This is a genomic window from Paenibacillus sp. BC26, from assembly GCF_900116125.1.
Lineage (GTDB): Bacteria > Bacillota > Bacilli > Paenibacillales > Paenibacillaceae > Paenibacillus_Z > Paenibacillus_Z lignilyticus.
Genome location: NZ_FPAD01000001.1, coordinates 1,960,639 through 2,191,324, shown reverse-complemented (window position 1 = coordinate 2,191,324; position 230,686 = coordinate 1,960,639). Strand labels below are relative to the sequence as shown.

The 230,686-nt window shown below is 48.6% G+C and carries 221 protein-coding genes and 2 pseudogenes (2 of these 223 running past the window's edge); 38 read left to right on the top strand and 185 right to left on the bottom strand.

Annotation, left to right across the window (positions count from 1 at the left end; translation table 11 throughout):
• The 8 genes from BM412_RS09505 to BM412_RS09470 all read right to left on the bottom strand — a co-directional run.
• A protein-coding gene (locus tag BM412_RS09505; RefSeq protein WP_091216780.1) for a DUF6454 family protein crosses the window boundary here: on the bottom strand, positions 1-758 show its 5' portion. It extends 103 nt beyond the left edge of the window; the window shows 758 of its 861 coding nt (coding positions 1-758); it begins with the start codon at positions 756-758; its stop codon lies off the left edge, out of view.
• A 70-nt stretch (positions 759-828) separates the two neighbouring features.
• Positions 829-1,557 carry a P-loop NTPase family protein gene (locus tag BM412_RS09500; protein WP_091216778.1) on the bottom strand — a complete coding sequence of 243 codons (729 nt, stop codon included), beginning with the start codon at positions 1,555-1,557 and terminating at the stop codon, positions 829-831.
• Positions 1,558-1,889: 332 nt separating this feature from the next.
• Positions 1,890-2,348: a VOC family protein gene (locus BM412_RS09495; protein ID WP_177245739.1), complete on the bottom strand. Its 459-nt coding sequence runs from the start codon at positions 2,346-2,348 to the stop codon at positions 1,890-1,892.
• A gap of 191 nt (positions 2,349-2,539) precedes the next feature.
• Positions 2,540-2,965, bottom strand: a complete 426-nt coding sequence (locus BM412_RS09490; RefSeq protein ID WP_091216772.1) for a DUF1801 domain-containing protein — start codon at positions 2,963-2,965, stop codon at positions 2,540-2,542.
• 67 nt (positions 2,966-3,032) lie between these two features.
• Positions 3,033-3,983 (bottom strand): phosphotransferase family protein, encoded by a 951-nt coding sequence (locus BM412_RS09485; protein ID WP_256256363.1) that lies wholly within the window; start codon positions 3,981-3,983, stop codon positions 3,033-3,035.
• Between the two features lie 36 nt (positions 3,984-4,019).
• Positions 4,020-5,072 (bottom strand): phosphotransferase enzyme family protein, encoded by a 1,053-nt coding sequence (locus BM412_RS09480; protein ID WP_091216766.1) that lies wholly within the window; start codon positions 5,070-5,072, stop codon positions 4,020-4,022.
• 18 nt (positions 5,073-5,090) lie between these two features.
• A complete protein-coding gene (locus BM412_RS09475; RefSeq protein WP_177245738.1) occupies positions 5,091-6,920 on the bottom strand; it encodes an ABC transporter ATP-binding protein in 1,830 nt (609 codons plus the stop codon).
• Entirely contained in the window at positions 6,895-8,742 is a 1,848-nt protein-coding gene (locus BM412_RS09470) for an ABC transporter ATP-binding protein (protein ID WP_091216761.1), read from the bottom strand. The genes BM412_RS09475 and BM412_RS09470 overlap by 26 nt, the downstream gene beginning before the upstream one ends.
• 735 nt (positions 8,743-9,477) lie before the next feature.
• Here BM412_RS09470 and BM412_RS09460 point away from each other — a divergent pair.
• From BM412_RS09460 to BM412_RS09445, 4 genes are all read left to right on the top strand, one after another.
• Entirely contained in the window at positions 9,478-10,233 is a 756-nt protein-coding gene (locus BM412_RS09460) for a carbon-nitrogen hydrolase family protein (protein ID WP_091216756.1), read from the top strand.
• Between the two features lie 86 nt (positions 10,234-10,319).
• A complete protein-coding gene (locus BM412_RS09455; protein ID WP_091216753.1) occupies positions 10,320-10,544 on the top strand; it encodes a helix-turn-helix domain-containing protein in 225 nt (74 codons plus the stop codon).
• Between the two features lie 353 nt (positions 10,545-10,897).
• Positions 10,898-13,357, top strand: a complete 2,460-nt coding sequence (locus tag BM412_RS09450) for a DUF7948 domain-containing protein (RefSeq protein ID WP_177245737.1) — start codon at positions 10,898-10,900, stop codon at positions 13,355-13,357.
• A 26-nt stretch (positions 13,358-13,383) separates the two neighbouring features.
• Entirely contained in the window at positions 13,384-13,758 is a 375-nt protein-coding gene (locus tag BM412_RS09445; protein WP_091216748.1) for a hypothetical protein, read from the top strand.
• Positions 13,759-13,774: 16 nt separating this feature from the next.
• Here BM412_RS09445 and BM412_RS09440 read toward each other — a convergent pair.
• From BM412_RS09440 to BM412_RS09405, 8 genes and pseudogenes are all read right to left on the bottom strand, one after another.
• Positions 13,775-14,414: pseudogene (locus BM412_RS09440) on the bottom strand (SDR family oxidoreductase).
• A gap of 256 nt (positions 14,415-14,670) precedes the next feature.
• Positions 14,671-15,042: a hypothetical protein gene (locus BM412_RS09435; RefSeq protein WP_091216745.1), complete on the bottom strand. Its 372-nt coding sequence runs from the start codon at positions 15,040-15,042 to the stop codon at positions 14,671-14,673.
• Positions 15,043-15,236: 194 nt separating this feature from the next.
• Complete coding sequence (locus BM412_RS09430) at positions 15,237-15,884, bottom strand: GDSL-type esterase/lipase family protein (protein ID WP_091216742.1); 648 nt, start codon at positions 15,882-15,884, stop codon at positions 15,237-15,239.
• 5 nt (positions 15,885-15,889) lie between these two features.
• Positions 15,890-16,576: a hypothetical protein gene (locus BM412_RS09425; RefSeq protein WP_091216739.1), complete on the bottom strand. Its 687-nt coding sequence runs from the start codon at positions 16,574-16,576 to the stop codon at positions 15,890-15,892.
• A gap of 163 nt (positions 16,577-16,739) precedes the next feature.
• The gene (locus BM412_RS09420) at positions 16,740-17,585 is read right to left on the bottom strand and encodes a phytanoyl-CoA dioxygenase family protein (RefSeq protein WP_091216736.1); all 846 of its coding nucleotides are present in this window, start codon (positions 17,583-17,585) and stop codon (positions 16,740-16,742) included.
• A gap of 39 nt (positions 17,586-17,624) precedes the next feature.
• Complete coding sequence (locus BM412_RS09415) at positions 17,625-18,572, bottom strand: carbohydrate ABC transporter permease (RefSeq protein ID WP_091216733.1); 948 nt, start codon at positions 18,570-18,572, stop codon at positions 17,625-17,627.
• Positions 18,566-19,483 (bottom strand): ABC transporter permease, encoded by a 918-nt coding sequence (locus tag BM412_RS09410; protein WP_091216731.1) that lies wholly within the window; start codon positions 19,481-19,483, stop codon positions 18,566-18,568. Before BM412_RS09410 ends, BM412_RS09415 begins: the two co-directional genes overlap by 7 nt.
• Positions 19,484-19,544: 61 nt before the next feature.
• Entirely contained in the window at positions 19,545-21,164 is a 1,620-nt protein-coding gene (locus BM412_RS09405; protein ID WP_177245736.1) for an extracellular solute-binding protein, read from the bottom strand.
• A 472-nt stretch (positions 21,165-21,636) separates the two neighbouring features.
• Between BM412_RS09405 and BM412_RS09400 the strand changes: the two genes are divergently transcribed.
• Positions 21,637-22,761 (top strand): GntR family transcriptional regulator, encoded by a 1,125-nt coding sequence (locus tag BM412_RS09400; RefSeq protein WP_177245735.1) that lies wholly within the window; start codon positions 21,637-21,639, stop codon positions 22,759-22,761.
• An 81-nt stretch (positions 22,762-22,842) separates the two neighbouring features.
• Here BM412_RS09400 and BM412_RS09395 read toward each other — a convergent pair whose 3' ends face one another.
• A complete protein-coding gene (locus BM412_RS09395; RefSeq protein WP_091216722.1) occupies positions 22,843-23,295 on the bottom strand; it encodes a VOC family protein in 453 nt (150 codons plus the stop codon).
• Between the two features lie 48 nt (positions 23,296-23,343).
• Positions 23,344-24,141 carry a phytanoyl-CoA dioxygenase family protein gene (locus tag BM412_RS09390; RefSeq protein WP_256256213.1) on the bottom strand — a complete coding sequence of 266 codons (798 nt, stop codon included), beginning with the start codon at positions 24,139-24,141 and terminating at the stop codon, positions 23,344-23,346.
• 127 nt (positions 24,142-24,268) lie between these two features.
• Between BM412_RS09390 and BM412_RS09385 the strand changes: the two genes are divergently transcribed.
• Positions 24,269-25,072 carry an AraC family transcriptional regulator gene (locus tag BM412_RS09385; protein ID WP_091216717.1) on the top strand — a complete coding sequence of 268 codons (804 nt, stop codon included), beginning with the start codon at positions 24,269-24,271 and terminating at the stop codon, positions 25,070-25,072.
• A 60-nt stretch (positions 25,073-25,132) separates the two neighbouring features.
• On the opposite strand, the gene BM412_RS09380 is transcribed toward BM412_RS09385, so the two are convergent.
• The 3 genes from BM412_RS09380 to BM412_RS31805 all read right to left on the bottom strand — a co-directional run bounded on the left by BM412_RS09380 (position 25,133) and on the right by BM412_RS31805 (position 27,273).
• Positions 25,133-26,155, bottom strand: a complete 1,023-nt coding sequence (locus BM412_RS09380) for a zinc-dependent alcohol dehydrogenase (RefSeq protein ID WP_091216714.1) — start codon at positions 26,153-26,155, stop codon at positions 25,133-25,135.
• A gap of 198 nt (positions 26,156-26,353) precedes the next feature.
• Entirely contained in the window at positions 26,354-26,923 is a 570-nt protein-coding gene (locus BM412_RS09375; RefSeq protein ID WP_091216711.1) for a dihydrofolate reductase family protein, read from the bottom strand.
• A 41-nt stretch (positions 26,924-26,964) separates the two neighbouring features.
• Positions 26,965-27,273 carry a YolD-like family protein gene (locus BM412_RS31805; RefSeq protein ID WP_143111583.1) on the bottom strand — a complete coding sequence of 103 codons (309 nt, stop codon included), beginning with the start codon at positions 27,271-27,273 and terminating at the stop codon, positions 26,965-26,967.
• Positions 27,274-27,528: 255 nt separating this feature from the next.
• Between BM412_RS31805 and BM412_RS09370 the strand changes: the two genes are divergently transcribed.
• Both BM412_RS09370 and BM412_RS09365 read left to right on the top strand, forming a co-directional pair.
• A complete protein-coding gene (locus BM412_RS09370) occupies positions 27,529-28,131 on the top strand; it encodes a YjgB family protein (protein ID WP_091216708.1) in 603 nt (200 codons plus the stop codon).
• Between the two features lie 126 nt (positions 28,132-28,257).
• Positions 28,258-28,674: a VOC family protein gene (locus BM412_RS09365; RefSeq protein WP_091216706.1), complete on the top strand. Its 417-nt coding sequence runs from the start codon at positions 28,258-28,260 to the stop codon at positions 28,672-28,674.
• A gap of 97 nt (positions 28,675-28,771) precedes the next feature.
• On the opposite strand, the gene BM412_RS09360 is transcribed toward BM412_RS09365, so the two are convergent.
• The 16 genes from BM412_RS09360 to BM412_RS09285 all read right to left on the bottom strand — a co-directional run bounded on the left by BM412_RS09360 (position 28,772) and on the right by BM412_RS09285 (position 46,942).
• A complete protein-coding gene (locus BM412_RS09360; RefSeq protein ID WP_091216703.1) occupies positions 28,772-30,232 on the bottom strand; it encodes an aldehyde dehydrogenase family protein in 1,461 nt (486 codons plus the stop codon).
• Positions 30,233-30,275: 43 nt separating this feature from the next.
• A complete protein-coding gene (locus BM412_RS31800; protein ID WP_256256362.1) occupies positions 30,276-30,404 on the bottom strand; it encodes a DinB family protein in 129 nt (42 codons plus the stop codon).
• Between the two features lie 40 nt (positions 30,405-30,444).
• Positions 30,445-31,578 (bottom strand): Gfo/Idh/MocA family protein, encoded by a 1,134-nt coding sequence (locus tag BM412_RS09355; protein ID WP_091216701.1) that lies wholly within the window; start codon positions 31,576-31,578, stop codon positions 30,445-30,447.
• 142 nt (positions 31,579-31,720) lie between these two features.
• Complete coding sequence (locus tag BM412_RS31795) at positions 31,721-33,772, bottom strand: helix-turn-helix transcriptional regulator (RefSeq protein ID WP_143111582.1); 2,052 nt, start codon at positions 33,770-33,772, stop codon at positions 31,721-31,723.
• Between the two features lie 190 nt (positions 33,773-33,962).
• Positions 33,963-34,796, bottom strand: a complete 834-nt coding sequence (locus BM412_RS09345; protein WP_091216698.1) for a PPK2 family polyphosphate kinase — start codon at positions 34,794-34,796, stop codon at positions 33,963-33,965.
• A 195-nt stretch (positions 34,797-34,991) separates the two neighbouring features.
• On the bottom strand, positions 34,992-35,891 hold the full coding sequence (locus BM412_RS09340) for a response regulator (protein WP_091216696.1): 900 nt from the start codon (positions 35,889-35,891) through the stop codon (positions 34,992-34,994).
• Positions 35,892-35,896: 5 nt separating this feature from the next.
• On the bottom strand, positions 35,897-37,204 hold the full coding sequence (locus tag BM412_RS09335) for an ATP-binding protein (protein ID WP_091216693.1): 1,308 nt from the start codon (positions 37,202-37,204) through the stop codon (positions 35,897-35,899).
• Positions 37,205-37,228: 24 nt separating this feature from the next.
• A complete protein-coding gene (locus BM412_RS09330; RefSeq protein ID WP_091216691.1) occupies positions 37,229-37,879 on the bottom strand; it encodes an amino acid ABC transporter permease in 651 nt (216 codons plus the stop codon).
• 50 nt (positions 37,880-37,929) lie between these two features.
• A complete protein-coding gene (locus BM412_RS09325) occupies positions 37,930-38,583 on the bottom strand; it encodes an amino acid ABC transporter permease (protein WP_091216688.1) in 654 nt (217 codons plus the stop codon).
• 75 nt (positions 38,584-38,658) lie between these two features.
• Complete coding sequence (locus tag BM412_RS09320; protein WP_091216686.1) at positions 38,659-39,510, bottom strand: transporter substrate-binding domain-containing protein; 852 nt, start codon at positions 39,508-39,510, stop codon at positions 38,659-38,661.
• A gap of 66 nt (positions 39,511-39,576) precedes the next feature.
• Positions 39,577-40,305, bottom strand: coding sequence for an amino acid ABC transporter ATP-binding protein (locus BM412_RS09315; protein ID WP_091216683.1), 729 nt, complete (start codon positions 40,303-40,305; stop codon positions 39,577-39,579).
• A gap of 661 nt (positions 40,306-40,966) precedes the next feature.
• On the bottom strand, positions 40,967-41,575 hold the full coding sequence (locus BM412_RS09305) for a hypothetical protein (protein WP_091216677.1): 609 nt from the start codon (positions 41,573-41,575) through the stop codon (positions 40,967-40,969).
• A 130-nt stretch (positions 41,576-41,705) separates the two neighbouring features.
• A complete protein-coding gene (locus tag BM412_RS09300; protein WP_091216674.1) occupies positions 41,706-43,043 on the bottom strand; it encodes a glycoside hydrolase in 1,338 nt (445 codons plus the stop codon).
• A gap of 17 nt (positions 43,044-43,060) precedes the next feature.
• A complete protein-coding gene (locus tag BM412_RS09295) occupies positions 43,061-43,834 on the bottom strand; it encodes an SDR family NAD(P)-dependent oxidoreductase (RefSeq protein WP_091216671.1) in 774 nt (257 codons plus the stop codon).
• A 49-nt stretch (positions 43,835-43,883) separates the two neighbouring features.
• Positions 43,884-45,608 (bottom strand): dihydroxy-acid dehydratase, encoded by a 1,725-nt coding sequence (locus BM412_RS09290; RefSeq protein ID WP_091216669.1) that lies wholly within the window; start codon positions 45,606-45,608, stop codon positions 43,884-43,886.
• A 23-nt stretch (positions 45,609-45,631) separates the two neighbouring features.
• Complete coding sequence (locus BM412_RS09285; protein ID WP_218163135.1) at positions 45,632-46,942, bottom strand: aspartate aminotransferase family protein; 1,311 nt, start codon at positions 46,940-46,942, stop codon at positions 45,632-45,634.
• Between the two features lie 163 nt (positions 46,943-47,105).
• Between BM412_RS09285 and BM412_RS09280 the strand changes: the two genes are divergently transcribed.
• Positions 47,106-47,870, top strand: coding sequence for an IclR family transcriptional regulator (locus BM412_RS09280; RefSeq protein WP_177245733.1), 765 nt, complete (start codon positions 47,106-47,108; stop codon positions 47,868-47,870).
• A gap of 46 nt (positions 47,871-47,916) precedes the next feature.
• Here the strand turns inward: BM412_RS09280 and BM412_RS09275 are convergent, their stop codons facing one another.
• Positions 47,917-48,480: a TetR/AcrR family transcriptional regulator gene (locus tag BM412_RS09275; protein WP_091216664.1), complete on the bottom strand. Its 564-nt coding sequence runs from the start codon at positions 48,478-48,480 to the stop codon at positions 47,917-47,919.
• A gap of 176 nt (positions 48,481-48,656) precedes the next feature.
• On the opposite strand from BM412_RS09275, the gene BM412_RS09270 reads away from it, so the two are divergent.
• The 3 genes from BM412_RS09270 to BM412_RS09260 are packed head-to-tail and all read left to right on the top strand — an operon-like array spanning position 48,657 to position 52,376.
• Entirely contained in the window at positions 48,657-50,114 is a 1,458-nt protein-coding gene (locus BM412_RS09270) for a spore germination protein (protein ID WP_091216661.1), read from the top strand.
• Positions 50,115-50,125: 11 nt separating this feature from the next.
• Positions 50,126-51,265 (top strand): Ger(x)C family spore germination protein, encoded by a 1,140-nt coding sequence (locus tag BM412_RS09265; RefSeq protein WP_177245732.1) that lies wholly within the window; start codon positions 50,126-50,128, stop codon positions 51,263-51,265.
• A 7-nt stretch (positions 51,266-51,272) separates the two neighbouring features.
• A complete protein-coding gene (locus BM412_RS09260) occupies positions 51,273-52,376 on the top strand; it encodes a GerAB/ArcD/ProY family transporter (protein ID WP_091216656.1) in 1,104 nt (367 codons plus the stop codon).
• A 72-nt stretch (positions 52,377-52,448) separates the two neighbouring features.
• On the opposite strand, the gene BM412_RS09255 is transcribed toward BM412_RS09260, so the two are convergent.
• The 8 genes and pseudogenes from BM412_RS09255 to BM412_RS09220 all read right to left on the bottom strand — a co-directional run bounded on the left by BM412_RS09255 (position 52,449) and on the right by BM412_RS09220 (position 58,289).
• On the bottom strand, positions 52,449-53,759 hold the full coding sequence (locus BM412_RS09255; RefSeq protein ID WP_256256210.1) for an epoxide hydrolase family protein: 1,311 nt from the start codon (positions 53,757-53,759) through the stop codon (positions 52,449-52,451).
• Positions 53,760-53,882: 123 nt separating this feature from the next.
• Entirely contained in the window at positions 53,883-54,512 is a 630-nt protein-coding gene (locus BM412_RS09250; RefSeq protein ID WP_091216653.1) for a TetR/AcrR family transcriptional regulator, read from the bottom strand.
• Between the two features lie 74 nt (positions 54,513-54,586).
• Positions 54,587-55,285, bottom strand: a complete 699-nt coding sequence (locus tag BM412_RS09245; protein ID WP_091216650.1) for an SDR family NAD(P)-dependent oxidoreductase — start codon at positions 55,283-55,285, stop codon at positions 54,587-54,589.
• Positions 55,286-55,738: 453 nt separating this feature from the next.
• A pseudogene (locus tag BM412_RS32860) lies at positions 55,739-56,071 on the bottom strand (MFS transporter); the annotation flags it as partial.
• Positions 56,068-56,718, bottom strand: a complete 651-nt coding sequence (locus BM412_RS09235) for an FMN-dependent NADH-azoreductase (RefSeq protein WP_091216645.1) — start codon at positions 56,716-56,718, stop codon at positions 56,068-56,070. The gene BM412_RS09235 and the pseudogene BM412_RS32860, both read right to left, overlap by 4 nt.
• Positions 56,719-56,771: 53 nt before the next feature.
• Positions 56,772-57,230: a cupin domain-containing protein gene (locus BM412_RS09230; RefSeq protein ID WP_091216642.1), complete on the bottom strand. Its 459-nt coding sequence runs from the start codon at positions 57,228-57,230 to the stop codon at positions 56,772-56,774.
• Positions 57,231-57,287: 57 nt separating this feature from the next.
• Positions 57,288-57,779 carry a cupin domain-containing protein gene (locus BM412_RS09225; protein ID WP_091216639.1) on the bottom strand — a complete coding sequence of 164 codons (492 nt, stop codon included), beginning with the start codon at positions 57,777-57,779 and terminating at the stop codon, positions 57,288-57,290.
• A gap of 12 nt (positions 57,780-57,791) precedes the next feature.
• Positions 57,792-58,289, bottom strand: coding sequence for a cupin domain-containing protein (locus BM412_RS09220; protein ID WP_091216636.1), 498 nt, complete (start codon positions 58,287-58,289; stop codon positions 57,792-57,794).
• Positions 58,290-58,516: 227 nt separating this feature from the next.
• On the opposite strand from BM412_RS09220, the gene BM412_RS09215 reads away from it, so the two are divergent.
• The gene (locus BM412_RS09215; protein WP_091216633.1) at positions 58,517-59,020 is read left to right on the top strand and encodes an RrF2 family transcriptional regulator; all 504 of its coding nucleotides are present in this window, start codon (positions 58,517-58,519) and stop codon (positions 59,018-59,020) included.
• A 96-nt stretch (positions 59,021-59,116) separates the two neighbouring features.
• Here BM412_RS09215 and BM412_RS09210 read toward each other — a convergent pair whose 3' ends face one another.
• Positions 59,117-60,013 (bottom strand): LysR family transcriptional regulator, encoded by an 897-nt coding sequence (locus BM412_RS09210; RefSeq protein WP_091216631.1) that lies wholly within the window; start codon positions 60,011-60,013, stop codon positions 59,117-59,119.
• A 119-nt stretch (positions 60,014-60,132) separates the two neighbouring features.
• Here BM412_RS09210 and BM412_RS09205 point away from each other — a divergent pair, with 119 nt between their 5' ends.
• Positions 60,133-61,320, top strand: coding sequence for an MFS transporter (locus BM412_RS09205; protein WP_091216628.1), 1,188 nt, complete (start codon positions 60,133-60,135; stop codon positions 61,318-61,320).
• A 102-nt stretch (positions 61,321-61,422) separates the two neighbouring features.
• On the opposite strand, the gene BM412_RS09200 is transcribed toward BM412_RS09205, so the two are convergent.
• The 34 genes from BM412_RS09200 to BM412_RS09035 all read right to left on the bottom strand — a co-directional run bounded on the left by BM412_RS09200 (position 61,423) and on the right by BM412_RS09035 (position 89,222).
• Complete coding sequence (locus BM412_RS09200) at positions 61,423-63,624, bottom strand: protein kinase family protein (RefSeq protein ID WP_091216625.1); 2,202 nt, start codon at positions 63,622-63,624, stop codon at positions 61,423-61,425.
• A gap of 4 nt (positions 63,625-63,628) precedes the next feature.
• Positions 63,629-64,375: a hypothetical protein gene (locus BM412_RS09195; protein WP_143111581.1), complete on the bottom strand. Its 747-nt coding sequence runs from the start codon at positions 64,373-64,375 to the stop codon at positions 63,629-63,631.
• 37 nt (positions 64,376-64,412) lie between these two features.
• Complete coding sequence (locus BM412_RS09190) at positions 64,413-65,243, bottom strand: vWA domain-containing protein (protein ID WP_091216620.1); 831 nt, start codon at positions 65,241-65,243, stop codon at positions 64,413-64,415.
• A 512-nt stretch (positions 65,244-65,755) separates the two neighbouring features.
• Positions 65,756-66,139, bottom strand: a complete 384-nt coding sequence (locus tag BM412_RS09180; RefSeq protein ID WP_091216615.1) for a VOC family protein — start codon at positions 66,137-66,139, stop codon at positions 65,756-65,758.
• Between the two features lie 69 nt (positions 66,140-66,208).
• The gene (locus BM412_RS09175) at positions 66,209-66,487 is read right to left on the bottom strand and encodes an ArsR/SmtB family transcription factor (protein ID WP_091216612.1); all 279 of its coding nucleotides are present in this window, start codon (positions 66,485-66,487) and stop codon (positions 66,209-66,211) included.
• A 113-nt stretch (positions 66,488-66,600) separates the two neighbouring features.
• Positions 66,601-66,894, bottom strand: a complete 294-nt coding sequence (locus BM412_RS09170; RefSeq protein WP_091216609.1) for a DUF3817 domain-containing protein — start codon at positions 66,892-66,894, stop codon at positions 66,601-66,603.
• Positions 66,895-67,040: 146 nt separating this feature from the next.
• Positions 67,041-67,406, bottom strand: a complete 366-nt coding sequence (locus BM412_RS09165; protein WP_091216607.1) for an iron chaperone — start codon at positions 67,404-67,406, stop codon at positions 67,041-67,043.
• Positions 67,407-67,417: 11 nt separating this feature from the next.
• Positions 67,418-67,885: a copper amine oxidase N-terminal domain-containing protein gene (locus BM412_RS09160; protein ID WP_091216604.1), complete on the bottom strand. Its 468-nt coding sequence runs from the start codon at positions 67,883-67,885 to the stop codon at positions 67,418-67,420.
• Positions 67,886-68,021: 136 nt separating this feature from the next.
• On the bottom strand, positions 68,022-68,828 hold the full coding sequence (locus BM412_RS09155; RefSeq protein ID WP_177245731.1) for a class I SAM-dependent methyltransferase: 807 nt from the start codon (positions 68,826-68,828) through the stop codon (positions 68,022-68,024).
• On the bottom strand, positions 68,810-68,956 hold the full coding sequence (locus BM412_RS32080; RefSeq protein ID WP_177245730.1) for a hypothetical protein: 147 nt from the start codon (positions 68,954-68,956) through the stop codon (positions 68,810-68,812). The genes BM412_RS09155 and BM412_RS32080 overlap by 19 nt, the downstream gene beginning before the upstream one ends.
• A gap of 120 nt (positions 68,957-69,076) precedes the next feature.
• Entirely contained in the window at positions 69,077-70,150 is a 1,074-nt protein-coding gene (locus BM412_RS09150; RefSeq protein ID WP_091216602.1) for a phosphotransferase enzyme family protein, read from the bottom strand.
• Between the two features lie 147 nt (positions 70,151-70,297).
• The gene (locus BM412_RS09145) at positions 70,298-71,008 is read right to left on the bottom strand and encodes a glycerophosphodiester phosphodiesterase (RefSeq protein ID WP_091216599.1); all 711 of its coding nucleotides are present in this window, start codon (positions 71,006-71,008) and stop codon (positions 70,298-70,300) included.
• A complete protein-coding gene (locus BM412_RS09140) occupies positions 71,008-71,850 on the bottom strand; it encodes an ABC transporter permease (protein WP_091216596.1) in 843 nt (280 codons plus the stop codon). The genes BM412_RS09145 and BM412_RS09140 overlap by 1 nt, the downstream gene beginning before the upstream one ends.
• Positions 71,850-73,055, bottom strand: a complete 1,206-nt coding sequence (locus BM412_RS09135) for an extracellular solute-binding protein (RefSeq protein WP_091216593.1) — start codon at positions 73,053-73,055, stop codon at positions 71,850-71,852. Before BM412_RS09135 ends, BM412_RS09140 begins: the two co-directional genes overlap by 1 nt.
• A gap of 56 nt (positions 73,056-73,111) precedes the next feature.
• Positions 73,112-74,137: an ABC transporter ATP-binding protein gene (locus tag BM412_RS09130; protein ID WP_256256361.1), complete on the bottom strand. Its 1,026-nt coding sequence runs from the start codon at positions 74,135-74,137 to the stop codon at positions 73,112-73,114.
• A gap of 132 nt (positions 74,138-74,269) precedes the next feature.
• Positions 74,270-75,094, bottom strand: coding sequence for an ABC transporter permease (locus BM412_RS09125; RefSeq protein ID WP_091216588.1), 825 nt, complete (start codon positions 75,092-75,094; stop codon positions 74,270-74,272).
• A gap of 39 nt (positions 75,095-75,133) precedes the next feature.
• Complete coding sequence (locus BM412_RS09120; protein ID WP_371264745.1) at positions 75,134-76,183, bottom strand: LacI family DNA-binding transcriptional regulator; 1,050 nt, start codon at positions 76,181-76,183, stop codon at positions 75,134-75,136.
• A gap of 373 nt (positions 76,184-76,556) precedes the next feature.
• The gene (locus BM412_RS09115) at positions 76,557-77,495 is read right to left on the bottom strand and encodes a mannonate dehydratase (protein ID WP_256256360.1); all 939 of its coding nucleotides are present in this window, start codon (positions 77,493-77,495) and stop codon (positions 76,557-76,559) included.
• A gap of 352 nt (positions 77,496-77,847) precedes the next feature.
• Positions 77,848-78,189: a carboxymuconolactone decarboxylase family protein gene (locus BM412_RS09110; RefSeq protein WP_256256203.1), complete on the bottom strand. Its 342-nt coding sequence runs from the start codon at positions 78,187-78,189 to the stop codon at positions 77,848-77,850.
• A gap of 72 nt (positions 78,190-78,261) precedes the next feature.
• Positions 78,262-79,440, bottom strand: a complete 1,179-nt coding sequence (locus BM412_RS09105; RefSeq protein WP_091216583.1) for an NAD(P)/FAD-dependent oxidoreductase — start codon at positions 79,438-79,440, stop codon at positions 78,262-78,264.
• A gap of 19 nt (positions 79,441-79,459) precedes the next feature.
• Positions 79,460-79,882 (bottom strand): helical membrane plugin domain-containing protein, encoded by a 423-nt coding sequence (locus BM412_RS09100; RefSeq protein WP_091216579.1) that lies wholly within the window; start codon positions 79,880-79,882, stop codon positions 79,460-79,462.
• A gap of 490 nt (positions 79,883-80,372) precedes the next feature.
• The gene (locus BM412_RS09095) at positions 80,373-80,852 is read right to left on the bottom strand and encodes a carboxymuconolactone decarboxylase family protein (protein WP_091216577.1); all 480 of its coding nucleotides are present in this window, start codon (positions 80,850-80,852) and stop codon (positions 80,373-80,375) included.
• Between the two features lie 156 nt (positions 80,853-81,008).
• Positions 81,009-81,740: a type 2 periplasmic-binding domain-containing protein gene (locus BM412_RS09090; RefSeq protein WP_091216573.1), complete on the bottom strand. Its 732-nt coding sequence runs from the start codon at positions 81,738-81,740 to the stop codon at positions 81,009-81,011.
• Positions 81,741-81,895: 155 nt separating this feature from the next.
• On the bottom strand, positions 81,896-82,339 hold the full coding sequence (locus BM412_RS09085) for a cell wall hydrolase (protein WP_091216570.1): 444 nt from the start codon (positions 82,337-82,339) through the stop codon (positions 81,896-81,898).
• A 113-nt stretch (positions 82,340-82,452) separates the two neighbouring features.
• Positions 82,453-82,767 carry a hypothetical protein gene (locus BM412_RS09080; RefSeq protein ID WP_091216568.1) on the bottom strand — a complete coding sequence of 105 codons (315 nt, stop codon included), beginning with the start codon at positions 82,765-82,767 and terminating at the stop codon, positions 82,453-82,455.
• On the bottom strand, positions 82,764-83,129 hold the full coding sequence (locus tag BM412_RS09075; RefSeq protein WP_091216565.1) for a DUF6864 domain-containing function: 366 nt from the start codon (positions 83,127-83,129) through the stop codon (positions 82,764-82,766). Before BM412_RS09075 ends, BM412_RS09080 begins: the two co-directional genes overlap by 4 nt.
• A gap of 152 nt (positions 83,130-83,281) precedes the next feature.
• Entirely contained in the window at positions 83,282-83,758 is a 477-nt protein-coding gene (locus tag BM412_RS09070) for a GNAT family N-acetyltransferase (RefSeq protein ID WP_091216563.1), read from the bottom strand.
• 125 nt (positions 83,759-83,883) lie between these two features.
• A protein-coding gene (locus BM412_RS09065) for an IS3 family transposase (protein WP_091216562.1) occupies positions 83,884-85,244 on the bottom strand; the annotation gives its coding sequence in 2 pieces (ribosomal slippage) (positions 83,884-84,788 and positions 84,788-85,244; 1,362 coding nt in all).
• Positions 85,245-85,327: 83 nt separating this feature from the next.
• On the bottom strand, positions 85,328-85,966 hold the full coding sequence (locus BM412_RS09060; RefSeq protein ID WP_091216559.1) for an HD domain-containing protein: 639 nt from the start codon (positions 85,964-85,966) through the stop codon (positions 85,328-85,330).
• A gap of 7 nt (positions 85,967-85,973) precedes the next feature.
• A complete protein-coding gene (locus BM412_RS09055) occupies positions 85,974-86,492 on the bottom strand; it encodes a VanZ family protein (RefSeq protein ID WP_091216556.1) in 519 nt (172 codons plus the stop codon).
• Between the two features lie 86 nt (positions 86,493-86,578).
• Entirely contained in the window at positions 86,579-87,148 is a 570-nt protein-coding gene (locus tag BM412_RS09050; protein WP_091216552.1) for an SF0329 family protein, read from the bottom strand.
• A gap of 37 nt (positions 87,149-87,185) precedes the next feature.
• Positions 87,186-87,932 carry a type I methionyl aminopeptidase gene (gene map / locus BM412_RS09045; RefSeq protein ID WP_091216550.1) on the bottom strand — a complete coding sequence of 249 codons (747 nt, stop codon included), beginning with the start codon at positions 87,930-87,932 and terminating at the stop codon, positions 87,186-87,188.
• A 122-nt stretch (positions 87,933-88,054) separates the two neighbouring features.
• Positions 88,055-88,636: a YjgB family protein gene (locus BM412_RS09040; protein ID WP_091216547.1), complete on the bottom strand. Its 582-nt coding sequence runs from the start codon at positions 88,634-88,636 to the stop codon at positions 88,055-88,057.
• Positions 88,637-88,754: 118 nt separating this feature from the next.
• Complete coding sequence (locus tag BM412_RS09035; protein ID WP_143111580.1) at positions 88,755-89,222, bottom strand: hypothetical protein; 468 nt, start codon at positions 89,220-89,222, stop codon at positions 88,755-88,757.
• Positions 89,223-89,476: 254 nt separating this feature from the next.
• Here BM412_RS09035 and spoIIP point away from each other — a divergent pair, with 254 nt between their 5' ends.
• On the top strand, positions 89,477-90,958 hold the full coding sequence (gene spoIIP / locus BM412_RS09030; RefSeq protein ID WP_091216542.1) for a stage II sporulation protein P: 1,482 nt from the start codon (positions 89,477-89,479) through the stop codon (positions 90,956-90,958).
• A gap of 73 nt (positions 90,959-91,031) precedes the next feature.
• Here spoIIP and BM412_RS09025 read toward each other — a convergent pair whose 3' ends face one another.
• Positions 91,032-92,222 (bottom strand): glycosyltransferase family 2 protein, encoded by a 1,191-nt coding sequence (locus BM412_RS09025; RefSeq protein WP_091216541.1) that lies wholly within the window; start codon positions 92,220-92,222, stop codon positions 91,032-91,034.
• A 162-nt stretch (positions 92,223-92,384) separates the two neighbouring features.
• On the opposite strand from BM412_RS09025, the gene BM412_RS09020 reads away from it, so the two are divergent.
• On the top strand, positions 92,385-93,644 hold the full coding sequence (locus BM412_RS09020) for a sialidase family protein (protein WP_091216538.1): 1,260 nt from the start codon (positions 92,385-92,387) through the stop codon (positions 93,642-93,644).
• Between the two features lie 61 nt (positions 93,645-93,705).
• Here the strand turns inward: BM412_RS09020 and BM412_RS09015 are convergent, their stop codons facing one another.
• From BM412_RS09015 to BM412_RS09000, 4 genes are all read right to left on the bottom strand, one after another.
• Entirely contained in the window at positions 93,706-96,312 is a 2,607-nt protein-coding gene (locus tag BM412_RS09015; RefSeq protein ID WP_177245729.1) for a discoidin domain-containing protein, read from the bottom strand.
• Positions 96,313-96,468: 156 nt separating this feature from the next.
• Positions 96,469-97,380, bottom strand: coding sequence for an AraC family transcriptional regulator (locus BM412_RS09010; protein ID WP_091216533.1), 912 nt, complete (start codon positions 97,378-97,380; stop codon positions 96,469-96,471).
• 130 nt (positions 97,381-97,510) lie between these two features.
• On the bottom strand, positions 97,511-98,560 hold the full coding sequence (locus BM412_RS09005; RefSeq protein WP_091216531.1) for an NAD(P)-dependent alcohol dehydrogenase: 1,050 nt from the start codon (positions 98,558-98,560) through the stop codon (positions 97,511-97,513).
• Positions 98,557-98,967 (bottom strand): (R)-mandelonitrile lyase, encoded by a 411-nt coding sequence (locus BM412_RS09000; RefSeq protein ID WP_091216527.1) that lies wholly within the window; start codon positions 98,965-98,967, stop codon positions 98,557-98,559. The genes BM412_RS09005 and BM412_RS09000 overlap by 4 nt, the downstream gene beginning before the upstream one ends.
• A 241-nt stretch (positions 98,968-99,208) precedes the next feature.
• Here BM412_RS09000 and BM412_RS08995 point away from each other — a divergent pair, with 241 nt between their 5' ends.
• Positions 99,209-99,943, top strand: a complete 735-nt coding sequence (locus BM412_RS08995) for an MBL fold metallo-hydrolase (protein ID WP_256256359.1) — start codon at positions 99,209-99,211, stop codon at positions 99,941-99,943.
• A gap of 236 nt (positions 99,944-100,179) precedes the next feature.
• Here BM412_RS08995 and BM412_RS08990 read toward each other — a convergent pair whose 3' ends face one another.
• From BM412_RS08990 to BM412_RS08965, 6 genes are all read right to left on the bottom strand, one after another.
• The gene (locus BM412_RS08990) at positions 100,180-102,654 is read right to left on the bottom strand and encodes an alpha-mannosidase (RefSeq protein WP_091216520.1); all 2,475 of its coding nucleotides are present in this window, start codon (positions 102,652-102,654) and stop codon (positions 100,180-100,182) included.
• Positions 102,651-103,640 carry an ROK family protein gene (locus tag BM412_RS08985; RefSeq protein ID WP_091216517.1) on the bottom strand — a complete coding sequence of 330 codons (990 nt, stop codon included), beginning with the start codon at positions 103,638-103,640 and terminating at the stop codon, positions 102,651-102,653. Before BM412_RS08985 ends, BM412_RS08990 begins: the two co-directional genes overlap by 4 nt.
• On the bottom strand, positions 103,637-104,272 hold the full coding sequence (locus BM412_RS08980) for a D-sedoheptulose-7-phosphate isomerase (protein ID WP_218163132.1): 636 nt from the start codon (positions 104,270-104,272) through the stop codon (positions 103,637-103,639). Before BM412_RS08980 ends, BM412_RS08985 begins: the two co-directional genes overlap by 4 nt.
• A gap of 6 nt (positions 104,273-104,278) precedes the next feature.
• On the bottom strand, positions 104,279-105,205 hold the full coding sequence (locus BM412_RS08975; protein WP_177245728.1) for a helix-turn-helix transcriptional regulator: 927 nt from the start codon (positions 105,203-105,205) through the stop codon (positions 104,279-104,281).
• 309 nt (positions 105,206-105,514) lie between these two features.
• The gene (locus BM412_RS08970) at positions 105,515-106,414 is read right to left on the bottom strand and encodes a sugar phosphate isomerase/epimerase family protein (RefSeq protein ID WP_091220302.1); all 900 of its coding nucleotides are present in this window, start codon (positions 106,412-106,414) and stop codon (positions 105,515-105,517) included.
• A gap of 80 nt (positions 106,415-106,494) precedes the next feature.
• Complete coding sequence (locus tag BM412_RS08965) at positions 106,495-106,740, bottom strand: hypothetical protein (RefSeq protein WP_091216512.1); 246 nt, start codon at positions 106,738-106,740, stop codon at positions 106,495-106,497.
• Positions 106,741-106,872: 132 nt separating this feature from the next.
• On the opposite strand from BM412_RS08965, the gene BM412_RS08960 reads away from it, so the two are divergent.
• Positions 106,873-107,967 carry an AraC family transcriptional regulator gene (locus BM412_RS08960; protein WP_091216510.1) on the top strand — a complete coding sequence of 365 codons (1,095 nt, stop codon included), beginning with the start codon at positions 106,873-106,875 and terminating at the stop codon, positions 107,965-107,967.
• Positions 107,968-108,035: 68 nt separating this feature from the next.
• On the opposite strand, the gene BM412_RS08955 is transcribed toward BM412_RS08960, so the two are convergent.
• The 6 genes from BM412_RS08955 to BM412_RS08930 all read right to left on the bottom strand — a co-directional run bounded on the left by BM412_RS08955 (position 108,036) and on the right by BM412_RS08930 (position 113,410).
• Positions 108,036-109,247, bottom strand: coding sequence for a glycosyltransferase family 4 protein (locus BM412_RS08955; RefSeq protein ID WP_091216508.1), 1,212 nt, complete (start codon positions 109,245-109,247; stop codon positions 108,036-108,038).
• The gene (locus BM412_RS08950; RefSeq protein ID WP_091216505.1) at positions 109,234-110,244 is read right to left on the bottom strand and encodes a lysylphosphatidylglycerol synthase transmembrane domain-containing protein; all 1,011 of its coding nucleotides are present in this window, start codon (positions 110,242-110,244) and stop codon (positions 109,234-109,236) included. The genes BM412_RS08955 and BM412_RS08950 overlap by 14 nt, the downstream gene beginning before the upstream one ends.
• Positions 110,245-110,420: 176 nt before the next feature.
• Positions 110,421-110,759, bottom strand: coding sequence for a hypothetical protein (locus tag BM412_RS08945; protein WP_091216502.1), 339 nt, complete (start codon positions 110,757-110,759; stop codon positions 110,421-110,423).
• Between the two features lie 103 nt (positions 110,760-110,862).
• On the bottom strand, positions 110,863-111,210 hold the full coding sequence (locus tag BM412_RS08940) for a VOC family protein (RefSeq protein WP_091216498.1): 348 nt from the start codon (positions 111,208-111,210) through the stop codon (positions 110,863-110,865).
• Between the two features lie 29 nt (positions 111,211-111,239).
• The gene (locus BM412_RS08935; protein ID WP_177245727.1) at positions 111,240-111,908 is read right to left on the bottom strand and encodes a copper resistance CopC family protein; all 669 of its coding nucleotides are present in this window, start codon (positions 111,906-111,908) and stop codon (positions 111,240-111,242) included.
• 116 nt (positions 111,909-112,024) lie between these two features.
• Complete coding sequence (locus tag BM412_RS08930) at positions 112,025-113,410, bottom strand: aminotransferase-like domain-containing protein (protein ID WP_091216491.1); 1,386 nt, start codon at positions 113,408-113,410, stop codon at positions 112,025-112,027.
• Positions 113,411-113,620: 210 nt separating this feature from the next.
• On the opposite strand from BM412_RS08930, the gene blaOXA reads away from it, so the two are divergent.
• Positions 113,621-114,361 (top strand): class D beta-lactamase, encoded by a 741-nt coding sequence (gene blaOXA / locus BM412_RS08925; protein ID WP_091220301.1) that lies wholly within the window; start codon positions 113,621-113,623, stop codon positions 114,359-114,361.
• Positions 114,362-114,742: 381 nt separating this feature from the next.
• Here the strand turns inward: blaOXA and BM412_RS08920 are convergent, their stop codons facing one another.
• From BM412_RS08920 to BM412_RS08895, 6 genes are all read right to left on the bottom strand, one after another.
• Positions 114,743-115,093, bottom strand: a complete 351-nt coding sequence (locus BM412_RS08920) for a hypothetical protein (protein WP_091216489.1) — start codon at positions 115,091-115,093, stop codon at positions 114,743-114,745.
• A gap of 6 nt (positions 115,094-115,099) precedes the next feature.
• On the bottom strand, positions 115,100-115,531 hold the full coding sequence (locus BM412_RS08915) for a hypothetical protein (RefSeq protein WP_091216481.1): 432 nt from the start codon (positions 115,529-115,531) through the stop codon (positions 115,100-115,102).
• Positions 115,532-115,543: 12 nt separating this feature from the next.
• Positions 115,544-115,909, bottom strand: coding sequence for a DUF2089 domain-containing protein (locus BM412_RS08910; protein WP_091216478.1), 366 nt, complete (start codon positions 115,907-115,909; stop codon positions 115,544-115,546).
• Between the two features lie 221 nt (positions 115,910-116,130).
• Entirely contained in the window at positions 116,131-117,360 is a 1,230-nt protein-coding gene (locus tag BM412_RS08905) for a serine hydrolase domain-containing protein (protein WP_091220299.1), read from the bottom strand.
• A 351-nt stretch (positions 117,361-117,711) separates the two neighbouring features.
• Positions 117,712-118,845 carry a copper amine oxidase N-terminal domain-containing protein gene (locus BM412_RS08900; protein WP_091216477.1) on the bottom strand — a complete coding sequence of 378 codons (1,134 nt, stop codon included), beginning with the start codon at positions 118,843-118,845 and terminating at the stop codon, positions 117,712-117,714.
• Positions 118,846-118,968: 123 nt separating this feature from the next.
• Positions 118,969-119,871: a M15 family metallopeptidase gene (locus tag BM412_RS08895; RefSeq protein ID WP_091216476.1), complete on the bottom strand. Its 903-nt coding sequence runs from the start codon at positions 119,869-119,871 to the stop codon at positions 118,969-118,971.
• A 189-nt stretch (positions 119,872-120,060) separates the two neighbouring features.
• Here BM412_RS08895 and BM412_RS08890 point away from each other — a divergent pair, with 189 nt between their 5' ends.
• On the top strand, positions 120,061-121,884 hold the full coding sequence (locus BM412_RS08890) for a PAS domain S-box protein (RefSeq protein ID WP_091216475.1): 1,824 nt from the start codon (positions 120,061-120,063) through the stop codon (positions 121,882-121,884).
• A gap of 62 nt (positions 121,885-121,946) precedes the next feature.
• On the opposite strand, the gene BM412_RS08885 is transcribed toward BM412_RS08890, so the two are convergent.
• From BM412_RS08885 to BM412_RS08870, 4 genes are read right to left on the bottom strand one after another with little or no spacing between them, the layout of a single operon-like run.
• On the bottom strand, positions 121,947-122,720 hold the full coding sequence (locus BM412_RS08885; RefSeq protein WP_091216473.1) for an SDR family NAD(P)-dependent oxidoreductase: 774 nt from the start codon (positions 122,718-122,720) through the stop codon (positions 121,947-121,949).
• A gap of 6 nt (positions 122,721-122,726) precedes the next feature.
• The gene (locus tag BM412_RS08880) at positions 122,727-124,721 is read right to left on the bottom strand and encodes a YjhG/YagF family D-xylonate dehydratase (protein ID WP_091216471.1); all 1,995 of its coding nucleotides are present in this window, start codon (positions 124,719-124,721) and stop codon (positions 122,727-122,729) included.
• Between the two features lie 27 nt (positions 124,722-124,748).
• Positions 124,749-125,531 (bottom strand): SDR family NAD(P)-dependent oxidoreductase, encoded by a 783-nt coding sequence (locus BM412_RS08875; protein WP_091216468.1) that lies wholly within the window; start codon positions 125,529-125,531, stop codon positions 124,749-124,751.
• A gap of 11 nt (positions 125,532-125,542) precedes the next feature.
• Positions 125,543-126,538 (bottom strand): sugar phosphate isomerase/epimerase family protein, encoded by a 996-nt coding sequence (locus BM412_RS08870; RefSeq protein ID WP_091216465.1) that lies wholly within the window; start codon positions 126,536-126,538, stop codon positions 125,543-125,545.
• Between the two features lie 365 nt (positions 126,539-126,903).
• On the opposite strand from BM412_RS08870, the gene BM412_RS08865 reads away from it, so the two are divergent.
• Positions 126,904-127,572, top strand: a complete 669-nt coding sequence (locus tag BM412_RS08865) for a Crp/Fnr family transcriptional regulator (protein WP_256256357.1) — start codon at positions 126,904-126,906, stop codon at positions 127,570-127,572.
• A gap of 147 nt (positions 127,573-127,719) precedes the next feature.
• Positions 127,720-128,568: an alpha/beta hydrolase gene (locus BM412_RS08860; protein ID WP_091216459.1), complete on the top strand. Its 849-nt coding sequence runs from the start codon at positions 127,720-127,722 to the stop codon at positions 128,566-128,568.
• Between the two features lie 75 nt (positions 128,569-128,643).
• Here BM412_RS08860 and BM412_RS08855 read toward each other — a convergent pair whose 3' ends face one another.
• The 9 genes from BM412_RS08855 to BM412_RS08810 all read right to left on the bottom strand — a co-directional run bounded on the left by BM412_RS08855 (position 128,644) and on the right by BM412_RS08810 (position 140,032).
• Entirely contained in the window at positions 128,644-129,465 is an 822-nt protein-coding gene (locus tag BM412_RS08855) for an SDR family oxidoreductase (protein ID WP_091216456.1), read from the bottom strand.
• A gap of 88 nt (positions 129,466-129,553) precedes the next feature.
• Positions 129,554-130,150 (bottom strand): TetR/AcrR family transcriptional regulator, encoded by a 597-nt coding sequence (locus BM412_RS08850; RefSeq protein WP_091216453.1) that lies wholly within the window; start codon positions 130,148-130,150, stop codon positions 129,554-129,556.
• 156 nt (positions 130,151-130,306) lie between these two features.
• Positions 130,307-132,391, bottom strand: a complete 2,085-nt coding sequence (locus BM412_RS08845; RefSeq protein WP_091216451.1) for a hypothetical protein — start codon at positions 132,389-132,391, stop codon at positions 130,307-130,309.
• 91 nt (positions 132,392-132,482) lie between these two features.
• Positions 132,483-134,009, bottom strand: coding sequence for an extracellular solute-binding protein (locus BM412_RS08840; protein ID WP_091216448.1), 1,527 nt, complete (start codon positions 134,007-134,009; stop codon positions 132,483-132,485).
• Positions 134,010-134,089: 80 nt separating this feature from the next.
• Positions 134,090-134,950 carry a carbohydrate ABC transporter permease gene (locus BM412_RS08835; protein WP_091216446.1) on the bottom strand — a complete coding sequence of 287 codons (861 nt, stop codon included), beginning with the start codon at positions 134,948-134,950 and terminating at the stop codon, positions 134,090-134,092.
• Entirely contained in the window at positions 134,944-135,804 is an 861-nt protein-coding gene (locus BM412_RS08830) for an ABC transporter permease (protein ID WP_256256356.1), read from the bottom strand. Before BM412_RS08830 ends, BM412_RS08835 begins: the two co-directional genes overlap by 7 nt.
• A 228-nt stretch (positions 135,805-136,032) precedes the next feature.
• Positions 136,033-137,790 carry a cache domain-containing sensor histidine kinase gene (locus tag BM412_RS08825; RefSeq protein WP_091216441.1) on the bottom strand — a complete coding sequence of 586 codons (1,758 nt, stop codon included), beginning with the start codon at positions 137,788-137,790 and terminating at the stop codon, positions 136,033-136,035.
• 30 nt (positions 137,791-137,820) lie between these two features.
• Positions 137,821-139,356, bottom strand: coding sequence for a response regulator transcription factor (locus tag BM412_RS32485; protein WP_256256202.1), 1,536 nt, complete (start codon positions 139,354-139,356; stop codon positions 137,821-137,823).
• 112 nt (positions 139,357-139,468) lie between these two features.
• On the bottom strand, positions 139,469-140,032 hold the full coding sequence (locus BM412_RS08810; RefSeq protein WP_256256355.1) for a TetR/AcrR family transcriptional regulator: 564 nt from the start codon (positions 140,030-140,032) through the stop codon (positions 139,469-139,471).
• A 235-nt stretch (positions 140,033-140,267) separates the two neighbouring features.
• Between BM412_RS08810 and BM412_RS08805 the strand changes: the two genes are divergently transcribed.
• From BM412_RS08805 to BM412_RS08800, 3 genes are all read left to right on the top strand, one after another.
• A complete protein-coding gene (locus BM412_RS08805) occupies positions 140,268-140,897 on the top strand; it encodes a sterol desaturase family protein (protein ID WP_177245725.1) in 630 nt (209 codons plus the stop codon).
• Positions 140,878-141,015 (top strand): hypothetical protein, encoded by a 138-nt coding sequence (locus tag BM412_RS32075; RefSeq protein WP_177245724.1) that lies wholly within the window; start codon positions 140,878-140,880, stop codon positions 141,013-141,015. The genes BM412_RS08805 and BM412_RS32075 overlap by 20 nt, the downstream gene beginning before the upstream one ends.
• A 102-nt stretch (positions 141,016-141,117) precedes the next feature.
• Positions 141,118-141,315, top strand: coding sequence for a C4-dicarboxylate ABC transporter (locus BM412_RS08800; RefSeq protein WP_091216434.1), 198 nt, complete (start codon positions 141,118-141,120; stop codon positions 141,313-141,315).
• Between the two features lie 198 nt (positions 141,316-141,513).
• Here the strand turns inward: BM412_RS08800 and BM412_RS08795 are convergent, their stop codons facing one another.
• From BM412_RS08795 to BM412_RS08780, 4 genes are all read right to left on the bottom strand, one after another.
• Positions 141,514-142,605 (bottom strand): GerAB/ArcD/ProY family transporter, encoded by a 1,092-nt coding sequence (locus BM412_RS08795; RefSeq protein ID WP_091216432.1) that lies wholly within the window; start codon positions 142,603-142,605, stop codon positions 141,514-141,516.
• 38 nt (positions 142,606-142,643) lie between these two features.
• Positions 142,644-144,095 carry a spore germination protein gene (locus BM412_RS08790; protein ID WP_091216430.1) on the bottom strand — a complete coding sequence of 484 codons (1,452 nt, stop codon included), beginning with the start codon at positions 144,093-144,095 and terminating at the stop codon, positions 142,644-142,646.
• A gap of 69 nt (positions 144,096-144,164) precedes the next feature.
• Positions 144,165-145,235: a Ger(x)C family spore germination protein gene (locus tag BM412_RS08785; protein WP_177245723.1), complete on the bottom strand. Its 1,071-nt coding sequence runs from the start codon at positions 145,233-145,235 to the stop codon at positions 144,165-144,167.
• A gap of 279 nt (positions 145,236-145,514) precedes the next feature.
• Positions 145,515-146,393: a LysR family transcriptional regulator gene (locus BM412_RS08780; RefSeq protein ID WP_091216425.1), complete on the bottom strand. Its 879-nt coding sequence runs from the start codon at positions 146,391-146,393 to the stop codon at positions 145,515-145,517.
• Between the two features lie 221 nt (positions 146,394-146,614).
• Here BM412_RS08780 and BM412_RS08775 point away from each other — a divergent pair, with 221 nt between their 5' ends.
• Complete coding sequence (locus BM412_RS08775; protein ID WP_091216422.1) at positions 146,615-147,403, top strand: SDR family oxidoreductase; 789 nt, start codon at positions 146,615-146,617, stop codon at positions 147,401-147,403.
• Positions 147,404-147,484: 81 nt separating this feature from the next.
• Here the strand turns inward: BM412_RS08775 and BM412_RS08770 are convergent, their stop codons facing one another.
• Positions 147,485-149,734 (bottom strand): FAD-dependent oxidoreductase, encoded by a 2,250-nt coding sequence (locus BM412_RS08770; RefSeq protein ID WP_091216420.1) that lies wholly within the window; start codon positions 149,732-149,734, stop codon positions 147,485-147,487.
• A 133-nt stretch (positions 149,735-149,867) separates the two neighbouring features.
• Between BM412_RS08770 and BM412_RS08765 the strand changes: the two genes are divergently transcribed.
• Positions 149,868-150,677 (top strand): helix-turn-helix domain-containing protein, encoded by an 810-nt coding sequence (locus BM412_RS08765; RefSeq protein WP_177245722.1) that lies wholly within the window; start codon positions 149,868-149,870, stop codon positions 150,675-150,677.
• Positions 150,678-150,776: 99 nt separating this feature from the next.
• Here the strand turns inward: BM412_RS08765 and BM412_RS08760 are convergent, their stop codons facing one another.
• Together BM412_RS08760 and BM412_RS08755 are read right to left on the bottom strand one after the other, a co-directional pair.
• Entirely contained in the window at positions 150,777-151,295 is a 519-nt protein-coding gene (locus BM412_RS08760; RefSeq protein ID WP_091216415.1) for a hypothetical protein, read from the bottom strand.
• Positions 151,296-151,331: 36 nt separating this feature from the next.
• Entirely contained in the window at positions 151,332-151,820 is a 489-nt protein-coding gene (locus BM412_RS08755) for a DUF6376 family protein (protein ID WP_091216412.1), read from the bottom strand.
• Between the two features lie 206 nt (positions 151,821-152,026).
• On the opposite strand from BM412_RS08755, the gene BM412_RS08750 reads away from it, so the two are divergent.
• Positions 152,027-153,892, top strand: a complete 1,866-nt coding sequence (locus BM412_RS08750; protein ID WP_091216409.1) for a beta-ketoacyl-ACP synthase III — start codon at positions 152,027-152,029, stop codon at positions 153,890-153,892.
• Entirely contained in the window at positions 153,889-154,764 is an 876-nt protein-coding gene (locus tag BM412_RS08745; protein WP_091216407.1) for a DUF6999 family protein, read from the top strand. Before BM412_RS08750 ends, BM412_RS08745 begins: the two co-directional genes overlap by 4 nt.
• Before the next feature lie 34 nt (positions 154,765-154,798).
• Here BM412_RS08745 and ppsA read toward each other — a convergent pair whose 3' ends face one another.
• The 5 genes from ppsA to BM412_RS08720 all read right to left on the bottom strand — a co-directional run bounded on the left by ppsA (position 154,799) and on the right by BM412_RS08720 (position 161,568).
• Positions 154,799-157,426, bottom strand: coding sequence for a phosphoenolpyruvate synthase (gene ppsA, locus BM412_RS08740; RefSeq protein ID WP_091216404.1), 2,628 nt, complete (start codon positions 157,424-157,426; stop codon positions 154,799-154,801).
• Positions 157,427-157,648: 222 nt separating this feature from the next.
• Positions 157,649-158,326 (bottom strand): ABC transporter ATP-binding protein, encoded by a 678-nt coding sequence (locus BM412_RS08735; RefSeq protein ID WP_091216402.1) that lies wholly within the window; start codon positions 158,324-158,326, stop codon positions 157,649-157,651.
• A complete protein-coding gene (locus BM412_RS08730; protein ID WP_091216400.1) occupies positions 158,323-159,450 on the bottom strand; it encodes an ABC transporter permease in 1,128 nt (375 codons plus the stop codon). The genes BM412_RS08735 and BM412_RS08730 overlap by 4 nt, the downstream gene beginning before the upstream one ends.
• Positions 159,451-159,514: 64 nt before the next feature.
• Positions 159,515-160,894 (bottom strand): sensor histidine kinase, encoded by a 1,380-nt coding sequence (locus BM412_RS08725; RefSeq protein ID WP_091216397.1) that lies wholly within the window; start codon positions 160,892-160,894, stop codon positions 159,515-159,517.
• A complete protein-coding gene (locus BM412_RS08720; RefSeq protein ID WP_091216395.1) occupies positions 160,891-161,568 on the bottom strand; it encodes a response regulator transcription factor in 678 nt (225 codons plus the stop codon). Before BM412_RS08720 ends, BM412_RS08725 begins: the two co-directional genes overlap by 4 nt.
• A 190-nt stretch (positions 161,569-161,758) precedes the next feature.
• On the opposite strand from BM412_RS08720, the gene BM412_RS08715 reads away from it, so the two are divergent.
• A complete protein-coding gene (locus BM412_RS08715; protein ID WP_091216393.1) occupies positions 161,759-162,829 on the top strand; it encodes a lactonase family protein in 1,071 nt (356 codons plus the stop codon).
• An 81-nt stretch (positions 162,830-162,910) separates the two neighbouring features.
• Here BM412_RS08715 and rpiA read toward each other — a convergent pair whose 3' ends face one another.
• The 20 genes from rpiA to BM412_RS08615 all read right to left on the bottom strand — a co-directional run bounded on the left by rpiA (position 162,911) and on the right by BM412_RS08615 (position 178,101).
• Positions 162,911-163,573, bottom strand: coding sequence for a ribose-5-phosphate isomerase RpiA (rpiA, locus tag BM412_RS08710; protein WP_091216391.1), 663 nt, complete (start codon positions 163,571-163,573; stop codon positions 162,911-162,913).
• A gap of 11 nt (positions 163,574-163,584) precedes the next feature.
• A complete protein-coding gene (locus BM412_RS08705) occupies positions 163,585-164,070 on the bottom strand; it encodes a GNAT family N-acetyltransferase (RefSeq protein ID WP_091220296.1) in 486 nt (161 codons plus the stop codon).
• A gap of 135 nt (positions 164,071-164,205) precedes the next feature.
• A complete protein-coding gene (locus BM412_RS08700) occupies positions 164,206-164,541 on the bottom strand; it encodes a thioredoxin family protein (protein WP_091216388.1) in 336 nt (111 codons plus the stop codon).
• A gap of 82 nt (positions 164,542-164,623) precedes the next feature.
• Positions 164,624-165,052, bottom strand: coding sequence for an organic hydroperoxide resistance protein (locus BM412_RS08695; RefSeq protein ID WP_091216386.1), 429 nt, complete (start codon positions 165,050-165,052; stop codon positions 164,624-164,626).
• Positions 165,053-165,101: 49 nt separating this feature from the next.
• Entirely contained in the window at positions 165,102-165,530 is a 429-nt protein-coding gene (locus tag BM412_RS08690) for an organic hydroperoxide resistance protein (protein WP_091216383.1), read from the bottom strand.
• Between the two features lie 113 nt (positions 165,531-165,643).
• Positions 165,644-166,231, bottom strand: a complete 588-nt coding sequence (locus BM412_RS08685; protein WP_091216381.1) for a TetR/AcrR family transcriptional regulator — start codon at positions 166,229-166,231, stop codon at positions 165,644-165,646.
• A 147-nt stretch (positions 166,232-166,378) separates the two neighbouring features.
• Positions 166,379-167,461, bottom strand: coding sequence for a polysaccharide pyruvyl transferase family protein (locus tag BM412_RS08680; RefSeq protein WP_177245721.1), 1,083 nt, complete (start codon positions 167,459-167,461; stop codon positions 166,379-166,381).
• 28 nt (positions 167,462-167,489) lie between these two features.
• Positions 167,490-168,617 carry a glycosyltransferase gene (locus BM412_RS08675; protein WP_091216376.1) on the bottom strand — a complete coding sequence of 376 codons (1,128 nt, stop codon included), beginning with the start codon at positions 168,615-168,617 and terminating at the stop codon, positions 167,490-167,492.
• Positions 168,607-169,338 (bottom strand): glycosyltransferase family 2 protein, encoded by a 732-nt coding sequence (locus BM412_RS08670; protein WP_091216373.1) that lies wholly within the window; start codon positions 169,336-169,338, stop codon positions 168,607-168,609. The genes BM412_RS08675 and BM412_RS08670 overlap by 11 nt, the downstream gene beginning before the upstream one ends.
• Before the next feature lie 29 nt (positions 169,339-169,367).
• Entirely contained in the window at positions 169,368-169,562 is a 195-nt protein-coding gene (locus tag BM412_RS08665; protein WP_256256199.1) for a hypothetical protein, read from the bottom strand.
• A complete protein-coding gene (locus BM412_RS08660; RefSeq protein ID WP_091216369.1) occupies positions 169,559-169,963 on the bottom strand; it encodes a hypothetical protein in 405 nt (134 codons plus the stop codon). Before BM412_RS08660 ends, BM412_RS08665 begins: the two co-directional genes overlap by 4 nt.
• A gap of 209 nt (positions 169,964-170,172) precedes the next feature.
• Entirely contained in the window at positions 170,173-170,829 is a 657-nt protein-coding gene (locus BM412_RS08655) for a GNAT family N-acetyltransferase (RefSeq protein WP_218163131.1), read from the bottom strand.
• 78 nt (positions 170,830-170,907) lie between these two features.
• Positions 170,908-171,609, bottom strand: a complete 702-nt coding sequence (locus BM412_RS32855) for a DUF7002 family protein (protein WP_371264739.1) — start codon at positions 171,607-171,609, stop codon at positions 170,908-170,910.
• A 12-nt stretch (positions 171,610-171,621) separates the two neighbouring features.
• Entirely contained in the window at positions 171,622-172,521 is a 900-nt protein-coding gene (locus BM412_RS08645; RefSeq protein ID WP_091216365.1) for a hypothetical protein, read from the bottom strand.
• Between the two features lie 39 nt (positions 172,522-172,560).
• Complete coding sequence (locus BM412_RS08640; RefSeq protein ID WP_091216363.1) at positions 172,561-172,791, bottom strand: hypothetical protein; 231 nt, start codon at positions 172,789-172,791, stop codon at positions 172,561-172,563.
• A gap of 21 nt (positions 172,792-172,812) precedes the next feature.
• A complete protein-coding gene (locus tag BM412_RS08635; protein ID WP_256256198.1) occupies positions 172,813-173,787 on the bottom strand; it encodes an SLAC1 anion channel family protein in 975 nt (324 codons plus the stop codon).
• Between the two features lie 128 nt (positions 173,788-173,915).
• Positions 173,916-174,836 carry a LysR family transcriptional regulator gene (locus BM412_RS08630; protein ID WP_091216357.1) on the bottom strand — a complete coding sequence of 307 codons (921 nt, stop codon included), beginning with the start codon at positions 174,834-174,836 and terminating at the stop codon, positions 173,916-173,918.
• 477 nt (positions 174,837-175,313) lie between these two features.
• Positions 175,314-176,216 carry an aminoglycoside phosphotransferase family protein gene (locus tag BM412_RS08625; RefSeq protein ID WP_177245720.1) on the bottom strand — a complete coding sequence of 301 codons (903 nt, stop codon included), beginning with the start codon at positions 176,214-176,216 and terminating at the stop codon, positions 175,314-175,316.
• Positions 176,217-176,350: 134 nt separating this feature from the next.
• A complete protein-coding gene (locus tag BM412_RS08620; protein WP_091216352.1) occupies positions 176,351-177,115 on the bottom strand; it encodes an SDR family NAD(P)-dependent oxidoreductase in 765 nt (254 codons plus the stop codon).
• 155 nt (positions 177,116-177,270) lie between these two features.
• Positions 177,271-178,101 carry a copper amine oxidase N-terminal domain-containing protein gene (locus BM412_RS08615; protein WP_091220292.1) on the bottom strand — a complete coding sequence of 277 codons (831 nt, stop codon included), beginning with the start codon at positions 178,099-178,101 and terminating at the stop codon, positions 177,271-177,273.
• 332 nt (positions 178,102-178,433) lie between these two features.
• Between BM412_RS08615 and BM412_RS32480 the strand changes: the two genes are divergently transcribed.
• Entirely contained in the window at positions 178,434-178,769 is a 336-nt protein-coding gene (locus BM412_RS32480; RefSeq protein ID WP_256256197.1) for a hypothetical protein, read from the top strand.
• Between the two features lie 9 nt (positions 178,770-178,778).
• The gene (locus BM412_RS32475; RefSeq protein ID WP_371264806.1) at positions 178,779-179,132 is read left to right on the top strand and encodes a DUF418 domain-containing protein; all 354 of its coding nucleotides are present in this window, start codon (positions 178,779-178,781) and stop codon (positions 179,130-179,132) included.
• Positions 179,133-179,208: 76 nt separating this feature from the next.
• On the opposite strand, the gene BM412_RS08605 is transcribed toward BM412_RS32475, so the two are convergent.
• The 14 genes from BM412_RS08605 to BM412_RS08540 all read right to left on the bottom strand — a co-directional run bounded on the left by BM412_RS08605 (position 179,209) and on the right by BM412_RS08540 (position 192,805).
• Positions 179,209-180,159, bottom strand: coding sequence for a VanW family protein (locus BM412_RS08605; protein ID WP_091216349.1), 951 nt, complete (start codon positions 180,157-180,159; stop codon positions 179,209-179,211).
• Positions 180,156-181,274 (bottom strand): hypothetical protein, encoded by a 1,119-nt coding sequence (locus BM412_RS08600; protein ID WP_091216346.1) that lies wholly within the window; start codon positions 181,272-181,274, stop codon positions 180,156-180,158. The genes BM412_RS08605 and BM412_RS08600 overlap by 4 nt, the downstream gene beginning before the upstream one ends.
• A gap of 83 nt (positions 181,275-181,357) precedes the next feature.
• Positions 181,358-181,849: a DMT family transporter gene (locus BM412_RS08595; RefSeq protein WP_091216344.1), complete on the bottom strand. Its 492-nt coding sequence runs from the start codon at positions 181,847-181,849 to the stop codon at positions 181,358-181,360.
• Positions 181,849-182,547 (bottom strand): Crp/Fnr family transcriptional regulator, encoded by a 699-nt coding sequence (locus tag BM412_RS08590; protein ID WP_091216341.1) that lies wholly within the window; start codon positions 182,545-182,547, stop codon positions 181,849-181,851. The genes BM412_RS08595 and BM412_RS08590 overlap by 1 nt, the downstream gene beginning before the upstream one ends.
• Before the next feature lie 35 nt (positions 182,548-182,582).
• The gene (locus BM412_RS08585) at positions 182,583-183,008 is read right to left on the bottom strand and encodes a DMT family transporter (RefSeq protein ID WP_091216338.1); all 426 of its coding nucleotides are present in this window, start codon (positions 183,006-183,008) and stop codon (positions 182,583-182,585) included.
• 523 nt (positions 183,009-183,531) lie between these two features.
• Positions 183,532-184,083 (bottom strand): dihydrofolate reductase family protein, encoded by a 552-nt coding sequence (locus BM412_RS08580; RefSeq protein WP_091216337.1) that lies wholly within the window; start codon positions 184,081-184,083, stop codon positions 183,532-183,534.
• A 29-nt stretch (positions 184,084-184,112) separates the two neighbouring features.
• On the bottom strand, positions 184,113-185,264 hold the full coding sequence (locus BM412_RS08575) for an enolase C-terminal domain-like protein (RefSeq protein WP_091216334.1): 1,152 nt from the start codon (positions 185,262-185,264) through the stop codon (positions 184,113-184,115).
• 203 nt (positions 185,265-185,467) lie between these two features.
• Entirely contained in the window at positions 185,468-186,415 is a 948-nt protein-coding gene (locus tag BM412_RS08570; RefSeq protein ID WP_091216332.1) for a hypothetical protein, read from the bottom strand.
• A 15-nt stretch (positions 186,416-186,430) separates the two neighbouring features.
• Positions 186,431-186,817, bottom strand: a complete 387-nt coding sequence (locus BM412_RS08565; protein ID WP_091216330.1) for a hypothetical protein — start codon at positions 186,815-186,817, stop codon at positions 186,431-186,433.
• 12 nt (positions 186,818-186,829) lie between these two features.
• Complete coding sequence (locus BM412_RS08560) at positions 186,830-187,909, bottom strand: mandelate racemase/muconate lactonizing enzyme family protein (RefSeq protein WP_177245719.1); 1,080 nt, start codon at positions 187,907-187,909, stop codon at positions 186,830-186,832.
• 327 nt (positions 187,910-188,236) lie between these two features.
• A complete protein-coding gene (locus BM412_RS08555) occupies positions 188,237-189,595 on the bottom strand; it encodes a phospholipase D-like domain-containing protein (protein ID WP_091216325.1) in 1,359 nt (452 codons plus the stop codon).
• Between the two features lie 15 nt (positions 189,596-189,610).
• The gene (locus tag BM412_RS08550; RefSeq protein ID WP_091216322.1) at positions 189,611-190,828 is read right to left on the bottom strand and encodes an MFS transporter; all 1,218 of its coding nucleotides are present in this window, start codon (positions 190,826-190,828) and stop codon (positions 189,611-189,613) included.
• Between the two features lie 13 nt (positions 190,829-190,841).
• Positions 190,842-191,870 carry an ROK family transcriptional regulator gene (locus tag BM412_RS08545; RefSeq protein WP_091216320.1) on the bottom strand — a complete coding sequence of 343 codons (1,029 nt, stop codon included), beginning with the start codon at positions 191,868-191,870 and terminating at the stop codon, positions 190,842-190,844.
• Between the two features lie 197 nt (positions 191,871-192,067).
• Positions 192,068-192,805 (bottom strand): SDR family oxidoreductase, encoded by a 738-nt coding sequence (locus BM412_RS08540; protein ID WP_091216317.1) that lies wholly within the window; start codon positions 192,803-192,805, stop codon positions 192,068-192,070.
• 174 nt (positions 192,806-192,979) lie between these two features.
• Between BM412_RS08540 and BM412_RS08535 the strand changes: the two genes are divergently transcribed.
• From BM412_RS08535 to BM412_RS08520, 4 genes are all read left to right on the top strand, one after another.
• Positions 192,980-193,558 carry a TetR/AcrR family transcriptional regulator gene (locus BM412_RS08535; RefSeq protein WP_256256196.1) on the top strand — a complete coding sequence of 193 codons (579 nt, stop codon included), beginning with the start codon at positions 192,980-192,982 and terminating at the stop codon, positions 193,556-193,558.
• Positions 193,559-193,692: 134 nt separating this feature from the next.
• The gene (locus BM412_RS08530) at positions 193,693-195,153 is read left to right on the top strand and encodes a spore germination protein (RefSeq protein ID WP_091216315.1); all 1,461 of its coding nucleotides are present in this window, start codon (positions 193,693-193,695) and stop codon (positions 195,151-195,153) included.
• A gap of 26 nt (positions 195,154-195,179) precedes the next feature.
• Positions 195,180-196,241: a Ger(x)C family spore germination protein gene (locus BM412_RS08525; protein WP_091216312.1), complete on the top strand. Its 1,062-nt coding sequence runs from the start codon at positions 195,180-195,182 to the stop codon at positions 196,239-196,241.
• Complete coding sequence (locus BM412_RS08520; RefSeq protein WP_091216310.1) at positions 196,241-197,356, top strand: GerAB/ArcD/ProY family transporter; 1,116 nt, start codon at positions 196,241-196,243, stop codon at positions 197,354-197,356. The genes BM412_RS08525 and BM412_RS08520 overlap by 1 nt, the downstream gene beginning before the upstream one ends.
• Before the next feature lie 52 nt (positions 197,357-197,408).
• Here BM412_RS08520 and BM412_RS08515 read toward each other — a convergent pair whose 3' ends face one another.
• From BM412_RS08515 to BM412_RS08500, 4 genes are all read right to left on the bottom strand, one after another.
• Positions 197,409-197,882, bottom strand: a complete 474-nt coding sequence (locus BM412_RS08515; protein WP_091216308.1) for an SRPBCC family protein — start codon at positions 197,880-197,882, stop codon at positions 197,409-197,411.
• Positions 197,883-198,115: 233 nt separating this feature from the next.
• On the bottom strand, positions 198,116-199,258 hold the full coding sequence (locus tag BM412_RS08510; RefSeq protein ID WP_371264738.1) for an MFS transporter: 1,143 nt from the start codon (positions 199,256-199,258) through the stop codon (positions 198,116-198,118).
• 160 nt (positions 199,259-199,418) lie between these two features.
• Positions 199,419-199,868 carry a MarR family winged helix-turn-helix transcriptional regulator gene (locus BM412_RS08505; protein WP_091216303.1) on the bottom strand — a complete coding sequence of 150 codons (450 nt, stop codon included), beginning with the start codon at positions 199,866-199,868 and terminating at the stop codon, positions 199,419-199,421.
• A 154-nt stretch (positions 199,869-200,022) separates the two neighbouring features.
• Positions 200,023-202,914, bottom strand: a complete 2,892-nt coding sequence (locus BM412_RS08500; RefSeq protein ID WP_177245718.1) for a discoidin domain-containing protein — start codon at positions 202,912-202,914, stop codon at positions 200,023-200,025.
• 599 nt (positions 202,915-203,513) lie between these two features.
• On the opposite strand from BM412_RS08500, the gene BM412_RS32470 reads away from it, so the two are divergent.
• Positions 203,514-209,447 (top strand): galactose-binding domain-containing protein, encoded by a 5,934-nt coding sequence (locus BM412_RS32470; protein ID WP_091216298.1) that lies wholly within the window; start codon positions 203,514-203,516, stop codon positions 209,445-209,447.
• A 53-nt stretch (positions 209,448-209,500) separates the two neighbouring features.
• On the opposite strand, the gene BM412_RS08490 is transcribed toward BM412_RS32470, so the two are convergent.
• The 14 genes from BM412_RS08490 to BM412_RS08420 all read right to left on the bottom strand — a co-directional run bounded on the left by BM412_RS08490 (position 209,501) and on the right by BM412_RS08420 (position 227,388).
• Positions 209,501-209,848 (bottom strand): CD3324 family protein, encoded by a 348-nt coding sequence (locus tag BM412_RS08490; protein WP_091216295.1) that lies wholly within the window; start codon positions 209,846-209,848, stop codon positions 209,501-209,503.
• Between the two features lie 384 nt (positions 209,849-210,232).
• Positions 210,233-212,488: an ATP-binding cassette domain-containing protein gene (locus BM412_RS08485; protein ID WP_091216293.1), complete on the bottom strand. Its 2,256-nt coding sequence runs from the start codon at positions 212,486-212,488 to the stop codon at positions 210,233-210,235.
• Positions 212,489-212,592: 104 nt separating this feature from the next.
• Positions 212,593-212,988, bottom strand: coding sequence for an SRPBCC family protein (locus tag BM412_RS08480; RefSeq protein ID WP_091216290.1), 396 nt, complete (start codon positions 212,986-212,988; stop codon positions 212,593-212,595).
• Positions 212,985-213,314, bottom strand: a complete 330-nt coding sequence (locus BM412_RS08475; RefSeq protein ID WP_091216286.1) for an ArsR/SmtB family transcription factor — start codon at positions 213,312-213,314, stop codon at positions 212,985-212,987. Before BM412_RS08475 ends, BM412_RS08480 begins: the two co-directional genes overlap by 4 nt.
• Before the next feature lie 271 nt (positions 213,315-213,585).
• On the bottom strand, positions 213,586-214,590 hold the full coding sequence (locus tag BM412_RS08470; protein WP_143111578.1) for a copper amine oxidase N-terminal domain-containing protein: 1,005 nt from the start codon (positions 214,588-214,590) through the stop codon (positions 213,586-213,588).
• A gap of 140 nt (positions 214,591-214,730) precedes the next feature.
• Positions 214,731-216,191: a sulfatase family protein gene (locus tag BM412_RS08465; protein ID WP_177245717.1), complete on the bottom strand. Its 1,461-nt coding sequence runs from the start codon at positions 216,189-216,191 to the stop codon at positions 214,731-214,733.
• A gap of 110 nt (positions 216,192-216,301) precedes the next feature.
• Positions 216,302-216,811: a GyrI-like domain-containing protein gene (locus BM412_RS08460; protein ID WP_091216281.1), complete on the bottom strand. Its 510-nt coding sequence runs from the start codon at positions 216,809-216,811 to the stop codon at positions 216,302-216,304.
• A 59-nt stretch (positions 216,812-216,870) separates the two neighbouring features.
• Positions 216,871-217,704, bottom strand: coding sequence for a sugar phosphate isomerase/epimerase family protein (locus BM412_RS08455; protein WP_091216278.1), 834 nt, complete (start codon positions 217,702-217,704; stop codon positions 216,871-216,873).
• Positions 217,705-217,812: 108 nt separating this feature from the next.
• Complete coding sequence (locus tag BM412_RS08450; protein WP_091216275.1) at positions 217,813-219,573, bottom strand: ABC transporter ATP-binding protein; 1,761 nt, start codon at positions 219,571-219,573, stop codon at positions 217,813-217,815.
• Positions 219,557-221,326 (bottom strand): ABC transporter ATP-binding protein, encoded by a 1,770-nt coding sequence (locus tag BM412_RS08445; RefSeq protein ID WP_177245716.1) that lies wholly within the window; start codon positions 221,324-221,326, stop codon positions 219,557-219,559. The genes BM412_RS08450 and BM412_RS08445 overlap by 17 nt, the downstream gene beginning before the upstream one ends.
• A 90-nt stretch (positions 221,327-221,416) precedes the next feature.
• Positions 221,417-222,091 carry a TetR/AcrR family transcriptional regulator gene (locus tag BM412_RS08440; protein ID WP_091216270.1) on the bottom strand — a complete coding sequence of 225 codons (675 nt, stop codon included), beginning with the start codon at positions 222,089-222,091 and terminating at the stop codon, positions 221,417-221,419.
• Between the two features lie 1,446 nt (positions 222,092-223,537).
• The gene (locus BM412_RS08430; RefSeq protein WP_177245715.1) at positions 223,538-225,415 is read right to left on the bottom strand and encodes a galactose-binding domain-containing protein; all 1,878 of its coding nucleotides are present in this window, start codon (positions 225,413-225,415) and stop codon (positions 223,538-223,540) included.
• A gap of 291 nt (positions 225,416-225,706) precedes the next feature.
• Complete coding sequence (locus tag BM412_RS08425) at positions 225,707-226,327, bottom strand: GNAT family N-acetyltransferase (protein ID WP_256256194.1); 621 nt, start codon at positions 226,325-226,327, stop codon at positions 225,707-225,709.
• Positions 226,324-227,388, bottom strand: coding sequence for a phosphotransferase (locus BM412_RS08420; RefSeq protein ID WP_256256193.1), 1,065 nt, complete (start codon positions 227,386-227,388; stop codon positions 226,324-226,326). The genes BM412_RS08425 and BM412_RS08420 overlap by 4 nt, the downstream gene beginning before the upstream one ends.
• Positions 227,389-227,494: 106 nt before the next feature.
• Here BM412_RS08420 and BM412_RS08415 point away from each other — a divergent pair, with 106 nt between their 5' ends.
• Positions 227,495-227,863, top strand: coding sequence for a VOC family protein (locus tag BM412_RS08415; RefSeq protein ID WP_091216263.1), 369 nt, complete (start codon positions 227,495-227,497; stop codon positions 227,861-227,863).
• Positions 227,864-227,884: 21 nt separating this feature from the next.
• Here BM412_RS08415 and BM412_RS08410 read toward each other — a convergent pair whose 3' ends face one another.
• From BM412_RS08410 to BM412_RS08395, 4 genes are all read right to left on the bottom strand, one after another.
• Positions 227,885-228,247 carry a hypothetical protein gene (locus BM412_RS08410; RefSeq protein ID WP_091216261.1) on the bottom strand — a complete coding sequence of 121 codons (363 nt, stop codon included), beginning with the start codon at positions 228,245-228,247 and terminating at the stop codon, positions 227,885-227,887.
• 69 nt (positions 228,248-228,316) lie between these two features.
• A complete protein-coding gene (locus BM412_RS08405) occupies positions 228,317-229,024 on the bottom strand; it encodes a DNA alkylation repair protein (RefSeq protein ID WP_091216258.1) in 708 nt (235 codons plus the stop codon).
• A gap of 93 nt (positions 229,025-229,117) precedes the next feature.
• Positions 229,118-229,765: a DsbA family protein gene (locus tag BM412_RS08400; RefSeq protein WP_256256192.1), complete on the bottom strand. Its 648-nt coding sequence runs from the start codon at positions 229,763-229,765 to the stop codon at positions 229,118-229,120.
• 140 nt (positions 229,766-229,905) lie between these two features.
• A protein-coding gene (locus BM412_RS08395) for a glycoside hydrolase family 172 protein (protein WP_091216253.1) crosses the window boundary here: on the bottom strand, positions 229,906-230,686 show its 3' portion. The gene runs 326 nt beyond the window's last position; the window shows 781 of its 1,107 coding nt (coding positions 327-1,107); the start codon falls outside the window, past its right edge; the stop codon is at positions 229,906-229,908.

Here is a 230,686-nt window from a genome sequence, read left to right as displayed (position 1 = left end):
ACCGGATTTCTGGTGATCACATGTCCCAGCGGCGAAAATTCCGTGATGGGTACTTCGTGTAGTGCCTCCAGCGTGTTCATATCTATCAGGGCTAAACCACCAAGCTCGTACGGCTCGGCATAGCCACTTACCGGATTGGCCATCTCGGAAATGCCGCTCACAATCATTGCCCCATCGCCAGCATATTGGCCGTCCTGATAATCCACGAAGTGGCTTGCATTGTCTTTCGCCCGCAGCATATTCCCCGCCCGGTTCCATTCATAGAACGTGCGCGAGCCCCAGCTATGCCCGATCAGCGATCCGTTCCGGCCGTCATGAACCACGCCTCCGACGTGATCCCGGACGCGAAAAGCTTCCTCTGCGTGCATCGTCATCGGATCCACCTTGTACACGATGGATTCGCTATGCGGCCTATATTCGGCGACCGGCACCCAGAGATGCTCACCGTCGAAATCAATGCCGCCCGGATGGTACATGTCCCCATCGCCAAACAACGTATGCTTCACGAGCTTCCCTCGGATGTCAAAGGCAAACAGGTGGCCGATTCCCCTGCCGGGAGAACGGTCATACCCGTCCTGAGGAATATCATAGCGAACCGGCATCCCGGTAAGCTCAACCGAGGACATGTAGAAAAGATCTCCGATGCGAACCATCCCTTGGGAATGACGGTTGTTGAATTGCAGATCAATCTTGTCTTGCAGTTCCCACCTTGTACTGCGCGTAAGCATTCGGAACGATGCGATAAGCTGATTATCCATAGTGAACTTGTCCTCCCAAAGCGAAAATGGGCACTGCGATCCGATTGCCTGCGAACGACCATGGCACTCTCTATCCGATTTTCCGATCGATTACCTCAACAATCTTACTAAAGACTCCTTCCCAGTCAAGGTTTACATTGTCAATTGTATAGGTTGGGAATGGGAGCATATCAAGCAGCCTCAATTCAGTCTGTTTGCGGTTTTCCATAAACCTAATATTTTGTTCCGTCGCGAAATGGGGCCTTGAACGGATAGAAGAAATCCAATTCTGCTGCTCTCGCACACTCGGCTGAGTTAAATAAAACAGCACAGGATGCATAGCAGCAATTTGATCCGCGATACCCTGAATATGCTGCTCGATATGGAGATCAACTGCTTGATAATGTCCTAACAAATCATGAATCTGATGCTGAAAAAACACTGCTTCGAGTACATAAACCTCGTCTGAAGTGCTAGCAAGCTCAGCGAAACGTGCCCAATGTTGCTGAATCGAATATGTAAACTCTGACAATGCGGCTACGGGCGAGTCCGTCCAACATAGCTCACGGGACTTTAGCTCGGAATAGAGCGCATCCAACTTGTTGAATGCCTTGACATCACGATAAGAAATCAGATAATTGCTTCCATATTTCATGGCACGCGAACGGATTTCACCAGCAGTGTCTTGATACCGCATCAGAAGTTCCTTATATTCATCTTCACGGAAGAAAGCGTGCCAATTCAAACTCGCCGGATGTCCTTTAGCGCCCTCGTCATAGAAAAGGGAAGAGATACCTTGCTGTATTAGGTAGCGATGCAATCGTTCTGCTAACGTCGATTTGCCCGTGCCGCACAATCCTTAAACCAAAATTAATTTACAATTATTTCGCATGCGATTGGCTCCTAATTCTTATTAAATTCTTAACGTCGCTACCTGACTATCTGGGGCCATGAATTCTATTATCTCTTTTGTATAATACAAAGTTATCATCAATGCAGACTCAAGTGCCACCTGTTAATGTCCAAATTTATAGACTCTATAGGAAGCATTTATTGCGCTTTACTACTCTTTGGTTTAATGAAAAATGGAGCAGATGCCACCCGGCAATCTACTCCATTATTGTTCATCAACATTCTCCGTTAATTAAGCGATTAAGGCTGCCATATTTCCCAAAGGTTACCGTCAGGATCATAGAACGGTAAGTTTGGACCGCAAGTTTGCCGAATTTCTCCTACGATGTTCACTCCGTTTTCCTTAAAACGTTCGAAAAGTTCTTGGATACGAGAAGTAACGAAACATCCAACTGCATGGCGTTGACCGCCTTCCCATGTTCCTGTAAATCCTAGTCGTCCACCTTCAGCCCCAGATTCGATTAGGAACAAAGCAGGAATCGACCCTGTAGCAGGGTCATGAGGGTTTCCATTAGCATCGAGGAATCTCATGATTGACATTTTCATCCCAGGCTCTACTTGATGGTTGTTCGCAGGTTGGCATCCCAAATTCGTCTGATACCATTTAACGGATTCGTATACATCACTGACTGGAACGTAAATACAAGTCATGCCTGTAAGGTCTTGCGGTTTTGCCTCCGCTTTGATTGCATCATTCACTTGCATATGTCCACCTTCTCTTCTCTCAATGTGTCCGATCAATTTCCAATTCTATTTCATAGCAATAATTTCCTGCAGTAACAATCGATCTTGCTTAAGCCGTTTGTTACGGCTACTTGGTTCTTTGCGGCAAAAAGCTGCGCGCCGATTGGCTCGCAGCTTTCTTCTCGCTTCTTTCTACAGAAGTTTATTTATCGTGTCGCCTCAACGCCAAATCGTATTGCCTCTTCAAGTATGTCAATGTTTATATCTTTTAGCGTTTTGAACTTAATGCAATATCCGCTCACACTCGCTTTTCCCAGTTTATTTCCATACGTCTGGTTTAAATATTTCTTATCTTTAATACCGAGGATGTAGACAGAGATTCCGGTTTTGTTTGCACTGATACCTATTTGATAAAACTCTCTGGTTTTTCCATTAGCATAGGTTATGGTGTGAATTCCATAGCCTATATTGGGATTAGAAACCGTTATATCTTCATTGTTTTTACCATCCAAGAACCATAATTTACATGCAGGCATTACTTGCAGTATGATGCGGTGCAAAGCTTCCATATCACTACGCTTTGGTTCAGATTGGCTGGTAATATACGCTTCGATTTGTTCTTCTACATTCATATAAAGTGCACACCTCTTCAAATAATACCATCATACAACATAGTTATGTACCGGCCACCGATCCGGTTTAATTCTGGTATCTTGTTGACCATGCAGCTTCAATCTGCTCTAACCAAAACTTGGCACTAGCTTTATACCCCTGGTAGGACTCTTCTCCCCAGTGCAGATAGGACACCGAAAGGAGCTCGACTGTTTCAAAGAGCTGATAATATAGCTGCTTGATAGCAAATAAAGGCGACAGCTTGCGCAGGCTTGAATAACCTGCCATGAATGCCTGCTGGATCTCCGGTGCATCCGTGAATACATCCCTGGAATGCAGCCCTTTGAAGTCGAACTCCGGATCGCCGGCAATCGACCACTCCATATCTAGAATAGCTGTAATCTCTCCATCTGCACACAGCATGTTCGCAAAGTGATAGTCGTTGTGAACCAACGATGCTGTTGAAATTTCACTGAACAAACCAGTTACTCTCTTAAATACGAAGACATAACGCTCGGCTTCCTCAGGATTTAAAATGCCAAGCTTCAGACAACGATTGGTTCGTTGCTCTATGCCCTCAATTAGATACTGCTGCCAGCTGTCATACTGATTAGAAGACGATAGAGCAAGCTCTCCAAACTTATCCCGCCAAATACCATGAATTTTGGCAAGCAAAACGCCCGATTCGTATGCCATCTTGATTTTTGACTCATCGGTAGCCGCTTCCGATGCTTTCCATATATCGATGCCCGGTATCTTGCTCGTAATCAATATTTCATAGGGTAAATGTTCATGGCTGTTATCATAAACATAAACATCCGGAACCGGTATGCCTTCCGATTTCATCATTAGAAGCGCTTGCTGCTCATTGTCAAATTTCGGGAGCTCCACGTCTCTAACGTTTACTCGAACTACATAATGATCGTTAATAAAAACACAAGGATTCACGATTCCCCGATCCGAATATTCTATACGTTCAATTCGTCCGAGACTATGCTTCTCGAAAATAGCTTGGATCGTTAAGGTATCAAATCTCATAGATTTCATGGTATGACCTCTCAATTCAGAGAATGATTACGCAAATGCTTCACGCCATTCATCAAGCGAGTCTACTATCGATAATCCCCATTTTACATACCACAACATATCGGAAGCATACTCTCGAGCGGCATCGCTGTCTTCCAAGCGTGTCACCCAGCCACCAATGCCCCACAACGGCTGTCTCGCCATAGCTAACGGTAACGCAGCACGTTCATCAGCCGTTAACGGCATATCTAGTCCTTCATTATATGCTTGTAGAAGCTTACGAAATTGAATGAATCTATTACCATTATCCGGAGTGAAGAGTGTATATTTCGCGTCTGCAAAATAAAATGTCAATGCTACATCATCAATTCGGGGCCGCATTCCCATAAAGTCAAAATCCCCTACCATAACAACGCGGTCATCTTGAAAAAGCACATTGTTATCCCAAAAGTCTCCATGAACCAGTTGGCATGGAAGGCGCTGCTCAAGTTTATCCAGGCGCTCAGCCAACTCTTCTGCAGTAGCTGCAACCAGTTGTTCGTACTCGGTTATATTTGTCCAAGCACGCATGCGAGCAACCCCTTTACGGGTCATAGTTAAAGCCGTTTCAGCCGGTATATGATTTGCAAAGGGTTTATAGGCAACATCTTGATGCAAAGACAATGATGAAAAGATGGAATGGATTTGTCCTAATAGAGGCAAACCCATCGTCAATCGTTCCCACGTATCCATTGTGCCGTTACTGGGTACAAATTCCTCCACTGTTATTAAGCGGTCTTCCCATGCACAATGGGTTTGACCATCACAAGTGGGTAATAATCCAGCACATGGCACCTTTCCATGCAATGCCATTATAGCTTGATGTATCCCTTCGAATCGTTCCATAGAAACAGATGGTAGATAAATTCGTACAACATGGGGCTTTCCCCTGTAGGAAACCAACAAATTCAAGTTGTATCCCCCGCCAAGATCGGTAAATGAACTGGATGGATCTAAGTCATAGGCAGATCGTATAAAGGCAATTAATTCTTGTGTAGGTTGCGCACGAATCCCCTGCCGAATCCCTCTCTCATTTGTTGAGAAGTCAAGCGCATCATTCATCTGTTGCTAAACCCGCTTTCACGCTCCGACATAATATTGCGCCTGTGCATGCCACAGCTCAGCGTATTTCCCGCCCCGGTCGGTTATCAGTTCGTCATGGGAGCCGCGTTGAATTAGACGCCCCTCATGAAACACGGCGATGTCGTGGCAGAACTTACAGGACGAGAGCCGATGGGAGACGAAGATTGCTGTCTTGTTGCTGATTAAATCATTAAATCGGGAATAGATCTCGAACTCCGCGATGGGGTCCAGTGCCGCCGTTGGCTCGTCAAGCACCACAAACGGCGCGTTTTTGTACAGTGCCCGGGCCAGCGCAACCTTCTGCGCTTCGCCTCCTGAAATCTCAACGCCGTCATCGGAAAAATCCTTATGCAAATAGGTATGAAGCCCACCCGTCATGTTGTTTAATTTCGATCCAAACCCCGCCAGAATGAGCGATTCCTCCGCCAAATCTGCATCATAGCTCTCGGAAGCGGCAACGTTATGGCCGAGTGTGAAGGAATAGAGCTTGAAATCTTGAAACACGACGCTGAAAACGCCCATATAGGCCGAATAGTTGTACTCCCTAATATCGATGTTGTTTAATGTGATTATACCTTCTGTAGGTTCATAAAGCCTGCAAAGTAGCTTAATCATAGTCGTCTTGCCGCTTCCATTCAGCCCTACAACTGCAAGCCGCTGTCCGATATTGAACTTCATGCTAAGGTGTTTAATGGCATCTTTGTCGGCGCCTGGATACCTAAACGACACATCACGGAACTCAAATTCCAGATCCCCTTGCGGGATTGGTCTGTTTCCCTTGTTCTCTCGCATGTTATCCGGCAGGTCGAGATAATCGAAGAGTTGGCCGAGATACTGGTTGTTCGTAATAAAGTTGCCCAGAACCGAGACTAACTTGGCCAGCGCGCCGACAGCGCCGGAAACCGCACCGATATATTGAACCACGCTGCCTAAAGGATACATGCCATATAAGGCGCGCAAACCGATAAAGAGATAGACGCAGCCGCCTAGCACAGCGTTTACAGCCGCTGCCAATGCGTTGTTTTTACCAATTAAGTCGAAAATTCTGTACCAGAACTCCGCTCCAACTGATTTATTATAGTGTTCCTCGATCGCCGACGCCTGTTTATAAAGGCGAATATCCTTGGCGGCATTCTTTGCCTGCATATACTCGTTAAAAAAATGGACATAGGTGTTTGACTTCGGGTTTTCCTCAAACACCGTTTGCTGGATCCTCTCCTCCCTCTTCTTGAGCACGTACGTAAAGGGAAGGATAAGCAGAATGAGTATGATCAGCAAAACGGTAGCTAAAGGAGAGGTTATAAACGACTTATCGTAAGTAGATACTGCCGTAAACATGCCGAAGAACAGTACGATAGACGCGATAAGTTCAAAAATCGGCTGCAACAGTTCCGGCAAACTGTAGTGCAGACGAAGAAGGCCAAGTCCGTTGCCGTTTGTCTTCGCTTCAATATCCGCCAGCTTTTCATTATTCATCGTATCTTCCACTTGATCGTAATTAAGCTGCATGTACCGATTGCCCAGAAAGAAGTAGAAACGCGCCCACAAGGTACTGTTTAAAGTCGTAATCCGGCGAGAGACCGCCGCATTTGCAGCTGATAAAACAAATGCAAGCCCTACTGCAAGGGCGGCGTACGTGATAATGCGACTTGTGTCGCGCGCGCCGGCCAACTCGTTGATGATCTGCGCAGACAGGAAAAGTATCATTAACGGCTGTACTGCGTTAATAAAAGAAGAAACGAAAGTTAGTGGAATGTAGGTCGGCGTAAGGCGATTTACAATTCCGTATCCGCGTCGCAGGTTATGCCAGATGGAGCGCGTCTTCATTCTCGGAAACCTCCCCGTCCTTGTAGTAGTGGGACTGGACGTTAAACATCTCCGCATATTTCCCGCCATGTCTCATAAGTTCGTCGTGCGTTCCGCACTCGGCGATGCCTCCGCCGTCAATGAATAGAATCCTGTCGCAGAAACGCGTGCTTGCCAGTCTGTGTGAAATGTAAATAGAGGTTTTGCCGGCAGTCAGCTCGGCGTACCGCTGATAGATTTCGCTCTCCGCGATAGGATCAAGCGCAGCAGTCGGCTCATCCAGGATAATAACCGGCGCGTCTTTATACAGAGCGCGCGCCAGCGCCAGCTTCTGCTGCTCACCGCCCGAGAGCTCGATTGCATCGTTGTGTACGCGACGCACAAGAAGCGTTGACTCCCCTTTCTCAAGCCCGCTTACTTTACCCATAAGACCGGACATTTCCAGGCATTTCGTTACCTTCTCGTAATCTGTCTTTTCAGGCGATTGTTGAGATACATTTCCGGCAATATCACAGCAGAACAGATGGATATCTTGAAACACCGTCGAGAAGAGCGAGAAGAATTCATCTCTGTTATAAAGCTTTATGTCGACGCCTCCGAGCGTAATCTCGCCGGATGTCGGCTTATAGAGCCCGCATAAGAGCTTGATAAACGTCGTCTTGCCTGCCCCGTTCCCCCCGACAATGGCAATGCGCTCCCCCGGTTTAATATCAAGATCTATGCCGGTAAGGGTCGGCTCCTTTGCCTCCGGATAGGTATATCCGACGTTTCTAAGCGTAATCGCGGGAGGCAGCATGTCTCCGGATTGCAGCTCATGGCCGGCACCGGTGTTAGAAATATCAGGGACATCAAGATAAACGCGAATATCGGACATCTCGCTTAAAGCGCGCATAAGCTCGCTTGAGCTTCTCAATATGCCCGACAACCAGCCGGCAAACGCGCCAATGGCGGCAAACACGAGCACGAAATTACCCAAGGTCATCTTGTCGTTTAGCAGCAAATAAATGAGAAACGCGTATGCTGCACCGTCACGCAGGAGGCTGAGCGCTGCATCCGACAGATGAGCCTTCATATCGCCTGTCGCTACCTCTCGTTCTTTCTTTGTGCTGGTAGCGAGTACGTTTTGAAAAATGCCGTTGATTAAGCTGCCTAGGTCATATAGGCGTATATCCTTCCCGCCTGACGGCTCTTTCGATACTTTCTGGATATACCACAGCTTGCCATGAAGTTTGGACCGCTCCTCGCGCGTGGCCATCTCAATCTTGCGGGCTCGCGAGAGCGCCAGCCAATTGATCCCGGCCGAGACAGCCAGAAAGAGAATAATGAGAGGATGTACCGTTACAATAACCATCCCGTATGTAATAAAACCCAATACGTTCATTAAAAGCTGTGAAGTATTGCGCGGTATGTTGGAAGCGGGAGAGTGGTTGCTTTGCATGGCGCGCCATGCCTTTTCCCCCAGCTTGGCGTATCCGGGACTCTCTAACACCTCGAAGTCCATATTAAGATGCTTATGCATCGTAGTTTGAAGGTGTTTCAATATGCTGATTGTGCCGACAGATTCATTGGTAATGAGGTCGGCATAGCTCTTCGCACTGCTCAGCAAGGCCAGAAGAAGCGCCATAGCTCCCACTGACAATATAAAGCTGCCCGGCGTTACACCTGCGGTAATATTGTCGATGACAATTTTGGGCATAAGGATACTTACAAATGGTAGACCGACTCCAACCAGCGCCGAGATGACACAACAAATCAGCGTAAGTGGTCTTGCCCGCCAGTGCAACCGCATGGCATAAATGATGTTTGACCAAGCGGAGTACGTCGCTCCTTTCTCAGTTGACACTCTAAATCCCCCTTGTTGTAGTAATTAATTAATCGTGCAACATCGTGAAGTGCAATGTCGGAATCAGCATAGCACACCTCCGAATGACAGCCTATCAAGCGTTAGTTGAAATTGCAGGCTTTGAGAGATTCAATTAACGGTAGAATTGGCCATCGTTTGACATTTATTCCTCTAATTTCTTCATAATAACCCCGTTTTCCTGCCCGATAATTGAACATGCTGGTATTCCGGCAGCATGTGTGTTATTGCTCTATAGTGCCCTCCTCACACTTAGGCCATTGGAGTGCCAAAAATACTTCCAAGTATCATAATCGTATTGACTATCAGCCCCCGTCATTCCAACCAAAAATAAAACCAATGAAGTCACTATAGTAGGACGCGTAAGCGAGCCCCATGATGCTTCTACAACTATGAATAACAAATCAAGATACCACCAACGTATCTTATTGTTTAATAGAATATCGCCGCGAATCGGAGGGATTTTCACATTGTTGAAACTATTACGGTCAAATTGCTTCTGCAGGTGCTGGCGAGTTCGGATCGTTTGGTTGTAGTCGTTTTCTTGCAAGGTAAATGCCACCCTTTGATTCAGATAGATTGAATCATACAAGTGTGAGAATAATTTGTATAACGCATCTTTTGAATTGTAATAATGAATAACTTAAATCCAGAATACCCTAGTCGTCATGCTATACTTAACCTTTAAAAAAAGCTTGTTGAAATGAGGAAGACTGCATGAAAATTGGATTGGCGCAAACCAGATTTCCACAATCGGCTGAAGATGGACTTGCATTAGTGAAGCAAAATATAAAGAAAGCTTCCCTCGAACAATGTGAGCTTGTCTGCTTCCCGGAATCGATTATCCCCGGCCTTAGAGGTGTCGGCTATGAAGTGGAGCCGTACAACCATGAGTTCCAGCAAGCAGCTATTGATGAAGTATGCGAGCTTGCAAGGCAAGAACGGATCGCTGTAATTTTGCCGATGGAATGGCAAGATGAGCTTGGTCTCCACTTGGCTGCCTTCGTTATCGATGATCAAGGCGAGGTAATAGGTTGTCAGATCAAAAATCAAATCGACCCCGGCGAAGACTTCTTCGGTTACGTTCCCGGCAAAGAACGTCAATTGTTTGAGATCAATCAGACCAAATTTGGAATTGTTATTTGTCACGAAGGCTGGAGATATCCGGAGACGGTAAGATGGGCGGCGGTAAGAGGAGCAAGTATTGTGTTCCATCCTCAATTTACACCGGAAGTCAGCAATCCGGAGTTTTATAACTATGCAATGGTAGGAAGAAGCACGGAAAATAATATCTTCTTCGCAAGTGTCAACTATGCCCTTAAAGGTCAGAAAAGTGCCTCTGCACTCACCTCTCCGACCGGTGAATTCCTCTGCGCTGCACCGTTTGAAGTAGAAACGATGTTAGTTCATGAGTTTGATCCTGCGCAGGCCAGCCGCCTGCTGGCTCGACGTTTCCGAGCAGACCTAATCTAAATAAACAAAACGGATGGGAGCTATCAAGCCCCATCCGTTTTGTTGGTTATACTACCGGAATAATCGCTGCATACGAGGTGCAAATTATGGATAAAGACCAATTAGATGCTTTCTTAAGTGTTTGCAACGTTCGAAATTTCACAAGGGCCGCAGAGTATTTACACATTTCCCAATCCGCTGTTACGGCAAGAATTACATCACTGGAACAATCGATAGGCAAGCCGCTCTTTCAACGAGATAATCGGAATGTGATCTTAACGAAAGCGGTTATTCAATTTCTTCCGTACACAGGTAATCGCCTTTTTTGCTAAATACCTCTAGAAACTCCCCCACCTCCGTTATTTCTTCAGGCAAAGCATCGTACCTGCATTTAGGCGTACAAGTTGACGTTTTCTTACCTTCTATAATCTGTTGGACCAATCGCTCATCATTACGCTGTATAACTCAAATCATGCGTGGTTTCATTCTACCTTTGAATTATGTAGGGACTATTAGGATAATACGTAAATGCGACATTACGGGCTCTTTGCCCAAAGTTAAACACATGCCTGTTTAGACTAGGCTCGCTGCTCGCTTAGTCAACTAACGCTTCCAATGTAGCGAAACGACAATTAGAAACATACAATGCTAGTATTCTATGAAAAGCAAGATTGAGGTGATAGTGATGCCCTTAACAAAGCAGCAAAACAATGTGGCCGCACAGTCATACGGGAAGATTCCATTGTCTTTCGTTCCAAACAGAGGACAGATCCTTGATAACCGGATTGTTTATCAGTCGCAGATGCAGGGATGCCGCTATGCCTTTGGTGCAGGTACTGCGTGGATGACGTATTGGAAACTGCAAAACAATGACGTAGGTCAACAGAGCCGTGCGGAAGGCGTCACCATCGCTTGGACTTTCCGGGGTACTCAGTCAGTTGTCATGCCTGAGGGACAACAACCCGGGCAAGGAACATTTAATCGACTCAGCGGACATGACCCCGCAGATAATCAAATCGCTCTCCCGTTGTACAAGCGTGTGGTTTACCGAGAGGTATGGGCTGGCATTGACGTTATCTTCTACGGACAAGGCCTACAACTGAAATATGATGTACATCTGAGTCCGGGATCGCGCATCGAGGATGTTCGTCTTCGCTGCGAAGGTGCAGACGAAATGCAGCTCGACATGGAAGGGAATTTGTTTATTGCAACTCCTTCCGGTACGCTTATGGACCTGAAACCAGTCGCATATCAAGAGATGGACGGCAGCACTCGGACTCTGGCATGTCGCTTCATCCTTCAACCCGATCTAGATGGAAGCATTACTGTCGGCTTTCAACTGGAGGAAGACTACGACGCCGCTCTTCCGCTTGTCATCGACCCCATCCTTATTTTCTCAACTTTTCTCGGAGGAAGCGGCATTGATTCAACGGAGAGCGATATTGCGCTTGACTCTTCACATTGCGCGTATATTACAGGCTACTCCAGTTCGGCCAACTTCCCGGTCACTCCCGGTGCGTTCAGCAACACCTTAACCGGTGTAAGCGATGTGATTGTAACCAAGATCAACCCGGCAGGAACGGAGATCCTCTACTCTACCTATATCGGTGGAAGGCGATCCGATAATGTTGGCAAGAGCATCGTTGTCGACTCGACAGGTCATGCCTACGTGACCGGCCACACGATAACACTCATCACCGATACATTGGATTTCCCCACTACGCTCGGTGCCTTTCAAACCATGCCATTAACGAATTACAGTGCATTCGTGGCTAAACTCAATCCGAGTGGAACAGCACTCGTTTACTCCACATACTTAGGGGGCAGCAACGGTTCATTCGCAAACGGCATCGTTATTGATGATTCCGGCAACGCCTACGTGACCGGCACGACAAGATCGGCTGATTTTCCGGTTACGCCCGATGTGTACCAGCCTACCCTTGCAGGTTTCGGGAACGTATTCGTATCCAAGCTCAATCCCGCTGGCACGGCGCTCGTGTATTCGACTTATCTTGGTGGGCTGTACGAAGATACCGGGACTGGAATTGCGGTTGATTCAGCTGGAAACGCCTTTGTGGCGGGGCGTACAACCTCCTTGAACTTTCCTATTACGCCCGGCGCTTTCCAAACCACGCAGCTCGGCTATACAAACGGTTTTGTTGCCAAACTGAATGCAGTCGGTTCGGAGCTCATCTACTCCACCTATTTTGGCGGAAACATCACGGATCACCCGGAAGGCATCGTTATTGATGAAGCCGGCAATGCCTACCTGACGGGGCAAACGTACTCCCCTGATTTTCCGGTTACGCCCGGAGCTTATAACACCAATTATGTACCAACGAGTATGGCGTTTATCACAAAAATGAATCCAACCGGCAGCGCGCTCGTCTACTCCACTTTCCTAGGAGGCTTGATGGCTGGCAGAGAGGCAGCCTTCGACATTTCATTGGATGTTTCTGGCCAAGTTGCTGTTACTGGTGTGACCAATTCCCCGGACTTTCCAGTTACCCCGGATGCGGTTCAGTCCGTATACGGTGGTACGAATGATGCGTTCATCACCGTCTTGAACCCTGAGGGCTCGTCTGTTGTTTTCTCAACCTATCTCGGCGGTTCCGGCATAGATGGCGGCTCAGGTATCGCAGTGGATCCTGTTGGCAATCTCTATGTCTTGGGACAAACATGGGCGTCTGATTTTCCCGTTACACGCCAAGTGTTTCAGCCTTTTTTAGGCGGCCGTGCTGATCTATTCATCGCGAAAATTCAATTCACCGCTGCATTTTCAACCGGTCTCCTGCACAATGTCACTTCAGCTTCTCGTGCAGCAACCGCTGTTATGATTCTAATTAGCAACGATAGTCTTATTAACTCGGCATCGATTCAAATTACAGCCTTTTTCTTGAGCGGAACAAGACGAATGGCCTTCGCATCTGAACTGATTTCCTTACCGCCTGAAAGGACGGTAACCAGAAGGTATAACGTGGAGCCGTACCAAAGCTTTGAAATCCAGTATGAGCTAGCCGGTCCGGGTAGCGGCGATATGGTCGTAAACGTCTTCCCGGTCGATGAACACGGTAATCTTCATTCAGACTTGCGGGTATTACGGACTGAAGCGACGCCGCTCCTCATGCTCACTCCAACAGACTGATTTGACTTGAGAAGGAGGTTATAGATATGCCTACTTTTAGCAGCGGGCCAATCCTCAATACAGGGGTAAACCCATCCACCGCTTTAAAAATCATGATTAGCAACGATGACCCGTCTGCAGCTGCGACGATCGAGCTTGAGGTTTTCCTTGTAAGCCTGAGTGCAGCTGCGACGCCTAAAATCCCGTATATCCATCAGTTATTTTCGCTTTTTCCACTCGATGTTATCACGAAAACCATTGATATTAGCGGAGTTCCCGCGTTTGAAACGCAACTGAGAGTGACAAGTTCGAACATTGTCATCAACATATTTGCAACCGATGCAGTCGGTAACATGAACGCTGCACAGCGGTTGGTGCAAGCGGAGCAATCCATCATCACGGCGATTACGCCTGTAGATTAATCGTTTGCAGATGACTTTACAAATGAGAGCCCCCACTGGCATCGATTAATTGCCCAGTTACCCATCGGCTGTCGGGAGAAGCTAGAAAAGCAGCGATATCCGCGACATCTTCCGGCTGCCCCCATCTTCCAAAGATAGAAAAATCAGCACCAAATTTTAGTGAGGCAGGATCTTGCAGCATTGCGGCGTTCATATCCGTGGCAACGAATCCGGGTAGGATGGCATTGATTGTAATTCCACGTGGACCGAGTTGGTTGGATAAAGCAAGCGTTAGTGTGTTGATTGCCCCCTTGCTTGATATCCATGATTTCATCATAGGCCTCTTCAGTAGTATCCTCAATTGGTGCAACTAGGGCAATCCCTGCGTTGTTCACCAATATATCGAAGTGAATGTCACCTGTACGTTCTTTCAACAATTGATCCAATGTCTTATAAAGTGTCCGGATGCTTTCTGAAGAACCAAGTTTCGTACCTATGGCAAACGCAGTCCCTCCACTCTGCTCAATAGTATGCACGACTTTTTCTGCAGCTTCTCGGTTCGTGCCATAATGTACGGCTACTAATGCACCTTCTTGCGCTAAGCGTGTAGCAATAGCACGGCCAATCCCCCGGCTTGCGCCCGTAACCAAAGCAATTTTACCCTTTAATTTAGTCATAATTTGTATCACCTCGTGTGTTTAATGCGTACACGATATTTATAACACAAGGTGTTAATTGAAATGTTGCTCTCTCATTCGCGGAAAACATCCCATCAACGCTTTGCTCTTTCTAAATTTCTTTTTAATGTCTTAAATATAAGACAAAAAAAAGGTAGCCGCTGAGTGCTACCACAATCTTCGATAAGCTAAATAAGTTAGTCGTACCGGTTCGAGAATCGATTATAGCCGCATCATATGTGATATTCCGTTAACCTCATCTGATGATACGGCCGAAATTTCTTCGGTTATACAGAATCGGGGCGTTGTTGCTGCCACTTGCCTGCTTATTCACGACCTCGTGCAGCCGCAGCGTCAGCTCCGCGAACCATTCTTCGTCACGCGTTGCCAGTGCCAGCTCGATAAAGTCTAGGATCGGTTCCTCGTAGTCCAGCATCGGCACCGAAGGCTGCTCCTTGATCCAGCTGCTCAACACAGTCACCGTAGTGCCGACCGCAGCATCGTGATCGGATTGAACGACATAAACGCTTGCAGTGTTTTGTCTATCGTTCATCGACGTAATAAATCCTTGTATAAGTTCCCCGTCCTTCGTTCTGCCTTGTACCCAATCACTGATCGCAAAGCTCATCGTCAGCACCACCTTGTCATTAGAATGAATGGCCAAACTGTATCCAAATCGATTACAGTTAGGTTAAGAAAAGAGGACGTTGCATAAGCAGTTTGCCCGGCCAGCCGTCCTTCTTATTCCTTTATTACTGTAATTATATTAGTTACAGTTCCATATGTCAAGGGATCCAATTTCGACATTCTAAGCCTGCTTTCTTAATTTGATTCCAAATATCTTTTCAAATTATTGAGAATGAACGTGTAGGCGTTTGGCCATAAATGGATGCCTTCTACGGTGAATTCCTGCTTCAAATTTCCTTTCTCGTCGGCTAAGCCTTCATTCACATTAATAAAAGAACATCCATGCTGCTTGGCTAATTGTTCGATTGCTTCATTCGCTTCCAGAATATTGGCGTTTGTACGGGTAGCAAACAACGATTTCTTATCGGATATATCAAGCCCGAAGTCCGCTTGCGCATTGATCGGATAGTAGGCCATCACGAAAACTTCACACAGCGGCAAGCGAGCTTTAATCCGATCTAAAATAGTATTGTAATTGATAAGCAGAGTATCTTTGCTGTACCCTTCCATCCCGGCAGCTCCGATATCATTCGATCCGATATTAATAAAGAGCTTGCTTGGCTCTAAATCAAAAATGCAGTCATCCATCGATTGCAGCAGGTCTGCGGTCGTCGTACCGCCTATTCCACGATTATAGATGACGCGATCTAGACCAAGATTCAAGGTCAGCTGCATTTCGCAAATCGGAAAACCTTCCATTAGAGAAGATCCTACAAATAAAATTTGCCCTTTCTTGGCGTGCTGGTTCAGCATGCGGTATTCATTCAGCTTGGAAAGATTCATAACGATCACTCCTGATATAGATGATTGTAAAATTCATTATTTTTCCAAACCAATGTCCCTTCCTTTTCAAGTGTCATGTTTTCTATATCCTTGTTTGAGGGGTATAATCGCAACCGAACTGGATTGATTTCACTTTCATCCATACCTGCAATGCGATAAACTACGACTTCATTATTTTCAATTTTCAAGATCAAAGCATCCGCTCTGGATATCGCTCTGTCAGGCCGATCTTCAATCGGATGCTCGGTAAAACTCTTGATGTCGATCCACGAAATAACAGAGCGATGGATACCTGATCCCCATGAATAGGCATATACGATGTCCCTAAATCCGTCTTTATTGACATCGTAGGGTACAGCGCTTGTTAAACCGAACCCGCCGAACCCGTTACCTATATGAACAGCTTTCTGATTCACCACGATAAACGTTTCCGAGTTCTTAACATCGTCTACGATTTTATAAAGCTGGCAATTTGTTTGATCCCAAATGGCAGAGGGAGTAATTTCAATCAGTTCAATATCCGGAATGCTCGATTGAGATAAATCCGGCGTTGCCAATATCAGTTTTTTGGCTTGTTCAATCGAGATCTTTTCTTTCGCATCTTCAATGGTTGTATGATTGGAATCGCAAGCCGAAAATAGAAAGCAAAAAGCCAACTGAATAAAAAGTGTCTTTATAAGTTTGCTTTTCATTTGAATGTTTCCTCCTGAAAACTCACATAGTAGCAATGGAGGGTAATTTGGCATGCTCAGTTTTTAGTATAGCATCATTTCTCGATCTTCTATTGAAATATCTTGAACCGCCGATCGTGCGTTATGAAAAAAAAGGCCGCTGCTTGAGCGGCCCTCATCGAGGCTACTTGACCATATGAATCGGATAATAGGGAGGAATTGGTTTGGTGTAGTTCTCTTTTGCATATTTCACTTGATTAGGCGTCCATTGCGAATAAAACAATCGGGTATCATGATCATCGCTTAGCGCAAGCACCTCAGGTACCGTCGCCCAGTTCGTGAGCGGGTAGCTCGTCGACCGTGAATGATAGTTATGCATCGTCCGCCGCCCGTGCGTACATTCCTCGCTCCCGCCTTTTCGCGTATGATACGTCGTAATATTGTAAAGCACGGCGGTACCGGCTTTACCCCGGATCGGGATCTCCCGGTAAGCTTCCCCCTGCTTCGCCTTCGCTTCATCAAGCGTGCCATACATATGGCTGTTCGGCACTAAACAGAACGCCGGACAGCACTCATGAACATCAGACAAATAATAGATGACACATGTATACGTGCTGATATACGGATTTTCCGGATCAAAGATTTTCCCGCCTATCGTGCCGTAATAGCTGATATCGCGGTGGAAATTCATCTCGCTGGCGCTCGCCCGTTCCGCGGAAACATCCCGAAAATCAAATTGAGCAAAACGCGCCTCTCCAAGCAGCACTTCCTGAATAAGCGGAAAGATTTTGGGATGACGAATGAATCGATCCATCTCAAGCGGATGCTTCGCGAGGAAGCTGCCGGTGCCGACCGCGCCTTCTATCGGCTTGTGCCATTGCTCCGGAGACTCTTTCAATGATGCCTCTACCAAGTTGTTCAAGTAGTCCAGTTCCTCCTGAGACAACGCATTGGGAATGACGGCGAAGCCATTTTCCTTGTAGTGCGCCAAAATCTCCTCTTTCGTCGTTTGGACGGCGTTCGTATTCATAATACCATCAGCCTCTCTTTCATAGCCTTGAATAGGTCATTAGCCTTTGACGGAGCCCAGCATGATGCCCTTGACGAAATATTTTTGGAGGAAAGGATAGACGACGAGAATCGGAACGATCGCGAAAATAATGGTTGCAGCTTTAATATTTTCCGGCTGGACGACCAATTGGCTGGAATCGTTTAACGTACTCGTGTTCTGCGTCCCCATGTTCAGCATGTTGAAATCAATGACGATCGAGCGCAGCACCATCTGAAGCGGCCATTTGCTGTTATCGCTAATGAAGAACAGGCCGGAGAAGAAGTCATTCCAATGACCGACAGCATAGAACAAGCCGACAGTCGCGATAACCGGTTTGGACAACGGCAGAATAATACTCCAAAGTACGCGCATATCCGAAGCCCCGTCGATTCGGGCCGACTCCTCCAGACTCTCCGGGATGCTCCAGAAGAAATTTCTCATTAGGATCAAGTTAAAAGGCGCTACAAGCTGAGGGATAATCATCACCCAAATGCTATTAAGCAGACCTATATTTTTGAGTAAAATATACATCGGGATGAGTCCTGCGCCAAAAAGCATTGGAATAATGACGATCCATAACAAGAAGCGATGGCCCGGAATATGAGTCTTTGATAAGCCATATGCACCGGTTGCCGTAAATATTAAATTTAAGAAGGTACCTACTAAGGTGACGAATACCGTAATTCCGAATGCTTTCAACAGCACTTGCGTATTGAAAATATATTTATACGATTCGAGCGTGAACGATTTGGGCCAGAGCATCATGGGATTCTTGTAAATCTCATGCGCTTCGCTGAACGAAATGGCCCACACGTTCACCATAGGCAGCAGCGTTATTAAGCCCGCGACGATAAGCACCAGATAGATCAGACCTTGCGCCCACCACGGATTGGCATCCAAGCTGCTCCGCTTGGTTAGCTTTAGCTCCTTGACGGGGTGAGTCGCCGCGGCGGTTTGTTCTACCATAACGATTTCTCTCCCATCCTGCGAATCATGGTATTGGCCGTGATGATGAGGATCATCCCTATGATGCCTTTAAACAACCCTACGGCTGTCGCGAGCTCGAACTGCGATTGCAGAATTCCTAAGCGGTACACGTACGTATCGATGATATCGCCGACATCATATAGAGCAGGATTAAGGAACATGAAGATTTGGTCGAAGCCCGCATCCAGTATGCCCGCGAGCTGCAAGCAGAACAGCAGGGCAATGATCGGCCTGATGCCAGGCAGCGTAATATGCCAGATTTGCCTCAGTTTTCCGGCCCCGTCAATCTTGGCTGCTTCGTACAGCTGAGAGTCGATTCCTGACAAAGCCGCCAGATAGATAATCGCTCCCCAACCGAATTCCTTCAGGATAGCCGTAACGACAACGAGCGTACGGAACACGTCCGGGTTAGTCGTGAAATTGAACTTGTCCAATCCGGTGTTCACCAGCACCAAGTTAATGATTCCGCTGGGACCGATAAAGTTGTAGATGATCCCCGCGAATACGACCCACGACAGGAAGTGGGGAAAGTAGGTGATGGTTTGGATGAAACGTTTAAACAGCATGCTCCTTACTTCGTTCAGCATTAAAGCAAATAGAATCGGAATCGGAAAGCCGAAGAGCAGCCGGTACAAGCTGATAATGATCGTATTCTTGATCAGCGCCGGAAATTTCTCGGAGGTAAACATCGCTTCGAAATGTTTAAAGCCGACCCATGGACTGTCCATGATGCCCGCGATGATTTTGTAATCTTTAAAAGCGATTGAAATGCCATAGAAGGGCGCATATGTAAAAATAGCAAAATAGACGATCGTGGGAAGAATCAGCAAATAGATAAATCGCGACTTCCATATCCGCGTACCCAGCGTATTAACGGATTTCGCGCCCATCGGAATCACTCCTTTCCCGGAAAAGGGCAATCGGGTTGCCCTTTTCCGGCGAATGCCTATCCTAATCTACATAGTTCGGTTCGGACTTATTCTTCTGCAATTCATTGATCTCATCGATAATCTTCTGCCCGCCTGCGTCCAAATATTTCTTATAGGCTGCTTGATACGCTTCTTTCGTCAGATTCATGTCGGTCAAAATACTTCCGTCTACCTTCGCCATGTAATCCTCCCAAATCTGCGGTCCAATTTCCGCTTGGGTCGGAGAAGTCACGGTCGGGTCTTTGTAATCGTTATAAGGCGTAGCGGCGTATTTCTCGAACATGCCTTTATAGTATTCGAACTTGTCCTGAATCCCCGCACCCGTAAAGGACAGCTCTTGCGCTTCCCAGTCCAGCTTCTCGCTCATTGGATCAATGAACTTGAGCGGCTCGATCTGAGCTCCTTTGTAGTCATTTTCACGAGCTTCATCCGGAATCGGCACTTTTTGGCCTTTTGGATTCACGGTATAGGTCTTCCCTTCAACCCCGTATCTTCTAAGCTCCGACCCTTCGGTTAACGTCCAGTTCAAGAACTTGAAGAAGCGATCGGCTTTATCTTTGGCCTTTACATTCACGTAGAAGCCGCGGTCTTGAGGGAAAACAACGCGCGTACCGCCCTTCTGGCCATCCAAACCGGTTAGCGGTGACATAATCTTAATTTCCGCGTTAGGCGTCGTTTTCTTAAGCTCAGGATAGAGCGATTGCAGATTGCCGCCGAGAATAACCGCCGCGCGGCCGGCTTTGAATTTCGTCTCCCCGAACGAGGCATCCGGATTGACGCCTGCTTCCTCGTCGAATAATCCTTGCTTCTTCATATCCTGCAGCCAGAATTTGAAGTTCAGATGCTCCTCTTGCATTTCCGGAGGTACGATCGTATTCGGATCCTCCTTCGACGGAGCCCAACCGAATCCTGAGCCGAACGACGTTGCCAAATCCTTAGACGCCCAGTAGGCATGCGTATTGCCGTGCGTCATCGGCACGATATCTTTGCCGCTTGCTTTAATTTTCTCCAGCGCGGATTGCAGCTCGGCAACGGAGGTCGGCTCCGGTATGCCCAGTTCATCGAAGATGTCCGCACGGTAGTTAATAAAGAACGGTACGACCGGATAAATCAAGTTCGGGATAAAGTAGATATCGCCTTTGTCGTCCGCCATCTTCTCCCAGATGCCGGCCGGAACAGCGTCTTTGATCGCCGGATATTGATCAAGATATTCGTTGATTTTCAGGAAGGCGCCTTGATCCTGCAGATCCTTCCAGAACGGATCCACCGGACCCCAGCCCCAGATAACGTCCGGCATATTGCCGCCTGCAGCCGTTGTCTTAATCGTGGCATCATAGTCAACGACCGGAATAATCCTCACATCGATTTCGACATTTCCTTGCTTGAATAATTCCTTCTCATAAGCGCCGCCTTTCGTATAGGTGGCCGGTCCCCATGTTGGCCTTGAATAGCTGAATTTAAGAGGCTCCGAATCATCGCTGCCGGTTTCCCCCGTCTCTTCTCCATTTGTGCTGCCTTCTTCTGCTGAGCCTGAATTGTTGTTACTGGTACAACCGGTGAATAGACTGAGCAACAAGATGACAACAAGAGATAACAATCCGGCTTTCGTCAATTGTTTCTTATTCGGTTTCTGTTGTTCCATGTTCATCCTCCTTAGATACGTTCAACAACCTCTCGAACCAGTGCAAATGTAAAGCAGCACGCCCCCCTACTCTTCTTCCTTTTATGAAATATTCCGGCTAAGGAACGTTTCAACATGCCCAAAGAATGCGCTTACACTTTAACGTGGACAAGACGAATACTAATCGCTTAGAGGATGAATCCACGCCACCCTTATCATACTTGGTATGTACTTGTAATGTTATGGTATAAACTCATTATGCACTTGGCATGAATGATAGCATTGTAGGAAAAAGTTGTAAATGACCGTATTCCCCCATATTGAGCCGATTTCCGAAGAAAATCGTCTTCTAGTTCTTGTTCATGCAGAAATTCTCCATTTTACAAAGATGAACGCTCTTTTTTCCACTAAAAACTTTAGCTAATCTTTACATTTTACATACCAACCTATAAGATGGTATATAACAAGCAAATTGGACATGGAGTTGCAAAATATGACGAAAAACGTGCAGCATTTATCACTCTATGAGCAAATCAAACATCATCTAATTTCAGAGATCGAGCTTGCGCATTTACTGCCTCATGATAAGCTTCCGTCCGAGAGCGAACTGACCAAGCAATTCTCGGTAAGCCGAATTACCGTTAAGAAGGCCATGTCCGATCTGGTTGAGTTAGGTATCGTATATCGTATTCAAGGGAAAGGCACTTACGTGGCCGTACAAGGTAAAGGGACTACGGCTGTCGAACAGCCTATTCCACCGCAAAGAGCGCCCGCGGTTGCGCTGTTGCTCCCATTCATCAACAATCAGCACAACGCGCTTCTGATCAACGGCGTCGAAAGCATGCTCTCCGAAGCCGGCTATTCGCTGCTCTTATGCAACACGGAGAACTCCATCCAGAAGGAAGAGCGCGTCATCCGGGAAATGGTCGAACGCAATGTTGCGGGCATGATCGTCTATCCTGTCGATGGCGAGTCGTATAATCGCGAAATTCTGCATCTTACCCTTAACTCATTTCCTCTTGTCGTAATGGATCGATATTTGCGCGGAATCGACACGAATTGCGTATGTCCGGATAACTTCAGAGGTGCCCAGGAAGGCGTCAATCACTTGATCTCGCTCGGACACCGTCACATCGGGTTTCTCTCCACGACCATTAACGGAACCAGCAGCATTGAAGACCGCTTGCTCGGTTATGAGAAAGCGCTGGCCGAGCATCATATTCCGATCGACCGTCGGTATCGTTATGTGGATATCGAGCTGGGTGAACATAAGCCCATCAAGGAGAAAATCCGGGATTTTCTGGCGAGGTATCCAGAGTTGACGGCAATCTTCGCCATTAACCCGGGACTTGGACTGCAAGTCATAAAAGTTGCTTCGGAAATGGGAATCCGTGTGCCGGAAGACCTCTCCCTTATCTTCTTCGATGATTTCGAGCTTTCGGAATTCTATAGCGTAAGACCGACCTTCATCAGCCAGGAGGAGAATATGCTAGGCAAAGAAGCCGCTAAGCTGCTCGTCTCGATTATGGAAAATCCGGATCAGGAGACGAAGAAACTGTTCTTCCCACCGAAATTAATCATCCGGGAATCAACCACCAAACCGGGCAGCGGCGGATAATCGATCTTTGTCGATAATAAAGAGACATAACGAAGGGCTGCCAACTGGCAGCCCTTCGTTATGTCTTCTTATAAACGTCACTTATTTCTTGCCGAGTTGTTCCGCCAAACCGATTAGAAGTCCATCATTTCCACGAATGTAGCATAGCCGATACGAGTCCTGGTACTGAACGACTTCACCAACGAGCTGAGCACCATGCTTAGTGAGTCTGGATACCAGTTCGTCAATATTTTCAACAGTGAACATGACGCGCAGATAACCGAGGGCATTTACGGGAGCAGTTCGGTGATCCGATATCGTAGGCGGGGTGAGAAATCGCGAAAGTTCAAGTCGGCTGTGGCCATCCGGGGTTACCATCATAGCAATCTCTACTGTCTGCGAACCCAGCCCGGTTACGCGGCCGGCCCATTCACCTTCGATAGTAGCCCGCCCCTCGAGCTTCAAGCCAATCTCCTCGAAGAAAGAGATAGAGTCATCAAGGGATTCTACAACGATGCCAACATTGTCCATTCGTAGTAATTTATTTTCTGCCATGGTTTTATCTCCTTATGTGTACAAAGTGGAAAGCATTTGTCCGGCCAGTTATCGAGTGATCAGTTCTCTTAAAGGAAGCATCGACGCGTCAGGAACGTAATATTTAAAAGGGTTCGAGTCAATAACGCCAAGCAGTTGTTGTTGGTAAGGCGTTGCCTTCTCAAGCAATCGCGGAGAAGCTGTATGATAATCGATCGGACGCATCCAGATGGGGCTGTAACCCATGAAGAGCTGACGTCTGGTATGCGGAGAATGATTAGGTGCAGCGGAATGCCATAGGTTCTGAGCGAAAATAAAGACATCTCCCGGTTTACCGCAAATCTGAACCTCTCCTTCAATCTTCCGCCTGGTATCCGGACATTCCGGCTGATAAGGTCGGTTGTGAGAACCGGGCACCACTTTTGTATTGCCTCGATCAGGCTGTGACATGTCGCTTAAAATATAACACACTTTTACGTAATATAAACCGGTCACCCCACCTACCGAAGGGAACTGTGGATGAGGTCCGTCTTGATGCCAATTAATAAAGCTCTGCGTCGATGTATCCAGATCCGTGGGATTCGGTTTTCGGATCGTCAAATGCGAGATATGCAGCTGAATATTGTGGCCCAGCATGCTAACGATCAGCGGGAGCATGGAGGCTTCATCCATAAGTGAGGCAATCTCATCATGGCGTTCAACACTGTTGTATAAGTTATAAGCCAGTGCCTCGGGCTCCTTTGCCAGCAGCTCATCTACCGCCAGGTTCAGCCGCTCCACGCGGTCCTGCGGCAAAATGTCTCGCAGCAATAAATAACCGTTCTGCTCGAATTGCTTCACATACTCTGTTAGTTCCGTATGATTCATGATCATTCCCCCTACAATGGATTGAATCTTGACTTACAAGATGACTTATACAATATTTAAGTATATGTAATTATTTTTTTCTTTTAATGCACTATATTATAAAAATTCTTATACTAAATTTACGAAAATGGTGATTGATTTGATCGAGCCATGGGAGCTAGCTGCACAAGTACATTATCATTTCTACAAGGAGAACGCCGAACGCTTCATGCTAGAGCATTCTCGTTATAATGAATGGTTGTTATTTGTTGTCGAGGACGGTAGTTTCGAATTTGAATGCGATGGAACGAAAGGAATCGCCGCGAATGGCGATCTCGTTCTATTTCCTTGCGGAACGGATATCTACCGGAAAGCCTTAACGCCTTTATCCTTCCACTTCTTCATATTCGATTGGGCCAATTCGGACGAGGAAGTAAAAGAGGTGTCCAGTCGGATTCCGAGGGGCAAGTTTCAGATACATGATGGTTCGCGGTTTCAGTCTACGCTTGCGCAGCTCAGAGCGGTATCCGAGAAACCGGATTCGCTGTCGGTAGCCAGACGGAATCTATTGTTCAAGGACATCTGGCTGACCTATTGGTCCGGCGAATCGGAAATAATGCCGAGCAGCAGCGATCCGCTCATGAACGAGAGCTTACGTCGCATCAGGCAGCAAGCGCTTGGTAGATTCAACTTAAAAACGATCGCGGACGAGCTGTGGCTGAGCCCTTCTCAATTCACTCAAAAGTTTACGAAGCAATTCGGAAAAACTCCTATGGACTACCTCACGGAGCTGCGTTTGCAGCAAGCGCGAAAACTGCTCAAGGACACTTCCTTGCCGATGTCGGCAATCGCTGCTCGCTGCGGTTACGAGAACGAGTATTATTTTAGCCGGATTTTCAAGCAGAAAATGGCGGTCTCCCCGTCCAACTATCGGAAAGCTTTACGCATATAAAACACAAATAATAGGGTCTCTCCAACAAAAATGGCAGCCTTTTCTCAGGCTGCCTTCGGATTACTCATTGACCATGACCATCTTGACCGCAGAACCCCGATCATCACGCAGCGCCTGCATAGCGGCCGGGAACTCATCCAGCGAGAACGTGTGAGAGATGAGCGCATCGCCATCGACAGCTCCCGACTTCAGCAGTTCAATGCATTTAGGAAAGAACAGCGCGGGAGTGGCGTGAGACGCTCTCAACTGCAGCTTCTTGAAATGGAATTCATTCGCATCGAACGAAATACTGGCGCCGGCGCCATATTCAATGCCGATGAAACCGATCACGCCGCCGGTTCTTGCCGCCTTGAACGCGGACGGTATCGTCGAAGGTGGCGCTGAAACGAGCACTCGGTCCACTCCCCCACGGTCGAATAGATATGACTCGAGCGGCGTAATGTCCGTATTAATGATTTCATCCGCGCCGAATGCGAGCGCCGTCTCGATTCGCTTAACGGAGTGGGACCGCGCCGCCGCGTAGATTTTACGTGCGCCTCTTAGTTTCGCTAGTCGAAGTGCCATCAAGCCGATCGGTCCAAGCCCCAGCACTAACACATCATCGCCCATTTGGATGTCAACGGTCTCCGTAAGGTCGACCGCCACGCCAAGCGGCTCCACCAGAGAGGCAACAGCGAAGGACAACCCTTCGAACGGAACGACGACTTCCTTTGGAGCGACGATATATTCGGCGAATCCCATTGCGAAATTCCTGCCCCAAAAACTCGGCCCTTTATTACACAAATCGTAACGCCCGTCCCGGCACCATTCGCACGTCCGGCAAAACGTGCTCGTCTCCAACGTAACTGAAGCGCCTTCCACGACATGGTTGACGCGCGCACCTTTTCGAACAACAATACCGGCTATTTCATGCCCAATCGCTTCCCAATTTTCCGCGGACGATTTCACGCTGGTCATGTCCGTCCCACATATGCCGCAAGCTTTGACACGAATCAGCACCTCGTCCTCACTGATCTCCCCAAGCTCGCCTTCGCGAAGTTCAAATTGAAACGGGGCCTTGGCATACCACGCTTTTGTTTTCAATCTATTACCCTCCCAGAATCATCCGTATTCTTGTCTTAAATACAAGTCCATTATATACCTTTGCTTTGAAATGAATAGTCTCATATTGCGACATGCTTCCCCGCATAATTATCGTTTTAACATTGCTTCGTATTCCTTCATGTTCACAACAAAAAAAATAGCTGCCAATGGCAGCTATGTAGTTCTTAGACGGTACGGCTATTTCTCCAGCTCATATCGGGCTGCGATAATACCCGATTTGAAAGTTCGGCTGGACAACAGCTTGAGCTTGGTTTTCTCACCGCCGCCGTGGAATACGGATTTCCCGCCGCCCAAGATGACCGGGCAAATCGTCAGCAGAAATTCGTCGATCAAGCCGAGCTCAAGCAACGTCTTCGCCGCTCCCGGACTGCCGAAGATAACGAGATTTTTACCGGGCTGCTCCTTGAGCGCCTTGATTTCCTCTGCGATATTGTCCTTGATCAGCATCGTATTATTCCAATCGGCACTGTCGATCGAGCCGGAAATGACGATCTTCTTAACATCCTGCACCCATTTGGCATGCTCCAAATCATGCTTCGACGCATTCGGATCATCAAGCACCGTTGGCCAGTAGCTCTCCATTAACCGATAAGTGGAGCGTCCGTATACGGGAGAGCCGACTTCGGCTACGACCTCCTTGGCGTACTTCTGTAATTCCTCGTTGTACGGAATCCAATCTAGTCCTCCTTTAGCATCCGACGCATACCCGTCCAGCGACACATGCATGAACAATACGAGTTTTCTCATGTTTGCTTTTCCTCCGATTTCGAAATGATTGGTTTTGGTCTTTAGGTTTCGATAGTAGCTTTAATAACGTCTTCAATATTAAACCATTCTCCATCGACCAGGAACAGCCGCGTATAGGGATTGATTTTATCAATGACGCCAATAACAACACAATCTTCAAACTCATGATACAGGCGCAGATGTACGGTGCAATGCAAGCCTAATGACTCCACCAGCACATCAACAATTCTATCTCGATCTGATTGGTCTAAGTTTGGTTTGGGTCGTCGATATCGATTTCGGAAGTTGAGGCTGACTTGGTGTGCTTGCTGTTCAATTAAATCCAAATGAGCATTGTCCATATTCATCACCCTTTATAAAGTGGTGATTTCATTATAACAGAACAAATGTTCTTGTATCTAGATTTATTTCATCAATCGTATGACAATTACTTTGATAAGACGCAAACGATCTTTTCTCATTTCAACAGGTCGCATCCTTTCGTTACCTTCTTGTAACTGTTTCTTTACCGTTCTGTCATTCCTTTCTGGGCTAGTCTGGGTATTATGAGGTTGTAACAGCTAACCGTCCCTTGTCTCCAATACTAATAAGAGGTGAAATTCTTTATGTTGAACAAATCGAAACAATCGTATAAATTAGCCGCCAAACTGGCCTTAACCGGATTGCTCGCGGTAAGCTCCATGACGGCACTCTCTCATTCGAATGTCCACGCGGCAGCAGCCAGCGCTAGTGCTGGCAAGAATGCGCAGAATGACTATATTAAGAGCATTTACAAGCTAGCGAGCGAAGGAAAAATCCCTGGCTTAAACGCAATCGCGGGCAAAACGCCGATCTCCGCCGTTCATTACAAATGGGGTGAACCGGATGTAGGCGGCGACCTGAAAGGCAACCATTATGAAGGGTACAATCTGGGCATGGGAAAAGGCGAATACAGCTTCGGCGTCAATAAATCAGGCGTCATCTACGATTTGCGCAATTTCGGAACGTCCATCGATCGAACGGGAGGCGTCAAATCGCTGACCTTCGCGTCCGTCATCAAGTCGCTTGGTACGCCTAAGGAAGTCCGCTTCACCGGCAAGGACAAAATCTATGTTTACCATCCATCCAAAGCATACGAACTGAAATTCGTCGGCCCAAGCAAAGTCGCCAAAGGCAAAATCGCGCATATTGACCACATTAACGTCTATGCGGGCAAAGCAAATACGTAACGCGCAGCAGCGCGACTCAAACCGTCCCGGCACAGCACTCGCTGAGCTTGGACGGTTTCATTTTATTATCCATATGGTTTGACATCCAATTTATCATAATGCTACTGTATACGAGAGGTGATTGGGATGGCAGAAACAGCCAAAAGTATGTTTGTTAATTTACCGGTAAAAGACCTGAAGAAATCGATTGCGTTTTTCACCGCGGTAGGCTTTGCATTCAACCCCAACTTTACTGACGACAATGCAACTTGTATGGTCATCGGAGAAAACATTTACTCCATGTTGTTGGTTGAAGAGTATTTCAAGACCTTCACCCAAAAAGAGGTTACCGATGCAGCCAAAACGACCGAAGTCTTAATTGCATTAATGGTCGAGAGCCGCGATCAAGTGGACAAGTTAGTTGACAACGCGATTGCAGCTGGTGGCCATATTGCCAAAGAAACACAAGATCTCGGCTTCATGTATCAGAGAAGCTTCCTAGACCTAGACGGTCATCATTGGGAAATCGGCTTTATGGATGAAAGTGCGATCCCGCAAGGGTAAGTCATTTCGAGCTAACTTGTACCACATACGTAGAGATGGTGCCGTTGCGGCATCATCTCTTTTTCTTGCGATTGAAGGCTGATCGTAAGGGTATTCATTAAAAAGGGAAGTCACGATACTTCGTCTGGATCGATACCCACTTGTAGACCGTTAACTCTTCGATGATCCACGGAGAACCAAATCTGCCAATGCCAGACCCTTTAGTTCCGCCAAACGGAATATTCCCCTGACAGTTGACGGGTTGATCATTAACATGAGTCATGCCCGAATCAATTTGAAGCGCCAATCGTTCTCCTGACTGTAGATCGCCAGTAAAAATGGAACTGCTTAATCCTGATTCTGACTCATTAGCTAATTCAATTGCATGTTCGTCGGAGTCTGCTTTAATAATCAAGGCAATCGGACCAAATAACTCGGTTTGTGCTAATTTGCTTGAATTGTCAACATTAACAATTACATATGGAGTTAAGATATTTCCAATCCTCTCGCCTTCAAGAGCAAATATGACCCCCGCTTCTTTCGCTTCATTTACAGCTTGCAGAGCTCTTTCCAGTTGACGCTCGTTTATCATGGGTCCGATTACCGTCTGCGGATCTCGAGGATCACCATACTTAAGGTTCTTCGCTTTCTCCGCAAATTTGGAAACGAAATCCTGATACAGAGTTTGGTGTACAATTATTCGGTTCGCAATCATACAAATCTGACCTTGATGTAAAAACTTCCCAAATATAGCTGCATCTACTGCTCTGTCTACGTCGGCATCGGATAATACCACAAGTGGGTCGTTGCCTCCTAATTCCAAAGCAACTCGCTTTAGATTTTTACCCGCAAGTTCTCCCACATGCCTGCCGACCGCCGTAGATCCTGTGAAACTTACAAATCCGGGAATTGGATTGATTATCATTTCATCGCCGATTTCTGATATATCGGTCAGAATCACATTAAACACGCCAGCCGGAAGTCCGGCTTCCTCAAAGGCCTTCGCAAGGATGGAACCACCTGTTAACCCAACCTGTATATCGGGTTTGTGAACGACGGAATTGCCCAGCGCAAGTGCCGGACCTATCGTTCTTGTGGAGAGGTTCATAGGGAAGTTAAAAGGTGATATAGAGGAAATTACGCCAATCGGCATACGATAAATTCGATTCACTTTACCATCGACGGTAGTGCCTACTTCCTTAACTTTCTCCATTTCATCCGCCATGTTTATAGCGTCTTCCAAATCGGCAATAGCCGTCGAGTGTTCTCCGTAGGCTTTAAGGTGAGTACCGCCCGTTTCTCTAATAATGACACTAACAATCTCGTCGCGATTTTCCTTTAAGTAATCGACCGCTTTTTGAATGATGACTTTTCGTTGGACCGCCGATGTTTTTGCCCAAGATTTCTGAGCTTCCTTAGCCAGTTTAAAAGCTTCTTGCAACTGACTTATTGTGGCCAGACGGACTTGAGTAATGACTGAATTGTCATAGGGATTCCGAATATCATAAGTTCGATCACTCAAGCCTTCCGTCCATTGCCCGTAAATAAAACTCTTGTTCAAATATTCATATTTGGACATAATCATACTCCCTTTAGCCATATTCGAGATAACGATTACGGTTTTAATTAACTATTGCAACCATTTGATAGATTTGTCCCCTATGATGTGACTCATGTTCGATGAGATGGTAGATAGCCCACTCAGGCGTTACATCGTAATGCGTCCGAACAAACTTTTTCTTCTCATCTATTCCTCCACTTCTTCATCTGCCCAGTCATGGATCTTATGCATCAACAATTTGCGGTTAAATCCGTCCACCCGCTGCCATTCCGAATCGCTTCGATGATTCTTTGGTCGCGAAATCCTTCTCGGAAGGTGGGATAAGACTGATGAGGCTCATTCTTGACGTCAGCAACAAATGACCGGAAGAAAGCATCCCATTTCTGTTGTTCGCCGTTTCCTGCAGCCGGGAATCCTTCTAATAGCCGATCCGGTACGCTTTTGGCTTCAACTCCATTTGGTCCGGCAATGCTTACCTCATAACCAAAGACGCCTCTGGCATCAATTGTGCCTTGATTGCCGTAGATGCGGAGATACGGATATGAAGGAGAGAACGGCATCATAGAATCGAATTGGATGACGCAAGTAATCGGCTCTCCTGATGGAATACGGTACTCCAGCATGGCATGAAAGGCAGTATCTGAGGTAACCGTTCTCCACTCCACCTCGGCGACCGACTCATCGCTCAGTCTGGCAAAGGATTGCCGGAAATCATGAATGTCACCAATTACAGGTGCTTTTCCCCTGCCAATTCGCGCTTCCCCCATGACACGTATCGGGTCGGAACCGATTATTTTGGTCAGAATCCCCAGATAGTGCGTCAACGCATTATGCAGCGCCCCTCCGCCTAAATTAAGATCGCTTGACCATGTCCATGGAGAATTCAAATGAAAGAGCGGGACGAAGACGGAAATTTCAACAGCTTTTACGAGCCCGATCGTATCTTTACGAACTAATTCTTGAATCCATGTTACAGAGGGATCATAAGCTTGAGTGGCTGCGTAAGCATGCTTCACGCCGGCCTGTTCAATCGCATCCAGCATGCGCTTTGCTTCGACAGACGAGGTAGCAAGCGGCTTCTCGCAGACGATACTCGCTTTTTGTTTAATTGCTTCTAGGATGACTTCCTCCCGTAACGATGCCGGCGTTGCCAATGAGACGATATCCGGCTTCAGCTCTCGCAATGCTGCGCGCCAATCAACCGATGCCTCGGCAATTTGAAGACGAGCGGCCACCTCTTTCACTACATCTGCGTTTCTAGCGCATATCGCGGCCACCTCGACTCCGGCGTTCCTCAATCCTAACGTATGACCTTCACCTGCCCAGCCTGCACCGATCACAAGCGCTCGAAGTGGTTTGGTCAATTGGAATCACCTCCGTTGTCTTATCGTTGGGTTCAAATTCCGTCTGTAAATACAGTGTAGTCTTCGGGCCGCAAGCAGGGAATTATACGAAAGTTGTATTTGAGTCGAATGATTGGTTGACTTCCACTAACCATGCTTAAATTCAATTTCGCGGTGCTCCTTTATAGAGATTGATGAGCTGCACGCGATTTTTAATGCCCAGCTTTTCGAAGATGTTCGACAGGTGCTTCTTGATGGTAACCTCGCTTAGGTAAAGATCACGAGCGATTTCTTTGTTGGAGCCTCCCTTCACCACCTCCTGCACGACCTCTCTTTCTCGTGGAGATAATCGTTCCAGAACGTCCGTACGCTCGGTTTTGGCTGCGAATGACAAGCCAAAAGAAGAGATCATCTTTTCCATATAAGGAAGAATTTTTTTGCCTCTCGTATCCATGACATAATAAGGCGTCTGCGTCTCTCCATCGTAATCGCTGTGAACGATTTCATCTATTTTGTCCATGCCCAAGCCCGTCAAGATAGCTTCCGAAACGGGATTGGCGGTAGGAGAAGCCACCACATAACCTGCGGTCAGGATGTAGGTAATAAACGTGGAGATTGAAGCCTGCATGACGCTTTGGTCAAAGTAATCCAAGACATCGACAGCAAGCACGAAATAGCCGGATTTTGTATGTGCGGGAACCGATAACCCTCGTCTCTCGGCATCCGTGAGCTGATTGAAATAGGCGGCGGAGACGGGGCTGGAGCGCAAATAACTCATGGTGCGCATATTAATGGGGATGCTGACCAGGAGACCGTATACGGTCCCTTCCTCGTTTCGAATCAGCTTTATACAGGCGGGATCAAGCTCGTATAGAGCTTTTAATTGGATTTGGTTTAAAATGCTGAGGTTTTCTTTAGCCGTCATAAAATAAGTGGCTTGTTCGTTTGTTGACCGGTCTATATAAGGGACATAGCCGTCCTTAGCAGTATCTTGGCGGCGGTTGATATAATTCTCCGCTTCCGCCCAGTTTGCCGGATGCAGCTGTTCCAAGCTGTAGGTGATCGATTGTCGATTTAACAGAAACTGGATAAAGTGATTGCCGATGTAAAATAACATCTCGGCGTTCTCCCATGCAGTCATGACGCTCTTGGAGGATCGTTTTATTTTGTCGGAGAAGTAAGCAATGGAGCTTAGCCAGAGCTGATGATAATAGTCCGGACTACGCCTGCGGAACTCGAATCCAATGGCATCTCGCAGCAAATCATGCAATAACCAACCACGTTCTACCCGCTGCATGAATGAAAAGGAGGTTAACGTACGGAATTGCTCGCTCGTGACGTGTTTTCCCAGCACCTCATTCAGCAGCTCGTGATTGAAATGATGCAGAACCGACGCGGCTTCCACGATTGTCCTCATGTCCGGTTCGGGAACTTCTTGCAGCCAGACCGCGACGACGTGCGCAAACACATCGCTTTCATCCGGAGATTGTTGTTGCGTTTGAGTTGAAGCCCTGGCTAGCATCGTAGAAACGAACAACGATAGCGTCAATGGATGCCCTTTTGTCCTTGACCAAATTTGATACATGTCAGTAGGAGACATCATGCCGCATAATTGCACATACTTTTGCACCGCATTATAGTCCAGTTCTGACAGCGGCACGCTGCTAATGTGATGACGCCATCCCGGAGATGCCAGCCAAGTGCTTTGCATCGGGAATCTGCCGGAAATGATCACGAGGATATTCGGAACCAAATGAGGCAGTAATCTTTCTCTTAGCCAATGTTCTGCTTCTCCGATCGCTTCGAACGTATCGAAGGCCAAGACGAATTTGCCGCCGTTCGCGTTGGAACGGATTACATTGACACAAATCTCGGTTATGTCATCGAACGTCGCCGCAGGCTGGATGTCTTGATTAGGATAATGAAATGCGTTTAACAGATGTAAGCAAACGTCTCGCGGATTTCTAGGCAGAATGCGGCAATCAAACAAAATGTATGTTGCGCCTGCCGAGACCGAGATTCTACGAAACTCATTCAACAGGTAACTCTTCCCTACTCCGCTTATCCCATGAAGATGAAGAATTCCTCCGGCAATCGGATTTGCGTGCAACCGATCTTGAAACATGCGGGCTTCACGTTCTCTCCCTACAAGGAAGAGTTGTTCCATGCGATCAATAGCTGTTAATTGCGGAAGCGGGGAATCCTTATCTCTCATTGCTCATATCCTCCTATGCCTGAACGAAAACAGTCAGCCGATCAATAGTGTATGACTGACTTTTGAAGAGTATTTCTATATTTTCCTCTATTTTCCTCCTGTGTCGCTTGACAGTTAACCGGTAGTAATCGTTACGGGAAATACAGCAAATAAAAAAGGCAACTGATCTGCTGATCGGTTGCCTTTGTATTTACGATTGGGACAAGGAGGCATTGGACTGAAGCTGCTCCAGAAGCTTTCGTGTTTCGATGTCCGGTTCCGGATAAGAAAGGTCCAGCTTCTCCAAGGAACTTATTATAGTCCGAAGCACCAAGTAGTCGCGGAACCATCGTTCATTAGCCGGGACGATATGCCACGGAGCGTGATGGGTTGCCGTATGCCGGAAGACATCTTCGTATGCGTCAATGTATGAATCCCAGTAATCCCGCTCTTGGAGATCGCTTGGATCGAATTTCCATAGCTTCTCCGGGTTGCTCAGCCGTTCGCGGATTTTCTCGAGCTGAAATTCAGGCGAAATATGCAGGAAAAATTTAATCAGCAACACGCCATTGTTCGTTAGAAGCTTCTCGAAATGTCGTATATGTTTCATCCGAGTTGCTGCTTCCTCGTCCTTGATTAAGCCGTGCACCCGGGTAATGAGCACATCCTCATAATAGGAACGATTAAATGCGGTAATGTAGCCTTTGGCAGGGACAACCTTATGCGTTCTCCATAAGAAATCATGAGCAGACTCTTCAAGCGACGGTTTCTTAAAACTCTCCGCCCGAAAGCCCTGAGGATTCAGGTTGGCCAGTACCTTCTTGATGACGCCGTCCTTCCCGCTGCAATCCATCCCTTGGAATAAAACGAGCACTCCATTCGTCTTCGAAGCAAACAACTTGTCCTGCAGATTGCGAAGCTTCCGTTCCATGTGTTCGAACTCTTCTTGAATCTCTTCTTTGCTAACAAAGCCGCCTGTATCGTTCGGATCGAAGTGGCTCAGACCGTGCTTGACTGCTTTGGTCAGCCGATAGTTTTTCAACATAAGACACCTCCTCAGACACTTTCTTTAATTCTACAAACTTAACCATACGTCCTAAAATTGAATCGAGAGGTGCATTTTTTTAGATAATTATCCCACATTATGTACGTTGATATTCAACTTGTTGTTATGAAAGAAGCCCGCGATTTACGCGGACTTCATGCTAGGAATACGATTTTCAGTATACTGACTCTTCATTTACTGACTCTTCATTTTATCAAGCGTCTCCAAGTACAGCACTTGAAGAAATTTCTTGATATTGACTTTGCGCTTCTCCTGCGGGCATTTCTCGTCGATTTCTCGCATCTTGAGACGCACGTCCTCGAAGTCGAAATAAAGCGGCGCGTAATGCTCGAACTTCGGGTGGCTGTAATCCGTGAGCCCGATGCTTGCCAAGTTGGATAAAGCGGCGATGACGGTCCGGCGGACGCGCTGCTCGACCGCCTTCCCTTCCTTCTCGATATCGCCGCCATCCGGCTTGCTCTCCCGGGCTCCGACCTCGTACAGCGCTTTCAGCGGTGGAAGGCCCCCGCCTTGATGCCGTTGAATCAGCCATGACATCATCGTGATGATGTCATGGCTTCCACTCTCCCCGATGATGCCCATGTCCATTAAGATCATCCGTATGATTTCTTTGGCATCGAATTTCTTCCGCGCGCCGGCTGGCTCCGAATTCAGGCCATCCAGCTTGGCGATCGACTGTTTGATTTCCTTCAGATAACGGGATAATCGCCATTGCTCGCATACTTTGCCGAGCACGGCGTTGACTTCTACCCGGTTAATCGGCTTCTGGATATAAAATTCAATGCCCGCTTGATAGGCTTTGCTGATCATTTCTTTGTTCTCGATCTGGGAGATCATGACATACTTGCCTTCGTACCCATCCTGTTTCAGCTTCGCGATCGTTTCTATGCCGTCCTGGTCCGGCATCAACAGATCGATGAGCACGACATCCGGGTTCTCGTCCAATACAAGCCGTTTCCCTTCAACGCCGCCCGCCGCCATTCCGACCACCTCGCCGACGCCGCCTTTCTCGATAATCGTCTGCAGCATCCGCCTGCTTACCGCATCGTCGTCAACAATACAAAACGATAGCATTGCACCTACACTCCCTTCTTCAACCTCACGGTGGGAAAAGCCGCAGCGAACGTGGTTTCAGCTTCCCGCCCCGGTTCCGTCAGGAGGAGCCTGCCCGTAAAAGAGCCGACGATATCGCGAACATGCGAGAGGCCGATGCCGGTCGCCGCGACGCCTTCCTGATTGAATTTGGTCGTAAACCCGGGTTCGAATACCATATCCTTATCCTGTTCGGCGATCCCTGTCCCCGTATCGCTGACGATAAACAAGGTATTTCCTTGGCGTTCGATTACGCGTATGCGTATCGTTCCATGCCGCTCAATCGCTTCGACCGAGTTGGCCGTCAAATTGTTAAGCACGGTAATAAGCGGGATGTAGTGAGCGGTCAGATAATCGATGCCGACATCCTTCTCGATCCGGACCTCTTTCTTAAGCATCCGGCTGTATTCGCCGTTCGACTTTCCCACAAGCTCGACGATCTCAGATATGGTCATTTCCGGGGCGCTCTCCAAGTCTACCAGCTTCATGAGTCCCGCCAGAATGCGCTGAGAATCCTTCTTCACCTCGTGAATCTGCTGGGTAATCCCGAGAACGGACCGGCCATGGCCGTACAGTCCTTCCTTGTTCAGTAAACCGTATAGATCGTGGCTCTTGGCGGTAATTTGCTCGATCACATCCATCGATTTGCGCAAATAGAAGACCTCGCCATAGAGCCCGCTGCCGACACTAATCATTTGTTCGATCCGCTTCTGCTGTTCGGCGTGCACGCTGCGCATTTGGTGCACGGCGATGCTGCTGTAGATGCCCGTCGTAAAGTAGCTGCGCACCACGGCAATGACCGAAATCAGCATCCACTGATTGGTTTGAAAATACGGCAGTCCGAAAGCGACGCTGCGCATCAGCAGCTCCGCTTCATTAGAGACAATGTCGATCAGCGACACGCATGCGCCGAGAATAAGCGGATTCAATTGATTGATACTGCGTTGAATGAGGGCCATTCCGGCCCCGAAAACCACGTAAAAGAGCATGGCGGAGAAGTGCGTCTTCACGCTGTCGAGTAGATAGAAGGTACCGGCCGAGGCAGCACCATCGAACGATACCCGAAACAGCAGCACCGTCGCACCTGCGGCGATCCCCGTCCGCCAATAAGGCAGATGGTTCATCAATAGAAGCAGGAACAGAAAGGCGCTGCAGCCAAGACCGATGCGAAAAACCTCGCCGATGAACGGGTTAATCTTGAACTCCCCGGCAACCGCTACGACGATGGCGACGATGGTAATTTGCATGCTTTCGGATTTGGACCAATTTTGTATGGCTATAGGAATGACTCCCATCAGGATTCTATGATCCTCGGATGCTTAGCCCCATTTGTTTTCCAGCCTCCTAGCCGCAAGCGACAACGCGTAATTGACCGCGAAATACAAGACGGCCACAAGCACCAGAATCGGAATGGTATAATTGTAATCTTGCGCGATGACGATCTTCGAATGATGCATGAGTTCAGGCAGCGAGATAACGATGGCAAGCGACGTGTCTTTAAGCAGGGAGATAAACTGGCTCACGATCGGCGGTACCATGCGCCTCAGTCCCTGCGGGAGCACGATATGCCAAACCGTCTGCGTATAAGTGAGACCCGACGAACGGGCGGCTTCGACCTGGCCTTTCGGGATGGAGCTTAGTCCGCTGCGCACGATTTCCGAGATCATGGCGGCTTCGAATACCGCCAGACCGAAGATGGCCGAGCTCATGACCCCCAGCTTGAGACCGACGTCCGGCAACGCGAAATAAGTGAAAAACAAGATCAGTAACAGCGGCAAATTCCGGATAAACTCGACAAGCACGCCGAGGAGCCGGGATACGACCGGAATTCTCATATAACGCAGCGTTCCGATGATGCTGCCCAGCACGAAGCTTAGCACGATCGCGACAAAAGCAACCCAGAGCGTGATGCCGAAGCCTTTCATGATGAAGATGAGATTATGGTAAGAGAAAGCGCCAGCTATGTCCATCCGCCGATCCTCCTAAAAGTTAGTCTCGAATTTTGCGTTTCGCGGCATTTCTATCCGTTCTTGGCCAACTTTCGTTCGAGCTGCAAAGCCGCGAAGCTTAATGGAAGAGTCAGCACGAGATACAGCGCTGCGACGAAGATATAGGTGTCGAAGGTTGCATAAGTCTTGCTGGCCACCTGATCGCCGTAATACATCAGATCGAACCCGGCGAAGACGCCGAGAATGGACGAATTTTTCACGAGGTTAATGAATTGGTTGCTAAGCGGGGGAATGACGATTTTTATCGCCTGCGGAAGCACAACATGGCGCATCGTTTGCATGTACGTCAATCCCGACGCTCTGGCTGCCTCCGTCTGTCCGGACGGAACGCTCATGATGCCCGCACGGATTGCTTCCGCAACGAAGGAAGCCGTATATACCATTAGACCGACCGTACCGCAGATGAATCCGCTTAACGTCACGCCGACCGAAGGCAAGCCATAATAAAACACAAAAACAACCAGCAGCAGCGGTATATTCCGAACGAACTCGACGTATGCCGTCCCGATCCACCGCAACGGCTTGACGGACGAAATACGGAATACGGCGATGATCGTCCCAAGAGCGAAGCTGCCAAGCAAAGCAATGACGCTCGCCCAGATCGTGTTGCCGAACCCTTTCATATAAATTCCGAAATGGTCCGTAAATATCGAGATGTCCGGCATGCTATCCCCTCCAGCTATTCCAGCTATACAGAAGATGGGTGGCGCTTGGCCACCCATCCTGTCGTTCGCAATCCTCTATTCCCCGGACGGGGCTTTACCGATCCATTTCTCGTACAGCTTGTCGTATTCGCCGTTGTCGTGCAGCTTCTTCAAAGCGTCGTTGACGCTGTTCAGAAGATCGGTTGCGCCTTTCTTGATCGCGATGCCGTACGGCTCGTCGGTGAACGGCTCCCCGACCACCTCGTAGTTCGGATCCTGAACGGCCATGCCGTACAATATCGCGTTGTCGGTCGTCAGCGTGTCTCCCTGACCGGCTTTGAGCGCGCTGAACGCGTCCTGGTAGTTGTCAAACTCCAGAATGGTCGCGTCCGGCACCTTTGCTTTGATGTTGTCGACCGAGGTCGAGCCTTTCACGGCCAATATTTTCGTGCCTTTCTTGATATCGTCGATGCTCTTGATCGGACTTCCCTTCTTCACTAGAAGAGACTGGCCCGCCTTGAAATACACGTCGGAGAAATCGACTTCTTTCTTGCGCTCCTCCGTAATGGTCATTGTGGCCACGATCATATCGATATCGTTGTTATTCAACATCGGAATACGCGTTTTGGAAGTGACTTCCTTAAGCTCGATCTTAGTCTCGTCGCCGAGAATCTCCTTGGCAAGCGCCTTGGCGATGTCGACGTCGAAGCCTTCTACGTCGCCACTTGCCGGATCCTTCAGGCCAAACAGCTTCGTGTCGTACTTGACGCCGACGACGAGCTTCCCTCGGCTCTTGATATCGCCCAGCGCCGACGCCGTCTCAGTCGGCGAGCCTCCGTTCGTTTCTCCGTTGTTGTCTCCTCCTTCGTTGCTGCCGCATCCGGTCAATAAGACCGTGGATAGAAACGTCAGTACGATGCCGAGCGTCATCCAATTTCTTTTCTTCATCACTTAAAACCCCTCTCCGTTATGGGATTGCATGGTCCGGTAACATGGTACTAATGTGCACAGCCGTTAATGACGCAGCACGCGTTTGAGAAACAAACGTGCCCTCTCTTCCCGAGGCTGCTCGAAGAATTCCTCCGGCGGAGAGATTTCGACGATTTGCCCATTGTCCATAAAGACGACACGATCCGCTACTTCCCGCGCAAAACCCATCTCGTGGGTAACGACGACCATCGTCATCCCTTCGTGCGCCAAGGTCTTCATGACGTCCAGCACTTCGCCGACCATTTCCGGGTCGAGCGCGGAGGTCGGCTCGTCGAAGAGCATGATCTTCGGCTTCATGGCCAGCGCCCTGGCGATTGCCACGCGCTGTTGTTGTCCCCCGGACAGCTGCGAAGGAAAAGCGCCCGCCTTGTCATCGATGCCGACTTTCTCCAAATACATCCTTGCCGTATCCGCCGCTTGGGGCTTCGGTATGCTGAGTGCCTTCATTGGAGCGAGCGTAATATTGTCGATCACTTTCAGATGGGGATAGAGATTGAAGTGCTGGAACACCATGCCGATTTCCCGCCGCAGCTTGTTGATGTCGGCTTTCTTATCGGTGACGTCGACGTCATCAACGGTCAGACTTCCGCTTGTAATCGCCTCCAGCTTGTTGATGCAGCGAAGAAGGGTGCTCTTCCCCGAACCGGATGGCCCGACCACAACGACAACTTCTCCCTGCTCAATTCGCAGATCGATGCCTTTAAGCACATGAAAGTCGCCATAATGTTTCTCCACTTGCTTAAATTCAATCACCGCAATCCCCCCCTTATCGTTGTCTATCACCTCTCTGATGGACTGGTTATGCTTGGTTAGATCACCCGTTGTGTAGACAACGATAACGGTAACCTACGAAATCCTAACGAATCCTACAGGAAACTCATGATTTATTTTACAAATGAGTGCGATTCTCCCATAATGACAGCTTGTCTTGAGCAAATGACTAGAACTTTCGCGCACAAAAAAAGCCGCAAGATATGCGGCTTCGTTGGACGATCATCTCCATTTTTCCTTTATTTGTCTTCTTAATTCGGCGTTCTCCAATCGAAGTTTCTCGAGTTCGCTTCTTACCGCGCGCATTAATGAATTCAGCCCGAATCCGGTCATGAACAAAACCAGACCAAATATAGATACGCTTCCTACCGTTAATTCTAACAAAAAAAAGACGATGCCAAGCGAGATGAGTATGAGCGAAATGATTTTTACGCTTCTTAACGAATCGTACATGATAAGGCCACTCCATTCAAAAGACGCCGTTTCTTTAAGGTATTCGCTTCATTTGATTTGATAATATCCTATGTGCGTGATTTCAAATTGTGTCCAGCTATCCTCACAGCGTCGAGCACTAGCAAAGAAGGAGTGACGCCGATTGCGACACTCCTCCTAAATGACAACTAGCATGAAATTAGTGGCGTTCCTACGATCTCCTGGACCAAAGATTTTGATACAATCCCGTGACCGTCAGCCGAACTATACCTGTTTCGCTTAAAGTGATCGCATCCTTCTGATACGCATCGTTCGGAAATAAGTAGAAAGAAAATTCATCCCCGTCCTTGTAATTAAGTCCGCCGGTGCCGTACGTAGAGCTCTCGTACACATTCCCTTTATATTCGGCCGTCATCTTCGCAGTCATCTCGGTTGTGAACTCATGCTCGCCTACCGTCTTGTGATGCGTGCCTGAGATTAATGACGCTCCGTTATGCGAATAAGTTCCGGCTGCCCGAAATCCGATCCGGTACCCTCCACCTTGCACGCCGGCGTTATCGATCCACATGACATAAATTCGGTGAGCACCGTCATTGTACAGCTCTTTACCTATGTTGCTTTCCAAATCGGCCAAATCGACGGAAACGGAATACTTTCCCGTAACGGCATACCCGTGTTTATCTGTAAACTTCTCCGTGTTATTCGCGATATCCGCCATTTGAATCGTCCATGCAGCCGGCAAGCCGACCAGCCAATAATATAAAAAAACAACAGCGGCCGCACCGATAATCGTACTGAATAATTTCGTTTTGCGTTTCATTAGACCCTCCGAATCTGTTAAAAAATAACGACTCTATTGTAACATGAATCTGCCTCCCGGAACTTCTATTACAAGACAAAAAAGCCGCATGTTATGCGACTAAGTTGGTTATTTCACGCATTTTCTATCCTTACTGGCTTTGAGTAAATGTAAAAATCGTCTTTGCCGGGATGAGCGCAGACGCGGTTCCCCTATCGATGGCAATCAGGCCGGCCTTAGCGCAATGCAAGGTTTCATTCGTAAAATAAAGTTCAAACGGTCTACCGGACACTTCACTCAATTGAACGGTTACAGGGTTGTCTGATTGATTCATGCCGACAACCGTCGTGCCGTGGTCGTCATGCCAGAAAGCCGCCGCATGAAGAGAGGATTGCTCGAAATCCAAAGTAACGCGACTGCTACCGGGCTTCACGAACTTAAAAACTTGCTTAGCCGCGTAAAACCGTTTCTTAGGCGTATATTCGCTGCGAGAGCTTCGAATCAACCCATAGAGCGACCAAGCTTTGTCATGGTCATGGTAGTTGTCGTAAGCGTCCCATGCCAGCGCAGCTTGCGCCCCTTCCAGAAGGTAACCGATTAGCCTATGGGTCGAAATCCACGCTACTTCCCACTCATATTCGCCCGTGACGTCCAAATCTCCGTATTCGGTCATCCAGAAACGCGTACGGCCGTCTATGTAACCGCTCATTTGTTCAGGGACGGATTTGACGGAATTGCTGTGGTAATCATGCATGCCGAACACGCCGATTCGGCCATCCAGTTTCCGGCTGCCCATAAGCGCAACGATATAATCCAAACTGAAGAGCGATTGCTCCGCAACGACCAGCTTAACGTCGGACAACCCCCGCCGATCCAAGACATCGACCAGAATCTCCATGCATTTCGCATATTCCTCTGCCGATACGAGAGGTCCTTCCGGCGGCCCTGCATCCGTTTCGTTCAAAGGTCCGAACAACTCGAATTGAATGTTCTCTTCATGGCGCGCCCAATGCAGCATGGACGCCATCATTTCGGAGAACGATTCATAATCTTCGAGCGTCTTGCCGTCACCACCGCACATCCATGCCGGAACGAGTCCGCTCGCGTTCAAGTACGGCTTGATTCCTTTGCTGTTTAAATAACGGGCCATTGCCCAAGCGTCTTGAAACGGCGCGGATCGATAAACCTGCCGGTACGTTGTTTCATTTAGCAACTCTTTATTGCCGCCGCTCGAAGGATCGATCCAATTCGATTGTCCGAATACGTCCAGCCGGTATAGCTCCGCGCCGAGGTCCTGATGCAGCAACTCCATCACGGATTCGAGTTTGCCGTTCTCCCAGTATAAGGGATTGATATTTACGCCGAAGCCGTCGATCGTTTGATGCGTCTCCTCATTGCGAACGATAAGCCGAGCGATATCCAAGACATCGACTTGATTAATTTTGAATTGATTCGCCACTTTATCAGCCTCTTTCTCGTATGCGATCATTTTATTGCCACAAGAGCCTAGATAGCCGCCGATGCTGCTCCGTCTGCGAAAATGCTCGCTCCCGTGACAGCCGTCGATTCATCGGAAGCGAGGAATAACACGACGTTCGCGATTTCTCGGACCGTTGCCATTTTCCCCGTCGGCTGCTGCTGTTTAATAATCGGATAAAGCTTATCCATTCCCCCAAGTTGGACAGCCAATTGCCGGTTCATCTCCGTATCGACCCAACCCGGACAAATGGCGTTGCAGCGAATTCCTTGTTCGGCGAATTCAACCGCGATCGCCTTGGTCAAGCCGATGATACCTGCTTTCGAGGAAGTATAGCCCGTATAATGAGGCTCCGTCAGCGTTGACATAACGGAGGAGGTGTTGATGATCGACCCGCCGCCGCGCTTCAGCATTTCGGGAATCAGTTTTTTGCTGAGCAAGAACATCGCTTTCAAATTAATGTCGATCACTTGGTCCCAGTCTTCTTCCGCATACTCCAGTAAAGGCGCTACGGGCATAATGCCGGCGTTATTGAACAACACATCGATGCCTCCGAACGCTTCTACGCCTGCTTCCCGAATGCGATCGGCCGTCGCTGAGAGCGAGACATCGCCCGGCACATTCACGACTGACGCGCCTCGACTTCGCAGCAGTTCCGCTACTTCCGTCAACCCTTCCTTATTCCGATCAACCAGCACTAGTTTAGCGCCTTCTTCTGCGAAACGCTCTGCCACGCCCCGGCCGATACCGGACGAAGCGCCGGTAATAACCGCGATCTTACCTAATAATCTGCTTCCCGACATTCCAATTGGCCTCCTTCTTAATAGCGACGATTACCGGTTGGCAATCGGATTATCCCCGACCGACCACCGGTTCGACGAACTCGACGTCCTCGGGACGTTCAGGTCTCAAAAAATCCAAGTCGCAGCCTTCGTGTGCTTGAAGCGCGTGCTTCGCGAACAATCTCGGATATCCTCTTGTATGCGCGGAACGCGGCGCAATCCAAGTTTGCCGTCTTCGTTCCATTTCATCGGCATCGATCTCCCATTCAATCCGCCCCCGGTCGACATCCAGTGAAATCCAATCTCCGTCTTGGACGAGGGCTAAAGGACCGCCGACTGCGGCCTCGGGCGATACGTGCAAAATAACGGTTCCGTAACTCGTCCCGCTCATGCGGGCATCGCTGATGCGAACCATATCGGTAACGCCTTCGCGCTGCAATTTGCGTGGAATCGGAATCGCTCCCCACTCCGGCATTCCCATGCCGACGGGGCCGCAGTAACGGAGAATAAGTACCGAATCGGCGTCGACGTCCAGATCTTCAAGGTCCAGCCGGTCGAGCATCTCGACATAATCGTCGAAAACGATCGCTCGACCGCGGTGCCGGAACAGCGCCGGTGTACCCGCAGAACGCTTCATGACGGCGCCGTCCGGGCACAAACTGCCTTTCAGCACGGAAATGCCGGAACGTTCCTTCAACGGTTTCTCCATGCTCCCGATCACTTCCGTTAATCTCGTCTTTGCCGTGCGGTACGTTTCAATGATCGGCTTGCCTAAAGCGGACAGGCAGTCGCCGTCCAGTTTCGGGAGCAGCTCGCGGACGACGGCGGGGAGTCCGCCCGCCCGGTAAGAATCATCCATGCTGTACGCGCCGCTAGGCTGCAAATTCACGATCAGCGGAACGTCTTTCGTCAGTTCAGCGTATTGTTCCAGCTGAATCTTGATGCCCCGTCTGCCTGCGATCGCCGTCAAATGAAGAACGGCGTTCGTCGAGCCTCCAAGCGCGGCCAGCAGCTTGATCGCGTTATGAAACGCAGCTTCCGTCATAAGCTTATCAGGCGTCAATTGCTCGCGGACCATGTCCACGATCCGTCTTCCGGTCGCTTCGGCCGCCGTTTTACGCGCGGCGTGAACGGCGGGAATCGAAGCCGTTCCCGGCAGCATCATCCCGAGCAGCTCGGATACGCTCTTCATCGTCGACGCGGTTCCCATAACCGGACAACCGCCTTGCGTGCAGGAAATGCCCTCTTCCAGCTCCTGTAAATCTTCATGCGTCAGCTTGCCGGCACCGTATTGCTCCATGTAACGCCATAGATCAGTGCCGTAATTTACGGTTGCGCCTCGGAATGTACCTGAAGCCCTATGCCCTGCGGCAAGCTGGAGCGCGGGCAAATTGCAGCTGGCCGCAGCCATGAGTTGGCCCGGCGTCGTTTTGTCGCATTCGCACAGCATGACTAACCCGTCGATCGGCATCGAACGGACCAATTCCTCCACGTCCATCGACATCAGATTGCGGTAAGGCAAATCGGAAGGCTTCATGAAATCGGCCGACGCGGAAATCGTATGCATTTCCATCGGGTACCCGCCGGCGATGACAATACCTCTTTTGACATATTCGACGAGCTCCTTGTGAGGGGCGTTACAGCTGTTGAAGTCGTTCCAGGAGTTGAAAATGCCGATGACGGGCTTCCCGATGAAGGTGTCAGGATCATGCCCGTTCGTACGCATTGCCGACCGGTGCTGAAACCGCGTTTCTACCGATTCGTGCTCGAACCATTTTGCACTTCTTAACATCATCTGGTTTAATCCTCCGGTTCCGGCTATGCTTTCATTTCCTTCAATACGGCTTCCATCGCTTCGAGAGTATCGTCGATGTCTTTGTCCGTATGGGCGTAGCTAATCGAGTTGCGCTTTATATTCATCGGCATTTTGAAAATTCCCCGCTCGATCAGCTTTCTCCTGTAGGTCACGTAAAAATCCGCATCGTTATGCTGCAAATCGGCGTAATGCTTCGGTTCAAATCCCATGAAATACGTCGTCCACACCGATCCGAATCCGGCAACGTACGCTTCGATACCGAGACGGTTCAACATGTCGCGAAGACCGTCTCGCATCCGATCGCCCAGTCGGAAGACATGCTCGTGCACCGGTTCGTTCTCCATCATTTCGATCGTCGCAATCGAAGCGGCTGTTCCGACGGCATGGCCATTGTACGTGCCGGCGAACCATACATCTCCTCCGGGCTGCGTGTTGAAGCGTTGCATATAAACCTTCTTACCGGCAACGGCGGCGATCGGGTAGCCATTGGCCATCGCTTTGCCCATCGTCGTCAAATCAGGCGTGACGCCGGCGACTTTCTGGTAACCGCCGAGGTCATGTCGAAACCCGGTAATGACTTCATCGAAAATGAGCAGCGCGCCGTATTCCGTGCATAGCTGCCGCAACCCCGCTAAAAATCCGGGTTGGGGGAGAATGCATCCGACATTGTGCGGAATCGGCTCTACGATAAGCGCGGCGATCTCGCCTTTGTGCTGCTTGAACGTCTCTTCGACGTTATCCAAGTCGTTGAACGTGCAAACGAGCGTATTGTCGATCGCTTCGTCCATCATGCCGGCGGAGCCGGGATCCCGGGTGCCGATTTTGTCCCAGGCGCTTAGCATGTTGCGGGCGACATAATCATGCCAGCCGTGGTAACAGCCTTGGAATTTGATCAGCTTCGTACGGCCCGTAATCGCCCGCGATAACCGGATCGCGTGGTAGGTCGCCTCCGATCCGGAGTTGCAGAAGAGCACCTGCTCCGCTGAAGGTACGTGTTTATTAATTTTCTTCGCGAGTTGAATTTCAAGATCCGTCGTGCCTACGCCGTACAAATCGGTACGTCCCAGCGCTTCGATGACCTTATTGTTGACATAGGGATGATTGTGGCCGAGGATGAACGGTCCGAACGCCGCTTGGTAATCGATATAGCGGTTGCCGTCCGCGTCCCATACGTACGCACCTTCCGCACGCGAGAAAACGAGGTTTGGTTCGACGTTGCGGATAGATGTATGCACGCCGCCGGGCGAATATAATTTCGCTTCTTCAACCAGTTTTGCGCTTTTCGGATAAGAATTCGTCGAGATGAATGACACTATAATTCCTCCCACATTCAAAATACTGAATCGCAATCAGTATATTGAATATAAAATACGGATATTGGAAGTGTCAATATATTTAGCAGCATCCCCGTGGAATATAGCAATCTATTATGATAATCTAATTACATTGTGCGGAAAGACTGGGAGGATTGACGATTTGAGTACCAAAAAAGACTATTCGGTTCCAGCATTGGAAAAAGCAATTATGATATTGAACGAGATTAGCGTGAAAGGTGAATTATCGATAACGGAAATGCATCTTCGCCTCCAAATTCCGAAATCTACAACTTTCGTTATTTTGAATACGCTAGAGAAACACCATCTTATCGAAAAGGCATACGACGGTAAATTTCGGCTAGGTCCGGCTGTCTTTCAGCTTGGTATGTCGTACACGAGGCAAACCAACCTTCTCGCCGTCGCCCGCCCGCATTTGGAGCGGCTTATCCAAGGAACCCCTTACACGACCCACTTAGCGATACTTATCGACAACCAGCCTGTCTACATAGACAAAGTCGAAGGCGAAGGCTTCGTCCGCTTCGCGACGAAAATCGGCCAGTCTTTACCTTTGCACGCCTCCGGCGTAGGCAAGGCGCTTGCGGCCGGCATGGCGGATGAGGATATCGCCGCAGCGGTCGAACGAAAGCTCGAACCATTGACGGACAAGAGCTACCGGACGGTAGAGCAAGTACTCGAAGACATTCGCGCGGTTCGCAAGCTCGGATATGCCATCGAAGACGAACAGATGGAGGAAGGCATCCGCTGCATCGGGGCGCCGATCTACGGACCGGACGCCAAAGTCATCGCGTCGCTCAGCGTCACGGCGCTCGCCAAGGATTTGCCGATGTTAAGAATCCAACAAGTCGGCGAACGCGTCAAAGAAATCGCTGGCGATATTTCGCGGGATCTTGGCTATGTCACGTAATCAAAAAAGAGACCTCTGTGCACGAATGCATAGAACGGTCTCTTTTTTATACAAGTATGGCTTTCCATGATGCTTCAATCATTTGTTGAATCTGTACTTCGTTTAGTGGATATTTATTCACAAAAAAACCTTTCAAAATCGAAGAAATAATACCGTGGATAAGCTGGTGGCAAAGATGCGCATCCATTTCTTTGATGATGCCCTGCCGCTGGCCATCGACGATCAATTCCTGAACGATTTTACTGGATTGATACTCATCATCCTGATTGCGCAGCACGGGAGCTATGTACGGCGAAAAAGAATAGCTGTCGATAAATAAAAACCTTTTCGGAAAATGCATGCCAAATCGCAGCCTATTCAATTGAAGACACTTAAATCGTTCGTATAGGCTTGCGTTCGCATCGTAACCTTGCAGAAGGTATTCACCCATTTTTGCCCGCGACTCTCTATATACCTCATTCACTAACTCTTCTTTATTCGCGAAATAGTTATAGATGGTGCCCGATCCGACGTTCGCGCGTTTGAATAATTTAGAAAAGGTTACAGACTGCAGCCCCTCTTCGTGAATCAAGTCAAGCGTGGCTGTCATAATATCTTGCTTTTTGCTCATATCCCCACCTCTACCCCTTATTTTATACCCATTTCCTCGATTTCGTACAGGTTCGAACGAAATTTCCAAATTTTTTGGGCCATGTTCGCATTTAACCTAACCACGCTTTCAGTGGTATATTTTTCTATTCATTGCACAAAATAACTGATGATGGAGGGTTGTATACCATATCAATCATGGAGGGTTCAACTGTGTCTAAACTATCCGTTACCCTGCCGATACAGGAGCAAATCCGAAATCGTATGAAGGGCGCCCCTGACTTCGTCATTCGCCCGTTCCCTCTCCGCGGATCTTCGGCATTCACCTGTCTCTATCTATCATCGATCGTGGAATCGGCTCTCGTGGATGAGTTTGTCGTCAAACCCATGCTTGCCGCCGTTCCTCTGGAAGAGGACTCCGATCTTGGCGACCTAGAGTGGTTTCATCGCCACATCCCCTTCGTACAAAACAAAGAATGGACAGATGCCGATGAGGGCATCCGCCTGCTGCTGGAGGGCCAGTGCCTCCTGATTCCGATGCATGTAAACCTCTTCCTGAGCTTTGACGTCAAACGCAGTGACTATCGCAGTGTAACCGAGCCTCAGACGGAAGCCACGGTACGCGGACCGCGGGAAGGTTTCGTCGAAGACATCGGTCGGAATGTGGCACTCATTCGTAAACGACTCAAAAGTGAAAATTTGGTTTTTGAACCGATGACCATCGGAACTAAAACGATGACCAAAGTGTATTTGACCTATTTACCTGAAGTAGCTCCCGCCGGTGTCGTAGAAGAATTCCGCCGCAGGCTGCAAGCCATCCAAACGGACAGCATTCTCGAAAGCTCTTATATGGAAGATTGGATCCAAGACAAGACGTGGTCTCCGTTCCCGCAACTCATCGGGACAGAACGGCCTGACGCGGTTACGGGCAAACTGTTGGACGGACAAGTTGCTCTTCTCACCGACGGCACTCCGATTGCATTGATCGGTCCGGTAACTTTTTTTCAACTCTTCTCTTCACCGGAAGACTACTACCAAAGGCCGGATATCGCCACGCTTTCGCGATGGCTGCGCATGTTCGCATTCATGCTCTCGGTCTTCATCCCTCCTTTGTACATTGCAGTGGTCACATTCCACCAGGAGCTGCTGCCGACTTCGCTCTTGATCAACTTGGCCGCGCAGCGGGAAGCTGTGCCTTTTCCGGCGTTTCTGGAAGCCATGATCATGATGGTCACGTTCGAAATTTTGCGCGAAGCCGGACTTCGGATGCCTCGGATTGCCGGTCAATCTATTTCCATCGTAGGCGCACTCGTACTCGGCATGACTACGGTAGAAGCGGGACTCGTCTCCGCCGCCATGGTCATTGTCGTTTCGATTACGGCCATCTCCAATTTCGTGTCGCCTGTTTATGGCTTCGGAGTTGCGCAGCGGATCCTCCAGTTCGTGTTCATGCTGCTGGCAGGCTTTATGGGGTTATACGGAATCCTGTGCGGGACGTTGTTTGTCTTGATCCATCTAGTCTCTTTGCGTTCCTTCGGAGTGAAATACATGTCTCCCATCGCGCCTTTAATTCTGTCTGACTTCAAAGACACGATTCTGCGCGTTCCTCGGTTCTGGATGAAACGATCACCTCAGATGTTCTCTAGAAAAAAATAGGGGGCCGAACATTGCGAAAATTATGGCTCTTGATCTTACTGGTCGCCTTACTTCTCTGTTCAGGCTGCTGGGACAAGAAGGAAATCAACGAACTGGCAATCGTCACTACATTCGGCATCGACCGGGAACCGTCGACTGGCATGTATGTAGCCTATTACCAAGTAATCAACCCGCCGGCTCTTTCCTCCAGGCAAGGTGGCGGATCCAAGGCGTCGGTTTACACCTACCGTTTCAAGGAATATAGCTTGGGCAGGTTTATGCAGAAAACGTCCACGATGATGCCGCGCTTGCTTTTCACCTCGCATTTGCAGTGCTATATCTTATCCGAAGAGGTAGCCCGTCAAGGAATCATAGATATCCTTAACTACTTGGAAACGACACCCGAATGGCGCATGAATGTTTATCTGTTTGTAACGGATTCCCCTCTTAAGGACGTTATGAACAGCTTTACGACACTCGAAAAGGTGCCCGGACGCCATGCCACTTCGCTTGTCCGCATTTTATCGCGGGGGTCCTTTACGGGAGGCGTAGAGCCGATCCGTGTCAAAGACATCGTGACAGGAATGGAATTCCAACTGCCGACACTCATTCCGATGATTCACTACCGCGGTAAACCGGCGGATACTACGGAGCGAATGGAGCAGATTGACGTCAGCGAACAGGCACCTACCTTTTTTGCGGACAGCGCGGTGTTCTATAAAGGTCGCATGGTAGGACACTTGAACAGTGACAATAAATACTATTATCACATCCTGAACACCAAATATCGGAAATTCACGGAAACGGTTAAAGTAGGCGGAAGCTACGTCGACGTCGAGACGAGTAACGTCCAAGTAAAACGGAAATGGAATCGATCCGCAAATCGTCTCAACATCTTCATTCATGCTGATCTCCGCATATTAAATAACACACAGAATACCAAATTAACATTGGAAAACTTACACATGATCGAAAAGGCTTTTAATCGCGTTGTAGAAGAAAAAGCGAAGAAGATGGTTGTACTGGGAAAGCGAAATAACTGGGATCTGTTGGGCTTGCAGGATGAAGGGGCTACTGCGTCTACTTGGCGGCAGACGTCCGTGAATTTCACGGTCACTTCTGACATTACGACGACCGGCAACAAGAGTGATCCCTATACCAAGGAAGGATGAAAAGCATATGAAACCCATCCGGCTCAGCGCATGGCAGTTTCATTTGATGACGCAAGTCTATGTCATCGGAACTGCATTTATTTTGCTGCCCGGCCCAATCATCTCAAGCGCAAAACAATATGGTTGGGTTGTCGTCCTTTGGGCGACCTTGTATGGGCTGGTGCTTGCTTTCGGCTACTTGTACCTTGCCAAGCTATATCCGGGAAAGACACTTGTCGAGATCGCTTTGCAGGCATTCGGCAAATGGGTTGGCGGCTTCATCTCATTACTGTATATCATCTTTTTCATCCAAATTGCATCGTGGGTTACCCGCGAACTTGGTGATTTCATGCATATTAACCTCATGCCACGCACACCTATTTCTTTTTTCCATATCATGATCTTGCTCGTCAGTGCATACGCCGTGTCGAAGGGGATCGAATCAATCGCCTTGGTGAACGAACTTCTGGTGCCTTACCTCTATTTAGCGTTTTGGGTTCCGATAGTCATCATGCTGCGGGAGTGGAATTGGCGTTATTTTCACGTCTCCTACCCTTTCCAGCTTAGCGATGTCATTATTCAAACCCGATTCGTGTTGGCGTTCCCCTTTATGGAGACAGTGGCGTTCTTGATGTTCATACCGTTCGTGCAGGGAAAAGTGAAAATCCCGTTTATTACGGGAATCGCTTTCTCTGGCTTAATGTTGACGGGGTGCGTTTTTATTTCGATTGGGGTTCTTGGTGTGTATCGCGGGCAAAAATTGGTTTACCCCATCTTTTCGATATTCCGCGAAATGAGATTTACCGGCTTCATTGAGCATTTGGAAGCGATTCTGGCTGTGAATATCGTGCTGGTTGTATGTATTAAGCTGTGCATACTATTTTATTGCGCCGTTTCCGGCGTTTGTCAGTTGTTCAAAATTGAGAAGCGAAACATTGTGATTTATCCAATGGTGTGGATCATTTCCGCGTATTCGTTGCTGTTTATGAATATAGTCGAACTACTCGATTGGGTAAAAAATTATTTGTTCGAATACTACTCCTTATTCGCCGTGGCGTTTCCCGCGCTTTTCATCGTAGCAGCCAAATGGAGAACTACCGGTCGGCTGATGAAGAAGAACGGCTCGGCATGAGTATTCTGGTTATGGGATGCGAAAATAAGCCGCCGAACCAGTCGGCAGCTTAAACGTTGTTCCGGAGCTAAATTAGCGCAGCGACCTCAGTCCATTGCGTAGTTCATCCACAAAAAGCATCGGCTGCTCCCACGCCGCGAAGTGTCCGCCTTTATCGAGCTTATTGTAATAGATGAGATTCGGATACGCCTTTTGGGTCCAGCTCTTCGGCGCTTCATAAACCTCATCCGGAAACACGCTCACAGCAACGGGAAGTTTGACGCCATAAGTGCCAAAGAACGGATATTTATTCTCCCAGTAGAGGCGTGCGGAAGAAATCGGCGTATTCGTCAACCAATAGAGCGTGATGTTGTCTAAGACATCGTCTCGTGAAAGACCCTCTGGTTGCCCGTTGAAAGCTTTAGTAATCATTTCCAAACTTTTCGCATCATGGTCCAGCATAAAGGCAGCCATACCGATTGGCGAATCCGCGAGTCCCGTAAGCGTCTGCGGACGCGTGCCCATCATCAAGGCGTATCCAACATGCTTGTAAAAGAAGTCCAGCTGCTCGCATGCACGTTTTTCTTCGCCTGTTAGATCAGGCGGACAACCCTTGCCAGCTTGAATCGCCTTCTCGATTTCGGAGGGAACGACAAAAGGCAAGTTGGTGTGAATTCCGACCAGACCACTAGGCTGTTGGACACCCATGACCTCCGCTATAATAGCGCCCCAGTCTCCGCCTTGCGCCACATACTTCTTGTACCCCAGACGATTCATCAGCTCTCCATAAGCACGAGCAATGCGATCAGGGCCCCAACCGGTCGTGGTCGGTTTTCCTGAAAAGCCAAAGCCGGGCATCGACGGAATCACGACATCGAAAGCATCCGATGCCTTTCCGCCATAGGCTGTGGGATTGGTCAATGGGTCGATGATCTTCAGCTTCTCGACAATCGAGCCCGGCCATCCGTGCATGATGAGGATTGGCATCGCACCTTCATGCTTCGATCGGACATGGATGAATTGAATGTCCTCCCCATCAATATTGGTAATGAACATCGGCAGAGCGTTCAACTTATCCTCGAATTTGCGCCAATCGTAATCGTTCGCCCAATAATGGGCTAGGTTCTTCATCGTAGCAAGCTGCGTGCCTTGCGTCTGATCCGATACCGTTTCTTTGTCCGGCCATCTTGTCGCAAGTATGCGCTTGCGCAAATCGCTAAGCTCCGACTCCGGAATATGCACCTGAAACGGTCGGATGGCTTTCGAATCCGCTTCGGATTCATGTGGAGCTCTATGCGAGTTCGCGCTAACCGTTTGGCTCATCGAGACTAACGTCGTCAATACCAAGGTTAAGGCCACAAGCATCGCCAAACGAAACCAGATCTTGCAGCTGTTGATATTCAATTGTAGTAACGCTCCTTCAGAGAGTGATTGGATGATCCTTCTCATAAGGTTCCTAGATAAGCCGAATAATTATCCCACAATTGCAAAAAAAAGCCGCGCGAACGCGGCGGCAATGGTGATATGTCAGACGATGAACGTGTGAATATGAGCGATCATGGCGTCCAATACCGCTTCGAGCGGGCTCGTCTCTTTTCGGACTTGAGTTAGAAGAAGGCCTCCCTGAAGCGCAGTCAGAAGCGCCAGCGCGAGATGATTCGGATCCGCATCGGCTCTAAGCTCTCCTCGGTCATACATAGCGCGAAGTCCTCTGCGAATAGCAAGCTCCCACTGCATAAAGCCGGCTACGAGCTCGCTGCGTGCTGCCGGATCTGTATCTGCCAGTGCACTTGCAAGGGAGCCAATCGAACAGCCTCCTTGGAAATGCCGTTCAATCTGAAGCTTCACAATGGCATCGCGCCACATTCGAAGCCCTTCCATACTGTCTAACCGGCTCAGCAGAGGCTCCTGAGCATCCAATACTTGTTCGGTCTGATACACGATGACCGCCAATACGAGATCTCGCTTCTCCTTGAAATAGTGGTACAGCTGCGAGGCACTGACCTTGGCCTCCCGCTGCACGTCTTCCACGCTTGTACCGGCAACGCCGCGATCAAACATCAATTTGGCCGCGGCGGCGACGATACGTGCGCGTGTTTCTTTTCCCTTCTTCGTCAGCCGTTGTTCATTTGTTTTGACTTCCGTTATATTATCCATGCATGTAGTATAACAAAATTGGAATATACAATCCATAAAAGGACTTATAATGTGACGTAAACGAATGGTATAAATTAAACTGCGGTTTGTCCGCCGTCGACGGCAAGATTAGCTCCGTGAATGAAACTGGCACGATCCGTCGCAAGAAAAACGATCGCCTCGGCAATCTCATTCGCAGAAGCAGGGCGGCCGGCCGGCGCTTGGGCAGCAAGTTGATCCAGCCCCTCTCCCATTGCATCCGTTCCTTCGGTTCTCGTAGGACCTGGACTGACGGAATTTACGCGGACACCTTTCGGGCCGTATTCGGCTGCCCACGATTTGGTAAGCAGGCTAACAGCCGCTTTGCTTGAACCATAAAGGCTCATTCCGGACATTCCGTAATCGGCGAGCATCGTCGATATGTTGACGATCGCCCCCTTCCCATTTTCCGCCATCAGCGGCGCCAGTTCGGCGACCAAGAAATATGGAGTTTTGACGTTCAGCGCGTAGACACGTTCAAAATCTTCCTCCGTCGTTTCATGCGTCGGACCAAACGGGAAGACTCCTGCATTGTTGATCAGAATGTCGACTAGTCCGTTACCCAGTTCGACTGCGCGTTTCGCCAGGAGCCTCGCGCTCGACGCGTCGAGAAGATCCGTCTGCACGAATTCTGCCTTTCCTCCCGCTGCACGGATCGCCGCAACTGTCTGTTCGCCACGCTCCTCATTGCGCCCCGCAACCACAACATGAATGCCTTGTGCGGCCAGCTGATTCGCAACTGCCCGACCAACCAATACCGCTTGTTCCTCCCGTAATAAGTGCTGTAGCTTGTTTCGAATTCATATGATTTTATCCCCTTCGATTTTTGGAGTGTTTAATCCATTCTCGTTCGAACCTCATACTAACAATCATTTTTTGGATTGTCAACTCCAAAATAAATAATAAACCTCATTCCGATACCTACAAAGCCGCACAAAAAAACACTAAGGATAGACCCCCAGTGTTTTTTCGGGCTTCGAATTTCGCTGCCTTATCAACTAAGCAACTGTTTTGCTATCCATCTTATCACCCTTGATCATTTTAGCCGCACGCCCAAATTGGACATAATAAAGTGTTGCCATCGCAACGATCAGAACGGCCAGCGTTAAGAAAATATTGCTATATACGAATGTAGTGCTATTGTGAGGAATTGGATTTATGCGAACGGCTGATGTGCCGTAATCCAGAACCTTACCGATTGCAGCCGTCGATGCACCGGCTGCCTGTACAATACGTCCCGCAATGACCATCCAATATTCAATCGCCACTAAACCTGCAATGGATCCAATCGCAAATAACAGCAATCCAAATGTTAACAAACCCTTTAAGCTGTATCTTTCTGATAATTTTCCGTAAGTTACCGAGCCGATTGCATATACGATCATGTAGCCTGTAATCATCCAGCTTACTTGGGAGGGCGTAAGATAAAACTCCTTGCTGATAGTTGGAAGTACAACATTAAACATGTTTGCGCCCATCACAGAGATAATAAGCGTAAAGACCATACTACCAAGCAATAATTCTCCGGTATTCTTTTTCATCCCTGAACCGGTACTTGGGACAAATAGGTCGCGGCTCCCTCAGCTTCTTTATAGGCTTTTTCCAATATTTCATCCCGATTTAGAACAGCTGTCCCTTGAGCCCTGATGATCTGATAATCTTCAACCCCCAGGAATTGGAACATGGATTTGAGATATTTATGAGAAAATTCAACTTCCGTATACCAATCATTATTCGTGTACACGGCTCCGCTTCCTTGGATAACGAGAAGGCTGCGGCCGTCCTTCAGCAGCCCTACCGAACCATTCTCCGTATATTTGAACGTCTCGCGAGGGATCAGGATGTTATCCATATAATCTTTGAGTTTGGATGAAATATTGAAGTTATGCAGCGGCATTGCGATGACATACTTATTAGCGCTTTTAAACTGTTGCAATACCTCAGCCATGCGCGAAGTCACTTTCTGTTCTTCGGCGGTAATCGTCTCGCCTTTCGCCAGCTTGTCCCAAGCGCTCAGTACCGTTTGATCGACCGCGGGTACTTCTTCGCTGTATAGATTAATTTGTTCGATGCTCGCACTTGGATTCAGTTCCTTGTAGGTTTTCACAAAATGTTGAAGAACATTCGAACTGATCGAAGAAGCGGATTCTACTTTCGGATGGGCATTGATGATAAGCATTTTATTCATATCGAATCTCTCCCTTATGATGGTCTCTTGCGGATTTAATGCGTTATAGCTTGTTAGCCCAACGAGATACCGATAGAAGCATTATCGTCGGGGGTGCCAAGCCAATAACCGTAAGCTAGCGCTACTGTAACGAAATGCATTAACACTTCCGGTGCAGGCGGACCCGGTGGTACCGTATCGGCGGGACGCCCGATTTCATTAAAAAACTCTCCCATTTTCACAGTCGATGCGACTAACAAGGTTACGGTTTCATTCGTGGAATTTCGCCAAGCGTGCTTTACGTTCCCCGGAATATCAATCGTATCTCCTGCCATAACCGTTCTCCAGCTGTCTTCTATGAAAGCTTCGAGCTCGCCCGAAAGTACGACAAAAGTTTCGCGATCATCATGACTGTGAACAGGAACGATAACGCCTGGCGGAACCTCAGCCTTCATAAGGGAATAGTCCCTATTTTCCGACAAATCCGTTAACAGTTGAATACGTGGTCCCATGACATCCAAGAGTGCTGACATAATTATTTCCTCCTAATGGTTCTTTGATGATTTGAAATGGATATGAAGTTGGCGATGTTATTTATGAAGTGGCGGTCCCACGATAAGTACGTGAAAGGTTTTACATGCTTCTTCCATTTGGTCTAACGGCAACCCGTTTATTGACTGCCAAAAGGCTTCTTCTCCTCCGGGAGTAAACATGATCTGTACATGTAACCGAGAGTCGCCAAAATTAGCGAAAGCATGAGGCGTTCCTTTCGGAATAGTGACGATATCTCCCACTTCCGCATTGAACTCTGCTCCATTCACATGAAATCGAGCCTTTCCTTCCAGGATTCGGAATATTTCGTCCGTCCTCTGATGAATGTGAAGCATAGGTCCATACGGCGGCTCATTCTTCGGGTCCATAATGACTTCAATTAAGGAGTAGGTTCCATTGGTATCTTCGCCTTTTACCCGAATTCTGTACCTTTCTCCGGGAGTGTGGATCAACTCGATCCACTCCGATTCCTCGTTCTGTCGGAAAACGGCATGCAGATCTACTACAGGTTGTTCATGATGTGTTGTCACGATGTTAGGCCCTCATTTATTTTCAAGTGGCGGTCCCGTGAAGATGACCTGATATTTGGTTCTGGACAGTTCGATGATTTCGTCGATTGTTTTACCGACACAATCCTGGAATGCAAGCTCATCTCCCGCGGGAGTAAACGTAATCTGCAAATGCAGCGGCGTTTCCAAGTCAAAATTAGCGAAAGTGTGCGCTGTACCCTTTGGAACGACAACGATATCGCCCGCTCCCGCATCGATTTCTTTGCCGTCCAAATAGAATCGCGCTCTTCCCGCAATGACGCGGAATATCTCGTCGGTTCTTTCATGAATATGAATAGGCGGTCCGTACGATGAACCATAGGAAGAATCCTTTACCAGATCCAAAATGGAGTATGCGCCATTCGTATCTTCGCCCTTGACGCGAATACAAATCCGTTCTCCCGGCACGTGTTCCACTTGTTGCCATTCGATTTCTTCATTCCGGTGGGAAATAGCTGTACGTTCCGTTGCTGCTTCTGGATGCTTGTTCATGCAGTCTAACCTCCGTTACTTCTGTTCTCTTTGTTGTCGTTAATCGTCGATAATGTTTATCGCCTATAAACATTGTCTATAATATAGCGGTTAACATTCGGCTTGTCAATCGACCGGACAGCGCATTTCCACTTACAAATTCCGCCAAGCCTCGATTGACAAGGGTTATGAATCCACCTAAGATGTTAGTATTAAGTTTTGAGTTCGTTCAGAAAGCAGGTGTTTGCATGCAGTACAGTATAGGTGTTGAATATGCGCTGCATTGCTTGGTATATTTAATCGATACTCCGTCTGATGCGACTATAGGGATTAAAGAGCTCTCTGCGTTTCAAGGCATTTCGGAAACCTATCTGTCCAAGATTTTCGGGAAATTGACGAAGGCAGGTATCGTTCGTTCCGTACCCGGGGTAAAGGGCGGCTATAAATTAGCCAAGCCTCCTGCGGAAATCTCCTTTTGGGATGTCGTTGAAGCCGTAGAAGGCAAGTCCCCTATTTTTCAATGCAAAAATATTAAGGACAACAGTTATCTGTGCCGTGACGAGGAGTATGCGGCATGCACCAGAGCCACTCCCTGCGTCATTAACTTAACGATGCGCGATGCCGAGGAAACCATGCGTAATCATCTCCGGAATAAGTCGTTGATTTGGCTGAACGAAGAGCTTGATCGCGTGCTGACTCCGAAGGCTCGCCAAGAGACGCGCGACTATTTTGCTCAAGGCATCGGCGGTTAATCTTTTCTCGAGGATCCACCAAACAAAAAATCACAGCCGCATACGGCTGTGATTTTTGCTGTTTATGAGATTGTATTCTGCACGGGATTGCTCAATTTAATGGCCTGTTTGGTCTGCTTGGTTTCTGGACTCGAAATATTCGATAACCACATCGCGAAATTCCATAGCAGCCGGTGATATATAGCGACTCTTGTGCCACAGTAATGCGATTTTCCGCACCACTTCGTGAGTCTCTACCTGGAGATATTTGATTTGTGCGCGCTCATTCCTTGCCGTGCTTGGGATAAAGGCTAGGCCGATTTCGGCTTCCACCAGATTGACCAGCCTTGCCGGTTCATCCCCTTCGTACACGTAATGAGGTGCAAATCCAAGCGATTTACAAACCTCGTCTATTAAATCACGGGTACCATAGCCGACTTTCACCCCGACAAAACATTCATTTCGCAGCTCAGTCAACGATACGCTGCTGCGATCCGCAAGCCGATGCCCCATCGGAACGGCGACAAGGATGGGATCGATATATACGATTTGACATTCGATGTCATCCCGTTCGACAGGAGGCGAGGACAAACAATAATCCACTTCTCCTCTCTCCAGAAGCATGATCATCTCCTGCGTGGTCAGCATTTGCACGTGAAATTGAATATTGGGCCGCTTTTTCCGAAATTCCCTAAGGATACTCGGTAACACGCTTGCGCTGGTTACCCCTAATTCAAGCGTGCCATGATCGGGGCTGGATAATTCGCTAAGCTCCAGTTTCCCCTGTTCCAATTCGAACAAAGCCCTCTCTGCGCGTCGAAGAAACCTTCTTCCGAACTCATTTAATTGCAGCTTCCTGCCTACCCGATCGAATAGTGAAACCCCCAAATCTTCCTCCAGGCGTTGAATCGTTTTGCTTAATGACGATTGCGTAACATGCAGTGTCCGGGCAGCTTCGGTTACATGTTCAGAACGAGCCACCGCCAGAAAATAGTGCAGCTGAAGAAGTTCCATTATTCCACGCTCCATTCATTACTTCCAGTCAATGAGATTATAGCATGCAATGCGTTGGAATAAATAATTGAGATCAAGTATGATGATGACATTAAATTTTCATTGGGGGACTGCACATCATGAATCGTAAACTCATTCTTTATATTGTTGCGTTTGCCGCATTTCTTGGGCCGTTTACGCAAACCATTTATACCCCGGTGCTGCCCGAGGTTGCCAGTGAACTCCACTCCACCTCATTCGTCGTAAACTTGACGATTTCAGTGTTCACCTTATTTCTTGCCATCATGCAGATGATCTATGGTCCGCTCACGGATTCAAAGGGGCGCCGCAAAGTCATTCTTTTCGGAATAACCCTATATGTTATCGCTTCGGTCGGATGTTTTTTCTCCGCAAACATAGAGCTGCTTATCGTCTTCCGAGCGTTGCAGGCTATCGGAATCGCAGCGGGATCCGTCGTTGCCGTTACGGTCATCAGCGACTTGTTCGATGGAAAAGAGCGGGGACAAGCGATGGGGACCTTTCAAATGTTGGTTTCGCTCGGACCCGTGCTCGGACCTGTCATCGGCGGCTTTTTAAGCGGAATGTTTCATTTTCACTCCGTGTTTCTCGCTCTTGCAGCAACAGGCATGCTTGTGCTGATTTTCAACTACCTTTACTTGAAGGAAACGAAGCCGGACAACGTCGAAGCCGGACGTTTTCAGCTAAGGGATTTTGCAATGATTCTTCAGAATCGCATCGGATCGTCCATTATGTATCTTGGTTTTATTCAGTACTATGTGTTTTACGATTTTCTAGTGTTCCTGCCGAGCATCTTAAGCGATCGCTACGGCTTGTCGGCCGAGCAGAAGGGACTTGTCTTTCTGCCGATGTCGCTTGGCATCGTCGTTGGCAGTTATTTAGGCGGGAAGATCCAAGCACGAATGGATGGCGAAAAGCTGATCGTTCTGACGACTTATCTTAATGCAATTTCCGTCTTGTTCTTCCTTATCTTTTATTCATTTTCATTAGGTTGGCTGCTGGCCGGCATTATCCTCTTCGGCTTATCGCTCGGGTTCTCGCTTCCTGTGCAGACGACGCTGCTTACAAGCGCTTTTACGAAAAACCGTGCAACCGCCGTTGGCGCCTATAACTTTTTCCGATACATGGGTATGGCTTTCAGTCCGATCGTAGGCAGCCCGCTCTACCGTATCGGCGGTAATTACTTGTTGTTTGGTTTTATCATTATCGTTTATCTGGCTTTTGCCTTACTGTTGTCGCGGCGTATACTTGGATCACATGCAAATAGTCCCTCCCTTGAAAAGGGATGAATTTAGACCGATGGGTATAACATAATTACAAAGAACAGCAAAAAAACGTCCTACTATAGGACGTTTTTTGACGTCGACATCACGAGTTTGGTCCCCAGTGATTTACCTGTGAAACAGGAACACTTTCTTTACGTAGCCTACAAAATGAACATTCTTGTACGATGCCATTTGTTTGTTTAGTTTGTGATACTCCTCAAGTTTATCTGAATGCCGTTTACCTCGTTCATCGATTCGCCTATCAAAGTGATGAAGCTCGTTCATAAGGCGGATTTTGGCAGCTTCCACTTCCTTCCTTAAGGAATCCAGTTCTGGAAGATGAGTCTGCTTAATCATATCCAACCTATCCTGTACATCGGCTATATAGGTTTGTTCCGCATCATTTAGTGTTGACTTCCGATCTTTAAACTTCAACGAAATGGCGGAGATTTCTGTACGAGGAAGAACCGGAGGAATTTTTGTTCGATACCTGCGTTCGATTTTTCTTTTCCAGTCGACCAGCGCTTTCGCTTGAGAACGGCTCATGCCTACATGAACCGAACCGCCGTTTGTTAAAATCAAATAGGCTTTGTCGATTTGTTTGCGGCCATAGGACTGATTGATCGTAATGTCCAGGAAATCAGCCGGCGTACGAATACCGTTCTTTCTTAAACGGCGTTTTGTCTCATCATCGATTTCCGATATCGTTTCCTGGCTAATCTTATGTTTGATTATCTGCTCTTCCAACCATTTTTTTTGGAATGCGGCCAGTTTGCTTGAGAGCTCCGTTTTTTCCTCTTGGTCAATGCTCCTTCTTTCGCCAACTAATCCGCTTAAAAATTGATGAAGCTCCTTCTCCACCGCTTCTGTTTCTTGCCTTTCCCGATAAACCGCTTCCTCGAGCTTCTGCACGCAATCGTTTAACAATTCCTCTTCAATTTGACTAAAATTACGCTTAATTTCGTTTAATTCGTTCATTTCACTTTGCAATAGAGATAGGTCAAGCTCCAGCCGCTTCATACTATCGTTCGTCGCTCTCTTCTCCCGGACGACGGGGATCTTCCCATATCTCCAATTCAAAAAAACGATCTCCGTTCCAACACCTAGTATCGAACTGAAGAGCAGCGCTGAGACAGGGGCACTATTGTACAAAATAGTTCCGGCTGACGCTGTTGCAAGTAGAATCAGGTAGGAAATGAAGTTTTCCCACATGAGGAGGTACGTTGATTGCTGCTTATGCGGCGCCGCTTCCAACGTAATATGGTCCAAGACCCACGACGCTCCACCGGAATACGAAGTTTCTGGCAGGGAAATAGCAAGAGCCATTCGCGGCATCCGCTTTACATGACGATTATAGAAAGCGGTCAGTGAAGTTTTAAACGAAGTCGTCTTAGAGAACGCCGAGATATATAGACTTGAAGGCTGCGTCGTCTTCTCTTCCGGTTCGGGATCGGGGAGTCTCGGCACCTCCGGAACTCCAATTGAAACGAATGCGCGAAGGGAGTTAGCTGACTTTCGTACTGTTTCGTCTTCCATACGCGCCAGTAATTCGAAAGCACGTGATGCTTCGGGACGAACAAAATCTTTCCGTCGAAACAGGAGACTTTCCTCCAGCTCTCCCGCTTCAAGCGAATGCCATAATGAAGAATCGGCACAAACGGCCGTGATCGATATCCATACAACCCACGCCGAAAAGTGATCGATATAGGGGCCGAAATGCCCTTCATTCCTTCCCGGGTGTTGATAGTTTCGATGACCTAGCTCATGGCTTGGCATGCCGTCTAAACCGGGTACGTACATCCCGTCGTAGTCGATCAGAATGATTTCATCATTGTCGATCAAAATATTTCCATGCTGAAAGTCGCCATGTCCGATATTGGCAGTGCGCAGTGCGCGGGTCATTATGATCCATTTATCGGAGAGTTCTTGCAGCAGGTCGGAACGATGCAAATTCCGACCCATGTAATCGAGCAGCGACTCTCCCTCCACCCATTGCATTTTCACGACCGGAAACCACTGACCGTTTATATTAACGCCTTCGGAAAGGTATTCGAATGGGACGAGGTACGGGAGAGGATTGGAACGTAAATGCAAACTGATAGCATTGTAACGGATCTTCTGATCTTTTACATTGTTGGTGAAGCACCGGACCGCCCACTCTCGTTCCCCGCACTTCAGTTTGTACACGGTGGCGAAGCTTCCCGAAATCGGACGGGGCAAACCCAGCTTATCCAATTCCGGTAAGCCAGCCTGCAGCTCTGGATCCTTAAAGCAGATTCGCGGATTTTGAATGGCTTCCCTATAATCCTGCGGAGTGGGCCAGTACATCGCCTCACTTCCCTTTTACCAGTTTTAGACGAATGAATGTTACGTCATCGTTCCTTAGATAGAAACGGCCTTCACCGTGAGTCCGTCGTCTTTCTTCATGCACGAGATGATTAAAGTCACTCTCGCCGGCCAGCTTATGAATAAGCCTCATCACGCTGCAATCTTCCTTGTAGCGAGTAATCAGCCAACAAGCGAGGGCATCGGTCATCAGCCAGAACTCGTCTCCTGCTTCGGCGGTACCGATCCAGCTGTGAACAAACGCTTTAAGCTGGCCATTGTTAGCTGTGTTACTGGAGATGAGAATAGGTCGACGCAGAAACTCATCGACATTGCTTAGTGGAAATGAACCGAGCATCGAATCCCCTCGAACATGAAAAATGCAGCTGTCGCCGACCGCTATCGCGTCAAATGCCGCAGACTCGGCATCTATCGGATATCGGAATGTAATCCCTGCTAATGTGGAAAACGCTCCGCTGCTCAGTTTCTCTTGCGCATACCAAGGGAGATTTTTGCCGTTGGTTTTTTTCTGCCAAGCTTTCGATAACGGGGACACTGATTTATGGATCTGCATAGCGCCGATTCTGCCAAAGCAATAACCGCTTACGAGCAAATTCGCCCACAGTTCTGCATAGGAGGACTCACTGGCCCCATCCGCTATCGCGAATCTACAGATTGTCGTCTCCTTGTTCACATGTGTGCTGTTATGGGAGGCATCCTCGTATTCATCGCTGCGATTTCCTGCCTTCGGCAATCTAAAAGTTTCGTGTTCGATTCGCATAACTCACGCCCTACCGAAGATTTGCCGGACGCGTACCGATATCAAGCGCCTGGATCACGAGCGTTAAATCCGCATTGAGCACGAAACCTCTCGCTCCATCGGTAAGACTCAAATCGTATTCCTGATTAGCGACTTGGATCATAAAAGGCGTCAACGGACTTGAGCCTTCGTAAAGCACTCTGGAATACGCGTCAGGCAGCGCATCCGCGGTTTCCGGAAAGCGGAGCTCGACCGCGCTCGGACTATCGGTAATGTGCAGGTTGAATAGCAGTACATTTCCGTCATCGGTCGATAACGTTCTCAATTGTTCCATATCAAGGGTCGGATCGCCGTCGGTCGATTCTCCGTCCGTGATATGAATGACAACCGGCGGAAAACAATGCGAGTACTCACTGATCCATTGAGTCAGTACGGTCTGAGCCGTTCTGACCGCCTCGCACATCGGCGTGCCTCCGTTTGAGATCGGCTCAAACCAAACCGGGAACTTGACGAGTTGGTCAACCAACCCTCCTGCCCCATCGGGTACTTTTTTCAGACGTTTATCCAGCTTTGACGGGTTATCGGCAATTTCGCTGATCGGCACCACTTCTCTCCCCGCTAAAACACCTCCGAACGCCGGCCCGACACCGGCGCCATAGCCAATTACGCCAACATGATAGTAATCGCGAATTCCCTCCGACTTCGCGCACTTGATAACGAGATTTTGCAATAACCGGTTGATGGCGTCTGAAACGCTCTCGGCCTTGGTGCTTGCCCCGAACGGATCGGACATAGATCCGGATTGGTCGATAATAAATAAAATACACGACGGATTCGATCGACTGATTTCAGCTGAATACATGTGCTCACCCCTCACAATAGGTACATGCTTATACCTATTCCAACAGGGACAAAGTATTGCCAATAAAAAAGAAGCTGGCGCAGATGGACTGCGACAACTTCTTAGTTTAGGGGATTTATTTTATTATCCATTTGGTAATTCCGGCCAAATTTGCTTTCCGAATCGATCTCTCGGTGCAAATCCTATTTCTGATTTTTTCTGATTCTGGTGAATACCAGGAGCCCCGCGATCAACATGGCGATGTAGCCAATGTTTTGGGCTGGCTCGGCTTCCATTCCCAGCACCATGCAAAGATTCGTAACCAAACTCTTAGTTAAGAGAGCAACCGCGATCAGCATGATGGGACGAATAATATTGAACCTGTTCAAATGTGTCACCCTTTCGTATGAGTCTGTTTATTGACGCTTCCCAATTAGTCATTACTTGTACGAAATATAGGGTATATGGTTTCGTTTCAATTATACATAAACAAAGCTGCCGAACGAGTGCCGGCAGCTTGTTACGTTGGCCAGTTACTTCTGAATCATCTGAATTAAGTTGCCACATGTATCATCAAAGACAGCTATTGTGATCTCGCCCATTTTTGTCGGCTTCATTGTAAAATTGACGCCGTTGTCCAATAATTGCTTGTATTCTTTATGAATATCTGCAACTCCAAACATTGTGGCTGGGATGCCGTCAGCAAATAACTTCTTTTGATACTCTTTGGCGGCAGGATGATCATTCGGTTCGAGAATAAGCTCGGTCCCTTCTTGCTCATCGGATGAAACAAGAGCGATCCACCTGAATTTCCCCATGGGAATGTCATGCTTTTTTACAAAGCCCAGCATTTCTGTATAAAACGCCAATGCCTTATCTTGATCTTGAACGAAAAGACTGGTAACTATGATTTTCATCGCTTTTTCTGCCTCCTATAATATTGCAATGTCGGTGCTCTGTAACAAGCCAGCAGTCTTGGATTAGATTTACTCTATCCATCCCTTGAGCAGATCTTTCAATGGTTCGTTATTGAAAACAACTACGCGGAATTTCCCTTTTTTTTCCGATTTGATCAACCCGGCTTCTTCCAGTACAGAAAGATGTTTAGCAATCGCCTGTCTCGTAATGGCAAGGTTGTGCTTCGTAATGAGTCGGACCGTAAGTTCATATAACGTTTGCTCGTTGCGTTCCGATAGTTCGTCTAACATAAGCCGCCTAGTCGAATCGCCAAGTGCTTTGAATATAGTGTCTCTGTCCCATTTCATAGGTCGATTATAAGCAACCCTGAGGTTGCTTGTCAATTATGCCCGTTAGCATAACAAAAAAAAGAACCGCCATTTTCAGCAGTCCCACTAATTAGTTACCTTAGCCAGTAAATCTATTTTTTTCGCAGCAATTGGCGGTCCAGCAAGAAATTCCCGAGCGGAAGAAAGGCAGCACCCAACGCGAAAAGCACTTTGCCTATAGACCAACGATGAGCGAACGTCACATGTGCAACCGCCAACAGATAGAGCACGAAGAACAATCCATGTAACGAGCCGACCACACTCACGGCTTCCGGCAGATCAGCGGCGTACTTCAGCGGCATTGCAATGCACAGCAAGATGATGTACGAGAGCCCCTCCAAGAGGGTAATAATACGCAAACGGCCCATTGTTGTAGTGAACTGCATGAACTTCGACCTCCTAGTTCGACCCGATCTGGGACGAGATTGTCTAAATACAGTATACAATGGTGTTCATGTCCTGCCCAATGAACATATTGTTACACGCCAACAGGCAATGCCTGGCTTATTATTATTAGCCTACAATTCCGCTATTAATTGTCTTTACTTCGCTGGTTCTCACTAACACGAAACTTTACGATTTTCTTAATTACATCAAAGGGTATCGGCTTGTTAATTGGAAATTGAACCGATCCCTTCGCTGTTTTATAAGGTGATAGTTCCTCTTGAAACTTTTCAATCCCACTGGGCGTCGGATAGAATCCGATGTGTTTTTCGAAAGCTGCAAAATGGACCAAATTGCCGTTCAACGCGAATGTCGGCATTTGATAACTGATTTTTTCAGTCGCTTCCGGCGCGCAATCGTGAATGAGTTCTCTAAGCTTGTTAAGGATTTCCAGTGTCTCACCGGTAAACTGCGCAATATAATCGTCAATGGTGTTTATTCCACGTTTCTCCATGCTACTTCCTCCTAGTAAAAAATAGATATCTTGTTTTCCTTCGAATTCCACGAAACCTCGGCGCCAAGTTGTTCACTGATAAATCTCAAAGGTATATACGACGTACCGCTAATCACAAAGGCTTTTGACCGTGGAATAATCGACTTTTCATTTAAGAGAATTTCCCCGTCTTTCAAGTTTATTGATATGCGGATTGGAGGAGTGCTACCTTCTTTACCATCGACAATCACAACTTTATTTTTAGTTTCATAGCTTATGGTTGCATTAAGCATGACAAGCAGAGAGCGAAGCGGAATGAAGGTTTGGTTATTCCGGATGATAACACCACTGGTTAACAATAGCGCCTCGCCATTGACTTCTAACGATATTGGTATACCTACCGGTACCGGCATTTTTGCTACAGGCATATTTTGACCTGCTCCAAGTTCTGCATCGGTATTTGTTCCCCATCCCCATAAGGTACCGTCATTCTTTTGCATGATGAAATGACTTACAGCCGCTTGATGTGGAACCGGACTCCGCCGTAGTCGTCGACACACACAATGTCCATGCCAGCATTCCCGCACAAAGTGTACCTAGCCATTTGGAATGCTTCAATTGAGTTCATCCTCCTACTTAAAGTTTTCTTGCTTTGACGACAAACGTTAAAGGAAGCATTTTTGCTTTATGGGTAGCATCATTGTCCTGAGATTGGATAATCGCTTCGTCAGATTCCTCGATCATTTGTTCAATTACAAATCCCGCTCTGGCCAGCGCATTGACATAAGTTGATAGTTTACGATCGGATAAGGTGAGCACAGCTTCATCAAGAGATACCGAATACCAAGATTCATCGAAATAACACTTCTTAAAAACCAACCTATCGCTTTCTGCAACAACACATTTGTGAATCGGATGAGACCAGCTGAATATAAAAACGCCGTCTTCTTTCAAATAAGAAGCGATTCGGCGGAAAGTCCCCTCAAGGTCAGTGGTCCAGCCTATGGCATAAATCGAATATACAAAGTCAAAATAATCCTCCGGTATGCCACATGCTTCTTCCATTGGAGAACAGATCAATTTAGCTGATAGACCGCACGACGTCAAATGCTGTGAAGCCTTTTCGATTTGTTTTGCCGATAAATCGATACCCCAAAGTTCAGATGCGTTGCGCTCCCCCTGATATTGCAGAGATTCACCGTTTCCACAACCGATTTCCAACACCTTTTTTCCCGAGACATCGCCAAAAAGTTGGCATTTTTCTTCGGAAATATAGGATCCGTATAAAGGAAGCACGATTGCACCTAAAAAGTCATTTCCTTGTGTATCCCAATAGCTGCTGTTTGTTTGATGAACCTTATTCTTGTCCATGCCGTCCGTGGCAGCACTATCAAATTCTCTGGCACCTATTACATGAATTCTATTTAAAGACTGTTTTTCCACGTCTGCGCCTCCCCGAAATAAAGTTTCCAGCCTTCCGTAATTGCGAAAACGACAACCGTAATACCGGCAGCCGTTTCATTGGTAGTATTCGATAGCATGGAATAAAGTTCCTTCTTCAAATGTGGCAACAGGAATAAGCCTCCTGCAATCATGCTGCAATATCTGCTTTATCCGCAATAAAGCAAACAACCTTAGTCCGGCGAACCGCCGTGCTAAGGTTGTTTTTCATTTTCAGTCACGTATTAAGACTACAAAATCCGTTTTTCAAACTCAAACGGTTCTTCGTAGGAGTAGATGGCATCGAAGAATCCCATATACGGGATATCGTCTTCCAGGCATTTGATGCGATAAGACAGCTCCTCATCGCACTCCGGCTCTTCGCCGTTGTTTCGCATGACCTCGAAAGCATCCATAATATTTTCCATAAGGTTTACTTGGATAAATAAGGGCAAATGTGCAAGCATTGCATCTTCGATTCCGGTCTCAGATCGGTATCCCGCGAGCACGGTATCATAGTAATCATCCATGAACTTGATGCGTTTACCGACGTCAGGTTCAAATTGGATCCAGCCCATGCCGTTTGTCCAGAGACTGGCCAAGTCAAACATATACCAGCAGTAACAGGAATTATCGAAATCATAAACGGTGATTTGCCCGTTATCATAATCAATCGAATAATTCCCATCATTGTAATCGAAATGGACCATACCGAAAGAATCGTTGTTCTTCTCCAATCCTTCCAAAGTTCTAAGAAGTCCTAACAGCTTCTCCTTCAGCAGAGGTAGTGAAGCGGGAACGAGTGTACCGATATATTCCGCATTGTATTTGTCATTGAAACTATACCGGCGCTGGACAGGAGTATATCCTTTGGATACTTGATGCAGCTTCCCGAGGACTTTACCGCAGTTATAGTAATATTCGGTAATAGGAACTCCGTCCCGGTACCGATAATGATTATCCGCAAGCATTTTCCCTGGGGCCTTTTTGAACAGGCATATAAAAAAGGGTTGATTAAGATGAATGATCTCTTCCAGCAGATTCCCGTTCAGGGAGTTGACGACATCTGAAACATGTCCGCCATGCGCGAATAAATACCTGACGTACTCAAGTTCACTTAGAAAATCTTCGCGGTTTCTGTCATTTAAGAAGGCGATTCTGAGTACTTTTGCATCGCTACCCTCTCTCTCACAGGTATAAACGACATTACGCCCTCCTAGATGTGCACGAACCGGTTTGATCGCATAGCCTTCTAATCCGTACAACTCTGTTACGGTTGAAAGTAAATAGGCATCACTGATGCTGACAACCTCGTTATAATTTATATAATCTCCTCCTGTACAATTGTTGCAACTTTCAAGACTTCCACTTGGTTCAACGGATACTTTCGGAATATTCGACAGTTGGAATAAAATCCCTTCATCGGTTCTAGAAAACTACCCGTCAAGGGAGTTACGCGGACTTCATTCTCGTTAACCGACAACTACTTGCCTCACGTGTACCAATGCCTCAACATTGCGTGTTGTGATAGAATGAACACCCCATTCCGCGTATTTGCGCATTAACGTTTCATCCTCAACAGTCCAAACATATACGGGCAGTCCCAATCCATCGGCATATTCCACAAACTCTTGCCGCAGAAGACCGTGATAAATATTCACTCCAAAGCAGGATGCTTCGCGGGCATCCGCACAAGTTTGAACCATCGCTTCCCGGTAAGGCAAGGTCTTGAACAGCTCGATGTTGGCGTTAAGGAGCTTGTGCATGCCCGGCTGCAGTCGCTCGGCCAGCAGCGCCCTTTGCAGCTCGCAACCTGAGAAGAAAGCCTGCTGCGACATGCCGAATTTGCGGACCAATGCCGCAGCCGGTGCAATCGCCGCATCAACCTTCAAATCCAGATTCACGATTTTGCCGGATGCTTGAACGAGCTGCAACATGTCTTCCAGCTTAAGGAGACCGTTTAATTCCGCGTATGCCATTCCGGCAATACTCACCTTCAGCCCATCAGAGTTAAACCATTCGTCGTCATGTGCCAGAACGGGAATCCCGTCCCTGGTCACCCGAATATCCTCTTCCACCACGTCCGCACCAAGCTCGAGTCCGATTTGAACCGAACGAAGCGTATGTGCTTCCGCGTTCATGCATCCGGCGTGAGCCGTAATCAGCGGAAAGTTTCGTACCATTACGAACGCGCCCCCTCTTCCTTTATCATACTGCGAATGTAGAAGTAACCCATGAACGAGCAAAGCAGAAAGGTGAAGAACGCGAGTGCAGAAGCCTTCTCCTTCTCCTGAAATACGCCGAAAATTTGCTCCATAGAGACGCCGAGCATTTGCGGTGCATTTGGACCAAGAAGGAACGGCGCAGTGAACGAGCCGATTACGCCCATGAAGACGAAGGTTACCGCCACAAGCAGCGTTTTGTATGTGAGCGGTATGATAAAGCGGCTAAATAGTCGGAATCTCCCTGCGCCTACGTCCTTCGCGCTTTCCATCACCGAATCCGGAATACCTGCCAAGGCTGAACCAAGCAGCATGGTAGTGAAAGGAATGTTAAACCATAGATTAGCAATAATGATGCCTTTCATATCGAAAATAAAACGTGGAATTCCGCTGCCGCCAAGCAACATTACCCATCGCGATACCCAGCCATGGTTTCCCAGCAACTGTATCAAACCGTACGTCGCGATGACCGTAGGAATAAACATCGGAATCATGTACATATTCCGAATCCACCCGACTAATTTGCCTTTATTGAAACGCATGTAAGCAGCTAGCGCATAACTAACGATAAGGACGATTACGACCGATATAACCGTCACTTCCAGCGAAAAAATAATATTGGACCGCATCAGCTTGTCGGTAAATAGGTACTTATAATTCGACAAGTCGATGCCGCCCTCCTTATTGGTCAGGCTCTCCTTGAACGAAACCGCGATTGGGATGACGACCGTCACGAACAGCAACAGAAAAGAGGGGATGACCAGAAGCAATCCCAGTATCCCCATTTTCACTTGTTTCTTCATCATTGCGCCGCTACGTCGCTTTGCCAACGTTTATTGATCTCACTGCCCAAATCGCCGATGTTGAAGGTCCGAAAGCCTTCAGCTACGCCTTTGAAGGAATCCTGGATGTCCTGCGGCATGTTCGACAGCTGGATGCCCGGGAAACCGTGCATCTTGGTCACGACGACGGATTGCGCTTCCGGCGACAGTACGAAGTTCAGAAACTCATTGACCGCATCCTTCTTCTCGGACAGCTTCGGCACCATCAGGTACGTCGGACCGCCATTGAAGCCTGGGGTAATTTGCGTAATTTTTGTCGTATCCGGCAGCTGGCCGTTACCGATTTGCTCAAGCGCCATGTCCGACCATGCCGGGATCATGTCCACTTCGCCGCTGATTAGCAGATCCAGCGTGCCTTGGTTTTTCTTGGGATAGATACCTTTACCATACACGTATTTGCCCAGATCTTTCAATGTATCGAAACCATTGCCCCACTGCTGTTCAATGCTCGGGTCTGAATTGTGAATGGCGTCTTCAGGGAGCTTGTCATACAGCGTCGTTGTTACAAACGAACTGCCCGCGCCGCCTGTGGACGGGTCGTTGTAAGCGAAGCGTTCCGGATTCGCCTTGATCCATGCGAACAACTCGTCGAGTGTTTTCGGAGGCGTCTGTACCTTCTCGCTGTTGTATGCGAGCACGACGGCGGACGAACGATACGGAACAGCCAAGTTGGATACGTCCGTCATTGTATTGGCGTCAACGGAAGCGAGGTTGCTGATTTTGTCCGGATCCAGCGTTTCCCACAACTCATCCTTCTGTCCTTGCGTTACATTGCTCAACCCATCCTCGTACAGATCAATGTCTCCGGATCCTTTGCCTGCTTGTTTTGCCGCGAGAATGCGGTCGTAGGTCGGCTGCGCACCGGTACCGGACGGAATATATACTTCTTTAACCTTAATGTTCGGATGGTCCTTCTCAAACATAGGTACAAGCGTGTCCCATAAATTCTTGACGTTCTCCGAGCCCGTGAAATAGAAGCTGAACTCGACGGGTTCGGCCGAAGTATTCGTTGCAGCCTCATTGCCGCCGGCATTTGTCGCACTGGAGGTGTTTGCTGCTCCTGCGTTGGCATTGTCCGAATTATTCGTGTTTCCGCATCCGGCGAGAAGACTTGCGGTAACGGTCGTTAATGTCAGTAAAGTAAGAGTTGATTTTTTGTTGAACATGCTTAATTGCCTCCCTGGCATTGAGTTTTTTAGGATCTCGCTTGGGTTTCGAATGCTTAGACTTCCGGATACGTAATGACTTTCTTGAAGCTCACATAAATCTGGTCTCCGGAAGTTAGCTCCTTGACGGCATCCCTTGGCTGAAACGCCCGAATGACGCCATGCTCCGGTAAGTGGATCGATACTTCGGCATAGTGGCCCAGAACCATAATCTGCTTGACGATACCGGGTAAGCTCTCTTTTTCTTGTCTCGACATGATGACATCTTCTGGCCGGATTGCCAGCCATCCCCCGCCTGACAACGATTTGGAATTTGGAAACCTCAACTTCCCTACCATGACTTGGCCTTCCGAAACCACCCCTTTCAAAAAGTTCATTTTGCCTATAAATTGGGCGACATACAGCGTGCTTGGCTCATCGTAAATCTCTTGCGGGGAAGCGATCTGCTCGATTTTGCCATGATTCATGACGACGATGCGGTCGGAAATCGACAACGCTTCTTCCTGGTCATGCGTGACGAATACCATTGTGAGGCCGGTCTCCGCTTGAATCTCACGCAGTTCCTCCCTCATTTCATGCCGAAGCTTCGCGTCCAGCGCAGAGAACGGCTCATCGAGCAGAAGAACTGCCGGCTTCAAGAGCAAGGATCTCGCTAGCGCGATACGCTGCTGTTGCCCGCCTGACAGCTGGCCTGGATATTTGTTCTCGGCGTCCGGTAAGCGAACGAGCTTCAGAACGTCATTGACTGCCTTGCGGATGTCGGCCTTCTTCATTTTCCGTATTTTAAGACCGAATGCCAGATTATCGAACACTGTCATATGCGGCCATAGATTGTAGCTCTGAAACACCATCGAGGTTGGACGTTTCTCCGGCGGGGACTTGAGCACGCTCACGCCTTCAATCCGAATATCGCCGGAATCCGGTTCGAGAAACCCGCCGATGCTGCGCAGCACCGTAGTTTTGCCGCAGCCGGAAGGGCCAAGAAGCGTAACGAGCTCGCCCTTATGCACATCAAGCGATATCGAGGTGACGCCTTCGCCTGTGCGGTAACGTTTAGACAGTTGATGAACGGAGAGTTGTATTACTCGACTGTCTCGTACGGGCTGAACCTCTTGTTTGTCGCGAATAGTTGGAATGCTCTGAATTTCATGAACGTCTTGAGTGCTCTGAACCATACTCACAACAGCCTCCTTGTTCTTGCGATACCTGCTTCGTTATTTCAATGTAAACCCGCTGGACATAACATCTGCGCTTACGAATCGTTTGGCGGCGAGCAACAGAATGATTGTCGGTGCAGTCAGAATGATGGAGAACACCGCGCCAGCGTAGGCAGGATAATCGCTAATAATGGAATACATGACAATCGGCATCGTTTTGTAATTCGGGATACCAACGAGGAACGTCCCCTGCGCTTCATCAAGAGAGTTAAGGAATGTGAAGATAGAGGCAACTATGATGCCGGGCAATGCCATTGGCAACGTGATTTTGAGAAATACACGGATCGGGCCGGCTCCCACGTCTCTCGCCGATTCTTCCTGCGCTTGATGCACATTCCGGAAGGCGGCGGTCGGGATCCAAGTCATGAACATGAGCACATTGATCATATGGATCAACACGACTCCAAGGAGCGTATTCATCAAGCCGAGCTTGTAGAAAAGCACCGCGATCGAGACATACAGCCCCATCTTCGGAAAAGCATGCGTCAGCAGAAACGAGAATAGGAAGAAACGACTGAACGGGAACCGAATACGAGCGAACGCATACGCTGCCGGGATGCATAACACGATGGATAGCCCCGTTACAATAGAAGCAATCATGAAGGATAAGCCGATGGATTGCGGGATGTCCTCCTGTTTGAAGACGAAGGTCCACCATTTCATGGACCATTGATGCGGCATGACATCCGGGTAATTCCATTTTCCGGTGAATGCCAGAATAGCTAAGTTTAGCAGCGGTCCCATAAAGAAAATAACGAAGATGACAAGCACGATAAATTCTATGATTTTTCTTGTTCCAAGTAGCTTGAAATACCAGCGCATGAAGAGCTATCGCCTCTTTCGTCAGAATAATAGGGTTTGTTATTTGGTTGACTGTCTGATGATCAACCGGGGAATCAACTGCTTGGGTTGTGCAATGTTTGGTTCCTGCCGAATCAATTGGTCCAAGAGCCGGACGGCCTGTGTGCCCATCTCCCCTGTATCTACTTTGACTGTCGTCAAGGACGGCGCGAACATTGTCGCGAAATCCACGTCATCGAATCCAATCACGGAGACTTGCTCGGGAATACGAACCGACTTCTCCATTAGAAATTTCATCGCGCCCATTGCGAGCATATCGTTTGTGGCGAAGAGCGCCGTGTACCCGTCTTCTATAAATGGCTTCCATTGACAGCCCATGATCTCGTACCCTTCTTCAAAGGTCGAAGTGGATGCGGAATGAATCGCCGCATCGGATTCTTGAATACCCGTCTGCGTGATATAAGTCATAAATCCCTTTAAGCGCAAATGATGACTTCGATGACTTTGCGGGCCAGCGATGACGAATATTCGTTTATGTCCGGTTTGCGTCAAATGCTCGGCAACCATCCTGCCGCCTTCTTCGTCATGGTTCACGATATGGATAACGCCATCGACGTCCGTCGACCCATTCACCATGACGAATGGGATACCGAAGTTCGTGATATGATCAATGACATTTTGCTGCAGTCTGCTGATCAGAATGAGCCCATCCACCCGTTTCTCGATCATGAAGTCGGCCGAACGATACGACATATCATGATCCGTTGTAACGAAAATCGAGTAGTTCAACTTCGCCGATTCCAACATGACGGCGTCGACGATTTTCCCATAGAACGGATGTGATGCAATTGGATGATCTCGTCTGTACAAGAGCAGCCCAATGTTATGCGTCCTTTGCGACACCATAGCCCTTGCGACTGCATTGGGTTTATATTGCAATTCCTCAATGAGCCCATGCACCTTGTCGCGCGCTTCCTGGCTGGAATATCCATTCCCGGAAATAATCCTCGACACGGTGGATTTAGACACTCCGGCACGCCGGGCGATTTCTTTGATGGTCGGATTGTCCACGCTGCACTCCCTTTCACTGCTGTGAGACCGTTCCCACATGGGAACGTTCCCATGTATATAGATTAATGAGCAGATGTTTTTACTGCGTTAAACCGAGCCTAAGGAATTGTAAATCTAGCGCTATAAATGTCCAAGAAAATGTAAAAACCACCGAACACTATCAAGATTTCGGTGGTTTTGTGTAAAATGTAAATTTAGTTATAAATCCGGGTACTCACTTCGAAGTTAGGATGCCGGTCATGCGTCTGTAGATAAAATAAAAGCTGCCCGGGATTCCGCGGCAGCTTTTGTTAGGCTGGTTTCTCATAGTTCCTATTCTATTTTTCCCCAAGCAATGGTCCCGTGCTTCGACTAGTTTACCACACTATTATTGGGAGAGGTGATTTCTCAATCTTTCATCTGTTGCTTCCCTCTATTCCAGAAGCTCCAACGCATTCAACAAACCTTGCATATAGCCCACGGCATGCGCGCGTGCGCGATGTCCCCATGCAGAATCATTAATGACATGGGGTACGTGATCGTCCATTAAGAAACCGGTGAACCCGGATCGTTTGAGCTCCCGCAACACTTCTGCCGGATGATAGTTTCCTTCTCCCAGGAAGCACTCTTGGAACTTCGGCATAGTGCCCTGCACGTCGCGAAAATGCACATAACAAATTTTATTGCTCGGGCCGAAATGCTGAATCATTTCCATGACATTCGCAGCTCCGTAGACCATCTCCGAACAGCAGCCCAGGCACAAATTCAATCCCCATGCATCGCTATTCGCCAACGCCTCCGCTTTCTTGAAGTTCTCCACTTTATAAAAAATTCTGGCCGTTCCGTCAAGCATGGCAACCGGCGGGTCGTCCGGATGCAGCGCAAGCCGCACACCTGATTGTTCAGCGACAGGAATCACGGCTTTTAGGAAATAAGCGTAGTTCTCCCACATGACTGCTTCGTCAGGTATTCGCACTTCTCGATTTGCAGCATACTTAACCTGGTTGATGCCATTGGCCGCAACGGCAAGATCGAAAGCTGTACACATGGCTCCGCCCCGGCCCGGCTCAGAAGAAGTCCGCCAAACGAAATTAGGCATGAAGTGATGGCCGAGGATTGGAATCCCAACACTCCCCATATGACGGATTATCGTGCAATAGTTCTCGATCTGCTCGTCCCTGCCGGGCAAACCGAGCATAATTTTGTCGTAGAAACGAATGGGAACATTTTCAATGGATTCCAAGAACAATCCGTTGTCTTCGCAAGTTTTCTTTAAAGCATATAAATCCTCGTACGCCCAACAGGATTCTCCGGGTAGATTCGGGGTGTTAAGCTGCATACTCGTTACACCTAATTGCTTGGCAAAAGTCATTGTTTCAGGAGTCAGCTCTTGCATTTGTCCTAAGGCAATCCGCATGTTTTGCTTCACACTTACTCACCGTCCAAGTCCAAATTTTAACTCACATTATTACAGTGTACGAGCAGCGGCGAGCGTTATGTCTATCAAGCAGATCACTTCCGTCTCGCCTACTCCGGGGATGTAACCGGTTGGCTGTAACACCATAATAAGACAAGTTATTTTACTTGGATAGGTGGAAAGTTTATTGTTACTCTGAAACCCGAGTCAGGCGTCCCGTTTCAGTCTTAAAGGCTACGTTAATCCGGTCCCATCCGTTGACTGACACGATCAAGAAACTGAGGTCCGAGATTTCTTGTTCGGAAAATTACTCTCGAACATCATCATATACTTCGATAGGAACGCCATCTTCAGGTAAATGAGTCAGAATTTCGGTCCATGTCAGAGCAGCACATTCCCGTGGAGTAAATAAAGCCGATTCCCGCCATGTTGCAACTTGATTCATGCGAAGCTCGCTCTCACCATGCTTCTTTGCTTGTGTGATGTGCAATCCCAGGCAAAACTCACATCCGTTTAATTGCGAAGTCCTGATCGAAACGAGATCGATTAATTTCGCATCCATCGTGCTTTCCCCCAAGGCATGGGTGAAAGCCAAGAACTTTTTGAAGAGGTTGGGTGATTGCTGAGCGAAATTCACACGTTGTGACATAGCTGCTGTGCCTCTCTTTACGGAAGTTTTTTGATTAGAAGATGTGACGAGTCCAACAACCGATAACCGAGCTTAGTAAGCCAGTAAGGATAATCCTTTGATATGCGTCAAGTAGCGAACATCGCTCGCTTTTTTCATCAAGGTTGCCGGCAATCCTTTTAATTCGATGCCGCTTTCGCCAATTATTCCAATGCCGTCCTTGCGCCCTAAGCTGGCGAGCGAACCGGAATTGACCGGCTCGAACGCAGCCATTTTGGTGCCATTAAAATATGCATGCAGGTTCTCACCGACATGCTCGCCCATTTGCCAGGCCAACTGGGCGGTCGGCGGATACGGTTGGCCGTCCGGCCCGAAGACGACGGCGCAGTCTCCGGCAAGGAATACATCCGAATGCGAGACAGATTGCAAGAATTCGTTGACCGTCGCACGGCCGCGATTGACTTCAATTCCGCAGTTCGCTACGAGCGAATTGCCTTGCACGCCGCCTGTCCATATGAAGGTGCCCGTTTCAATAGCCCTGCCGTCGCTCAGGCTGACCGTCGATCCATTCACTTCCGTAATCGTAAGTCCCGTCAGAAATTGAACGCGGCGAGCTTCAAGGCTCGTTACCGCACGCTCGATCAGGTCCGAAGAGAAGGTGGAGAGAACGGTTGATCTCGCTTCGACCAGGAACATGGACACTTCAGTAAAGTCGACGCCATGCGTGCGGCAGATGCCCGGCAGTTCGTCTGCCAACTCGCCAACGAGTTCGACGCCTGTCAGGCCGCCGCCGCCGATGACGAAAGTCGCATCCGCTTTGTTTTTCGACTTCGCATACGCAGCGATTCGTCCATGAACATGAGCGAAAATCCGCTTCGCGTCGTCGACCGATTTCAGCGTCAAGCTATTCTCCTGCAATCCTCGAATACCGAAGTAGTTCGTTTCGCTGCCGAGCGCAAGCACAAGCGCGTCGTAAGCGATTGAAGTGCCATTGTTCAGAATAACTTGGCGGCCATCCGGATCAATCTTGGACACGGTGCCGATCTTAAGGTCGATATTTTTGCCTTTGAATAACTTTGCGAGCGGCAAAGCGACGGCTTTCTCCGCGATGTTGCCTGCCGCCAGACGATGAAGTTCCGTAATAATTTGATGCGTTTCATACCGATTAATGACAGTAATCGCTGCTTCCTCCGCCGTGAATTGCTCGCGAGCGGAAAGCGCGCTGAGAAGTCCGCCGTAACCTGCACCCAAAATTACGATCTGCTTGCTCATGTCCCCATCTCCCTATTTATTATTTTCTTCTTTCGCCGAGTACATCCAAGTATGCTTTACTGAAGCGCAGCACCCGTTGAAGCTCAGGGTCTTTGAACATTCTCAGCATACCGAACAAGCCGATCTTGGACGTGTCTTGCTCCATGCGATTTCCGGCTTCGATGGCTGCCGACGCGTAATGCTTCGCTTTTTGTTCAATAGGCTTCACTACTTCCTTGACTGCGCCTACCGTGTCCTGAATCAACACACGGTCTCCCGCTACTTTCGTTGCCAAATCATATGTTTTCGTAAGCAGCGTCGTCATCTCGACGAGCTTTGGCAAGTTTTGAACCAGAATCTCCAAAGCCTCTTCTACTTCCGGCTTCAACAATTGATCTAATACGTCAGCCTGCTCGGCATTCAAATCGGATTCGTTTGGTGTAGGAATGGCTGTTTCCACCATGTCAATTCTCCTCCTTTAGTCTCCACGTACGTGAAAAACTTCACAATATGGCGCGTGGAATGAACCGCAAGGAAACAAGTCCGCAATGTCGGCTTTGAAATCATTCCTTGTTGTCCCCTCCATGTTTCTATAAATAAGACGATTGTAGACGGCAATGTGTGACATGCTTCAAGCAGGAGAATGAAGCGTAAAAACTTTAACGGTTGCCAGCGAGGCTAATTTGTAATAATAAGCGCTTTTACAAGGCTAACGGTTGTGACAGACGTTATTTGCAGCTAATTGGTCCATTTCCAGTGGAAACCGATTAAATAAGCTCGCTGGCAACCGTTAGCTTATACAAAGGGGCTATTTAGGCCAAATAACGGCTGCCATAACCGTTAGAGTTCGAATGAGACTAAGATCGACGCGTAATATCACCGAAATTTTCTAGACACACTGAAAGAACCCTATATAGGGTTCTTTGTTTGGTACATAGCTTCGCATTCTTTGGTTAGCTTAATCCTGCTTTCGTCAGTCCGTATGCTTCGTCGGCTGAACCCGGTACACTCTTGAAGCCGATGCTTATGCGATTCCAAGCATTAATGGCCATGATCGAGAAGGTCAGATCCGATAGTTCTTTGTCCGATAAATGTTCACGAACCTGGTTATATACCTCGTCACTCACGCCATGTTCAGGCAGCTTCGTCAGAATCTCGGTCCATTCCAGCGCTGCGCGCTCTCGCGGACTAAACAGCGTCGATTCCCGCCAAATGGGAAGGTGATAGAGACGAAGCTCTCTTTCGCCATGTATCTTGGCTTCCTTGGAGTGCATGTCCACGCAGAATCCGCACCCGTTCATTTGCGAAGCTCGGAGGTGAATCAGATCGAGGATGCTTTTCTCAATCGCACTATCCTTCTCTGCGCCGCTAAGCGCTATAAGCCTTTTGAAAAACTCCGGCGATTGCTGCATATAATTCACCCGTTGTGTCATACCTGTAACCCTCTTTTCGAATGGTAATGGAAGTTATCAGAACGAACTTTGTATATCGCTCGAAGCCGTCCCTCTCCTGCTTTATAATTCGCAACTCCCATCGGTTTAATTCTCAACATGATCAAGATTGGGCCAAGTCGCAGCCGGGATTGGCAGCTACTCGTTGAGCATCAAATTCACTTTATTTTGCAAGAGCCTCGCTACATCCTCTGCCGACTTCTGACCGCTAAAGAAAGACTCCGATTCCTGATAAATCATTTCTTGCAGATCCAAATCAGATGGTGTGAAATTCCAGTGATTCGCATGCATGAGCGAGCTTTTTAACTGATCCGGCATGCCTTTCTTCATCGTCACCTCGGTATCAAATTCTGTCCTGAGCTTGCCGGCGTTTGCAATTTTTTGCGCCATCAAATCATAGGCATTCTGGTTAATCGGAAAGCCATGCTTGGTATTCGAAACGGAAGCCGACTGTTCTTGGTCTTCCATCAGAAACTGTAGAAAATCCCAAGCTGCCTGCTGATGTACAGTATTCGCATTAATGCCTACTGTGCCAAACGTCGTGAAATAGCCTAAAACTTCATCCAAATCTTTACCGGAAGATGGTGTCGCTAGCAGGTCTATATCCACATTTGGATGCAGCATTTCGTATTTTTTGACTGCAGCTTTCATTTGATCGCTTAAATAATAAGTCGCGAACGACAGATGGACAGGGCTTGAATCGTTTTCATTCTGTGATGGCTGCTGTTCTTGTGATGCATTCATGGTTGGGGGCGAAGCGGATTCATTGGTTGTACCGCTAGTCTTCGGTGTCTCACTAATGGCCTGGTTATTACTGCAAGCTGAAAGTACTGCCGCCGTACTTACCATGATCCAAACAAGCTTCTTCATACGCTCTTCCTCGTTTCTAAATGAATGTGTGCTGGATAGGTTACTTTCACACTATAGAAGTGAAATGTGTCCAAATTCTCTTCCATATGTCTACAAAATGTCTTCATTTCGCAAAAAAAAGAAAAGCCCGTTCCCGGACTTTTCTTCCCTGACATTTAAAAAGTATTGTATATGTTCTCACATTCTTGCCCTGTCGGTTCATAAAAGCAATGCTTCTTCCATCGACCTGCGAACGGCTGATTATACCAAGTTGGCGGGCATGGGCCCGGATTGTCGAACGATCCCGGACGGAAATACCAGAGTGAGAATTTACCCGGCCAGTTCCGCTCCCCGTTCACTGCCCGTTGCGCCAGGCGGCGTTCCCTCTCTCTTGCACCTTGATAATACAAGCCATGCTGCAGCGCTTCGAACGCATGCGGCTGGTTGATCATTTGCGGTATCGTCCGGAGGTCTTTAAAATCGGAGCAATTCGCTCTTATTCGGTTAATGCCAACATTTCCAACAAGGAGCATGCCCATCTCGCCTTCGGTCTCAGCTTCAGCTCGAAGCAACCTTGCCAGCATATCAATATCCTGTTTTCTGGCCTTTACGACTGCCATTGGCTCACCTCTTTAGATTTCTAGACTCATCATATTGTGAGAGGAGCGGATATGTTACTCAGGCAGCATAATCTTCTATGTTATTGAGGAATAGACAAGCAATGGGAACGATGCTAGCCTCCGCTGTCCTTAGATTTCGAACCGATCAAATAACCGATGATCGTCGATTCTACCGGAAGCACCACGAGCGTCCACATTTCCTTCAAACCAAAATCAGGTGACCGATATTGATCGGGGATCAACGTATAAACCAGCGCGATGAGAAGAACGCCAAGCGTAATCGTGCCAACGATATACAGACGGACGTTCTCGCCCGAGCCGAAGAATTTGCCGAGGAAACCAAGCTCTGCTTTGCGTTTATCATTCTCGGCGTTTGCCGCAATGATCTTGCCGGCTACGCGCGGATCCTGTATTTCGATTTTGTTCATGCAGGCACGACCCCCTCGCCCGAGAAGAATGTGAAGGCCAGTGTCCAGGACGTCGCATCGTAATTGATGGTCACTTCGTAACTTAGCGAGAGTTTGCGGTTGTTTAAGACGCCGAGTTGGATCATATCTTGATTGCCGGTCGGCTTGCCCCGCGGAAAATTGACGCAAGCGATGCGGACTTCATTGTATCGAACCAGCCGGATATCCGTCATGAAGTCGTCTCGTTCCGATTCCTGTTCAATACAGAATACGAACGTCAGCGGATCGTTCTCTTCCGACAACACGATTTCAATCGGATTCATACCGTAGGCGAGTACGCGGCCGTGATAAACGGCTTCGAAGCCGCCGGACGTTATTTTCATCGTTATCCCTCCGCAGCGAATGTCATCGAACAAGCTCACTATTACAGTGTACGAGCATGCGTGGGAGTTCATGTCTTTTAGGATTAGGCATCTTTGTGTCCGGGGCTGCTTCTACAGCAATTAATCTTTGTTCGTACTTGAATCAAAGTATTTCACGGGATTCCCCTTACTGTCCCTTTCATTCGGATTACTTTCCCGTCTTGTTCCAAACCCATTTCCTGCATGCCATTGTTATGATAGAAACGTAATGCGGATCGATTAGTAGAGGAAACCAGAAGCTGATATTCCTTAATGCCATTGTTTTCAAAGAACCGAAGCGCGTATTCGTGGAGTTCCTTACCTAATCCGATCCCGCGTTTTTCAGGAACCAAGTAATAAAGATGGACATAACCGATTTTGCGATCATTGACTTCTTTGATTGTAAGCTCAAGCTGGCCGATCGGTATTTCGTTTTCCATTGCTACTACTAGTCCGCCTGGAAATTGCTTTGATTTTTCGCTTACCCATTCGATATATTCCTCTTCATTCCCGAAGTCCTGATCGGAACCGAAACTGACAATAAAGGAATCTCTGCGAAACGCAATTATGAACGTTCTATGTTGGATGACATCGATCGGTTCAAAACGCAACTAAATTCCCCCTAATAGAGCGATACAACTACCGAGTATATTCGTGCAATGATAACGCAATCCTGCCCATATAAAAAAACGGCAGCCATATCGTGAAGTGACCCCTTAAAGTTAGACAAATATTTTTAGGCAACCTGTTGGGCATGAGTTCGGTATTGTACCGGACTCATGCCTTTTAATTTTGCCTTGATACGTTTGTGATTGTAGTAGTTCATGTATCGTGACAGCTCTAGCTTAAAGTGATCTACACTTTCGAATTCATTAAGATATAGAAACTCCGACTTCATAATGCCAAAAAAGTTCTCCATTACCGCATTATCGTAACAATTGCCTTTACGAGACATGCTTTGAGTAATTCCTTTTTTCTTCAAAGCATGCTGGTACTGTTTCATTTGATAGTGCCAGCCTTGATCCGAATGCAGGAGAAGTGCATCCTCTTCAGATAAGCGTTTAAATGCCTGATTCAGCATTTCAGAGACTAGGGAGTAGGTAGGGCGAGACGCTACTGTATACGTGATAATTTCACCGTTATACAAGTCCAGCACTGGTGATACGTACAGCTTTTCTCCAAACAACTTAAATTCCGTAATATCTGTAACCCATTTTTCATTAGGTTTCTGAGCTTTAAAGTTACGATCGAGTACATTAGGGGCTATTTTACCGACAGTCCCTTTGTATGAACGATACTTCTTCATGCGAACAATTGATTTCAATCCTAGCTCTTTCATGATACGCTGCACTTTTTTATGATTAACCCGATAGTTCCGATTCAAGAGCTCATCACGGATACGACGATAGCCGTAAAGGCCTTTATGCTCCTCGTAGATGCTCTGAATGAGGCGTTTCAGTTCTGCATCAGGATCAGGCTTGTCTAACTGTTTAACCCAGTAGTAGAACGTACTACGAGGAATTTCTGCGAGCTCTAGCAACGCATTCACCGGAAATTCAAGCCTTAATTCATAGACTACTTGCGCTTTGTCTTGTTTGGTGATTTTTCTTTGTTTTGAACTAAGGCATTCAACTTTTTTAAGTACGCGTTTTCCATACGCAGACGTTCTATTTCAGCTTGGAGGGCTTCCACTGATCCTTCGGTGGGTTCTTGTTTTTTCGTAATCTTTTTGCTCTTATCTGTCACGGGTAGACGCCCCTTTTTCTTTGATTTCAGGGCGTCTAGTCCATGTTCATGGTATTGGCTGCGCCATTTTCTAATGATCCCTGGAGAGGAAATATTGAAAATGACAGCTGCTTCATTTGGAGACGTCCCATTCTCGTTCATGTAGTTGAGTACGTCTAGTTTATATGCCGTAGAGTAAGCTGTATAGGTTTTTTCAAAAGCTTTTACACCGTGATATTCGTATTGCCTAATCCACATACGTAAAACTTCATGATTTATCCCTAATGATTTTGCAATGCTCTTGACCCCTTCAGTACCATCTTGATACCTGTGAATGGCACTCAATTTCTCATCTAAACTGAAATAAGGCAAAAAAACTGCACCTCCATTGTTAGTCGTGTCTAACAAATGGGGTGCAGTTCAATCGATGGCCGCCGTTGATATCGTAATGCTGTCTACTCATCCCATCTGGAATGAAGAACACTATGGCAGAAATTAGGTCGCTTATAGCCCGGAAGAAGCAGCTCGCAGACATCCGCGTTAATGTTGCCGTATGTCGTTTCCGGCTTGTGTTTGAAGCCCTCCAGAAAAGCATGCAAGATCTTGTGCTTGAAATTGTTCCGAGGAAATGCCTCGACGATTTGCTGCCGCGCTTCTTTTGAAATCAGATCGAAGTTCTTCCCCACCACATCATAGCCGACGCCGAAATTCATAAGGGCCACTTCCGCTTCCTTATATTCCACAATTCCTATGGTTGTATGAAGGGCAACGGCATCCCACACCAGCCGAATATAATCCTCCGGAACGCCGCGACTTTGGAGAAAATCGCGGGCAGCATTTGCCCCATCGACTTCAAAACGTTTGTCATCGCTTCGAAATTTGGGAGTGAGGCCAATATCATGAAATAACGAACTGATATATAGCAATTCAGGATCGTATTTAATCTGCTTCCGGTTACCGTTCATAGCCGCAAACAGAAATACCCGATTCGAATGATTCCACAACAGATCGTCGCCATGCTCACGCAATAATTCTGCTGCTTCAACGGCTAACTTACTGTCGGGAATCTTAATATCCGCAATCAAACTCGACATCGGCAAACTACTCCTTTAGTTCAACATCTCGTCGTATCGATATCGTTCCCATTAACCGTACGAACAACACCACGGCCGTGTATCCGATCAAGCCGCCGCTTGAATTCAGAATAAGGTCGTCGACATCAAATCGTCCGATGGCGAACAAGATCTGCGCGCTTTCCAGACATAAGCTTAATCCGAATGATCGGAAGAAAGCGCCGATAACAGATCCGCCTTTATTAGGGGACATCAAACCGATGAACATACCGAATGGTATGAAGATCACGATATTCCCATACAAGTTGATCAGATTATGACTGGATTGGACATGAATCGCCGTGGTTATTTCTTTAAAGGGAATCAAATTTCCACTCTGCAAACGACTGCTTATATATGCCGGGCTTGCTAAACTCTCCTTCAGTTGAAGCCAAAGCCATGTGAAGTCAATTGAGCCGAACTTGAACAATATAATTTTGATCAAAGCATACATATATAAAACAAACAGCCCGTGGATGAATACATGATTCCTTCTGTTTTTTTCCATGCCCCAACCTCCTTATCCTGCACTAATGATAAGGAAAAGTTATTAAATAGGAGCTGGGGGAATAATAAAATTATTCTTAAACCGCTCTACACCGTACTTAGCCGAAGTTCATAAAAATACTGCACGCTGGGATGCTTTAATTTGATCTTCTCGCTCAAGTTTAGAAGGCGTTTCTTTCCGACTCGCCTGTCCATCAAAGCTAGTATATTCAATAGGATATCAGCACTCTCTAAGCTTTCCTCTATAGGACGGGCCAGAAACTTATTAGCTTCGACGGTAAAGTTGGATTTACTTAATGCTGCTTGTGCCGACAGAAGCTCTTTTGCAAGCTCCGATATTTTTCTGCCTCTTGCAATAACCTGCAGACGGTCCTCCGGAACGAGCCCCTTGGTCTCTATTCGGATTGCTTCAATGACTTCCCGATGGATTGGAATTTGAATAGCAGCGTCATTCTTGATTTCCTGCTCGGTCTGATACCATCTAATTAATGTCGTTGCATCATTCATGTTGAGTACGTTCTTTCTGTCTACCGCAATATAACAATGACCTGCTTTGTCAGGTGAATACCGGTAGCTGGTTGCGCGGTATTCGACCCTCCCCATTAACGCAGGACTAAGAAAGCTTTCCAGTTGTTGCTTCAGTTTGCTCCAGGACATATAATCCTCCGATGTTCTAAAAGACAGCAGTCCAGGACTACGCGACAGTCACGATGATGGGCTGATTCTTTGTAATGATTACCGTATGCTCATGCTGCGCCGTAAAACTATTGTCAGGTACACATAACGTCCACCCATCCTGCTGTTCAACGGCATAAGCGGCACCGGTCGATAAAAAAGGTTCAATTGTAATAACCATGCCCTCTTTCAAGACACGTTTATCATGTTTGTTATAAAAGGGAAGAATTTCCGTTGGGGCTTCATGCAGCGATTTACCAACACCGTGACTGCACAGATTTTTAATAATCGTGTAGCCGCCTTTTGCAGCTTCGCCTTCAATGATCCGACCAATCTCGTTCAGTCTTACGCCATGCTTAAGGGAAGAGATCACCTTCATCATCGTATCGTGCGTGTATTGACAGAGGTGGGTTAAAGCCGGGTTGTAAGGCGGCATTGGAAAAGAGTGCCCTGCATCCGCATAATAACCTCCGAGTTCAGCTGAAACATCGATATTGATTAAATCGCCGGGTTGAATCTTTCGATTTCCCGGGATTCCATGGGCAACCTCGCGGTTAATACTAATGCAAGTGTAGCCGGGAAAGTTATACACCGACTTTGGTGCAGCCACTGCGCCATGCTTTTTCAAAAACCGGCCTCCAAATTCATCGAGTTCCTTCGTCGTCATTCCAACACGTGCGTGATGTTTCATTGCATCGATCGTCAAGGCAACGATTTTGCCGATTTCCTTCAGACCGTCGATATCGTTTTGAGATCCTACCGTCATATCATGACCTCCGGTTTATAGATGACTCCATTCTACCACATAGGGAAGAAATCCGTTATTCCGGCCATTGGGAATGAAAAAGCCGCCTCTCGGGGAGGCGGCTAAACGTGATTTGAAACCCATTAACGTTTCAGCAGGTTAATATGATCGAGATTCGTACTGGAATTGAATATAAACGCCAGTTTGTATGCACCGCGGATGTAAGTGATCTTCTGTTGCACCAATGAACCGTTGCGAATCTTGACAGATCCGGCAGGAGCTCCCCACGCTCCGATGAGCATGCGTTTCGTAATTCCGCCGATATTCGTCTCCCGTTCGATATTCGTCCCGAAGTAGCGGATTTCCCTAATCTTGTTCAGCTTATAAGCGACGGCATATCCGGGGTGCCCCATCTCGGCATGGTACAAGTCGAACCCGTCCGCGTCCGTTCGCTGCTTGTCTGGTTGGCCGATAAGTCCAAGAACGTTCTTCCGGGTGCTTACCCCGACTTTCAACCCGTTCACCGAGCCGGGAAACCTGCCGTTCAGCGCAGGCTTGTAGAAGCTGTTAAGTACCTTCTTCGCCATTGCCGCGTCAGAAGCGCTTACTTGCCGCGCAGGCTTCGCTGCTTCATTGGCATTGGCCGGAGCGGCTTCTGTAAGTCCGGCTATAAGTAACAAGCTGGAGAGTAATACGGCTAGCGCGTTTCGTAATATTCGGTTCATGATTGGATTGAGCAACCTCCTGTGTACGTGGTCGAGCCGATATTACAGCTCATCTCCGATAATTTACCCCCGCGCCAACCTGATTATTACTCCCCATTTTCGAAGTTAACCTTAGCCGTTAAAACATTTTAAGAATCGGCATAATGGATTTGATCATCCCGTAGCCCATTTTCATCATGGGAAAGGTTTTGCCCATATTCCCCATTACTCCCATGAAACTCTCAAAGTTCCCAAAGCCTCCGGCTAATCCACTGCCAATACTACCTCCGCCTAAGCCACCGGCCAATCCACTGCCAATACTACCTCCGCCCAAGCCACCGGCACCGGAAAAGAGGCTGCCTATACCACCGCCAAACATAGACTTGCCACCAACCATAGACCCCAGCAAGCCGGGTATAAACCCGGAAACCGCAGCTTTACCACCACGTTTAGTTGAGATCATCTTAGTTGTGTATGGACTCCTCTGGCCGGATACAATCAGTTGCCCGCTCTTTGCTTCCGTAACAAAGCCCCAATAAGCGCTCCCGTCCTTTAGTTCGATATAGACCGGTTGGCCGATCCATTGCTTTGCGCTGTTCTTGGTCATCTTTGATTTTACAGCCATCAATCATCACCTCTTTTCTACAGGTACTACAATCTATTCACACGCTACCAAGCCGTCTGTACGCACGTGCCCTATTTCGAACGGACTGGTTTGAATTGGGTTGAAAAAACAATCATTTCATCGTTTTTATGTTATTTCCAGAAATATAGCATTGAGATCCTGGCGAAAGTTTCTTATTTTTAAGAGGCTGTCGTTTTTTGTGTTGCTAGATTTGACAACTAGATTAGAGGTGGAAGATGAAAAGACCGATTATTGCATTGTTGACGCTATTGTTCATATTTTCTCTTACGACCCCGGCTTCTCATGCGGCACCTGCAACGATTCAATTGTACCTTGAAGGAAAAAAGCTCAGCTCGCCCGTTGCCCCGCGCTTGGTCCATCAGACCACGATGGTGCCAATTCGTGCCATTGCCGAAGGTTTAGGCGTAAACGTAACATGGAATAAGAAGAGTCAGATTGCAACTCTCTCCAATGCAGATACGACAATCGTACTGCCGATTAACGGGACCTATGCGATTCTGGGCGGAAAAACGATACGGTTGGAGCAGCCGCCAATTGTCGTTAACGGGGTAACGTTACTCCCGATTCGTTTCGTCGCCGAAAACTTGGGTCTTGTCGTGAAGTGGGACGCTTCAGCTTACGCAGTACGTCTATTTAGAACGAATAGCGATGTATCCGGCAGTGACCCTGCCACTGATCCGAGCGTGCCCGCAATACCTCCGGATCAATATCCCGCGCTGCAGTCGATGCTAGCGGACAATAATTTATTCACTATTGCCACTAACGGGAGATTCACGCCCAGCATTACTGCAGCAAATGACCCGGATCGCCTGGTCATCAATTTGCCCGGCGTAACATTTAATGGGCTTATTAGCGAGCCGGCCGAGAATACAATGGGTGAAGTGAACGTTTCTTCGAACAACGCCTATATCTCTAAAGTTCGTTATCAACTCAAAGATTCGGAAACATCGACTATTCAAGTCGTAGTGGATTTAAAACAGAAAGTGAGCTATCAAATCGAAAACACCGGGGATCCTTCTAAATTGGTTGTTCGTTTGGTCGCGAAGACGGCGACGAATCCGAATGCGAAGTCGGCGATCTATATTTATCAATCGCATAATCGGGAATCGTGGATCCCCGAATTGCCCGGTGTAACGAATCCCGATCTGGCATACAATGCGACGACAAATGTTGCTATGTTAGGCGCACGGTTGACCGGTGTCCTACAAGCAATGGGCGCGGAGGTTTATCATACTTCCTACGACTACGCATCTATCTATGGCAGCCAATTTAATTACGGGAAATCCTATGTTTACTCGGAGAAATCGATTATTAATCAACTGGCTCAGCATCCGCAAATCAAGTATCTCTTTGATATTCATCGCGATACGAGTCCCCGTAGAGAGACGACAGTCAACATTCGCGGCACGAACTACGCCAAATTATATTTTGTCATCGGGCTCGAGAACCCGAACTGGAAGCAGAACGATGCTTTCGCCAAAAAATTACAAGCGCTGGTCACGGCCAATTACCCCGGTCTGTCCAGAGGAATCTACTATAAAGATACCAGCGTCGGCAACGGGTGGTATAATCAGAACTACTCGCCTGCCAGCGCGTTAATCGAAGTCGGCGGAACGGCAAATACGCTTGCCGAATCGAACCGGACGATGGATATTTTGGCCCAAGCCATCAACCAAATTCGATTGAGCGGGCAATAATCAATAGAGTTACACAAAAAAAAGAGCGTTCGCACGCTCTTTTTTTTTTATAGCCCAGCTTGCTTGAAACAGCCTACAATGAAGCCCTAATAAATGCCTGCATACTCGAGCGAACGGTCATGGTCTGATACAAATGCGTAATCGTTCGCGATGTCGTGATTTCCTTATTGTAAAACGAGACGGATGAAGTCACTCCCGCATCCATGAGCTTCGATTCTTTTAGGTTACGAATGAATGTAGCATCCGCCGGCGCGTGCTCGCTGTCGAAAATAATGCACCATTCGCTTTTTGCTCTTCCAAGTGCCTTGTGCAGAGCATAGTTGATTGAATGATTGACATAATACAAGATGCGCACCCGAGGGTCGTGGAACGGTTCTACGATCTCTTCTAATTCTTTTTGCGTCGTCAGGCTGACGATAATGATCTCGCAGTTGGTTTCATACTGGTCAATGATGTTCCCAAGCGCAGTATGCGCACGGGCCACTTCACCCGGTTTAACAATGAACAACGCACTAAACAGCAGCGGCAAGTTTCTTCTCTGGCGTGTTTCATAATGGGACCTGTGAACCTCGTTCCAGCATAAGCGGTGCTTCGAGATATCGTTTGCAATGTGCGTAGATAAGCTAAACGGAGAATTAATCCGATAATCCATCAGTTCGACAGGCACATACTTGATATCGCAATAATCGGTCATCCGCAGCCAATAATCGTAATCTTGAATATATTTGAACCGATATCCGTCTACGAGAAGGCAATACTCCGCACGATGAATGAAGGCCGGCCCGATAATGCAACCGTCAAGCAATGCCTCCTTGGGACGGTTCTGCCAACTGCGCAGCGTGCGGAGAAACTCAGGCGTATGCGCGGGTTCGCCGTTCTCGAAGATTTGATTGAAGCTGCTGTACACGATGCCCACATTAGGAGCCGCCCGATCCATTTCGGTCACTAACGTGCCCAAAAATTGCCGGTAATAAATGTTGTCTGTCGACACCCACGTCAAGTATTCGAAACCTTGGTCCATTAAGATTTCAAATCCATAATTAAGCGCGAATGCTACGCCCTGATTGACCGGATAGGAAACGATCGTGACGCGGCGATCTCCGGCTGTACACTCCTGAATAAGCGGCAGCAGCTCAGGAGCTCCATCGATGACAATCAGGAAAGTAAAGTCTCGAAAAGATTGATTGCGTACCGTTTGAATCGCCAATCGGATAAAAGCTTCGTTCTGATAATAAACCGGCATGACAACGCCGACTTTCGCCATGCTCCAGCACCCCTTCCATCTATACTAATCTATGAAAAAATTACGATGGCCGAGATGGTCAGAGTGCACATTTTATAGCGAATAAACGATTAACTGATATCGAATAGGACGAACTTAAACGAAATAGGATGAATTAATACGTTTATTAGGGGATGGAGGCCAATGACAAATTTTAATTTTCAAGTGACAACCGGAATACTGCCGAAATATGAGCCAAGCATCGCGGTCAATCTTCTCATTCCGGGCATCATGGTGGCTACAGCGACTGACCATACGGACGGGGAGTCGCCTAAAGTAGGACTCTATCGTTCATTGAACGGAGGCAGCACCTGGACTACCACCTTGCTTCCACTCCCGCCCGGAATATTTACCGGAGCGGAATGCGCATCTGTAGCCTACAAATTTCCAAACACCTTTATCGTCAGTGCCCATGTCTTCCCCGGCCATCAATTCGGGTCGACGTTTGTCTATATTTCTAACGATAATGGCGCTACGTTCAGCGATCCGATACTTGTCGCCCCTGGCTACGGAACGTACATCAATAATGATGAGACCTTTCTGATTGCCGATAACGGACAATCTAGTCCCTACTTGGGCAATGTTTATGTCGTCAGGGCCGATCAGTTCAATGTAGCGAACGGAGGCAATATTACGGCTTTCTTAGACCGTTCGCGAGATGGAGGCTTGACCTGGGATACGCCTATTCTGCTCTCCAAAATCACAGATAAAGTGAGAAGACCGGCCGTAACGGTAGATTTAATGGGAATCGTCTATGCGGGCTGGATTACAGTCAACGCGCCAAATGACAGCTACTATATTCGGCGTTCGCTGGATGGTGGCACGACCTTCGGCGCGCCAATTCTTGTCTCTCCCGTCGACCCGGTTCCATTGGTGCTTCCGGTACCTAACTACGGTTTCAGAGTACTTACCTATCCGAGTATATCCTGCGACCGGTCAATCGGACCTAATACCGGCGCGGTATATGCCGTGTGGCAGGATAACCGCGAAGGCTACGCGGACATCTTCATGGCGAAATCTACCAATGAAGGGGTAACGTGGTCGGCGCCGTTCAGTATTACCGCTGCTCCCGCCGGTTCGCAGAACTTCTTCCCTTTCATCGACGTGGATCCGTTAACGGGCGTAGTCAATGTCGTTTATTACAGCAATCAAGTGAATGGGTTCGATCTCGACGTGTTTGTGGCGCGGTCCATTAACGGCGGGCAAACGTTTACGAATACGAGAATCACAAACGTCTCCTTCAGCCCGAATACCGGGCAGGTCGGCCCGACCCCCGTGTCCACGATCGGCGATTATATCACGATCACAAGCGTTCCTCCCGGCGGCTATATTGCCACTTGGATGAGCACCGCCCCGGGATCGCAAACGATATTTACCGGATATTCGGATATCATCATCCCTTAGCTATTGTGTTTTAATATAAGAAAGCTGCCGAATTTTCGGCAGCTTTCTTTGCGTTTATGGTTTAAGTCACGTAAAGCTCGAACTCGTAAATTAACGGGATATCAATCCCAGAAGTAAAATAAATTCTCGCTTTCGTTCCCGTTACCGCCGAGAATGTGTGCGTGCTTGGAGATGCTACGCTCCCCATTGAAGTACCCGTGTACGCGGTTGCCCAAGATGTGCCGTTCCAATACTCGATGCGATACCCTGTAGTGCGACTTCCATACTCTGACAAGACGGCCCGGCTGAACGTCGTATTGGCGCCGAAGTTCACTTCCACCCAACTGCCGTTCACGGTCGCGCCGCCTGCTGTCTGCCATACGGTCGCATAATCGCCGTCGAACGCCTGTGCTGCAGTGCGGGTCGCATCCCAATTGGAGGTGCTGCTATACGTTTTGCAGCGCGTCAGGTTCGGTCCGCCGCAGCCTGAATTATAGATCTCGAACTCGTACAGAATCGGCGTGTTCGCCCCGCTCGTATAGTAAATCCGGGCTTTGCTGCCGGTAACCGGTGCGAACGTGTGCGTGCTCGGTGAGGCTACGCTGCCGATCGACGTGCCGGTATAGGCTGTAGCCCAAGAAGAACCGTTCCAATATTCGATGCGGAAACCTGTCGTGCGACTGCCGTATTCGGATAAGATCACTTTGTCGAATGTCGTGTTCGATCCGAAATTCACTTCCAGCCATTGACCGCTAAATGCACCCGGGGCGGATTGCCAGTTGGTTAAGGTCGTGCCGTCGAACGCTTTGTCCGCCGTCTGTGTACCGTCCCATTGCGAAGAAGAACTGTACGAATGGCAGAGCGCCAAATTCGTGCCCGGCGTACAGCTGCCGCTGATGCTCGTGTAGGCAACTGTCGGCGACCAGCTTACCGTATCCGCGGCTGCGTTACCGCTGCCTCCATTGCCTGCTTCGAAACGAATGATGTCCCCAGCCGCTACGGCAACGGCGTCCAAATTCGCAGCATACCCGGATTGATCGTTGTACGCGATCGTTTGCGGCGTTCCGGATGCCGGCCAGATGACGCTGCCGTTCTTCGTGATGCGTGCTTTCACGCCGTCGCCGCCGGAGATGTCGCTCTTCAGCACGCGTCCGCGAAGGCTGATCGTGCCCGCGCTGGGTGCCGTCCATGTTTTAGCTGTCCAATTGCTGGATGTGGCGTTCGGAAGCATGTTGAAGCGCGATACGTAGCTGCCGGACGTCCCCCACCAATCGTTGGCGGAATCGTAGCTCAGATTGACGTAACTGCTTCCGTTATACGACTGATAGGACCAGCAGGAACTGCCCGTCGTACAGGTGCTGCCGCCGGTATTGGCGGTGCCGCTGTACTGTTTTCCCCCGTTGTAGAGGTTGCTCGGGGACGAAATGGAAATGTTATTCGTTTGCGTGAAACCCGAGAAGTTACCTGTCGTCAAGCCCGTGCCCGGTTCGTAATAGAGATTATCGCTAATCGTGCCTGTCGGATTGCTGGAGTTGTTGATCGTCTTCATCGCATAGCCGTTGTTGGAATCGAATGTATTACCGGCTACCGTGTTGTTCGTGTTATGGTCAAGCGCCGGATTACGAGGTGGATTACCGCCGCCGAGCTGCAGGAACTCCATGCCCGGACCGTGGGTGTTCGAAATGTAGTTGCCGTAGTAGTACGTATTATTCGTATAACCTTCCATGTCGATCATCGTTTCGTCCGGAGAACCGGTAGCGGGCACGTTGTTCAGCACGTTGTTGATGAAGCCGTAATTGTCCGTTTTCCAGACAAAGATACCTGTCGTGCCTTGCGGCAGAGCCACGTAGCCGATATTGTCCATTCGAGTATCCATCATGATAAAATCAGTCGTGTTGCGTACCCCCATTGGGCCTTTGGCGTGGTGGATATATAAGTTCTTCAAGCGAACGTTCTTATATGCGTTCTTCGTCTCTTCACTGCTCGAGGTCACTTGGTCGATGATCGTGATCGGCGCGGTCGTATACGCGATCTCCGAATTCGAGATGATAATGTCTTGGCTAACCCACTGACTCGTCGTAGGGAACGGAGCAGCGTTGGCGTCGATCAGAATGCCCGTCGAATAATAAATGCCATCTGTCGTGGAAGGACTGGCATTCACCACGCTATCGATATTGTGGATGTATAGATTATCGAAACGAAGACCCTGATTGCCAAGCGTCGAATACATGACCCGAATGCCATCGCCGGCGTTTGCTACTTCCAAGTTGCGCACGTTCCAGTACGACGGATCGTACATGTATACCGTCCGATCGTTCACGCCGCCGCTGCGCTGAATCTTCGGCTTGTTGCCGCTGCCGTATGCATCGAGCGTAATCCAAGATCCGCTCGTGCCGGAGCCATGCAGCTGCAGCACTTGGTTCCATACCGCGCCGCGTGCCAGCAAGATCTGGTCGCCCGGTTGGAAGGTCTTCGCGTTGACAGGTGTGAAATCGCACCACGGCACTCCTGCGGACGTTCCTGCTCCCGCGTTACTGCAGCCGGAGCCGCTCTGGTTGTCGACGTAATACGTCGTGTTGTTCGCATAAGCGACGCTGCCGCTTCCCGACCAGCCTGTCCCTGTCCCTGCGCCTAACAATAGCGCTAAGCCCGCCGCGCTCGCGGATAGCTTCTTCCAAAATCGGTTCATCATTAAAGTCCCCTTTCGATATTGAAATTGGATGACTTTATCATTGTAACCGCTTTCTTAACGGGGTTGTTTGAAGGAAACGCGCCGGGAAAGTTGTAATTATCGACGCTGCGGCAGAATGAGGTGTTTATTCGATGGCCTTATCTGAAAGAGACACTAGCTGTCAGCCCCTCGTTGAACGCTCAACCTATAATTTCTCGGTGACAGCCCCTCGATCTTCTTAAACAGATTACTGAAATAATGGATGTCCGCATAACCGACGCGCGCCGAAATATCGTGAATGAGATAATCCCCCTCCAGCAGCAGCGCCTTCGCCCGCTCCATCCGGACCGCCGTCAAATATTCCAGCGGCGTGCGCCCCGTAGCTCCTTTGAATAAAGCGCGGAAATACGACGGCGACATCCCGGCTTCCTGCGCCAGCCGCTGCAAATCCACTTGCTCCTCGTACCGTTGCTCCATATAACGCATCGCCGCTGCAATTTTGTCACCTTGCGCATGTTCTTTGGAAATTCCGGCCTTGTTCGTGATCGACGCTGTCATTCGCGCCAAGATGAGCAGCAGATACGCACGCAGCTCCATCTCGTAACCGAAACGCTTCGCCACGTACGCCGTCAGCATGCGCTGGAACGCATCATGAATCGCGATCGTGTCCCCGGCAGCCATGACGAACGGAAACTGCACTTCGCGGAATTCGAGCGTCGGCCGACCTGCCAATTCTTCATCGTAAGGTACCTCGTCGAGCTCGCCATATAACAGCACATAGACATCGTTCGCGGAGAAATCAAGCTTCTCCCCCATATACGCCAGATCGAAATGCACGGCAAAATAAGCGAACTCCTCTCCCTTCGGCACATAGCAGGAATGCAGCACGTTCGGCGGCATGAAATGCACGTCCCCGCCGCGCAGCGAATACATCTGTTCCCCAATGCGATACATGCATTTGCCCTTTTTCACGAAAATAATTTCATGGTCGTAGATGACGCGGGGCTGAATTCTGTAATCGTCGTATCCGTGATACTCCTGGACGAACCTGACATACGGCGCAATCGTGCGAAAATCGACCTTCATGGGCAGCCTCCTTGATAGGATGAAGTGGCGATGTTGCTAGATTAAGTATACAAAATTATTCACGTTCGCTCATTCCGTAATGAACAAAAAAGATGACTCGAAATGAGCCATCTTGTTTATGCCGTATTCTCTATTCCATTTCCATTGTACTAATGTCAATGACAAATCGATATTTCACATCCGATGCAAGTACGCGCTCCCAGGCTTCATCGATTTGTTTGGCCGCAATCACTTCAATCTCCGGTACAATGCCGTGCTCCGCGCAGAAATCCAGCATTTCCTGCGTTTCGCGAATCCCCCCGATTGCCGATCCGGCAAAAGATCGACGATGGAGAATAAGCGGAAATACGCTAATCGACATCGGCTCGGCTGGCGCACCGACGTTTACCAGCGTTCCATCCAGTGCCAGCAAGGAGAGAAAAGCATTGATATCGATTGCCGCGCTTACTGTATTTACGATGAGATCGAACGATCCCGCAAGCCGTTTAAATGTCTCCGGATCATTCGTAGCATAATAGTGATCCGCGCCATGCCGCAAACCGTCTTCTCTCTTCTTCAACGTCTGTGATAGTACCGTAACCTCGGCACCCATCGCATGAGCGAGCTTTACGGCCATGTGTCCAAGACCGCCAAATCCAACGACTGCTACCTTCTTGCCGGGAGCAGCTCCCCAGTGGCGCAGCGGCGAATACGTTGTGATGCCGGCACACAGCAACGGAGCGGCTGCGTCAAGCGCAATCCCATCCGGAATTCGTACGACGAAGTCTTCGGTTACGACGATGTGCGTGGAATAACCGCCTTGCGTAAATTGCCCGTATCTATCTATCGCTCCATAGGTACCTGTATTCCCGTTCAGGCAATAATGTTCATCTCCCCTATGACAGTGGGCACACTCTCTGCAAGAGTCCACCATGCAGCCTACGCCTACCCGGTCGCCGATAGCATACTTCGTAACGGCTGAGCCTACCTTGGCAACGATTCCGGCGATCTCATGACCGGGTACAAGTGGATAGTTAATGGGTCCCCAATCCCCGCGAGCGGCATGGATATCAGAGTGGCAAATACCGGCGAATTTGATTTCAATCATGACATCATGCGGCTCTAGATCCCTTCGCTCGATCGTGGTCAGTTTGAATGGACCTTCCGGACTAAATGTAGCGCGTGCATGAACGGTTATCATAATATGACCTCCTGAACATTGTATTGATCATCACTAACATGCTCCAGCCATTCAACCGCCTTGCCATCCAGACGTTCTTGAATGGCGATATGAGTCATGGCAGTCGTTGGCGAAGCACCGTGCCAATGTTTCTCTCCCGGCGGGAACCAAACAACGTCACCGGGACTAATAGCCTCGATTGGTCCGCCCCATCGTTGAACCCGCCCTTTGCCAGCCGTTACAATCAGTGTTTGTCCCAGTGGATGCGTATGCCAAGCTGTCCGAGCCCCGGGCTCGAATGTAACGCTCGCGGCGGCCACACGCGCCGGATCGGCCGTTTCTATCAACGGATCGATGCGAACCGTACCTGTAAAATAATCCGACGGTCCTTTGCCTGAAGGTTGTGAACCACTTCTTCTGATTTCCATCGTATCAATCCCTCCGTTTGTGCTAATTCTATGGGATATGTTAATCGAATCGTTTCATATAATCAACTTCTATCTATAATGATGCAAGTCGAATCGAGAGGTGGACTGAAAATGGAATACAATGCCGTGTACAATTATGTGACTAAGTTACGGACTTTAATTTATAGACCTGATACGATCTAACTGTAACTTCCTTTGTTACAGATAACAGTGTGGAGAGGAGAACATTCAATTGAAAATCGTGAAACTTCCATGGGCAGGTATTACTATCGAACATGAAGAGAGCAAAATTGTAATCGATCCGTTTTATAATTTCCCTTCTGATCTTGGAACGCCTTCTGGCGTGCTTTATCCATTAGACGATTTTGGTAAAGTGGATGCTGTTTTGCTTACCCACGTTCATCCGGATCATTTTGATCCAGCGGCAATTAAACAATTTTACGGACAGTCTATTCCGATTTATGTCCCAATTGAAAACGTTGAGTATGTAAAGGAATATGGGTTTACTTCTGTATTAGGCGTTTCGATTAAGGATACCATTAAGATAAGCTCGTTTACCGTTATCCCCACTTTTTCGGTAGACGGTATGGGAGATCCTCAAGTCGCTTGGATCGTTTCGGCAGGCGGTAAACAAATTATTCATTGCGGAGATACATTGTGGCATGGATATTGGTGGAGAATAAAAGGCGATCACGGACCGTTTGATGCGGCTTTTTTACCTGTAAATGCACCTGTAGTTGCGTTTCCGAACGTACAACCGGCAAGTAAGGAACCGATTGTCATGTCACCTGAACAGGCAGTTTCAGCGGCAATTGCGCTCGAGGCAAAAGTATTAGTTCCCATTCATTTTGACCTGGTTAACAATCCACCGTTCTATTCTCCGACAGTGGGTATCAGAAAACGTGTCAATCAAAGCGCTGAAGGTAGCAATGTTAACGTCCACTGGCTAGAGACAAAGGAAATGTTGTCCTTATAATCGCTCCGAAAAATTGAAGAGCAGATTATGGCGAATCATCTCGCTCGTCCAATCACACCTAACCCAGGCTGCTATGTTTAAATAAAGTATCTGCGTATTTATCCAAGCATCTCTTGTCGGGGTTACAAGGGTCGGCCCGGAAAGCGTTAATTTTATTGCGGTATCCGAAGTTTGATTGACTGTGCCTCAAATCAAAACGCTGCCAAGATGTTGGCAGCGTTTTTGTTCATCATAAGCTAGCGATATTCAATCAAATTGACTTCCTGAACAGGAAGCGACGCGTCGGCCGGAATGAAAAACGACTTGATTTCGCATTTGCCAAAAACGGTGCGCCAAGATCGGTACAGCATAGGCACTTCAATATCAGATTCAGCGGCAGCGCCTGACGTTTCATAGCAGCGCAAGATCCAGCCGTCACCATCCTCCGCCTGTTTAAATACAGTGGCCACCACTTGCTGAGCAGAAATTCGCAGCCCCTCCATACGCTGTGGCAGTGAACCCTCGTGATAGGTTTCCCACACGCCGATCGGCGGCACATTGAATTCATAGGCTTTGCGCACAATGTCAGACTGGTGCCAGAAGCCCTGATGCGGCTTAAGCGCGTAACCAAACTCCTGGATACCCTGTTCCATGAACTCCACTTGATCGTCGCGCTCTCCATAGTGGTCAGCAAATATGGGGCTGCGGACAACCGTCATGCGCGCTTCGCTTCCCAAGACGTCATAAGCGTACTTTCCATTGTTGAGAATGGCGAGACCGCGTACATCCCCTGTTTCCCTCGACTTGCCGAACACATCGAACCATTGCTGTCCGGGCATTTCATTGCCGTTTGGTTCACGATGTAGGTATCCGTACGGAATTTCCGATACGGACTCCGGCTGCTCCACTAGAACGGGAAAGGAAAGTTTCAGCATCTTATGTTTCTCTCGCCAATCGAGCTGCACCTTTACTTGAAGCTCGGCGGCGTTGTGAAGCAGGGTAAAATCTTGACGAAGCACAGAGCCGTTGTACCTGCTCGTGACGCGGATGATTCCTCGAAGCGGGCCGCGCTCGAGCACCTTCACTTCTGCATCCGTGAAACACCCGATGAGCTCGCGATAGCTATGCAGCCCATGTCCCCATGTATCGCTATGATGCTCGTCGATGACAAGCGGCGCTGCACCTGGGCCGTTAAACACTTCCGTGTTCGTCCGCTTATCGAGCAGGCTCTTAATTGCACCGGAATTCGCTGCAAATTCTACGCGCAAGAAAGCATTCTCCAGCACATTCCCCTCTGCGCTCACCGGTGATTCTACCGATTGCGTTTCCTGCTCTTTGGTCAGGTAGCACCAGTAAACGCGGTAGCCCATGGCAGGCACGCGAGCCATGAACAGCGTATCCCAATTGTCTTGTCCATTGGTGCGAGACGCTCGCACAGCCTGCATCGCTACAGGATTCCCTTGTTCATCCGAGACAGCGGTCATTTTGCGATTCGCGTGTACAGGCACGTCCACTTCCCAAGATAAAGGATTGAAGACGACGAACGGCGTACCGCAATCGCCCTGCTCCCAGGACAACCAGTTCTTATCCTTGCTCAGCGAGCGTATCTCCGGCTTCATCGTATCAATGGACCATGAGATGCGCTGCGTGGCCGAGTTAAGCGCCTTTGCTGCAATGTGCAGCGCTTCGCCATACGATTCTCGAGCATCTTGGAAAGCCTCGCGGATGCTGCACCCGCCCATAATGTCGTGGAACTGGTTAAACAACACATTCTCCCAAGCAAGCTTCAGCTGCTCACCCGGATACTTATGTCCCAGCAGCACGTTAGCGGCCGAAGCGAATTTCTCCGCGTTCAAGAGCCGGTGCTCCGCACGCCGGTTGTTCTCCTTTGATTCCGAATGCGTGGAGTAACAGCCTACCGCGTGCATCTGCAGCTCGTCCTTCAGCACCGGCAATTCCGGTTGCACTGCTTCGATTTCCGCAAAATACCGATTCGGCGAGCTGATAACGATGCGCTCTTTGCCGAGCTTCTCCTGCAGTCCCTTAATCGCTTCCAGATTGCCGATCGTGGGTCCCCCGCCGTGGTTACCGACTCCATAGAATGTCATATGCGAATGACCGTTTGCATCCGCCATTTCTTCGTGTTTTTGCACCTTCTGCTCAAACGGCTTTCCCCAACTGGTTGAATAGCTGTCCGACAAACGGAACGTGAGGACGCGACTGCCGTCCTCCGATTCCCACCAGAACAAATTCCGGTCCAGCTCCTTCTCATGTTTCTCGGGGCGCATAAAGACGTAATAGTCCATTCCGCTCTTCTTCAAGATTTGCGGAAGCATGGCGTTATGTCCAAAGGAGTCGACGTTATAGCCGACCTTCGCCATAACGCCGAATTTTTCCTGAAAATAACGCTGTCCGTACAAGCCATGCCGTGCGAACGATTCGCCGGAAGGCAGATTGCAGTCCGGCTGAATCCACCAGCCGCCAACGATAATCCAGCGTCCTTCCGCGACGCGCAGTTGGATCTCCTCGAACATGTCCGGCGCGTTTTCTTCGACCCAGGCATAATAGGCAGCGCAAGAACGAGTGAAGACGAAATCCGGAAATTCCCGCAAACGGTCAAGCGCAGAGCGGAAGGTCGCCTTGATCTCTGCATATCCTTCCTGCCACTGCCATAGCCATACCGGATCCAAATGCGCATTGCCTATCAGATGAATGCTGCGATTCGTGCTCATACTTGAATCTCACCTTTCTCGAGGAGATGATTTAACGCAACGGACAAGCTGGCATAATCGCCGATTTGCTCGCCTAGGCCCGCTTGCAAGATTTCGCATACGGCGCTGGAGCTTGGAAGTGCTTCGCGTCGCAGCTCTTCCATGACGATCGGCTCCATGATCGCCTTCTGCCTCCCGTAAATGCTTCCGATCACGATACGCTCCGGATTCAACACGTCGATGAGCAATGCGAGCGCGCGACCCAGCTGCGTAGCGGAGACTCGGTAAATGTCTATCGCCACCGGATCTCCTTGCTCAGCCGCACGGCCGACCATCTCGGCGGTAAGCATAGGCAATTCTTCGGCTGTTGTGCAAAAATCCGGCGGATTGCCATCCGCTTGCCGCAACGAAACGATGCGCTTGGCCAGCTGTGCGATTCCGCCGCCGCTGCAAAAGCCTTCAAATGAACCGGCTTTGCCATAACCGATCGGACCGTCTTGCTCGAGCCGGATATGACCGACTTCTCCCGCCATATCGTTCGTGCCGGCGTAGAGCGCTCCATTCAGAATAAGTCCGGCTCCCATCCCGGTGCCGAAGGTCAAGAAGATCATGTTGGAGCAGCCTTTCCCTGCGCCCCACTTCCACTCCGCCAGAGCGCTAGCGTTAGCGTCATTTTGAAGCGCGGCTGGAACGCCATAACGACGGGTGAACGGCGACACGATATCTACCGCCTTCCAGCCCTTCAGGTTAGGTGGGGATAATACGAGTCCGCGGCGACTGTCGAGCGGTCCTCCACAGCTGATGCCTATGGCCGCCAGCTCGTCTTCAGGACGATTCTCCAGTTCTTTATCGAGCGCGTTCAATAGCTGCTCAATCGCTTCTTCCGGTGTGCTTGGCGTATGGAAGCGGGTTTTCGAGACGATCTGGATGGTGCCATCTTCAATCAGTACCCCTAGGCTAACCGCGCATTTTGTGCCTCCAATATCAATCCCTGCGAGCAGCTTCATGGTCCGAAGAACACCTCCTCGATGGCAAGACATATGGCATGGTAGACCGGCAGATGACGTTCCTGTATGTCCAGCGTACGCTCGTAAGGGACGCGAATCGACACGTCGCATAACGACTTGAGACGTCCTCCGTCCGAGCCGGTCATTCCGATGGTGTGCATGCCAAGTGCCTTGGCCACCTGTACCGCTCTTACGACGTTTGGAGAATTGCCGGATGTGCTGAGTCCAATGAGCACGTCTCCTTTATTGCCATACCCATATACCTGCTGCGCGAATACCGTCTCTGCTGAGACATCATTGGCAAAGGCCGTCATAAACGCGGTATGGCTGACCAGCGAGATTGCCGGGAGCGTGCCTTGCAGCCGATCCGCAATATAGAGGCCTTCATCCGGGAACAATTCATTCAGCGTCGTTCTGAATTCCGATGGAATCGGACGTTTGGACATAAATCCCTTCATCAGTTCGCCGACAATATGCTCGCTGTCCGAAGCGCTCCCGCCATTGCCGCAGACGAGCAGCTTGCCGCCGTTTCTGAATGAACCGATTAGCAGCTGGCAAGCTTGTTCGGTTTCGCCGGCGCATACTTGAAGCTCCGGATATTTGTCAACCATTGCTTGGATGTTACGTTGCACGTCCCCCTACTCCCCTCTTCTGTCACGGCTGCTGACCCTCTCACTGGCTTCATAATAGCGGCTTCGAAATCTCGATGGCGTCACCATCGCCACCTGAGAGAATAAGGTTGAGAAATAAAATTCGTTCTTCAAGCCAACAGCGAGCGCGATTTGCTTCATCGACATCTGGGTTTCGATTAACAATTTCTTCGCCTGCCGAATGCGAATATCGTTCAACTTCTCGATGACAGTCACCCCAGTTTGCTGTTTGAACTGTCGGGCCAGCGTCCGATAACTAACGTGGAGGCCGCTTGCAATGTCTTGCACTCGCAATTCGTTCGCATAGTAGGCGTTTAAATACATCAATGTCTGCTTGACTATGAGGTCGTTAGGATCATGAGCTTGCAAGGACGGAACCGGCGAATCGGCCCGCCAGTCTTCGAATAAACCTGTCAACCATCCCGCAAAAGCCGTTCGCAGCGCCAATGCGCCGATATTCGAACGAAGAGCGAACAGCGGTTGGACCGTTTCGGGCTTAAACGCGTATGGCCGAATCTGAGAGAAACAGCGGATAAATTCAGCCTCTTCCGTGGTTCCGCTGCTGGCTTCACCCGGCTCCTCCACGATTTGCCAACGAAGGCAAAACCCATCATCCTTCTCTCCGGGTTGATGCCGATGCGAATGAACGATACCCGGCGGAATTAAATAGGATTGCCCTGCCTCAATCCGAAATTCGCAGCCCGCGATCGTCGTGAAGAGTGCACCGTCCGAAACATAATTGAATTCATACCAAGGATGCCGATGTGAAGGAGGCGCCCATTCCTCTTCATGCTCAGCGGATAGCGCGTCTAACAGCGTGATGGTAAGACCACCGATACGGATTGGTTGAAGCATAAGTAAACGTAGCAGTTGAAGCGGAATCGCGTAAGCGTTTGCACCAATCCCTGCATTCATCTCTCTATCCCCCTCGCTAATCCAAATTATAGTGAAATCCATAAATGCCTGTATGACAGAATAGCAGCATTCTTTATAAAATCCTGCCAACTTTTTTATCCTCTAGCGTCCACATTGAGGCTTTGATTCTATTAGTTAATATTCGGTGAATGATTATGCATTCCTACTCTCGTTTGCTGAACTGTTTCCCGAAAATATGCAGCAAAAAATCATCATCCCTGGAAAATGAATGATGGGTGAAATAACTAAAAATGCCATAGCGAAAAGAACCAAGCCCGTATACGCGGGCCTGGTTCCTTCATACCATGTCTATTTATATCCCTCAGCTGCCGGGTTCGGAACGAAAATTCCGCCTCGGCACCGTTTTAAGTAGTTCAACGCATGGACTTGTCCGGTCATCTCCAGCTCGTCTTTGTAAACGGGGTCATGCCAGCCTTCGATATCTATCGTTCCCTTATAATTAGCCTGCATAAGAATGGTCATAATATCCGACCAATTCGTATCGCCGAAGCCCGGCGTTCGATCCCACACGAAACGTTTGGGCCCGCGAAGGCCATACTCTTTGACGATATCCCAGGCGATCGTAGCGTCTTTACCGTGAACATGAAACACTTTATCCACCCATTTGCGCAGTTGAGGTATCGGGTCGATTAACGAATCCATTTGGTGCGCGGGCTCCCATTGCAGGCCGATATTATCCGATGGGATCGCGTTAAACATCAGCTCCCACGCGCTCGGATTGAGTGCGATGTTCCAATCGCCTGAAGACCAAGTGCCTCCCATGGCGCAATTCTCAAACGCGATCCGAACCCCTTTTGCATCTGCTCTGCGAGAAAGCTCTCCGAACACCTCCGCGTATTGGGGAATCGAGGCTTCGATGGGAAGTCCGGTCAACCTGCCTGTGAAGCCGGCAACGATGTCCGTTCCGAATAAATGGGCGTGCTCAATCAAGCGTTCCCAGCTGGCTAACGTATCCGCATTGTCGCCTTCTCCTGTCAGCGGATTTCCGTACACGCCTACCGATGAGATGATGAAGTTGTGCTGTGCTGCCAGCTCTTCGATTTGCTTTGCGGTTTCTATAAGGTCTATACCGCTTGTTGATTGTCCAAACGAGATGCTGTAAGATTCGAATCCATGCTGCGCGATTTGCGGAATCACCCGCACGGCGTCTCTGCCGCCGATGATCGTTCCGATTCGGATTTGCTCCAATGCCACGATAAACACCACTCTTTGGATGAAGTATTTTCTATGGTTAGTATAGCACTGTTTAGAACCATTTCCTGAATTCTTCACTTCACCCAGTGAATTTGTTTACATATCCGATGATAATCCTCCAACGTGTCGTGAACGGTAAAATTGCTTGTGGGAAAGTTGATGGACGAATATTCATAGAGCAGGATTGCACCATCCTGCAGCTGCCATGCCGTATGAATGCGAATCACTTTTCTTCCCTCTACCATCACCTCATCGACAACGCTCCTGATAATGTCGTTGGAGTGCATCGGAATTTCACTTTCCGTCACGTTGCAGCTCATTCTACTTCCTCCTTCAACCGAAATGACTACCCTTTGCGGATAGTTTATCGCATCTCCCCCCTTACACCAATGTCGATTTTCGGCGTATTAACTAACCAAAACTGATATAATACGAGTGTGGGAGGCGGTTTCATGAATTATGATGAATTGGATCGTATTTTATATGAATTAACGGATTTGGAAGCCCATTTACAGGATAAGGATCTCTCCGATGACATGATCAGAAACCGCATTCTATCTCGTGCTTTGTCTGATGACAGGCTCTCCGGCCACCATCATTCTCGCGGTCATGCTGCTTCGTCTATGCCCATTACCCACCCATCCGCGTACCATTATTCATTAGAGGGCGATGTGCTTCGATTGAACGTTACCGGGGAAATCTTCGCCATCTCCAGGCATACGAGGTTTGTCCAAATGGTCAAGCACACCCATAACTTATTTGAGATGAATTACGTTTACAGCGGTACCTTTTATCAAGAAATTCAAGGAGAACGGTTTGAATTCAAGGAAGGCGATTTGATTATTCTCAATAAGAATGTGGAGCATTCCATCGACAAGGTAAGCGAGAATGACATCCTCATCAACGTCTTAGCGAAGAATGAGTTTTTTGACAGCTCCTTTATTTACAACATTCTTGGAGTGAACATTATTGGTAAAACCATAGCCTCCATCCTTACGGATACGTCCAGAGAAAAGAACTTCCTATTATTCCATACGTCGAACAATTGGCAAATCAAACAAACGATCCAGAACCTCTTATGCGAATCCTTCGGAAGCAAACATGCAAACCCTGAGATTATCAAAGCCTATCTGACGATCCTGTTTACCAGGCTGCTAGAAAGCGACAGCTACGAATTGTTCTTGAACAAAGGGGTTCGAAGATCGAATATCTCCATCATGGAATTACTGGCCTACATCAAACAAAACTATCTAAACATGACATTAGAACAAACAGCCGAGCACTTTCGTTATTCGGCTGAGCATCTGGGGCGAATCATCAAAAATGTGACCGGAAAAACCTTCTCCTTATTGGTCCAGGAGCAAAAGTTCATACACGCTGCGCTGCAATTAAAGCTAACGGATCAGACCATCGAGGAGATTGCCAAAGAAATCGGCTATCACAATTTAACCTTTTTCTATAAGAAGTTTCATGCTTACTATGGAGTTACGCCTAAGGCGTACCGCAAATGGGTCAAGCAAGACGATGGCAATCCAATGCTGCTATGATGGCACACTAAATAAGGAGTTGTTTGCCGTCAAGCAAACAACTCCTTAAACACGCTGCTACTGCTCCCTTATCGAACATTCTCCCGAGCCGATTCTCTCAACAATCGCAAACGCGCCATCGCCGGTGCCGGGAGCGCACAGATTCTGGCGATGTAACGGTCAAACTTCTCCCCTAGCACCTCGTGCTGAAACTCCGACTTGGCTCTGTGGAAGCCATCCCTCACCAACCGTTCGCGAAGCTTGGTATCCTTCGCCAGACGAACGACGCTTTCGGCGATTTCTTCCGTCGATTGCGGATCGACGAGCAGTCCGGTCACACCGTCCAGCACGGCCTCCGATGCCCCTCCGGAACGACCGGCGATAACCGGAAGTCCCGCAGAAGCCGCCTCCAAATACACGATTCCGAATCCTTCCGCATCGCCTCGCTCCAACTCGCGGCTCACCATGATGAATTGATGCGACAGATTATAGTACGCATTCAATCGCTCGCTTCCGCTCACACGGCCCGCGAACAGTACGTCGCCCGCTACGCCTGTTGATCGGGCAAGCTGTTCCAGCCGCTGTCGGTCCGGACCGTCGCCAACGATCAGATACACCGCGTTCGGGATGCGTTCCAGAATGGACGGCATGGCTTGAATCACCCGATCATGGCCTTTACGCGTAACCAAACGTCCGACCGACAGCAGCACGTATTTCCCTTCGAGCCCGTGCGCTCTTGCCAGCTCGTAGTCCATTGGCTGTTTCTCAAACACGCGCTCGACGCCGGGGTTGACGATGCCAATGCGCCGCGGATCGACGCCGTAATCTTCCACCAGTTTCTTCGTGAATTGACTGTTCGCCAGCACACCGTCTGCGTTGCGCAAGATCAGCTTCACGATCGCATTCAGTCCCATGAATCGCCTAAACATGAGCATATCCATACCGTGCGTAGATATGACATAGCGGCGCCCTCTGAACACCCGAAACAGCAAACCGATAAACCCGATCAACACGTAGCCGTACAGTGTCACGTCCGGCTCTTCGCTGCGCAAAGTCCTGCGTACCAGGCGGAACAATCGTCCCCAACTGGTCAGGTTTGCCCGCTCCTCCTGCAAGAACGGCCCGCGATGAATACGGAATGGGAGCCCTTGATCAAATGCGCCGCTCCCTGGGTATTCCGGCGCGATGACGGTCATCTTGTGCTTGCTATGTATCGACAAGTTAAAGTAATAATTCTGCATGCCGCCAATGCCCGGCGGAAACACGCCTGATACGAGAACGATTTTTCTACGCTTCGTCATAGGTCCTCACCCTTCTCGTCAAATGACCGACCGTCCTCACTGCCGCCCAGAACAGCACTTCCGCCATGATGTTCCACAGCCGAGCGATTATGGATATATACAACGCCGTCTCGGCGCCCAGCTTGAGCGACAAGAAATATACCAGGAAACCTTCGCGCACTCCCAGCCCGCCGGGCAATGGACTGAACAAACCCAGCAGCCAGGATGTAGCAAAGGTACCGGCGGCGTACCACAAACCGATATGCCCTTGCTCAAAGCTATTTGTCAGCATCCAGAAAGCAATGCCCATAATGAAATGACTCCCGAGAAAACAGGCCAAGCAGCCAAAAAAACGGTTCCGTGTCAATCCTGCCTCTCCGGCCCATTCAGCTGATTCCGTTCCGCGTAATGACGACAGCCGGACACCGAAGCGACGCAGCAATCTCCAACGCGAAGCTCGAACGAACAGCGAACGAATCGCTGCCGATCCCTTGTTGTAATAGACGTAGGTAAGCGCGAACAACAACATGACTCCGAATATGCATGCTGCCGGGGCGATGTCCAAGCTTACCAGCAAAATCAATGCATAGCAGAGCGCCGCGGATACGAGCAGCACGTTCTCGTAGATGATGGCCGCGAGCTGCACGTTCAACGATACGCCGGCACGCGAAGCAAGAACGACACGGCCCGCATAATTCCAGAAGCCGCCCGGGAGGTACTTGCCGAACTGCGAGTCGATGAAGATCCGTAAGCCGTCTAACAGCTTCAGTTTGACCCCGATCCTTGGCTTACCGGGTTCCTCGCCCGCGGCGTTCACAATCAGCACCCAAATGCCTGCCTGCAGCATAAGGAAGAATGCGAATACGGCCATGGACGAATAAAAGCGCAAGCTCGCATGCGCTAAGAACGACTCGATGTCCGCCAGCTTCAGCGGCATGTTCCGCAAGACGAAGAAGACGATGATTCCCGCAAGCGCGAGCTTGAGTGCCGTCGGCGCCAGCCTTCGAAGCACCGCCATCTCTCAACCACCTCCCGACCGGGTAGAAACCATCCTTCAATGCTAATGCAGAACTGTTTGCGCAATGTCAACCAAATTTGCGATTCGCATGAATTTTATGGAAGAAATGCAAAAATGGTTGAGCCCGCTTGGGCTCAACCATTACTAACATGCTGCATTCGAAATGTCCTGCTGCTCTATATTAATGGAGAATGTGAAGTGTGAAGCACATGCGAGTATTCCTCTAACGCTTCCTTGGCCAGTTGGAAATCATCCTTATGGACCTGCAATTTCATGCCCGGATTGTGTCCGCCTGTATGCATCGTGCCGGCAACAATGCCGGATGCCGACGAACCGTCCAGCTCGCGGAGGCGGGATCGAATACCCCGTCCATGCAAGTAAGCATGTTTATCTTGGATTTCATCCGCTTGATTGCCTGGTGCGGTCAGAACGGTTTTCCAGCGGTTTGCGCGAATGATAAGGGCTGCGGCAATCAAGAACACAGAGACACCAACGATTATCAATACAACATTCATCGTCATTCACCTCTTCGTTCTGGGGGAGATCCCCCGTTTCCTTTACCTTAACCATCACCATTCGCACTTGAACCAACCGGTCAAGCCTATTTTTCACTTGCTTTTATTTCTCCCACAGTTCAATTAGGCGACCATCCGGATCTGCAATCCAAACAAACTTTCCATATTCGCTGCTCTCTGGTTTCTTTGCTAGAGGTACACCAATATGTGCAAGATGCGCAATCGTCTCTTCCAGACTATGTACCTGGAAATTCAACATCACTTGCTGGTCTTGCGGAAAATAGCCGTCATCCTCGGTAAAGAAAGAGAAGATCGTATCGTTTGCTGATTCGGACTTTATCATGGTCCCATTCCAATCCGATATATCCATCTTCAACACGTCGCTGTACCATTTTTTCACGGCCTCAAGATTCTTCGTTCTCCAAAATATGCCTCCGACACCTTTAATCATCGTATCTAACTCCTTCTCAGGTATCTTGTCTATTTTTTCATAACCGCTCTGAACAAGAAAAATAACAACACCAGACAGCCGACTGCTCCTATTACTGTCCATGTTTTGTTCTTATTACTTTGATTGTTGTCAGGTGCATGTACAAATTGTTCCGGTAATACATCTTCTGCGGTCTGATCCGTTGTATTGGACGAACTTACGCTTTCGGAAGTGTTTGCAGCTCCCGCAGCTTCATTTTGTTCCGTTTGCGTATCGACTTGGTTGCTCGTGTTATCGGAGTTAACGGAAGAATCAGGCGCATTCTCAGGCGTCATCTCATTGTCCGGAGCAGGAACGGCTTCGGCCGGCAATGCTACCGTAAATGAATAATTGCCTTTAATATTGTGACCATCTTCTCCAATAATTCGCCAATTGACCGTGTAGGTTCCATCCGCCAGAGGGGCATCCAATACACCTGTCAACTGATCTTTGCCGGCTTCGACCTTGACCGCGATTTCCTTGTTTGAAGCATCCGTAACCTTAAGTACAACGACGGGTTCAATCTCGGTGGCAAACGATAATTTGATCTCACTCACGGCCGTTGTAACCGTCTCGTCTTTGGCCGGTGTTGAACCTTTCAAATCGGTATGCGCAGTTACCGTCTGCGGTAGTAATAAAGCAACGAATAGGACGAAGCATAGTGCCAAATATTTGTTCATCTGTGTATCCCCTTTTAAGAAACTAGCTCCTAGAAAGTTTACCATGTCATTCCTCGCTTGAAATGACTCTTTCGGGCTATAGATCCAAACAATATGTGACTTTTGTCCGGCTGTTCCTATCCCCTCTTAACAAATTTAACACCCGAGCGCAGCCTTAACAGCTCTCGAATACCGTCACCAATGGCTTGGATACCGGGCTCTAGGAGTCCTTCCTCTACCTGCGAAACGCTAAGCCGGATGACTCCTTCCTTCCGAAACTCCGGCAGGAACAGATGCTGCGCTGGATGGACCCGCACGCCGCGCCCCAGCAAGTGGTCGGCCACCGCTTGCGCTCGGAGCGGAGCCGGCAATTCAATTGTGGTGTAGAAGCCGGAATACGATCCTGTGTGAGCGGTTCCCGGAGGGAGATGCTTGCGGTACGCTTCTTGCAGAAGCACCGCCTTGCGACGATAAATCTCTCGCATCCGGCCAATATGGGCAGCGAACATGCCGCTCTCGAGGTACACCTCGAGCGCTCCCTGTGTTAACAGCGGCGAATGCACATCAGCCACAGCTTTCGCCCGCTGAAACCCTTCCCTCAATCCATCCGGCAGCACGGCCAGCCCGAGGCGCAGGCCCGGAAGCATGACTTTAGAGAAGCTTTTCACATAGATGACTCGGCCGGACGGATCATATGCAAACATGGGATCGTTCTTGGGATCGCCGTCCAGGTCGCCCATGTAGTCATCCTCGATGATATACACATCATACTGCCGCGCCAGCTCTACCATCTTTTTGCGTGCTTCGTTCGTATGGCTGTACCCGGTTGGATTATGAAACCGCGAGACGGTGTAGAAGAATTTGACGTCCCGGTCACGGAATAGCGCCTCCAACCGCTCTAAATCCATCCCGCCTTCCTCATATGAAATACCGAACACTTCCCCGATATACCCTTGCAGCAATGCCACCATGCCGGCATGTACAGGTTGTTCCACGACGATGTTTTGCTTGCCGTTCGGAAAAGGCAGTCCCGTCAGCAAACTCAGCGCCTGCTGAGAGCCTGTTACCACATAAATACGTTCCGGAGGCGTAAATACCTGCAAATCTCGCAGATGACGGGACAGCTGGAACCGTAATGAAGAGAGGCCTTGACCGCTTGAATACGTGAACATATCCTCACGATACCGTTCTATGGCTTCGTTTAAGCAGTGCTGGAAATCTCGATATGGCATGGCGCTTCGATCCGGTCCGGCCCACTCGAAATCGATGATGTCCTGTGCCGCTGACTCGATTCTTGTCCCCTCTATGCTGCTGTGATTGCGGTGTGCCACATAATATCCGCTTTGAGGGACGGCATAGATTCGGTGCCTGCGCTCGAGCTCGCCGTAAGCCCGAATGACCGTATTTCGACTGCAGCCAAACACATGCGCCGCTTCCCGTATGGACTGCAGCTTATCCCCCGGCTGCAATTGCCCGCTCTTCATCTCATTCAGGAGTTCTTCCACAATCGCTTCATACAGCATCCTATCTCGCACTCCTCTCTTCCAACTGTACGGGTACAATTACCCCAAACAGCCATGAAAACTAACCGTTCATTCCTTTATACTCGGTGATGTCGACACGAGCCTTGCTGTTACGCCATTATGAAGAAGTCCGAGGAGGAATGCAACGTGATTACTTGGAGAAAGAAATACCGTATATGGGCCCTCTCTGCATTATTAGTCGCCGGCACAATGGGAAGTGCATCGCTTCCCGTGAACGCCACTGCAAGAGATTCGAAGCTCCAATGCGAGAATCTGTTCCACGATGTTCAAGGTACGCTGATGATCAAAAATCTGAAGACTGACCGCGTCTATGTCTGCAATCCGGAACGAAGCAAACAGCGCTTCACGCCGGAATCTTCGTTTAAGGTACCGAATGCGCTCATTGGTCTGGAAGTGAAAGCTGTACGCGATGAATATGACGTGAAACGGTGGGACGGCGTCATCCGGCCGTTCGAAGCGTGGAATATGGACCATTCGCTGGCTTCAGCAATGCGAGCTTCTGCAATCTGGTATTATCAGGCGATGGCTCGGGACATTGGGGAGGAGCGCATGAAGAACTTCGTAGAGCGCATCCATTACGGAAATAGGGATATAAGCGGCGGTATAGACACCTTTTGGCTGAATAGTTCACTGAAGATCTCGGCGGAGGAGCAGGTCGGTTTCATGGAAGATTTGGTGAAGGAGACACTGCCTTTCGAAGAACAAACGATGAAGACGGTTAAACGGATGATGATCGATAACGACCAGGATCGTTACACCGTGCATGGTAAGACGGGTACGCGTCTGTCTGATATGGGGCTTGGTTGGTATGTGGGCTATGTTGAGCGCGGAAAGACTGACTTTGTGTTCGTCACTAACGTGGACAGCAGCGGGTCGACCGCCAAGACGATAACGCTGGAGGCCTTGACGAATCTCGGGATATTTAAGTAGCCCTAATTAAGAAAATGGCAGCCGCTAGTCGGCTGCCATTAGAATGTCGAGAAAGCGAATCGATAGATACATCCCCTTCCAAGGTGAAGTGGCTGTGCTCTAACGGTTGCCTTAGCGCTTAATTGGTTTAATTTGAGGTTGTATATATTCTATCGGTTACCAGAGACCTTATTTGTCCTTCTATAGGTGGAAAACACAACTAAATCGCGAAATAGCCTATCTGGCAACCGTTACAAATTCGAAACGCCGAATATAGGGGATTAGGCACACTGGCAACCGTTAGAATTCATGAAGCGACATTCCGGGGTAAACTGAGCTTGCCTAGCGACAGCCTTCACTTGGTTCATATCGTTTAATACGACACAACGGTTGCAAAACGACTTACAATTTAATTAATACTTCCGTGCCATCCTCTGATCGAACATCAACCAGAATCGTCCCTCTGCAACGTTGCAGTTCCTTGATAAGCTGCTTGATCGCTTGTTTCGTGCTTCGGTTTTCGACAATCGACAGCACCAATTCAATCCCGAAATTTCTGCTGTTCAGCCCAAGCTCCGATTCATCGACTCGGCTCGGGTGGCCGTCCGCATGTCCTTCGTTCCGAATCAGCCAACCTCTCATTTTCCGCCGGAAAACATTCATTGTCAGAATGCCGCTCCCCATGCGTAATAAGGCATAAGGAACCGGAATTGTAAAAGCATGCTCGTTGTTCTTAACCTTAATTACTATCATGCCTCTTCACTCAATGACTACGGTGATTGTATCCTTGTCACCGGTGCGAATGTCAACGATTTGACCGTCCAGTTCGTGCTCGATTGCATCGATTAACATGGAGATATCGATATCCTTCACATACTTTGCAGCTTGCGGAATATTGGAGGCGACCGTATGTCCCGCACCGAGTACGGCTTTCACCAGTTTAATCGGTAGATTGACGCTGATATTATCGTTGTCTTGAGATGTAACACGTATTTTTAACGTTTTGTTTAAATAATCACCGGATGCCGACGACAGTTTCTTCGGATAGTCGGATCTCCCCCACGCTTGCACTGCTTGTGATGAAGGAGCCGTTTGCTTCTCCGTTAGCGCGTCAATTAATTGCGAAGCCTTGTCAGAATCAATTTTACCCTCCTGCATCATGGATAGCACTTTGCTGATTTCTTCTTTCATGGTTTCTCCTCCTTAATCATGCTTTAACATCTTGACTGCTTCATCCGCGGTAATTTCGCCACTCTCCAGCATGGAAATAACCTTCTTCTCATCGATTTCCGGCTTCTTCCGCGTATCGTATCCGAGGGCAGTAATAATATCGTTAAGCTTGCCGCGCACCGTCGGGTACGAAATGCCGAGCTCTTTCTCGACTTCCTTGATATTGCCTCTGTTCACCAGAAAGGTGATTGCAAAATGGAGCTGTTCGGGTGAAAGCAGAGCCAGCTTCGATAACTCAAAATGATTCTCGATCGTCGTCCGGCAATGACCGCATTCCAGCTTGATGGCATGCAATGAATGATCACATACCGGACACTGTGTTAGGATGGGATACTTCATACTCCACTCCTTTCATATTTCAAAGTGTAAGTCAACATATTCAATTTGTAAATACGAAATTTGAATAAAATCAATTTCTAGATTAATTATGTTAATTTCAGTATTTAGAACCTCTATAAAAAGCCTCAACAAATCAATCTAGAGGATCCCAATTTCAAGCTGGGTCATCACAATTGACTCGATGAGGCTCTATAACAGGCGAAAATATTGAAAACTCGGCGTCAGTCTTCGATTGCTTGGTAGACCATCGTCCAGAAGTCGTGGATAACGCGCGCTGAATCCGGAGTGGTCATGCCGACTTGGGTAAGCAGAATGCCGGTTAGCTGTTTATCCGGATCGGCGTAAGTCGCAGTGCCGGTGCCCCCGTCCCAGCCGAACTGGCCAATGGATGCGTAATCTCCGAGGTAGGTGCGCACCGCCATTCCGAACCCCCAGCCGCCGTGCTGCCCTTGGCCGTGCGACAGGTGGACGAAGTTCTTGGCCATGGCATCACGGGCTGCCTGTTGCTCCGGCGTTAATCGATTGGACGTCATCAGTCGAACAGCAGGCTGAGACAGGATCCGTTCGGTCCCGTGCATCCCTTGGTTTAAAAGCATCTGTAGATAGGCGTGATAGTCATCCGCGGTAGAGACCAGCCCGCCGCCGCCCCCTTGAAAAGCCGGCGGTTGACTGTAACGTCCCTCAATGGCCTCATCCCAAACATTGAACTCTCCCGTCTGCGGATCGGGGGAATAGCTTGGCGGCAGCCGGTCAATCTTGCTAGCGGGCACATGAAAGCCGGTGTCCTTCATGCCAAGCGGGTTGAGGATACGTTCGCGCAAAAATGTTTCAAACGTCTGACCCGTAACTCTGGAAACAAGCACTCCCAGCACATCGTTACTGATGTGGTACTGCCACCTCTCTCCGGGCTGGTAGCTCAGAGGGAGTGTACCCAGGCGGCGCATCCACTCGTCCGGATCGGGCAGCTTCACCTGTCCGGTATCGTATATCCCCTGCGTGAAGATTGCGGTGAAGATTGGAGAGCCCAGCAAACCCATATCCATGCCGAGCCCGAACGTGGAAGTTAATAAGTCCCGTACGGTAATCGGTCGTCGGGCAGGCACGGTGTCATCCAGCGGTCCGTCGGGCTGTTTCAGCACCTGCCTGTTGGCGAGTTCGGGAAGCCATGGATCTACCGGGTCGTCCAGGTGGAGCTTGCATTCGTCGAGCAGGATCATCGCAGGCGCGACCGCGACCAGCTTGGACGTGGATGCCATCCGAAAGATCGTATCTCGCCGGATTGGCGCTCCACCGTCAAGTCGCATCGAGCCAATGGCTTCTACGTGCTTCGTACCGTTACGGCTGACCAAGGCGACGAGCCCGGGAATCTTCCCGGACTCGACGTGCCGCGCCAACACGTCGTGCAATTTGCGTAATCCGATTTCGGAGAAGCCTCCGTTACTTCGTTCCATTGCATACTGTTCCATTTGTTTTCCCTCTCTTCACTCTTCATCTTGTGACAGACCACAGCGTTAAGGTACAAACATTATTACCCAATAAGTGAGAATACGAATGGTTTACGCAGGCATGAAGAAAGACCGGATAATCTCAATATCCGGTCTTTCTTCAGCCACGCGCGCTCCTCGCAACGAACATATGAGGAACAAAGAGCAAAAAAGAAGCAAATATGAAGCTTTTAACCATGTTAACTACTGGTTACAAAAAATGCACCTCCCAGATCTACATCAGCGTACCCTGCAGGGGTTACCAATGTCTCGTCTAAGAGGTGCACTTCCTTAGCTTATTGCATCTATTTGCTCGTACTAAATGGCTTGAGCGGAAACTTTAATATCATCAAAGTACAGGGTGCTTAATCCTTCGTAGCCTGAATCGGCTCCGATCAGAATGTAAACTTCGCCTTTGTCATTTGCCGTTACTTTGGCGCTGTAAGTGAATTCAACACGCTGATAACCCTCTTTGGCCGCATCAGGTTTAGCAGCATTGCCAATTACTTTGACATCCTTGCCGCCGGTTCCTTGGCTGCCGATGTCCACGTTCATTCTGTAATATTCCGAGCCCGGTGTAGTGGTTTTAACAGCTGCAGGTTCGTTCGCCAGAATACCGGCCTTTATGAACAGAGATTCGGCAGGAGAGCCGCCGATACCGATCATCCCTCCGCCGGCATCGGTGTACATCGCGAACTTCAAATTCACGTTATACGAAGTATTGGGTTTGAAGCCATTGATCCCTTTGGATAGATACATAAACAGATCATCACTGCGGTTATGCCCCGAGAGCTTCAAGCCATAATTATCCGCATTCTTGTCGATCGGAAGCAACTTGTGGGCATAATCCAGCTCGTAGATCTCTTTATCATAATCGACAGGCATATCGGCAAAGCCGCCTTTCCAACCTTCCATATCCTTATTAAATTGATAATTAAAATCTATCGTGCTGGGAGTTTGCACTTGATTGGTTAACGTAATCGTATGGGTTGCAAGCTCCCATTGCAGACGAATGCCCATAAGAGAGGCTAACGATCGGGCGGGAACGAACACCGTGCCTTTTGTCCGGCGCACTTGTTCAGGCAGCTTGATTTTCTCTCCCTTTGCATTCACCGCATAGGTTGAATTCATTGTGAATTGGATAGGGCCGAGGCCTTTCCCCGACAATGTAATCATCTGCTTCTTGGCATTCCAACTTATTGACGCCCCCAGAGATTCAGCTGCGGCTCTAACGGGTATCATCGTGTTCCCATTTGTAACAAAGGGAGCTACCGGCAGACTATGGTTACCTGTGTTGTTGCTATAGTTAACATCGTTAATTTTAAAAGAAACAGCCGAAGGAGCGGCAGAAGTCGGATTACTTTCTGCTCCGTGTACGATTGGTGCGCTGGCTGCCGAAATTACAGTTGCAAAAACCAGACTGGACAATATGAGATTTTTTCTTTTCATCATTACTATTCTTCCTTTCTGCTCAGATGTACTTTCCAGACGCAATGTTTTTTCAAAAGGTTACAGCTCTTTATTGTGAATATTTAACAATACATACAAAAAAGCTTGATTTCTCAAGCTTTCCCTTTAGTTCACGATATCAAATACGGTCACGATAACGCCGTCCGTATTGTTTCCTGATAGTTCGTAATTGCCGACCACGGGCACGTGAAGAATCGTATTGGAAGCCACCGGAAAATAATAAACGATGTACGTTTTACCCTCGACGATAGCCGTCATCGATTTACGTTCTTTCAAGTGAACCAAATATTCTTCGAATGCCCAACGATTTTCTTGCATGATTGCGCTGTGAGGAAGGCCAACATAGCGTATATGCCAAGGCTCATGAATGACGCCTGTAATTTCCGTTTTATCCTCCGGATACCTGACTATGAACCCGTACTTCCACGCATTCTGCTTTAGCCATATCCCTTCGGGAGCATCTTTCATCTGTCCGGTTGTTGAACCGATGTCCAGCGCAAGTCCCAGGCTATGTTCGCTATGTCCCGGCACCGCTGCAATTTCCGGACCCAGCTGTTCGTAGAGTGCTTGTTGCTCTTTGTCGCTGCGGTATCCGCTGCTGATCAGAAAGTTTTTGACCCCGTCAACGGCAGCGTGCTTGACCATCGTAGTAAACGCTTTAGCAAGCTCCGGTGACAACCTTATCGAGTTGTCCAGTAAACCGAATCCGTCCACCAGTTCCTTATGCTTAAATAAGTTAACTGCTTTGGCGTCTGCTTTGTTAGGCGGTACGGCAATTTCCTCATTCACGAGAAGCAAGTTTCCCTTGTGAACTTGGTCGGGCTCGACTTGGAACGTCAGCTCGTTTACCGGCGGGTTATTCTCCGCGTTATCCGAGATTGGCGTTCCGATCGAGTTCCCCTTCTCACCATGTTCCACCGGTAATCCGGTATCTCCATCTGATTGGAATCGCTCGTAGACTGCCCCCAGCAACACTAACACTGCAAGCAAAAAAAGCCAGTTTCTCATTTCTTGTTTCCTCCTCCTATTCTCTCTTTCTTAAGGTTAAAGAAAACAAATTAAGATAAAGTAATTAAAAATCTTAAAGATTTATAAATAAACGACTTCTGCTCCAATGTCTCCGGAGCTGAAAGGATTTTGTGCCTTCCATGTCAAAACCTATATTTGGTATCTATTTTTCGGCGGAGGTGGTGTTCTGTGTCCAGACCATTACAGATCTCAGAGCAAGAACTGTTCTCGATTACGTTCAAAAACGCTCCCATCGGCATGGCCATTGTATCGAATGATGGCAAGTGGCTTCAGGTCAATTCGGCTTTATGCCAACTCAGCGGTTATTCCGAAGCGGAACTGCTCGGCATGACTGTACAGGACTTGACGCACCCTGTCGACAAGTCTGTCTCTCTTGATCTCCTTGACCGGTTTCTGGATGGTAAGCTGGATTTTTACCAAACGGAGAAACGATATATTCATAAGAATGGTTTTATCGTCTGGGTGTTGCTCGTGCTGTCTACCATAAGAGACGATCACGGGCAGCCATTACATTGTATCGCGCAGATTCAGGATATTACGGAAAGCAAATTTGCGGAAAAGGAACTGAAAGCCAAAACCAAACAGCTGGAGTCCTTCATAAATCATAATGCGGATGCCATATGGATGATCAATGAAGAGGAATCCGTTCTGGAAGTGAATCCTGCTTTTGAAAAAATGTTCGGGTGGAGCGCTTCCGAAATTTTAGGCAAGCGGCTGCCTCTTATTCCCGATTTTCTCAAGGATGCCATGGCACAGATCCATGAATGGATCAAATCGGGCGAAACCGTCGTCGGTATGGACACCATTCGACAGCACAAGGATGGTCGGTTATTGAATGTGGAGGCAACACTTTCTCCGCTTTGCGATCATCACGGTGCGATTATCGGGATCACGGGGATATGCCGGAATATTACACCCCGAAAAATGGCGGAAAAAGAACTTCAAGCTAAAACCTCGCAGTTGGAGTCGTTTATCAATCACAACGCCGATTCCATTATTATTTTCAATAACGATTGCCTGGTGCAAAGGGTCAATGAAACGTTCGAGCACGTTTTCGGATGGTCGAAGGAGTTAATCATCGGCAACGTTATCTTCATGCTTCCGATCATTCCGGTAGAAAGCATAAACGATGTGGCCAACTATTATGAACGCGTGAGTAACGGACAAACGGTCGTAGGTGGCATCGAAACCGTCCTCATACGGAAAAACGGAGAAGCGATGAATGTCATCTTAACCGCCTCTCCGATTCTCGATGGCCGAGATAACCAGAATGGATGGTCTGTCACAATTAGGGACATTACAGAATGGAAAGCGGCGCAAGAGCATATGAAGAATGCCGAGAAATTGTCGGTAGCCGGCCAATTGGCCGCGGGAATTGCCCATGAGATTAGAAACCCCATTACCTCCATCAAGGGATTTGTTCAATTGATGAAAGCGGGATTCGGAGAGAAACAAATGTACTTCGATATCATGACGTCGGAGATCGATCGGATTGAGCTGATCCTTAGCGAGCTGCTTATCCTAGCCAAACCACAGACGATCAAATACGAGAGAAAAGATATTCGCGTGCTGTTAAGTCAAGTGATGACGCTGCTGGATTCGCAGGCAAACCTCAACAACATTCAATTTACGACTGAATATAAACCGGGTGTGACCCATCTCTATTGCGATGAGAATCAGCTCAAGCAAGTTTTTATTAATTTCATCAAAAATTCCATAGAATCGATGCCTAATGGCGGCAATATCATCATTCAAATCAAAAGCGATACGGATCAAGAGCTTTCGATTCGTCTCATCGACGAAGGCTGCGGTATTCCCAAAGAGGTCTTGTCCAAATTAGGGCTTCCTTTTTATACGACAAAGGACACGGGAACCGGATTGGGTTTTATGGTGAGTAAGAAGATTATCGAGAATCACGCCGGCCGGATCAAAGTTGAAAGTGAAGTCGATAAAGGAACTGTCATTGAAATTATCCTTCCGCTTTATTATTAACGTCAGAAGGCAGCCGAACACATGCTCGGCTGCCATCTTATTATTATAACGTATGTTTTAAGTTAAATGCCGAGGCCTCCGGCGATGGAAAGTTCTGTCCCCGTTACCTGGTTGGACTCATCCGATAGCAAGTACACAACGCCATAAGCCATATCCTCCGTAGTCTGCATGCGACCGCTCGGTACGCGGGCTGCCGCCCATTCATTGAGCTGATCGACGGAATGACCCAATTTTGCATGCAGCTCCACTTCCCCTTCAGAAGCCACCCAGCCAACGGTCACCCAGTTCGATCGGATGCCATCCCTGGCATAATGAACCCCGATATTGCGGTTAAGCGTTCGGAGCGCACCTTTCGAGCATGCGTACGCGACAAGATCGTGCGAGCCTCTGAATCCGTTTGTGGAACCGATCTGAACGATTGAACCTCCGCCGGTCTTCTGCATGGCCGAAATGGCATATTTCGAACAGAAGAAAGCCCCTTTTACGTTGACGGCGAAGATCGAATCGAACAGCTCCTCCGTCGTTTCCAGTATCGTGCTTCTCGGAAAAATGCCTGCATTATTAACCAGGCCATCGATTCGTCCGAAATAGGAGACTGTTTCCTCGATCAATTCACGGCATGCCGCTTCATTGCTAATATCCTTCTGAATAAACAGCGCTTTCGTTCCGAATTCCTCGGCTATCTGCGAGACCACTTGGCTCCCATCCTGCTCGTTTCTCCCGCTTATCGCCACAGAAGCGCCTTCGGCCGCACACATCCGAGCGATTCCTTTGCCGATTCCTCTCGTGCCGCCTGTAACTACGATCACTTTGCCTTCCAGTCGAGGTTTACCCATGCCTATTCAGCCTCCGGTCCCTTGCTTGGATCTGCTTAATGCTTCCATACCCGCTTGCAATGTTTCGACAATGCGATCAACATCGTAAATGCTCCCCCTCCATGTACCGCCGCTTGCAGCCTGAAGCGCCGCCCATAACCGGGTGTCGTCCGGCAATGCCGGATTTGGAGCAAGGTCCGGATGAAGAGGACGGGCAGCAAGTACGGCAGCGCCGGCTTCCGGGCTGAATCGCTCTTCACCCTGGCCTATGAATTGAATGCTGCCCTCCAGCTTCTTGCGATCAATGCAAACGTCTATCCAATCGCCGTTTCGCACTTTACCTAGCGGACCACCGGCCAATGCTTCCGGACTAATATGTCCGATGCAGGCGCCGGTTGAAACGCCGGAGAACCGAGCATCCGTGAGCAACGTCACATGTTTGCCGAACGGCAAATGTTTCAATGCGGAGGTCAATTGGTAGGTCTCCTCCATTCCCGTTCCGGAAGGACCGCCGCCCATAAGAACAATGATATCGCCCGCTTGGATCTGGCCGAGCTTGATCGCCTTAACGGCGTCTTTCTCGGCGGTAAACACCTTTGCTTGCCCGATATGGCGGTACACGCCGTCTTCGCCGACAACGCTCGGATCGATGGAAGTAGACTTGATGACGGATCCTTCGGGAGCAAGATTGCCAATCGGAAAAGTTACCGTGGAAGTTAGTCCCCTGCCGGACGCTCGTTGCGGATTCATAATCACCTGATCCGGGTCAATGCCGTCGACTTCCAGCAGCCGTTTTCGAACGATATGGCGCCGCTCGGAATCCTCCCACCAATCCAAGAGCGCATCAAGAGACTCGCCTGAGACGGTCTTTACTTGTAAGCGGAGCAGACCGAGTTTACGAAGATGCAGCATAACCTCCGGAACGCCTCCGGCCATAAACACCCGAATGGTCGGGTGATATTCCGGTCCGTTCGGCAGCACGCTCACAAGGCGCGGAACGGCTTTGTTCACGCGTGTCCAATCCGCGACATCGGGTATACGGCATGATGCGGCATAAGCAATCGCAGGGATATGCAGCAGCAAATTCGTGGAGCCTCCGAACGCGGCATGAACGGCCATTGCATTCTCAAAGGCCGCATCCGTCAGGATGTCACGCATGGTCATACCTTGCGCATCCATCCATTGAACCGCCCTCGCGGATTGACGAGCCAGATTACTCCATATCGGCTGGCCGGAAGGCGCAAGTGCCGAATGGATAAGCGACATGCCAAGCGCTTCGGCGACAACTTGAGCGGAGGCGGCGGTGCCAAGAAATTGACAGCCGCCTCCCGGGGTAGCGCACACCCGGCAGCCGAGATCGGCTGCTTCGTCCAACGTAATTTGACCATGCGCGAATCGTGTCCCTATCGTCTGAATTTGGGCCGCATCTTCACCCGCTGTCGGAGGCAGCGTGACGCCTCCCGGCACAATGACTGCGGGAAGATCATGCATCGCGGCTAAGGCGATCATCATGGCGGGCAGCCCTTTGTCGCAGGTACCAATCCCAATTACGCCGCTCCTGGTCGGAAGCGATCGAATCAACCGCCGGTACACCATCGCCGCATCATTACGGTATGGCAGCGAATCGAACATCCCGGTAGTCCCTTGCGAACGTCCGTCGCAAGGATCACTGACATAGGCGGCGAAGGGAACGCCGCCGAGTGCGGACACTTCGAGTGCCGCTTCTTTGACGAGAAGACCTACTTCCCAATGACCGGTATGATAGCCGAGTGCGATGGGAGTGCCGTCTTCGCCACGTACGCCACCCTGCGTGCTAATAATAAGCACTTGTTTGCCAAGAAGCCGCTCCGGCTTCCAACCCATGCCGACATTTTGGCTCATGCCGAATAAATCTCCGCTTGGAAGATTCATCAGCATCTCGGAAGTCAGCGGCAGCTTCCCCTCCGGACCGGCTGCGTGCGTGAAGATGTCATAATCGCTTGGCTTCTCTGCCCCCATGATGAATCGTAAAGCTTCTGTCATCGTTCTCTCTCACCCTCATTTGCTTCATTATTTCCAGCATACGATCGTTTCGCCTGTCAAGGCATCCGATGCGGATCCACATAGGAACAGAACAATGTTTGACATATCCTCGGGCTGAGCGATGCGCTGCAAGCGCGAGCGCCCTTCTTCGCTATGGACAGTCCGCGTTGCAAGGAATCTTCCGGTATAGGTTGGCGCGGGAGAGATGCAGTTCACATTCACGTCATGCGGGCGCAATTGCTCCGCCAAGCTTCTCGTATAAGATGATATACCCGTTTTGGCTGCCGCATAGATAATGCCGTTCGTTACCGGGACATGCCCTGCAACTGATCCCACATTTACGATTTTGCCAGATTTTCTGTTCCGCATGTGGGTGCCGGCAAACTTACAAGTATACATCGTGGACAACAGATTACGTTCAACAACGGAACGAATATCGTCGATGGAAATATCCAGCGCATCATTCGGATCCGGACGAGGGGTGTTTAAGCCGATATCTCCCCCCGCGTTATTGACGAGAATATCCAATGAGCCCAGCTCATGAATTGCGCTTTCAATAAGACGTTCCACTTGGTACGGATCGGCCAGATCAGCTGCGATAAATGCCGATCGGACGCCAAGTTGCCTGATTTCTTCGGCAACGGCATGGCCGGAAGCCGCTTCGTTGAATTCAGCCGCTGAGCTGTCCTTCATGTCATGGATGATAACGTTTGCGCCGGCACGAGCTAAGTCGAGCGCGTATTGTTTGCCAAGCCCTCGGCTTGACCCCGTTACTAACGCATTTTTACCTTGCAATCCTGTCGAATGCATGGAGATCCCTCCTATTTTATCGTGGATTCAGACCGTATCTCATGCTTGCGGATATGTTTGGATAGATATGCCAACGCCACATCCATCTCTTCCAACTCGTACTTGGCGATCTCATCCGGCGTCTGATTTTGCTCGAAAGGCGTTCTCCAATCGCCCTTATATCTGGCCCGATCCTCAACAAAACGAAGAAGCCTTGACAGCTGCTTGGCCGTGCGCGGTGGATACTCCGTCCAGTAATCCTCCTGCAGCACTCGAATATGCCGGGCCTCCAGCGCGCCGTGTTCTACAGACATCGTTACTTCCGGGTTTATCTCATTCATCAATTGAAAGAGGTCCGGAAAGTCGATGACGCCTTGTCCAAGCGGACATCGCACGAGCCTGTAGCCTTCATCCGACCCATATATCTTATAATCCTTCAAGTGCGCATTCTTGACATGAGGTGCCACACTGCGGAAGAAATCTGCCGGATGCTCGGCGGTCGCAAGCGGATTGCCGGTGTCGAGCGTAATCCCGAAACGCTTGGAGTCGATCGTGTCGCACAACCAGAGTAACTCCTCGGATGACAGATCTTGATGGTTCTCCACCGTCAAGTTGACGCCGATCGTCTCGGCGATTTCCACGGCTTCTTGAAAAGCACTCAAGACCCCTTTCAGAAAAGGCTCCCAGCTTCCTGCCATATGGCGACGATCACCGCCGATTTTGGCCCCGCCAACAACGGTACGCAGGGTAAGCGCGCCTGCCAGCTTCGAGAGGTGAAGCGCTTTCATCAGTGAGGCGGGTTCGAAGCCCCCCATGGCGACATTCACGAACATCTTCTTCTGCTCGGCATAAGCAGCAACTTCACCGGGGTCGCTCTGTGAGAGCACGTCCAGTGGAATTTCCACGCCTTGAAGGCCATAAGCAACAGCCATGTCAATTTGGTCTCGAGCCGTAATGCGGACCCGGTTAGAGCCGGCATGCAGCCCCATATGAAATACGGTGCCATACGCGGTAAGTCCGAATCTCATCTCGTTTTCCCTCCTTATTCCGCCGTCTTTCCGCGGATTAGCAGTCATTATTAGGCAAACTAATGGACGAGCGGCAGCAACATTTATATGCTTTTCCACTATTTCACTTTACATCTGAAAAGTCTGTCGTAAAAAGGCGATTCAATAAAAAAGTTCTCCCGATAACGACTTCGTCCGGAAGAACTTTTTATGAGAGTTAGCAAAGGATCACATCATCGGCGTGTATACCTCTACCACACAATGGATACGATCGTATGGATGGCATTCCTTTTGGACTATTGTGACTTTATCACAGACATGCTTCGAACGTTCTGCTAGTATCTTTTGGATGACTGAACTACATAAGGGGTTGAATGGGCTTGATCGTGGATGAACATTTAAAGCGGATCCTTGCATTATTCCCGAGCTTAGCGGAAATCACGGAACAGGATTGGAAGCAAGAAGGCATCAAAGTTCTGCAAATGGAACCCAATTATATTATTGAAGAAGGACAGTTTCTGGAGTATGCCATTTTGATTCTGGAAGGTACAGTGCGCATGTTCAAAATAAGCCCGGGAGGCCGGGAAATCACTTTATATCGCATACATAGCGGAGAATGTTGTCCCTTAATGACTTCAAGTATTCTAGGGGAGGCCGAATACGAAGCTTCTGCATGCGTGGAAACGACAGGTTTGGTTCTGGCGATACCTGCCGAGATTTTTCGAGATTGGACAGATCGTTACAAGACCTTTCGACGCTTTATCTTTAAATCCTTCGCCAAACGGATCGTCATTATGTCCAATCTATTGGACAGCATTCATTTCAAATCCATACGCGGACGGATTTCGGAGTTCCTTGTTCAAATGGCAGAGCAAACCGGCAATTCCGATACGATCTCAATTACCCACGACAGCATGTCCGCCGAGTTGGGAACTGCGCGCGAAGTAATCAGCAGAACGCTAAAGGTACTGGAGAAGGAAGATATCATTAAACTCTCGCGAGGTAAAATAGAAATTACTAATCGAGCTATACTCGAAAGCTATATCGAATTATAGCTGGGTATTTCATTTCCTAAGCCACCTCACTGAGGTGGTTTTTTTGTAAGTAATTCGTTATGTGACAAAGTTACGGTTCGTTCCATTCAATCCTGCTAATATCAGAGCTATCAACAACACCTCATACGCCGAAAGGGGACATCATTCATGAATAACACTGTAATGAATGTGAATACAAATACAACTGCAACTTCATCCAAGAAACCGGTTATTCTCTTTATTCACGGGGCTTTTATGACGCCGGACAGCTGGGCTCCGATGCGCAGCTACTTTATTGAGCAAGGATATGAGACAATGGCTCCCGCTTGGCCTTACCATGACCGCAATATCGAGGCGCTTCGAAACAATCCTTCCGCTAACCTAGGTAAACTTGGTTTGAAGGAAGTTGTTGACCATTACGCTCGCATTATTCAGGCATTACCGGAGAAACCTATTCTGATCGGACATTCATTCGGCGGTTTAATCACTCAGATCCTTATGGACCGCAACCTAGGTGCCGCTGGTATTGCGATTGACCCTGCTGCTCCTAAAGGGATCAATCCTGGCGCTTACAAGACGGCGTCCAAGTCGGTGAGTTCCATCTTGCTCAAACCTTGGAGAAAAACCGCAAGTTTATCGTTTGAACAATTCCAATACGCATTTGTAAATACCATGTCACTTAAAGAACAACAACATGCGTTCAGCTATGCTGTCCCGGAAACAAGCAAGATCTTTTTCCAAAGCGCATTTGCTTCCTTCAATTCCGGGAGCCCGCTAACGGTAAACTTTAAGAACGGAAACCGAGGTCCGCTTCTGATCATTGCAGGTGAAGAAGATCGTATCGTGCCTGCCGCGATGGTGAAGAAAAACTTCCAGCTGTATGACCAACAATCCGGAGCAACTACGCAGTATGTAGAGTTCCCCAAACGGTCGCATTGGATTATTGCCGAGAAGGGCTTCCAAGAAGTTGCCGATTATATCATGAACTGGATTCCGGTTCCCGCTCAAAAGCGTTAAGGATGCCAAAGGGAGCATTGCCGTCATCGGCAATGCTCCCTTTGCTTGCTTGTATAGTCACCGCGTTGCCGCCACTTATAGATAACCTTTCAAGATCGTCTCCAAATACTCCTCGATCGGAAGCGATTTGCGCAGCGCTAGAAGATTTTTACCTGCATCCCCAACGACTGTCCGGAATTGTACGCTTTCTCCGGTTGCTTGTGCCGCAATGGCATCTACGATGATTTGCGGATCATCTAAATGGCTGTTGTCTCTATTATTCATCAAAGCCATGATTTTATCCATCAGGTCGTTATAGTCCGTGATGTTCCCGTCTTTATTCCATCGGATATTATTCTTGAAATTGTTGCCGGTCGAACCGCCCTGTTCGATCAGTCGCAGTTCGATGTTCAACGGTTTGAGCTCGTAGTAGAGGCCTTCGGTTAAACCTTCCAGCGCAAATTTGGACATATTGTACAGGGAGCCGAGCGGAACAGCGGTCGTGACACCCATAAATGAACTGATGTTGATGAACATTCCCCCGCCTACGGAGCGAAAATGCGGCAAGAATTTACGAATGACATTGATTGGCCCCCGAACATTGACGGCAAACTGCCAATCGATCGTTTCTTCCAACGCCAATTCCAGCGCGCCGTATACACCCATCCCGGCGTTGTTTACGACGACGTCGATTTTCCCGAAGGCCGCAATCGCATCGTCGACAGCGGAATTCACTTCATCCAGGTTCGTCACATCCAATTTGAAAAGCTTAATATTGTCGTATGCGGTCAGTTCGGTTTCATTCTCGGGAGTACGCATCGTAGCGGCGACATTCCAACCCAGCTTCGCAAAATGAATAGCCGTCAACTTGCCTAGACCCGTGCTGGTTCCGGTAATAAAGATTGTTTTAGTTGGCATATGATAATTCCTCCAATAATAAATGTTGTTTAACCTAATAGTTAAATCGAACGTTCGATCTATTCTGATTGAAAGAAGAAGGCTGAACTTAACCGTTCGAACCTTTATCTCTGCTAACTGCATTCCACGAAGCTTGGATAACATGATCAACGACTTCTGCTGTGAGCTCCTGCCCGTTCTGCTGATATAACTTCAGAATGTAGACGATCGATCCGTAATGCATTTGCACCATCATGCGCGGCTCTAACGCAACGAACATCCCTTCTGCAATCGCCTCTTGGTACAGCCTCTCCATCGGACCGCACCAGCCGCCATTAATGGCTTCCTGCTTGGTCTGTTCATAAATATATGGAGAGAAAGAATATTGCTCAATAAACCGAAAGCCCTTCGGATAGTTCAACCCCAGCTCGAATACATTTCGCCAAGCAAGTTGAAACCGATCCTTAACGGAATCGGATTGGTTCAGGTTTCTTGTTACGTACTCACCGTTAAACAGTACGATGGCTTTGTAAAGTTCATTGATGATATCTTCCTTGCTGCTGAAATAGTGATAAATATTGCCGGTTGAGACACCGGAATCCTTGGCGATCAATGACATCGAGGTGGCCTGCAGCTCCTTGTCAATGATCAAATGAAGCGTAGTTTCCAAGACGGCTTTCTGCACTTTGTTGTATCGTTCGAACATGTTATGCCCCCCTTCGCCCAAAGTAGATCGAATGATCGTTCTAATCTTATTACATTCCTTTTCTCAAGTCAACCTACCGTGGATTGCGATCCATTCCTCCATGCAAAAAGCCGCGATTTCCGCGGCGGTTTAAACAAGTTAATAAGATGATGCTCTTTATCTCCCATTCTCATGAATCGTTTCCAGCTCTGCATTGACGGTCTTCATGATATTTACCATGTCCGTATAGGGCTGATCCTGCTGGTTGACCAGACCGGTATTATAATTCTCGCCATCTTTACGCCCGGTTACTGCCTGATCATAATACCCGAACCAGCCCGAGCCGACGAACAGCGGATGTGCCGATTGACTTTCGATGAATGCTTTGAAAGCCGCGCCTCTCTCTGCGATACTGGCCGTACTTGTCGCCGCGTTTGCCGGCGACAGTCCGCGTTCGCCGGTGCTAAATGTATACTCCAAATTGAGCAGCGGTTTGCCGAAAGCTTCATACCTGGATAGCCAACCTGCATCTTTCGAATATTGGTCTACTGAGAAAGCATCCACATACTCCATGGCTGCGGAATCCCAATCCAGACTGGTCCGCCAAGTAGGAACGATGGAGGAACCTAAGAATAAATGGTTCTTGTCGTATTTTTCGATAATCGATCGGATCGTCGAGAAATACGTTTTGGACGCCAGCTTGATATAGTCCGATACGTCAAGAGAAGGAACTCGCGACAATGCGATCTGCGTATTCATCAACGTCTCGAATGAATCGGCGTTCGTGCCAAGAAGCTGGTTAACTGCAGCAAGATCATTGTTGTATCTTGGCGCAAGAAAGTCCACAAAGGCTTTCTTCGCCGCTGATGACGAATCATACGTCAATATCTCTTTCACAATATCGGTCGTCCACCCTGATTCGTTATCGTAAGTGTAGCCGATCAACCATCGGTCATTCTTCGCCTGTTGAAGCTGTGGGCTCAATGCGCTGTCGATGATGGATTTAGCTTGCGGATCAAACACATCGTACGTCCATTGAATCCTCTCCAAATTCATCGGATCTTGCAAAACCAGTATATAAGGAAACTTGACGTGATTGGGTCTGGTCCATTTGCTAAAAGCATTAAAGCCCCAATCGAGCAAACGCTTCTTGGTGATCTCCTCCCACTTCGACTCATAGTCCCAGCCGTATTTTCTCATGACGTTGGCGATAACAAAACTGACTCTTTCGCCATTTAAGTCACTCGCGTAAGCGGAAGCATACAAGCTCGGATCAGGAAGCTCCTCGAACAGCTTCCGATGCGACCCGTCAGCTGCCTTATATGGCGTACCGTATCCCCACTCCCAAATACTTGTCGCATCCACTCCCTTTAAAATGAATTTATAACCGGCAGGTGTAATAAACCACCATTTTTGATCAATCTGTTCCAGTCGGAAAAATCCGGTCGCTGTGTACTCGCCTCCGCGTTTAATTCCGCCGTACGCGTCATATCTTCGGCGATCCAATGCAACCCTTGACAGCGCTTTCGCCTCATCCGCATAATCCTGCTGCAATTGCGCGTCAGTTGCAATCTTTCCCGCCCATGTTTCATAAATCCATTGCCCGTATTTATCCACCATCAACGCGTCTTTCTTCATTTCAGCCAGCAGTTGTTCGGCGCTGAAAGCAGCAGCCGGATTCTGTCCTTCATCCCCGATGCCTCTGTAAATTTGCACTTCCGTAAGCGGGATATGCTGGTAGGCATTCGAGCGCTTGATGGCAATGACAATAAACCTGGCCGTCTTATTGTCCATCGGGATAATTACCGAATCGTTCAAAGCGGTTCCTGATTTGACATGTTTGCCGGCAATATAGTAATAATCCGTTTCAGCTTCGGCGCGGTATTTGACCGTCAATTGTTTATATCCCCAATAACTGTTAGGCGAGTTCAGCACGAGCCGGATGCTGTCCAGCGGGTAGTCCTTCAGCAGGTCAAACGCTGCATACACCGTTCCATTAGCTGTCGCGCTCCCCATCCAACCGGCATAGGTCGTCGTTAAGCCGTCAAGTAGTTTGCCGTTCTCCGACGATACTAGGCCGGTTGCGCCATTATCGGGAGAATTTCCTGCATTGGGTGCAGGGCTGAAATAATAGTTTCCTGTCATAAGCTGCGACCCTTCCGCATGAGTACCACTTCCGGAAGGGAGGAACGAGAATAACAGCAGAAACACCAGAAATAGTCCAAGAGAATCGCCTCGATACCTTCTATACCATTTACTCATAATTTACCTCCGCCTTCAGAGTCTTCGCCAATGCTGAGTTGGTAAATTAATCCTAAAGAGCGTATATCCCCATATGAAGCGTTCTTCCTTCTTATTTGCCGTAACCGAGCTCCTGCAGCTGTTTGACCGAGGAATCCATGTACGTTTTGTAATTCATGCTCGACTCAAGCGTCTTCAGGAAGCTGTCGTACCCGGTCAGCGGGGTTTTGCCATAGATGAATTTCACGAATTCTTCTTCGATGAACCGCTTGCTGTCCGCCGGATTATAGCCTTCGGGATTGGTCAGGAATCCGTTCAGAATTTGAATTCTCGGCTGGCTGTTTGCGAATTGGATAAATTGGGATTGCGGCGCGAATTTCGTCTCCAGGTAGGTCATTTCCGGTCGGCCGGTAAACTGGTACAGCCAAGTGAAGCCAGCTTCCTTCCCCATCAGCTCGGTCGGCGTGACCTTGTCGCCTTCGAGATTATAGTGCGTTCCGTTGATCCCGAACTGCACCAGCATCGATCCTTCCTTGCCGGAGACGTAGTTTAGCAAATCGAATACTTTCTGCAGCTTTTCTTTGTTGTTTTCCAACGCCTTCGGGATCGCATAGATACCGGTAGTTCCTCCTAGATCGTACGGGCCGTCGTATTGTCCGCCCGGCCCTTTCGGAGGCGCGATCTGAATCCAATTGGCGTTTGGATTTACTTTCTTGATTTGCTCCGTAAATTGATCCTTGCTCAAATTCGGCCAATCAATCCAGACGATTCCGGCTTGCCCCTTGATTGCCTTCTCTTGATGCTGAAGCCCCGTATTGGCCATAATTTCCGGATCGACCGCACCGGTATCGTTCAACTGCTTGATAAAGGCGAGTGCGTCTTTCATTGCCGGGTCATACAGGGAGTTGATCAGCTTCCCGTCCTTCACGTAGAACGTGTCCGGATCCCCTACGCCGAAAGCGCCGAAGATAGGAGCGAACGTGGAAAGCTTGCTGCCGGTAAGCCCAAGAGAATCTTTCTTGCCATTGCCGTCAGGATCCTGCTCCGCGAACGCCTTCACCACATTCAGAAATTCTTCGATTGTGGTGGGAGGTTGAAGGCCAAGTTTGTCGAGCCAATCCTTGCGAATCCAATAGGTGTTGTACGGAATACTGGGGGCTTTCGGGACGGCGTACACTTTACCGTCAATCGTCGTCTTCTTCAAGCTCTCTTCGCCGATATAATCCCTAACCGGCTGCAGCTTATCCGTATAAGGCGTCAAATCGAGCACCAGTCCCTGCTCGACGAATTGTTTGAGCGACGCGCGATCCGTTACTTGAAATAAATCAGGAAAATTACCGGATGCCAGGCGCACATTCAATTGGTTTTTATAATCATCTGCAGACGCGTATACGGTTAAATTCAAATCCGACTGAAGGGCCTTATCGATGGCTTGTTTAATAAAGTCCTTGTCGGGCGTCGGCAAATTGTTACCGGTTTCAATAATGTCGAGCTTGACCGCAGCTTGCGACGCGCCGGAAACCTCTTCCTTGTTCGTTGACTTCGGCGAATTCGAGGACTTGTCGGATGAACAGCCTGCAAGCACGCTGCTTATAAGCAAGATGCTTAGCATGACGGTAACTGTTTTCATTCTTTTCATGATTGAGGAACCCCTTTCTGTGAAACCCTTCTATTGTTAAACCGGCTTTTCCCGTTCCTGCAGTAACAGGTTGCCGAGCTTCAACCTTTAACGGAGCCGAGCAGCATGCCTTTAGTAAAATGCTTTTGCATAAATGGATAAACCATGATAATGGGCAGGCTTGCCAGAATAACGGAAGCCATTTGCAGCGTTTCGCTCGGTGTCATATTGTCGGCATTTTCGAGCGGTTGCTGCGTTTGAATCAATATTTCACGAACGACGACCTGAAGAGGGAACAAATTCCGATCCGTCACATACATAATCGCTTGAAAAAATTCGTTCCAGTGGCCCACCATATAGAACAATCCGATAGTCAGCGTTACGGGTACCGAAAGCGGGACGACGATCTGCAGCAAGATCCGAAATTCTTTAGCCCCGTCCATCCTTGCGGATTCGAACAACTCCTCTGGGAGCGACTCGTAGAAGCTTTTCATGATGAGCACGTTGAAGCTCCACACGAGATTCGGCAAAATCATGGCCCAAATCGAATCCAGGAGCCCGATCGACTTGACCACCAGATAAGTCGGTATGATCCCGCCGCTGAACAGCAGGGTAAAAACCACCATCATCAGAAAAAAGTTTCGTCCCGGGAGCTGCTTGCGACTGAGCGGATACGCCATTAAAGCCGTGATGATCATATTCAGAATCGTGCCAATAACGGTAATCAACACCGTGACTCCAAAGGCGCGGGGGATATTCGATTCCATAATTAGCTTGCGATACGCGTCAAAGGTGATCGATCGCGGCACTAGTATGAAACCTCCGTTTCGAAGCACTTCACTAAACGGTGTGAGCGAAACCGACAGCACATACAACAGTGGAAATATCGCGGCAAGCCCGCACGCAAGCAGGATGACGAAAACAACGGTATCAGCGATACGGTCATTCGTGCTTTTTACCATATGCCCTCCCCCCACCGCTTCGCAAGTTTGTTTGACCCGAGCACCAATACCAATCCGATTGCCGCCTTAAATAACCCCACCGCCGAAGCCAAACTAAAGTTCAGCTGCTGCAAGCCGGTCCGGAACACCCAGGTATCTAGAATGTCGGCGACGGCATAGACTTGAATGTTGTACATGATATAAATTTGCTCGAAGCCCGCATCAAGGATATGGCCCAGCTTCAAAATCAACAGCATGATGATAACGGTCCGGATGCCGGGCAGCGTAATGTGCCGGATCATCCGCAGTCGTCCCGCTCCATCCACCCGAGCCGCTTCGTAAAGCGTAGGATCGATGCCGGCAATGGCCGCCAAATAAATGATTGCTCCCCAGCCGAGATTTTGCCATATTTCCGATCCGACCAGTATGGACCTGAAGTAGGACGTCGAGGTTAGGAAGGGTATCGTCGTCCCGCCCGCATCCTGCAGCCATTGATTCAACAATCCGGAGCTTTGGGACAACAGTGCGAGCAGAATGCCGTAAATGATTACCCACGAAAGAAAATGCGGCATATAGGTTAAGGTTTGAATCAGCGTTCTAAACCATTTGATCCGACATTCGTTCAGCAGCAGCGCCATCGCAATGGGCGGCAGCATACCGAAGAGCAGCTTGTAAATGCTGATCAGAAAGGTATTTGTAAGCAGTTGCGAGAAATAGGGCGAGTGAAAAAACGTTAAAAAATGTTTGTTCCATGGGCTGGCCCATGGACTTGACCAGATCCCTTCCATCATATTGAAATCTTTGAAAGCGATAATGACGCCGTACATCGGGATATATTTGAAGACGACGTAATACACGAGCCCCGGCAAGAGCATCAAATAAAAAGCCTTGAAGCGCCAAATGTTTCTGCAGAAGACGGAAATTATCCCCGGTTTCCGCGCCGATTCGTGGATCGATTGTGGTGCAATCCGCTGGTTCATAGGTTCACCTCGTATATTTGTAAGCGTATTCATTATCGCAAACCAAGTATAACAAGATGAACATGGTTTCAACTATGCAGTGATCTTGCGAAATAAAGAACAAAACCGACAAATTCTCAGTACTCATCTTCTACTTACAGGGATGCTAATGCATACGACCGTCCCCGCATGGGGTACGCTGCCGATCCTAAGTCCGTAGGAAGCGCCATAATGAATTCGCAATCGCTGGTGGACATTCGCCATTCCGATTCCGGATGTGCGCTCGCTGCCGGGATCAATCATCCGCTCTTCAAGCGCCTTACGCAGCTTCGTCTTCTCCATTCCTGTGCCGTTGTCGCGGATAAAGAATCGCAGTTTCCCTTTGCGTATGGACCCCCGAACATGTATGAGCCCTTCCCCTTTGCGGCTTGGAGCGATTCCATGGAAGACGGCATTCTCCAAGATCGGCTGCAGGGTGAGCTTCAAGATGCTGCACGACAACGCTTCAGGATCGATTTGCTGAATGAATGTGAATTTATCTCCATAGCGTATTTTCTGAATTTGCATATACAAGTTCAGCCCGGCCAGCTCTTCCTCCACCGTTAAGAATTCCGATGTTTTGTCGAAGCTGAACGATAATACGCCGACCAGCGCTCGGATCGTTTCCTTCACCTCTTGCGTCCGGTGCTGTTTGGCCAAACTTCCGATGCAAGCCAAGGTGTTGTACAGAAAATGCGGGGCGATCTGGCTCTGCAGCATCTTTAGCTCGAGCTGTTTCTTCCGCTCTTCCATCTGCTTTGTTTCTTGCAGCAGATTCCGAATCCGCTCCATCATGGCATTAAAGCTCTGGGTAAGCCGTCCGATCTCGTCCTCCCTCTTGACGACAAGGTTCGGAATCACGCCTATATCCTGTACCCGATCCATCTTGATGGCTAACATCCGGATCGATTTGGTCATATAGCGAGACATGGCAAACGCCATGAACAGCAGGACCACAAACCAAATGCTGGCGGCAGCCTTGTAGTTATCGAACAAGCGGATCACGTTCTGATAAAAGTAACGGTCTTTAATCAGCACAAGCAGCGTCCAACCGAGCCGATTCTGTCCGGATTTGACGACAACGAGCTTGCCGGTTGACCCGTTTACTTCGCTTGCAGTGATCGGGAGCCCGGCAAGCTTGCCGACGAACGATTCGGGGAGGTCTTCGTGATACGTGCCCGGTTTTTGCGGCAGTATGCCGTTATCCCGATCGAACGTAACTACCTTGTCCTTATCCGACATAATAACGAACGTCTGATAGGAGCCGGACGTCAATTCGCTTATTTTACGATTCAGATTCTCCAGATTGAGCTCGATGACCGCGACGCCTATTATGTCACCGTTGCTTGAGCTGACAGGTCTGGAGATAGCTACCGTCTCACCGGAGAGCGTCGATGCATAGGGCTGGCTCACGACAGCCGCTCCATAGGTTTTCTGCGATTTATCGTAGATGGATCTTAGCTGCGGATTGCCGATAATCTCATATTTAACCTGGGAGCTGGCGTATACTTTACCATCCTTTCGGATGAGATAAAGCGTTTTCACGAGTGCGCTGTTGTTCTCGGCAATGAACCGCAGCGACTCGGATATTTTGTTGCCGTCTCCTTCTTGAAGCAGCTTGGCATCCGTGGCGATCAGCAGCAGTACATTCCGACTATTATCCAGATACGTGTCAAGAAACTGATTCGTACGCGCGATCAATGTCACGGAGTCCGATACCATTTGATTTTTGAACAAATCGGCAGCCTTGTAGTAATTATTCCAAGCTAATAGAACAAAAAACGTGAACGTGATGATAAATAAAAACAGAAACTGTCTCGTCGCGAGGCTCCAACTCCTGTACCAGCGATAGATCCGGTTCATTCGACATCATCCTTTGTCATCTTCGTCAGCTCACCGCAGCTCGGTCGGAGCTGCTCCTGTCCATTCGCGAAATAGAGCAGAGAAGTATCGGTAGCTCGGAATGCCTACCAGATGCGCAATTTCATATACCCTGAGCGAGCTATTCTGCAGCAGGTCGGTCGCCTTCTCCATTCTTTTTCCAGTCACGAAATCATGAAACGAAACTCCCGTTTCTTCCCGAAATAGTCTGCTCAGATAATGCGGGCTCAGACCGACCTCACGAGAAACGACGTTAAGCGTGAGCGGATTCTCAAGATTTGCTTCAATAAAGGCCTTTGCATCCGCGATTTCTCTGCGACACTTCTTGTTCCTGCCCGTCAACTCGATTTCATATATGATAGCTTCCACCAAATCATTGATGGTAGCAGCACCGAGGATCTGACCCGACACTCTCCACCCACTGGCTTCCTGCCCAGCTTGTTCCCTGTGCCATCCGCGCAGCCAATCCGCAATGAACGTCCGCAGTTCCTCGGGTACAATCCGACTGTTTAACGCCCATTGCACGAATTCCCCTCGGATGACTGCTGTCAATAGCTCCCGGTTCCATTGCGATTTATGCAGCATGGCCGTTATTTCATTCGCCGATTGCTCCTCGAATGAAGCCGGCCCGGTGATAGGTGTCTCAAATACCCGGCCTTCACCATCGTAGAATACCAAATACGGTTTCTCGCAAACGCCGCGGTACCGATCCGCAAATTCAGCGCCTCTACAAATCGATTCGCTTATGACGCTAAAAAGCCTGTATGCACCGCTAAGGAAGGGCAGCCTTCGATCGATCCATTGATATAGATTTTCGATTATCTCCGCTAGTTCTCGCTGTATTCCCGACAGCTTGCCGTTCTCCATGCGGAATACCAACACGCATATGCCGCTGTCACTGTCAGCCGGAACCCAATTAAACGACCTCGTGCGCTCCAGCGAGGTCAGGTATTCTTCGCAAACATGCTGAACGAGTAGTCCGCCGGGCTTACTTGTCTCCACATGGAGCGCAGCAAGCTGTATTGGAAACGTGGTTTGGAATGAGGCTTGCAGCCAGGCATCAAGCTTTCCTTCATCGGCTGACTGACGTGTTAATGTCATCAGTTGTTCGGACGTCTGCCAGCGGTGGCATTCCGTTTCGTTTCGCTGCAGCGTTTTCTCGCGATAAACGCCATCTTTTGCCCGATGTATCGCCTGCGCAAGATCACTGTCCTCCATGGTTACTTTCACAAGGTACTCTGCCGCGCCGAGCTTGACCGCTTCCTTCGCATAAGCGAAATCCGAATGACAGGTAAGCAGGATGACCTGGATATGCGGAAACTCCTTTTTCAAATTACGAAACAGCTCCAGTCCATTCATGACCGGCATTGTAATGTCCGTTATGACGATATCCGGCGCATGGCGGCGGCAAAACCGCAGCGCCTCCTCGCCGTTCTCCGCTTCGCCAACCCATTCGACAGCATAATTTCCCCAGTCGAACAGACGAAGTTCCTGACGTATCGGTAGTTCGTCATCGACAATTAATACCGTTAATAAATCGTCATTCATTCGGTACCACCCCCGAAAGCAAATATCGCAGTGCCGATAACAAAAAGATGGCTTGCACAAAAGCTGCATAACCATCTTATTTTTCGTGTCTATAAACTATTCGTGCACTCGCTTATGCCTCTCCCTTAAGTCCAAAGGTTTGCAACGGACCGAAGGTAGCCATACGGGTTATCAACAACGCCATCTCTCGAGTAGAAATCTGCATGCCATGCGCTAACCAATGCTGAATGACGCCTAAGTTTGCGGATGCCAAGTAGGCAATAATGTACTCGCGCGGCATGGCGATTTGTTCGGACTGAATGATGGACAGCTTGCTATAGATCAGCTTTTCCATAATGCTTCTTATTTGGATGGGATAAGCCGGATCTCCTTTAGGTCCCAAGAGAACTTTGAAAAATATGGCATGCAGCGTAAAGAACTCGAACAATTTCTGGAAAACCGGATCAGGCTCGTTGCGCGCGGCATGTTTCATGAGTTGAATGGGATCGATGTCATTAACGATTCCCAGAATCTCATTAAGCATGTCCTCTTTGCTCAATTCCAGCAAATCGTATTTATCGCGGTAATGCAAATAAAATGTACTCCGGTGCAAGCCGGCCTGCTGCATCAAATCCCGGATCGTTATTGCCTCTAATCCTTTTTCCTCCAATAAGTCAATTAAGGCATCTCTTAGCATTAGCTTCGTTCTAATTATTCTAGGATCTGTCTTGTCCTGCATGTTCTTCCACCTCGAAGTGAACTAATTTCTAAACTAATAAACTTCCTTGCGCAGTGTGTCGGATAATCGACTTTTAAGCGCATCTTGATTATTGAATTTATCCTCCATCTCATTATAATAAACTGTGTGACGACTAATCAACACAAAGTCGATTATATGGGAGGGATTGTATATGAGATCGGAGACGACCCGTATGCAATATACAAAAGAATTTTTAGGCCAGCATCCTATTCGGTTTCTATTCTTTGTTGTCCTCGTTAGCTGCTGCGGGGTCATCGCGACACTCGGCAGTCTATGGACGGTTCCGGCCATTGGCGTTGGTTGTGTACTATTTGTCTTAATCGAATATACGGCTCATCGATTCGTGCTTCATGAATGTCCGCAATTTGCTCCCAAATCCTATCAAGGACATGTTGCTCACCATGAGTCGCCAAGCGACGTGAAGCATTTGTTCGGACCGGTCTCCGTCGATGTGTATGGCTATTTGATTATTTTCTTAGCGGCGTATCTGGTAACGGGGTTTGACTGGCATTTGTCTCTGGCCGTCGTGTTCGGTACATCCGGCTTCCAAATCTATTATCAATGGCAGCATTATATCGCTCATCGCCCCATCGTACCGTTTACTCCTTGGGGGAAATGGATGAAGAAGAGGCACCTGCTGCATCATCATATGGACGAGAAAGCGATGTACGGCGTAACCAACCCTATGATGGATATCGTCTTGAAAACAAACCGGCTTAAGCGTAAAAATCGCATCCCTCAACCTCCTAAAACGAATAAAGGAGATGCTGCGCATGAGCGAAATGACAAGAAAATGGCTTAGTTGGAGCGGTATCGTGTTAGCTGTTATCGGCTGTTTCTTTGCCACTGCCTGGATGGGCAGCATAGCTGTTATCCTCGGACTCATTTGCATGGCTGACGGTCAAACGCCTGTGCGTTGACATGTACGCCAATGGAGTCAGGTTGCCATGATGCGACATACCTACCTTTTGTCGAAGCAAACAACTTGACCCTACAAATCTACTATAATGGAGATGTTGAAGATGAATGAAACTACTGCAAAATGGCTTGGCTGGATCGGTATTGTATTGGCTGTAATCGGATTTTTCTATGCGCCTATCTGGATGGGCGGGATTGCCGTAATCCTGGGACTCATATGCTTCGCTAACCCTAAGAAGGGAATTGCGTGGTGGACCACCATTCTGGGTGTAATTGCCTTGATCATTCCATTATTTCAATAACGAAAACGATTCCCGAAATTAAAAGCCTTTAAACTATAGGTAGGTATGTGACATCATGGCGACCACTGAACCCTTGCGAAGCAAGGGTTCTTTGTTTTAGTTAGGAATTGATTTTCGGTCCCGGTGCATGCTATAGGAAACGGATGAAATGACTCGGATTGGATGGCACCGTGAATAGCGTGCTTTTGATGCCACCTTCTATCCTGTTTTTACGCTAACCCATCGCTTTGCCCATGTCATCGCCATCAAAAGCGCTGGAAGCAAAATGGCATAAATCGCATAATAATCGAACAGATACTTATGGATCCACTCCATATTTTCGATGACATTGTCAAAGTACAGGGAGTATGCCGATATAATCCAAATAAGCGGGAAGGCAACGGCCGCGCGGTTCTTCAAGTTGAACAGCTGACAAATCGCCAGAACAGCGCAATAAAAAAGAATACTTAGCTTGAGAAAGACCATCAGCAGGAAAACAACGGAAATAAGCGCCTCCATATGCTCAATGGCGCTGGAGAAGCGCATCTCACTGAAAATGATGATGATCGGATTAACCAAATGCGAACTCCGGTAAACACCTAAGATGCCTATCGTAAACACGACGCACAGCGAAGTTAGAAACCCTGCTATTCCAATCCCCAGCAGCACCAACTTCCTGGACTTCCGCTCAGTCAACGGCAGAAGCATCATGAACGATATCGTCTCCATGAACGGAAAAGCGATCAAATGCCTCGATGAAATGATGGCCGGCCATAACTGGATTGGGTTGTCCAGATGGAATCGGCTCCAATCCCATTCCCTCAGCATGATGGAGTAAGGAATCCAAAACATAAGCGATAAAATCGGCGCTAGAATCCAACTCACCGACGATATGGCCCCTATCCCCCGCACTACCGCATACGCACATATGACCAGAACCAAAATATTCACAACGGATATCGGTGTCCTGGGCATTAGATTGACGTGCATGAAATCGCTCATATTCCGCGTCACCCATGAAGCGATTTGAATGAAGAATAGGATATAAAGCAGCGATATCCCTCCTCCGATCCATTTCCCGAACAACTTAACGGAAATTTGCACAATGCTCAAGCCTTCGTGACACTTGGACAAATATAACCATCCGCAAGCCAAGATCAATCCAATCACGAGTGCGCCGAATTCAAACAACCATGCGTATTGCTTTGTCTCTGCAATCATTCTCCCCGGCAACAAAATACATGTCGTGCCGACCACGAAGCAATAGACCATCGCAAATAATTGCCACCCTTTCAATTGGGCATTTTCCATGACTTATTCCTCGATTCAATGAAATTGGATTGGATGGATTACCTTTTGGTCCGTTTGGGATGAAAGGCAGCCGGTAAACGTTTCATGAGCGTACGGGGAACCCGAACGAACGTATCTTTCCAGTCAGACAGTAATGGCGGCGCAAGAGGAGCCATGTATGGAACTCCGAACGATTGGATCGACACCATATGGATCAACAAAAAGAAGACACCGCACATGATCCCGAATAATCCAAAAATGCCGGCCAGAATCATGAAATAGAACTGGAGGATCCGCTGCGTGGTCCCAAACCGATAATTAGGCGAAATAAAGTTGGATATGGCCGTAAGCGACACAACAATGACCATCGCCGTGGAAACCAGACCGGCTTCGACCGCAGCTTGGCCGAGGACAAGCGCGCCGACAATGGAGATCGCTTGCCCGGAGATTCGCGGCATCCGAAGTCCGGCTTCTCGAAGAATCTCGAACGTCACCATCATGATGGCTGCTTCTATAAAAGCCGGGAAAGGCACGTCCACGCGCTGTACGGCTAGGCTGATGAGCAGTGTCGTAGGGAGCATTTCCTGATGATAACTAATTACCGCTATATAGAGTGCGGGCACGAATACCGCGAGCAAGAAGGCGAGCATCCGCAGCCAGCGTATCAGAAGGGCGATATCGGCTCGCTGGTAGTAATCTTCCGGCGAGGTGAACAATTGAAAGAACGTGATGGGACCGATGAGGACAAAGGGCGTACCGTCCGTCATGACTACAACCTGTCCCTCCAACAGTTTTGCGGCTGTGACATCCGGTCGTTCGGTGCTGATGAATTGAGGAAACGGAGTCACGCTTTTATCCTGAATCAGCTCCTCGATATAGGCGCTCTCCAATATGCTATCTGTTGAGATGGCGTTTAGGCGGCTTCGAAATTCGTCGACGATTTTCGAAGAGGCGATGTTGCCCATGTAGACCAAGTACAATCTGGTCTTGGTTTGGGCACCAATCGTCAGTAACTCGAATGACAAATGCTCGTTTCGGATCCGTTTGCGAATAAGCGCCACATTGCAGTCAATATCTTCAATGAACCCTTCGCGGGGTCCTTGGATAACGGCTTCTGTCTGCGGTTCGGATACAGCTCTATAAGGTCCCTTGCTGACATCGTAACTTAGAGCGGCTTCTTCTTCGGGAGAAACCAGCAAACAATGGCCGTTCAGAATCTGTTCCAGACAATCGGCTAAAGTCGTTATTTTCTTCTCCCCGAGAAACGGTACGTTCTTCGCGATCCAATCAAGCGGAGGCTGCGCTGTCGAGCCATCCAAGAAGTTCGTTTCAATGGCCGGTTTAATGACCCACTCTTCAATTTTGTTGTCGTCGACGATCGATCCGAGGTAGATGCAGTATAATTCAAAACGGGTAAACAGCTCTAAACGTTTGCACTTCAGATCAGACGAATGTTTGAGACGATTTGAAATTTGGTTTACCAGATCATGGCCCGCATGAATTCCTGACATCTTAAGCCCCCTCAATGCAGCAGTCTTGCATCCAATAACCTTTCCACGTCAATAGAAGGGTATGCAAGACTACTCTTCCATGTCCTGCGAGCGATATGGAATCGTCGTATTGCCTACCGCCGTCACTTCGGATTGGACATCGAAGTCCAAATGCGTAAGTTTCCATTGGTCGGATGCCACCCCTTGGTCTTGAAGTCCGAGCAAATCCCAGCCGGTTTTGTTGGCATGCTTTACGACTTCCCGGGCTTTTTCCAGAAATGAGTCGTTAAAGGCTTGTTCGACCTTATGAAGGTTCTGCGTCGTCATTTCTTCCTGCTGGTCATTTAAGATAATCCGGAGATTGGCATGAATATCTATGAGGAGACGATTGGCGGCGCGATCCCAATTTCGCTTCACCTTGAACTTAGTCGCCAACACGTCCACTTTCGCTCCGCTCACAACGAGGCTATCCATGGCTTGCACGATTTTCCGGTTCAATATCATATCCGTGATGAACATTTCCCGATCGATTCTCCCGACCATCTTTGCTCGGTATATTACCGCTCCATCCTTGATGCTGAGCCCGTTGTTTACTGCATCGATTTCCTCCAATCGGCTTGTGCTGGACGATGGCTCAGATCCGTTATAGTGGAGAATCGGAACAATAGTCGGTTGATGCTTGGGTATGCCTTCGATGACGTCCTTCACCCGTAAAATGAAATTTGTCGAACCGAATTCAATGCTTTGCTGTTCCATCAATGACCGTAGAAATCTACCGGGTACGGTCTCCAGCGGGGTAAAGCTATTCAAGACGATCGGTAGCGGAGAATCAGCAATCAGAAAGGTGATACTTGTTCTTCGCGCCGGATCTCGCTCGAAATAATTGATGACCTGCAGCATGTTTTCTGTTCGGGCTATCCGTTCCGAAAGGATATAGCATTGCATATGATCTGCAAATAGTCTGCGCGGCATCGCGGTGCTTGACGCTTCCTGCACGAGTCCCGGACTCATTTCATCGAACCGGTAGGTATAGACAGCCGCCTTCGATGAACCGCCGCCTTTGGCGGAAACGCCCATCGGGTTGATCACTTGGAGATAGACGTTAATCTTCTTCTTGTTCTTCGAATCCAAGTCGACCGCTCCAATATTTACGATTGCCAATTGGTTGATCTCTTTCCTGTCCCAGCATCCGGAACAGCAAAGCAGCAGGATCAACGCAAGAAGAGCGGTCCTCATCGATATCACCTTTTTCACATCTATGAGATGAATTCTCATGTTTGGATTTATGATGAATGATGCCCTATTTCAGGAAAGACATGCGTATGGAGGCATATGCCTCCTTCTTCATGCTGGTACTTGCTGCGGATCAGCCAGGGTTAGTCAGAAAAGACCCGACCATGAGTTCATGATCAGGTCTTTATTTAGGAGGAGGAAACCATCTTAAAGCGCGCTTTTCTCTTCGATGAAGCTAACGAATCGCTGGGTTGCCGGAGACAGAAATCGCTCCTTCTTGAGGTGCAAGCCGATTTCCCACAGCCAGCCCTCCTCTTGGATGTTGATCCAACGCAGACCTTCGATGTTCAAGCCGGCAGTTTTCGGTAATACAGATATTCCGAGTCCGGCCGCCACGAAACCTGCCACCGTATGTAGATCTTCCGCATCGTAGGTGGACGCGAGCGTGAAGTTTAATTGATGGAATCGGGAGAGAAGTGAATCCCTTAAACTGCAATTATGCTTCAAGCTCACAAACGGCTCCCCCGTAATCTTCTTTAGGCTGATCGATTCCTCATTCGCAAAAGGATGATCGGAGGAGACGACCAGATGTAGCGGCAGTGAGCGGATAGGAATCCAATCATAGGCGTCGCTGTCGGGTCTTTCTGAGGTAATCATCAAATCCGAGAAGCCGTTCTCGACCTGCTCCAGAATCGAACCTTTGTCTCCTTGCGTCAGTTCGAAGGCAACTTTCGGATTGGCTTTCTGGTAATCTCGAATCAAATTAGGTATTAAATCAACGCCCAATATATTTAAATAAGATAGATGGATCGTACCTGATTCGGGATCCGACAGTTCTTCGATTTCCTTCTTCCCTCGTTGCACCTCCTGCAAAATCTTCTCCACGCGCTTTGCGAACATGGTGCCGTAACGGTTTATCTGCAGACTTCTTCCCTTTCGTTCAAACAAAGGCACGCCAAGCTCAGCTTCCAGCTTCGATATGGAATGACTTAAAGCAGGCTGCGAAATGGATAAAGTTTCAGCTGCTTTAGTCAGATGTTCCAAGCGGGCAACCTCCAAGAAATATTCCAATTGCGTTAACTCCATATATAATTCCCTCTCATGCTCAGAATGTGCATCATTCATGTTGTTATCATACAAGCAGTTATTTGACGAAGCAAGATCAGTAATTAACTAGATTAACTAATGAATAATAGGAATGATATCTATTATTAATATAAATTGGAACTATGATTCAAGAAGGGGTAAGCTATCACATGTGAGCGATTCACGAATCCATTTCAAAGCCAGGAGGATTAATTTAAATCATGATTTCTTCATACGAAAATGAGTTTCAAGGAAAAAGAGCTCTGGTAACGGGAGGTACGAAAGGTATGGGTTATGCAATAGTGAGACGGCTGGCCGAAGCCGGCGCCACAGTACTCACTACTGCCCGTACGATTCCGACAGATTACACGATTCCAAACGTTCATTTCATCCAAGCTGACATCACGAAGCCGGAAGGTACCGCGTTAATCGCGGAAGCTGTGAAAGCGAAGTTAGGCGGTATCGACATCTTGATTAATACGGTCGGAGGTGCTTCCACGCCGCCCGGCGGTGCATTGGCATTATCTGAAGAAGATTGGTTAGAAACGTTAAACTTGAATTTGCTTGGTTCCGTCCGCTTGGACAGAAGTTTACTGCCGCTAATGGTTGAGCAAGGCACAGGAGCCATCATTCATGTAAGCTCCATTCAGCGAAAATTACCGCTGTACGAAACTACATTGGCATACGCAGCAGCAAAAGCAGCACTCACCACCTACAGTAAGGGCTTATCCAAAGAATTTTCTCCGAAAGGGATACGCATCAATACGATTGCACCTGGATTTATACAAACGGAAGCAGCGGATCGCATGATCGACCGCATCGCGACTGCTGCGGGCAGCCGCGAAGCCGCTCTCCATGCGCTTATGGATTCCCTCGGAGGTATTCCGATTGGACGCCCAGGCTTGCCTGCTGAAGTCGCCGAGCTCGTCGCCTTCCTGGTTTCCGACCGCGCAGCCTCCATAACGGGCAGCGAATATACGATTGACGGCGGAACCGTACCGACGGTTTAAACCCAAGTCATCTCGTTGGTTCCGAATAAAAAGATGGTTTGCACAACTGCTGCAAACCATCTCTTTGTATTGTCCTATATACTATTCGTACACCCTGACTTCGACAATTTCGGCGCGCTGGCTGCCATTCGTCGAGTAAGCCACGATTCGGAGCTTTTCAGTGGTTACCGGTGCATGCAGCGTATGGATGCGCTTGCGTTTATGATTGTTTTGTCCTTCAGCTACAGCCGTCCATTCGCCGTTCGCGTACGCCTCAACGGTATAATTCTGAATGAGCTCCGGCATGATTGCAAAAGGCGTGCGGTGATGGTGAAGGTTGATCAAGTCCTCGTTTACGTCATCATTGAACGTAATGTGGACCGACCGTACATTCACCTGGTTCTCCCAGCTTAGCTCCAACCATTCTGATGAGGCTCCCTCCAATGCGGCGGATGACCACAGATGCGGGCCCGCATACGGACGGGCGTAGCCATCGACGGCTCTCTCCGGAGAGAAAGCATTTGTCCGTGAAAGCAGGCGGAAACAGAGCGGCTTGCGAACAAACGGATTCATGCTCCATTGGATGACAGGCTGTGATGACTGATGGTTCTCAAGGTCTGAGGATACAGCCCGCTTCGCTCCATTAAGAAATGTAAGCACGCCCGTTTGCGGCTGATTGGACAGGTGCAGTGAAAAAGTCTCATCGGCTTTAATGATGAGGAAGGCATTTTGCGGAGTATCCGGTTTCCAAAGCAAATCCAGCTTCACCCATTGCTTCTCACCTTTGCCAACTTGCGTCGATGCAACCATTTGCAGCGTGTGCGGGACGTAATTCTCGCCACGCCCCGTATTCCATAGCTCGACTGTAAGCGTCGCTGCATCTGCAGCATCCACCAACAGTTCGATGCCGTCAATGTCCGGGTCCGCCGGCAGCAGCAAGCCGATGTCGGACTTAAGTGGATGAGTCGCTACCGCCATTTCCACCGCAAGTCGCGTCAATGTACTCGATGCTTTTACGTTCGCTCGCAATGCCAGATCGGCTGCATCCTCATTTCGCAAGCCGATGATTGAGGCGTCCTGCTTGAGCATCGTTTGCTGCAGTTCGCTCAGGTGAATGTTATGCAGCTCGCGTGGTGTAATCCCCTTCTCTGCGCATAATGCGGCCCCGGTACCGGCAGCTTCGCCGATGACCGCACAAGTTGCCATTACCCGCGTTGTCCCAAACGCGACGTGCGAGGCACTTATGTCGCGGCCGGCCATGAGTAGGTTGTTGACATTGACGGAATATAGCGAGCGAAACGGAATATGATAGATGCCGTCCATGTGAAGGTGCTTGGATCCGCTTTCCGTCGAATACATCCCTTGCGGCGGATGCAGATCGATGGACCAGCCTCCGAAAGCGATGCGGTCTTCAAACTCGCGTTGCGCCACAATGTCGTTCTGATTGAGCACGTAATCGCCGACGAACCGGCGGTATTCTCTTTTTCCGGGGATAGAGCCGACCCATTCCAGCGTCATATTATCGGCATCGAACTTGCCGGAGTTCTTGATATAGTCCCAAATCCCATAAATGGCTGCCCACAGCTCGTCGCGAATCAGCTCGTTATCATGAACGGTATCGAGCTCGCCTCCCCATTCGATCCACCAATAGGCACAGCCATTATCGCCGCTTCGGATGACTCGTTTCATTGGAATCGTGGTTTGGGTGATGTCCTTGGCAAAAGAAGGCGGGATGTATTGCACGGGACGGCCGGCATCCTTCGTATAGAACAGAAGCGTGCTGCCGAGCGTAATATCGTCTGCTACCTCAGGCGCCCACTCCTCGTTGTATTCGGCCTTCGACTCGCGTCCGACGCGATATTTGGCTCCGGCGAGAAACCCTACAAGTCCATCGCCCGAACAATCCAGAAACACATCGCTTTCAAAACGAATCTTCCGTTCCGACCCCATCATCCAGCCCGTTACGGAACGTATCGTGCGGTCCGCCTCGTCACCGTCTGCCTCCACTTCATGCACATCCGTATTGAGAAATAAGCGGATATTGGGCTCTGCCCGCACCTTCTCCATGACGACCAAGTCCCAGAAGTAGGGGTTCCCGTCCATATTACGGTACTGGTTCTCAACGAACATTTCGCCCATTATGCCGGTTTCCCTTGCATAGCGGTGTGTTCCGTGCGCCGTAGCGCCGCAAACCCACACCCTCACCTCGCTGCTGGAATTACCGCCGAGGACAGGCCGATTTTGCACAAGCGAAACCGTTCTTCCCAGCCGTGCTGCGGCGATTGCCGCACAAACCCCTGCCAGTCCGCCGCCAATAACCGTTATGTCTGTCGACACGACCTCATTTCTCATATCCCATGCACTCCTTATCGTTTAATAAATGTCTTTAATTTCATCATAATATCTCTCCATTTCAAATAACATGCATTGTATTGCGATAATTGATATACTTTATTTCAACAGATCAACAGAGGTGAAAGCTCAGATGAAGATCGATCATTATGCAAAGTTAGTCTCGCATGTGTATTGGGAACGCAAGGAACGGTTTGCTCTCGACCGTGATATATATCCATGCTGGACAATGTTCGCCGCACAAGACGGCAAATTCATTTATTCCATAAATGACCATGAGGGGGAAGCAGGCTTCGGCGACTTGGTGATCTGTCCGCCGAATACATGGTTTCACCGACGAACGGTCAGCCCGCTTAGCTTCCATTTTCTCCATTTCGATTGGGAGACGGCATCCGGTGCGGATCCGGAAACCGAGACCGAATTCGGGGAGGAATTTCATCTTATCGGGAAACTTAGCATTGCTGATGAAGAAAGACTTCTGTCCGATTTCCGTTATTTGAACCAATTGGCGTCTGATAGGGATCAGCTCGCACATGCGAATAAACAGCATTTATTAAACGACTTGCTGTTGCTGATAACGTTGGAGCAGGGAAATAATCGGAGTGCTGCCCATGCAGACATCCCACAGGAGTTGCAGCAGGCTCATCAGTTCATGTCGACCCACGCTTACGCACCTCTGAATATGCGGAGCTTGGCACATTCACTGAAGCTTTCACCTGTACAGCTGACCCGGCGGTTCCGCAGCGCATATGGCGTTACGCCTTCGGAATTCGTAACGGAGCTTCGGCTCTCCCGGGCATGCCGGCTGCTTGCGGAAACCGAACTCAGCATCGACAAAATCGCATCCCGGTGCGGGTACGAGAACGGGTTTTATTTAAGTCGCGTTTTTCGGCAAAAGCGCGGCATGACCCCTTCCTTTTATCGAAAAACACATCGGGTGTAGGTCTGATAGAAGATATCATTTGCCTTTAAAAAACCAAAAAGAAGCGCCAACCGCCATCCAAATGAATTGGTAAGCGGTTGGCGCTTCTTTGATGAACTGTCAGATCCTATAGCAAGTTTCCCCATGATGATAAAACGTCTTCAAGTTACAATTCCAATCCATCATATAGGAGCGGATGGACCGGATCTCGCTCTCGCGGAAGGCAAACAATAGAAAGTGCTTCAACAGGAAATGAAAAATCAACGTAAAAAATGCTTTCACTTCGGCATCGGTCGCTAGTTCTCCTCGCTCAAACTCAAAGTCGTATATCTCTACAACCCCAACCGGCGGAATCTGATCCCAATAATCGAAATGATGATCTTCTATATCCTCTACGACGCTTTGCTCCATCGACGTAAGCATCGGCGAGTTTTCCCGCTTCAAATCACTTAGGCTAAGCTTTAATGTCAAGCCTACGTCACCGCATTGTACTTCGATATTGGCGTGGTTTGCATTACGGCCTTGACGGACAGTTATTCGCTGGTTGTCGACACAACGCTTGAATTCTTCCCCGGCATCCTCCCAAGCCTTCAATTGAAACGCTTTTTCTTCCAAAAATAAGTAAACTCTTGTTGCCATAACCGTCTCCTCTATACTTTGGACTCAGAATTTCGCTTATCGTAACAGCTTTAAGTATTTTTCAGCTTCCTTAAATTCAGGTGAATCTTTCATTTGTTCATACAAGGCTTGAAACTCTTCCGGATTAAACGTGCCGTTGTCGATCTGCTTGATGTATTCATCTATCTTTTGGTTGGCCTCATCGGAATGCGCCGCGAGCTGTTCGTGAATTTTCTTCAACTTCGCCGGCGGCTCCGTCTCCGTAAGTTTCTTCAATTCTTGTTTTACCGTTACAAGCTCTTTCTTAATTTCTTTTTCCGCTGACTTATCATTTGCGACATTCGTATCAGTGGCGTTCTTCTGATTTTCTTTCGCCTTCTGAATCAGCGCCGGCATCTTCTCATTCACCGCACTGACCGTCGATACGGTTTCTTTGGTTTGCTTGGCGAATTCAACCGTTCCCAATATGGTGTCTTTAAAATATAAGAATGTTCCGCCCAGAATCACAACAAGAACACCTAATACGATAAGTAATTTTCGAAACATTCCCTTACCTCCAAAATAGTCCGTATTTTACTTTGACGCATTAAACAACAAAAAGGTTTCAATCAATAGCTGTAAGACTTCACAGCGCGACTTTCTCCACTGACATCCCAGTACTATAAAAACTTAGTACTATGTTTCCTCCCGCAGAAAGATGATGATGAGGATATAAATTCTAATTAATGGGAAACAGTCAGAGGAGGCTTACGATGAATTCGGTATATATCACAAGCATAGGGAAGTTTCTACCCGGCTCCCCCATCGGAAACGATGAAATGGAGGATTATCTAGGTCGCATCGGCGGTAAAAGTTCCAAAACCATGCGGCGGATCCTCGAGCAGAACCGTATCCGATATCGGCATTACGCGATTGATAAACAACAACGCACCCTTTATTCCAATGCTCAAATGGCCAATCTTGCCATACGCGATGCACTTGAACGCAATAACGACGATTTGTCCGATCGAATTGACTTTCTTGCTGTGGGCACGACGCAAGGAGATCTGCTTGTCCCGGGCTTTGCGAGTATGGTGCATGCTGAAACCGGTTTGCCCGTTATGGAGATCGCGACCCATCAAGGCGTGTGCTGCAGCGGAATGCATGCCATGAAGAATGCGTTCTTACATGTTCAATCCGGAGAGAACAAAGCAGCCGTTTCTTGTGCCAGCGAGTTTCCCAGCCGTATATTTAAACATACCCGATTCGAAGCACAAGCTAACTTGTCGGAACGAGCCATTCCTTTTGACACGGATTTCCTTCGATTTATGTTATCGGACGGGGCTGGCGCCGCGGTGCTGCAGAACAAACCTAGCGATAAAGGCTTGTCCCTCCGCATCGAATGGATCGACAACAAATCATATGCTCATTTATATGACGTCTGCATGTATGCAGGCCTCAACAAAGATACACCTGATCAACACGCATCGTGGATGGATTATTCCTCCGTCCAAGAAGCAGCCGATGATGGAGCGATTAATTTAAAACAAGACATCCGTCTTGTGAATGAGATGCCTAAAGTCGGTGTCAAACGTTTCTTTGAGCTCGTTGAAGAAGGTCGAATAAGCCCCGATGCAATCGACTGGATGGTGTGCCATTACTCTTCCCACTTTTTCCGCGATGAAATTTTCCGTCTTCTGCAGTTGGGAGGATTAACGATCCCGGAGGACAAATGGTTCACGAATCTCTATACGAAAGGCAATACGGGAGCAGCTTCTATTTATATGATGTTGGAAGAGCTTCTAAACAATGGTCAACTAGCGCCCGGACAACAAATCCTATGCATGGTCCCGGAGAGCGGACGGTTCCAAACCTCATACATGGTGCTCACAGTCGTAGGCGCCGAGTCCCGGGAAACTACCGATTATGCCGAGCGGCAACCCGAAGCACCGGAATTAAAATTCGACGAAACCCATGAGTTGCAAGCTCATTTAGTTCGTCAATTGGTTAACGTGTGGATCGATTTCGAGCAGAAGCTCGCTCACGTCCCTGTCATTCACAAGCTTTATCATGGGAAATTCACGCTGGATGATTATAAACTCCTCATGGAGAACATCAGGCAGCAGGTCATTGACGGTTCGCAATGGATTGCTCGCGCAGCCTCCTACATCGCCATTGAGCATATTGATTTACGCTCCATGTTTATTGCTCATGCGCGCGACGAACATCGAGACTTTCAACTATTAGAGAACAATTACGCAGCAGTTGGCGGTAACTTGGCCTCTATTCGGCTTGGCGAGAAAAATATTGGCAGTGAGGCGTTATCCGCTTATTTATTCCAACGTGCGAGCCGAGAAAACCCGGTCGACTTGATCGGCGCAATGTGGATTATTGAAGGTCTCGGATGCCGCATGGCACGATACTGGGGGGAAATGATCCGCGATCAACTGGGGCTCCGCGATGAACATGTCTCCTTTCTCCTCTACCACAGCGACTCCGATGAGAAACATTTCGAACGTCTTGAAACCGTGGTGCAGCACCCCATGCTTACCATGGATATTGCCACGAGGATGATTAAGACCGCTAAAACGACCGCCCGCTTATACTTGCTCCAATTAGAGGAGTTGGGGAATACATGAGCAAAGCCGAATATTTCAATATGATGCCTCACGACAGGCTAGACCCGAATCCGTTCCTGGCGATTTACTTGGATCGGAGCATCCCTTTTAATGAGGAAGCAAAAGCCGCCTATTTGAAGGACTGCTCAAGCAGATCGAGACAATTTCTGCTCCCTGTTTTAAAGCCGTTTGCAAGACTGTCAATTGTTCTGCTGCAGCTGTATAAGATCCTGTTACCAAAAGCATTCACTTCTTCTAAAATGCTGCATCGCGCATTGTACTGGGGGATGAAAACGTTTGTGAGCCCTGATGCGAACTACATGATTCTCCGGCATTTCTATCTCGGTTCCGAGGTATTACAGTTTATTCGAGATAATGTCCCTGGCGTTCAAGTCGAGATGAACCCGCTTAAACCGACGAACCTTAAGGAAGTGAAGAATGACTTGTTTCTCAACCACGACCTGAATCTCTATAATTTTGTGATCAACCTGAACCGGGAAACGCGGGTGAAAAACATAGAGGTTACTAAACAAGAAAGATTGAACTTTGACGCCATTACTACCGGAACCATTCCCATCGAAGAAATGCCGAATCGGCGGACTAACTTACTCGATCTCACCACCGCAATTGAATGCTTTACGCCGATCTATCAGTTTTTCTTGACGGATAATGATTTCTGGAGAGCCACGAATTCGCTGCAATTGGATGAAACCATCGGCATTCTTGCTTCCAAGATCATGGGTAACAATGATCGGCTTGCTCTCATCAACAATAAGCATCCCATGGTTCCGTTAACTACGCTTCGCGCCGGTTTCCGTTTGGTTTTACACGGGCTTGCTACAGAGCAGCTGCATGCATTATTGGTTGAGCTCAAAAACAAACAGAATTCCTAGGCTAAATGAAAAGGGAGGCCGCAAAGCCTCCCTCTCAATGGAAATCTCCGCTCTTGGTGGTTTCCCCTTCCAATACCTCGATATATCCCTCTGTCCCATGGACGCGAATTCGCTGCCCATCCTTAATAAGCTTGGTGGCATTCTCGACCCCAACAACAGCCGGTATGCCATATTCGCGCGCTATCACGGCTCCGTGGGTCATCAGCCCTCCAACTTCGGTGACCAGCCCTTTAATAGAAACAAACAATGGTGTCCAGCCGGGATCGGTAAAGGAGGTCACTAAGATGTCCCCTTCCTCCAGTTCCGCATCTTCCATCCGTAAAATAACACGAGCTCTTCCCTCAATCATTCCCGCGGAAACAGGCAAACCCGGGATAGCATCAATCGGGAGATTTTCACGGTCGTATTTGCCGACAATGATCTCCCCGTCAGACGTAATAACACGCGGAGGCGTTAATTTGTCATATACTTTGTATTCGTCTTTTCGATTGCTGATGATTCGCTCATCCACAGTATTCGTGCGTACGACATCTCGAAGTTCTTCGAAAGTAAGATAGAATATATCTTCCTTATCGTGAATAATGCCTTCTTCAACGAGTCTTTCAGCTTCCCTCATCAAAGCCTGCTTATATACGAAGTAACGACTGACCATGCCGTATTTCGGATATTCCCGATAACCGATGTAAGTACGAATGATGCTGATCTTGTGTTTCGTTTCTTCAGCTTTCTGTTCGCCATCCGGCAAATGCTTCAATCGCTCTAATAGCTCTTGTTCTTTCTCTGCAGCTTCCTGCAGCCCATGCTCAAATTTCCGACTACCTTCATGAGGCTCAAATTGTTTGATGTTCCCCAGAAGCATCGGCACAAGCATAAGCGGTTTTTCACTCCAACGCGGTTTCGTCACATCGATTTCCCCCGCGCATCGCATCCCATATTTGTCGAGATAAGCATGGATTGCTTCCAGCGTCTCTCGTCCGCCTTCGAACTGAACGAGTTCATCCAACTGGCGATCCTCTCTAATCTGCTGTAGAAATGCGATGACTTCCGGATAAGGACGAATCACGTCTGCGACATCCAGCAGCGCCAGCCCCATTTCCGAAGTAATATTGTAAGGTACGGATTGAGAGAGCGTGTCGGCCGCGTTTTTTTCACCTAACCATTCGTTCATGTTGTCATTGATCCATGATGAAGCATTCATTGCCGACATAAACACTTGCGTACTTTGAGGGTCAAACAGGATCCTCTGTAATTCTTGGAGATCCTCTACGATATAATCCATGACATCCGATCCGGATTTCATTCGAATGGTTTGCTTTAACTTTTCCAGCGATGCTTGATTGCGCGAGATCAAATCTGTCACAATTGTCGGATCCACTACTATCTGCGGCGGTGTATTCGGCATGATGCTGGTAGGACTTGGTGCTTTGCCCTCACCGGGTACCGACTTAATAAAATCTTCTCGCTCTATAACGGTCTTGAGCGCGTCTGTGACGAGCGGATCGGATTTACTCCATGTGTTTAAAATCATTTCTCTGCTAACCGGTGATGCCAACATCGGCGTAACATCCACAAACAGCCTTCCGCCGGCTGTCCGCATTGGCGCACGAGTCGTTAACAAATAAAACGACAATCCCAGCGGTTTCATGGCATCGGTCATCATTTGCTGATGGCCAACCGATAAGTAGACGTGATTCTCTTGATCATTCGATTCGGGAATTGGAAATAACGTCGTGATCGGACGAGTTTGGACGATATAAAAGGCATCTTCGGCCAAACACCATTCCATATCTTGCGGGCTGCCAAAATAAGCTTCGATCTGTCTTCCAATGCTCACAAGTTGTAATATCTGTTGTTCCGAAAGAGTTTGCGCTGATTGCTGCTCAAGGTTGAGCTGTCTTGTCTCTGTTCCGCCTTCTTGCAGGCCATAGATCGCCAGTTTCTTGGTTGCAATCCGCTTATTGACGATCTGCTCTTCCTGCACCTGATAATGATCAGCAGATACCAGACCGGAAACCAGCGCTTCCCCAAGTCCAAAGCCGGCATCGATGGATAGCAGCTTCCGATTGGAAGTAATCGGATCGGCGGTGAACAGAATTCCCGAGGCTTCAGGGAAAACCATCCTTTGAACAATAACGGCGAGATGAACCTGGCTGTGATCAAACCCATTTTGCATCCGATAAACGACCGCACGATCCGTAAATAAGGAAGCCCAACACTTGCTAATATGCGTTAAAATGGCTTCTTTCCCGATGATATTTAAATAAGTATCTTGTTGGCCTGCAAAGGAGGCATGAGGTAAATCTTCCGCGGTCGCACTGGAACGGACCGCATAAGCATGTTCATCGCCAAGCTGCTCCAGATAATGATTAACCGCATGAACAACACCGGAAGGCAGCTCAATTTCCATAATGGTTTTTCTAATCTCGCCGCTGATTTGACCGATTTGCTTCCGATCTTCTGCCTTCAGTTCGGATAGCCGATTCACTAAAGCTTGATAGGTTTCATGGTGATCGGTGGCTTGCCGAAATCCAACAGTCGTAACGCAAAATCCGGCCGGCACTTGTATGCCTTTGATTTTGGAGAGCTCTCCTAATCGCAACCCTTTTCCGCCAACGAGTGAAAGCTGCGATTTGTCCATTTCCTGAAATCCGAGAACCAACATTCCAAATCTCTCCTTCACCAACAATTTGAGAAATACCATTTGACAGAAATTCGCCGGCATGTTACGATTAAATTGTAAGATAAATAAACTATGTCTATTCGACACTAGACAGTCGTACATCGATTGTATCATCGTGTCTGCATATAAGCAAGATGAAGAACCTGAGTATCGTACTCAGGTTCTTTTTTTGATTGATTCATAGTGAGCAATCATCAGCTTATTTTACTGTTCAGTGAGAGATCCGTTTTCTAAATAAAGAATACGGTCGCACAGCGGCAGTATTCGTTCATCGTGTGTAACAATGACTGCGCTCTTTCCCAGCTCTCTCGCTTCTCCGGCTAACATTCGCACGACGTCCATTCCTCGATCCGCATCCAGACTCGCAGTCGGCTCGTCCGCGAGCAAAACAGCCGGATCGTTCATGAGGGCTCTTGCGATCGCAACGCGCTGACGTTCGCCTCCGGATAACTTGTCCGGATAAGCATCGCTGCGATGTTCCAAGCCCAGCCTCCGCAGGATCTCATCCGTTCGCCTAACCCCGATCATTTTATTCATCCCATTTAACTTAGCTACAAGGATCAGTTGTTCTTTCACCTTTAAATAAGGAATCAAATTGGCGCTTTGAAAAATAAATCCCAGCTTATGAAGCCGCATGTCGGCCAGCTCTTGCTTGTCGACACGGTTTATTGCTTCCCCGTCAACCAGAACATCCCCGCTCGTAGGCTTTAGAAGCGCGCCGGCGATTGACAGGAACGTGCTCTTGCCGGATCCGGAGGGTCCCATTATCGCAACCAGCTCCCCTTCCGATACTTGAAGATTTAGATTATTCAGTATCGTTCGCTGTCTGCCGCCGTCCTCGAAGGTATGCGTAATATTCTTGAGCACTAATCGGTGACTCATGCGGCAGACCTCCCAATCGCGTTTAATGCGTCTATTCGAGTCACTTTCCAAACGGAGAACAATGATCCGGCAAGCGACATTGCAATAAATGCCCCACTGGTTAGCGCCACCGATGACATATGAAGTTGGAATGGCATACCACTGGGCAATATCGCTTCTACGAGACGGACAATCAGCACGCTTACAATCAGGCTGGTTGTTGATAAGAGCAAGATTTGAATGGCAATACTTCGGATGAGGTACGACGAGCGAGTACCGATTGCTTTAAGAATGCCGAATTGACTGCTTTTCTGGATCGTAATGACATAGAAAAACACAGACAAGACAAAAGAAGAGATGATGAATAAGAATATAATCATCATTAATAGCGAACCTTGCTCCTCCTTGTATCCCGGTATAGCAGAAACCGCGTCTGCCTTCGTAACGATTTGGGCATTCGGCAGCAAAGTTGCAAGCTGTTCGGATTGTTTCTCATTTACCTTCACCGCAATCGCATTGTAGCGCGTTTCGTTCGCCGCCTCTTCCGCTCCGGTGCGCGGCGCCGACTTCACCTGAAACTGATGGTAATCGTATTCGCTGAGTATAACCGCAGGCGTATGACTGAAGGATTCATGGCTGACAAAACCGCCGACTGTCCATTTCAAGCCCGAAGCTTGATCGACAATAACGGTACCGATACGAATACCCGAATCTTTAAGTTTACAATCAACAAGCACTTGCCCCATCCCTTGCGAAGAAATGGCTTTTCCTTCAACTACCTTCGGCATCAACCAGCCATCCGGTCTCAAACCAAGAAGCGTCACATCCGTCTTGAGATTAGTCCCCTCCGCTGTCACGGTTGTCATTCTGAGCGAAAGCGGCTGAACATTCTCTTGGCCCGCAATCGAACCTGCCTCGATCAGCGATTGATTATTTAATACAGAACGGGTGAATCGATGGTTCGCATCCTTCTCCATAATAAAGTGCGAGGCATCCATCTTCTGAATGGATGCTGCGTTGTCGAAGGCGAGCCCTTGTGCAAGTCCGGTAACGAACAGGACCAGAAACGCGATCAACAGCAAAATACATGCAATCAACGAATAACGGATTTTTGCGAATCTTAACTCTCGAATGGCCAGATACATGTTGTTCCCCTCCCTAGATAACTCCAGTTTAGGAAGCGAAAATGAACGGCGCATGAATAACAAATTACAATTCAGGAAGTCTTACTGTAAACTGAGTGCCGGCTCCTACAATGCTGTTCACTTCGATTTCACCCTTGTGCAGCTGCACGATCCTTTTCACAATGGCAAGTCCCAGACCGGTTCTTCCGGATGCGCGTTCTCGTGCGCGATCGACACGGTAGAACCGATCGAACAAATAAGGCAGATATTCGGGAGCTATCCCATCCCCGGTATCTGAAACTATAACACTCGTGCGCGCATGTGTATGCTCGGCTCGAATTTCAATTCTTCGGCCATGTGGAATGTGATTCACGGCATTGCTCAATAAATTTGTCCATACCTGCAGCAGCAGCACTTCATCGCCATAAATTGAAATCGATTCAGGAACGGACAACTTAAGAAACAGTTCCTTTTCCTTCAGCTGCCATTGGAGCACTTTCAAGGCTTGACGGATGTGGCTGTTTAAAGAGAAATGCGTTTTGTTGAGCGCTTCTTCCCCATCTTCCAGCGTAGAGAGCAGCAGTAACTGCTTGCTTAGTAAGGAAAGATGGCGACTTTCGGCTTCGATAATGGAAGCGTGCTGCTCACGTTCTTCTTTCGATAGATCATCTTGCGACAATACTTTGGCAAATCCTTGGATCGAGGTAAGCGGCGATTGGATTTCATGCGATACGTTCGATACAAACTGTTCTCGAGCCCTATCGACGCGCTCCAGCTCCCTGCTCATCGTCATGAAATGCTCGGCTAGCTGACCGATTTCGTCACGTCTGGCGGAATTTAATCGGAGATTATAGTTTCCATGCGCGAGACGTTTGGTCGCATCGGTTAGCTTCGTAATCGGATTGACAATAAAACGAGTGCTAATCAAGAAGAATAGCATACTGATGAGGATGGTCAACAATCCTACAAGCGCAAAGAAGGTACGAAGTTCGCCGAACTGAAGCAGCACATCCGGCCGCATAAATAACGCATACTTCTTCCCCGATGATTGGATGGGTACGCCTACCGTATTGCTTAAGCGGTTCTCAAAGAACCCTGAGATGAACGGTTTATTTGGAAAATGTTCCACGCCGTGATAGACGCCGCCGTCAAGGACTAACGCGATGTTTTGCTTATCAAGGTCCTGCTGACGAAAGCTCCTACCGTAAAAATGCGAATCGACTTGGCCATCGGTCACATAGATTTCATACCCCAAAGCCGCTGCATGTTGAAGATAATTCTCCATTTGAATGGGCTCAGACTCTATAAACTGCTTCATTTGATTGGCGATGGATACTAGCTTCGCATCATTATAAGGTTTTAACTTGATATGATAGTACATGTTGGAAGCGAGGAAACCCAGTACACTGCTGACGAAAATAACGGCTGCTGTTATAAAAAATACACGGTAGTAAAGAGACTTCATCGTTCGCTCACCACAATCTTGTAGCCGATCCCACGAATGGTTTGGATGTTAAAGTCATCTGTGTAATCGGCAAAACGTTGTCTGAGCCGTTTGATATGTACATCTACGGTTCTGTCATCCCCTTCATAATCTGCTCCCCATACGAGACGGATCAGCTCATCACGAGAGAATAGTCGCCCGGGGTATTGTGCCAATTGCGCCAGCAGCTCGAATTCTTTCATCGGCAGCAGGAAAACCGATTGGCCGTCGGAAACTTCGACGTTCTTGCGGTCAATCGTAATGCGATGCATGCGGATGATATCATTCGATAACTTGTTATAGCGGCGAAACAGCGCCTTAACCCGGAATAACAGCTCTTCGGGCTCAAATGGTTTCGTCACATAGTCATCCGTCCCCATAAGATAACCTTCTTTCTTATCGGACAGCTGATCCTTGGCCGTAAGCATAATAATCGGGATGTCGTAATGCTGCCTTATATGCTGACAAAGTTCAAATCCGTCCATATGCGGCATCATTACATCGATAATCGCAATATCTATCGGTGAATGCTCGATTACCTTTACCGCCTCTGCTCCGTCCTGTGCTTCATGCACGCGAAATCCTTCACGGGTCATTACATATCGGACGAGCGCTCTAATATTCGGATCATCGTCTGCCAGTAACAGTTGGTTCATTGCAACAGCCTCCATTTCATATCGTTGTAAGCATAGCACAAATAATGGAGCGAGCACCTTCATGAACGATAAGTAAGGTCTTATCGGAACCTTCGTCTAACTCGAACACTCCAAGTGCCTTTTCCCGCGAATAATGGTAAAATGTCAGCTTAGAACGAATATTTTCCAAGACATGGAGGTGTGCTTGATTATGGCTTCGACATTTGCTTTTATCGGCTCTTATGCTAACGCGGACGAACCGGGTATCTACGCTTGCACCTATGACCAAGAAACCGGCGCTTTGACGTTGATCGGTCAGGCGGATGGCCTGCAGAATCCGACATTCCTCGCTCCTATCGAGAAGACTCGGATGATTTATACGATCATGGAGGGAAAAGATACCGAAGGCCGAAAATGCGGTTCAGCAGCTGCCTACCGCTTCGATGACGCTTCCGGCAACCTGCTTCGCTTGAACGAAGAGATCACGCTGCCCGCTACGACTTGCCATATTTCAATCGACGCGACACAACGGTTTGCCATGACGGCGAGTTATCACGGCGGTATGATCAGCCTTTCGCCGATTCTCGAGGATGGCCGTATTGGCCAGACCGTCGACATGCACCGGCATGAAGGTTCCAGCGTTCATCCGGCACAAACACAGGCTAGAGCCCATTCGGTTATCGTCGACAATACAGGCCGATATGCGGTCGTATCTGATCTCGGCCTGGATACGTTGTTTGTCTATGAATTGGATTTGCCGAACCAACGGATGCTGCTGCGCAGTCAGCTATCCATCACTCCCGGATCGGGACCTCGTCATTTCGTCTTTCATCCGGAGCTGCCATATGGCTACGGCATTAACGAACTGAACAGCACAATCACGGTTTACGCTTACGATTCCGCTATAGGACGGCTAAGTGTCGTGCAGACGATTTCCACGCTGCCGGAATCGTTTACCGGTGACAATGCCTGCGCGGACATCCATCTGTCGCCGGATGGAAAATTCCTGTACGGCTCTAATCGGGGACATGATAGCCTTGCAGTGTACTGCATCGATCCGACTGACGGCCGCATTGAGCCGATTGAGTATGCGCCGACGCTCGGCGGGCACCCGAGAAATTTCGCGCTGTCACCGGACGGACGGTTCGCGCTTGTCGCCAATCGCGATGGCAACAATATCGTAACGTTCAGCCGCAATGCCGAATCGGGCAAGCTGCAGCCAACAGGCAGCGAGCTTCGCGTATCCAAACCAGTCTGCATCCGTTTTGCTGAAGTTGACTAAGAGTTAGGTGAACAAAAAAGTTCTTGTCATGGATAGTGACAAGAACTTTTATTGTTTATTTTATCTCTTTCCTTAAAATTATCATAATTCAAGGACTGATCCATCGTTATAGCCAACAATCACTCGCGTAGCAAGCTTAATAAACAGACCATTATCAACCACCCCGGGGATCATATTGATCGTGGTATTCAGTTCGTGAGGCTGGTCAATATGCTCAAAGTGACAATCCACAATATAATTCCCATTATCCGTTAAGAAGGGCTGATCCTCGCTCATACGGAGCTGTGGAACACAACCAAGCTTACCCAATCTCCTCTGGGTTACCTGATAACCAAATTGAACAATCTCTACCGGCAGAGGAAATTTACCCAGCTGATTTACTTTCTTGCTTTCATCCGCAATAATGATGAGTTCCTTACTCATTGAAGCTACGATCTTCTCGCGCAGCAGCGCCCCGCCGCCGCCTTTGATAAGATTCCAGCTATCGTCGACCTCGTCCGCTCCATCTATTGTCAGATCAATCGAATCGACTTCGGAAATGGATAGAACCGGAATTCCTAATTCTTGTGCTAATTTCTCCGATTGAACGGAAGTGGCTACTGCTTGAATGCTTAATCCGTCTTTGACATTCTTTCCTATCTTCTGAATGGCCCAATAGGCAGTGGACCCCGTTCCTAATCCAACGATCATGCCTGCTCGTATGTACGCTGCCGCTTTTTCTGCCGCTATCCTTTTCGACTCCATAATGGCCTCCTTTAAGTTAGGTTACTCCAATTAAACTCCATTTTCCTACTCTTCGTGGTCATGCCTATGGAATGATAGAACAAGATCGCATTTGGATTGTTCTCCGAAACCCCAAGTTCAATACTATCGACCTGCAGACTTCTTGCGAAATCGATAACATAATGCATTAGCTTTTTTCCGATACCCGTTCTCCTTACTTCATCAGCGACACATAGACTGTTTACTTGTAAGATGTTCCTCGCGTTAACAAATGAATTTTCAGCGATTTCTTCTTCCTTCAATACAACCACGCCAACGATATCACTGCCGAACACAGCTACAATAATATGCTCTTTATCATCCAGTAACTGACTCTTAAAGCATTCTTCGCCCACTGGAGTTGCGTTCTCTTTGTACAGGTCAGGTCGTTCGGCAACGTGCAGATTATGAACTTGCCGGAACAAAGGTAATAATGCTTCATAATCAGCTCCAATTGCTTCTCGGATCGAAATAGCCATGATATGCACCTCAGATAATTGTTTAACAGAGATCATACCACTTCTATACTTAAAAGTGAAAGCTAACCCAAAGGAAAAGAAAACTGCCCGAAATTGTGCTTCGGGCAGCAGGCACATCCATATTCGATAAAACCCTCACACGCATGAATCGCTCATAGTCGCATAGCTAATGATCTGGTTTCGCAGAACCTCTTTACTTTGCTGCCCAACCCAAGTCTCCACTTTATAGCCGTCTTTAAACAGCATAATCGTTGGAACGTTCGACACGCCGTATTCCGCTGCGAGCTCTTTCTCCTGATTGATATCCACTTTGGCCACGGCGGCTTGATATCGAACCTCTTGAGCCAGCTCCTTATCTATTGCGAGCTGCATTTGACATGTATCGCTGTCGGGCTCATAAAAATCAACCAGCGTAATGCCTTGATCAATTTGTCCTCTAAACGTATCTATGAATAATGAACGGACTTCCATTTTGCTGCCTCCCCGTATTCAATATGTGCAGTGCAGTTGAAAACCCCGCTTTCGACAAGCGGGGTCTTCACTAAACGAACAGTTAGCCAATCACATTCGAAATAACTTCGATATTGCCTTGCGTTGCTCTGGCATATGGGCAGACCTTATGGGCTTCTTCAACAATTTCTTTCGCCACTTCAATATCTACGCCTTTTACCGTGATGTCGAACTGAACCGCTAATACATAGCCATCGTTCGCATCCTTACCGAGTGTAACATTCGAGCTGATGGAGACACCTTCGGTTTTAATTCCTTTTTTTCTGGTAATGGTTCCCATCGCGCCTTCGAAGCAGGCAGCGAATCCTGCAGCGAACAACTGCTCGGGATTCACTCCGTTACCGGGGCCGCCCAGTTCCTTGGGATATCTCAAGTCCAAGTTAAGATTGCCATCGCTGGATACCGCCTTACCTTCTCTTCCACCCTCAACAGTTACATTAGCCGTGTACAATTTCTTTTCAATAGTTATCATAGTAACATCTCCTTTTTGACTGGTTTATTTTTTACGGTTTGTACGCTGCTTATCCAACAATATTCGTAATAACTTCAATGTTGCCGCGTGTTGCTTTGGCGTAAGGGCAAACTTGATGGGCTTCTTCGACGATTTCGCGGGCCATGTCAGTATCGACGCCTTTGATGGAGATGTCGAATTGAACGGCAAGAACATAACCTTCGCTCGCGTCCTTGCCAAGCGAAACGATTGAACGGATGGAGATGCCTTCCGCTTTAATATTCTTTTTTCGAAGGATCGTATTCATCGCGCCTTCGAAGCATGCGGCGAATCCTGCAGCGAACAATTGCTCCGGATTAGCTCCGTTCCCGGGGCCGCCCAGTTCCTTCGGATATCTCAAATCCAAGTTTAGATTGCCATCGTCTGAAACGGCTTTGCCTTCTCTTCCACCTTGAACATGTACCGTAGCCGTGTATAATTTCTTTTCCAATTTAACCATTTGTCTCATTCTCCTTTTGGATGATTAGTATTTTGTATATATTCTTGACCGATCGGTCAAGAAAGGGGGTAAAAATGATCACGCTCATATGGAATCGTGATCCTGTGCACCTGTCAATCCAATACCGACATGTTGATGTCAATAATAGAGGTTAATTTATCGTTGTCCGAACTCGTCTTAATCATTACGCGAAGACCTGTTAAAGCATTGTTATAAAAATGGGACAACCGTCTGGCATTGTGCTCGCGCGAGATCTCTCCCGATTGCTGGCCTTCCACAATAATATCATGGATGAACTGTTCGATTGTTTCCCAGCCCATTTGAACCAAATCTCTGGATACCGCATCCTGCTTGGCCAGCTCAACCGCAGTATTTACCATGAAGCAGCCGCTGGGAACTTCATCATTCTTCTGAATGGCCATTTCAAGTATCATCCGGATGGCTTCCTTAGCGGAATGGGTCTCGGCCATTCGGCTCTTAACCGGTCGTTTGACGGCTTGCTCAAACAATTCAACATATCGTTTCAATGCTCTGTTATACAGAGCTTGTTTGTCTCCAAACGTATCATACAGACTGCCTTTATGAATTCCCATGCGGGTCACGAGATCCTGCATCGATGTCTTCTCAAAGCCTTGATCCCAAAATAGCACCATGGCCTTTAGTAGAACTGCGTCTTCGTCGAATTCTTTCGTCCTGGCCATCTTGTTGCTCCCTCCTTCTGAAGTAAATTTACTATATAAAGAACGATCGGTCAAGAATTATTTTTGAACGACCGTTCTTTTATTTAACAAACAGGTTCCGAATAAAAAAGAGACTGTCCACTTTCAAACCCGGACAATCTCTTCCCGCTACAATAAGCCATCTCTAAACGGTGTTACGAGCGATTGATAAGCAGACTGGCGTCCGCGTTCAAGCTTACTGAAATAGCCATCCCGCCAAGCCGCTGCAGCTTGAACTTTCTCCGTCAGCCTCTCTGACAATTGCGGATCGTCCGTAGACACGATCCAATCGGCCAAGTCTAGTCCATGCATCAAATCAAAGCTTTTGAATCGGTAGCCCATGCAGACAAAAGGGACATTCGCAGCCGCCGATAACAAATTGGCATGCAGTTTGAGGTTAATCGTGGCTTCGAATCCGCTCAGCAGCTGCACATATTCCGAAGCTGCATAAACCTTGGCATCGAACGTAACCCGCTCATCATGACCAAGCTTGCTGCGCAGCCTCGATAATGCTTCTCTGTCCGGCCCCCAAACCGAATATAGATGAAGTCGATATCCGAGCGCAAGCAAGGAGCGGCATGTTTGAGCAAGCGCATCCTCCACTTGGATCTCGTTTCCACCGTATATCCGGTTGTACGAGGTGCCCCAATTGATGCCGATCGTACGATGTTGTCCTTGTTTGCTTCCGACGCTCCCGGCTTGTTCCGATGCCGTTACCGGATTCAGTGCATTCATCAGCATCGCGGAGTCCCCGCTAATCGTGATCTTATTCGACATCGCGCCAAGCGAATCGATATAATCTTGCGTCCATGGCCCTCGGATTCCGCAATATACGCTTTGCTCCATTACTGCTTTCAGCCTATCGCGAAACTGCGCGCTTTCATCAGCCGGTTCAGGCTTCAGCTGTCCATCCGGCGAAGGAATCCATTTATGAAGCCGATCGTGGCCACTGCCCCAGATGACAGTAGTTTTCCCGAGCTCCAGCGCCTCATACACCAAATCGATATACCCCGGGATAACCAGCGAACCGCCGCCAAGTACGATCGTATCGTACTCGCTTACTTTCTTCCATTCGACATGCGGAAGAGAAGGGGTAACAAGATGGTCTTCTTCCTTCAGATGAGCTTGAGCCATATCGCGGAACATCTCCCACATCCACTCATCTCCAAGGTTGTTGAAGCCAATCCATCCTAAATACAGCACTTTCCTCATACGTTTCATTCACTCCATCCCTATCAAGTCACCGAAGCAAGGAATTGTACAGCTGTCTCATCTGAAAAGCCTTATCGCGGATTTGAAAATTAGCCCTCGCCCATGCCTGCCCTTGTCGGCCCATCTTCTCCAGCTTGTCAGCGGAAACGAGCAATTCACGGATCGCTTCTCCGATTCGTTGTTCCGAGGGACGTTCCTTGGAATCATGATCGCCAAAATAATAATGCCAAGCCTCGGCAAACACAGTTTCCTCAACGAAGCCAAAATAGCCATGATTGCCAATAGCCAGCACAGGCTTGCCGCAAGCCATAGCCTCCAGGGCAACGCGTCCGGTTCCGACGACAAGATCGCCAAGATTGTAGTAATCGCGCATTTGCATTTGACTGCCCACCAGTTGGACGAAAGAGGTGTTGCATTCGACGTTTACCATCTCAGCCAGTTCCGCAATTGCACCTGCTTGATTACCTGAACCTGCAATGATGACATGCAGGGGCATAGCTTCGTTTAAGCGAAGCGTACGTGCGGCACGCACGAGCATGCCGCATACCGTTGCCTTGTCCCATGCCAGACGAGATGCGTAAACCACTACTTTCTCGCCTTCCGGAATACGAAGACTTGCGCGCAATGCGGCTGAAGATTCGGGTCGGTACTGGTCAAAATCAATTCCGTTCGCGATTAGCTGTGACGATATGCCCTGCCGTTCCAGATAAGCCTGTACCGGAAGACTAACGCAAACGAAGGTGCATCCGGCTGCTTTCATCAACTGAAGCTGGTCCGGGGGGTAATACGCGCCATGCACCGTAAACACGACCGGGATGCCCAGTTTCCTTGCCGCTTGCGCTGCATATAGGCCGGAAGGGGTTTGATGAATGTGCACCAAATCAATTTTACGGCTGCGCATAATTTGCGTGAGTGCATTCTCTGCCTGTTCCTGCTGCTCCGGTTCCATCAACTGCTCCGCCTTCAGCTCCACGCGATGGATCGGGCACCCTGCACGCACAAAGGTTTCATACATTACGCCGGTTCCGCCCGCATATACAGGCATGACGCCAAGCGACGGAAAAGCCTTCACCAGGCTAAGCACGTACGTTTCCGTGCCGCCGACAGCCAGGCTGTCCATCACCATAAGCAGGCGAATCCGACGATTAGGTCTCATTGCCATGCTCCGAATGCTGCGATTTGCCAAAATAATTGCGTGAACGCTGCAATTGATGCTTTCGGTAGTAATACAGCACCTCGCGCATATTTTCCACGTTCTTGGCTCCGGGCTTTATCACTTTCGCTATGAACTCATAATCCTCGGCGCCTTCAATGCGCCTTGTATGTCCGCCGATTTCATCGAACACCTTTCCTCGCAGCAGGGCTGTTCCGTGGCAGATGCAATGACCGCCTTTCGCATAGACCTTCCCGATTTGCTCGCCGTATTTCAGCCAAAATACAGGCATGCGGCGCTCCGGCTGCCCATCCTCGAACACCTCGTAATTCGTACCCAGCAAGTCGATTTGCGGGTTATTTTTCATATATCGGACTTGCTTCGCAAGACGCTCCGGATGGGATAGATCATCTGCATCCTGGATGGCGATAAACTCCCCTTTGGCCAGATACATCCCTGCCGTCACGGCACCGGCGTAACCTATATTGCGCGGAAGCCGCAGCGTACATATTCCCTTGCCTTCCCGTAATAAAGGCTCGTTATTGTTAAGCCAATTCATTACAAATTCATAAGACCCGTCGGTGGATGCATCATCGATAATAATGAGCTCCCAATTCGAATAGGTCTGATTTAGCAGGCTCGTCAAGCACTCCGTCAGGTACGGAACTTTGTTGTAGACGGTGGTGACGATGCTGACGAGTCCCGGCACACGTTGAAAAGACACTTGCCTCTCCTCCCTTAATCTCCAAGTGGTTATAACAGCCGAATATAAGAAATAAAGCGCAGCTGAATAATGGCATAGCTGCCGCTCTCATATCCGAACAGCTCCGAAGTGCGGAGCGTCACCGATACGGCATCTACCGACACAAGCGTCCCGCTGATCGTCTCCAAGGCGCTGGCGATTTGCACTTCCTTGTTCACGAGTGATTGCAGCTCTTCAATAATCATCGTTCCACCTGCCTTCCTATTAGTTGAAAGGTGACCAGCTGTTCCAAAGGAACCATGACACTTGTCCCCCCATGCTCTCGTACGACCAGAAAATCGCCATCCACTTTCGTAATTGTCCCTTCGACAGTACCAGCTGGAGTTAACAGTTCGGCTGATTTGCCCGTGTATGGCTCAAACACTCTCCCCAGCTTGTTCAAGCTAGAGGCGCCGACATCGCGCTGCTCTTCAAGTAGGGCAGAAGCTATTTCCTCTCGAATCGCTTGGCGAATTTCTGCTACGAGCGCTGAGATATCGAGCATACCGGATTCCGCCGCGGCCGGCTGTGCTGCATGAGGCAGCAGCAGACGAGCAAGACCGTCAAAAAATTCTTTAATCTCTCTAACGTTTACGATAATTTTCATCGCTCCTCCATCCTCCTACTCCATGGAAACTTCTAATTTCCATCCTTACTAGGGTATACAGGTAAGAGGAAGAAAGATTGAGTCATTTCACTAGTAAATCTTGAAATGTTTGATTGCCAATCCAAGACAAAAAGAACACCCGTCCAAATGGAGGGTGTTCTTCGAAAATACGATCGGCATAGCTGAAATTCACGATAATCGTTGTTTATTTAGAAGTCGAGACGCATCACGACACGGCGCTTACTTGGCCTGGTCAGCTCACGGAAACCGGCTGCTTCGAAGACATTGCGACTGCCGACATGGAGCTCGCCCCATGTAATTTCTTTTCCGGGTGTGGTGATCATCCCGTACCCCTCTATGGCACGAGCGCCTCTCTGCTTCGCGTACTCTACGGCTGCACGCGTCAGCTCGTAGGTGATTCCGCGTTTGCGGTAGCCTGTACGAACAATGAAGCAAGTAATCGCCCAAACGCCATCGTCGTCCTTATCTTCCTCTCGACCCGTCCAAGGCATTCGGCTGTTCATCAGATTCGGATAGGCGGTTCGCGGTTCAATCGCACACCACCCTACCGGCTGCTGGTCGATATAGGCGACGAGCCCGCTTGTTGTCCCCGATTCCGGCTTCTCGCAGTCGGTCTGGATGCGGAGCAGATATGCACGTTCATCGTCATCTACAAGGCTCCACTGGGACGAAGGAATCTTGAACCGTTGACAATAGCAGCGTACAGAGTGACATTTGACAGGGCCAAGTACAAGCTCCAAGTCTTCCCACGACGCTTCGTTTGCCGGTATTATGGTGATTCCTCTAACCGTTGTTGTCCGCGTATGGACGGCTTCCGCCGGCATTTGGCTTTCAGCTTCTTTCATCGTCAACAGCCACCACCTTCACACTAGTAACTCCTACTATGAAGACAATAGCATGATTGTTTTCGCTAATCTACTCGCTTAACGATCTAACTTGACACAATTCGTAAAATCGATAAACGAGTGAGCATACTTCGCCCAGCTGCCCGTAATATCCGATACGTCTTTACAAAATATAGCCTGTAGATATCGAGACAAGTTTGTGACCTTATCTTCTACGAGAACCTCGCGGATTTCAGAAGGTTTGGTAGGAATATCGCTTTCCCGTATGATCTCGAATTTGTCGACAGGAAGAAACATCCGCAAACTTTTCCTATAAGAGCAACGGTTTGGATAGCGTGGCGAGCTCCCCGAATCGTACTTCGATACCTTCACAGTGTCGTAAAAGTCATGAATGAGTGAATAGGCATCCAATTGAAAAACGGCAAAAGCCTCATCCGGTTCTCTTCTCGCGTACATCTCCAGCATTTTCAGACAATCTCTTTGCGTTGGCCAAAGGAATACATGCTGATCCAGGTAATGATAAAATTGATGCAGCGTTGTATGCGGATCCATCATAAGTTCTGATATTCGAAGATGAGCATTGGCTGTAAAAGTATGCCCGTGAAATTCTATTTCTCTTCTCGTTATCCTCCGTCCATCAGATAAGCTTGAATCTGCTCCGTTAGAAGAGTACAAAGCATCCAGATGCGCGATCGATGGCAAATTTCGGATTCTCGTGAAATGATACAATGATTTCCTTCTGGGGCTGTTTGTTATTTTACGTACAATGGAGTCGTTCATCGCTTGATACCCCTAGTCCGTTCTTCTTCTGTACTGTCGATACGCCGCAGAAACACCCATCAACACGCCCGTTGTAACTAAGACGCCAATCGGGAATCCCCAAGACCCCCATGCCGGAACAATTAATGGCATTAAGGATACGCCAAACGCAACGGGTACAGCCACTTTGAACCATTTACAAAGCATGAAGGTGATAAGCACATTGATGACCCCGACCCAAATGATTGAGCCCTCGAGCAAGTGATATACGCCTACGGCAAGCACAGCCGTGATCGTTAAAACCGCCAGTCGTTGCGGTATCATTTTCCAGGTAAAATCCTTCGCATGAAACTGCTCGAATATAAGAGCGAATACAGGCGGAACGACCAAAACTTCAAGGTTTGTCGCAAATGCCAAGCCAATCCATAAGGCTAATAACAGCGTTATGAGTAACGTATCCGTCTTCTTTCGAAACTTCACCGGACCGGCAGCCGGATTTTCCGGCTTTCTCTTTCTATATGCAGCTAACATCACGACAATTGTGAAGACTGCCGTTGATATCGCAAACCTGTAATCGGTAAGACCTAGAAAGATCGGCAGCAATGCAGCAGGAATAGTGGGTCCGAAATGAACTCGAAATAGGTGCATGAGTATGACGATTACAATAAGGCCTAACCAGATTTTCACCATTGGCGATAACGGCAGATTATTCATCGAAGTACCTATAAAGGCACCTAATGTTGGAGCAAGCCACAAGTGGATGGGCTTCTTAATCCAGTGCGGCACCGCAAAAACCATGACCCCCATGGCCATCCCCGCAATTTCCGGGAAGAGAATATCCCTTTCTTTAAGCCATACAGACCCAACCAGCATAAGAATTACTAATGCATATGCGGACACAAATTCTTTGGATTTCAGTAAATTCCAAGACATCTCTATTCTCCTCTCCGGTATCAGGTTATCGCCGATCCGTTAAGACCCGTCAGCCAGATCCATTTGCATTTCAGGAGGAGGCATCTGAATGAACGCTGCTCGTGTTCGAGAATGCGGCTTGCCATTTATCCAGACGTTATTCTCGTCGTACCCTTCTAATAATCCCCCGCCTGTGGTTTTCTTATCGATTACGACCATCACATATTGACCGAAGAACATCGCGTTATCAAAATCGGCGTCAAATTGAAGTGTAGTCCACAGCATCGACATCCGTCCTTTCTCCTAATGGGACTACCCTTTGAGCAGGTTCCCACTAAATAACAGATTCATGGTTCGAATTAAGAAAACGAACAACACAATGCTCAGAAACGCCAAAACAATCGCAGAAATGCCTATTAACAGCCAGGAGTGAACGAATATTGCGTATTCCAACGCAGCATTGCTCAGTGCAGCAATCGGGAAACTAACCGCCCACCACGACGCGCTGAACGGGTTGGACTTTCTAAACACTTTGAAGAATAAGACAATGAATAAGAACAGGCCAAAGTAAAACAAAATAGAGGCAAACGGATCAATCTTCTGTTGGAATTTCGTATACCCAAGAAAACCGACTTCAAACGGCGCGATCATAATAATCATGGAAGGCACCAGTCCTGCCGGCAGTGGAGCATGATGAATCAATCTGGATAAGATCAATGTCAGAAATAGTAATGCTACAATTCCGCCGATCGCAAGCGACAACAGATTAATTTCATGCGCCCATGGGAAGGGCATCGTCCCGCCGGCAACCGCGATATCAATTGTTCCTACCCCGGGAATCAACCATGGCGGAACTACGTGACCCGGCTCTTGATTCCCATTTAATAAGCGTGTAACAATGAGAAAACAGAGCGCTAAGGTCAAAATCGTGCCAACGATCCAAATAACTTGCCCCGCTGCTTGACTATAGAAGCCAATAACGGAAGAGAGCAGTAACAGAGCTATCGTGATCGTTCCGAAAAAATTCCCGGTTATCGGATGCACGAATTCAGCTTTGACCTTATTCGGGTATAAGAGCCATTTCGAGAGATAACCTGCGCTTAAAGCTACAAATATCAGAACTGCAAGAATGCCAATGCAATCCGCAATTACCGGAGAACTGCCGAATAGCTTGCTTGCTTGTCTCCAAGCCAATGACAGACCTGAAATGCCCATAACTGACGCAAATAAACTAACAGGTAAAAATTGAACAGAACCGATGCCTTTTTGTTGCGGTACGTCAGTCATGGCGTGCATGAGTGATCATCACTTCCTTTGTTTGATGTTGACTAACTATCCTGTTGCCTCATTGTATGAGAATCAAAATGATAGATCAATATCGTTGTTTCTATGATAATGATAGTTAATATCTATGATTATTCTTCACTGTCACAGGCCTCCATCAGCTTGTCTTGCTTTAGTTGCTTGATATGCTCGGTCAACAGATCGATAAATCCGCGCGCAGCTTTTCCCATGTATTTATCCCGGAGATACACAATCCCGACTTCTCTGCATAAGGTTGGCTTCTGTACCGGAATATGGAGTAAATCATCATAGTTGTACATTTCGAGCAGCGTTTTCGATAAAACCGTACCTCCGGCCCCTGACCGAACAAGTCCGAATAATGATTCAATGGTCGTCGTTTCGATTAAGGGATTCAGTTTCAAACCAGCAATATTGCATGTCATATCGACTAACTGGCGGCATCGGTGGGTTTCCGGGAACATCACGATCGGCACATTGAGAATTTCGTCAAAATCAATGGCTGTACGGCCTGCATAAGGATGCTCCGCTGTTGCAACAAAATAAAATTTCTCGCTGTACAGGGGAATCGCATGCACCCGTTCATCCTCGACCGGCAGAATGGTAATGGCCAAATCCAGTTCGTTGGACAAGACGCGGTTTACGACATCTTCGACTCCGAAGATTTTGAGTCGGACTTTCGGATATTCGCGATGAAAATCAAGCAATAAGTTCGACACCAGTTGATTTAGCTCACCCGGGAGCGCTCCAATGGATAATGTGCCTCGCTCAATTTGCTGCAGCTCTTGAATTTGTTCCTTCGCGTTGGCTAAGTTGCCAAATACCAGCTTGCTCTGCTTATACAAAATCATTCCAGCATCGGTAATCGCAATTTTCTTGCCGATTCGGTCGAATAACGGAACGCCTATCTCGTCTTCAAGCGCTTTAATTTGATGGCTTAAGGAAGGCTGGGTGATGCCCAGCTTGACGGAAGCTTTGGTAAAATGTAATTCCTCGCATGTACGGATAAAGTATTCCAATTGTCTTAACTCCATGGGATCGGCCTTCTTTCTCCATATTCTTACTTACTATTCCGCATAGTCACATCGGTTATGAATCACTTTGAACCCACTATACCGTGAGGCTGCTTCATAGATCAATGCGGTCTCATCTATCATTTTGATAGTTTGCGTCTATGATACTGCGTCTTGATATACGAAGAAGAAGCTGCCAATTGACTTGGCAGCTTCTTCTTCCGCTATGATCCGTGCTTTGGCGTATGCCAGCTCTAACGGTTGCTATAGGGGTTAAATAACATAATTAGACCCATTTTATATGCTAACGGTTGCCAGAGAGCTTATTTGAACGGTTTCCACTCGGAATCGCCCCTTTTGCTGCAATTAACGTCTGTCACAACCGTTAGACTTTTAAAAAGGCATATTTTCATGAAATAGCCACGCTGGCAACCGTTAAAGTTTTGTTCATAAAGCAGAGACTTTGTGCTACAGGCCGAAGTATTGAAGAACGCTGATTTAACGCATGCTTACAACTTGGTCACATCGTTCCATCGCCCACGCGAGAACCTCTTCGTCTCGATCCCTGGCACTGGAATAGATGACATCAAGTCCAATGCGGAGCTGATAGCAACGCAGAACTTCGTATTGCTGCATAACTTCCTGATGCTGTTCCTGAATATACTGTGCTTGCACTTCCATACACTCGAGCCATGTACGCCAGAAGAAAATGTTGGCAATATCGTAGAGCGGATCGCCGATCATGGCTTCGCTCCAATCAATGACCCCGGTAATACGGCCGCCTTTCGTAAGCACATTGTTTGAGCCGAAATCACCATGGACCAGCTGTCGAACCTCGGGGCAATGCGGCGCAAAAGCTTCTATGACTTGCATGTAGGACTCGATCTGGCGAACATTAAGGCAGGGCTTCACTGCGTCCCAATCGTAGCTGCTCGATTCTGTAATGCTTCTGATGAAGTCACGCCATTTCCCGAATCGGCCCATGCCGTTCTCATTGAATGGACCATATCCATCGGTACCTTCCATCTTCGCGCTCGACATAGCTTCCAGTGCTTTCATGACGGGCACCGCCGCTGATAACATGTCAGAGCTATTCATGTCTTGCAAAGTAACACCTGGCACTCGCCGGGAGATGCAGTAAGCGTATGCGTCATCGAGTTCGCCGATGGTGATGATTTCCGGGATCGGCAGGTCCGCTGATGCGAAATGACGGTAACAATACTCATCTTTGCGAAAGCCTTCGGCAGAACGATTCACCCGAAGAATGTATTCACCGCCACCATATCTAATCGCGAATGCTTGTGACTCCTCTCCTTCTGCCACAGGCTCCCACCAGGATAAATCGCCTACATCTCGTACGACGGCCGTCATGATAGACGTAGGCGTCAATTGAGGCTTCATTTTAACTCTCCTTCCCCATGACCGTTTTCTTAATATTACAACAACTGAGATATTCAGGGTGATCATCCTGTGGAAATGAAAAAGAGCTACCGACTGGTAGCCCTTGTTTCGAATTCTAGTTCACAGTTAACTTATTACCAAGCGGACGCGCCGCCGTCGACTGCGTAATTGGCGCCCGTAATGTATGCCGCCCGGTCGGACGCGAGGAATGCCGCGAGTTCCACGATCTCCTCGGGTTGACCGAAGCGCTTCAGGAGCGTTTTGCTCGTAATCGCGTCGCGAGCTGCTTGGTTGTCACCAAGATCGCGGTCGCTGGCTGGGGTCAAGACCGGCCCGGAGCTAATGGTTACTGCTCGGATTCCATGCTTCGCGCCTTCAAGCGCAAGCTGCCGTGTCAATCCGATGACGCCGGCTTTCGCTGCGCAATGCGCCACCATCGGAGGAGTTTCACCCGCGATCATGCCGGCCACGGACCCAACGTTAATGATGACGCCGCCACCCCGCTGCACTAAGTACGGCCATGCGAATTTGGATACGAAGAAGGGGATGTCAAGCTCGCCGGTTACGGTCGTCCGCCAGTCTTCGATCGAGAAATCCGGCATAGGGCCGAAACGCTGCATGGCCGCATTGTTGTATACCACGTCGAGCCCGCCATAAGCAGCCACGGTACCTTCTACGAGCTGCTTCACTTGTTCCGGGTCAGTGAGATTGATCGGGGCGATACCCGTCATCTCGCCGCCGGCCCGGCGTACCATCTCGACCGTCTCGTTATTGGCTTCTGTCTGGATATCGCATCCGACCACTTTGGCGCCTTCTCGCGCAAAAACCAATGAGGCGACGCGACCCATGCCGCCTCCGGTGCCGGTGATAAGCACAACCTTTTTGTCCAGCAGGCCCATTGAATGTTGGTTATTGATTTGCTTACCCTCCTGAATTCGTTCTTACTTTCAACTTATAATATTGTTAAGAACTTCCTCATTTATTCACCTCTTCATTATCCCTTGGTAGCCTGCAGCGAGAACGTGAGTGGAATATGGTTGTCAGAGTACCCTTGCTATTTCGCATCCGTTCGTTTCTCATTTTCAATGGGAAACACGGCATTATCCGATTGATCCCGATAGAATCTTCCTAACATCGTATCATTGCCTTCGGCATCCACTTTGCCGTAGGTAAACACGCCACTCATATATTCATTCATGAAATAGACCATGCCTTTAAAGGACGGTTTCTCCCCCCATTCACGAATGGACACCGCATCATTCTGCCATTTCAGAATGGCTAGACCGTCGTCATTAATTTCATAATACTGGTCGCAGTATCCTGAGAAACTCATCGTAAATTGCAGCGCTTCTCCTTCGGGAAACGTGTAACTGTTATAATTGTACATTTCGCCATCATGACATTGCGGTGCTTCCCCTAGGATTCTTGCAGCCTGAAGTGCAAGTTGGCGCGCCTCAGTCAAATTCCCATGCATCAGTTGCTCATATTCGGCCTGGCCGGTTGGTGTCCGGACAATGACTTGCTTATCTTTATCGCTAAATTTGACATTAGCACCAAGCGTCTCGCTGATGAACCTCAGTGGCACATAAGTCAGTCCATCCTTATTGACGACCGGAGCATCAATAAGTACTTTTTTGCCATTAACGGTAACGGTCTTCTCCCCTTCGCGGAGGTAGACAATCTTGCTGTTGTCTTTGGTGTGAAACATCACGGTGTGCGTCTTCGAATCATAAGCGAATACAAGCCAGGCAGGATCAGTTAGCGCTCTTAATTTTACAAGTGTTCGTCCGTTTACCGTAATCGTATGATTCTGATACTGTCCGTTGACGTAAACGGCAGTCGATGTCGGACTGAATGCAGTAGCAGCATCCGCGTGCGTATTCATTAGCAGAAAACTCCCCAGTATCACGAAGCCAAGCGTATGTAAGAACCATTTCTTCAGCGCAACCACACTCCCATGATCTTCTAATTTCTTACAACTATATGACGGAATTTTCCAATAAAAGTTGCGGATGAAGCTAGTGCTAATCACTTGATTGGCTCTTTATTCGTAAACTGCTCCGAAGGCGGGGCTGGTGGCTGCTTCTATTTGGTTTTGTACATGCCATATCGCTTTTAGACTTCACGATCGGGCTGTATGGCATGGCTACTATTCTCTTCGTCTGGTTCCTCCGTTTATCGGACAAGAAGTTGATCTAGATTGCCGCAACAACCCTTTTGCTTGCTGCACTTCTGGGTTCTGAAATCATTCGCGGTGAATACAGCTGGGAGCAAGCTCACACCTCTACTGGATTAGCTTCTTCGGCGGGCATCGTGGAAATTATGATAACCAGAGCATTTACCTGGGCATTCTTCAGTGTGATTCTACTGCATCAAGTTATACCGGCTATGGCGTTTGGCATCTGGGCAGGACGGAAGAAGCTGTTGGATCAACCGGAGCAGCACCGCAGCATACTTATGTGGACAGCAGCTGTCGGTATTGCATTGTCGACTATCGGCGGCATCCCGCTGTCGCTAATGTCTTCATTGGTTTGGGATTCCCCCTCACATTAAGCAAAAGCCATTGCAGGTTCCATTCATAACATAACCGGATATGCCGGAGGACTTGGTTGGGCAGCTCTGATTGGATTAATCAGTGTGTATCCGAGGGGAATAATTGTTAGCAAACTGACTATGGCGATTGCAGCACTTGGTCAGCGATCGTTAAGTTTTTATCTATTCCAGTCCATCGTCTTCTATATCGTATTTAGCGAGAGAATTGGAGGACTTGGTGCTAGCGCCGATCAACTCGGCAGCGACATTGTCGCTTGGCTGACATGGTTCATTTCCATTCTAATGGCTATATTCATGCAGCGCGCAAACTACGCCGGCCCAGCAGAGAAGCTGTTACGCAGATTAAGCAATAAGAACACCTGACTGTCTTGGGCTTCTACATTGCCCCTTAACAGAAAACCGGACTACCCTCATGGAGTAGTCCGGTTTTTTGCTTACCTTATCGATTCCAATCTATGAACGGATCGATTCTTTCCTTCTCTTCCGCAGATGCGGAGATTTCCTCCGGCAGCTGTCCAAATGACATACCGGGCACGCTGCGCGGTTTGTATTCGATGACGTCGGAGGAATAGATGGCCACAAACAATTTACCCGGGACTGCATGAGCACGGATAAGGATCGGCTGGTTATAGCGATTCTGGAAAGTAAAATCAGGACCGTCCCAGCTTACCGTCGCATCGCGCCCCGGCCTCACATAAGGTACGTTTCGGCTGTGTGAATAACGCTGGACGATGTGCAGTCCGGCACGGTCCGTTGCATTAAACAGCGTAGAGGAAACCTGGCAAATCCCCCCGCCGATTCCTTCGGATAATTCACCTCTAACAATGATCGGGGCTTCGAGGTACCCCTTTTCTCTTGTACGCCTGCCGACAATTTTGTTGAACGAGAATGTCTCCCCAGGGAAAATGACCGTATTGTTAATCGCTTTGGCCGCCAATCCGATGTTATGCGAACGGTTTTTGTTGCGGCTGTTGTAATAGGTCGCATATTGGCCGATTGGCTTTTCCTTAATGTTCGCCAACAGTTCGCGGTCAACCCGCGGATAGACGGGGGCAAGCGGTGCATCGAATGCGACTGTGCCTGTGCCATAGAAGAACCCATAAAACTTCTCGGTAAACAGCTTCTGATCCAGCCGATACCCGTTCTGTTCCGGAGTAATGCCTCCTCGATCATTAATGATTGCGTTACGAGGAGCTTCGTAGCTCTGCCTATCCAACGTCTTAATAAGTTGGTCCAGTTTGTCCAAATCCACCATTGTAAAACCGGGCGATGCAAAATCATCGCGGTAAATGACGACGGGCGTCTGCCCCCGAAGCGACACGGATAGATGCTCGGTGCTTCCACCTTGTTGGATCATCCACAATAGACTGGTCATCAAGAGCCACTTCATAAGGCGTTCTCCACATAATCGATTTTCCAACCTTGCCATACGGTGCTTCTACGCAGTTGAAAGACGAACTTATTCTCGGTCTTACGAAATCCATCCCGGTAAATGACCGCTCGGACCGGTAAATCGATCGCGAGCAAATCGGATGTATCGATTGCCGCGTAATCGGACTCTCTGCGGATGGCAATAATGCCGGCCGCCATCTGCTTCAAGCTTTCCAACTGCTCATGGTTGCGATGCGGGAATAACGTCGTCATAATTTCTGGATCACGCTGATTGATTGCGATAAAGAACAACTCCACAACGTCGCTGGGCGAAGTCTGCTGCACATATTGTTGAAGCCTGCCGGCCGCCTTGTGCACCATTGTCTGGTGATCCGGATCAACGGTCCCGGTCTTGTGCGTGCTGCTCCCCAGAAAATGAATGCAGAAATGCCCGTTAAAGTCGTTGTCCGGAATTCCGTCTCCCCCATGCGGCATGCCGTGCATGGAAGCGGCGATCTCTTGGTCGTCTTTCACAACCAGAATGGCTCTTCTTCTCCAGCTCCATTTCCCTTGGTAAATCTGTTTCATGATTTCCGTGTCATGTTTCGTCAACGGCTGGACGTCTGCATGCGTACTTCCGGCTCTACGCTGTACCTCGAAATTTCGGCCGGTTTCCAAATCGATAACGGTAAATACCGATTTCATCGTGATGATTTGTTTAGCTTCAGGCCAGGCCAGCAATTGACCGTAATGCTTCGATTTCAGTTTCGTAATATAATCTTTAAGCGTTTGTTTCCTATCTCCTCGAAGCTGAATCGTCCTCGAATTCTCCTCATCGTACAACGCGTAGGACTGGTCGATGCTGTAGCTTTTATTATCGATCATTAAATATGTATCCGTTACGGGGACATAAGCGGTTTGCTGCGTTATGCCATCTGTAACCGCGTCGACCCATTTCTTAGTATCAATTAACATCGTAGATACCAGCGCTGCATGCGGCGATGCTTTGACGACCAGCTGGACAGAAGCTTGTTCTCTCCCTGTGCGTGCAATGGCCTGCTTGGGGTCGCAAATCAACACAAATAAGGCGATACCAAGCAGGAGCAATCGATAAGTTCCTTTCCCTTTCAGCATGTCTTCTTCCTCCTAATTAACACTATCTCTAAAAGGAAGAGAAACGATGCATGGAAAAAACCACCAAAGAATGGGCTATAGGATCATGTATTTTGAACTACCGGATACCCGTTCGCGTTATCAAACACCGCAGATTTAGCTTTTGGCTTGTATTTGAATACTAAGAGGCCTGCGATCAGCGCAGTAATGCCAATTGCTTTTTGCCAGCTGAAAGGTACTTGCTCTAAACCGAACCATCCCGCTGAATCCCACCATACCGCGCATACCATCTGGGATGCCATAACAATCGCTGTCGCTGCACTGGGGCCGATTAAGTTAACGCTCTTAACTACGCTGGTGACAACGCCGATTCCAATTAATCCGCTGAACCAGAACCAGATCGGCATTACCTGCCAGTGCAGAAATTCCGCGCCTTCAACCGCCAACCCCATGCCTGCCGATGCGATAAATCCCATCCCCAGCACCAGTGCCGTAGTGGTATGCGAGTGAACGGATGCACTCACTTTGTTATTGAACAACGTTTGCACGCTGACCAGCATGCCTGCCAGTAGAGCTAATAAAATGCCAATAAACACTATGTTCCCCTCCGATCGCCATTCTCGTATATATTCCGTCCGGCAGCCGCTTCCAGTCCCGGTCGGTCCTTAATCACAAGTTTGCCGCGACTCCGTTCCAGCAGCTGTAAACGGCAGAAATTCAGAATGACCCGATTCAAATGCCGATAACTGGTGCCGATTAGGTTCGCCATATCTTTTAAATTCGCTGTACTGACTTTTGCGTTTAACGGGGTCGTCACCGAGAGCAAGTAACTGGCAAGGCGGATTTCAACCGGATACAACAAATTAAAGCTCAGTGCTTCTGATTTGCTATAAAATTTCTCCGAGATCATTTTCAGCATGAACTGCAGGAACGGAACTTCTTCCCGGTAAAGCGGAAGCCATCGTTTATGGAAGCCGATTGCATCCACCGTCGTGACGGCCGTTACGGTATTGAGAATGTTCTTGCCGCTCAAACATTCAATTTCTCCAAGTACATCGAGAGGCGTAGTAAAGCCAAGCAGCAGAGTATTGCCTTCCGTTGACGTGGTATAGACCTTTACTTTTCCATGCATGAGAAAGAAAATCTGCTCCGGTACCTCGCCTTGTTTACAAAGGGCCTCATCCGCATCGAATCGGTACAACACCAAATGCTGCCTCAGCGCATTCGGGAAAACCTGGTCGAGCGCATATTGCGCGAGGTAAGTTTCGATTTGATTAGCATCCATTTCCTTCATTCCCGCACCACCTTCCTATTCGCCAGTCTAGCCGCTTAGAAGGATAAACATAAGATGCCTGTTATCATGAGCATAATGCCGATCCATTGCGGCGCTCGCAGACGCAGCACGCGATCTCCGAACCAACCGGCTTTCTCCATTCCGAGCGTCGCTAAGATTTGAGATATTAACATCGCCGAGACGGTGACGGCAGCGCCATTGTGGTGAAAGGCCGTAATCGAGCTGAAAATAATAAAAGCCGCAAGTGCTCCGCCGAGACGATAATGCAGCTTCACTTGGTTCAGATTCCTCCACGATCGGTCTCCTGTTATCCATATGATGAGCATGGCCGCAGCAAACCCTGTACCTTGCGTTAGAGCTGCAGCCTGCCAGGATCCAATCAAATCCCCGATTGCCGCATTGGCCGTACTTTGCAAGGTTATAAATACGCCGCCTAATACAGCCAATATGATCCCTTTCATTCCTTACCTTCCTCCTCAACCAACACATGCTCTCCTTATTTAACGCCGTGCGGCCGATTCTGAAAAGGACATATGTCCTAAATGGGAAGATACCTTGTTAAAACTAAAAAAGACCCGCAGATGCGAGTCGAGTTTTTTTATGCGAAGTGTCGGACTGGCCTCTCTTAACTCGGCAATGGCCGATAGTGGAGAGAGCAAAAAAGGCGTCCTACAGTCACCGTTAGTGACTTGGACGCCTTTTTCAACGATATGCAACTATCTATTAATACCCTTTGTTTACTCCTCCAACAACTGGGTACGAAGGACCGCCACCATATCCACCTAAGCCGCTTCCCATACAACCACAGAATACAATAACTAACAAGATAAAGAGTACCAAAATAACTCCCGCACTAGTAAAAGCTCCACCTACACCGGACAATGAACTGCACCTCCTGGGGTTTAACGTACTTTGTATGTTATGTCCCTTATGGTGCATTGGATTGGGTGTTTGGAGGGGGTCAATTGCTTCGGGTACAGCTGCCTACTCCGCCAACTGATAGATCAATTGTACAACTCCGGAAGAGAACGACCTCGTATGCTTCAACTTTAGATTCAACCTTTGTTTACTCTCATTAAACATCGGAGTTCCTTCTCCCAGCAAAACAGGGTGAACCGATAATCTGAATTCATCAACCAGACTTAAATGGATAAATGTCGTAATGAGATTAGCCCCGCCATAAAGCCAGATGTCTTTACCGGGCTGGTTCTTTAGATGGTTGACTTCTTCAAGAATATTGCTGTTTATATAGGTGGCATTGTTATCTGTACCGGTAAGTGTCTTAGAAAACACATATTTCACTTTGCCGTGAACGAGCTCCCACATTTCTTTTTCAGTCTCGCCCGATTCCATTGGAGGCGTGTATTGTCCCCATAAATCATAGCTTTTTCTGCCATACAAGATTGTATCGATTTGAGTTAGGAAATCGGTAAACCCCATCTCAGGATCCATAATGCACCAATCAACTTCCCCATTTTTCCCTTCTATAAATCCATCTAAAGTAACGGCTAAATCTAAGATGATTCTACGTTTCATGTGTGGTTACTCCTTCTGTTCAGCGCGGATTACTTGGACCAACCGGAACGCTTAACAAGATTGGACACCAGTTCGTCGTCGAAGTCAATTCCAAAGCCCGAAGTGGCAGGAATGTGGAACTCTCCGTTTTCGATACGATACCCGGATACGTCCATTCCTTCAATGGCAATGTCGTCGTATTCCACAAATTCAAAATTACGCACGGCAGCCGATAAATGACCCGAAACATAAATACCGTAGGCATTGCCGTAACAATGCGGCGCAGACCGCAAATCATGCGCATCCAACTTCTCGCCTAATTCCATCCAATGCGTGAAGCCTGGCCAGATAATATCGTATTGCAGTACATCGACTCTGCCGCGAATTGCCCAGTCAACAAGATGAGGCGAGGCCAGTCCTTCCCCATCCGCAATAAGGACATGTTGTCCGCGTTTCAAGAGCCAGTCCTTTAGATCCGCATACAAGGCGTCATCTTCATGAAACGCTTCTTCCAACCAATATAGATTCACATCCGTCAACGCTGCCAAGACCTCTTTGGTCAAGTTCAAATTATAGGCGTTATTCGCATCGATCATGATTTTACCCGTCGGACCTGCAACTTCCGAGATGCCTTGCACGATCGCGATATCGCGCTTCGTTCCTTCCCAGAGCGGCATATGGCGTCCGCCTCGGCCGACTTTTATTTTGAAATGACGATGACCTTTGTCAAATCCTTGTTGCGCTTGGTCTTGCATCAATGCAACTGCGGATTTCTCATCGGACAAATGCAAATCGTCGAAGTATAGCGAGGTATCGTAACAAGGGACAATCAGCGGAACTCCCCTCTCGAAGTGTGCCCCCGCTACCAAGTCATACACGGGTTTTCCAACTCGCCGCCCCAGCCAATCCAGAATAGGAAATTCCAATTGCAAACGATATTCTTCCCTCAGTCTGCCCCGATCGTCGAATAAGTCCGCTAATCGGCGACCTATGATGGCTTCAGCCCATTCCGGTGTAATATGAATGGAACTGCCATAACCTGTTTGTCCATCGATTGTAATCCTTGCGATATCCACGGAGCATGTTTTGCCATGAATGCCGATTCTTCCATTGGCCCCCGCGCTTCTGGCTCGTTCTCCCGTTAACTTGGCGAATTCGATTCGTTCCACTTTCCAATCCGATAAAATACCTGAAATGTTCATAGGATCCTCCAGTGCCGACTCGGCGGCTTCTTGTTACGATTTGATCGTGAAGGTGACTAGAAATTATTGCCAACATCGCGACCATACCTTAAGTATTCATCAGGCGATTAGACAATCCTGCCATTTCGACCAATTCATTCTTCCATGACTCCAACAAAAAACAGCCGATCCCTATTACCGGCTGCAAAAATGTCTGTTATTCCTCAGTTTGTATGCTGGATGAACTGCTGCACGGCCTGCTCAAGCAGCTTAGTCCGATTGAGCAATCCTTGAAATCGCCCGCTAGTGGAGGTAATGGCGATGTACTCCCCCGGCGATTCCAGGATAGTCTGGAAATTAGCGTTGTCGAGCTTCAATTTCTTCACATTATTGGATTGGAGCAGGCTCACATGCAGATCATCACCCAGGAGCTCCTCAATCATTACGCCGTCGATCCAGTGAGCATGCTCGAAGGTGTTTTGCAGGGATTTGATATCTACCCACTCTGTATTCGATTTCAGCCCCGCGTTCTTCCCGGCTTTCTGAATGAGCTGCAGAAACTTACGAAGAAGCAAGACGAACGGTTCCCCGCTTCCTAACTCCCCTACATTCGAAGACACGGATTCATCAGACTCTCTTACAACGGCAGCGTAAGCGTCGGCGTAGGCTTCTTCAAGCCAAGGATATTTCTTAGCGAGTGCCCAACGTATGGAGGCAGGTGTAGTCCAGCCGGCAAATCGCTGTTGATTCGCTTGATTGGATTCCACGAATACGATTGAACGAATCCCTTTTTGCCGAGCAAAAATGATGGCCATGATGTATAGACGCGATGTCAGCCATTTGCGCCCATCCCCAAGGTTGATGATCGTATAATCCGAATTGCCTTTCGAGAACAACTGATCGGACATGCTATTCACAGAGCTGGTGTACGTCCCCATATCCTCTGCCAAGTGATCGCTCAAATCTAATTGATTCACAGACCACGTAGGCGTATAGGATTCCGCTTCGAAGCGTTCAATCGAGATGCCGGCAAAATCAATCTTCTTCACATTCTTGAACATGCCCTTTATCAGATCAGGCAAATGCTTACGGAAAATCAACAGAATGACCAATGTCACGATCGGCCACATGATGGCCGAAACCATTGTGGCAATTTCCAGGTTAACGGTCATTGTTCACCCGCTTTCCTATGATCCAATAGCCACGAACACACTCGTTACAAGCATCAGCACAGATACCGGAGCCCAAATTCTTCTTTCCCACTTGCTCCTCGTAATTAGGTTTAATACTGCGGCAATCATCGAGAAAATCACTACGATCCAAATCCCCGACTCTACAAACGAATGCCAATTAGCAAGTATTAAGCCTGATTTACTCAAAACAATTGCAGCCAGAAACGCGAGAAGGACAATCTGAAATAAAGCAGCGATACGCAAAGCAGGCGGCAATTTCCCAGGGAACTTTCCTCCCATTGCAATACTGCCCCAAGGCAGGCCTGCAGCAAGGGCAAATTGAAAGAGAATGACGGCTCCGATTAAAATGGCATATATAATTGCTGACACCTCTATGTACATAAGAGCCCCCAATCACAAGACGGCATATTTCTGTAAAATCTCATCACGAAACTTTAACCCATGTCCCGGGCGATCCCAAACGTGAACCATACCATCCTTGATCAGCGGGACATCTTCGAACAAATCGTCATACCAATTCATGTACTCGATGTAAACACCGTTGGGAATAGCGGCAAAGATCTGAATTTGAAGCTCCCATGCCAGATGCGGCGTAACTGGGAGACGATTGGCACTTGCCAAATTGGCGATGCGAACGGATTCCGTTATCCCACCTGCTCTTAGGTTGATCATCAATATATCTCCGGCTTTTCTATTGATCAGCTCGCGAAATCCGTATCGCGAATACTCGGTCTCGCCCGTCGTGATCCGAATATCCAGTGCCTTGGCTACCTCCGCGTGTCCAATGATATCGTCCGCGGGGACGGGTTCTTCGAACCAGTAAACGCCGAGCTTTTCCAGCTCTCTACCGAATCGAATGGCCGTAGCCACATCCAGCCCCTGGTTTACATCGACCATAATGTCGATATCCGAACCCAGCGATTTTCTAACGGCTTCCACTCGTTTGAGATCGATTTTCAAATCCGGGAATCCGGCTTTCATCTTGAAGGCTTTAAACCCGCGAGAAACGTAACCTTCAGCTTCCTTCACGAGTTCTTCCTCAGATAAGGACATGAATCCCGCACTGCCGTAGGCTTTCACTTGATCCGTGTAAGGGCCGAGCATGCTATGAATCGAGGTATGCTGCCGTTTACCGGCCAAATCCCATAGGGCGATATCCACCGCGGAAATCCCGTAAAGCACAACGCCCTTGCGTCCGATCATGTTGAGTGCCCACCAGAGCTTCTCCCAAATCTTATTCCGATATAGCGGGTTCTCGCCGATCAGCAAATCGGCAATGTCTCGATCCATGCAAGTTTTGATTGTTTCGCCGCCTTGACCCAGGATAGGCAAATAACCCATGCCGGTAATCCCTTCATCGGTTTCAATTTCAACTATGATTGCCGTTCTTTTCGTAATGACAAAAGTCGAAACTCGAATGGGGGTATGGAAAGGTACGGATACTAGCTTCGTTTTTACTGCAGTGATGATCATAGTCAGTTGTCCTCCCATTTCAGATACTTCAATCTATTCGCGAGATGAAGCAAAAAGAAGCTGGATTTAAGCTGCCTATTCACGCAAAAAGACAGCGGATCTCTACGAATCCGCTGTCTATATTAGCTAAACTTCATGAACAAAACGTTAACGGTTGTCAGCGTGGCTATTTGATGAACATATGCCTTTTTGATTGGCTAACGGTTGTGACAGACGTAATTTGCAGCAATTTGGTCGATTCCTAGAGGAAACGTTCAAATAAGCTCGCTGGCAACCGTTAGCCTATAAAAAGGGTCTATTTATGCCAAATAACCACTGTCGCAACCGTTAGAGCTGGAACGCGAGACCTTGCCAGTTACAATCGCCGATGTCATAGCGTCGTCGATTGCTTCTGGCAATTGCACCGAATAGCTGCAAAGCAGCTCGATCGTCCATCCCGGATACATCTTGATCAAGATGTTCGAGAAGCAATTCATCCAGCAGCATGCGAGTCGCCTTGGTGTCCCAGAAAGCCGCATTCATTTCGCAATTGCCGAACAGCGAATAATGATGCAGGTTGCAGGAGCCGACAGTGCCCCATTCTCCGTCGACCAGCATAAGTTTGGAGTGAACCCAGACCGGGTTGCGGTTACCGTCGTCACCTAATCCGGCGATGCCTGCTAATGTGAAATGGTTGAATGCAGCCAGATGAGACAAATGTTCCGGGATCTTATCGTCTTCCGCCGGAACGACGACTACAATCTCCACGCCGCGCTGCAGTGCCTGATGCAAGCATTCAATAATCTCCGGCACGGCAACAACCTGATTCTCCATATAGACCGAGCTGCGGGCAGCTCCAATTGCCGAGCAATATTGATCGAAATTGGAGCGTTCGCCTTCTTCTATCGAATAGTCGACGCCTTGAGGCGCCGCATGTCCGTTTGCATATCGACCGCTATGAATCGTCCGTTGGATTTGAACGAGCGATTCTCCTCTTCGGCGAGGCACTTTAGTCGGAAATGGAAGATCATGCGCACTCCCTTCGCCCCATCGACCATCCGGTAAATTCCGCTCACTCGCTTCGTTCCAGCGCTGCACGAAGTTATGATGGATGTCGACCGCCGAAGGTCCGGCAAGCTCGATATACACATCATGGTTTTGGCCTGCAACACCGCGATGGCTCGGTGCGACTACAGAGTTGGGATTTAGATTGATCCCTCCGAGAAACGAGGTCTCCGTCTCTGTGCCGGCATCCACGAGCCAACTTTTCTGATGCTGGCAAAACCCCGGTTCAGCCTGATCCCAACGGATGAGAACGCGCGAATCCGCTTCCTTCAACTTCTCAACATGTTCGGATGCTCCCCAGAAGGCATTTGTCTTCAAATGTTCCGTTCGGGCATCGGGTCGCCAGAAGATGATACGAACGTCGATTCCCCGCTCAGACGCCCGATTAAGGACGTCAAGCGGCGTGCCTCTCCCATCCGGCATCAGGCATGTCGCCCACATGAACGTTACGGTTGCCCAAACGCTGTGTTTCGCCTGCTCGATCGCTTCGCAAATACGACGGAATGCGGGTTCTCCGTCAATGAGCGGGTGAAGAGCATTTCCGGGTCTGACGGGATAAGATGCCCGCGTTGCATAAGGAATAGATAAATTGCCAATGTTCGCACCATCGATCAAGAGAAGCGCCCCCTTTGTTACACGCATATTGCTCTTAATACACTAATTAGTATGATTGGAGTTAAGGCTCAGCACCTTATTCACTCGTTCAGCGCTTATCATCATCACTGCCAGGAAAGCCAGTACGATAAACGGCAGCGCCTCGATGCTCGTTTGAGTGGCAATGAGACCGAATAGCGGCGGAAGAAGCGTAGTTCCCGTATATGCGACTGCCATCTGATACCCAATCAGCTTGGCGGAATGCTCGCTTCCGAACCGCGCTGGCGTTTCGTGCAGCAAGCCGGGATAGATCGGGGCAAGACCAAGTCCAATCAGAATAAGTCCGATCAAGTAAAGTGGAGACACCGGGAGCAGCAGCAAGACTCCACCGGTAAGCGCCAGGATCTGACCGCATCGGATTAATACCTTATTGTTGACTTTAAGTGTAATAAAACCGGTAATCAGCCTGCCTAACGTGATGCCGCCATAGTAGAGAGAAACCCAGCCCGCAGCAGTCTCGGCCGTCATCTCCCTAGCCCCAACCAAGTAGCTGGCTCCCCACAGCCCTACCGTAGCCTCAACGCCACAGTAGAACAAGAAAGCAACAAGTGTCTGTTTTACGCCTCTCAATTGCAGCAAATTAACCTTGGAACCTGTCGCATCTCCTTTGGCCGCCGCGTTGTCTTGATCCTCTTGGGTCGTACTTGTTCGAAGCTCAGCCGCTCTAATCGCAGCGACACGCTTCCATAGGGGGAGCGTAGCGAATAATACGATCGCGAGGGAGAACTGTATGATCGACACTGCCGAATAACCATTTCTCCAGGAGTCATGTTCAGCAATATAATAGGACATGATAATAGGTCCGATCGTGGCTCCCACACCCCAGAAACAGTGCAGCCAGCTCATATGATGAGCCTTATAATTCTCGGCTACATAATGATTGAGAGCCGCATCAATGGCACCGGCGCCAAGACCTAGCGGAATGGCTAATATAACCAGCCAAATCACCGAAGGCGCCATTGCAAATCCAAGCAGTGCACCGGCCGTGAGGCAGCAGCTAATCAACGTAATCTTTCCTGTACCGATTCGCTGAACCAAACTTCCGCTGAACAGACTCGATACGATAGTTCCTCCGGCTATAACCATGGACAAAATCCCCGCGAAGCCGAATGATGCCCCCATATCTGGCCCGATCACAGGCCACGCGGATCCTAGCAGTGAATCCGGAATGCCGAGGCTAATAAAAGCTAAATAGATAATGAGTATAAAAATGGACGCCATAAGTCACCTCTTTCTAACAACAATCCGTAATCATCACATTAAGCGCCAATTGCTGCAAACCGGCTAGATAATCCTGATTGCGATCGCTTATTACGAGTGTTGGCAAATGTTTGTGCGGGATATAGGACGAGCTTCGGACAGCTACTTTTGCCAGGAACACTTCGTCTACCTCATCATTGCAGAACACTACGGCCCGAGGGTTCAGGATGGCTGCGAAAGTAGCAATCAAGCGGGCAATGGCGTCAATTTGTTTGTCTTCAGCCAGGACGATCCCGCCGTTATTCTCTTCGAGCTTCAGCGCCTGCACGAAGGTTTGGCAATCATATTGAGGAACGAAAGAAATTTCCCCTGAGAAGAATGTGCTGCCTCGTACAACATCTCCATTGATCATAATGCCTGAGCCCGGTCCGTATTGACCGAAATAAAGGTAAACCAGCGATTCGTTCTCGATCTCGAAGGTAGACGCATATCCGAGCACCGATGCATTCATATCGTTCTCCACGACGACCGGGATTTGGAAGCGGGATTCGAATTCTTCCTTGAGATCATAGTCAAGAAATTGCTGATAAGGCGGGATGAAGATGATTTTCCCAAGATTGTCTACGGCACCGGGGACTCCGATTGCGACGGAGCGAAGCTTAGGATATTTCTCGATCAACGCCTCGATCAAGTCCCCCAGCCGCAATGCATCTTGCTGCAATACGCTTGGCAGTATTCCTTGCTCCTTGATCTCGCCGATGCAATTGAATATGGAATAATTAGTCTCGTTCTTCTCGATAAAGATAGCGAGCCCCAACATATATTCCGGATCGTAGGTATAGCGTTTGGCCGGCCGGCCTCCGCCGGATTCATCATTGCCTGTGAAGAGGACCTCGCCGTCACTCTCCATCTGGGCCAGAAACTTGCTGATGGTCGGAAAGCTGATCCCTAATCGCTGACTGAGCTCCGCTTTCGTCGCGCTCCCCATCATGATAAGTCCCGCTCGGATGCGATAAATCAAAGGTTCTTTTATTTCGTTTGGTGACTTAAACATATTCGTCATGGCAGATCAAGCCTCTCGTTTATAAAGTTAGCCGATACTTATTAAATCATTTTAATATGCATAGGTCATCTTATCAGAAGTTAGATGGCGTGGCAATACGATCAGACAAAAAGGACCAAGCACTTGCCACCGCTAAGTGACAGTACTTGATCCCAAGCTCAAGACCACGACAATGATCTCATCAACTAATCCTCTACTTACAAAGCTGTCGGCCGCACCATAATTTCGCTGATCAAGGTGTCATCAGGTTCGTTAATGGCAAACGCGATTGCTCTGGCAATGCTGGTTGGAGAAATTCCCATATCGCTTATTTGATTCGCAATCATCTGCACTTCCGGACTGGTAATGGTGTCAAATAACTCGGTCTTGGTCAGACCCGGAGCGATGACGGTCGACCGAATTCGCGAAGATGCCGACTCTTCCAGTCGCAATCCTTCCGAAATGGCTCTGACGGCAAACTTTGTTGCCGCATATACGGCCGATGTCGGGGACACCTGGTAACCGGAAGTAGAAGATAAGTTGATAATATGACCGGCCTGTTGTTCACGCATAATAGGTAAAACAGCTGCAATGCCGTACAATACCCCTTTGATGTTCACATCAATCATTTGATCCCACTCTGCCACTCTTAGCTCGTTGAGTCTGGAACTTGGCATGACGCCCGCGTTGTTCACCCATACATCAATTCGGCCGTAATGACTTAAAGTAAAGGCGACTAGATTCTCCATATCTTCGAAAGACACAACGTCTGCTCGAACAGAAACAGCTTCGCCGCCGCTTTGTTTAATGTCATTAACAATGGCGACGAGACGTTCCTCCCGTCTGGCTGCCAATACGACCTTTGCGCCTTTTTGGGCCAATGATTTCGCAGTAGCCTCACCTATTCCGCTTGAAGCTCCCGTTATAACGATAACTTTATTTTGTATATTATCCATTGCTCTCTGCTCCTTTATAAGGTTCGTTATTGAACATGTGTTGAATATTTAACGGCCGTTGATTACTATTATAGACAGTACCCCCGTTAACTCAATGGTTGATTGATGCGCATTTGTTTCATATTCAACAGCTCATACGCCATTGTTGATTAACTCAAGGAGGCAAGGATTGAATTGAACAACGCAGTGAAAACAGACCGCCGGATTCTCCGATCGAAGCAATCGATAACCAAGGCGTTTCTGGAGCTATTTGCGGAGAAGGACTTCGAACTCATCACCATTAATGAGATCGCGGAGCGGGCCAACGTTAACCGCGGTACCGTCTATCTGCATTACAGCGACAAGTATGACCTGTTGGACCACTGCATCGATGATCATATGAACGAATTGATTTCATTGTGTAAGAATCGGGAGACCGGCGTGTCCAGCCAAGGAATGGTCCAAGAACCTAAACCCGTTTTTGATTATTTACGAGAGCACTTCCCGTTCTTCGAGGCGATGTTCTCCAATCAGCGGGCCTTCCTCTTCCGCGACCGCTTGCTTCGCTTTATCACAGTCAATTTAATGGATAAAATGGAACATCCGGACCATTTGCCCGCAATCGATAAAGAGTTGAAGGCGCAATTCCTCGCCTCTGCTTTCATTGGCGTTGTGGAGTGGTGGATCCGTGAGCAAATGCCGCATACCACGCAATTTATGGCGGATCAGGTCAAACGCTTATTTGAGAACAATTACGGCGTTTATGCCGAATAGAAGTCCAGGGCTGCCTTAGCATTGGGCTTCTTTCTTATACGCGCGTTGTCATTCAATGGGAATAGCATTCCATACCCGGGCTCATAATAAGGGGAGAATTGAGCGGAAAGGTGCGATGCTGTATCCCGGAGAGTGTGCATCAATTTCTGAAAAACACCATCACATCCGATGATTTTATGCAGTCTGTGCATGAGATCCACGATCAACAAATTCATTTCACTTATTTGCAGGCCATTGTCGACCAAGAACTCATTCACCATGAAATTTTGCACAGGATTCAAGTCTCGGAAGCTTCTTTTCACGATCTTCAAACACTTCAAACCATCATTCCTATCGTGAATATCAAGATCTCTTCCAACGTGGACGAGATTACCCAACATTTGATTAAAGGCTACATTTTCGTCCAACTGGAATCTGACCTCAATCAAGGCCTACTCATCCAAATCCTGGATCAAAAACGAGGGTATCGGGGCAATAACGAGGCGGATAACGAATACAGCGTCATCGGCCCGAAGGTCGGCTTTGTCGAAGATATCGATACGAACCTGAATCTACTTCGTAAAGAGCTTCTTACCGAGCATTTACGTTTCGAGGAGAAAATACTGGGGACGATATCCCAATCCAGAGTTATGATTGTATATGTAGAAGGAATTTGCAATCCTCAGCATTTAGATACAGTAAGACAACGAATAAGCGGTCTTGATGTTGACGTGTTATTCGATAGTTCTATCCTGGACCAAATCATATCGGATAACCCCAACTCGCCATTCCCATTATTTATGTCTTCGGAACGCGTCGACAGGGCCAAATTCAATCTCCTAAACGGTCAAGTGGCTATCTTGACCAGCGGGTCTCCGTATGTCATATCCGGACCGGTTACCGTGTTTGATTTCTTCGCTTCGCCGGAAGATTACTATCTGCCGTGGCTGCTGGCATCATTCTTTCGGTGCTTAAGGTATTTGGGAGTTGCGTTCTCAATCCTTGCCTCTCCCCTCTATGTTGCCTTGTTAACCTTCCATTATTCCGTCATTCCGCAATCCCTGCTGGGTCCGATTATCGAATCCAGAACGAATGTCCCGTTTGCGCCGATCATTGAAGTGCTGCTCTTAGAGTTTACGGTTGATATGTTACGTGAGGCTGGAGTTCGATTGCCTACCAAAGTCGGACAAACGCTGGGCATCGTTGGCGGTATCGTCCTTGGTACTGCAGCCGTGCAAGCCGCATTGACCAGCAACATCCTGATCATTATCGTTTCTCTCTCTGCTCTCCCATCGTTTGCGACTCCAATCTTCAAAATGGCGAACACAATCCGCTTCCTGCGGTTTCCGTTAATGTTCTTGGCGGCAGCTTGGGGAGGCTTAGGTATAGCATTTGGATTGGTCCTTCTTCTGGGGCATCTGCTGAGGCTTAAATCATTGGGTATTCCCTATTTAACTCCTGCATTCCCATTCCGATATCGAGAATACGCGGATAGTATCATTCGATCTTCATTAAGCTTAACGAAATATCGGCCAAGCTATTTGCGTCCTCTGCAGCGCCAAAGATATCAGGTCAGTAATCCCAAGCCTAAACACAATGACTACAATAGCGAATAACTATCTAAGTAAGGGAACTTGCGTCTATGAGAAAATATGTCCTTTTCCTTGTCTTGTGCTTCGTACTTACCGGATGCGCGCAAGAGCAGATTATCGATCGGATTAAGCTAATCGAGAGTATCGGTTACGACTTGCAAGGAGAGGCATACCGAATAAGCGGCACTTATTGTGCGTACGAGAAGAAAGTGAAATTGTTTTTGCTTGAAGGAGAGGTTCATTCGTTTAATGAGGTACTCACATCGTTCACTTCGCAATCGGATCACCCCGTAGCAATCGGGCAATTGCGCACGATCGTACTAAGTGAACGAATTGCCGGGAGAGGCATTTCAGAGCTGGCCAATACGCTTGTGAGAGATCCCCTGATCAGTAATCGCACGACTCTTGTGTTAACAACGAATCAAGCGGATGAGATCTTAGCTGAATCCATCAAATACCCGCCGGTCTATTTGTCTAACCTGCTCAAACAGAATATGGATACCGGGAATATGCCTTTCACCAATGGTCATATCTTCCTGGATCAATATTTCGGAGAAGGTCAGGATGTTTTTCTGCCGATTGTGGTCAAAGGGCCCAAAGGAGTCTTACAAATGGATGGTCTAGGCGTTTTTCTGGGGGATCAATTAAAACTCAAGCTGCCTAACCATAACGGGTTATTTATTAAACTCCTGACAACCGATAGGATCGGCATCCAGTCCGGTACCTACAACTTCAAGAATGATCAAAACAAGCAAATAACATTCAAAATCATTAGCTCCAAGCGCAAATTAACGGTAACGAACGATAAGGCGAACATTTCTCTTAAACTTAATATTGATCTTGGCGATTATCCGCCAGCCATGAAGGTTTTTGAGAACACCAACGATATGCTGGCTCTAAAAAAACAGATCGAAGCGAACTTATCTGCGGAAATGAGAGCCATGCTGGAACTATTTCAAAAGAATCTTGTTGATCCCATTGGAATTGGCAACCTTGCTCGCTCTCGGGAGCGGAAATGGAATGAGCGCGATTTTATGACTAAGCACTACCCTAACCTCGATTTTGATGTAAAAACGGAAGTAACCATATTGTCGTTGGGAGTTGGACATTAGTGCAGAACTTGGTGAAGGAAAACAACATGCTTTCCGGTTTTTTTATCTTTTTCCTCTTCCATGCTTCCTTGCTCGGGGCCGGTGTATTAGGTTTTCAACATATCATTTATAAAACAACAGGCAATGATGCTTGGATTTCAGTGCTGATCATGGGGCTAAGCCTACATATCATCATTAGGATGATATTTAAGATGCTTGGCAATCCGGCCAAGGATATTATCGATCTGCACCGCATCCTTTTTGGCAAAATCGCAGGGAATGCCATATCCTTAGTGCTCGTCGGATACTACTTCCTGATCGCGCTAACTGTCTTTCGCGGCTATATCGAAATCATCCAGATTTGGATGTTTCCCGATCTTAAAGCCTGGGTGCTTGCCCTCATACTCGTCTGCGCGATCTATTATGCCGTTTCCGGCGGGTTTCGAGTAATAGCAGGCTATTGCTTCTTTGGATTCTTTTTCTCCTCGCTGCTGCCGTTATTGTTGTATTTCAATATCCAATACGGACATTTATATAATGTAATGCCTATGTTTAATCATTCCATGAAAGAGATGGTGACGTCCTTCAAATATACCGGGATCATGTTTATGGGGTTTGAAACGATACTCCTCTATTTCCCGTTTATTAAACAACCCGAGAAAAGTGAGAAATGGGCTCATTTCGGTTTGTTGATCTGCATCATCAAATATGTCATTCTCATATTTGTAACCCTCATGTATTTCAGTCAAGGTTTATTAAAGCATACGTATTGGCCAACTTTGGTCATGGTTAAAGTCATTGAATTTTCGCTTATTGCACGGGTTGAATTTGTGTTCATCTGCATCTGGCTGATGTTGATTATCCCGGTACTGTGCCTCGCGGTTTGGAGCTGTACTCGCATTATCAAGAGAGTGACGAACCTTAAACCCACCTGGTCTTTATACGTGATCCTAATCGCAATCTTCTCCGCCTCTCTTCCGTTCAACGACCGCGTTAAGATTGAATGGTTGGGCAGGAATGTGGTTGAGCTTGGGTTTTATTTCATCTATGCGTACATACCGCTGTTATTTATCCTGTATTTGATTCGCAGCCTCTTCTCGCAGAGAAGGATAGCGACCATACAACCGGAACATTAATAAAACCAGCGGCTGAAGGATCCGCTGGTTTTTTGTTCGCTATGGATAAGTATTAAGCTAGGTTTGCGAGAAGCTCTTCCAGACGATCCATCGTCTGTTCGCCGCCGGGTACAGCATACTCTTTCACCTTGTTGAACGTATCGGTGCTTTCTTCAAAAACGGAGCTATACGTGAGTTTCGTCTGCCCATCCACATCCTCAAAGGTTGCTGTCGCCTGAAAATGCGGAAATACTGCATGCTTGATGATAATGCGCTCGGGATGAACGATTTCCGCAAAATTGTTGGTGTTAGGATAATCTACCCCGTCCGGCCCGTGCATGATAAACTCCCATGTACCGCCGGGTCGCAGATCAAACGTCTTCGTCGTGATCGAAAACCCTTGAGGTCCCCACCACTGTGCCAGCAGCTCCTCTTTCGTCCAAGCCTCAAACACAATCTCGCGCGAAACGTTCAATAGTCGGGTAATGACAATCTCACGATCGCCTACATACGTTGCGATTTTGTTCGTTGTATCGTTTTGGGACATGTCCGTTCCTCCAACAAGAATTTGGTCGACCTCTGCTCCATCATAGCAAAAAGCGGCTGAGACAGCTATATAAAGCAGGGCTGAGATCAGGGAACGGATTTCCGAGTCCGGGACGGCCATGTCGGCGGCGTTTGTTTGCGCTAACGAATGGCGGAGGTCTTATTGTGGAAAAATGATGCGGAAAGCGATACTTTGACACCTAATAAGACCTGTACAGCCGATCAATCGAACGGTCACGAGCCGACCGCGACGCTATTGCTCTTACTTCCTCGTCTTACCGTCATGAAATGCTGCAGCGCACCAAGACCGACAAACACGGCCATGACGCCTGCCGAGTATCCGTACATCACCGAATAATTGCTTACCGACGAGATCGCGCCAAGCAGAATGGAACCGAACGCGACGCCGAAATCGGTTGAATTGTAGAACATGCTGTTCGCCATGCCATATTGCTCCGGCTTCGAGGAGCGAAGCATCCAAGCTTGAATCGTAGGCTGAATGGCACCGAATCCGACGCCATAGAGCAGCGCGGATACGATCAGCATCGGCATGGAATGGGTATTCGCCAGCACTGCCATGCTCGCCGTAACGAACAAGCCAGCGGGAATGAGCACTGAAGTATGGCCGAAACGGTCGAAAATTCGGCCCGAGAAGGGTCGAACGATAATGATCGTAATGGCATTGAAGAGGAAGAACAAGCCTACTTGTTCGATATGCACATCATCGCCGAACAAAGCGAGAAAACTAAGCAGACCACTGTAGGTGATCGCAAGAAAGACGTTTAACATTGCGGGAAACAACAGTTTTCGATTGAATTTAGGCTTAACCGCCACTTTCGGCAAAGCTTCCTTCTGAGCCGGCACCGAATGCTCCGTTGAAGCTTGTTGTTCCCGTTTCGAGCGCGACAACCACAAGACCGGGAAGATCACTAACGAAGTAACAAATCCGATCATCGTCAATGGCGTGAATCCGGCTTGTTTCATGACATTGAGTCCAATTGAAGGACCTATCGACATGGCCAGACTCGTTGACAAGCCGAAATATCCTATGCCCTCTCCCATTCGGCGAAGCGGGATGATTCGGGAAACAAGCGTCGGCAGGATGGTACTGGCCATCCCGAAACCGATTCCGTAGCCGATGCGCAGCGCCAATAATGCTGCGAAAGACCCGGCAAGCGAATAGATCGCAGTTGTTGCCGCTGCGATAAGAAGGCCGGCCAGCAGCAGCTTCATCCGCGAAATGCGCTGCATGAGTGCGGCTGTGGCGAAACGCGATACGATCGCAGCCAGCGCGAAGACGGATGTCACCAGGCTGGTCTGTACGTTGCCGGCATGAAATTCCGCTTTCACATAAGCCGGGAAAGACGATAGGAGCATTTGCAAACTAAGAAATAACAAAAAGAAACAAAGTGTCAATGCGATAAATGGACGTGTCCATAATGGCGTTTTCGGTTGTAGTTGTGGTTGTTGTACTTGCTCATGCTGCACGTTTTGATTCATCTCCAATCCATTTCATAACGCTGGGATTTCCTATCTATCAATCCATGTGTCCAAGCTTTCCTTCGACATGCAGCTGAATGCGCTGCAGCAGCTCAATCATCAAGTCATGCTCTTCATCCGAGATGCATGCTTTAACTTCTGCCGTAATACTGTCTTCAATAGGTGTCGTTACCCGAATAACTTCTTGTCCGAGCTCTGTACTGTAGACAAGAAACGACCGACGATCACGATCCCCGGCCTTCTTAAAGATAAGTCCCTTCTTCTCCAAATGATCCAGAATCCGCGTCGTCGAAGGTTTGTCCTTCCCCAGCCGTTCGGCAAGTTCACGCTGGATGAGACCTTGCGCACAATTAATTTGGTTCAGTGCAGACCATTGCTCCGGTGTAATGCCATAAGCGCTTAGTCTTTGCTGAAACAATGCCGCCAGCTTCCGGTAAGTGACGCCCATCATGAATCCGATGGGCAGCTTGCGCGTTTCTGTTGTCATCGTTGCAGTCCCCTTTTCCGACAATAGTTGTTTAGACAACTATATGGTAGACAACCTATGATGTCAATGGCATTGCCGAAGCAATTACATGCAAAAGAAAACCGCGAAAGTCTCACCGGAGACGTTCGCGGCGACGGCCATGAAACTCAAATCACTAATAAACCTCTACCTCAGCTATTGCCATTTGCCCACCTGTCTGACTCGGTCCATCCGGTGTGATCGCGACAACGCGAACATACCTTGCGGTTGTGGCCGTTATCGTGTTGTCACTCGTTCCTCCGCCGAATCCCGTAATGGATTTAACGGTTGTATACGAGGTGCCGTCCGTAGAAGTCTGAATATCGAATGCAGTCGCATATGCAGTGGTTGGCATGATGATCTTAATGCGGTTGATGCCGGTGGACGTGCCCAGATCAACGCGCAGCATCCATCGCCATTGATTCGTTGCTTGTGTCTTCGTGGAGGTATTTCCGTCCGTCGCATATACGACGGAGTCGCCCGGTTGAAGCGCCGCGGTGCTGCCGTCGATATAGTAGGCGTTAACCGTTTTGTTCAACGCTTTGTTCGTGCTCGCTGGACCTTCCACCGAAACATCGTCGAAGGAAGCCGTTGAACCTCCGGTATTCGTACTGCCTCCGTTTAGCGAAGGATATCCTGTCCTGCCGCTCCAAGACTGCGAATACATCCAGGACGCCGGCTCACTCGTGCCATCCTGCCACACTTTTCCGTACAAAGTCCCATTTGAGGCGCTCATTTTGAACCAATACCACGTATTGTTGCTCCAATTGAAAGGATAGCTTGTGCCCCATGCGATTTCGTCGTTCAGCCATTGAATCGTGCTGTGGTTCTGATGGAAGACGAGATTATAGCCTTTGCCGTCAGAAGTCCCGGTGAATAACCCCACACCGGCACGTGCATAATCGCCGTCCGTCCAGCTATCCACGCGAACCTTGGCCGTAATCGTGTAATCGGTAGACGTACCGAGACCGGCATTGCTTACAATCGCTTTGCGCGGATCGCCGTTAGCCGTAGAGGTTTGCTTCAGCGTCTGCGATGTCTCGCTCCATGCTCCGCCAACTGTCGCCCATGAAGATCCGATTGCATTGTCGTTGAAGTTATCGCTGAATACGACAGGACCTGGCGACGGCGCAGCAGGCGGCGTAGGTTTCTGGGCTGATCCTCCCGGTCCGACCGCGTTCATAATGTCGATGGCGCCTTGCGGCCAGCTTTGATTGCTAACCGTTGTATTGTTCTGGAATACGTTGCTGCCGCTCCAATTCCCCCACGGTGAATTGCTGTAGTTATTCTGAATTACGTTATCGTGATTAGGAGGGTTGCTGGCAAATATCGTTTGAGGCGCGTTGTTAATGACGTTTTTCTCGGCTGTTTTGTATGCACTTCCGTTGTCGAAATAGATTGCCGAAATCGGATATCCACCGTTATAGGCGGAGCCGGATAGATCGTGGATGTAGTTGGCATCGAATCTGGTGAACCCGACCATTTTACCTAGCGAGTAAATCCCGCCGCCGTCATCCAGCAGCTTGATTACATGGTGGATGTTATTGCCGAAAACCACATTATCGGTCATGCCATGCTCATAGTCCTGCCAGTTCCACCCGATCGTAATCCCCGTATAAGGCAGATTCTTAACTTCGTTCCGGCCGATTGTCATGTTGTTCGGAATCATCGCGCCGATGCCGACCATATCGGCATAATCAAGCCCAACGGTATCCACGGTATTATCCAAGATAGAGTCGTAGGTACTCTGACCGTCCATTGAAGACTGTTCATCCCACTCATCGCCGGCGACGCCCAGCGCAACGCCTCCCCCGGCATTCTTATAGAACGAATTGCTCTTTATTAGCGTATGATCGGTTCCCTCGTTCCCCATGATGCCCCATCCGCCGGCGAATTGGAACGTGTTGGATTCCAGCGTTATCGTACTCGCATATTTAAGCTGAACCATTCCCAGAGCCGACGTATATCGCGCCGTATTTCGGATTTCCGAATTGGACCCGCCGCCGGTCGTTTGGTATCGAAAGCCTGCTTGCGTATCCACGTATCCGTAAGAACTGGGAGCCAGCCAATTGCTGTATTTGAATGTAAGGCCGACAAACTGAATATCGTGGACTTTATTTGAAGTGCTGCTGCCTTGGAATTGAACAAGCGTCTCTACCTTCGGTGCGATGACCGTCGTCGTATTCATAGTTTCGCCGCTGCGAGGCTTATAGTAGAGCGTCGAGTCGGCCGTATCCAAGAACCACTCTCCGGCCGCGTCCAGCAGCGCATAAGCATTCTCGAAGAAATAAGGTGATGAGCCTTGATTATGATGATTATAGGCGAATCCACTCTCCGGAGATTTGAACGTGACCGTATTCCCCGAATAACTCGCGATTCTTCCGCGGTGCTGGCTCCAATGGCCTACAACGACCATTTCGGCCGTACCGCCGTTTGCCCACGAACCGATATCTGCCGTGTTTACGGTATACGGATATGAACTATTCGTAGCGCTTAAGTAGGGTCCGCCTGTAACTTCGTCCGTCAAATTCGGCTTGCGCGCCTTGACGCCTCGTGTATCATTTACATACAGCTGTCGGAAATTCCAATTGACCCCGGTTTTCTTATAAATGTTCTGTCCCGCATCATGAAGCGTCCAGCCGGTTGTCAAATCAACGCCGCCGCTGATGACCGGCGCTGCGCCCGTATAGTTCTTATAGATGATTTTATAACCGTTCGTCCCGGAATCGGATGTGCCGAACGTTAATGTCGCACTCAAAGGATAAGTGCCGTTCATCAGATAAACATAAATATCCCCGGTCATGCTGCCGTTAATCGTCCGAATGACATCCCTTGCTTTCGTGATCGTCGCGAACGCTGTTCCTGTCGTCAAACCGTTGTTGCTGTCGCTGCCGCCGGACGGATTCACGTAATACGTAGCCTGCGTAGCGGCATAACTCCTTTCCGGCGGAACGACGGTTACCGTTAACGTAACCACCATTGCGACAATAACAAACCAAATCACGCTTACTCGTTCACCCTTTTTCATCCTCGTTAATTCACCTCTCATTCGCATGATTGATAACGCTTCCATTACCTAAATAATAGTTTATGGAGGTGCATCGATTTTATGAGAATTAGTTATGAAATACACCGATTAAATTGTCCGCTTCTATGAAATTGACCCTATTACAAATGTCTCTTGAATTCACCAATACAGGAGGTTTTGACTAATTTCTGGCAGGAATCAATATTAAGATTTCTTAAAATTGTTTACAATGACCTATTGCATAGGCAATACGGCATTAAGGCCTGTAGACCTACTTCATTTCAAGCGCGAAACAAAATGACGATATCGTATAAATGCTAAGCCTCTTCGGCTCGGAAGTTAACATGGCTAATAATGGACTTCTAATCATTTACAATTTCCTTAGGTCTAACTACCGACATCTTGACCTGCATTCCTAAGCATATAGCCCTATCGATAGTCTTGGAGTAGGCTGTGACGCTCATTGTTAACCAATTTCGACAAGGGATATAATTGCGCTGAAAAAAAATCCCATTCTTTTTCCGGGATTTGGATGTTTCTCTCATGTCGAGAAATGTCATTCAAAATGCCCTTGAGGCACAACAGGAGGAATTGGTGGAATGAGTTCTTTTGCAAGAAAGGTTCGTAGGAAGATGCCTCTGACATCCAAGTCAGTGCTCACCCTCTCCTTGCTTCTCGGTTCCTGGAACGGATCCATCGTTGCAGCAGCCGACGCTAAGGGAGCTGAGGCTTCGCATCTTCTCACGTATGGAGGAGCGGCGTACGCTTCTTCAACTGAAGGCGGCCTAACGCCTGAGAAAGCCGTTGATGGCAGCACGGACTCCCGATGGGGAAGTGCGTTCAGCGCGGATCCGCAATGGATCTACGTAGACCTTGGCGCCCATGCAACGATCGACAAGGCTGTTATTCGTTGGGAGAATGCCTACTCCAAGTCGTACAAGATCCAAGTCTCCGACGACGAAACGGATTGGAAAGACATCTACACGGACGCTAAAGGCGACGGCGGCGTGGATACCATCAGCCTTTCCGGTCAAGGACGTTATGTCCGGATGCTGTCCCTCGAGCGAAGCGGCGGATATGGGGTATCGCTTTACGAATTCGAGGTTTACGGCACAGGTGGAAGGAATCCCATCCCCATTGTACTCGGTGAAGATGTGGCCAAGAATAAACCGGTCGCAGCTTCCTCCTATGAGAAAGCAGACAAGGATAAACCGGCTATGCCGCCGGAGAATGCAAACGATGGCGATGTGACGACCAGATGGTCCTCCGCTCATACAAGCAATGAATGGATTTATGTGGACCTCGGCTCCGTACATGACATCGGCCGCATTCGACTCAACTGGGAAAATGCAGCCGGACGCATCTACGATCTGCAAGTGTCTGACGATGCTGCCAATTGGACAACCATCTACCGCGAGATGAACGGACAAGATGGCTGGATCGATACGCCGGTCTATGCAAGCGGACGTTATGTACGAATGAAAGGCATTAGCCGCACGACTAGCTATGGCTACTCGTTATTCAATTTCAGCGTTTACGATTACGTGAACGGGGATCCGAAGCCGGAATATACGATTCCAACGCTCCCTACCTCTTCAACGGTTGGTGTCGGCAAAGGCAGCTACTTAACCAGCGATATCAACATGCCGCAGCCGCGTCCACCGATGAACAAGTCGGATGAGCTGCATGCACCGATTCCATCGAATGACTGGTGGCAATCGGTCTTGATCAAGAACTTCAGCGACAGTCTGATCACGCTTCCGCTGAAATCCAAGTACTCCACGCTCGGTCTCGGAATTCTGAATCCGGGCGCCGGTTGGGTGAATGATACGGGCAACTCCCAAGCGGCAGATGGCGGTCCGGATTTCTACCTGCATGCCGGAAACATCAGCACCACCAATGTGAAGAACAAGATTACCGGTTACGGTGACTGGTCTGCAACCGTAGCACTGAGCGATAACGATACCGCGAAAATGAAAACGACCTTCGTTAAAGGCTCGCCGTATTTATATTCGGAATTCAGTGACCCGACAACATCCGAGTTGTATTTCCCGGCGTCCACCCGCTTCTACGATGACAACGGAAATCCGGTTCTCGCTGCCGAAGGTGCCAAATTGACAGCCGATCATATCGGTTTCGCCGTGACGAACGTAGACGGTTCCCCGCAAGCGAATAAAGTAACCCGCAATTACGGCGTATTCGCACCGGAAGGCTCCGTCTTCATGAAAGTCGGCAACAAAGTGAAAATTCGCCTGGGCAGCGGGCAAAACTACTTGTCCGTCGCGTCGATGCCTGCAGCGAGCGACTTGAATTACTTCTATAAGCATGGTTACGCATTCGTTACGAATACGGTCGTTACGCCTAGCTTCGACGAGACTACCTCGGAAGTGGCTACTACCTTCACGGTGGAAATCGATCGGAAGCGCTCGGATATGGAACCAACGACTTTGATGGCTCTGCTCCCGCACCAATGGAAGCAAACCTCATCGTCCCTGACTCCTCTTACTTATCCATCTATTCGCGGAACGCTTAAGCTTCATGAAGGCAACTCGTTCACGACAAAGGATCAGTTTAACGGGATCGTTCCACAATTTACGGAACCGGGCGATGCTTCGTACTCTCGCGAAGCGCTGCTTGATCAATTAAGTTACTTGGACGAATCAACGTCCAAGAACATCATGTCCGGCGATGCCTACTGGCAAGGTAAAGTGCTGCATCCGCTGGCAATGGGCGTGCTTATTGCGGATCAAATCGGAGACCAAGCGTACAAAGAAGCGTTCCTCTCTCGAATGAGAACGATCTTAACGGACTGGTACACCTATACCAAAGGCGAACCGGATTACTTCATGTACTACGACCCGACTTGGGGCACGATGTATTACAAAAACAGTGAATTCGGCGCCAACACCGGCTTAACGGATCACCATTTCACGTATGGTTACTTCGTCTTCGCTTCTGCCGTGCTTGCGACGTACGATCAAGATTTCAAGGACAATTACGGCGGCATGGTCGAGCACCTTATTCGGGACTACGGGAATCCTTCCAAGGAAGATCCGCTCTATCCCTTCCTCCGCAATTTTGATCCCTACGAAGGCCATTCATGGGCCGGCGGTTATGGCGACAACAACAACGGGAACAATCAGGAAGCTGCAGGCGAGTCTCTGTTCGGCTGGGTAGGCGAATACATGTGGAGCTTATTGTCCGGCGACAAAGCTACTCGCGATATTGCCATCTACGGCTTCACAACGGAGCTGAAAGCTGTCGAGCAATACTGGTTCAACTATGACAACGACAACTGGCTGCCGGAGTTCGCTCATAAATCAGTCGGTCAGGTATATGGAAGTGCTTATAACTTCGGTACCTTCTTCAGCGGCGATCCCGTCAATATTTACGGCATCCACTGGCTGCCAACCGGCGAATATTTAACCAGCTATGGCTTCGATCCAGCCAAAGCAGCCGATCTGTACAACGGTATGGTCAAGGACAATGAAGGTCCTGAGGATGCTTGGCAGCATATCGTATGGCCAATCGAAGCGTTGAGCAATCCGCAAGCGGTGCTCGATAAATTTACGGTAGAGAACACGCAGAAGAACGAAATTTTCAATACCTATTGGTTCGTGCACAATATGGCGACGCTTGGAACACGCACCGAGGACATCTGGGCAAGCGGCTGGTCCGGAGCATCCGTTTATAAGAAAGGGTCCACTTACTCGGCTGAGGTATGGAATCCTACTAACGAAGCGATTACGGTAACGTTCCATAACGCCGCAGGCGTAACAGGCTCTGCGATAATCGGCCCTAAATCGCTTGTGAAAGTCGATCCGACGAAAGTAACCGATTTGGATGCGAACATTGCTCCAATGCTTTCAACCGACAAAACCGACAATACGATTAAACAGCCGATCGAGCTGACTTTTGCCGATCATCTGAACTGGCGCGAGTCTATTCATTCGGTTGAAGTGAATGGCGCAGCGCTGGACCCATCGCAATACATCGTTCAAGCAGGCAAAATCACCTTGAACAGCAGCTTGTTCCCGGTTGAAGGCAGCTACTCGATCGTTGTGAAAGCTGCCGATTATTCGGACACCGGCGTTCAACAAGTCGTTATCACGAATTCGACTGTCAACCTGGCTCTGAACAAGCCGACTTTCACGTCAGATAAACCGAATAACCCCGGCTCTTACGCGGTTGACGGTAAGCTGGACACGCGCTGGGAGTCAGCTTTCAGCGATCCGCAGTTTGTTGCGGTTAACCTGAAATCGGAATATCGCATCAGCCATATTCGCCTAAACTGGGAAAATGCCGCCGGAAAAAGCTACAAGGTACTCGTATCGACAGATGGCCAGCATTGGACACCTGTATATTCGACAACTCGCGGTCATGAAGGCATCGACGACATTACATTCCCGGCGGTGAATGCGCGGTACGTCAAAGTAGAAGGTACGGAACGCACGACGAACTACGGCTACTCCTTATGGGAGCTGGAAGTGTTCGGCTCGCCTGCGGGCATCCTGGATGCGCCGGATCTCCTTGCAGATACGACGATGAACCGTGCCGGACAGCCGATTGAGATCGGTTTCGAGGATGTCGCGGAATGGAGAACGGCGATTCAGAACGTGAAAGTGAACGGTACGCCTGTATCCGCATCGCAATACGAAGTTGCTCCTGGCAAACTCACGCTGGACGGCTCCCTGTTCCCTGCGGCCGGCAACTACAACATCACGGTCGAATCGAATGGATTCGCCACGACCGCCATCCAGCAGCCGATCGTTACGAACTCGAACATCAACCTTGCCCTGCGCAAACCAACGTTCACCTCTTCCGCTCCGAATCAATCGAGCAGCTATGCGGTTGACGGAAATAAAGCGACGCGTTGGGAATCCAAATTCACCGACCCGCAGTCGATCACTGTCGATCTCGGAGCGGAAGACAGCATCAGCCGCGTCCTTCTGAATTGGGAGAATGCAGCTGGCAAGAGCTATACTGTGGAAGTTTCCACGGATAACAAAGAATGGAAAACGGTCTATAGCACAACAACGGGCAAACCGGGAATCCATGACATCGGCTTCTCCCCTATCGCTGCGCGTTACGTCAAAGTAAACGGCACAGAACGGACGACGAACTACGGCTACTCCTTGTGGGAGCTTGAAGTGTATGGTAACGGAACGGGTTTGCCGAGCGCACCGCAACTGACGGCCGATACAACGAACACCGTGATCGGACAGCCAATCGAAGTAACCTTTGATGATGATGCGGCATGGAGAAACGCGATCGAAGCCGTCAAGATTGACGGCGCAACGATCAACGTTTCCAACTACCAAGTGAATGCCGGCAACATCACATTCAACGCATCTTTATTTAAGACGGCCAAGTCGTACGTCATTTCGGTTCAAGCCAAAGATTACACGGAAGCGACTGTACAACAAACTGTAGCTGCCCAAGATCAGCCCGGTCATCAGGATCCGAACCCAACGCCTGACCCTGGCACGAATCCCAACCCGCTGAATCTCGCGTTCGGCAAAGAAACGGCGTCTTCACCGGAGTATCCCCGCTCTGCCAGCGATGCCGTTGACGGTCGCTTGGATCGCCGCTGGGAATCGGCATTTGCCGACAATCAATGGATGAGCATCAATCTTGGATCAGTTGCGACGATTAACCGTGTTGTTCTGAACTGGGAAAATGCCTTCGGAAAAGCATACACCATTGAAGTCTCCTTAGATGGGGAGTCATGGACGACTGTTTATGCCACGGATAAAGGCAATGGCGGTATCGATGATATTTCCTTCGCTCCTGTCCAAGCCAAATACGTGAAGATGAACGGGATCAAGCGAGGTTCGCCTTACGGCTTCTCATTATGGGAATTCGAGGTGTATGCCGGTGATAAGGCTCCTCTCGCAGGGCCTGCTCTGACGGCAGATACAACAGACAATACACTTGGTAAACCGATCGACATCAGCTTTACGGATGACTCGGCATGGAGAAACGCCATCAACGCAATCGAACTGAACGGCGCTCCTCTTCAAGCGGATCAATACACCGTAACTGCTGGCAAAATCACGCTCAGTGCGGAACTGTTCACAGAATCCGATCCTTATGTCGTGACCGTACAAGCACAGGGATATGAATCCGATTCCGTTGTACAGCCCATTGCAGCGGGGATCAATCTAGCCCTTAACAAGAACACGGTTACTTCTGAAGGTGCGCTTCAAAGCGGTCAGCGTGCTGTCGACGGTAACAAAAGCACACGCTGGGAATCCGCTTTCAGCGATCCGCAGTGGATCCGAGTCGACCTCGGCACAACGAATACGATCAGCCGCGTTCTCTTGAATTGGGAGAATGCATCCGCGAAGGCTTACACCATCGAAGTGTCGCAAGACGGTGAGAGCTGGTCAACGGTATATGCGACAGCTAAAGGAGACGGCGGTATCGATAACATCTTCATAGCCCCTGTCGAAGCACGTTACGTCAAGATCCAAGGCTCGGCTCGCAATACGCAATACGGTTACTCTTTGTTCGAACTGGAAGTTTACTAAGCAAGCAAACAAGCTGACGCCGGGATCAACCGACGTCAGCTTGTTTTATGCGTTCAATGTTTGACTGCCTGAACCGCTTCATATGCGGCTGTTGCTTCAACAGCATCTCCCTCATCTAAAGGGAACGCTGAAGCGCTGCGCAGTTTGAGAATGATTTTGCGAATGCTATCTCCGGACAGATGATACTGCCGCTCGAGTTCTTGTACGGTACTGCCGTCCGCGTAGCGCCGGTAGATCTCCTCGTTACGCTGTCCGATGATGATCCGGGATCCGCTCTTCTCGCCCCAAGCGGCGCGCTCGCTCTGCTGCTTCGGGACATAGATCAGCTCGCCTTGAATATAGCGCTGAAGCTCCTCCAATAGTCTAGGGGGAAGCACATCTCTTCCGTTCTTGTAATTCAACGTAAACCTCCTTAATCGGTTCGGCCATTGCAACGCCATCTGAATGCGATTTGTTCACGTTTCCTTCCCCCTCTCATTAATATGGAAAAAACACGATCGTTCATTAGAATCGTGCTTCAATACTCATTATAAGTGAAAACGGTTCATTCCGTCTTCCTATTGTAAGAAAAGGGAGGCCGGAAGGCCTCCCTCTTTATGGTGACCTTCGCTTTAAGCGAAAGCCACCTCCGTGTGCTTGATCAACTGAATCAGCTCCTTTCATGAAGATTTTGTCGGGCCCGACATCTATATTAACGCATATTCGGAAGCATGCAGACAAGTGAAAGAACGGGTATAGTTGTTTTTTCGCGTAAATGGGATCAATACCCCTTGTGAATCGCTCGATTACAGCAAGTATTTCCCCGTAATGGACGCCTTCGCATTCGTAATCTGCGTAGGTGTTCCCTCGAACACCAGCTGTCCGCCCCTGCTGCCTCCGTCCGGTCCCATATCGATGATCCAATCGGCTTGGCTGATCACTTCGAGGTTGTGCTCGATCACGATAACCGTATTGCCGGCATCCACGAGTCGATTCATGATCGCCAGAAGATGAGCGATATCGGACATATGCAGCCCTGTCGTCGGCTCATCCATCACGTAGATACTGCCCTTCTTATGCAGCTCGCTTGCCAGCTTGATACGCTGGCATTCCCCGCCTGACAGCGTGCTCATCGGCTGCCCGAGCGTAATATAGGTCAGCCCCACATCGCTCATGGCCTGAAGCTTGCGGACAACCTCCTTGAGCTCGAAAAACTCCAATGCTTGCTCAACGGTCATCTCCAGCACGTCCGCAATCGATTTGCCGTTTAGTTTGTATTCGAGCACCTCTTCCTTGAACCGTCTGCCACCGCAGACCTCGCATGGCAGATCCACGCTGTCCAGGAAAGAAAGATCGATGGACACAACGCCCTGCCCTTGGCAGTTTTCGCAAGCACCTTTGGAATTGAAGCTGAATAAGCCCTGATTGACTTTGTTCGCCGAAGCGAATGCCTTACGCACATCATCCATGATTCCTGTGTATGTCGCCGGATTCGAACGCGAAGAGACGCCAATCGCCGATTGATCGATGACGATCGCATCGGAATGCTGACTAAGGAAGACGTCGTTAATCAGCGTACTCTTGCCTGAACCGGCGACGCCTGTAACAACCGTCAGAATGCCGGTTGGAATATCGACACTCACGTTCTCCAGGTTGTGCAGCGTCGCATTCTTGACGGACAATTTGCCGGATGGTTTTCTTGACTCCTGCTTCAATTGGAGCGGCCGCTTCATATGGTTGCCTGTCAGCGTGCCTGACTCCAGCAGACCCTCGTAGCTGCCCTCGAATACGATGTTCCCCCCGCGACTGCCGGCGTGTGGTCCAACGTCGACAATGTGATCCGCCACCTTGATGACATCGGGATCATGCTCGACGACAATGACGGTATTTCCTTTATCGCGCAGCTTCTGAAGCAATTCATTTAACCGATGCACGTCGCGGGGATGCAGACCCACGCTCGGCTCATCGAAGATATAGGTGACATCGACAAGGCTTCCGCTCAGATGTTTGACCATCTTGACGCGCTGCGACTCGCCTCCGGACAACGTATCCGTCTCGCGATCCAGCGTCAAGTAATCAAGTCCGATATCGACAAGATGCTGCAGCCGTTCAATCAGCGATTTGATGACCGGCGCGGCGACCGGATCAGCGATTTCCCGAACGACACGGATGAGCTGCCCGACTTCCATAGAGGACAACTGAGCGATGTTATATCCGTTGATTCTGCACTTAAGCGCGGCTTGACTGAGTCTCGCACCGTGGCATCCGGAGCAGGTGCCTTCGATAATGAACGGTGCAACGGTTTTCTGCGTACGCTCGGACTTGGTCTTCACATCTTGCTTAATGTACTTGTTCGTAAATTTCTCAATGACGCCTTCCACCGTAATATTCATCGCTTTTCCGGCGAATTCCATCTCGACTTTGCGCGCCTTCCCGTATAGAAGCAAGTCCAATTCCTCATCCGAATACTCGCTCAGCTTCTTATCGACATCAAATGACCCCGACTGTTGAATCATGTTTATTTCCCAGCCATCCACCTTGTAATCCGGAAGCATGATCGCCCCTTCATTTAGCGACTTGGACATGTCCACGGCTCTGCTCATATTCACGATCATGCTGCGTCCGATCCCGTTGCACTCGGGGCACATCCCTTGCGGATCGTTAAACGAGAACATGTTCGCCGGCCCAACATAAGGCTGTCCTGCCCGGGAGAAGAGAAGACGAAGTATTGGTGAAATGTCGGTTATCGTACCCATCGTGGAGTGGGAACCGCCGCCGAGTCTCTTCTGATCTACAATAACCGCCATGCTTAGGTTCTCGATGCCGTCCGCCTCAGGCTGCGGAACCTTAGGCAAGAAAGTGCGCACGAACATGCTGAAGTTCTCGTTTAGCAATCGCGTCGATTCTGCGGCGATCGTATCGAAGACAATCGAGGACTTACCCGATCCGGATACCCCCGTGAAGATGGTGATTTTTCGTTTAGGAATGCGCAGGGAGACGTTCTTGAGATTATTTTCTCTTGCTCCGGAGATCACGATATATTCTTGATTGGATACGTTCATGCTTATTCTCCTCTCGCTCTTGTTCATCATCCGAAGCAGACATAAACCGGCTGCATTCGACATGCAGCCGGTTTATTTCGTTTCGGGTTACGAAGCTAACTTTGTTATTCAAACAACTTGACTAAATGGCCAAGCATTGCACCCCAACCATACTTAGCGCCATTTAGGGCTTGTTCATTGGAAATGCCGGTTTGTTCGAGATGAAGATTAACCTTGCCGTCCCCAAGTTCTTGCAGGGTCCAAGTAACCGTATGTTGCTCCTGACCGGTTCCCCAAGTGTAGGACAGCGTGCTTGGTTCGTCTACGATAAGCACTTCGCCTTCCACGATACCATCCCAATATTCAGTCGGCTTCTGACGGAATTGGAAACGGTGACCGACGACAGGCTGGAAATCATTTTCCATTACCCATTTGGCAAGCTTAGTGGGATCGGTTAGCGCACTCCATACCTTCTCAATCGTTGCCGTATATTGATAATCCAAATTCAAGGTGAAACTCATTCCTCTTCCTCCTCTAATAGATGCTGCAATCGAATCAGATTCGTGTTCCAAAATGTGCTGTAAAAAGACACCCAATGTTGAATTTCTCGGAGTGGCTCAGCGTTTAATCGAAATCGCGTTTCTCGGCCGACCTTCCGGTCAACGACGAGTCCGGCTTCTTTAAGAATGGTCAAATGCTTGGATACCGCTGTTCGGCCCATTTGAAATTGTGACGTTAATTCGTGCAGCGGCACTTCCTCTGCCTCAGCAAGCAGACGAATTAATTCGCGTCTGGTTGGATCCGCAATCGCGTCAAACGTATCCCGCAACGGGTTGTTCTCGCTCACAACACCCTCTCCTAATTTTGTTGACTGTGGTATTGGACACCTTTTGGTGACATGTTTATTATAGGCCATCATTTGGTGTCAAGTCAACAGCGTGCCCCCAACCCATAGTTCACATTCATGCAAGCATATTTCAACTTCAAATTGGACAAAGGCATTGAATACAACCATGGAGATTCATCCCGTCATCAAGGTGAGAATCACCAAGCACGGAGTTATTAATTAATGCAAAGGGAGCAGATCTGAGAGATCTGCTCCCCTTAACATTGAAATCTTAGCTCGATGTTAGGCCAACTGTGTCCGTGCGCTTCTCGCCCGGCTTCGCGATTTCCAGCGTGCCGGTTTCGGTATCCACCTCACCGAACCCATAGTGCTTATACCCCGTCTGCGTGAACGCTCCTTCGGCGTTTACAACACCGTATTCCGTCCATCCTGTTTCACCGAATATACCGCTGTTATAATAAATGAAATCGCCGTTTGGTTTCGGCGCTGTGCCGACGCTGTTCGTCCACTTTCCCTTAATAAAGATACGAAGCTGATCCTCTATTGTTCCTGCTAATCTGCCGGCCCACGTTACTACTGCTTTGTCGTCTTTGATTTCGAACTGCTGCGCAAGGTTCCCATCGATACGGATGAATCGCAGCGCTTCCCCTTCCGGGAACAGCATCGTTGAACCGTCAGCCTCGCCGACGTTCTCGGCAATCAGTGGCTTATTAATCGCATACTGCGGATCGTAGCTGAGCCCCACCGCAACCTGACGAGCTTCAGCCAATGTGCCTTGATTCAGTATATCGTGCTTTTTCTTGCCGATGTAGGATGAGATGAACACGGTTCGGTCATGCCAATCGGAGGCATAGCCGAATTGGGCAGCCAAGTAACGTAGAGGAACATAAGCACGATTGCCGTGCAGCTTCATAGGTGCATCAATCCGCTCCGTCACTTTGTTCACGCCGCCGGGTTGATTGCGCTCGACTACCGCAACGCTGCTGAACGCCGCGAAGCGGACCGTTACGCCCCATTTACGAACGACTGCCGTATTCGTCTTGGCATTCCATTCTACATGTGCGCCAAAGGCTTCACTAACCGCACGCAGCGGTACGAGCACTCGACCGTGATCGATAATCGGTGCTGCGTCAGAAGCGGCTGCCTTCCCCAATACTTCAATTTGAATGGCTGCAGAGGCTGCATTCGCATTAGCCCGCTCTGTGCCGGGCAGCGCGAAGAAAGCACCTGCCATAATCGTAGCCGCTGCTAAAGCAGTTGTAATTTGTTGTTTCATGCATTTCCACTCCTTAATCTCGTAGTAGATGTAACAGATCGATACATAACTCAATCCGGAATTACATCATTAGACGAGTGAAAGGCGGAAATGGTTGCTTGTCCCATATTTTTAAGAGATTGGGACATGGATGAATGACACTAATATTCAGGGACAATCTCCGATGGCGATCGTGGATTTAATTTATAAGGCACGACATCTCCGGTCGCTAAGTACCAATCTGCGATTCGTTCAATCAAATGCAATCGAATATGCGTGTAGTCCTTGTTGTCTATGACATTATTCAACTCGTCAGGGTCTGCCGTTAAATTGTAAAGCTCATCTCTCTCATACAAACGGCGGACTAGCTTCCACTCCCTGCATCGAATCATAACTGCTTTGCCATGCTGCTCCATATAGTCGGACTGCACACTTACGCGAGGCCAATATACATGTGTTGGAGCGGGTGTGGGTTCATGCGTATGTGGTTCGTCTATTAATGCGCCTCCTTCACAGTAGACATAATCCCTGTGCTCGGTAGTTGCACCTATACTTATAGGAATCAGTGATTTGCCGAAATGAGTGTGCTTCTTAGGCAGTTTGGCGAGCTCTGCCACAGTTGCATAGAAATCGATCAGTTCCACGAGCGCATCCACCGGCTCCGCTCTTCTAGGCAGAGGCATCGAAGCGGGCAACTTGATGACGAGCGGCACTCGAGTTAAGTCGTCCTCGAAAGTTACTTGCGTTTTCTCAACCATTCGGTAATCCCCTGCGTATTCTCCGTGATCACTGAAGACGAATACCGCTGTGTCATCCCACTTTCCGGTTTGCTTGATTGCATCGGTCAGTCTGCCAAGCGCCGCATCCGTCTTCGTAATCATGCCGTAATAAACGGCAAGGATTTCTTTGAAAGCTGCTTCGCTTAGTTCTTCCAATTTCATACGAGCTCGAATCTCATCGAGATGTCTCGTCTTCGTTCCCGTCTCCGGCATCGGAATGAGTGCAGGCAACTGCTCGCGATCGTACATGGAATAATAAGGTTCCTCCACCTGGAACGGAACATGAGGGTCATGCAAGGTCAGGCAAATGCAGAACGGCTCCCGAGGACCGCTTTGCAGAAAATCGACAGCTGCCTGAACGAGTGCATCATCGCTGCTGACAATCTCATGCTCGGCAACTTTGCCCCGGTAATGGGTATAAAACAACGGATCATCCTGTTTCATAACAAGCGGGGCGATCCAGTCGAACTTCACATCCTCCGGTGTCACACGAACATCGCAAACCTCCGTTTGATGCTCTACTTGAACGACGTCATTTTTGCCACCCCACCATACTGTATAGCCGGCATCTTTTAGTTCTTGCAACAAAAAGGGCTCTTCCGGAGACAGCATATGATGCATGGTGCGATGCCCTCTGACATGGGGATACCAGCCGGTCATAAATGAACAACGGCTCGGCGTACATACCGTGTTCTGGACATAACATTGTGAAAATGCTACTCCCTCTTCGGCAAGCGCATCCGTATGCGGCGTCCGAACAACCGGGTTGCCCAAACAGCCCACGTCCTTGCCTCGCCACTGGTCTGGATTGAAAATAATGATGTTGGGTCTTCGCTCACGCATCGCATCCACCTCATTTTCCATTCTATTTGCTATTAAAGCTTAACTACTTCCGTTAACGTAAAGACGGACTCCCTGACTTCATGGGAATCCGCTTTATTTAAAGTGATTAATTACTTCCTTCGTACCGGGTAAAGCATCGTGAAGTTGAACGTCTCGATTTCCGAGTAAGGCACGGTTAGCGCATTAAAGGGTTCGAAAGGAACGGTCTCCATGCCGAGTATGCCTTCGCTAGAATCGAGTTCATATTCAGCGGACTGTTCCAGCCATGCAAATATGGCATCATACACGTTCCACATATGCGCCTCATTCCCTTGAACACGAGCACTGATGCAGAGACCGCCCGAAACCGCCAAGGTCTCCATACCGGCAGGAACATCGCCGAAGACATCCACCGCTAATCCAACCCATAGCGTATCTACTTCCTTATTCCACTGTTCTTGCGGAATGAACACATACGCTTTAGGTCCTTCAGAGAGCCGCGTATCGGTTACGGGAACCTGCTCTGTTAACACGCTCCATGCTTTCCGAGTTCCGCTTTTGTCCTCCGTCATACCCGTCCGGACCGCCAAAGCCTTAAAAGGAGCTACTTCCACCAATTCAACTGCGATCGTATTCTGCACGACTACCTCTCCTCTCACACTTAATTCGTGTTTGAAAATCATTAATCTGCGAGAACTTATTATCGAACTGAACGTTGGATCAACTGAATGGTCTTGCGAGCGCCTTCGATTTCATTGCCGTCAGCGGGCACGCTCTCAACACCCCATGTGCCTTGAAACCCGTTGTCCTGCAGCAATTTACAGAAAGAAGGTACATTTTGCGTCAATTCCTGTCCATCTTCCGTAAAATGGAAGGTTTTGATATGCGTGACCGTTGCGTATTTCGCACACTTCAACCAGCCTTGTGCCTGCTTTCCATGTGCCCAATTCCATGAATCCAGCAGCAAGCCCAGTCCGGGAACCGCTTCCAATAGTTGGACCGTATTATCCGGATCGACGGTTGGCCCCCAGTGATTCTCTACGATCACTTGAATGCCTGCTTTCCGGGCACGGGCGATGAGATCCTGATATCCCTCAACAACAATGCCAAACACTTCGTCCGTCCATTGCTGCGGTCCGCCGGAGTCGATACGAATGTGGGATGCGCCAAGTTTCTCGGCAATTTCGATCCAACGGTATGCCCGCTGCCGATTGGCGGCACGCGCTTCCTCGGACTCTTCATAAATATGCGCTCCGTCAACGGCGATACAGCCGAACGGCAAGCCGGCTTCATCGGCCGCGCGCTTCACGCGTTCCAGAAATTCATCGTCCACCGCCGTCAGATGCTGAGATTGGTCCGGGTTGGCACCGGCATGCAGCGCATCCTCGCCTTGATTCAACTCGGCCAGATGTGCATTCCAAGGATCAAGCTGCGTACACCCGAGTTCTTTACAATCCTTAATATATTGGAAAATATCCTGTTTCCCCGCCGCCAACAACCTGTGAAAACTGAACGAACAAATGCTGATTTGCATACGCTACCTCCTAATTTTGCGATAATACGTTCTTACTGGAACATATTCCATTTTCGTATCCATTTTCCTCCTATCTCTTCACAAGTTGACGATTTACAGATATCGGGGTTAGGCATACTGCAATCGGTAGAGTTGTGCGTATCGAACCGAATGGGCAAGTAAATAGGAATGATTTCCTTCTTCGACCACTTCCCCATTCTCCATGACAAGAATTCGGTCAGCATTCCGAATGGTTGATAACCGATGTGCGATCACAATAGCCGTTCGTCCCTCCATGAGTCGATCCAATGCTTGTTGAATGAGTTCTTCCGACTCGCCATCCAACGCGGATGTAGCTTCGTCCAGCAGCAATAAAGGGGCATTCTTAACCATTGCACGCGCAATTGCGATTCGCTGACGCTGTCCGCCGGATAATTGCGAGCCAGATTCGCCAACGCGTGTATTCAGTCCATCGGGGAAACGATCGATGACTTCCCGCAATCCCGCCTCATTTATCGCTTTCCTTATGTCGTAATCGGATGCGCCGGGATTACCCCAAGCAATATTATCTTGAATTGTGCCATCGAAAAGATAACTGTTTTGCGGTACATAGGCGATGAGTGCTCTCACCGTCTCTTGTGAATACCGCTCCCGCGGATGACCGTATAATCGAATGGAACCGGCATCGGCTTCCACTAGCTCCATGATGTACTTCACTAATGTCGTCTTTCCCCCGCCGCTGCGGCCGACAATCGCAAGCTTTTCTCCGTTTCGTACTCGCAAAGACATTTCCTTAATAACGGGCAGATCGCTTTCGTAAGTTACGGAAACAGCTCGCATATCAATTGCATTCTCCGCGGTTGGATCCGGTTGTACGGTTTGCTCGCGTATTTGCTCGTCAGGAAGATCCAGAACCTCCTTAACGCGAACGGCGGAGATCGTTGCATATTGGAGCTGGCGGTAACAGTTGGTCATTAACAGCACATCATTGTTGATTTGCGACTGTAATAGCACGATGAACACAACGGTCCCTAAGTCAGTCACGCCTTTGTAAACGAATAAGCTGCCCGCGACGAGGGTTAGAATAATCGCACCCCACTGTATCGCGGAACTTGAAGATGAGCGCAAAGCGTTGTATCTTGCTCCGCGCAGCGCATGGGAATAGACGCTTGAGGAATCGACCTCATACTTCGCCTGCAAATGACGGGTAAGACCAAACATCCGTACAACAACTATTCCCGAAATCATATCCAGCATGCGCTGCGTGAGCGTCGACATGATTCCCATTCTTTTTGTAAGCCACTTATACTCTCTGCGAATGCAAGCAAGGTTCGCGTAGATGCTAATCAGACCGAATAGGAGATTCATAAGGCCTATTAATGGCTGCGAAACGATACAGATCACGGTGGAAATGAGGATACTGACCGGAATGGCGGCTAAACTGCGGTCACCCGTCATCATTGAACCGAAGAAATCGGCTGTACGTTCCGCATCCATACTTAAGCGAGTAGACATATCGCCGGATAAATGCGAATCCGCTTTAGCCGCCGGTATTGCGGATAACTTCGCAAACAATGCCTTACGAATCTGCGCAAGGCCAAGTACTTTAATCGCAGCGGCTTTGTAATTTACTGCCGTCATGACGATCATGCCCAGCATTACGATCACAGCGACTGCCCCTATCGTTTGCAACATAGCTTCAAAGTTGCCTGTTGCGGCGTGTGCCGTCGTTTGTCCGATTAAGTATGCAGAGGTTATCGACATCCATGCGTTCTGCAGCATACTTATCAAAGAACATCCAATATAACTCTTACGCCAAGTTGCTATGAACCGCCATGACCATATCATCATTCGACAGGTGTGCCGGATGCTGTCAATCGCAGTGCTCATCCTTATCCGCCTCCTGGGACTTGTAGAGTCGACAATAAATGCCTTGCAGCGCCATTAGTTGTTCATGTGTGCCGCTCTCCGCGATCTGACCTTCATGTAGACATAAGACTCGGTCAATGTGGCGAAGGGCAGACAGCCGGTGCGCGATGATGATCGTGGTGCGGCCATCCATTAGCCGACGAAGGGCTTCCGACACCACTGCTTCGCTTTGCGTATCCAGCGCTGAGGTGGGTTCGTCGAGCAAGAGCAGCGGAGCATCTTTCAACATCGCGCGAGCTATCGCTACCCGCTGCCGTTGTCCTCCGGATAGGCGCATCCCGCGTTCGCCGATGTCTCGCTTCATATCGATATCTTGAAGCAGCGCAGCGTCAATAACCGCTTGTATCTGTGCATCGGTAGCGCTCTGATTGCCCATTGCGACGTTATCCCACAGCGTCCCGGCAAATAAATACGTATCCTGCCCTACATAAGAGATGTGCTCGCGAAGTGCATCCGTCGCCCAATCCTCCACAGCATGACCGAATATCTCGATATCGCCCTCCTGCTTGCGGTACAACGCCAGGAGCAGTTTGATCGCGGTTGATTTCCCTGATCCGCTTGATCCGACGAGCGCGATATGCTCGCCTCGTTGAACGGTAAATGAAATTCCGCTTAATACCGGTGAATGATCCCCATACGAGAATACAACATCGGAGAATCGGATTAGGTCGTTAACCGGACTCGTTGCGGTCCCGCCTCTCGGCTCCGGTGACCAATCCCACAACTCGAAAACGCGAGTGGCGCAACCCCGCGCGGTTTTGAAGGCAGACAACACGGATGACAAATCTCCGATGGGATTGCCAATGAAAACGCTCAAAATGATGACAGACATAACGCCGCCGGAAGTAATCTGATGGATACTTGCCAGATACACGCCAAAGCCGCAGATGATGATTTGGGGGAGGAATAATAAGACCTGACTTAACGGGGCAAGCAAGATGGTTGCGCGATTGGCTTCGATTCCGCTGCCTGCGGCTCGATCAACGGCAGCTTCGTAACGTTGCCGCAGTAAGTCACCAAGCTTATACGCTTTAGCGATTTCATAGCCGCCCATCAAGTGATTCGCAATGGAGAGTGATTCGCCAGCCGCTTGCTGCCGCTGATGAACCAAACGTGTTAGCGGTGCCGAAATTCGAACTTGCAAGAACGCGATGACCGGTACGATGGCTAGCGAGAATAATGTTAGTTGCCAGCTGATGAAGAGTGAAGCTGCCAGGGCGACAATACCGATAATCTGCTGCGGCAGCTTCACCGAGAAATAGTTTTGCAGAGATTCGTTGATTTGAATGAGATCACTGTTGGCACGTGACAAGATATCTCCGTTGTTCCGACCATCCTGTAACTGCTTGTCGATGCCGGATACGATGGCAAAATTGGTATTGCGCAGATTGCGGTCGCACAGCTCGCTGTATTTCATACCTAGAAATTGCTGCAGATACTGCGAGGGTATAAACACTACGAGTGCCAGCAGCAGAAAGGCAGTTTGCTTGTTTAGGATCGTGCCCGTTATGCCGAATTGATCAATAATAGCGTGGAAAGATTGCGTCATCAGACTTAGCACCGCCGATGTGAGAAGTGAGAAAAGGATCGTGGATACGAGAATTGGTGTGTATTTCTTGTTGACGGTGAAGTAGCGGCGCATGACTTGCAATGAACTTGGAAGTGTATCGTGCTGATTGGTTTCAGGCTTTGACCTTACGTAACCTACATTCATTTCTCCATCTCCATTTCTGATGAATGAACGGTTCATTCGTTTTTATTCATTTAATAAAGCACGCCGAAGCGTGCCGATTGAAATGAATACTCATTTGCTATGGATTACGTAGGCTCTCGCCACAAGGTCAACCGCGATATCCCGAGCTGCAGCGCGTGGTACTGAAATTTCAGGCATGGCAATATTCGCATTCATAGCCCACCATGTCAAAATATCGTTGATGCTTTGCACGTGGACGCGCGGGTAATCCAACTTCCGAATCTCCCCTGCTTCCATAAAGGTCATGAGGTTATTTTCGAATATACGGAAGAACTGATCCCTTGCCGGAAAAAAAGAGTTCGCCAGTTCGCGAAGAATACTCGCGTTTGTCTCGATATTACCGGTTGCTAGAAGAATGTCCGCACTCATATCGAAGATGTCGGCTACCATTTGCGTAAAGCTCTTGATAATTGACCCATCGGCGTCGGTAATTCGCAAAACATCGCCGAATATCCTGTCATTTAATTTTTCGCACAGGCTATACAGATGTTTCATGTCAGCCTCTTCGACGGGCAATGCGATCTCGCTGTCGAGATAATCTTTCTCCAATGACGCGCGTATGACAAAAGTAAGAATGGCCTTCTTGCTTGTAAACAGGTTGTAAATCGTACCCGTTGCGACACCGGCCGCTTCTGCAATCTCCGAAACCTTCGTATTCGCATAACGCTTGGTATTAAATAATCTTCCCGCATGAAAATAAATGCTGCGCAGTCGCTCGTCTGCCATGGCTCACCTCGAAAATGAATCGTTCATTCATATTGTATGTGCCGTTTTCTCAATTGTCAATCCTATCCAGAATGATCCGCACTATCCGATCGTTTGGCTGTAGCCGCTTCTATTCATCCTTATCGCTGCTATCAGATAAAGGATTAGTACCACACCATATAGGTTCCAAACACTCGGTATGGACGCGATACACATATAAAGCCCAAATGGCAGTGACCATACAAACACCATGTACATTAAGAGCCGGTTATTTCTTAACGAGGATACGATACCCAGTAGCGCCGGTAAAACCAACGTTATACTCATGATTAGCAATGTATCGATACCAATCGGTATAGTTGAGTACGGATTCCAAAATGAAAAAACACAACACAATAAGATGCAGCCTATGGAAGCAATCAATCCGGAAATAGAAATCATGGTTTGTTGCAGCCTCCTAGTATGGATTATTCCGAATTATTCTTGTCCTTCTCCTTATGGGTATTTATTAAGATGTCGAGTCTTTCTATTATGCGTTCGTCATTCAGTAAGTGTTTCTTCACGTTCGCATCAATATTGATTAAGAAGAGAACTAGAATCACGGGCAAAATAAAAATTAATACGATCTCCATCGATTCACCTCTACTAGGTTATTTTCACTATAATTTCCATTTCCAACATATTCGTGAAGTTGCCGCACTCTCCTGCTTATCTGTCCTACAATGTCGGCTGACCCGATTTAGCCGACTGGCAACAGTGGCTCGCCGCGGCCAACTGCTTAGAAATTACGGAACAATTGAAAGTTCGGAGCATGGAGAAAAGTTTTCAAACAATACCTATGCGCGCCTGATCTGTGATCTGAGAGTCCTAAAACAAGACTCTCAGATCACTTAACCTCCACCTAGCCTCTTATCTGAGAGCTGAGAGTTCCAAATTCGTACTCTCAGCTCATATTTCCCCCGCCTAGCCCCATATTCGGGAGCTGAGAGTCCTAAAACAAGACTCTCAAATCACTTAACCTCCACCTAGCCCCTTAACTGAAAGCTGAGAGTTCCAAATTCGTACTCTCAGCTCATATTTCCCCCGCCTAGCCCCATATCCGGGAGCTGAGAGTCCTAAAACAAGACTCTCAGATCACTTAACCTCCACCTAGCCCCTTAACTGAAAACTGAGAGTTCCAAATTCGTACTCTCAGCTCACATTTCCCCCGCCTAGCCCCATATCCGGGAGCTGAGAGTCGTAAAACAAGACTCTCAGATCAGATTCGGTGCAAAATACAAGCTGAGAGGTCCAAAATCACACTCTCAAATCACACTTCCCCAACTAGCCTCATATCCAGGATCTGAGAGTCCTAAAACAAGACACTTAAATCGCATTCGGAGAAATAAACAAGCTGAGAGTTCCGAATTCGAACTCTCAGCTCGCATTAGCTGGCCATGCTTCCTACCTAAGCAGCGGATCCGTCTCTCAATTCGATATTTCGAACTCATAAAGAATCGGCGTGTTGGTTCCGCCCGTGTAATAGATGCGCGCTTTGGTCCCTGTCACGCCGGGGAACGTCGCTACTGTCGGTGCGCCGGTGCCGCTGATCGTCGTGCCGGTATATGCCGTCGCCCAGCTCGAACCGTTCCAGTACTCGATCCGATAGCCTGATGTACGGCTGCCATACTCCGACAGCACAACTCGGTTGAAAGTCGTGCTCGCGCCGAAATTCACTTCCACCCATTGTCCGTTATAGGTGGATCCGAGAGCCGCCTGCCAGTTGGTGGCTAGATTACCGTCGAAAGCTTTGCCTGCCGTTTGCACCGCATCCCAATTGGAGGAGCTGGCATAGGTTTTGCCGGCTGCCAGATTGACGTATTGACGATTGATCTCGAACTCGTAAAGGATCGGCGTGTAGGTACCTCCGGTGTAGTAGATTCTTGCCTTTGTGCCCTGTACGGTCGGGAAGGTCACCGTCGTTGGCGATGCCGTGCTTCCAATGGTTGTGCCGGTATAAGCGGTTGTCCAGCTCGAACCATTCCAGAATTCGATCCGATAACCCGTTGTGCGGCTGCCGTATTCTGCCAGCTCCACTTGATTGAAGCGTGTGTTCGCGCCGAAGTCCACCTGCACCCACTGTCCGCTGTAAGTCGAACCTGAAACAGCTTGCCAGTTCGTCGCGCTGCTGCTGTCGAACGCCTTGGCTGCCGTTTGGCTTGCGTCCCAGTTGGAGGAACTGCTGTAAGCTTCTCGGTCCAGCGCTAGATTCGCCGGATTCGCGGACGGTTTCAGCACATTCTTAATCGCGTCGAGACGTTCCGTTCCGTCGAACAGCGTTGGTGCGATCCAGCCTCCTTCGTCGTATTCGTTCCAAGCGTACATGATGATCGCGTTTGCTTCGGCGGTCGACGAGTTGCTGCCGACCCAATTTAGCGCATTCGTGAGGTTTGCAGCGATTTCGGAAGGCGCCGCCGTTTGGACCCAGTCGTTCGGTCCGACCGACGTCCAGCTTACGGGATTATCGTACCGAGGACGTGTGTCCATACCCGACGTCACCCACGGAATGACCTTCTTCCCAGTCGCCTTGTGGTTGTTCCAGTTAGCTTCGTCTTGTGCTGCCAAGCCGGAGTAAGCGCCACCGCCACCCATCCACGTGATATAAGCACTGATCGCATCTGCTCCGATCGAAGTCGCCGCGCTCGAAGCGCCGGAAGAGTTGTCGGACATGACGACGACGTACGGATTTGCCAGCCCAAGCGCAGTCGCCTTATTTCGAATCGATGTAATATCCGCAGCACTATAGCCGCCCGTTCCGCCAAAAATATACAGCAGCGGCCGACCACCCATCACCTTCTGGTAATTGCTTTCTTGAAATTTACTCACCAGCCAGTCGAATTTCGTGGACGGCAGGCTCCCTGTTCCGAGGATGTACGTGTATTTCACATCGCTCTTATGGGTACTTGAATCGTATAGATTCCGTGCTGTATCCATGCCGCTGCCATCCGGATAAAAGCAGAATGCCCAATAATCGATGCCGGCATATTTAGCGAAGGCGATATCCTGGTCCATGAGACTCTGTGTCAATTGCCGCGCATTAACGGAATTCGTCCCCGTCTCTACTCCAAAGTACGGCAGCCGAAAATGGTACTTATTCGGTCCGAGCGTTTGCTCAACCTGTAAACCGACCTGCGGCGCGCCGACCCCATCGGTGTTCAGCGTACCTACCCAAGCATCCCAACGAATAGCGCCTACCAGCGTATGATTGGGGTTATCCGCATAAACATGAGGCGTTTTAACCGGCAGCAACCCTACGGCTACCGTCAATAATAAGGCGATCGAACCCAACCATTTGAAAAATCGCATGTCCTGCACATCCTCTCTTCGTGGCATATTGATAAGATGAAGCGAGCGATTACAATCAAATCCCCCTTTCCCGTCCTGCAACTGCGCCTGCGCCGTTCTTTGCACACGCACTGAGAGTATAGCGCTTTCATTTCAAAAAATGGATTGCCCGGCTTTACTATTTTGATGTTCCTTTTTACTTTTTGGCAGCGGCACAATAGGAATGATAAAAGGCAACCGAATAAATCGGTTGCCCCTTTTATCTTGGCTTAACTATCCCAAATGTACCTTACTGCTCATGATATCCTCACCTCACGGCTTACTGACTTCACGATGCATTCGCAGTAAAGGTCCACCCGGCGAGTCGGCAACGCCGATGACTACGAATCCCGCCGATTCGTAAAATGCCTTTGCTAGATTGGCGGAAACCTCAATTCGCACACCGCGTTGCGCTATATCAGCGATCAGCGCACTGGCTACGCCTTGACGCATCCAATCAGGATCAGTGAACAGATCCTCGAGTTCGAGGAAGTCGTCTACCGGACGCGCCGTTGCAAAGCCTACGATACGCCCGTCAACAACTGCAACATGAGCGAATGGCAGCAATGCTTCGTCCCACACAAGCCACTCGGGATTGGCAGCGATCAGATCATGGTCGGTCTCGTTCGTCAGCGAAGATCGACGATAGACATCCCGAATCATGTCCACGTCATCAATAGCCGCATCCCGAATAACGAGGTTAGTCATTGCCGGTCGTGATACCGGCAGTTCCTTGTCAAACGGATGAATCCAATCTGCCTCTCGCCGGAGATGATCGATTCTTCCTCGAATCAAATCGACGAAATGACTCTTGCCCTCTCCATCCACGATTGTTTTCTCTAATGCCTTAATCTCGATTGAAATGATAAGTCGCTTAAGCTCTGACATGTTCATTGTATTCCGCCGCTCCTCCTCCGAAGATTAGCTTCCACTTCCTTAACCATAGGCTCAATATGATCCCAACGATTCATGCAGTGATAAAGAATCATCTCCAGATCATTCTCGTTCTGAGCGTCTTCGGTGTTTCGATATAGAATATTCATGAGCCAATTGGTTAAATTCCGAAGATGGTGGCGGTAGGAGTAAAATCGCAATAAATCCGGATTTATTGCCACTGATTTGCCTACATGTTTCTCATAAGCGGAGAAGAAAACATCGAACTCTTCGCCGATGTAACCAATCATATCGAATTCTATCGGCGCCATTATTGCGGATTCCCAATCTATAACATACAACAAATTGCCATGACGAATTAGATTTCCTCCCCAAACATCGCCGTGACACAACTTGAACTCATGGGTTTCCGACATTGCCGCCAAACGAAGTTTACGAACCAGATTCAATAAGACAAGAATTTGCTCTTTCTTCGGCAAAACATGCTCACGCAGCGCTTGTTTACTGGGATTGTCAAAGGTCAGTGTGCTTTCGATCAACGAAATACACTTTTCAAGATCACGGTCAAAAGATATATCATAGGGCTCTGCCACAACCGTAGTCTTGTCTATAGATGGAGTAATCGAATGAATGGCAGCTACGGATGCGGCAATGTGTTCAAGAATCTCTTCGGAGAAAGGGTATGCCTCTGCCAAGGATTCCCCTTGAATATAATTAAATAATACGAGCGTGATCTCATTGCATGTTGTTGAAAATTCGCCGCTCCGATTCTTAATGGGATAGGTAATATTTTGAAGAAGCCCTTGATGAAACAAGTTCCACGTTAATGGTAAGTAATTGTGAGAACGTTCCATACTCATTCTTTGTCTGTCATTGTTAAGATCAAATAATTTCAGATAATAACGATCTTCATTGCTGCAATTCACCCCATACGAGTAAGCGGAATCTCCCATAGGAATGAAGTGAATGCTTTCCACTTGTATCCCGTACTCTCTATCAAGCGTCGCTGCGAGCACTCGATCTTCGATGTGATAGTTTACTTCCAGACAAATCGCTCCCAACGTTAATTTACAATTACATTTCCGTAAATTTAATGACGTTAACTTTCAATCCTTGCTAATTAAAATGGTATAATTAGGAACTCACACTCTGGTAGGAGGAGAATTCATGAAAATATCAGGCGTTATCCCGCAGCTGCGAACGATGAATCTTGAAAGCTCCATACAGTTTTACACGACGCAATTAGGCTTGGAACTCGCATTTCGCTACGAAGACTTCTATGCCGGCATTCGTGCAGGCAACCAGATCTTTCACCTTAAGTTTGTCTGTGAACAGGATCCTTCTATCCCTTATGCCCGCGACGGTGACCATTTCACGCTCTACCTGCAAACGGATGATGCCGCTGCCTTGGCCGAGGAACTGAAGTCTCGAGGGGTCATATTGACTAAGGATGTGCATGAAACGGATTGGAGTACTAAGGAGTTCATCATCGAGGACGATCAGGGACACACGATTTACTTTGGCGAAGCGCTATAGGTTCACAGAGTCAACCAATCTTCACTGCATCGCCGCAATCATAATGAACGCACCGAAGATCACGCCCCATATACCCAGCAGCAAACTTATCAATACAGGCAGCCATTTGACTCGTCTGAGTGTGTTATACATCATCCTGTACAGCGGATATAACACAATCCATTTGATCATCAAGAAGATGATCGAAATGATGACATCATTATTCAGGAACATGGATAAAAGACCCCTAGTAATTAATCCCGTTAATCCTACCGTAAAGCCAATGTACTCTTCTAGATAAGTATTGAAATTGTCGTTAAAATCAAACAGAAGCGCGGCTACCGCAGGGGGAACAAACACAATTAAATACTGTATGATCAAATAGTGATAGAAATCCCTTTTCAATCGAGTTCCCTCCTTACGGCAACAACCATAAACGGCAGCCAATCGCAATGATTGCTGCCGTTTTGTTTATTAACACCGGACATACTTACGTTTGAAACCAATCTGCCCTCTATCAATGGCCTTCTGAATGTTATCCAAAGCGGATATCAACTTGCTCTTCGCCTTGTGTTTGTTGACTTCTACAGGACCAACGGCTTTCGCAATCTCGACAGCCTTATCGTGGAGAGGAATATAAGAGACCGCTACTGTGGCTATGAAATTATTCATCGCGAATTTCGTGCGTTCGGGCGCATCGTGGATCGTGGCTGCCACTAGATCAAGCATATTGGCAAGCTTACTTTCGGAAAACTCGTTGTCTTTTCGATTGCCGAGCAGCCAGCAGTAACAGCTCCAGCCGCCGGACATGCGCAGCTCTTCCCCGCTTGCAATCCAGGTATCGGCAACTTCCTGCGCTATATCCGATTCCGCCAAAGTTACGGCCACCACGTAATCGGACAGCATAAAGAAATAAGCCGAATCCATCCATCGGTCGTAATCGGCTGCAGTCATCCCCTTAGGATCCGCAATTACGCCGGCAAAGTACATGGCATCATAATTCCCCGTGGCGTACAGCTGCTCCGCCAGAGGTTGATTAATTTTGATCTTCTTGGCAATAGGCTTCATTTCGCCTGTAGTCGCTCCGAACAACGGTTCTTGCGCCCCATTGGACATGTACATCTTCTTGCTGCGGTCCTTGCCGATTGCTTCAAGCTCCTGCATGACGGAGTCCAAATTCATTCCATAGCACGTCCTTATTTGTATAGTAGTCGTACAGGCTGCCTAATCATCTTTATCATTTATTATAATTAAAAAGCCGCCATAAGTTAAGACCTACCCGGCCTTGGCAATCTCTCTCTTAAGTTTGTCATAATCCGCGAAATCCACATACTTAACCCCATTAATAAATAGCGTCGGCGTAGCCGAAATCAGCTTCTCAGCCTTCTCGTTATGAGCAATCACTTCATTGGCATACGCCTCATTCTCAATATCTCGCATCAACTTCTCGTAATCGACCTGTAGCTGCGCATTCTTGGCAAGTTCAACAAGAAATGACGGTGTTGCCCAGGCAACACGTTCATCACCTTGATTCTTATAAATGGCATCGTAATATTTCCAAAATTCCTTCGGGTTCTGATGATATACGGATTGGCCCGCCACGGCGGCTGCAAAAGAATCCGGTCCGATAATGGTATGATTCATAAAATAGAAGGCTACTTCCCCTTTATCGATATAGTCCTGCAGCAGCTTCGGTTTAATTTCCTGGCTGAAATAGCGGCATGCCGGGCACTTAAAGTCACCGAACTCGACAATTTTAACCGGTGCATCCGCGGAACCGAGCATGGGAAGCTGCTGATAATCGAATGCAACCGGTTTTGGCTTAGGCGCGAATATAACCGCTATAACGACTGCTGCAATAGCTGCGAAACAGATGCAGAAGAAGATCCAACGTTTGCGTTCCTTCTGCTTCTGTTTCTCCATGGCTCTTAATCGCTTAGTTTCTCCCGGAATTCTCTTGTTATCTACCAACGCATCCATGGTCGGTTCCGCCCTTCTACATCAGAATAAATAGAAAGACTGCCAAGGCAGCCTTTCATTCCGGACTATTTAATAGCCTGATATTACCTTGGCCAGCGCATTTCGACAGGCTGAAGTGCCGGGAACGCAGCATGCGGCTCCGCTTGATACCAGTAAGCTACCGAGGACACATCATCCGTTCTCTCGAACAAGGCGCGGCTGTTATGTCCCATTTGTTGAATCGTCACCTTCAGCTCATTCTCGAAGCGGATCGGGTCCATCAAATGCCAACGGTACAAGCCATGCATCGGCACGCTGTCTTCCCCGAAGATGTCGCAGCGCGTCGTATCCGTCTTCGAATAATAGGGATAACCGAGATAAGGCGTATTATAGGGAACTTCAACGATTTTCCCCTCGCGTTTCTCATAGAAACACCAGGCACCGCCGAAATAATCTTCAGTCCCCGTGCCGCATATGGTCGGCCAATCCTCATCGCCATCCATATAAAACTTGATCTCGCCTTCCCCCCACCAGTAGCGCTCCAGTGCAGCCCATGCCAAGTACGTACCGATGTAGTGTCCTTTCCCCTTAACGTTATCAAGGATCGTGAAATCCTGAGCCGCAGTCGTAATATTCTCCCGTCTCCACTGCGCATGGAAATAGCCTGCTTCCTCCGGAATCTCATCGACTAAGGTATAACTAAATTGATAGAAAAACCCGCCGATTTCGCGCGCATGCTGGTTCTCTATCGTAATCTTGGCTTTGCTGCGGAATGGCATCGGAAAATAACAGTTCATGCCCCCGGTCGGATTTACGACAATCGGCAGCGAATTCACGATACTCCGCGCGCCGAAACCGTTGCAGAAGAAGTCTCCCAGCGGCACT

Bases quoted from the DNA above. Each gene is read 5' to 3' on its own strand.
- BM412_RS09490 (WP_091216772.1), bottom strand. From the start codon at position 2,965: ATGAATGTAGAAGAACAAATCGAAGCGTATATTACCAGCCAATCTGAA.
- BM412_RS09485 (WP_256256363.1), bottom strand. From the start codon at position 3,983: ATGAGATTTGATACCTTAACGATCCAAGCTATTTTCGAGAAGCATAGT.
- BM412_RS09480 (WP_091216766.1), bottom strand. From the start codon at position 5,072: ATGAATGATGCGCTTGACTTCTCAACAAATGAGAGAGGGATTCGGCAG.
- BM412_RS09475 (WP_177245738.1), bottom strand. From the start codon at position 6,920: ATGAAGACGCGCTCCATCTGGCATAACCTGCGACGCGGATACGGAATT.
- BM412_RS09460 (WP_091216756.1), top strand. From the start codon at position 9,478: ATGAAAATTGGATTGGCGCAAACCAGATTTCCACAATCGGCTGAAGAT.
- BM412_RS09455 (WP_091216753.1), top strand. From the start codon at position 10,320: ATGGATAAAGACCAATTAGATGCTTTCTTAAGTGTTTGCAACGTTCGA.
- BM412_RS09450 (WP_177245737.1), top strand. From the start codon at position 10,898: ATGCCCTTAACAAAGCAGCAAAACAATGTGGCCGCACAGTCATACGGG.
- BM412_RS09445 (WP_091216748.1), top strand. From the start codon at position 13,384: ATGCCTACTTTTAGCAGCGGGCCAATCCTCAATACAGGGGTAAACCCA.
- BM412_RS09435 (WP_091216745.1), bottom strand. From the start codon at position 15,042: ATGAGCTTTGCGATCAGTGATTGGGTACAAGGCAGAACGAAGGACGGG.
- BM412_RS09430 (WP_091216742.1), bottom strand. From the start codon at position 15,884: ATGAATCTTTCCAAGCTGAATGAATACCGCATGCTGAACCAGCACGCC.
- BM412_RS09425 (WP_091216739.1), bottom strand. From the start codon at position 16,576: ATGAAAAGCAAACTTATAAAGACACTTTTTATTCAGTTGGCTTTTTGC.
- BM412_RS09420 (WP_091216736.1), bottom strand. From the start codon at position 17,585: ATGAATACGAACGCCGTCCAAACGACGAAAGAGGAGATTTTGGCGCAC.
- BM412_RS09415 (WP_091216733.1), bottom strand. From the start codon at position 18,572: ATGGTAGAACAAACCGCCGCGGCGACTCACCCCGTCAAGGAGCTAAAG.
- BM412_RS09410 (WP_091216731.1), bottom strand. From the start codon at position 19,483: ATGGGCGCGAAATCCGTTAATACGCTGGGTACGCGGATATGGAAGTCG.
- BM412_RS09405 (WP_177245736.1), bottom strand. From the start codon at position 21,164: ATGGAACAACAGAAACCGAATAAGAAACAATTGACGAAAGCCGGATTG.
- BM412_RS09400 (WP_177245735.1), top strand. From the start codon at position 21,637: ATGACGAAAAACGTGCAGCATTTATCACTCTATGAGCAAATCAAACAT.
- BM412_RS09395 (WP_091216722.1), bottom strand. From the start codon at position 23,295: ATGGCAGAAAATAAATTACTACGAATGGACAATGTTGGCATCGTTGTA.
- BM412_RS09390 (WP_256256213.1), bottom strand. From the start codon at position 24,141: ATGAATCATACGGAACTAACAGAGTATGTGAAGCAATTCGAGCAGAAC.
- BM412_RS09385 (WP_091216717.1), top strand. From the start codon at position 24,269: ATGGTGATTGATTTGATCGAGCCATGGGAGCTAGCTGCACAAGTACAT.
- BM412_RS09375 (WP_091216711.1), bottom strand. From the start codon at position 26,923: ATGAGAAAACTCGTATTGTTCATGCATGTGTCGCTGGACGGGTATGCG.
- BM412_RS09370 (WP_091216708.1), top strand. From the start codon at position 27,529: ATGTTGAACAAATCGAAACAATCGTATAAATTAGCCGCCAAACTGGCC.
- BM412_RS09365 (WP_091216706.1), top strand. From the start codon at position 28,258: ATGGCAGAAACAGCCAAAAGTATGTTTGTTAATTTACCGGTAAAAGAC.
- BM412_RS09360 (WP_091216703.1), bottom strand. From the start codon at position 30,232: ATGTCCAAATATGAATATTTGAACAAGAGTTTTATTTACGGGCAATGG.
- BM412_RS31795 (WP_143111582.1), bottom strand. From the start codon at position 33,772: ATGAGAGATAAGGATTCCCCGCTTCCGCAATTAACAGCTATTGATCGC.
- BM412_RS09345 (WP_091216698.1), bottom strand. From the start codon at position 34,796: ATGTTGAAAAACTATCGGCTGACCAAAGCAGTCAAGCACGGTCTGAGC.
- BM412_RS09340 (WP_091216696.1), bottom strand. From the start codon at position 35,891: ATGCTATCGTTTTGTATTGTTGACGACGATGCGGTAAGCAGGCGGATG.
- BM412_RS09335 (WP_091216693.1), bottom strand. From the start codon at position 37,204: ATGGGAGTCATTCCTATAGCCATACAAAATTGGTCCAAATCCGAAAGC.
- BM412_RS09330 (WP_091216691.1), bottom strand. From the start codon at position 37,879: ATGGACATAGCTGGCGCTTTCTCTTACCATAATCTCATCTTCATCATG.
- BM412_RS09325 (WP_091216688.1), bottom strand. From the start codon at position 38,583: ATGCCGGACATCTCGATATTTACGGACCATTTCGGAATTTATATGAAA.
- BM412_RS09320 (WP_091216686.1), bottom strand. From the start codon at position 39,510: ATGAAGAAAAGAAATTGGATGACGCTCGGCATCGTACTGACGTTTCTA.
- BM412_RS09305 (WP_091216677.1), bottom strand. From the start codon at position 41,575: ATGAAACGCAAAACGAAATTATTCAGTACGATTATCGGTGCGGCCGCT.
- BM412_RS09300 (WP_091216674.1), bottom strand. From the start codon at position 43,043: ATGATCGCATACGAGAAAGAGGCTGATAAAGTGGCGAATCAATTCAAA.
- BM412_RS09295 (WP_091216671.1), bottom strand. From the start codon at position 43,834: ATGTCGGGAAGCAGATTATTAGGTAAGATCGCGGTTATTACCGGCGCT.
- BM412_RS09290 (WP_091216669.1), bottom strand. From the start codon at position 45,608: ATGATGTTAAGAAGTGCAAAATGGTTCGAGCACGAATCGGTAGAAACG.
- BM412_RS09275 (WP_091216664.1), bottom strand. From the start codon at position 48,480: ATGAGCAAAAAGCAAGATATTATGACAGCCACGCTTGACTTGATTCAC.
- BM412_RS09270 (WP_091216661.1), top strand. From the start codon at position 48,657: ATGGAGGGTTCAACTGTGTCTAAACTATCCGTTACCCTGCCGATACAG.
- BM412_RS09260 (WP_091216656.1), top strand. From the start codon at position 51,273: ATGAAACCCATCCGGCTCAGCGCATGGCAGTTTCATTTGATGACGCAA.
- BM412_RS09250 (WP_091216653.1), bottom strand. From the start codon at position 54,512: ATGGATAATATAACGGAAGTCAAAACAAATGAACAACGGCTGACGAAG.
- BM412_RS09235 (WP_091216645.1), bottom strand. From the start codon at position 56,718: ATGAATAAAATGCTTATCATCAATGCCCATCCGAAAGTAGAATCCGCT.
- BM412_RS09230 (WP_091216642.1), bottom strand. From the start codon at position 57,230: ATGTCAGCACTCTTGGATGTCATGGGACCACGTATTCAACTGTTAACG.
- BM412_RS09220 (WP_091216636.1), bottom strand. From the start codon at position 58,289: ATGAACAAGCATCCAGAAGCAGCAACGGAACGTACAGCTATTTCCCAC.
- BM412_RS09215 (WP_091216633.1), top strand. From the start codon at position 58,517: ATGCAGTACAGTATAGGTGTTGAATATGCGCTGCATTGCTTGGTATAT.
- BM412_RS09210 (WP_091216631.1), bottom strand. From the start codon at position 60,013: ATGGAACTTCTTCAGCTGCACTATTTTCTGGCGGTGGCTCGTTCTGAA.
- BM412_RS09205 (WP_091216628.1), top strand. From the start codon at position 60,133: ATGAATCGTAAACTCATTCTTTATATTGTTGCGTTTGCCGCATTTCTT.
- BM412_RS09200 (WP_091216625.1), bottom strand. From the start codon at position 63,624: ATGTACTGGCCCACTCCGCAGGATTATAGGGAAGCCATTCAAAATCCG.
- BM412_RS09190 (WP_091216620.1), bottom strand. From the start codon at position 65,243: ATGTATTCAGCTGAAATCAGTCGATCGAATCCGTCGTGTATTTTATTT.
- BM412_RS09180 (WP_091216615.1), bottom strand. From the start codon at position 66,139: ATGAAAATCATAGTTACCAGTCTTTTCGTTCAAGATCAAGATAAGGCA.
- BM412_RS09175 (WP_091216612.1), bottom strand. From the start codon at position 66,487: ATGAAATGGGACAGAGACACTATATTCAAAGCACTTGGCGATTCGACT.
- BM412_RS09170 (WP_091216609.1), bottom strand. From the start codon at position 66,894: ATGCAGTTCACTACAACAATGGGCCGTTTGCGTATTATTACCCTCTTG.
- BM412_RS09165 (WP_091216607.1), bottom strand. From the start codon at position 67,406: ATGGAGAAACGTGGAATAAACACCATTGACGATTATATTGCGCAGTTT.
- BM412_RS09160 (WP_091216604.1), bottom strand. From the start codon at position 67,885: ATGCAAAAGAATGACGGTACCTTATGGGGATGGGGAACAAATACCGAT.
- BM412_RS09145 (WP_091216599.1), bottom strand. From the start codon at position 71,008: ATGGTACGAAACTTTCCGCTGATTACGGCTCACGCCGGATGCATGAAC.
- BM412_RS09140 (WP_091216596.1), bottom strand. From the start codon at position 71,850: ATGAAGAAACAAGTGAAAATGGGGATACTGGGATTGCTTCTGGTCATC.
- BM412_RS09135 (WP_091216593.1), bottom strand. From the start codon at position 73,055: ATGTTCAACAAAAAATCAACTCTTACTTTACTGACATTAACGACCGTT.
- BM412_RS09125 (WP_091216588.1), bottom strand. From the start codon at position 75,094: ATGCGCTGGTATTTCAAGCTACTTGGAACAAGAAAAATCATAGAATTT.
- BM412_RS09120 (WP_371264745.1), bottom strand. From the start codon at position 76,183: ATGTGGGAACGGTCTCACAGCAGTGAAAGGGAGTGCAGCGTGGACAAT.
- BM412_RS09115 (WP_256256360.1), bottom strand. From the start codon at position 77,495: ATGACTTTTGCCAAGCAATTAGGTGTAACGAGTATGCAGCTTAACACC.
- BM412_RS09110 (WP_256256203.1), bottom strand. From the start codon at position 78,189: ATGTCACAACGTGTGAATTTCGCTCAGCAATCACCCAACCTCTTCAAA.
- BM412_RS09105 (WP_091216583.1), bottom strand. From the start codon at position 79,440: ATGAGCAAGCAGATCGTAATTTTGGGTGCAGGTTACGGCGGACTTCTC.
- BM412_RS09100 (WP_091216579.1), bottom strand. From the start codon at position 79,882: ATGGTGGAAACAGCCATTCCTACACCAAACGAATCCGATTTGAATGCC.
- BM412_RS09095 (WP_091216577.1), bottom strand. From the start codon at position 80,852: ATGACACAACGGGTGAATTATATGCAGCAATCGCCGGAGTTTTTCAAA.
- BM412_RS09090 (WP_091216573.1), bottom strand. From the start codon at position 81,740: ATGAAGAAGCTTGTTTGGATCATGGTAAGTACGGCGGCAGTACTTTCA.
- BM412_RS09085 (WP_091216570.1), bottom strand. From the start codon at position 82,339: ATGGCAGTCGTAAAGGCCAGAAAACAGGATATTGATATGCTGGCAAGG.
- BM412_RS09080 (WP_091216568.1), bottom strand. From the start codon at position 82,767: ATGAACAAAATCGAAATACAGGATCCGCGCGTAGCCGGCAAGATCATT.
- BM412_RS09075 (WP_091216565.1), bottom strand. From the start codon at position 83,129: ATGAAAATAACGTCCGGCGGCTTCGAAGCCGTTTATCACGGCCGCGTA.
- BM412_RS09060 (WP_091216559.1), bottom strand. From the start codon at position 85,966: ATGTCGAGTTTGATTGCGGATATTAAGATTCCCGACAGTAAGTTAGCC.
- BM412_RS09055 (WP_091216556.1), bottom strand. From the start codon at position 86,492: ATGGAAAAAAACAGAAGGAATCATGTATTCATCCACGGGCTGTTTGTT.
- BM412_RS09050 (WP_091216552.1), bottom strand. From the start codon at position 87,148: ATGTCCTGGAGCAAACTGAAGCAACAACTGGAAAGCTTTCTTAGTCCT.
- map (WP_091216550.1), bottom strand. From the start codon at position 87,932: ATGACGGTAGGATCTCAAAACGATATCGACGGTCTGAAGGAAATCGGC.
- BM412_RS09040 (WP_091216547.1), bottom strand. From the start codon at position 88,636: ATGAACCGAATATTACGAAACGCGCTAGCCGTATTACTCTCCAGCTTG.
- BM412_RS09035 (WP_143111580.1), bottom strand. From the start codon at position 89,222: ATGACCAAGAACAGCGCAAAGCAATGGATCGGCCAACCGGTCTATATC.
- spoIIP (WP_091216542.1), top strand. From the start codon at position 89,477: ATGAAAAGACCGATTATTGCATTGTTGACGCTATTGTTCATATTTTCT.
- BM412_RS09025 (WP_091216541.1), bottom strand. From the start codon at position 92,222: ATGGCGAAAGTCGGCGTTGTCATGCCGGTTTATTATCAGAACGAAGCT.
- BM412_RS09020 (WP_091216538.1), top strand. From the start codon at position 92,385: ATGACAAATTTTAATTTTCAAGTGACAACCGGAATACTGCCGAAATAT.
- BM412_RS09015 (WP_177245729.1), bottom strand. From the start codon at position 96,312: ATGAACCGATTTTGGAAGAAGCTATCCGCGAGCGCGGCGGGCTTAGCG.
- BM412_RS09010 (WP_091216533.1), bottom strand. From the start codon at position 97,380: ATGAAGGTCGATTTTCGCACGATTGCGCCGTATGTCAGGTTCGTCCAG.
- BM412_RS09005 (WP_091216531.1), bottom strand. From the start codon at position 98,560: ATGATAACCGTTCATGCACGCGCTACATTTAGTCCGGAAGGTCCATTC.
- BM412_RS09000 (WP_091216527.1), bottom strand. From the start codon at position 98,967: ATGGAAATCAGAAGAAGTGGTTCACAACCTTCAGGCAAAGGACCGTCG.
- BM412_RS08990 (WP_091216520.1), bottom strand. From the start codon at position 102,654: ATGAGCACGAATCGCAGCATTCATCTGATAGGCAATGCGCATTTGGAT.
- BM412_RS08985 (WP_091216517.1), bottom strand. From the start codon at position 103,640: ATGAAGCTGCTCGCAGGGATTGATATTGGAGGCACAAAATGCGCGGTT.
- BM412_RS08975 (WP_177245728.1), bottom strand. From the start codon at position 105,205: ATGAATGCAGGGATTGGTGCAAACGCTTACGCGATTCCGCTTCAACTG.
- BM412_RS08965 (WP_091216512.1), bottom strand. From the start codon at position 106,740: ATGAGCTGCAACGTGACGGAAAGTGAAATTCCGATGCACTCCAACGAC.
- BM412_RS08960 (WP_091216510.1), top strand. From the start codon at position 106,873: ATGAATTATGATGAATTGGATCGTATTTTATATGAATTAACGGATTTG.
- BM412_RS08955 (WP_091216508.1), bottom strand. From the start codon at position 109,247: ATGACGAAGCGTAGAAAAATCGTTCTCGTATCAGGCGTGTTTCCGCCG.
- BM412_RS08950 (WP_091216505.1), bottom strand. From the start codon at position 110,244: ATGGCGGTGCTTCGAAGGCTGGCGCCGACGGCACTCAAGCTCGCGCTT.
- BM412_RS08945 (WP_091216502.1), bottom strand. From the start codon at position 110,759: ATGAATGTTGTATTGATAATCGTTGGTGTCTCTGTGTTCTTGATTGCC.
- BM412_RS08940 (WP_091216498.1), bottom strand. From the start codon at position 111,210: ATGATTAAAGGTGTCGGAGGCATATTTTGGAGAACGAAGAATCTTGAG.
- BM412_RS08935 (WP_177245727.1), bottom strand. From the start codon at position 111,908: ATGAACAAATATTTGGCACTATGCTTCGTCCTATTCGTTGCTTTATTA.
- BM412_RS08930 (WP_091216491.1), bottom strand. From the start codon at position 113,410: ATGCTGTATGAAGCGATTGTGGAAGAACTCCTGAATGAGATGAAGAGC.
- blaOXA (WP_091220301.1), top strand. From the start codon at position 113,621: ATGGGAAGTGCATCGCTTCCCGTGAACGCCACTGCAAGAGATTCGAAG.
- BM412_RS08920 (WP_091216489.1), bottom strand. From the start codon at position 115,093: ATGATAGTAATTAAGGTTAAGAACAACGAGCATGCTTTTACAATTCCG.
- BM412_RS08915 (WP_091216481.1), bottom strand. From the start codon at position 115,531: ATGAAAGAAGAAATCAGCAAAGTGCTATCCATGATGCAGGAGGGTAAA.
- BM412_RS08910 (WP_091216478.1), bottom strand. From the start codon at position 115,909: ATGAAGTATCCCATCCTAACACAGTGTCCGGTATGTGATCATTCATTG.
- BM412_RS08905 (WP_091220299.1), bottom strand. From the start codon at position 117,360: ATGGAACGAAGTAACGGAGGCTTCTCCGAAATCGGATTACGCAAATTG.
- BM412_RS08900 (WP_091216477.1), bottom strand. From the start codon at position 118,845: ATGATGAAAAGAAAAAATCTCATATTGTCCAGTCTGGTTTTTGCAACT.
- BM412_RS08895 (WP_091216476.1), bottom strand. From the start codon at position 119,871: ATGAGAAACTGGCTTTTTTTGCTTGCAGTGTTAGTGTTGCTGGGGGCA.
- BM412_RS08885 (WP_091216473.1), bottom strand. From the start codon at position 122,720: ATGGGTAAACCTCGACTGGAAGGCAAAGTGATCGTAGTTACAGGCGGC.
- BM412_RS08880 (WP_091216471.1), bottom strand. From the start codon at position 124,721: ATGACAGAAGCTTTACGATTCATCATGGGGGCAGAGAAGCCAAGCGAT.
- BM412_RS08875 (WP_091216468.1), bottom strand. From the start codon at position 125,531: ATGCATTCGACAGGATTGCAAGGTAAAAATGCGTTAGTAACGGGGTCA.
- BM412_RS08870 (WP_091216465.1), bottom strand. From the start codon at position 126,538: ATGAGATTCGGACTTACCGCGTATGGCACCGTATTTCATATGGGGCTG.
- BM412_RS08860 (WP_091216459.1), top strand. From the start codon at position 127,720: ATGAATAACACTGTAATGAATGTGAATACAAATACAACTGCAACTTCA.
- BM412_RS08855 (WP_091216456.1), bottom strand. From the start codon at position 129,465: ATGCCAACTAAAACAATCTTTATTACCGGAACCAGCACGGGTCTAGGC.
- BM412_RS08850 (WP_091216453.1), bottom strand. From the start codon at position 130,150: ATGTTCGAACGATACAACAAAGTGCAGAAAGCCGTCTTGGAAACTACG.
- BM412_RS08845 (WP_091216451.1), bottom strand. From the start codon at position 132,391: ATGAGTAAATGGTATAGAAGGTATCGAGGCGATTCTCTTGGACTATTT.
- BM412_RS08840 (WP_091216448.1), bottom strand. From the start codon at position 134,009: ATGAAAAGAATGAAAACAGTTACCGTCATGCTAAGCATCTTGCTTATA.
- BM412_RS08835 (WP_091216446.1), bottom strand. From the start codon at position 134,950: ATGGTAAAAAGCACGAATGACCGTATCGCTGATACCGTTGTTTTCGTC.
- BM412_RS08830 (WP_256256356.1), bottom strand. From the start codon at position 135,804: ATGCTCTTGCCGGGGCTCGTGTATTACGTCGTCTTCAAATATATCCCG.
- BM412_RS08825 (WP_091216441.1), bottom strand. From the start codon at position 137,790: ATGAACCGGATCTATCGCTGGTACAGGAGTTGGAGCCTCGCGACGAGA.
- BM412_RS32485 (WP_256256202.1), bottom strand. From the start codon at position 139,356: ATGAATGACGATTTATTAACGGTATTAATTGTCGATGACGAACTACCG.
- BM412_RS08810 (WP_256256355.1), bottom strand. From the start codon at position 140,032: ATGCTAAGAGATGCCTTAATTGACTTATTGGAGGAAAAAGGATTAGAG.
- BM412_RS08805 (WP_177245725.1), top strand. From the start codon at position 140,268: ATGCAATATACAAAAGAATTTTTAGGCCAGCATCCTATTCGGTTTCTA.
- BM412_RS32075 (WP_177245724.1), top strand. From the start codon at position 140,878: ATGACAAGAAAATGGCTTAGTTGGAGCGGTATCGTGTTAGCTGTTATC.
- BM412_RS08800 (WP_091216434.1), top strand. From the start codon at position 141,118: ATGAATGAAACTACTGCAAAATGGCTTGGCTGGATCGGTATTGTATTG.
- BM412_RS08795 (WP_091216432.1), bottom strand. From the start codon at position 142,605: ATGGAAAATGCCCAATTGAAAGGGTGGCAATTATTTGCGATGGTCTAT.
- BM412_RS08790 (WP_091216430.1), bottom strand. From the start codon at position 144,095: ATGTCAGGAATTCATGCGGGCCATGATCTGGTAAACCAAATTTCAAAT.
- BM412_RS08780 (WP_091216425.1), bottom strand. From the start codon at position 146,393: ATGGAGTTAACGCAATTGGAATATTTCTTGGAGGTTGCCCGCTTGGAA.
- BM412_RS08775 (WP_091216422.1), top strand. From the start codon at position 146,615: ATGATTTCTTCATACGAAAATGAGTTTCAAGGAAAAAGAGCTCTGGTA.
- BM412_RS08770 (WP_091216420.1), bottom strand. From the start codon at position 149,734: ATGAGAAATGAGGTCGTGTCGACAGACATAACGGTTATTGGCGGCGGA.
- BM412_RS08765 (WP_177245722.1), top strand. From the start codon at position 149,868: ATGAAGATCGATCATTATGCAAAGTTAGTCTCGCATGTGTATTGGGAA.
- BM412_RS08760 (WP_091216415.1), bottom strand. From the start codon at position 151,295: ATGGCAACAAGAGTTTACTTATTTTTGGAAGAAAAAGCGTTTCAATTG.
- BM412_RS08755 (WP_091216412.1), bottom strand. From the start codon at position 151,820: ATGTTTCGAAAATTACTTATCGTATTAGGTGTTCTTGTTGTGATTCTG.
- BM412_RS08750 (WP_091216409.1), top strand. From the start codon at position 152,027: ATGAATTCGGTATATATCACAAGCATAGGGAAGTTTCTACCCGGCTCC.
- BM412_RS08745 (WP_091216407.1), top strand. From the start codon at position 153,889: ATGAGCAAAGCCGAATATTTCAATATGATGCCTCACGACAGGCTAGAC.
- ppsA (WP_091216404.1), bottom strand. From the start codon at position 157,426: ATGTTGGTTCTCGGATTTCAGGAAATGGACAAATCGCAGCTTTCACTC.
- BM412_RS08735 (WP_091216402.1), bottom strand. From the start codon at position 158,326: ATGAGTCACCGATTAGTGCTCAAGAATATTACGCATACCTTCGAGGAC.
- BM412_RS08730 (WP_091216400.1), bottom strand. From the start codon at position 159,450: ATGTATCTGGCCATTCGAGAGTTAAGATTCGCAAAAATCCGTTATTCG.
- BM412_RS08725 (WP_091216397.1), bottom strand. From the start codon at position 160,894: ATGAAGTCTCTTTACTACCGTGTATTTTTTATAACAGCAGCCGTTATT.
- BM412_RS08720 (WP_091216395.1), bottom strand. From the start codon at position 161,568: ATGAACCAACTGTTACTGGCAGACGATGATCCGAATATTAGAGCGCTC.
- BM412_RS08715 (WP_091216393.1), top strand. From the start codon at position 161,759: ATGGCTTCGACATTTGCTTTTATCGGCTCTTATGCTAACGCGGACGAA.
- rpiA (WP_091216391.1), bottom strand. From the start codon at position 163,573: ATGGAGTCGAAAAGGATAGCGGCAGAAAAAGCGGCAGCGTACATACGA.
- BM412_RS08705 (WP_091220296.1), bottom strand. From the start codon at position 164,070: ATGGCTATTTCGATCCGAGAAGCAATTGGAGCTGATTATGAAGCATTA.
- BM412_RS08700 (WP_091216388.1), bottom strand. From the start codon at position 164,541: ATGGAAGTCCGTTCATTATTCATAGATACGTTTAGAGGACAAATTGAT.
- BM412_RS08695 (WP_091216386.1), bottom strand. From the start codon at position 165,052: ATGATAACTATTGAAAAGAAATTGTACACGGCTAATGTAACTGTTGAG.
- BM412_RS08690 (WP_091216383.1), bottom strand. From the start codon at position 165,530: ATGGTTAAATTGGAAAAGAAATTATACACGGCTACGGTACATGTTCAA.
- BM412_RS08685 (WP_091216381.1), bottom strand. From the start codon at position 166,231: ATGGCCAGGACGAAAGAATTCGACGAAGACGCAGTTCTACTAAAGGCC.
- BM412_RS08680 (WP_177245721.1), bottom strand. From the start codon at position 167,461: ATGAGGAAAGTGCTGTATTTAGGATGGATTGGCTTCAACAACCTTGGA.
- BM412_RS08675 (WP_091216376.1), bottom strand. From the start codon at position 168,617: ATGAGACCTAATCGTCGGATTCGCCTGCTTATGGTGATGGACAGCCTG.
- BM412_RS08665 (WP_256256199.1), bottom strand. From the start codon at position 169,562: ATGATTATTGAAGAGCTGCAATCACTCGTGAACAAGGAAGTGCAAATC.
- BM412_RS08660 (WP_091216369.1), bottom strand. From the start codon at position 169,963: ATGAAAATTATCGTAAACGTTAGAGAGATTAAAGAATTTTTTGACGGT.
- BM412_RS08655 (WP_218163131.1), bottom strand. From the start codon at position 170,829: ATGAAAGAAGCTGAAAGCCAAATGCCGGCGGAAGCCGTCCATACGCGG.
- BM412_RS32855 (WP_371264739.1), bottom strand. From the start codon at position 171,609: ATGAACGACTCCATTGTACGTAAAATAACAAACAGCCCCAGAAGGAAA.
- BM412_RS08645 (WP_091216365.1), bottom strand. From the start codon at position 172,521: ATGTCTTGGAATTTACTGAAATCCAAAGAATTTGTGTCCGCATATGCA.
- BM412_RS08640 (WP_091216363.1), bottom strand. From the start codon at position 172,791: ATGTCGATGCTGTGGACTACACTTCAATTTGACGCCGATTTTGATAAC.
- BM412_RS08635 (WP_256256198.1), bottom strand. From the start codon at position 173,787: ATGACTGACGTACCGCAACAAAAAGGCATCGGTTCTGTTCAATTTTTA.
- BM412_RS08630 (WP_091216357.1), bottom strand. From the start codon at position 174,836: ATGGAGTTAAGACAATTGGAATACTTTATCCGTACATGCGAGGAATTA.
- BM412_RS08625 (WP_177245720.1), bottom strand. From the start codon at position 176,216: ATGAAGCCTCAATTGACGCCTACGTCTATCATGACGGCCGTCGTACGA.
- BM412_RS08620 (WP_091216352.1), bottom strand. From the start codon at position 177,115: ATGGGCCTGCTGGACAAAAAGGTTGTGCTTATCACCGGCACCGGAGGC.
- BM412_RS08615 (WP_091220292.1), bottom strand. From the start codon at position 178,101: ATGAATACGCACGCGGATGCTGCTACTGCATTCAGTCCGACATCGACT.
- BM412_RS08605 (WP_091216349.1), bottom strand. From the start codon at position 180,159: ATGAAGTGGCTCTTGATGACCAGTCTATTGTGGATGATCCAACAAGGT.
- BM412_RS08600 (WP_091216346.1), bottom strand. From the start codon at position 181,274: ATGCTGAAAGGGAAAGGAACTTATCGATTGCTCCTGCTTGGTATCGCC.
- BM412_RS08590 (WP_091216341.1), bottom strand. From the start codon at position 182,547: ATGAAGGAAATGGATGCTAATCAAATCGAAACTTACCTCGCGCAATAT.
- BM412_RS08585 (WP_091216338.1), bottom strand. From the start codon at position 183,008: ATGAAAGGGATCATATTGGCTGTATTAGGCGGCGTATTTATAACCTTG.
- BM412_RS08580 (WP_091216337.1), bottom strand. From the start codon at position 184,083: ATGAAACGTAGAATCATCTTAGATTTAGCCGTTACTTTAGATGGATTT.
- BM412_RS08575 (WP_091216334.1), bottom strand. From the start codon at position 185,264: ATGAACATTTCAGGTATTTTATCGGATTGGAAAGTGGAACGAATCGAA.
- BM412_RS08570 (WP_091216332.1), bottom strand. From the start codon at position 186,415: ATGACCGTTAACCTGGAAATTGCCACAATGGTTTCGGCCATCATGTGG.
- BM412_RS08565 (WP_091216330.1), bottom strand. From the start codon at position 186,817: ATGTACATAGAGGTGTCAGCAATTATATATGCCATTTTAATCGGAGCC.
- BM412_RS08560 (WP_177245719.1), bottom strand. From the start codon at position 187,909: ATGATCATCACTGCAGTAAAAACGAAGCTAGTATCCGTACCTTTCCAT.
- BM412_RS08555 (WP_091216325.1), bottom strand. From the start codon at position 189,595: ATGCGTGTAACAAAGGGGGCGCTTCTCTTGATCGATGGTGCGAACATT.
- BM412_RS08550 (WP_091216322.1), bottom strand. From the start codon at position 190,828: ATGGCGTCCATTTTTATACTCATTATCTATTTAGCTTTTATTAGCCTC.
- BM412_RS08545 (WP_091216320.1), bottom strand. From the start codon at position 191,870: ATGACGAATATGTTTAAGTCACCAAACGAAATAAAAGAACCTTTGATT.
- BM412_RS08540 (WP_091216317.1), bottom strand. From the start codon at position 192,805: ATGGATAATATACAAAATAAAGTTATCGTTATAACGGGAGCTTCAAGC.
- BM412_RS08525 (WP_091216312.1), top strand. From the start codon at position 195,180: ATGAGAAAATATGTCCTTTTCCTTGTCTTGTGCTTCGTACTTACCGGA.
- BM412_RS08515 (WP_091216308.1), bottom strand. From the start codon at position 197,882: ATGTCCCAAAACGATACAACGAACAAAATCGCAACGTATGTAGGCGAT.
- BM412_RS08510 (WP_371264738.1), bottom strand. From the start codon at position 199,258: ATGCTCCTATCGTCTTTCCCGGCTTATGTGAAAGCGGAATTTCATGCC.
- BM412_RS08505 (WP_091216303.1), bottom strand. From the start codon at position 199,868: ATGACAACAGAAACGCGCAAGCTGCCCATCGGATTCATGATGGGCGTC.
- BM412_RS08500 (WP_177245718.1), bottom strand. From the start codon at position 202,914: ATGAAAAAGGGTGAACGAGTAAGCGTGATTTGGTTTGTTATTGTCGCA.
- BM412_RS32470 (WP_091216298.1), top strand. From the start codon at position 203,514: ATGAGTTCTTTTGCAAGAAAGGTTCGTAGGAAGATGCCTCTGACATCC.
- BM412_RS08485 (WP_091216293.1), bottom strand. From the start codon at position 212,488: ATGAACGTATCCAATCAAGAATATATCGTGATCTCCGGAGCAAGAGAA.
- BM412_RS08480 (WP_091216290.1), bottom strand. From the start codon at position 212,988: ATGAGTTTCACCTTGAATTTGGATTATCAATATACGGCAACGATTGAG.
- BM412_RS08470 (WP_143111578.1), bottom strand. From the start codon at position 214,590: ATGAAACAACAAATTACAACTGCTTTAGCAGCGGCTACGATTATGGCA.
- BM412_RS08465 (WP_177245717.1), bottom strand. From the start codon at position 216,191: ATGCGTGAGCGAAGACCCAACATCATTATTTTCAATCCAGACCAGTGG.
- BM412_RS08455 (WP_091216278.1), bottom strand. From the start codon at position 217,704: ATGCAAATCAGCATTTGTTCGTTCAGTTTTCACAGGTTGTTGGCGGCG.
- BM412_RS08450 (WP_091216275.1), bottom strand. From the start codon at position 219,573: ATGAGCACTGCGATTGACAGCATCCGGCACACCTGTCGAATGATGATA.
- BM412_RS08445 (WP_177245716.1), bottom strand. From the start codon at position 221,326: ATGAATGTAGGTTACGTAAGGTCAAAGCCTGAAACCAATCAGCACGAT.
- BM412_RS08440 (WP_091216270.1), bottom strand. From the start codon at position 222,091: ATGGCAGACGAGCGACTGCGCAGCATTTATTTTCATGCGGGAAGATTA.
- BM412_RS08430 (WP_177245715.1), bottom strand. From the start codon at position 225,415: ATGCGATTTTTCAAATGGTTGGGTTCGATCGCCTTATTATTGACGGTA.
- BM412_RS08425 (WP_256256194.1), bottom strand. From the start codon at position 226,327: ATGAACATGTCAGAGCTTAAGCGACTTATCATTTCAATCGAGATTAAG.
- BM412_RS08415 (WP_091216263.1), top strand. From the start codon at position 227,495: ATGAAAATATCAGGCGTTATCCCGCAGCTGCGAACGATGAATCTTGAA.
- BM412_RS08405 (WP_091216258.1), bottom strand. From the start codon at position 229,024: ATGAATTTGGACTCCGTCATGCAGGAGCTTGAAGCAATCGGCAAGGAC.
- BM412_RS08400 (WP_256256192.1), bottom strand. From the start codon at position 229,765: ATGGAGAAACAGAAGCAGAAGGAACGCAAACGTTGGATCTTCTTCTGC.